The sequence below is a fragment of the Halobacterium sp. MBLA0001 genome (assembly GCF_049705385.1).
GTDB lineage: Archaea > Halobacteriota > Halobacteria > Halobacteriales > Halobacteriaceae > Halobacterium > Halobacterium salinarum.
In genome coordinates this window covers 1818037-2039734 of sequence record NZ_JBNAMQ010000007.1, presented here as the reverse complement: position 1 = coordinate 2039734, position 221698 = coordinate 1818037, and the positions used below count along the sequence as shown (strand labels likewise).

Sequence of the window (221698 nt, the reverse complement as noted above, 5' to 3'; positions counted from 1 at the left end):
TACCGGGGCGGGGCCGCAGTCGCGGTCATCGTCGCCGTCTGCGGGGTGTTCCTGGGGTTCGTCGCCGCCCCGCTGCCGGCCGAGGCGTGGCCGTACCTGGCTGCGTGGTTCGTGTTGGCGACGGAGTACAGCGCACCCCCGCTGCGGTTCAAAACCACGCCGGTGTTGGACTCGCTGTCAAACGGCCTCTACGTGCTGCCGGCCGCGGCCGCCTACGCCGGCGTCTCCGGCACCCACCCGCCGCTGCTGGCGGTCGCGGGCGGCTGGCTGTGGGCGATGGGGATGCACACGTTCTCGGCCATCCCCGACATCGAGCCGGACCGCGCCGCCGGCATCCAGACCACTGCGACCGCGCTGGGCGCGGACCGCGCGCTGGCGTACTGCGCGGGCATCTGGCTGCTGTCGGCCGCCGTCTTCGCGCTCGTCGACGTCCGGTTCGGGCTGTTGTTGCTGGCGTACCCGGTGTTGGTGTTCGGGATTCGCCGCCTCCAGGTGGCCGTCGGGCGCGCGTACTGGTGGTACCCCGCGGTGAACACGCTCGTCGGCATGGTGTTCACGCTGGGCGGACTCTGGGGGGTCGTGCATGGCTGATCGCGCCCGCGTCGAGGCCCGCCTCCACGAACTGGTCGCCGCCTACCGCTTCGAGATCGCCGTGGTGTTCCCCGTCGTCGGCGCGGTGACGCTGCTCGCCTCCGCCTGGGGGTGGCTGCCGCCCGCGCTCTCGTTCAACCCCTACTTCATCCTGTTCGGCACCGTCGTGATGCGGCTGCCGTTGGTCGCCGGGCTGGCCCCGCTCGTTGACCGGCGCGCCGCCGTCGCGGTGGCGGTGCTCACCGCCTACGCCTTCGGCATCGAACTGCTCGGCGTCACCGCCGGCTGGCCGTACGGGGAGTTCGCGTACCGCATCGAACTCGGGCCGATGCTCGCCGGGAAGGTGCCACTGGGGCTGCCGGTGTTTTTCTTCCCACTGGTCGTCAACAGCTACCTGCTCGTCGTGTTGCTGTTGGGGCCGCGCGCCCGCAACCGGCTGCTGCGGCTGGCCGCCGTCGCCGCCACCGTCGTCTGGATGGACGTCGTCCTCGACCCGGCGGCCGTCGGCCTCGGGTTCTGGCGGTACTTCGCCGGCGGCCCGTACTACGGCGTGCCGCTGTCGAACTACGCGGGCTGGGTGCTGTCGGCGGTCGTCTCCGTGAGCCTGCTCGACTGGGGGTTCTCGCGGGCGGGCATCCAGGCGCGGGTCGCGGACTGCGAGTACCTCCTCGACGACCTCGTGAGCTTCGTCATCCTCTGGGGGACGGTGAACCTCGCGTTCGGCAACCTCCTCCCCGCGGCCGCCGCGGCCGCTCTGGGCGTCGGCTTGCTGCAAACCGACCGCTTCGACTTCGCCGTGCTGCGTGATCGCGGCCCCGGCACGCGGCAGTAGCCCCGCGCTACCGCGACGGCGTCGGCTGCGGATCGCCGTGGCGGCGGCGGCTGTCGCCGGTTTCCGCCAGTCCCGTCGCCCGATAGAACACCGCCTCCGGGCTGGAGTTCAACGCCCACAACGCCCGCGTTTTCGCCACCAGCCAGAGCTTCCGCGGCGTCGACAGCGACGGCGTCGCAGTGAGCACGTCGCAGTCCCGCTCCCGGATGGCCCGGTGGTGGTCGGCGTACAACACGGCCGACACCAACACCGCGAACTGGCAGTCCTCGGGGAGGTATTCGATGCCGGCGACGCCCGTCCGGTATTTGCGTTCGGTGTACGCCAGCTCTTCCCGCATCGCCTCCCGGAACCCCGCATCCACCGTGCGTGCGCGGAGCTGCTCGACGGTCACGCCGTGATCGGCCCGCGACTCCGCGGGGAGATAGACGCGGTCGTACTCGTGGACGTCCTCGGCGACATCCCGCAGGAAATTCGACAGCTGGAACGCCTCCGCGAGCGCCGCGGCGTGGGGAGCCGCCGTCTCCGGCTCCGCGACCTCCATGACGTCCATCATCATGTAGCCGACCGCGACGGCCGACCCCCGCATGTACTCCTCGAGTTCGGCGTGTGACTCGTAGCGCGTCTTCTCCAGGTCGGCCTGCATCGCGTCGATGAACGTGTGGATGTCCTCGTCGCTGATGCCGTGGCGGGTGGCCAGCTCCCGGAACGCAGCCAGCACCTCGGTGTCGGCGGCGACCGACTCGGGGTCGCGGGCCCCCAGTGCGGCCGCCCGGATCCCCTCCAGCTCCTCGCGTTGCACGCCCGGATCGCGATCCGCGGTCGTGTCGACCACGTCGTCGGCCACGCGGAAGAACGCGTAGAGGACGTACGTGGCGTGGCGCACCCGCGTGGGAAGCAACCGCGTCGCGAGGTGGAACGTCTTCCCGGTGCGGCGCTGTATCGCCTTACTCGTCGTGATGTGTGTTTTCTCGACCATGTAGCGGACTCCCCGCGGCACGCGGGCTGCTGGCGCGCCCCGTCGTCATTGCACGTGCGTATGCGTTGAGAGAAGAAAAAACACGGTGCAAGCTGCCCGGTCGTCCGCCTCCAAACGACTGAAGGCAACGCAACACCGACATCCGCGCATGCAGCGAAAGCCTGTTCCGCCGGCACCGTCCTCGCTGGCGGCTGTGGGGGACGTCCGCGACGCCACCCCGCTCGTGCCCAAACCCGAGGACGACTGCTGTCGCCGCCTCATCGAGCGCGCCGGCGTCGAGGACCGTGGCACGGCGTCCGCGTGGCTGGTGTTCCTGTCCGCGGTCGGCGTGCTCGTCGACGACGACGCCGGATACGCCCGCCGCGGCGACGTCGGCGTCGACGACCGCGAGGCGCTCGCCGCCGGGTTCCGCGCGAACGTCTTCCTCGGCGGCGACGTCGTGGACGCGCTCGACGACACGCCGGCACAGCCACGCGACGTTTTCGACGCCGTGCGCGAGCAGGTCCCGCCCTGGGAGCGCGCGAAACGCGACAACTGGCAGGCGTTCTGGACCGGTCGCGTGCGCCGCCGCCTCGACTGGGCGGCGCTGTTCGGGCAGGCGGTTCGTGTCGACGACACCCCCTGTTATCGGCGGGCGTGAGCGCGCTACGCCACGTACTGGCGGGTTCGCGCGTAGAACACGGCCTGCCCGGCGAACACGCCGGCGGTGGCCGCGGCCGCGATCGTCACCGCGGCGCTGTCCGCCACCGCGAGCGCGGCGTACCCGCTCGCGACCCCGGCGACGGCTGTGCTGGTGGCCGCCAGCGCGCCGTCGATGATCTGGCGGCGGCTCGACGCGCCCGCCTCGTAGGCCGCTCGGTCGAGGTGCGTGCTCGTTCGTGCCAGCGACGGCATGGCCGCGGCGAGCCCGAGCACGAGCGCGGACGCCGTCCGCAAGCGCACCGACAGCGCCCCCGCGACCACGCCCGCCACCACCACGCCGACCGCGAACTCCAAGGTGTTTCGGCTGCTCATACGCGGCCTGGACGCCGGAGGCAGGAAAACCCCGTCACTCCACGACATCGGTGACCGTGCCCACGCCCTTGCTGGACCCCTCACGGAAGACGAACCGCTGGCCTTCCTCCACGAGATACGGCCGGAACTTGAACCGGACGCGGGTGTGGCCGGCATCCCCGGGCAGCAGCTGGCCGTCCGCGGGCGTGAACCGCGCGGCCTCCCCGATGGTTTCGAGGTGCACCACGGGCTCGTAGCCGGCGTCGATGCGCGTGGGGTGGTTCAACACCATCACCTCGGCGTCGAACGCCCGGACCGGCGTGGGGTCGGCGTCCCCCGGCAGCAACACCATCCCGCGCTCGATCGCCTCCTCGCTGACGCCCTTCAACGCGATCCCGACGATCCGGCCGGCCTGCGCGCTGTCCACGCGGTGGTAATGCATCTCGATCGACCGCACCTCAACGGTCCGGAAGCTGCCGTTCGGAAACGGCCCCAACAGGAGCGTCTCCCCGTCCTCGACGGTCCCCGATTTCACCGTGCCGGACGCGACAGCGCCCACGCCGGTCACGCTGTACGTGCGGTCGACGTACATCCGGAACGGCCCGCTTGCCGCCGTGGTCTTCGGGAGCCGCGCGAACAGCTCATCGAGGACCGCGAGTCCGTCCCCGGTCACCGCGCTGGTCCGGACGATCGGCACCACGCCGTCCCCGAGCTCGTCGACGGCGGCGTCGACGCCGTGGCGGGCGACCGGCAGCGGCGCGCGCTCGGTGCGCCGGAGCAACGCTTCGACCTCGCGCTCGACGGCCGCAACCCGGTCGTCGTCCACGAGATCCGTCTTCGTCACCGCGACGATGGTCGGCAGCTCGGTCGCCAACAGCACGCCCATGTGTTCGCGCGTGGTCTTCGTGGGGCCGTCGTCGGCGGCCACCGTCAACAGCCCGTAGTCGAGTTTCTGGCCGACCAGCCCGCGGATGGTCGTCGACAGCCACGGCTCGTGGCCGACGGTGTCGACGAACGACACCACGCGGTCGGCGGCCTCCACGACCGCCGCGCGCTCGTCTTTCCGGTCGGGGTTGCGCACCCGCAGCGGGCCGTCGCCGTCGAACCCGTAGACCCCGTAGGAGAGATCCGCCGACAGCCCGCGCTCGACCTCGTGGGGCTGGACGTCCAGGAACCCGCGCGTGGCACCGTCGCCGTCGTCGGCGTCACCGGTCACGAGGCTGCCCACGAGCGTCGACTTCCCGTGGTCGACGTGGCCGGCGGTGCCGACGATGATGTGGTCGTCGCCGGCCGCAAGCCCGTCGCCGTCCTGCACCGTCGCGACGCCCACGATCCCGTCGGTGCCGGCGGCCGCGTCACCGACGCTGTCGATGCCCCACGTCTGTACGTCCGCGATGTGTGCGCCCGCCTCGTCGGCGAGCAGACTCAACACGTCCATGGTCTCGGCGAACGTCGCCTGACTGACGCCCGCCAGCCCGCCGTCGTCGGTCACCCCGAGCACGTATTCGGCCTCCCCGTCCCCCGACAGAATGCGGTGGCGGAGCTGTGCTGTGAGACTCTCCAAGCGCCCCTCGGCGAGGTGGATGTCACGACTGAACCGCTCTTTGAACTCGACGCTGCCGCCCTCCTGTTCGCCGCGCTCCAGTGCGGCGGCCAGTCGGGCGCGGTCGCGTCCCATGCCCTGGGGTTAGGCGCTACCGACCAAAAGCTTTCTCCGAGTGACACCCCGTCCGGACGCCACACGCACCCCTCTCACTGCGGCCAGTCGATCCGGTCGACGGCGTCGGCGAGCGTCCCGCCGTCGTATCGCACGCCACGCCACCCCGCGCTCGCCGCCCCGTCGACGTCCGCGTCGGAATCCCCGATGAGCGCGTACGCGTCGGCCGGCAGGCGGCGCTCGGCCAGCGCGAACGGCTCCGGCGCGGGCTTGTGTGCGCCCGCCTCGTACGCCGTCACGACCGCGTCGACGTGGCCCGCCAGCCCCGCGGCGGCGAGCTTTGCGCGCTGCCACTCCGGCACACCGTTGGTCAACACGCCGACCGGATGGGCCGCCGCCACGCGTTCGAGCGTTGCCGCCGCGTCCGGTGTCGGCTCGGTCGCCGCCACCTCGGCGTCCAGCAACGCGCCCACCGTCTCCTCGACACCGCACTCGAACTCCGTCTCCGCACGCACGTGCTCGACGCCGCCCCGGTACGGCGCGGGCGCACACGCCTGGAACCGCTCGACGAACCCGTCGCCGTACGCCTCCAGCCACGCCCGTGGACTCTCACCGGCCACCCGCTCGAAGGCGTCCTCCAGGGCAGCGGTGACCGACGGCTCGGTGTGAATCAGCGTCCGATCGAGATCGAAATAGATCGCGCGCACACTCCCCCTACACTCCCGGGACGGTAAACCTACGCGTCCCCCTGGAGCCGCTCGTAGGCCTCGTTCACGCGCGCGAACGCCTCAGTGTCCCCGCCCCGGTCCGGATGCAACTCCTGTGCCTTCTCCCGGTAGGCCGCAGTCACGGCCTCCTCGTCCGCGCCCGGCTCCAGGTCCAACACCCGATAATCGGATCGCCGCGGCTGGTCGTCGGCGACGCCGTCGGTGAACTCCCGGTTCCCGCGTGACTGCTGGCGGTCCCGGGACCGGCCCCCGCGTGGCCCGGTGCCCGCGGTCCGGCCGCGCCGCGCCGACCGCGCCCGCCCCGCCTGCCGGCGGAACGTCCGCCGCCGAAGCCGCCCGGAGGCGTGGTAGTAGAACAGCCCCGCAACCCCGCCGAACGGCACCGCAACGGACAACGCAACCGGGCTGTACAGCACTGCGAGCACACCGAAAACGACGCTGCACACGCCGAACACGACCGCCAGCCCCCACACGAGACTCCGATTGGGTCGCACACCGGGTCGTACGCAGTCCACCATCAAGGGTGTTTGCCTCCCCCACGGTTACGCCCGCCCGGCCCGTACACCCGGTATGAGCGTGACCGGCGTCTGCTCGATCTGTCGCGCCTCGGGCGCACAGCGGGTCTGTGACCGCTGCGGGAGCGTCGTCTGTGACACCCACCACGACGCACGCGGCGTCTGCACTGACTGCGCTCCCGACGCGGGCGACCACCCGCCTTCGGGCCGCCGCTGACTACCGGTGGCGGTTCAGGCGCTCGCGCAGCGTCCGCGCCGCGTCGCCGGCCGCCGCCGCCCACGCCGAGCCGTGTTCGCCCGCGAAGATGATGCCGCGCGTCGAGTTCACCAGCCCGACGCCGTCGTCGTTGAGCCCGTACTCCACGGCGGCCTCGGCGTCGCCGCCCTGCGCGCCCACGCCCGGCACCAGGAACGGCAGCTCCGGCACGCGCTCCCGGATGGCCTGGAGCTCGTCGGGCGCGGTCGCGCCCACCACCAGCCCGACATCCCCGTACTGGGCGTTCCACTCGGCCGCCCGCTCGGCGACGTGCTCGTAGAGCCGGCGGTCGTAGGCCGCGAGTTCGAGATGCTGGAAATCCATCCCGCCCTCGTTGGAGGTGCGACACAACACGAACACGCCCGCCTCGTCCTGCGTGAGGAACGGCTGCAGGGCGTCCTCCCCGAGGTACGGGTTGACGGTGATGGCGTCGACGTGCGCCAGGATCTCGGCGTACTGGCGGGCCGTGTTCCCGATGTCCGCGCGCTTCGCGTCCAACAACACGGGCACGCCCTTGCCGTGGGCGTACGCCACCGTCTCCCGGAGCGCGCGCCACCCGTCGCTGTCCTCGTAGAACGCCGCGTTCGGCTTGAACACCGCGGCGTGCTCGTGGGTCGCGTCGATGATGCGGCGGTTGAACGCCCACCGCGGCAGCTCCGCGTCCTGTACGTCCTCCGGGAGCCGCTCCATGTCCGGATCGAGACCCACGCTCACCACCGAGTCAGCCGCCGCGATACGGGCCCCGAGTTCCTCGACGAAGCTCATACGTTCGCGTGCCGGCAAACCCGCAAAAGCGATTCGCTTCCGCACGGACCGAAACCACAGCGTTCGTCGTGCACCGCGTGCCCGCTAGCCGACACTCAGTCCTCGCGGGCCGCGACCGCCGCACCGAGCACGTCCAGCGCGCGCTTGGTCGCCGCCCCGGACGCGACGAACACCACGAGGCGCGCGGGGTCGCTCGCGACCGGCCGCGCCCGCAGCCCGGCGTCCTCGGCGGCCGCGTCGGCGGCGTCCAGCCCGCTGAACACCGCCACCCGGATCCGCTCGGGCTGCACGAACACGCGCGCCACCACCGTCCCGTCGTGGGCCACGTCGTAGGCGCGCGCGCCGTCGGCCGTCGGCTCCACGTCCGGCGCGGCGTCCACGACGCTCATCCGGTCGTAGGGCGCACGCTCGTGGCCCGTCACCTCGCTCGCCAACAGCTCCGCGATGCGCGTCCCGTCCGTGATCCGGTCAGCGACCATCCAGCACGCCCTCCTGTGCCGCCTCCGCCGCACCCGACGCCGCAACACCCTGCTGGCGCGCGTACACCACTGCCGCCGCGTCCGCGGTCACGCCCACCGCCTGCTGGAGGTCGTTGACCGCCGCCACCGTCTCCTGGCGGTCGAACCCCGCCGCAACCAGCGCGTCCAGCGCGCGCTCGAAACCCGACCGCTCCTGGAACAACGACGCGTCCGGCACGAACCCCTCGGGGATCTCGACAGCGCCGGGATCGAACGTCGCGGCCACGTCCCCGTCCGCGACCCGCTCGACGAGCCCCTCCGCGTCCGCCATGTCCAACAGGCGCTTGGCCTGATCGGCACTCATCCACTCCCGGTCAAGGGACAACGCCACCACGAACGCCTGCTCGGCGACCTGCGTCCGTCCCTTCTGCTTGAACGGCGCGGCCGTCGCAACCCGGAGACTCATGGCTGCGCGTAGCGCCGGCACGCGCCTAAACCCTGCGTTGTCGCCTAACCGAGCCTTTCAAGTGCGTCCTGGTGTTGGTCTCGGGTATGCAATACCAAGGCCGTTCGAAGCGCTCGAAGACGGGCGCGCGACTCCGACCGCGCTCGAAGAAGTCGAAAAGCGAACTCGGCCGCGAACCCACCGAAACGACCGTCGGCGAACCCCGATTCCGAACCGTCGACGTGCGCGGCGACGCCGAGAAAGTGCGCGTGCTCTCCACGAACGTCGTGAACGTCGCCACCGACTCCGGCGCCGAACGCGCCACCATCGAGGACGTCAGCGCCAACGACGCCAACCCCAACTACGCCCGCCGAAACATCATCACGAAGGGCGCAATCATCGAAACGGACGCCGGCACGGCCCGCGTCACCTCCCGCCCCGGCCAGGACGGCCAAGTGAACGCCACCCGCGTCGACGAGTAACTGGTCTTCTCAGGGGGTGCCGTATTCGCATCGCCCAGCGCAGCCTGTCGCGACCGCACGGCGGAAACACGCCGCCGTGTCGGCTACTGGAAGCCGATGTGCTCGCTGCCCTGGCGGCTGTTCACGTTGGGGCCCTGGCTGCCCTTGAACTGGTCTTCGACCTGGTCGTAATACTCCATGAGGTCGTCGGTGATCGTCGGCCGGACGTTCTCCATGGCCGCCCGGAAATGCGCCATGCCGACGTCGTCGGCGTCCTCGTCGTCCCGGAGCGCCTCGATGGCTGCCTCCCGGGCGATGTTCGCGAGGTCGCTGCCCACGTAGCCGTCCGCGCGCTCGGCGAGCTCCCGAAGCGAGACGTCCGCCGCTAGTGGCGTGTCCTGGGTGTGGATCTTCAGGATCTGCTCGCGGCCCTCGATCCCCGGCTGGCCGACCTGCACGAGGCGGTCGAAGCGCCCGCTGCGGATCAACGCCGGGTCGATGATGTCCGGGCGGTTGGTCGCCGCGATCACCATCACTTCCTCCATCTCCTCGAGGCCGTCCAGCTCGGTCAACAGCTGGTTGACGACGCGCTCGCTGACGTTGTTCCCGCCGGTCTGCCCGCGGCCGGGCGCGAGGCTGTCCAGCTCGTCGAAGAAGATCACGGTCGGCGCGACCTGGCGGGCCTTCCGGAACGTCTGGCGGATCGCCTTCTCGCTTTCGCCGACCCACTTCGACAGCAGCTGTGGCCCCCGCACCGAGATGAAGTTGGCGTTCGTCTCGTTGGCGACGGCCTTCGCCATCAGCGTCTTCCCGGTGCCCGGCGGCCCGTACAGCAACACGCCGGCGGGCGGCTCGACGCCCATCCGCGTGAACTTCTCCGGCTGGTTCAGCGGCCACTCAACGGACTCCTTGACGTTGTTTTTCGCCTCCGTGAGCCCGCCGACGTCGTCCCACGTGATCTTCGGCAGCTCCACGAGAACCTCCCGCATCGCGGACGGCTCCACCTCGCTGAGCGCGCCCTTGAAGTCCTCGCGCTTGACGATCATGCGGTCGATCAGGCTCGGCGGGATGTCCTCCTCGTCGAGATCGATCTCCGGGAGGTACCGGCGCAGCGCCCGCATCGCGGCCTCCTTGCTGAGACTCTCGATGTCCGCGCCGACGAACCCGTGGGTGTCGTCGGCCAGCGTCGAGAGGTTCACGTCGTCGGACAGCGGCATCCCCCGGGTGTGGATCTTCAGGATCTCCTCGCGCCCGATCTCGTCGGGGACGCCGATCTCGATCTCGCGGTCGAAACGCCCCGGCCGCCGCAGCGCGGGGTCGACGGCGTCGACGCGGTTGGTCGCCGCGATGACGATGACCTGCCCGCGGCCCTCCAGGCCGTCCATCATCGTCAACAGCTGGGCGACCACACGGCGCTCGACCTCGCCGGTGACGTCCTCGCGCTTGGGCGCGATGGAGTCCAGCTCGTCGATGAAGATGATCGACGGCGAGTCGTCTTTGGCGTCCTCGAAGATCTCCCGGAGCTGCTGCTCGGATTCGCCGTAATACTTCGAGATGATCTCGGGACCGGCGATCGAGAAGAAACTCGCCGACGTCTCGTTGGCGACGGCTTTCGCCAGCAGGGTCTTCCCGGTGCCCGGCGGCCCGTGGAGCAACACCCCCTGTGGCGGTTCGATGCCGAGCTTCTGGAAGATCTGGGGGTGTTTCATCGGGAGTTCGACCATCTCCCGGACGCGCTGAATCTCGTTTTCGAGGCCGCCGATGTCCTCGTACGTGATGCCGCCGCCGGTGCGCTCGAAGCCGCTGATCGGCTCCTCGCGCAGCTCGACGTCGGTGTCCTCGGTCACCAGGCAGACGCCCTCAGGCTCCGTTTCGACGGCGATCAGTGGGATCGCCTGGCCTGGGGATCGCATGAACGGGTGGTTCGTCGAGGACATCACGGGAACGATGTCGCGGGCGACGACCGGCCGCTTGAGGATCTGGCGTTTGACCATGCCGGCGGCGTCGCTGCCGAACTGCACGCTCGCTTCCTCGGGGGGTGCGAGGACGAGCGTGTCCGCTTTTTCGGCGTCGGCTTTCCGGATCTTCACGCGCTCTCCGATGCCGACCTCGGCGTTCTGGCGCGTGAACCCGTCGATCCGGATGGTGTCCGTGTTCCAGTCTTGGCGGTCGGCTCGCCAGACCTTCGCGGCCGTGGTTTCGGCCCCCTCGATTTCGATGATGTCTCCCGGGCTGAGTTTGAGATGCAACAGCGTGTCTGGATCGAGGCGCGCGATCCCCCGTCCCGAATCGTTGGGGTAGGCTTTCGCGACCTCCAGTTGGACTTCGTTCATGGTTGGAGACTCCGGGGTTGGTTTCGAGTGCGGCGGCCCAACAGAAGTACTTTCTGTCAACCGCCACGCACTCGTCCGTGTGAACAACTATCAAGCGATGGGTGAAAGATGTACCGGATTCCACCGCCACCACCCGGGCCTGAGAGAGAACTTTTTACAGTTGCAGTTGTGGACGTGAGGTATGGACGCGCTCGTCGTCGGCGACACAGGCCCGCTTGACGCCGCCCTCGCCGCACGCGCCGGCGTCACGGCCACCCCACACCCGACCGAATTCGACGTGTTCGCCGACGACCCCGCTGCCCACATCGCCGCCCACGACCCCGACACCGTCATCGTCACCGCACCGGTCCACACCGCCGACGTGCCGATCCCGGCGTACGTCGACGCCGTCAGCGCGCTCGTCGACGCCTGCGCGGACCGCCGACTCGTCTACGCGTCCACCGGCGCGGTGTTCGACGGCACCGACGGCGACTACCGCCCCGACGACGTTCGCACGCCCTGCGACGACACCGGCCGCCGCATCCAAGTGTTCGAAGACCACGTCGACCGCCACGACACCGACAACGGCGTCGTCCTCCGGGTCAGCAGCTGCTACGCGACCGACCCGCTCACCCCCCAGCTCGCCGCCGCCCGGGACGCCCTCGACGGCGGCGCCTGTCAACGCCACGACGACGTCTATCGGAGCCCGGTCCACGTCACCGACGTTGCCGACGCCATCACGGAGCTCGCGGAGACCGACCATACCGGCGTCTTCCACGCCCCCGGCCCACGGCTCAGCGTCTACGAACTCCACGAACGCGTGCTGTCTGCCCTCGGCGTCGACACGACCGACCTCACGCCGGCCGCTGTCCCCAGTGACACGGAGATCGCCCGCGACCGATCGCTCGCGGGCCCGCGTTTCACCGAGCTCCTCGACGCCACTGTCAGCCCGCCCCAGGACGCCGTCTAACCGGCCTCCGGGCCGCTGACCGCGCCAACACGTCCCTCGTTGTCGCGCCCGCCGGGCATCGACCACGGGTGTTTACCCAGCGGCGCGCCAACGACACCCCGTGCGCGAGGACGACACCCACCTCCCGACCGGCTGTGGCGCACTCGACGAGCTGCTCGGCGGCGGTGTCGAGCGCGGCACCGTCACGCAGCTGTACGGGCCACCCGCCGCCGGCAAGACGAACGTCGCGCTCACAACCGCCGTGACCACCGCCGCCGCCGGCGGCCTCGCCGTCTACGTCGACACCGAAGGCCTCTCGCTCGCGCGCTTCCAGCAGCTACTGGAGGCGCGCGCCACCGACCCCGAGGCGGCGTCCGCGAACGTCATCGTCTCCGACGCCCACGACTTCGACGAACAGGCCCAAGCCGTCCGCGACACCGCCGACTTCGCCGACCGCGCGGACCTCATCGTGGTGGACTCCGTGACCGGGTTCTATCGGCTGGCCCGCGGCGGCGACGACACCACGGGCGACGCCCTCCGCCAGGTCGCCGACCAGATCACACACCTGCTGTCGCTGGCGCGCAAACACGACCTCGCGGTCGTCGTCACGAACCAGGTGTTCACCGACGTCGACAACGACAGCGACCGCGCCCGCCCGCTGGGCGGCCACACGCTCGCACACTGGACGGGCACCGTCCTCCGGCTCGACCGGTTCCGCGGCGGCACCCGGCGCGCGACGCTGGAGAAACACCGCGCCAAGCCCGACGGCGAACACGCCCAGTTCCAGATCACTGACGGGGGCATCGACGCCGCCAGTGCCGACGACTACTGACGGCGCGTCACCCCGTGATGCGGTGCTCGCCGTGCTTCATGCCGATGAGAAACGAGATCGCCGCGAACACGATCATCGACGGCAACACCATCATGAACATCACGCGCGCCGGCATGACGTCCGCCGCCGAGAGCCCGATCATGCCGACGGCCACGAACGCAGCGAGCAATCCGACCGCGCGTGTGAAATCAAACCTCATGCGCGATGCCCTACGACGGGCGTGCTCATATAAGCACGCCCGACGGCGGTGCCTACAGGTCGTTGAGCTTCCGGAGGAGCTGGCCCTCGTACTCCTCGTCGTGCTCGATGCCCTTGAGCTCGAGCACGTTCCGTTCGAGCTTGTCCAGGGCGACGTGGAAGGAGTTGTCCGCGCCGTACCCTTCGCCAGTTCCGGCGATCTGGCCCTTGTTCGTGCGCAGCCGGATCTGTGACTGAATCAGCGGCGTCCCACGGAGCTTCTCCTTGTGCTTGGAGAGCCGGACGTGGGCGTGATGGACGTCCATATCCCCGTACTTCGCGACGACGTTCTCGATGCGCTCGCGGACCTCCTGGCGGGACAGCGTGTCCAACAGGTCGATGTTCGTGATCTGCACGTCGAGGTGTTCCTCCTCCGTGTACGACAGCGCGCGCAACACGTCGGTCTTCGTGAGGATGCCGCCGACCGCGCGCTCGTCGTCGTCGGGCGTGACGATGACCCCCGAGTAGTCGTGTGCGAGCATGTCGTCGACGGCGTCCCGCACCGAATCGTCGAAGCTCGCCGTCTTGACCGGGCTCGTCATCTCGTCGGACACCGGGAGATCGAGCAGGCGCTCGATCTCGCCGCTGCGATCCCCGACGGTGGTCTTCTCGGTGTCACGCACGACGAAATCGACGATGTCGTAGCGCGTGACGATCCCCGACAGCAGCCCGGCGTCGTCGACGACCGGCAGCCGCGAGATGCCGTGCTCGCGCAACAGATTGATCACGCGGCCCATGCTGTCGTCCTCGTCGACCGTCACCACGTGTTCGGTGTATATATCCCGGACATCGAGCGCGTCGAGGTTCGCTAGCACGGCGTCCAGAATGGCGTCCTCAGTGATCACGCCCCACAGCGATCCGGCCTCGAACACGGGCGCGATCTTCGTGCCGCCCTCGACGAGCATGCGCGCTGTCTCGCGCACGTCCTCGGTCCGGCTGACCTTCGGCGCGTCCGTGACCATGGCCGCGACCCTGGTGTCGTCGCCGATATGCGACTGGATGAGCTGGCGCTCCGTGATGACGCCGTCGTACGCGCCGGCCTCGGTGACGATGACGCCCTTGGGGTTCTCACGCTCGAACAGCGACCGCACCTTCCCGAGTCGCTGTTCGGCGTCGACTTCCACGTAGTCGTTTGCCGCAATGTCAGAGATATCCATGGACCTTCACCTGAAGAGAAGCCCACCAGTGTCTTGAACCTTGTTGCGGCTCTCAGACTGCTGGACGGAGCCGGGGTCACACCACCACCGGGGACGGCCCGTCAGTCCGCCGCCGTCGCCTCGACGGTCGCCTGCTCGGGAGCCGGCGACGACCCCGAGTGCATGAACACGCGACGCCGCGCGTAGAAGAAATACACGTACGGCACCTTCGCGAGCACGTCCAAGAACACGTACGTGAGCGCGACGCCGGCAGCCGTTGCCTCCCCGATGCCGGCCGGGCCGAACAGCCACACCAGCGGGTACGCCAACCACAGCAGCCCGATGTGGTTTTTCAGCAGGTTGAACAGCCCGATCTGCTCGGGCACGTCGGGCACGACCCGCGGAAAGATCACGTACAGGTACGCGAACAGCGACAGGTGGAAGATCGACGACACGCCGAACAGCGCCCACTTGAGCGTGCCGTCAGTCACCACCGCCCCCGCGCCCACCGCGATCATGAGCGCGTCCGCCACCATCACACCGATGATGCTGCGGCGGGACGCCCCCGCGGCGTAGCCGACGTATCCCACGAGGATCGGCGTCGTCACGAGCCAGTCGATGTACCGCAGCCCGACGATCTGGTTCCCGTTTACGATCACCGTTCCGATGTCGTACGCCATCCCCACGTAGGACAGGCCCGCGAACACGGGAATGATGGCCAGCGGCGCGAGCGCCGACTGATGCGGGGAGCCATCCAACGACCGGTACAGCAGCCAGACGAACGCCACACCGACGATGAGCGCGACCGCGCCGCCGAGGTAGGCGGTTGCGACGGCGTCCATCACGCACCACCCCCGTCAGCGCCGGCACGCATGACTGGCTGCTCCACGCTACCCCCCGCAGTCTCGCCGTCCTCGGTGGCGACGGTGAACGACGCCACGCGGGACTGCAGCTGCTCGACGGCCGTGTTCTGGAACTGTTCGAGGGACGCCGCGATCTCCTCTGCGCTCTCGCGTTGCCCGATCACCGCGGACTCGGCGTCGCTCGCCAACGCCGTCGTGTCGTCGCTCAGTCCCGCGACACGCTCCACAGAGGTGGCGGTGCTTTGGACGGTTTCGGCCTGCTCGGAGGTCGTGCGCTGGATCTCGTCGATCGAGTTCGAGACCTCAGCGATGGAATCCGCGATCGTGCGGATGTCCCGCAGCGTGGATTCGACGGTTTCGCTGCCGGACTCCACCCGGGTTCGGGTCTGCTGGATGGACGCGGTGACGTCCTCGGTCTGGGCGGTGACTTTCTCGACCACTGCGGCGATCTCGTTGGCGCGGTCCTGCGTTTCCTCCGCGAGGTCCTTGACCTCGTCGGCGACGACGCTGAAGCCGTCCCCGTCGGCGTTGCCGCCGGCGCGGGCGGCCTCGATGGACGCGTTCAGCGCCAGCATGTTCGTCTGCTCGCCGATGTCCGTGATCACGTCCACGATGTCGGTGATCTCGGCGACCTGGTCGCGCAGCTGTTCGACCTGGCCGACGGCGTCGTCGACCTCGGTCTCGATGCTGGACATCTCGTCGAGCGCGGACTTCGAGGAGTCGCGGGCCGCGTCGCTGGCGGTCGCTACGTCCTCGCTGCGGGACGCCAGGTCGTCGATGGTGGCGGCGATCTCCTCGGCGGACGCACTGACCTGCTGGACGTCGTCGGCCGCCGAGTCGAGCTCCGTGCGCTGGTCGTTGGCCTGCGACTCGATCTTCGACACCGCTTCGACGGTGTCACCGACGCTGGCCTCGATGTCGGCGCTGGTCTCGGACATCCGCTCGGTTTTGGCTTCGATCTCGTCGGCGACCGTGGTGACCGTTCGGACCGTCGACTGGAGGTCGTCCATCATCTGGTTGAACGCGGTGCCGACCGTCTCCATCGCCTCGTGGTCGGTGTCCACGTCGACCCGTTGGGTGAGGTCCCCCGTGGCGGCGGCCTCCATGGTTTCGCCGTAGCGCTTGGCGGTGTCCTGGTAGGTGGCTGCCAGCTCGCGGGCCTCGCGCTCCGCGGCCTGGGCTTCCTGCTTGGCTTGCTCGGCCTCCTCGCGGGCCGTCTCGGCCTCGGCCTGCGTCTCTTCGAGGTCGGCGCGGGTGCGCTCCATCTCGTTCAGTCGGCCACGAAGCGACTGGCGCATCTGTTCGATGGAGTCGGCAAGCGATCCGAACTCGTCCGTTCGGGTGGAGGTCACCTCCTGTTCGAGGTTCCCGTTGGCGACGCGTTCGGTCTGTGCGGCGATCTCCTTGATGCTGGCGACGGTCTCGGCGGCGTTGATCGATCCGAGCGTGAGTAACCCGGCGATTCCGGCGACAATGGTCGAGGGGACGTCGTTTGTGGTGACGCCGACCCCGACCAGGAGGCCGGCGGTGGCGATATACCCCAGCCCGAGTTTGACGCCGTATCGACGGCGCGCCCATGCGATTGTCATGGACACTAGTTATCAGATCCCTCCATAAGGTTGGGGCCGCAGTTCTCAGGGATGAAAACGACTGTAAGCCCTGCTACGGACAGTTGACAGCTATTGCCTGGTTCGCGCCGAGCAAGCGGCAACACTCTCTCCTTGTGGTATGTTATTTATACACATGTTTTGGGGGAGCGAAACGGACGCCGACAGCGCCAACTGTGATTACGTCTGGTAACCGCGAACTGATCTGGACGGTCCCCCAACCCTGCGATATGTACGACCGCGTGTTGGTCCCGACCGACGGATCCGAGGGCACCAACGAAGCAGTCACACACGCAATCGACATCGCAGAACAGTACGGCGCGACGCTCCACACCCTCTACGTCGTTGAGTCGACGCGCTCGAACGAGACCCCCGACGACGACCCGCTGCACCGCGTCCAGGAGGCCGGCCAGAAGGCCGTCGATCGCATCGCCAAGCGCGCCCAGGACGCCGGCGTAACGTCCGTTGAAGCCACGGTCACTCGCGGCGTCCCCGCCACGGAGATCCTGACGTACGTCACCGAGATGGAGATCGACATCGCGGTGATGGCGACCGCCGGCCGGAGCGGCGAATCCCGGGACCTCCTCGGGAGCATCTCCGAAAGCGTCGTCCGCGAATCCCCCGTCCCGGTGTTACTCGTGAACGTCGGGGAAGCCGTCTGACTCAGTCGTCGCCCCGCTGCGGTTCGGCCCGCTCGTCCAACACCCACTGCACGAGCGCCGCCTGCACGCGCTCGCTATCGGTCGCCTCCTCGGCCGCCGCACGCACACGCTCGCTGTCGGCCAGCAGCTCCGCCTCGACGCCGCTGTGATCGGGCTCGTCGCGAACGTCGTTCAACAGCGCCTCGAAATCCTCCCGCAGGACGAACGACGCCCGCGCCACGTTGCACTTCCCGAGGGGGTTCTGGCCCATGTCGAGCACGAGGTCGCGCACGACCCCCCAATCGCTGTCACAGAAGTGGATCGAGACCGACCCCTCGATGTCCTGCCACGCGATGGGGCCGCTGTTCGCCATCTCGGGCACGGCAGCCGGCGGGAGATCGATGCGGGTGACGGTGTCCGGGTCGTCGCAGAGACAGCACGGCTGCTCCGTCTTCCCCGTGTACATACCATGCAGTACGAACGCAGGGGTCTTCTGTCTACCCGTGCGGACACCGCCCGATGGCCTCGGCCCGAGGCAGTCTATTTCGCCTGCGGAACCACAAGATACTTGACTATTATCACGGCACAGGAAACTATGGACCGCGAACGGCTGCTCGCCGTCGGCATCGCCGTCGTCGTGCTGGCGTCAGCAGTCACAGCTGTCGTGATACCCGGCGTCGTCGCCGACGCTGACCGCGACGACGTCCACCCCGGCCGCGTCGATGTCGAAGAAACGACGATCGCGGCCAACGGCACGTCGTCGGGAACCGTCGACCTCTCGACCACCGCATACCTCAGCCACCGGGGCGGCGACTCGGAGAACGTCACCGTCACGGTGCGTGCGGTGGGCTTGGAGTCCGGACTGGTCAAGGCCACCCGCAGCACCGCCATCGACACCATTACTGGCGACCGTGAAGTCCCGGTCACGGTCGACGTCCCGGTTGCCCGTGACGGCGGCTACCGGATCGAGACTGTGCTCCGCGCCGACAGCCAGCGCGTCGCCACGGTCTCCAAGTCCGTCCGCGGCGTCGGCAGCGTGCAGTCCGGTGGCCACATGACCTTCCACCGGTTCGGTGCCGACCTCCCCGCCGTCCAGTACTCCGTCGCCAGTGTCGACGGTGACACCACGGCCCTGGACGTGTCGACGTATCTCACGAACCATGGTGCGGCGCCCTCGGAGGACGTCTCCGTGGAACTGGTCGTTCGGCAGGCCGACTCGAACGTGGTCGCCGCACGAACGACCATCCCGGTCGACGATGTCGCCCCCGGAGCGACGGTGACGCCCAACGCGACGGTCGACGTGCCATCGGCGTACAACTACTATCTCGACGCGGTCCTCCGGCAGGACGGCGTCATCGTCGGCACTGCGCGCAGCGCCGCCAATCTCGACCCGCAAGAGCGAATCGAGGCGAACACGACGGTCCGAGACACCGGCCTGCAGGTCGAAGACTTCGAGACAACCGACAACACACAACCGGACTCCGGAACCGACCCCGAGCAGTCAGCCGGCGGCGGCATCCCCGGGTTCGGCCCGGCTGTCGCCCTCATCGCCGTTGTCGCAACCACCATCGCCGCCGCACGGAGGCAGTCAGCATGAGTGACACAGACCACGCCCAGCAGCCCACCGACACCGACGGGAACACCACGACCACCAACACCAGCGACGCCACCGGGAGTGGCCGCCACACCCGAGCGCGCGACGACACGAGCGACGTTCGTCGCCTCATCCTCCGGGGCGCGCTCGCGGTGCTCGGGTTCGTCGCCATCGTCGCGCTCTTCCAGTTCTACACCAGCACCACCGCCGTCATCAACGAGTGGGTCGGCCGCGAGTACCGCGCGCTGTTCCGCGCTGCGTTCAACCTCGTTATCCTTCTCGCCACCGGGATCGGCATCTCGCTCGTCGTGCGGAAGCTAACCGGTGACGGCAACGACAGTCGAGAACACCGATAGCGCCGGCAGACGACAGTCACCCTCAATTGCGACGGCAGTCTGATACGGTGGGAACATGACGCGAATGGTACTTGAACACACGGAAGCGGACGCACGAACTGTAATCAAGGCAGCTTTCGAAGAGACGGATGGCATCGAGAAATACTTTGAAGGCGATGACCAAGTAGTCGGGAAAACAGGATGGCGAGCTTTGAGCTACGGGGAGACGGTCATCGTTGATCTCTCGGAAGACTCGGACAGCGTAACTCGAACTCCAATCGAAATAACCGCTGAAAAGGAGGTCGCGATCAACGTAACTGCGACCCCTCAGAAATACAAGCGGAGGCTGATCGGGAACATCGAGAACCTCCGGAAGTACGATGCGGACGAGGGCCTGGCTGCACTCGCTGGAGCGAAGGCCTTGTCGTCTACAAACGAAGTTCAGACACGTAGCGAACTACCCGGGAAAGAAGCGCTCAAATCAACGCTGATAGTACTCGCTGTTATGTTCCTGACATTCATCATGGCGTCACTGATCGGTTAGTGATTGCGGAGCGGTCGGGACCCATACTGGTTGTCTCGGTGCCTTGATCGCCGGTGCAGGAACGGACATATCCGACCCTGTTTGTTCGTGTTACGATCCAGGCTTTGTAGGCAGCGAGCGTATGTGGATCCGGAGGGAGCTTCGTGAGAAACGAATGCGGCGTGAGTGGGTTGGGGCGGATTTGAACCGCCGACTCCTCCACATCCCAGGCAGTCCATCGGTGCTGGTGGTTGGGGCTCAATCTGACCAACCATGACGGAACTCAAAGAGACACCGCAGGCAGTCATAGAACAATTCCAGAACGAACGTCAGCACGAGGTACGGGAGAGTACCTTAGTCAACCAGAAGTACCACCTCCGCTCGTTTGTGGAATGGACAGACGATATTGACCTACAAGATATTGGGAACCTCAATGGGTACGTTGTAAATCAGTATAAGACCTGGCGACGGGAGAACTCCGAAATCAACGAGCAGACCCTGTATAACAACCTAATGTCAATCCGGGCTTTGCTCCGGTGGTGTGAACAGCGGGAACTTGTAGAGGATGGACTGGCGGACAAACTCGATATTCCCCGACCGGAAAACCCCGTCCGAGACGCTACTATTGCACCGGAACGAGCCAATGCAATCTTAGAATACTACCAGCGATTTGAGTACGCCTCTCGGAACCACGTTCTATTCCATCTACTGTACCACTCCGGTATGCGAATCGGTTCCGTCCGTGCATTAGATGTTGACGACTGGAAGCCCGACAAACGCCTCTTACACGTCTGTAACCGCCCCGAAGAAGGAACTCCTTTGAAGAATGGAGAGGATGGAGAACGAGCAGTCTACGTTTCTCAGGATGGATTAAAGCAGGCTCTTTCCGACTATATCAAGCACAATCGCCTGAATAAGACGGATGAGTACGACAGGAAGCCCCTCTTCCCAACTCGCCAGGGCCGTGCCACAACACAGACGCTCCGGCTTTACACGGAACATCTGACGGAACCTTGCCAATATACTGGGGAGTGTCCGCATGACAAGGACTTGGAAGACTGTAACGCCCACAACTACGTTAGAGATGCCTATGAGTGTCCTTCCTCGGTCAGCCCCCATCCAATCCGGCGGAGTGCAATTACTGACCATCTGAACTCAGACGTTCCGAAGGATGTAGTCTCGGAGCGTATGAATGTCAGCAGGGAAGTCTTGGAACAGCACTATGATTCCCGGACAGAAGAAGAGAAGGCGGCAGTCCGGAGGGAATACCTCAATAACGTCTAGCCGCGTACATATTCCCTAGGCTGGCAGGCTCTTTGTGCTTGGTCTTAACGCAACTGACAAGACTTATCTCTCGCAGAGCCTGTGAACCTCCTTATTGCGGGCGGTGAGTTTTGCCCTACAAGTACACTTTTCGTAAGTATGATTTAGCCTTCCCCACCCACGTCGTTCCGTATTCGGATTCCAATTTATAGGACTCAGGCGTCACATCACCGTCTCTCACAAAGAATCCGCCTTCTTTACCTCCGTCTTTCACTTCTACGAGTAGACCTCTTCCGCGTTCCCCCAATTCCTGATGCATAAAGTCAGTATCAGGAATTGTTTGCCAGCTATCGGACGAGGAAGTCTTTTCACGAGTTATTGCTTGAGTATGGGTCCAGGTATGTCCGCCGTCTGTTGGCGGTTCAATGTCGGAGAACGATTTTAGTTCGGGGACTATACATTCTCTCCACCACCTCATACCCGACTCATAGCCGGCAGGGTAAACGGAGTAAATGTGCTCAATGAAGTATGCAGGTTCTGCTTGGCCTACTGATTTGAGTTCATTGTACACAGCTGAAACAGCATGTTTACTTGCTTCTTCTTCTATTGACCTCCTTCCTCTATTCCCTGGTTGATTTCCTCTTCCTCGGTTTGTTCTCTGTCCCTTAGGTGTTCCTTGCTGACCTCCAGCCATATCAGCGACGTATAATAGTACCCCAATTATGCCAAGGAAGAACACTATCCAAAAATATCCGCTCCGACCGTTCTTGGATGCATGATTGGAAACGATAATTGCAATAATTGTGTTTATAAATAGCCAGGGTAGTGCTAGTATGAGAAACCCTTCCATTATTCTCTTTCTCCTCTTGATTGATAACGTGCCATTGTACTATCTAATACAGCAATTACCAAGTCACCTCCTAAAATCTGTCCCCTTCACCATTCCTCAAAGGCATTCATCTAACAATAATACCTAATTTTCTAAGACTAGGTAGGTGATTGGATTATCGACAGTTATGCAACAATGGACTGCATCCAATCAAATCTGTAAACAGCGGGAAGGAGGCGGCCCCAGCCGCCGACTGACCGCCTTCTCCTTTGTTGTCCCCCTTTTCCAGTACCCTCTACCCTGCTTATCTCAAGTTCCCGGAACCTCCTCTCCTTTCCAGTACCTCTAGTATCTCTACCTAAAAGAATGGAAAAGGGTTTAAATACCCCTCCGGCCTTGCGACCGTTTCTGATAGTCTAAGTAATTATATTCTCCCTCATGTCCGGAATCTAAGTAACTTCGATACTTCGAATAGCACTTCCGGATGTTTCTCTTTTGAAGGTTGAGGCTTTGGGAGACTTTAACGAACATATCATCCCTGTTCTCCTGTGACTGGTTATAATGATACTCTCGGTTTGTCTCGTCGCTATGTACTGTGACAGCACAAACGCAGAATGCAAGGAGATTCGCGTCCAATCCCCAGTCACCCAGTTCTAGTTGCATAAATCGGTTATAGACGGTTCTTCGTTGCTCCTCGGTCAAATCTAGCTGGCTGCATAGCGCTAGAATATGATGTCGATTCAGAAGATAGGTAGTATATCGGGAATTTGTCCATACACGGTTACTCAGTCCGGAATTGTACTTATCTAACTGAATTAACCTCAGATACCGTCTATAAGATATTCCAGCATCGTTGAGGTCAGATTTTTCGTAGAGTTTGGTAGCATTATTCGTATCCGGTTCATCAATGGGATTCCCGCAATGGCGAACAAACTCACACAGGGCTGGTTGCAGGTCGGCTTCCCGCTGTGACCAGTCCACAAATCGTCTCCCTGACTCAAGGCCACCACTATCGGTTTTCTGTTGACTATTGGCACTCATGGTTCAGGGGGATGACAATATCACACCAATGAGTTACCACTCCTGAAGAGTGGAATAAGGCACAGGCGGTCTGCGTCTACCCTCTCTTTCCAACTTGATTCAAGCACTTAAATTTTCCGCCATCACGGCGCTGGAATAGAGTTGTGCGTTCCCCCTTCTCGCTGCTTCAAATCTACTATGAGCTCGCCAAAACCAGAATTTCTGAGAGCAGGTCACACCTCAATATCGTTGTTATGGTTCAATCATTGTTCCAACTATGCTGTGTGGCTGGCACCTTCCCGCTGTTTCTGATTACCCCTCAAACTTACAACCCCACGGGGTACTTGATAATGTGAGTCCAAATCACCTGACATTGGTGGACGACCCTACAAAGGGCAATGAATTGAGGGCATATGCGTCGCTCTCAACGGGAAATGTTGTGGAAAATCCCCCGCCGTCGTGCGGTTAACACGACCGGAGGGAGTGTAGTGGGTTGGGGCGGATTTGAACCGCCGACCTCCTCCATGTCAAGGAGGTGTCATAGCCTGACTAGACCACCAACCCTCGCGCCATCTCGCTGCATTCCTTCGTAGCCCGGGGGTACAGTTGAAGGTTTCGAATCGCAGAAGGCACGACGGCCGTGGGCTCCGTTGTGGTGTCCTCCCCACGAGCGATCACGGTACCGTTCCCCACGACACGCTTAAGTTAGCGTACAGTCTTGTACACTACAACCCAACATCGTTCATTGGTGACCACAATGCAGGAATACATCGAGCGCGTCGCGGCCGGCGAGGACCTCTCGCTTGACGCCGCCCGCGACGCCGTCACGACGCTGTTCGAGGACGCCACCGACGCCGAGATCGGCGCGCTGCTCGGCGCGCTGCGCGCGAAAGGCGAAACGGAAGCCGAAATCGCCGGCTTCGCGCAAGGCATGCGCGACGCCGCCATCACCGTCGCGCCCGACTGCACCCCGCTGGTCGACACGTGTGGCACTGGCGGCGACGACTACGACACGATTAACGTCTCCACGACCGCCGCGCTGGTCGCCGCCGGCGCGGGCATCCCGACCGCCAAACACGGCAACTACTCCGTCTCCTCGGCGTCGGGCAGCTCCGACGTGCTCGACGCCCTGGGCGTCGAGTTGGCCACCGACCCCGCCGCCGTCGAAGCCCGCATCGAAACCGACGGCATCGGCTACATGCACGCACCGGCGTTCCACCCCGGCATGGAGGCCGTCATCGGCCCACGGCGTGACCTCGGGGTTCGCACGATCTTCAACCTCCTCGGCCCGCTCACCAACCCCGCCCGCGCGGACGCCCAGGTCGTCGGCGTCTACGACCCGGCCCTCGTCCCCGTGCTCGCGCGTGCGCTCTCGCGTATGGCCGTCGACCGCGCGCTCGTCGTTCACGGCGCTGGCCTCGACGAGTTCGCGCTCCACGGCGACTCCACGGTCGCGGAAGTCGACGGCGACACCGTCACCACCACCACCGTCTCGCCGTCGACGTTCGGGCTCGCGGAGGCCCCGATCGACGCCGTCGCCGGCGGCGGCCCCGAGGCCAACGCGGCCGACCTCCGGGACATCGTCACCGGCGAGCTCACCGGCCCCAAACGCGACATCGTCGTGGCGAACGCGGGCGCAGCCATCTACGTCGGGGGTGGCGCTGACTCGCTCGCAGCCGGTGCCGACCGCGCCGCCGCCGCCATCGACTCCGGGGCCGCCGCGGACACGCTCGCCGCGCTCACCGACGCCCACCCGGTGCAGCAATGACTCGCGTGAAAGTCTGCGGGCTGACCACCGAGCGCGACCACGCCGCGGCCGTCGCAGCCGGCGCGGACGCGGTCGGCATCATCGCCGACGTCCCCGTCGAGACGCCCCGCGAGGTCAGCGTCGAGACGGCCACCGCGCTGCGCGCCGCCACCCCGCCGTTCGTCACCAGTGTCCTGGTCACGATGCCGGCCACCCCCGAGCACGCGGTCGACCTCGTGCGGACGGTCGCGCCCGACGCCGTCCAGTTGCACGGCGATCTGCCAGTCGGCGACGCGGCGTACGTCGCCGCGAACACGCCGTGCCCGGTGATCAAAGCGGTCACCGCGGGCGACCAGTCGGCCGCCCGCTATGCCGACGTCGTCGACGCGCTGCTCGTCGACTCCCCGTCGACGGACGACGCCGGTGCCGGCGGCGGCACCGGCCGCACACACGACTGGGCCGCAACCCGCGCGTTCGCCGACCGTGTCGACACGCCGGTCGTGCTCGCCGGCGGACTCACCCCGGCGAACGTCGCCGACGCGGTCGACACCGTCGACCCGTTCGCCGTGGATGTCGCCTCCGGCGTCGAGGCGCGTCCCGGCGAGAAGGACCACGCGGCCGTCTCGGCGTTCGTCGCGCGCGCCACAGCCACGCCCGACCCCACCCTCACATGATCGAAACCGACCGCGAGACGTTCGCCGCACTCGCCGACGATGGTCCCGCGATCGTGCGCGTCGCCGCCGACCTCGACGTCGACGTGGCACCGCTGACGGCGTACGACGCGCTCGTTGCCGACGCCGACGACCACGCCTTCCTGCTTGAGAGCGCCGAAAAGACCCCCGCCAGCGACCCCGACGGGGCGTTTACCCCCGACACGACCACCGAAGAGACCCGCCACGCCCGCTACTCGTTCGTGGGCTACGACCCCGCCGCCGTCGTCACCGTCGACCCCGACGACACGACGATCACGCGGCTGCGCGACGACCCCATCACCGACCTGCTGGACGCCCCCGACCACGCCACCGGGGATGTGCTTGACCGCCTTCGGTCGGTGATGCCCGCGGTCCCGCGGCGCAACATCCCCGCCGAGGACCGCCAACTGCTCGATGGCGGCCTGGTCGGGTTCCTCGCCTACGACGCCGTCTACGACCTCTGGCTCGACGAGGTCGGCGTCGAGCGCCCGCCGACGCCGCTGCCGGACGCGGAGTTCGCCGTGACCACACGCACGCTCGTGTTCGACCGCGCCACCGACTCCGTCTCGCTCGTGTGCACGCCGGTCGCCGACGCGGACACCGCCACGGACGTCTACGACGCCCTCGAAGCCGAAGCCAAGCGCGTGCAGGCCGTGCTTCGGGACGCGACCGCGCCCGCCACCGCCGGCATCGAGGTGACCGCCGAGCGCGCCGGCGACCGCGACGCCTACACCGACGCCGTCGAGACCGCCGCGACCGCGGTCCGGGACGGCGAAGTGTATCAGGCGGTGGTTTCACGCACGCGCGAGCTTGACGGTGACATCGACCCGCGGGCGCTCTACGACGCGCTGCGCGCGGTCAACCCCTCGCCGTACATGTTCCTGCTCGCGCACGGGGACCACACGGTCGTGGGTGCCAGCCCGGAGACGCTGGTCGCGGTCCACGACGACACCGTCGTCACGAACCCGATCGCGGGCACCTGCCAGCGCGGCGCCAGCCCGGTGGCGGACCGCCGCCTCGCCGGGGAGATGCTCGCCGACGAGAAGGAACGCGCCGAACACACGATGCTCGTGGATCTCGCGCGCAACGACGTGCGCCGCGTGAGCGCGCCCGGCACCGTCTCGGTGCCCGAGTTCATGCGCGTGCTGAAGTACAGCCACGTCCAGCACATCGAATCCACGGTCACCGGGACGCTGGCCGCCGACGCCGACGCCTTCGACGCGACCCGCGCGGCGTTCCCGGCGGGCACCCTCTCGGGCGCGCCGAAGGTCCGCGCCATGGAGCACATCGACGCCATCGAAGCCACACCGCGGGGCATCTACGGCGGCGGCGTGGGGTATTTCTCCTGGACCGGTGACGCGGAGCTCGCGATCACAATCCGATCCGGGACGATCACCCACACCGGCGACGAGGACACGCTCACCGTCCGGGCCGGCGCGGGCGTCGTCGCCGACAGCGACCCGGACGCCGAGTACGAGGAGACGGCGGCGAAAATGGACGGCGTGCTCGCGGCCGTGGACCGACTCCGAACGACCGACGACGGGGAGGCGGTGCACCGATGAACGTCGTGGTCGTGGACAACTACGACTCGTTCACGTACAACCTCGTGGAGTACCTCTCCGCGCAGCCCCGCGACGACCACGCCCCCGACGTGACGGTCCTGAAAAACACCGCGTCGCTGGCCGCCGTGCGGGCCGCCGACCCCGACGCTGTCGTCATCAGCCCCGGCCCGGGCCACCCCGATACGCCCCGCGACGTGGGCGTGACGACCGACGTGTTGCGCGCGGTCAGCCCGCGCGTGCCGACGCTCGGCGTCTGTCTCGGCATGGAGGCCGCCGTCCACGAATACGGCGGCACCGTCGGGCGCGCCGCCGAGCCGATGCACGGCAAGACGACGCCCGTCTCCCACGACGGGACGGGGATCTTCGCGGACATCCAGCAGGACTTTCCCGCGGCGCGATACCACTCCCTGGTCTGCACGTCGATCCCCCCGTGCTTCGCGGTGACGGCGACGACCCGTGATGGGTCGCTCCCGATGGCGATCCGCCACCGCGACCACCCCCTGGCGTGCGTGCAGTTCCACCCGGAGTCGGTGCTCACCGGCGTGGGCCACGACGTCATCGGGAACTTCCTGGACGCCGCCGCGGCTCACTGACACGCCTACAGGAGGACCGAAATCACCCAGAGTCCGGCGACGACGACTGTCGCCGCGGCGACCAGCTTCCACGCGATACTCAACAGCAGCCGTCCGATGAACACCAGGGCAGCCATCGCACCCAACGCCAGCAGCGCCGTCCCCAGGGGTGAGTTCGTGACCCCGGCCAGCGCCAACAGTGGAGTGGACATACCGGGGGCCACGACCTGGGTCGGCGTAAGTCTGTGGGAACACCCCTTTCGTTCGAGTGGATGTTGAAACTGAAAGGGTGGTCCCGTCACCCGATTCGTGGGTGCACACACCGACCACTTTCACTCCGGTTGGGGAGGCTTCATAGGCCGCCCCGTCGTACGCCAGAGACACGCCGCAGTGGGTGGCGCACGCGGCCCGGCCAGGGGTGCCGAAAGAACACAACTACTAACCCCCTGTGCCGGCTACCAGTGTGTCGTTCCCGAACCCGACGATCAGTCATACATGAATTCCGAATCCACTACAACACCGACTGTTGTTCAGCGTGATAGCCAATGAGCTCCGAGGACCTCTCCGCGGACGATCTCACCCTGCCGGTCAAGCGTGTCACCGGTGACAGCCTCGAAGACCGCCTCACTGCGAACGCCTACCACAACATTCTCCCGGCGCGGTATCTCCGGAAAGACACCGACGGCGAGCACGTCGAATCCCAGGAGGACCTCTTCGAGCGCGTCGCGAAGAACATCGCGCTCGCGGAGGTCGTCTTCGAGTCAGACGAGCCAGTCACGGCCACGCCCAGCCAGCTCAAACCCGACCACCCACGCCGCGATGAACTCGCCGCCGAGGTGTTCGGGTCCGACGTCGATCCCGACAGCGAGACGGCGACCGTCGAGCTCACCGACAGCAACATCAACAAGTTCGCCTACGACACGGTCGTTCCGGAACTCGACGATCCCGAGGTGCGCGAGCACGTTGAGGGCGTCGCCGCGGAGTTCCAGGATCTGATGGCGTCGCTGTCGTTCATGCCGAACTCGCCGACGCTGATGAACGCCGGCGACGAGCTCCAGCAGCTGTCGGCGTGTTTCGTCGACTCGCCGGACGACGACATCACGGACATCCACCAGACCGCCAAGGAGGCCGCCGAGGTCTTCCAGTCCGGCGGCGGCATGGGGTACGCGTTCTGGCAGCTCCGGCCGTACGGCGACACCGTCGGCTCCACCGGCGGCATCGCCTCGGGGCCCCTGACGTTCATGGAGACGTTCGACCAGATGTGCGAAACCATCGCGCAGGGCGGCGCGCGGCGGGGCGCACAGATGGCCGTCATGCGCGTCAGCCACCCCGACGTCGTGGAGTTCATCCACGCCAAGAACAAGGACGTCTCGCTGGCCCAGACGCTGAAGCTCAACGACCCCGACGACTACACGTACACCGAGTTCTCGGAGGCCCTCGAAGAGGCCCGCGACCTCATCGACGAGGACGGCCGCGTCCCCGAACACCTCCGGAACGCCGTCGAGGGCCACCTCTCGAATTTCAACATCTCGGTGGGCGTCACCGACGGCTTCATGGAGGCGCTTGAGGCCGGCGAGGAGTACACGTTCACGAACCCGCGCACGGGCGAGGCCCACATCGCCACCGAGGAGACCAAGGAGATGTACTCCCGGTACGGGCTTGGCCACTACGTCACGCCCGGCGAGGAACTCACGCTGCCCGCCGAGGAGCTCTGGAGCCGCATCGTCGAGGGTGCCCACGAGAACGGCGAACCCGGCGTGATCTACCTCGAACGCGTCAACGACGAGCACTCCTTCGACGTCGAGGAGCATCCCGACCACCGCATCCTCGCGACCAACCCCTGCGGCGAGCAGCCCCTCGAAGAGTACGAGGCCTGCAACCTCGGGCACATCAACCTCTCGACGCTCGCCGCCCAGGACGCCCCCGACTGGCGGGTCTGGAGCCAGACCCACGACTTCGACACGCTCGAAGCGGGCGTCAGTCGGTTCCTCGACGAGGCCATGGACACCGACGCCTTCCAGCGCCGCATCGAGATGGGCACGCGGTTCCTGGAGAACGTCGTCACGATGTCCGACTTCCCCGTCCCGGAGATCGAGCAGAAGGTCTCGGAGATGCGGAAGATCGGCCTGGGTGTCATGGGGCTGGCCCAGCTGTACATCCAACTCGGCGTGAAGTACGGCAGCGAGGAGGGCAACGAGATCGCCAGCCAGCTGATGCAGACGATCAACCACGACTCCAAGACCGCGAGCCACGAGCTCGCCTTGGAGCGCGGGAGCTTCGACGAGTGGGACAACTCCAAGTTCGCGGCCCCCACGGAGTACGCCGACTGGTTCGAACACCACACCGGCGAGGACGCCGCCGACTGGGCGGACGGCTACCCGATCCGCAACCACAACACGACGACCATCGCGCCCACCGGCACCACCTCGATGGTGGGCAACACCACCGGTGGCTGTGAGCCCATCTACAACGTCGCCTACTACAAGAACGTCAGCGACGACGTGCAGGGCGACGAGATGCTCGTGGAGTTCGACGACTACTTCCTGCGCACCCTGGAGGACAACGACATCGACGTACAGGCCGTCAAAGAGGAGGCCCAAACGCAGATGGCGAACAACGACTTCGACGGCGTCGACGGGCTGACGACGGTGCCCGACGCCATCGGTGAGCTGTTCGTGGTCACCAGCGACCTCTCCGGGAAGGACCACGCGGCCGTCCAGACCGCCTGCCAGAACGGCGTCGACTCGGCCATCTCGAAGACGTGTAACTTCCCGAACGACGCCTCCGTCGAGGACATGGACGAGGTGTACCGCTACATCTACGACAACGGCGGGAAAGGCGTCACCGTCTACCGCGACGGCACCCGCAGCAAGCAGGTGTTGACGACGCGCGCGGACAACACCGAGTTCTCCGGGCTGGACGAAGAGGAGGCCGCCGCCGCGATGGTCGACACCATCCAGGAGACGTTCGGCGGCATCGAGGGCTTCCTGGAGAACGACGACATCCAGGACGCGTTCGGCGCGGACCTCCGCGAGCTGTTCGCGACCGGCGACGACGCCGCCTTCGACGAGGAGGACTTCGCCGAGAAGCAGCCCCGGCCGGACCTCCTGCACGGCGTCACGCAGCGCGTCGACACCGGGTACGGGAAGCTCTACGTCACCATCAACGAGAACCCCGAGCGCGAGCGCCCCTTCGAGCTGTTCGCGAACACGGGCAACTCCGGCGGCTTCACCGGCTCGTTCACCGAGGCGCTGGCGAAGACCATTTCGGTGGCGCTACGATCCGGCGTCGACCCCGACGAGATCGCGGACAAACTCCAAGGGATCCGGTCGCCGAAAGTGGCCTGGGACAAGGGCGAACAGGTCAACTCCATCCCCGACGCCTTCGGGACGGCGCTGCGGCGGTACCTCAACGGCGACGTCGACCGTGCGGCCTACCCCCAGCAACAACACCTCACCGAGATCGACGCCGACGACGCCGCCCACCACGAGACCGACGGCGGCGCTGCCGAGTCGCTGGGCGGTCCTCAGGGACCGACCGGTGCCGGCGAGAGCGCCGACGCACAGCAGCAGTCCCAGGACGCGACCCAGTCGCTGATCGACGCCGGCGAGAGCCCGGAGTGCCCCGAGTGCGGGGCGATGACGCTGTACTACAGCGAGGGCTGCAAGACGTGTGAATCGTGTGGCTGGAGCGAGTGCTGACACAGCAGTAGCCGCCCGCGTGTGACGAACACGCTTTTGTTCGCCGCGGCGTAGCGATCGTGTATGCCGACCGAGGCCCCGGGGTGTCCGCGGTGCAGCGCCGCCCTGTTCAAGCGCCACTGCAAGTACGTCTGCCCACAGCACGGCGTCGTCTATGACTGCGCGGACACGTTCTGGCTGTCCTAAGCCCGGCGGAGCCGCCGGTACGCGATCGGCGCGAGGAGCGCCGCCGCCACCGCGCCGCCCGCGATCGCGTACGCCGGCGTCACCGACGCGCCGAGCGGATCGAACGCGTCGAACGTGTTGCCGACCGCAACCGCCCCGACAACCCACGGCAACTCCCCGACCAGCGTCCCGATCCCGAACACGCGAGGGGTGACGCCGCCCGCGCCCGCAGCGGCCGACACCGGCTCCGCGGGCGTCGGTGCGATGCGGGCCGCGACGAGCCCGCGCAGCCCGCCGGCGGCGTCGAAATACCGCCGGCTGCCCGCCGAGAGGCGGCCGAACACGCGCCCGTCCCTGGGCGCACCCCGTCCGATCAGGTACGGCGGCAGGCTGGTCGCGACGGCACCCACCAGGGCGATCGGAACTCCCACGACCAGTCCGTATTTGAACCCGACGAGCAGGGACAGCGCGCTGATCGGCCACGCCAGGAACGGCCGGACCGCATACAGCGCGACCAACACAGCCGGAAACCAGGGGCTGACGGCCGCGTGTCGGAGTGCACCGAGCACCCGCGTCGGCCGGACGACCACCGCAGCCGCCGCGAGACCACCGCCAACCGCGAGCCACGCTGCGTACCGTCGCATCGCCAGGCGGTAGCCGTGACGGACACAAAAGCGCCCGGCTTGCCGTGTCACCCCAGCGGGCAACCCTGAAGTGCGCCGTCCCCGGAGTGGGTGGTATGCCCGGGCACAGCGGATCAGACGGGGACACCGACCGGGTTGAGGTCGGTGTGGAACTGCTCGCAGCCCTCGAATTCGAGTCGCTGTCCGTGGCGGACGCCGTCGACCGCATCGAAGCCGTCACCACCAATCCACGGACCACGCGGGCGATCCTCGACGCGGCCGAGCAGCGCGGGCTCATCGAACGCGACGCCGGGCGGATCTACCCCCAGGGTGGCGGACACGTCGACTTCGACGCGGACGTGATCCGAAAAGACGGGGCGTTCTCGTGTCGGCGCTGTGGGTGCTCGCTGTCGACCGGACACTTCATCCAGTTCGATGCGGGAGAAGTCGGGCCGTTCGGGTCGTCGTGTATCCGGATCGTTACTGGTCGGGAATGAGCGCCTGGAGGTCGTCGAGGCGTTCGCGTTGCTCGTCTAAGACTGCTTGTTGGGCGTCGATGACCGCGCGCTGTTGGTCGATGGTGTCCGCGAAGTCATCGATGACCGCGTGCTGCTTGTCGATGGTGTCCGCGAACTCGTCGACGACCGCGGTCATGTCCGCGAGTTCGGCCGCGAGTTCGTCCGGATCAACCGCTGGTTCGACGTTCGCGGCCGCCGTCTGGAACCCGCTGGATTCGAACTCCGCGTCGTCGGCGGTGGCCTGAACGCCGCGTTTCGCCCCGCGGGTGTTGCGGTTGCCGGCGGGTTCCGTGCCGTCAGTCCCGCTCGCGCGTTCCATCGCGCCCGCAGCGCCGGCCTGCTGGGCTGCGTTCGCGCCCGCCGCGGGGGCGTCGTCCTCGCCGACGGTGCTGGTGTCGATGGGGTCCACGCCACTCCCGAAGGACACCTCTCCGCCGCTGCTGTCGGTCTGCTCGGGGCTGTTGGCGGCGGCCAACTCGGCCGCGCTGGTCACGTCGTGGTACGCGAACACTGCGTCCTCGACGGCCTCACGGACGGCGCGGAACTTGTCGTTGGGTGCCTTGATGCGCTCCGTTCGCTGGGTCGTTTCGAGGACGAGCTGGCTCGAAACGTTGCCGTCTTCGGTCGACAGCCCGGTCACCGTCTCGAAGACGATCTCCTCGAAGTCGAGCCCCCAGACGGCGGACCCGACGTGTTTGACGACGCGGTTGCTGGTGACGACGAGCGTGAGTTCGCTGAACCGGTACGACCGCCGCACCGTCTCCCCGGCTTCGGTGACGTCGGCGGCGTTCAGCACGCCCGCGAGGATCGGATGCAACACGTCGTCGAGGCTGCCCGACGGCACTGAAAAGGAGTCATCGCCGTCCAGCCCGTAGTCGAGGCTGATGGTTGCTTTGCGGCGGCCGTCGCTGACCCGGATCGCTTCGGCGTCGTGGGGATACTCCGAGACCGACTCGTCGCTCAGCAACCCATCGTCGGTGTACAGCAGGCTGCGCGTGGGCGTCACGAACAGCGCGTCTTCCCCCTTCAGCGAGACGTGTGCTGCAACGTCCTCATCGCCGAGTGAGGACTGCACGAGCGAAGGTACGTCCATGTAGGCCAGAAGCCACCGACTCGGCTTAAACCCGGCGGGTGGTCGACGTAGATGAGAACGTTAAAGAACGGGACCACCATACGGCAAGACGAGCCCGGGTGGCTTAGCTGGTCATAGCGCCGCACTCATAGGGTATCGAGCTTCGGTGCGGCATCCCACTGCCACGTGGATGCTCAGCATGTCCGCGAGGCCCGCCGAGCCTCGAACCTGGGACATGCGGAGATCGAGGGTTCAAAACCCTCCCCGGGCACTCCTGCGATACAGCAACCTGGTAGTCGCAACATCGTCCGTTTGATTTCGAAGATCGCCGCCAGCCGTCACTCGACGATGACCGCCCCCCTGCCGCTGAGCTCCGAGTGCGGCGAGCAGAAGTACCGATACGTACCCGTCGAGTTGAACGTGTGCGTGACGTGAACGCCGGGCTCAGATCGGAGCTCCCGAATCCCGATGGCCGCGGATTTGAACGCAACGGTGTGGGCGCCGCCGCTTTCCTCGCCCGCCCACTTCCATTGGACAGTCGTTCCCTCGGGTACTTTCAGCACAAGCGGGTCGAACTGAGTACTGCCCGAGCTGGTGTCGCCCACTGTTACTGTCGTGGTGTCGGTGACAACCGTTCCGTCATAATCGTGGACCGAGGAAAGCCAGCGGTCGACGTCCGGGTAGCCACTGGTCGGATATTCTTCGACGGCGATGATGCCTTTCATGCCGGACTCACGATCCGGCTCCGAGACATACCTGTGTGTACCTATCTCCGTGAACGTGTGTGTGAATGTGTGGTCCTCGGTGGCGGTGGAGTCCCCGCTATCGAAGGCACTGTCAACAGCAATGACGTTGTGGACGCCGCCGTAGCCGGTCCATTCCCACGTAACAGTTGTTCCAGGTGCAACACGCGTGAGCGCGGGCTGGAACGCATATGGGAGGTCGTGGCCACCGACTGCGATTGATACTGTGGCGTCGCTGCGGTGGTCGGTCCAGCTCTCCGGCGTGTTCGCGCTCGCCACCCATTCGTGCAGACTCATCTCCGAGGGCTGCGTTTCGGTGTGGGTTGTCGTTGGCTGTTGGTTAGTCGTCCCTGTGGTGGTCCGATCAGCACACCCGGCGATAGCGGCCAACCCACCGGCGACGGCGCTACGGAGGAACGTGCGTCGGTCTGGAGCGCGGCCCATAGCACTCATACCTGGGTGAGTGTTGAAACACGCCTGGGCTGTTGCCACTCGCCCATAATCGGCCACAGTGATTATATGCACGAGTGGGAAACGCGTAGGTTTGCCGTCGGCACGTCATCACGGGACCCCGTGTTTGTACTGCGCGACGCGGTCCGGACGGACCCGCTGGAATACAAATTCAGTTGTTCTATCTAATCCATAATTGTTTTGCGTCGGGCCGAACCACTCACCACTACACATGCACATCACGGAAGGGTTCCTCCCCGGAATCTGGGCGCTCGTGTGGTTCGTCGTCGCCATCCCCGTCATCAGCTACGGCGCGCTGAAAACCGCACGCCTCGCACGCAACGACGAACTAAACAAATCACACATCGCCGTCGCCGCCGCGTTCATCTTCGTGCTGTCCGCCCTCAAGATCCCGTCGGTCATGGGCAGCACATCACACCCCACCGGGACCGGCATCGCGGTCGTGCTGTTCGGGCCCGCAGTCACGGCGTTCCTCTCTGCGATCGTGTTGCTCTACCAAGCCCTCCTGTTGGGTCACGGCGGACTCACGACGCTCGGTGCGAACGTCGTCTCGATGGGCGTCGTCGGCCCGGTGGCCGGCTGGGTCGTCTTCCGCGCGCTGAACCCCTATCTCGACCTCCAGAAAGCAACGTTTGCGGCCGCGGTCATCGCCGACTGGACGACGTATCTCGTGACCTCCATCCAACTCGGCGTCGCGTTCCCGTCCGGGCCCGGGGTCGCCGGCGTTGTCGACTCCGTCGTCAGGTTCGCCAGCGTGTTCTCGATCACGCAGATCCCCATCGGCATCGTTGAAGGCGCGTTCGCCGCCGGCCTCATCGGCTACATCGCCATGTCGCGCCAGTCCATCACGACGCGACTGGGGGTGACAGCATGAACCGCTGGCTCGCCGCCGGTGGCATCCTGTTGGGCGCGCTCGTCGTGTTCTCGTTCGTGAGCGCCGGCGCGTGGGGTGGTACTGATGGGGTCGCCAACGACACCATCACGACGATCAATCCGTCCTACGAGCCGTGGTTCCAGAGCCTGTGGACGCCCCCGAGCGGCGAGATCGAGAGCCTCCTGTTCAGCATCCAGGCGGCCGTCGGCGGCATCATCATCGGCTACTACCTCGGGCGTGATCGGCCCCGCGGGCAGTCACAGGACATGGGCTCCGACCTGCCGTAGCGCATGCATCACACGACCATCGAACAGATCCAGGTCGCCGCAACGCCCCGGGTGACCGGCCGGTTGAACGTCTACTTCGCGGTTGCCGCGCTCGTGTTGGTCGTCGCCGCCCCACACCGCCTGGCGTACGCCGGCGCGCTCGCGTGCTTCGGTACGCTTGGCGTGGACGCCGGCGGCCGCGACTACCTCGGGGTCCTCCGGCTGCCGGTGTACTTTCTGGCCCCGACGCTGGCGCTCATCGCAGTGTTCACCCCCGGACCGGCGGCCGTCAGTGTCGGCCCGCTTGCGGTGTCCTGGCCGGGCATCCAGCGCACGCTCACGACCGGCCTTCGGTCGCTCAGCTCGGTCACGATCCTCAGCTACCTGATCGTGACGACGCCCGTCCCGGAGGTGGTGGGGGCCCTCCAGTCGCTTCGATGCCCCCGATTCGTCGTGGACGTCTCACTGCTCACGTATCGTGCGATCCAAACACTGTTCGACGAACTCGCGCGCCTCGAACTGGCCGCGTCCTCGCGGCTCGGCTTTCGCACTCGCCGGACGACGCTTGCCACGTCGAAAGCCCTCGCGTTCTCGTTGTTCGTGCGCTCGCTGTCGCGGGCCGACGCCCTCGACGACGCGATGCAGGCGCGCGGCTACGACGGGACGCTGCCGACACCAACAACACCAAACACGGGCTACGGGTACGTGGGAACTGTGCTTGTGGTGTTGGCGGTCACCGGTTGGGGCGTGTGACCGCGGGTGGCGTGCACGCCTCCAGTCCCCGTTCGCGGGCCCCGACTTCTACACATGATTGAAACAACGACCCTACGCTTCTCGCATGGCGACACGACTGTGCTCGACGGTGTGGATTTCACTGCTGAAACCGGCGACGTGACCGTCCTGTTCGGGCGCAACGGCGCGGGGAAGTCGACGCTACTGCGTCACTTCAACGGCCTGCTCGAGCCGGACGCTGGCACCGTTTCGGTGGGCGGCACGCCGATCGCGTACGACGATGACTCGCTGACTGAACTCCGGCTCCGGGTCGGTCTCATCTTCCAGAACCCCGACGACCAGCTGGTCGCACCGACGGTCCAACAGGACATCGCGTTTGGCCCCCGGAACGCCGGCATCGAGGACACCGACCGCATCGAGGACGTCGTCTCGACGTTCGACCTCAGCGAGCAGTCCGAGCGGCTGTGTAACACGCTCAGCGGCGGCGAAAAGAAGCGCGTGTCGCTGGCCGGCGTGCTGGCGATGGACCCCGAGTACGTGTTGCTCGACGAGCCGACCGCGGGCCTCGACGGCGCCGGCTGCCGGACGATCGTGGAGTTCGTGTCCTCGCTGGCCGCCGACGGCATCACGACGGTCATCGCCACCCACGACGTCGGGTTCGGGTTGACCGTCGCGGACACTGTGACCGTGCTCGAAGACGGCGTCATCGACTACCGTGGTGACACGCTGTCCCAGTCGCTCGCCGCGGAGTACGACCTCCGGAGCTACGTCTTCGATGACTGGAGTGATGTCTCCGTGGAGTGACCACTAATCCCATACTACAACCGAACCACCGTAACGGCACGAGAACAACCAATAAACTGTCTAAACATAGCTTAGACTCTCATAAAGAGTTGCTCGATTTACATTTATCGCGATAAACCATGGTGAAACGCGGCCAACCGTCGCCCCCCTATATGGGGTGGGCGGACATACGGTTGCGTACACGAGGTGCCACTCCATATGTCAACCCCCTCTCAGTCGTCGCCCACCGGGGCCGTCCCCACGCCCGCCTCCGCAACACTGCTGAAGCCCCTGGAGGTCGCCGGATTCTGGCTGGCCGTCGCGCTCCCGTTCCTCTATCTCCCCCTCATCATCATGGGCCCCCAGTCGGTTCCCGTGCAAACCGCACTCGCCGCGCTGATCGGCGTGCACGCGGCCACGCTGCTGGTCGGCCACCGCCACCGAACCAACTGAGGCGGTGCCACGCGAAGCCGCGTCGCTTAACCGCCCCGTTTCCGTTCCCCGACACATGGGATTGGATGCTGTGCCGCTGGGCCGCACCGGACTCCGCGTCACCGAGCTGGCGTTCGGGACGTGGCGCTTCGGCCGCGAAACAGACGCCGGCGACATCGAGGTGGGCGAACAGCGCGCCCACGAGCTGCTCGATGCGTACGCCAACGCCGGCGGCCGGTTCATCGACACCGCCGACATGTACGGCGGCGGCCGCGCCGAACGGTACATCGGCGACTGGCTCGCCGACCGCGACCGGGACCGCTACGTCATCGCCTCCAAAGTCTACTGGCCGACCAGCACCGCCCCGAACGGCCGTGGTCTGAACCGCAAACATCTCCGGGCGAGCGTCGACAACATCCTCGACCGCCTCGGTACCGACTACATCGACATCCTCTACATCCACCGCTGGGACGACGCCACGCCCGCGGACGCGCTCATGCGCACGCTCAACGGGTTCGTCCGCGAGGGCACCGTCCACTACCTGGGTGCCTCGACGTTCCACCCGAACGCCTGGAAGATCGCGAAGGCGAACGAGATCGCCGCCCGCCGCGGCTCCGAGCCGTTCACGGTCGCACAGCCACGGTTCAACGCCGTCAACCGCGAGATCGTCGGGAACTACCTGGAGATGTGTCGGGAGTACGGCCTCGGTGTCGTCCCGTGGTCGCCGCTCGCCGGCGGCTTCCTCACCGGAAAATACGAACGGGATGCCGAGCCACCCGCCGGCAGCCGTGGCGCAACCGACCAGCAGTTCGTCGACTCGTATCTCACGCCGTCGAACTTCGACACCCTGGACGCCGTCGAAGCCGTCGCCGACGCGGTCGACGCGACGCCCGCGCAGGTGTCGCTGGCGTGGCTGCGCCACCACGATCAGGTGGCCGCCCCGATCACCGGCGCGCGCACGCCGGCCCAGTTGCGCGAGAACATGGCCGCCACCAACATCGAGTTGACCGCCACCCAGCGCGACCGCATCACCGACGCGGCCCGGCGCTGACAGCGCCGCCGGTCACTCGCTCAGCGCCCGGAGTTCCGCCGCGATCGCGCGCCGCTTCAGCACACAGAACCCGGCGAAGACGATGCAAAACCCGGCGGTGGTTGTTGCGGTGATCGCCTCCCCACGCCACAGGAGCCCGACGACCGCCGCGAACACCGGCGCAACGTATCCGACGAGGTTGATCTCGATGGGGCCGAGGCTGTCCAGCAGCCGGAAGTAGATCAGGAACCCGACCGCGCTCGCGCCCACCGAGAGGTACGCGACGGCGAACACCGCCTCCGCGGTCCACGGGATCGTCTGTGGCTCGCCGGCCGCGATGCTGGCGACGTGCATCACGACAGCGCCGAACACCATCGCCCACGCCTCCAGCGCCTCGCTGTCGAGCGCGTCGTCGATCCGCTGGGTGAGCACGCTCCCGAGCGCGAACGACGCCGTCGCGGCGAACACGAGCCCCACGCCCTGCGACGTGGAGCTGATGAGGTTCGACGGGTCCGGGTTCGAGAGCACGACGACGCCGGCCAGCCCGAGACCGAGCCCGACCACGCCGCCGATCGACAGGCGTTCGCCGGGCAGGACCGCACGCGCGAACCCGGCCGTGAGCACCGGACTGAGGCTGACGACGATCGCCGCCACGGCGCTGCTGGTGGTCTGCTCGCCGACGAACAGGAACGCGTGGTAGGCCGCGATCATCAACACCGCGGCGATCCCCACGGTCGTCCAGTCGGCCCGCGACCGCGGCAGCCAGTCGTCGGCCACGAGGGCGGCGTACGCAACCATCACAACCCCGGCCACGTCGTACCGAACGGCCGCGAACAGGATGGGGTGGAAGCCGGCCGCCAGCCCAGCCTTGATCGCGACGAACGCCGACCCCCACAGCCCCGCAAGCACGAGAAACAAGCCCGCAGTCCGGTGGTTCGTCACGCCCGCATTCCGCGCCAGACCGGATTGATACTTTCGGAGGGCGTACGGTTTTGCCGACAGCAGCCGCGGGCACCGACATCGCCGGCAGATTTACACCACAGCGGCGGGTAGACCGTGCATGGCCATTGTGGGCCAACCGAACCTGCGAGAGCTCTTCGACGACGCGCCGACGCCACACATCGCGCACCCGCCACACACCCACCGGCGGGACTTCTACGTCGCCACCGACGGCTCGTACGCCAGCGACGGCGCCGGCCTGGGTGTGATCATCGAAACCCGCGACGGCAGCCGCGTCCTGCGGCGCTCCGTGCCCGACACCGCGCCGGACAACAACGTCGCCGAATACCGAGCGCTGCATCTCGGCCTCGACACGCTGGCCGCGCGCACCCCGCCGGACGCAAGTGTCGGCGTACTCGTCGACCACGACGCGCTCGCCGGCGACGTGAACTCGGCCGTGCTCGCGACGCAACGCCGCGACTACCAGCCGGTGCGTGCGTTCTCGGCCCCACGCGACGCCCGCCACCACTGGCGGGGCATTCGCGCCCGCGTCACCGGGTTCGCGGAGATACGCGCGGCACAAGTCGACAGCAGTCGAAACCCCGCGCACGCGCTGGCGAACGAGCCCAGCCAGTACGCCCACGTCAACGACGAACCGGACCGCTGCCTGCTGCCGGACGCGACCACGTCGACGGAGCCACAGATCCCGCCGCCGTCGCGGTCGGACCGCCCGGCAGGCGACTGACTGCCGGTCAGTCCTCGCGTTGCTGTGCGTCGGCCGCCGCGACGGCCGCGAGGTTCACGATGTCTTTGACCTCGTCGCCGCGCTGGAGCACGTGCACCGGCTTGTTCATCCCCACGAGCATCGGACCGATGGCGTCCGCGCCGCCCAACCGCTGCAGGAGCTTGTACCCGATGTTCCCGGCCTCCAGGTTCGGGAAAATCAGGACGTTCGCGGCGGTGTCCAGGTCGCTGAACTCGTACGACCCCTGGAGGATGTCCTCGACGACAGCGGTGTCGGCCTGCATCTCGCCGTCCACCGGGAAGTCGATGTCGTCGTCCTCGCGGAGCCGCTGTGCCGCCCGTCGGGGTTTTCGGGTGCCCTCGTTGTCCACGCTGCCGAAGTTCGAGTACGACAACACGGCCACCCGCGGGTCGACGTTGAACCGGCGCGCGAGGTCCGCGGTGTGCTGTGCGACCTCCGCGAGCACGTCCGCGTCGGGGTCCTGGTTGACCGTTGCGTCCGCGCAGAACACCACGCGGTTCTGGAACGTCAGCATGTACACCCCGGCGACGTAGTCGGTGTCCGGGGCGGTGCCCACGACCTGCAGGGGCGGCTTCAGCGCCGACGGGTAGTGGTGCGTGAGCCCCGTGAGGAAGGCGTCGGCGTCGCCCGCTTCGACCATCGTCGACCCGAGATAGTTGGGGTCCCTGGCGACCAGGGATTCGGCCTCGTTGCGCGTGATGCCCTTGCGCTTGCGGAGATCATAGAGCGTGTCGGCGTACGCGCTGTGGTCGCCCTCGTCGGGGTCGACGACGTCCGGGTCGAAATCCAGGCTGAGCGCGTCGACGGTGCCCTGGATGGTGTCCCGGTCGCCCAACAGCACGGGGTCGGCGATCCCCGCCTCGTGCATCTGGTGGGCGGCGCGGATCATCTTCTCGTCGCCGCCCTCGCCCAGCGCGATGCGCTGTCGTTCGCTTTTGGCCTTGTTGATGACGATGCGCATCATCTCCCGGCTCTTCCCGAGGCGGGCCTCCAGCTCCTCCCGGTAGTCCACGAGGTCCAACTCGGTGCGCGCGACGCCGGTCTCCATCGCCGCGTCCGCGACGGCGGGCGCGACCTCGAACAGCACGCGTGGGTCCAGTGGCTTCGGGATGATGTACTCCGAGCCGAACTGCAGCGGCTGGTCGCCGTAGGCTTTCACCACTTCGTCGGGCACGTCCTGCTTGGCGAGGTCCGCCAGCGCGGTCGCGGCGGCGACTTTCATCTCCTCGTTGATGTCGGTCGCGCGCACGTCGAGTGCCCCCCGGAAGATGAACGGGAACCCCAACACGTTGTTCACCTGGTTGGGGTAGTCCGAGCGCCCGGTGGCCATGATCACGGTGTCCTCGCGGGCGGCTTTCGCGGACTCGTAGTCGATCTCCGGGTCGGGGTTGGCCATCGCGAACACGATCGGGTCGTCGGCCATCGAGCGCACCATCGCCTGGTTCACGATGCCGCCCACGGACAGCCCGACGAAGACGTCCGCGCCCGCCATCGCGTCCGCGAGGTCGCCGCCGCTGTCGGCGGGCTGCGCGAACGCGGCCTTGAACTCGTTGACGTCGCGGTCCTCGGTGATGACTCCCGAGGAGTCACACATCGTGATGTGCTCGCGCTCGACGCCCAGGCTGACGTAGAACTTCGCCGTGGCGATGGCCGACGCGCCGGCCCCCGAGAAGACGACATCGAGGTCGCTGAGGTCCTTGCCCGCGATCTCCGCGGCGTTCAACAGCGCCGCCCCGGAGATGATGGCGGTGCCGTGTTGGTCGTCGTGGAACACGGGCACGTCCATGGCGTCGCCGAGTCGGCGCTCCACCTCGAAGCACTCCGGCGCTTTGATGTCTTCGAGGTTGATGCCGCCGAACGTGGGTTCCATCGCCGAGACGGTGGCAACCAGTTCGTCGGCGGTCGCCTGGTCCAACTCGATGTCGAACACGTCGATGTCCGCAAACCGCTTGAACAGCACGCCTTTCCCCTCCATGACGGGTTTTGCGGCTTGCGCGCCGATGTCGCCGAGCCCCAGGACCGCCGACCCGTTGGACACGACCCCGACCATGTTGCCCTTGGTGGTGTGAGTGAACGCCTTCGTGGGGTCGTCGGCGATGGCACGACACGGCGCGGCCACGCCCGGCGAGTACGCCAGCGAGAGGTCACGCTGGGTGTTCGTCGGCTTGGTGGTCGAGATCTCTACTTTGCCCGGTGGATCGCTGGCGTGGTAGTCCAGCGCGTCATCATCGAGTCCCATACGTGACCCAGCGCTGGCGTCCCGCAAAAACCTGTCCCAACGCGTCGTATTCGTCTTCGTCACCTGTCGAACTCGGGGCGGGGGCGACGAACCCGACACGCATACGTACGGCCGCCCAAAACCCTCCCATATGGCTCGTCGCTCCTACCAGCTCGCGGCCGTGACCGCCGTGCTCACGTTCGCACTCATTCTCCTCGGGGAGTTCACCGCTGTCTCGGGCTCCGGAGCCACGTGTGGCCTCCAATGGCCCGACTGTAGCGGCCAGTTCCTCCCGTTCGGCCTGCCAGTCAACGACTTCATCGAACAGTTCCACCGCTCGGTCGCGATGGTCGTCGGGTTCTTCATCCTGGGCACCGGCGCGGCCGCCTACCGGAACTTCGACGCCCGCGACATCAAGCTCGCGGGCGTCCTCGCGATCGTCCTGTTGCCCCTGCAAGTGATCCTGGGCGGCACGACGGTCACGTTCAGCGGGCTCGTGCCCGGCGGCTACCAGCCACTCACGCAAGCCGTCCACCACCTCGCCGCCATGGCCATCCTGGGCACCGTCACCTACACCGCGCTCCGCATGCGCGACGCCGCCGGGATCGGGCTCGGCCGCGTCAGAACGGCCGTGTTCGCGGCGCTCGCAGTGCTCCCGTTCGAGGTGGCGTTCTCCCGGGGCACCATCTTCACCGTGTACGGCTCCTGGATCCAGATCATCCACCACACCTTCGAGTTGGCGCTGTTCACGGCCGCGTTCACCGCGTTCGTCTGGTCGCTCCGGCGCAACGCCACCCGCAGCGCCGCCGCCACCGGCGGCGTCGCGCTCCTGTCGACCGCCCAGGTGCTGCTGGGCGTCGGGCTCTTCCCGTTCGGCCCCACGATCCAACTGGCGTACTACGCGCTCGCGGTCGTCATCGCTGCCCTCCTCGTCGCGACCGCGCGGATCCGCGCGCACACCCCGCCGACGGCAGCCACGGCCTAGAAGAACTCGTCGAGGCCGCGCTGGCTGTCGGCTTCGGTGTCTTCGTCGTCAGTAGTTTCGTCGGCGGCGCTGTCCTCGTCGGTGCTGTCCTCGCGGACCGCGCCCGCGAACGCCCCCTCCGAGTGGTCGACCGCCGCGTCCGTCCGGCGCTCCTCGGCGTCCGCCACGATCGACGCCACCTTGTTCGTCGTCTCCCCGGAGCCCGTGACGAACGCCACGTGCTCGGTGTCCAGTTCGTAGGCGGCCGTCATCGCCACCGTCAGCTCGCGGTTCTTGCAGTGGTGGGTGAGCACCCTGAGAAACGGGAGGACGTCGTTGCGCGCGGTCGCCATGCTGCAGCCGGCGGTCTCCGCGATGTGGCGCGCGACGTAATCACGCTTCTCCCGGGTCGCCCGCGAACTCCCGAGCTTCCGCCAGTAGCTCGGCGGCCCGTACCGCGTCCAGCCGCCGTGGTCGTGGCGGCGCGCCGCCGCCACGCCGGCGGCCACGTTGTCCGTGGCGTAGCGCCAGTACGCGTAGTTCTGGGTCGCCCGCACGCGCCCCAGCCAGACGTCGGCGTTCGAGAGGAACTCGTAGGCGTCCGCGAGCTCGCCGCCGCGGTAATCCTTGGGCACGTTGTCCGCCACCCAGCTCAGGAGGTCGTCGGGCGTCTCGTCGACATCGTAGGCCGCCTGCAGCGCCTCCCGGGCGCTGTGCGTCGCGATGACGTCGTCCAGGTAATCGAAGACCCCCTCGGTGCGGTCGCGTTCGCCCATCACCACGTCGTCGGCGGTGAGCGTGCGGTCCTGCTCGGCGAGCGCCTGCAGGTCGTTGACCGCCGACCGCAGGTCGCCCGCGTTCTGCTCGGCGATCGCCGCCAGCGCGTCCTCCTCGTAGGTCACGTCCTCCCGGCGGCAGACGTCGCGCAACACGGGCACGATCGACCGCTTCGAGACGTCCCGGAACTCGATCTCCCGGCAGGCGCTGCGCAGCGACGAACTCATCTCGTAGTATTCGTTGGCCACCAGGACGATGGGCTGTGGGGCGTCATCGACCAGCCGCGTGATCGCCGCGCTGCCGCCGCGGTCGATGTTCCCGTGGAGGTTGTCCGCCTCGTCCAACAACACGAGCTTCCGGCCGCCCGAGCCGCCGGTGAGCGTGCCCGATCTGGCGGCCTCCCCGGCGACGCGCTCGACCACGTCGGCCGTGCGCTGGTCGCTGGCGTTCAACTCCACGACGTCCCAGCCGGCGTCGTTCGCGAGCGCGTGGGCCGCCGACGTCTTCCCGATGCCGGGGCTGCCGTGAACCACCACCGCCTCGCGGTGGTCGGGCCACGTCTCCGCCCACTCCGCCAGCGCGTCCCGGGCCGTGTCGTTTCCCCGCACCTCCGACAGCGACGCCGGACGGTACTTCTCCGTCCAATCTACCATTGACACTCCGTACGCGGGAGTTCGGGTTAGGTGTTGCGGAGCACCGGCCGGCCACTACAGTTTTGCCCCACCGCTCGGTAGCTACGCATGGCATGACTGACACGACCGCCGTCCACCTGGAGCCCGACGACCGCGACGCGTTCCTCGCGCCCGGCGGCACCGGCGTGCTCTCGTTCGGACGCGAGAACGCCGGCCCACCGCACTCGCTTCCGGTTTCGTACGGCTACGACCCCGACACCGAGTCGTTTTTCTTCCGGCTGTCCTACGGCGACGACACCGACAAGCCGGACCCGGAAACGACGCCGCTTGAGGTGTCGTTCGTCGTCCACGACGAGGCCGACCACGGCTGGTGCAGCGTGGTGGCCCACGGCCGCCTCCAGCCGACGGACGCCGACGCCATCTCGACCACGGCGCTTTCCGCGCTCCGGCGCGTCGACATCCCGCTTTTGGACACCTTCGATCGGCCGCTGGTCGAAACCGAGTTCCTGTTCTTCCGGCTGCACCCCGACGCCATCACCGCACGCGCCGACGCCCCACCCACCACGTAGCCCGCCGTCCCCAGAAGTGACTTGCCGGCAGGGACACCACGGGCTGGTATGCAGTCAGTTGAAACCGCGCCGACGACACGCCCCGCCACGCTCCCAGCCGCCATCGGCGGCATCACCGCCTACGTGGTGGGGTACGCTGTCACGTACCTCTGGCAGTCCGACGCCGTCGGGGCCGCCCTCCAGTCGTACAACGCCGTTCTCGCCCTGCTCGGCGGCGACCCCATTCCCACCTGGACGGCCGTCGGGTGGCTGTTCTACAACGCCCACGCCGTCGCGTTCTCCACACCCGCGGTCGGCGGCAGCCGGCTCTCCCGGAACCTCATCATCGACGGAAACGCGCCCCTGGTGTTGCTCCTCGTTCCCGCGGGCCTGCTGGTCGTCGCGGGCTTCATCGCCGGCCGACACGACGGCACCCCGCGTGCGGACCGTGGGTTGCGCGTCGGCGTGCGGGTCACCGCCGGCTACGCCGTCGCCGCGGTGCTCGGGGTCGCCGTGTTCCGGTTCACCGCCGGCACGGCCACCGTTCACGTCGAGTACGCGCTGGGCGTGCTCGTTGCCGGCATCGGCTACCCCGCGGTGTTCGGTGCGGCCGGTGGCGCGCTCGCGGCCGTCACGCGCTAGCAGTCCCGGGCGACCAACTCCCCCCAGTGCTCGAAGCCGTGGCGCTCGTAGAACGCCGCCGCGCGCTCGTTTTCGCCGTCCACGTCCAACACGAGCCGGTCCAGGGGCAGCGACTGGCCGGCAACCACCTCGCGGGCCGCCGCCAGCAACTCGTCGGCCACCCCACGTCCCCGGTGCGCGTCGCGGACGAAAATCTCGTTGAGAACCGCGGCGTCCCAGATGAACGCCAACGACTCGGGCAGAACGAACACGTACCCGACCAGCCCGTCCTCGGACTCGGCGACCTGCACGCACGCCGGGGACTCCGCGACGCAGTCGGCCACCCAGTCCAGCCACCGCGCCCGGTAGTCCGCGGTGAGCTTGTCGGCGTACTGCTTGGCTTTCGATTCGTCCCCGGTGCCGGCACCCAGGCCGCGCTCGAACGCCCGTTTGAACTCCCAGAGGTCGGCTTCGTCCGCCGGCGTGTACGGTCTCACGTCCACCATGCCCGCGCCTTCCAGCCGCCGCGGGTTAGCGGTTGCTGTCCGCGCTGGGGTCGTCTTGGATGGTTTTTTCCCGGGCGTCAGCCAAACCGAGGGCATGGATACCGACGACGACCCACGGGAGGGGCTTGCCGTGCGCATCTCCGGGGAGGTCACGCTCAGCGACGACCCCGGGGCCACGCTCCGGAAGTGGCGCACCGACTTCGACGTCTCCCAGACCGCGCTCGCGGACGAACTCGACGTGTCCTCGTCGGTCATCTCGGACTACGAGAGCGGCCGCCGAGAGAGCCCCGGGATCGCGCTCGTCAGCCGCCTGGTGAACGCGCTGCTCGACATCGACGAGCGCCGCGGCGGCACCCACATCGGGCAGTTCGCGCGCGTGCTCTCGGCGGGCTTCGACAGCGACGTGGTGCTCGACCTCCGCGAATACCCGGCCGCCGTCGAACTGGATGCCCTCTACGACGCCGTCGACGCCACCGAAGTCGTTCCCGGGGACCGGGACACGGTCTCCGGGCACACCGTCATCGACTCGATCAAAGCCATCCAGCGCCTCTCCGGCGACGGCTTCTACCGGCTCTACGGCCAGTCGACCAGCCGCGTGCTCGGGTTCACGAACGTCTCCCGCGGGGAGAGCCCGCTGGTCGCGATGCGGGTCGTGGACCCGACGCCCAGCGCCGTCCTGCTCCACGGGCTGTCCCCCGACGACCTCTGGGAGCACGCGCCGGCGCTCGCCAAGCGCGACGGCTTCTCGCTGGCCGTCACCGAGATGCCGGTCGAGGACATGCTCGCGTCGCTTCGCCAACACGCCTAGGGAGCTACAAAAACCCAGTTCCGCGAGCGCTTATACGTCCCCCGCCGTACGTGCGGGATACGATGACTGTCGACACACACGTCGTCGCGATCTGTGGAAGCCTCAGCGACGACTCCGGCACGCGAACCGCGCTGCGAACCGTCCTCGACGGTGCCACCGCCGTGACCGACACGGAAGTCACGACCGACCTGATCGACCTCCGGGAGCTGTCGCTGCCGCCGCGTGACGGCGACGACCGCGACGCCGGCGACGCGCCCGCGCTCCGCGCCCGTGTCGCCGACGCCGACGCGCTCGTGCTCGGCACCCCGATGTACCACGGCAGCTACAGCGCCCCGCTGAAGAACGCCCTGGACTACTGCGGCCGCGACGAACTCGGCGGGACGACCGTGGGGCTGGTGTGCGTCGCCGGCGGCGGGTTCCCACGGCAGGCGCTGAGCCACCTCCGCGGGGTGTGTGATGCCCTCGACGCGTGGACGCTGCCCCACCAGGTCGGCGTCCCGAACGCCGCCACGACGATCGGCGACGGCGAGATCAGCGACGACGACATCGCGGCCCGCGCCCGCACGCTCGGCGAGCAGGCGGTCGCCTACGCCAACGTCGAGTCGTTCCCCGAGCTGACCGCCGCCGGGGCGTCGCCGTCGCAGTAGCTCACTCGACGTACGTGTACTTGCGCTCGTTCATCGGCCCCCAGCCGTCGAAGACGAACTCGGCGTCGGGCTGCGTGAACGGCTCAAGCTCCACGCTTTTCTCGTGGTTGTGGCGGTCGTGGACCTGCTCGTATTCGTCGAAGCTGATGTCGTAGCGCTGCTCGATCTGCTCGTCGATCGTCGACGCCGCGACGGCCTCGGTGAAGCCGTCCTGGACGGTCTCGCTGTGGATCTCGGCTTGTGCGCCGGAGCCATACGACGCCACCAGGAGGCGCTTGCCCGCGAGGTCGATGCCGTTCTCGGCGGCGTGTTTGAGCGCGCTGAACCGCGCGAGATGCACGGAGCCGGTGTACCAGTTTCCGACCTGGCTGGAGATCGACAGCGTCGGCTGGATGGCCGCGTCGTACCACTCGCGGTAGGCGTCGGTGTCAGTGAGCCCGTCGACGTACTCGCTGATCGCGTCCTCGAAGGCGTCGTCGGAGTCGAAGCGCTCGCGGCGGGGCTGGCGGCCGATGTCGGCGGCGAGTTCCTCCTCGATGTCGGTGCCACGGATCATGTGGCGGTAGCCCAGGACGGCGGCCTTCCGCACCATCCCCGGGAACGGCGTGTGGAACGGGATGAACGCGTAGTCGTCGGGGTGTGACGCGCCCGTCGCGCGTTCGAAATCCTGGAGCGCTTCGCGCATCCGCGCGAGGTAGACCTGCATCGAGCGCTTGCCGTCGACGCTCGGGAACTGCTGGTTGGGCTTCAGGAAGTCGGTTTCGTCGGCGGAGCCGTAGCCCTGCTCGGTCGACAGCTCCACGATGTCGGGGTCCTCGGTGATCCACATCGCGACCGCGCCCGCGCCCTGCGTGGCTTCGCCCGAGGAGTCCCGGGCGTACAGCGCGGTGTCGGTGGCGATGACGAGCGCGCCCCGGCCGCGGTTGCGCCCGGCGAGGATCCAGTTCACGGCGTCGTCGAGGCTCTGGGTGCCAGCGATGCACGCGAACTTGCGCTCGCCCTTGTTGGCGTGATGGAAGTCGCCGTCGTACACCTGTTCGAGGCAGCCCGCGATGTACGTCGACACCGGCTTGGAGTTGTCGAACGCGGACTCCGTGGCCACGTCGATGCGGCCGACGTCGGCGGGTCCGAGGCCCTTGCGCTCCAGCAGTCGGTGCGCGGCGTTCGCGCCCATGGTCACGATGTCCTCGTAGGCGTCCGGGAACGACGACGCGTGCAGCCCCAGGCCCTTCGTGTATTTCTCGGGATCGTCGCCCATCTCGGGGGCGAACGTCTCCGCGAGGTCGAGTTTCAGCTTCCCCGTGTGGATCTCGATGGCGTCGATGCCGACGCTTGTCATGAGCGGGCGTACTCGAGAATACCTTATGGGTTTGTCGATGGCTTGTTCGACGATAGTCGAACCCTGGTGTCAGAGCACGAGGACCGTATCACTCGCCGTGTTCCCGTCTGTGTCCGTCACTGTCACTGTGACTGTCTGTGAGCCAAAGGTCCGGACGGTGAACGTCCCAGTGTCGGTTTCTCCGGACACCGATACGGGCTCACTGCGGGTCGGTCCGAGAAACGGGTCCACGGTCACGGTCACCGTCGACAAGTCCCCGTCCCCGTTCGCGTTCGCGGCATACGACACGTCAATCTTCCGGAACCCACTGTCAGTCACTTCAGTGATCGCCACCTCGGGGAAGTTCCGCCCCGACGACCCACTGCTCCCGCCCGCCGTCACCGCGAACTCCCTGCTTCCGCTCGTCGAGCCGCGCCGGTAGCTCACCAGCACGCGAACGTCTTCATCAGTGATGTCGACGGCGTTGCGGTTGCGGTCGTCGTTGTTGTTGTTCAATCGGTAGAACTCCCCGATTTCGACGGTCGCCTCCTCCCCTGGTGACACGTCGACTGGGCCCCCGACGACCGTGCTCGAACGCCGACCCTGGCCTGGTTTGGTTCGCTCCGTACGCGTTCGCTCCGTCGACAGCGTCATACCTCGCGGTCCCAGGTACGCGTACTGCTCGCCTCTCGTCGGTACATCGACAAACGTCTGATTCCCGTCCTCGGCCTCGACGTACAGCTCACTCGCCCGCCGGCCCTCTGATCGGACATCGTCGGAGAGCAAGTCGATCGACCCGTCCTCGGGCAGCACGGACACGTCGGTGATCGTCACCGCGTCGCTGAACTCGTTTCGCACCGTGAAATTGAATCCACCGGTCACCCCGTCGTCGTTCATATCAAAGACGGTCGACCCGCCGACGCGAACCAGATCCCCCCCGCCGTCGCCGGAGACGATCGTCTCCTGGTCGACGGTCACGTTCACGAACCGCTCGGCGGTCGTCCCCGAGGCGTTCACCAGCTCGAAGCTGACCCGCTCGCCGCCTCCCGTCACCGGTCGGCCGTCGTCCCGCAACGCAAACGTCGCGCGCCCGTCCTCGCCGGTCGTCTGCACGGCCTTGGTCACCCGCTCGGACCGACTCACCACCGACGCCCCCGCGACCGGGTTGTTGAACGCGTCCCGCGCGGCCACGGTGACCTGGTCGCTGTCGTTGCCCACCAGGGTCAAATACCGCGGCCCCGGACTGGGCGGCGTCTCGCCAACCCCGACGCGCGCGGTCTGCAGCGTGTACGGCCCGCCGGTTTCGAGCGTGATGTTCACCCGGTTCGGCCCGGCGTCCACAACCGACACGCCGTCACGCCCCCCGAGCCCGGTCTGGGACCGCAGCGTCGCCGCTGACACCGTCGTTGGCACCGATACCGTCACCGGCTGGGCAGCGTCTTTCGGCTCCACCTGCACGCGCTTGTGGGGCGCGCTCACGGCCGCCGGGCTGACAGCCACCGCCCCGGCCTGCGCGGTGTCCAACGACCCAGCCACCGACACCAGCGTGATCGTGTCCCCGCGAACCAACACCTGATCGGTCTGCAACACCGACGACCCCTCGTCGGCGTAGTAATCAGCAAGCAGCGTCGCCGTGTACCGCGTCGTCGGTGCCGTCTGGAACTCGTTGTACCCCGGCGTGTACGAGATGTACTTGGTCGTCGCGGTCCACGTTCCGTTCAGGTAATCCCGGGTTTCGGCGTTCGTCGCCGCGACGTTCGACACGCGGATGGTGCCGTCGGCGTACGTCTCGGTCGCCAGCCGCCCCGCCGGCGACGGCGGGTTGATGCTGAACACGCGGGACGGATACGTCGTCCCCAGCGTGACCGACACCGGGCGCGCGTCGCCAGCGGACGCGGTCCCCAACACGGAGTTCCGCAACTGCACGAGGTCGTCCTGGACCTGCTGGCTGTGTTTGTACTCCACGTCCGCGTTCTGCGCTGGGACGACCGTCGCCTGATAGACCGCAAGCGCGATAATGATGGTGGCGAACAGCAACACAGCCCCCACTTGCACCGTCACCCCACGCGTGTCGTCCCTGAATCGCACTGTTCGACGACATCGGACAGCGACGGATATAAACGCGGCGGCTACTCGCTCACTCCCCGCTCTCCTCGTCCTCGATGACTTCGGGGTCCGAGAGCGCGCTCTGCAGGCTGTCGAGGCCGTTCACCCACTCGGTGACCAGCCCGTACTCGACCTCCTCCAGCACCGCCATGTCGAGTTCGTCACCGTCGATGACGCGCGTCCCGCCGGCGGCCACCAGTCCGAGCGCGCGGTCGAGGTCCTCCTCGGCTTCCGCCTCGACGGCCGCCCGCACGTACTCCATGACCGGCGCGTCGTCGGCGACACCGTCCGCGACGTACTGCTCGGCGCTGTAGAACACCGCGACCAGACTCGTCTGGACGCCATCGACCAACATCAGCTTGTCCTCGTCGTCGAACGCGGGCTCCGCGAGCACGACGTCCCGGATGTCCGCGAGCTCGTCCACCGCTTCGGACTCGCCGACGGCCTCGCTGTCGTACGCGTTCAGGATCTTCGCGGCGGCGATCGCCACGTCGTCCTGGAGGTTCAACAACAGCCGCGCGGAATCCTCGTCTTCGGGATCCAGCTCCTCCTCGCGGAGCCGATCCAGCCAGTTCTGCCAGCGTTCTTCGGAGTAGAACTCCTCTTCGGGGGCACTCATACCCGAACGGGTGGCCGCGCGAGACAAAGGCCTTTCCTTCACCGCGCAGCCAGCGTGTGCTCACACGCCCCAGTCACCCATCTAGGGTGGCCTCGGTGTCGATGCCGTAGACCGCCGCCGGTGTTTCGACGTGCGCGCGCCGAACGGCGTCCTCGTGGCCGGATTCGAGGAGCCACCGCACGCGCCGCGGCACCGTCTTCGGCCCCATCACCGCGCCCGGCCGGTCGGCGTCGTCGATGAAATCCGTCTCCATCAAGAACCGCTCGCCCGACCCAACGGCGTCCTGGAGGTACTCCTTGTCGCACATCACGCTGGGCGTGCAGCCCGACAGCCGGCCACTCGCGTAGTGTTTCACGACCGCCTCGGATGCGAGCCCGGCCGCCGAAGCCCACTCGCCGACCGCGGTCAGGTCGTCGGTGGACTCGGTGTGCAACTGCAGCGAGACGCCCACGTCCGCCGCGCGCTCGCAGGCGTGTCGGATCACCGCGTTCGACGCCTCCCAGACGGCGCTGCTGACGTCGTAGTGTGGGCGCCCCGACTTCAGCGCGACCGCCCGCCCCTCGCTGGCGACCGCGGCGGCCGCGTCGATGCCCGCACACATGAGGTCCCGGGCGTCCCCCGGAGAGAACCCTCGCTCCTCGACCAGCCGGGAGACCAGCCCGGGATGCACGCCGAGCACCGGCCACGCCTCCCCGTCCAGGATCTCGCGGGCCGCCTCGACGAGGCGCGCTGTCTCCTCGAACACCGGCCGGAAGTCCGCGCCGGTGTCGGGCTCGACGCCGAGGTGCCAGGAGGGTTTGTTCACGACGAGCAGGTGCGTGCCGCCGGCCCGCGCGAAGTCACGGACCGCGTCGAGCCCCTGGTTCTCGGCGTCGAGATGGAGGTGGTCGTCGAGCACCGGCCGGTCGAACTCGCTCATGCACGGCGGTTCGCGCCTGCCCCCCGAAAGGCTGTCCGTCCCGGGTCGTCGCCGGGCCGTTGCACGCTGTGAGGCCGCGGCCAACGCTTAACCCCGATGCCCTGGAACGTCGAGGTGGACTCCCAGTATGCACGTCGACATCACCCACCGTCCGTCGTACGCGCACCTCGTCGTCGACCTCGACCCCGGCGAATCCATCCTCGCTGAACCCGGGGCGATGGTGAGCCACTCCGCGGGCGTCAGCATCGACACGTCGACCACCCGTGACGGCCTCCTCAGTTCCGCGAAGTCCATGCTCGGCGGCGAGTCGGCGTTCGCCAACGAGTTCGCCGCCGACCACGAGGCCGGCCGGGTCACACTCGCACCGCCGAAACCCGGCGACATCGCGCAGCACGACCTCGACGGTGAAACGCTGTACGCTGTCGACGGTGCGTTCCTCGCGTCCGACCCCAGCCTCGACGTGGCCTCCGAGTTCGGCGGCCTGAAGTCGCTGCTCGCGGGCGCGAGCATCACACCGCTGGCGCTCTCGGGCACCGGCACGGTGTTCCTTGAGGCGTTCGGCGGCATCGAGCGGGTTGATCTCGACCCCGGCGAGTCCTACGTCGTAGACAACGAACACGTCGTCGCCTGGGAGGAGTCCGTGGACTTCGACGCCCGCCGCGTCGGCGGCCTGAAGTCGACGCTGCTCAGCGGGGAAGGGCTCGTGATGGAGTTCACCGGCGGCGGCTCCGTCTGGTACCAGACCCGCGGCCTCGACGCGTTCACGAGCATCATCGCCGGCGCGCTCCCCATGGCCGAGCACGACTCCGACGGCGGCATCGACATCGACATCTGAGCCGGCGACGCCTGTGCGCCCGCCTACGCGTCGTCGCCGAGCACGACTGCGTCCGTCGCCGCGTTTCGGAGGGCGTCCGACCGGCCGTGCTCGCCCGGGGCGATGGCGAGCGTGCGCACCCCGCGGCGCTCGGCCTGCTCGAAGACCGGTTTGAAGTCGGTGTCCCGGGAGGCAACGGCCAGCACGTCCACGCCGTCGTCGAGCACCAGCTCCGTCGCGTCCACCGCGAGTTTCACGTCCACGTCGCCGCTGGTCACGCGCACGTCGTACCCTCGGGCTTCCCCGGCCTGGATGAGCGACGGCGTCGCGTGCTCGTCGAGGTAGAGCCGCGTCACGGCCAGCGGGCCGACTTCGCCGGCGATCTCCCGGACGTCGTCTAAGTCCACGTCGAACTCGTCGCGCAACACGTTCGGGCCGTCGACGAACAGCGCCACCCCGCCGGGCGTTTCACGATCCGCACGCAGCTCCCGCAGTCGGTCCATACGCCCGCTGGGCGGTCCCCGGCCAAGAGCGTGCCGGAACGACCCCGCTCTCCCGTTCGGTGTCGGACCGCCGCTGGCGGCAACCGGCAATATAAGTTTCGGCATCGCCAAGTTGCGTGCGTATGAGTGCCACGATCGAGCTGCGTGCGTTCCGTGACATCAACGAGCTGGCGGACGCAAGCGCGGCGACCGTTCGCGGACACATCGAACAACTGGCCGGTGTTGAGGCCGCCGTCTCGGTCACTGGGCTGACCTTTCTCGCACCCGAAGACCTCGGGCAACACCTCGGCACAGCCCAAACGTACGCCGCCTCGGTCCCCCTCGAATCCCGCCCGCACGGCGTGTTCTGCCTGAACCTCGGTGACACGGGCGGTGCGGCACTCGCCGAACAGATGACCGGCACGGAGATCGCCGGGACCCTCTCGAACATGCAGGAGAGCGCGCTCAAAGAGCTGATGAACATCCTGGCGTCGGGGTTCCTCGACGGGATCGCGAACTCCCTGGGGATCGAGATCATCCACGGACCCCCGACTGTATACCACGACTCCGGGCCGGTGATCGCCGACACCCTCCGCCCGTCCGGCACCGAGCAGCCGCTTTTGATCATGGTCAACCTCGGGGTGGAGCTCCCGGCGCTCACCGAGACTCCAGTGACGTTCTACCTGATCCCGTCCGCCGACGAGTTCGCGTCGCTGCTCAACGACCTCTCGTAGCCACCGCCACAGCGGGCGGCGCTCGAACCGATTTATCGAGCGCGACCTTAATCAGATAGTCTGTGAGTCGCCACAGATTATAGATCAGCGTCGACAGCGCAAAATTACACAGCCGAAGCCGGTAGTCCGTCGACGACGTCTTCGGCAGGAAATCTTTGATGGACTTGTACTGGTTCTCGATGTCCCAGCGCCGGCTGTAGCCGTTCACCACGCTCGCAACCTTTCCAAGCCCTACACGGTCCTTGTTGGTCACGAACACCGCGTACTTCCCACCAGCATCATCGGGTGCACTCGGCGCATACAGGAACTCCGCCTCATGGTGAATCTCGCCATTAATCCCCAGCGGAACATCGTGTTTGACGGCTTTATCCGCCGTCGGATGCTCCTGAACATTCTGAATCGCCGCTAACTCGTCTTCGTATCGCGGGACTGGCGATAGGTAGGTGAGCCCACGCTCGTCGACATCTACGTACACGCGATTCGCGTAGAATCTACGGTCGAACAGCGCCATGTCCAGGTCGATGAACTGCTCGGCTCGGTCGAGCAATCGGCTCACTAAGTCAGCTTTCGAGTATGACGCTCCATCATCACCCTCCCATGTAGAGTTCTCCTTGACTGGCTCAATCCCGAGGACGATTGGTGCGTGGTCGCCCACCAGTGTGATGGTGGCGTACTTGTAGCCGCGTTTGTACTCGCCGTCCTTCTTGTACCCACTCACCATCTTGGATGGTCTGGCTTCGTAACTCCCGCTTCCTTGTCTTCCCACGGCCAGACGTGGAACTGCTCGTGGTGATGTCGATGGCCGTAACGGTCTCCCGAGCGTTGAATGGATCGTCGCCACGAATCGAGTTGATGATGTTCTCCGTGGCAGCATTGAACGATGTCATAATCGCATCCCGAATCTGGTCGATTTCGGGCATCGCATCGTCGTCGTCGAAATCAGCGAACGTGAGCTGGCCATCTGACCCCTCTGGCGTGGCGCGATCTTCTTGATTGCTCGCAGGAATGTCGAGTCATCACAGACGAGGTCGTCGTCGGTGAGCCAGCCGTACTCGGCTTCCGAATGAGCACTTCCCTTGGTCGCGCAGATACTCGCGAACATACCCAAGATTGCCTCGTCGGAGTAGGTCTTGTGGGCAGCACGCTTCGTGTCGAACGTAATCGCCCCGCATTTTTTGTTTGAAGCTGAAGATGCAGGCGTATTTGTTCCCGTAGACTCCGTTTCTCAGTGGTAGTTCGGTTGCTATCTGTAGGTGTTTCTGGTTCTGTACTGAACGTGTGATGTTGGCGACTTTGGATAGGTCGGTTGGCCTGTTGTCTTCTTCACCTATCCAGCACTGTGCTGTTACGTTGACGGGGTAGGCTGATTTTTCTGCGTCGATTGGTGCTCCTTCCGGTTGTGTTGGGTATGCTGCAGACCAGTCCTTGAGTTCGCTCCAGTTGATCTGGAATTCTGCGTGGGTTGATCCATCGGTTGGCGGTGTCTGGAAGAAGTTGACTGTTATCTCTCCTTGTCCCGCTGTCGGGTAGCTACATTTCCAGTTTCCGTCTACGTATCTCCATGCGTATGCAGAGTTCTGTGCTCCTCTGCACTTTGGTGCGAATCCTCTGGGGAAACTGCCGTTGGTAGTATTCGAGTTTTCCTTGCTTGCGACGTAGGTTCCGTTGGCTGATCCGTTCACAGCAACCCAGGGGGAATGTTAGTCTGTTGGTGGTTTGTAGAAATCCAAACACCGAACCTGTGGTTTGTAGGCTCATAAGTACGCGAAGAAAGTGCTCGGTCGGTCCGTGTGTTCTACATGGGGACTGCCAGGTGTTTCTTCAATTACTGGGTGACGCTCAACAACGAGCTCACGTATTATTTAGGCGGCCGCGAGACCGCCGGGCTTACCGTTACGGAGACGCTGTAGCGATTGGATGCCGCCGTCAAACAGGCTCGCCTCAGCGACAATATCATCACTTGAAGCTTGGTTTCAGCGCTAGTTAATTCGAAGTGAAGGGCCGTGGCCAGCCAAGGAAATGCAACAGGTGCGTGGAAAATGAGTACCACTGGTAGTACTTTAACCGCTTGCGGCCGCATCAAGCTCTCTATAGAAAGACGCAAATTGAGGAGGTGCCGAACTAGATAGTGTCGTTGTATCGGTTGAAATACATTCTTTATTTATTGAAATGCCTACAGGCAGGCATCAATTCCAGTGCATGCTGGAAGCGACACGGCAACCCCAGGCAGGCAGGTATTTATAACGGCAATAGCACAAGGAACAGCAGTCACGCCTGTTGCACTACACCCAGCAGCAATGACTGCACAAGTTGGGGCAGCAGTGAACAAACTTGCCCCACATGCGACTAGTTCTTCATCGCATCCTTGAGTGGTAAGTTTCGGGGATGACTGAGTGATTTGTCTTGGGTTATCAGCATTCCCAACATAGATTTCACTGTCAGAGATAATTGTCACCTTAGTTTCCTCATTGGAGATCTTCGATTTTTTGGTTTCAGAGTCTGTGCTACCCTCATCCAATTCCGTGAACTCAACAGTGTCTTGTGGGTCCTTAGTCACCTGTTCTACTTGATTGAGAACCTGTGCACTAGTAACAGACCTAGTTCCAATTATTGGTCGTGTCGCAAAGTCCTCTAGAGTTCAGTAGCAACTGGCTCCCGTGAGGAACGGGACGCCTCTGGTGTCCACCCAAGAGGTGTCCCCATCCGTCTTTAGTTAAGCCTCACACCTCGGTTGTGTAGTGGTAGCGAGCGTCTCTTGTAAGATTGGTCGTTGCTTGTGGATCTTCTGAGCGTCTTCGATCAGCCGGTCGAGCAGCGGCGGTGGTGAATAGCCGAGGAACTCACCGAGTTCGTGGAGAATGAGCTGGGCGTGCGACCGGAAGGTCGCCGCCCAGCGCTCTGTCGGAAACACAAGCTCATCATCCGCCTGCTCAGTGACTAGATCCAACAGATCGCGGCTTACAAGCAGCGACAGCAGCGCTGCGTACAATAAGATCCTCACCACGTGTTCGTCACTCGTGTCGAACTCGTCCAATTCGTACTGCGTCTTCAGCTCCCGGAACAGCAACTCAACTTCCCACCGACAGCGGTAGATCTCCGCTAAATCCGCCGGAAAGAACTCCTTCCTCGCTAAATTCGTCATGTACAGGTGGTAGTCGTCGGCGTCCTCGTCGCGGACGCCGACGACGCGAAATCGCTTCGTATCTAGTGACCGCGTCCCATTGTACGGCCCTCGTTTGAATTCGACTTCGACTTCTACATCGATGTACTTCCGATCGAGATCGTCGAGAACAGCTCGGAGCTGCTTGCCCTCTAAGGGAATGGCGCGACCGCGCCATTCCCGTAACTCCCTCGTAATCAGCGGATTCGCGTTCTGCTTCAGCCGACTCACGAAGTAGCCGTCGTTTTCGTCGATCAGCGCAAACCGGCGGTACTTGAAGTAGGCGAGATCGAACAACACGAGGCGATTCTCAAGCCACGGCCCTGTTTTGAACAAGGTGCTGTCGTGCGTTTTCTCGTTAGCAGTATCGAGCCGTTCAATCGTCTGCTCTGTGGCATTGTGGAGCAGGTGGAGCTTCGCTCCAGCCTGCTCCTCGTGGCGGGCTTCGAACTGATCTGAGAGAAATTCGTGTAACCGCAACACCGTTCCATCAGCGATCATCACGTCTCTAAATCGGTCGATATCAGCGTCAACAGCGTTAGGAACAGCGACCTCGTCGAGACCATGCTCAACGAGGTCGCGGAGATACTCCGCAAGCGTCGGTGTCAACCGCTGATAGAATCCACCCGGAGAGATCGTCTCATCGGCAGTCGAGTTGTAACAGCGTCTAAACCCGGCGAGTGTTCGGCTTTCGCCTGCGGCGAAGCCGAACACGAATGCCCAAACGAAGGCAGGGATCTGGAGCTTGCGGTCACGTTCGACCACGCCGAGTTCCTCGGCGTGCTCTTCAAGGAACTCAGAGGGAAACAGTGTAGTGAGCCGACGCATAATCCGAGATGAGGAGTCCTTGTCGTGCACAGACTGGACTTCCTCATTCCTTCCGAAAGGTGCCTCGATAAGCCGCCGCTATCACGCGGTTTCTCGCTTAACTAAAGACGGATGGAGGTGTCCCATGCACGCCACAATCGACGTGCGGTTCACGATTAGCATCGACGAGGACAAAACGGTACCGCTCGCCACGCTTGCCGAATTCGTTACCGAGCAGAACGTCGAATCTGTACTGCTCGAATCGATGGTCGAGAGCCTCGACGCGAGCCGCGTCGAGGCGCTCTGTGGTGAGAAACACGCTCACGGCAATGGTGATCAGCGATTCCAACGCGCCGGTACTGACACCCGCACAGCCGTCACAACCGCCGGTGAGCACGAATTCGACCTTCACTACGTCGAAGACACCGCCGCTGACCACGACGAATCCAGCTACTTCCGGCCCGTCGAAGATGTTCTCAGCTTCGACGGGCAAAACCGCTATCAGCAGGACATCGCCGCCAAGAGCGTCGATCTCGCTACTTCGGTCAGCTATCGTGACGCTGCTGACCACGGCGACGGCATCCTCTCGAAGATGCCGTCGCCGACCACCATCAATCGTCGCGCCAAAGAGTACGGCAACAAGCTCAAGCAGTTCCTTCCAGACTGTGTCGCTGACACAGACGCTGACGCCGTTATTCCTGACGGCACGAAGTGTCACAGCCAAGACGACGACCGCGCGTACCACTCCGTCCAGGCCACGCTCGGCGAAGATACTGCCAAGGAATCACGCTCTCTGCTGGATCTCTCGATCAACGCTGACTGGGACGAGACAGCCGCCAAACTCGATGACATGGACGCAGTCACTGACGACGCGACGGTCGTCAGTGACGCTGATGAGGGTATCGTCACGGCATTTACCGACGAAAACCGTAATCATCAACTTGATCTCGTCCACGTCGGCCGAACGCTGGACTACAACCTCTGGGACGACGGCGTGTTCTCCTTGGATCGGCGGAACGAGATCGTCTCGGAGGTGATCGACGAGGTGTTCCATCTGAAGAATTCGGTCGCCAAGCACCGTCCAAACGAGGAGTTCGCGGCGATCCGCGAGCGGATCGCGCGAACGACCGAGCGTATCGAGAAGACAGCGTGGCAGTTGGATCAGTTCGGGTCAGAGAAAGCTGCGGGGTATCTACAGCGGTGGCTGCCGTCGATCGTGACGTTTGCCGAGCAGGCTGTCGAGGGGTTCGAGGTGCCGTGGACCTCGAACCCCGTCGAACGGCTGATGGGCGAAGTCAGCAAGCGGTGCAAGAACCAGTGGATGCGCTGGACAACGGAGGGGTTAGAGGCGATACTCCAGCTTCGGCTGGTGAAGTACGCCGATCCAGAGCACTACCAGTCGTTCCTCGACGAACTGCTCCAGCGATCGACCAAAACAGCAATGAGCTGTGACCTCTCAATTGAGAGCACCAGAGGCAAACTCTAGACCGCTTTGCGACGCGACCAACCTCCTAATCCACCTGAGTACCTCCACCTGTGGTGGGGCACGTCTCAAGAAACATTCGGAGACCATTGAGGATTTGACCCCTTTCTTGGGTATCGTATGCTCCCCAGTCCGAAACCCGGGAACGAAGAGCACGACTACCGGCAATATCTGCTATTAGCGCAGCCCGAGAGGGCCACTGACCGACCTGCCCCGAGTCAGATTGCAGAAGCCGCGCTTCATTACGAGTAACGAGTTCAAACTGGTTGTAATCATCTTCAACGCACAAGGCTTCTGCAACCTCCGATGTAGTAATCCCTGTGTCGGCAAGTGGTTCGGTCTCCTCGAACCACACTGTCTCGAATGAATCAGTGAGACAGAGGTCGTCTGCGCCCGCGCACGGCCTAGAATTTCGTGTTCTAAGAAGTACGTTTCCAGGTTCCCCTTCGTGGCGGCTGCTCACCACCAGGCGACTCAGCATTTTCAGTAACGGTTCCACCAACACTAGTCGAACGATTCGATGCTGTGGACTCCTCGTTAGAGTCCGTGGGGATTGCTTCCTCTGCTGAAGATGAGTTTGCTGCCTCAACACCACCAAATCCAGAAGCAATCTCTGGTTCCGGGTCCTTTCCAAACCAGCGAAGGGCTCTCGGGGGAGATACTGCTTTGTTAGTGTTGGCGTGCCCGGAATCAAAACGCCGACACGCCGCCGTTTCGTATCGCGTCCAGTGGTTTATGCCATCGCGGGGGACGCACCAGCACACCTGTTTACGAAAGCCTTACTTCCCGGGACGCGACGGGCCACGTATGGGTCTTCGAACGTCGCCGCTGCACGGCCGACACGAGGACCGCGGCGCCTCCTTCACGGAGTTCGGCGGCTGGAACATGCCCGTCGACTTCGACGGGATCCAGGCGGAGCACGCCGCGGTTCGGGAGGCCGCGGGCATCTTCGACGTCTCGCACATGGGCGAGATCGAGGTGTCCGGGCCGGACGCCGAACGACTGATGCAGCGACTGACCACGAACGACGTGTCGCGTCTCGACCCCGGGGACGCACAGTACGCCGCCATCACCGACGATGACGGCATCATGATCGACGACACCGTGGTCTATCGCACCCCCGCCGACTGGCCCGGCGCGTTCCTGTTCGTACCCAACGCCGGCCACGACGCGGCGGCGTTCGACCGGTGGACCGACCACCGGGACGCCCACGACCTCGACGCGTCCGTCGACAACGTCACCACGGACTACGGGATGGTGGCCGTCCAGGGGCCGGACGCGCCCGACCTGGTCGCGGCGCGCGCCGGCGATGGCGTCCACGACCTCGGACGCTTCGAGGCCGCGACCGTCGGCGTCGCGGGCGTCGAGTGCCTCATGGCGAACACCGGCTACACGGGCGAAGCGGGCGTCGAGATCGTGTTCCCGGCCGACGGCGCGGGCGCGGTCTGGGACGCCATCGCGAACGACTGCCAGCCCTGCGGGCTCGGCGCGCGGGACACCCTCCGCATGGAGCATGGCTTCCTGCTGTCCGGGCAGGACTTCGACCCCGAGGAGAACCCGCGGACGCCGTTCGAGGCGGGCATCGGCTTCGCCGTCGCGCCGGAGTCGGGGTTCGTCGGGCGGGACGCGCTCGCCGATACGGACAGCCCCGAACAGCAGTTCGTGGGGCTGACGCTGGACGAGCGTGGCGTCCCGCGGCACGGCTACGCCGTCACGACCCCTGCTGGGGACGAGATCGGAACCGTCACCAGCGGGACGATGAGTCCCACCCTGGGCGAGCCCATCGGGCTCGGATACGTCGACAGCGCGCACGCCGCCGACGGCACGACTGTTGCGGTGCGGATCCGTGGCACCGACAAGCAAGCAACCATCACGACACCACCCTTCCTCGACCAATGAGCTTCGACGTTCCTGACGACCTGCAGTATCTCGAATCACACGAATGGATCGACCCTGCGACCGGCCGCGTCGGCATCAGCGAGTTCGCCCAAGACGAACTCGGCGATGTCGTGTTCGTGGAGCTGCCGAGCGTCGGCGACGCGCTCGACCAGCACGACGAGCTCGGCGTCGTCGAGTCTATCAAGGCGGTTTCGGACCTGTACGCGCCCGTTTCGGGCGAGGTGACGGCGGTCAACGACGCCCTGACGAACGAGCCGGAGTTGGTCAACGAGGCCCCCTTCGGCGACGGCTGGCTGGTCGAGATCGACTTCGACAGCGACGACCTCGAAGCGACGCTTGACTCCGACGACTACCGCGCACAGATCGCGTGACGGCGGGCACACAGTCCAGCCGGCGGTGATCGCGTCGGCACCGCTGCCGGCCGCCACGAGACTGGGCGGCGCGCGCCCTCGGAACAGCCCACCACACCGCGTGTTTGTGTACAGACGCCTCTCACCGCAGCCAAGTATTCATATACTTGCATATTTTCGCGGGGTGCGACGTTCCGGAACCGGGGGAATCTTTACCACAGGGTCGTAACGTCGGCTCATGAGAGCCATCGGAACCGTCGGCGTCGCGGCCGGGAGGCAACGGACCCAACGATGAGCGGCAGCCCGTACGCGTCCCCAAGCGAGGCGGACACCGACGCGATGCTCGACGCGGTCGGCGTCGACAGGGTCGACGAGCTGTTCGACATCCCCCCGGAAGTGAGCTTCGACGGCGAGTTCGGCATCGACACGAAATCCGAGCAGGCAGCGCTTCGCGGTGTCAGGCGGCGGCTGTCGAACAACGACGACCTCACGGAGTTCCTCGGGCGCGGCCACTACGAACACTACGTGCCGTCGCTGGTGGACAGCGTCTCCCAGCGCTCGGAGTTCATCACCTCCTACACCCAGTACCAGCCCGAGATCACACAGGGGTTCCTCCAGGTGTTGTTCGAGTACCAGAGCCTCCTGGTTGAGCTCACCGGACTGGGGGTTGCGAACTGCTCGATGTACGACGCGGCGACCGCCCTCGCCGAGGCCGCACTGCTCGCCAAGCGCGTGCGCGCCGCCGACGGCAACCGCGTCCTCGTTCCCGGCTTCGTCCGGGACAGCCACGTCGACGTGCTCCGGAACTACACGAGCGGATCGGACGTGGTGGTCGAACGGTACGCCACCGACGCCGGCAACGTTGATCTCGACGCACTCGAGGCGGCGATGGACGCCGACGTCGTGATGGTGTACGCCGAGAACCCGACGACGTGTGGCACCGTCGAGGAGCAGCTGTGCGCCGTCGGCGACCTCGCGGACAGCCACGACGCGCTGTTCTGCCTGGGCTCGGACCCGGTCGCGATGTCGATCCTGCAGCGGCCGGTCGACGTGGGCGCGGACGTCGTCGTCGGCGACGCCAGCGTGCTCGGGATGCCCACGAGCTACGGCACCGGGTTGGGCGTGTTCGCCACCCGCGAGGAGTTCCTCCGGCAGGTCCCCGGCCGGCTCGTCGGTGCCAGCGAGGACGACGCCGGCACGCGGGCGTTCACCCTCACGCTCCAGACCCGCGAGCAACACATCCGCAAGGAGCGCGCCACGTCGAACATCTGCACGAACCAGGCGTGGGTCGCGCTCCGGGCCGCGATCCACGCGGCGTGGCTGGGTGCCGACGGGCTCGTCGACCTCGCCGAGCGTATGGTCGAGTTGCCCCGTGATCTCGCCGCGCGCCTCGACGACGTTTCGGGGGTGACGGCGCCGGTCCACGACGACCGCCACCACATCCGGGAGTTCCAGGCCCGCACCGAACAACCCGCGCCCGCCGTCGCCAGCGCGCTTGAGGCCGAGGGGTTCGGGGTCCACGCCGTCGACGACCACACCATCCAGGTGTGTGTTACGGACGCCAACGAGCACGCGACCGACGCGTTCGTTGCTGCGGTCCGGGAGGTGAGTGAGTGATGGAGCACTACGAACAGGCCCGCTACGCGCCCGCCGAGGGGGAGACGAACGAGCCGCTGCTCAGCGAGAACGACCAGACCACCGTCTCGGTCGACTCCTCGCTGCCCGACGACCTGACCCGGGACACCGTCGAGTTGCCGTCGCTTGAGGAGCCCGAGCTGGCCCGCCATTACGTCCGGCTGAGCCAGCAGAACTACGGCGTCGACTCCGGCCCCTATCCGCTCGGCTCCTGCACGATGAAGTACAACCCCCGGTTCACCGAGGACGCCGCCGCGCTCCCCGCGGCCGCGGTTCATCCGGATCGCTCGGAGACCGCCCTTCAGGGCACGCTGGCCGTCATGCACGACCTCCAGGACTACCTCGGGCGCATCGGCGGCATGGATGCGGTCACCCTCCAGCCGCCGGCCGGGGCTGCCGGCGAGTTCACCGGCATCCTGATCGCGGAGGCCTACCACGAGGCCACCGACGACGGCCACCGCAACGAGGTCATCGTCCCGGACGCCGCCCACGGCACGAACTTCGCGTCGGCCGCGCTCGGCGGCTACGACGTCATCGAGTTGCCGTCCGGCGACGACGGCCGCGTCGATCTCGACGCGCTCGAAGCCGCGCTCGGGGAGAACACCGCCGCGTTGATGTTGACGAACCCGAACACGCTGGGGCTGTTCGAGCGCGACATCGAACCCATCGCGGAGATGGTCCACGACGCCGGCGGGCTGCTGTACTACGACGGCGCGAACCTGAACGCCCTGCTGGGGCGCGCACGCCCCGGCGACATGGGCTTCGACATCATGCATTTCAACGTCCACAAGACGTTCGCCACCCCCCACGGCGGCGGCGGGCCGGGGGCGGGGCCTGTGGGCGTCACCGACGAGCTCGCGGGGTTCCTCCCGGACCCACACGTCAGGCAGTCCGCGGGCGGCGACTACGAGCTGTACACGCCCCCGCGATCAATCGGGAAAGTCCACGGGTTCCAGGGCAACTGGCCGGTGCTCGTGAAGGCGTTCGCGTACATCGACCGCCTGGGGGACAGCGGGCTCGCCGACGCCTCCGCGAAGGCCGTGCTGAACGCGAACTACCTCGCCGACCAACTCGACTACGAGATCCCGCTGGGGCCGTTCCACCACGAGTTCGTCGCGAGCGCGGGCGACCAGGACGCCGCCGACGTCGCCAAGCGCATGCTCGACTACGGGGTCCATCCGCCGACGACGAAGTGGCCCGAGCTCGTCGCGGAGGCGCTGATGACCGAGCCAACCGAGACCGAGAGCAAACGCACGCTCGATGACCTCGCGGACGCGTTCAACGCTGTCGCCGGCGACGACGACGCGGCGCTCGCGGACGCGCCCAGTCGCACGACTGCGCGCCGCATCGACCAGACGGCCGCCGCCCGCAACCCGCGGTTGTCCTGGCACGACCTGGACTAACCGGCGGCGCTCACTGCGGTGTGTCCCCGACGTGCACTGACACATCGCCGTCGGCCGTCAGCCCCACCGTGATCGGGGCTTCGAGCTGGTTTTTCGTCGTGTGGTCGCCCAGCGTCTCGTACAACGAGAGATACAGCTCGGGCCGACAGTGCGCGATCTTCAGGTCGGCCTCGTCACCGTGCGCGTAGACGGCCTCCACCAGCGCGTCGAAGCGCTCGCCGGCCGGCACCGTGAACTGGATCGGTGCCTGCAGTGTGTCCGCAAGCCGGAGGGTCCGGCGCGCCTGCTCGATGTTCGTGCGGGCGGCGCGCTCGATGGCGCTGATGTTCGCGTCCGTGGTGCCGAGTCGGTCCGCGATCTCCTGTTGGGTGTCCCCCTGCTCGCGGAGCGTGAGCACCTCCACCTGCCGCTCGGTCAACACCGTGTCGTCGGCTGTGAGCACACGCGGTCAAACAAAACCAGTTGAGTTAGCCTTATCGGTCAATGAGAACGAGTTGTGCTCATGACGGGCACCGCACCAGTATCGCGGCGGCAGTACCTGGGGACCGCCGGCGCGATCATCGGAACCACTGCGGGCTGTCTCACCGGCGCTAACGCGTCGATCCACGTGTTGGCGGCGGGCAGCCTCACATCCACCATTGAGGACCACATCCGGCCGGCCTTCGAGGACGCCACCGACCACACCCTCCGGCCCGAATACCACGGCTCGACGACCCTGCTGCAGTTGATCAGCGACGGCACCAAACACCCCGATGTCGCCATCAGCGCGGACGCCACGCTGTTGCGAACGCGGCTGTTCGACGCCCACGCCGACTGGGCCCTGGAGTTCGCGTCCAACCGCCTGGGCATCTGTTACGTGCCCTCGACGCCGCTTGGCCGCCGTCTCGCGGCGGGAACGCCGTGGTGGCGGGCCGCCGTGGACGCCGCGCCCGACACCATCGCGGTCAGCGACCCCGCACTCGACCCGCTGGGGTACCGCACGCTGATGGCGTTCACGCTCGCCGCCACCGCTCACGACTCGCCGGACCTGCGCGCGGACCTCGACCCCGCAACGGTCACCAAACCGAGCGAGTCCCAGCTGCTGGCGGACGTCGAAACCGGCAACCACGCCGCCGCGGTCGTCTACGAGAACATGGCCCTCGACCACGACCTCCCGTTTCTCGGTTTCCCGGACGCGTACAACTTCGCCGCCCCGGAGCGCGCCGACCACTACGCGTCCGCGACCTACACGACCGACGACGGCACCCGCATCCACGGCCGCCCGATCACCTACGCGACGACCGTGCTGAACGACGCATCGAACACCGCGGGCGGCCGCGCATTCGTGCGATTCCTCGCAGCCAATCCCGACGTGGTTCGTGAGGCCGGGCTGGCGGTCCCCGAGTCACTCCCCACCCATCAGGGCGCGCTCCCCGACGCGCTTGAGCGATGACCGCGGGCACCCCCATCGGCGAAGCCACCAGACGCCACTGGCTGCCCGTCGCCCTCGGCGCGGTGCTGGTGGCGTACCTGGTCGTGCCGTTCGTCGCGTTCCTCGCGCACACCGGCGCTGCCGACATCGGCAGCCGGCTCACGACCCCCGACGCACGCGCCGCCATCCGCACCTCGCTGGCCACCGCCACGGCCGCCACGGTCTTGGCGACCGTGTTCGGCGTGCCGCTGGCGTACACCCTCGCCCGCGCAACCTTCCCCGGGAAGCGCCTCGTGAACGGCCTGGTCGTGCTCCCGCTCGTGGTGCCGCCGCTGGTCGGCGGCACGATGCTGCTCACGGTCGTCGGGCGGTTCACCCCGCTGGGCGCGTGGGCCGCCGCGGCCGGCATCCCGCTCACGAACAGCCCCATCGGTGTCGTGCTCGCGCAGACGTTCGTCGCCGCGCCGTTCCTCGTGGTCGCCGCGCGCTCGGGGTTCGACGGCGTCGACCCGCGCTTCGAGGACGCCGCCCGGTCGCTTGGCCGCGGCCCGCTTGCGACGTTCTGGACGGTGTCGATCCCGCTGGCCCGGCCCGCCATCCTCGCCGGGATCGTGCTGACGTTCGCGCGCGCACTCGGCGAGTTCGGCGCGACGATGATGGTCGCGACCACCCCCCGGACCGTGCCGATCCGCATCTGGGTCGCGTTCCGCAGCGACGGCATCGACGCCGTCGTTCCGCTGGCGGTCGCGTTGCTGGTGATCACGCTGTTCGTCGTTGGGGCCGTTCACCGCCTCGGCGAACAGGCGGCCGCAGTGCCCCCCGAGTAAGCAGTGTCGGCGGCGAGCTACGCTGTCGCCGTCGAGATGTCGTCGTCGGCGGCGATCCGGATGAACCCGTATTCGCAGTCCGGACACGACCATTTCGTCTTCAGGCCGAGGTGGACGTTCATCGCTGCGGTCCGGTAGAACGCGCGTTCGGCCTCGCAGTTCGGGCAGTGGTGGTCGAGTTCAGTGGCCATACTGTTGGGTGGCGAACCCACGCAATTGAACGTACTGATTCAGCGGCCGTCCCTCGCTGTTGGCCGGCCCGCACGCGGTAGCCAACAGTATAAACCACAAATCACGATACAAATAGAGTGGGCTCAGTAGTTGAGGCCGGTCATCTCAGTGCGTATGGCGTGCGTAGGTTCGGGGAATCCCAAAGAGATCAGCGACGGACAGACGAAGACGACACCTCACTGGGTACGGCTCCCAGTGCGAAGCAGAGCGCGGCTACAAGTCCATCAAACGGTTCATGGCCGCCACAACGTCGAAACACTTCGGCCTGCGGTGCTTCTACTTCGGGTTCGCGTGTCTCTCGTACCCGATCTGGCGGGCCGCTGATTTGCTCGTACAGGTGGAGTCGACCGGTGCGTATGAACACTCGCCGATCGTGACGGCTGAGAACACGCTGACGCTGGTGGAGAAGGAGACAGAAATCGGATCCTATCGGAACTCTCTGGTCGTAGTCGCCCGGGACCTATCTGGCAGCACTATCCGGAGTCTCAAAATCTCCTGAATTAGTTACGCACCAAACGAGAACGCCGGTTTAGCGCGCAATCTGAAGCAGATACTGCTCGACGATACGGCCGATACTACGCATCACAGGCCCGCTATACCCACTGTAGTCTCAACTCCCAGCGTGATCGAGCGGACGAATCCACACCGGGGATCACTTGCACAACCTGAGAGACAAATAGACACTGACCCAGGGATGCCTGATTCCGATAAGCTGCGGAAGATATTGATATCTAGTGATTACAACATAAGCTAGCCGAATAATTTACTTTCTGTGGGTGAAGGCATACCTCTACCTGAAGAAATAGTTGCGTCTGGCGACGTAATGTCAGTAGGATTATCACTAAGGTCACATGAAGTAACTCCTAGAGCGGCCGACGCGTCTTAGAAGACAAGCGAAAGTCATCTTCGGTGTAGATCTCTGAAAGCAATTCTCGCCACGGCCTCCTCGCTTCCCGACTTCACTCATCTAGCCCATATCAATTAGACAATCGCGACACGGAGATAGTACCATTCCTCGTTGTACTTCACGTACTTCGTCCGGCCTTTGTCGTGGAACTCGAATACATCCTGTTCCGCGTTACAAGAGCAGTTGTACGAGTTCAGAAAGACGCGCTGTTGGCTCTCGTTTAGCTCGGAGAAGATCTCCCTGTTACTCTCATTGACTTGTTTTGCAGTCGATTCACCCACCTTACTGATCGACAACAGATTGTCACCTTGTTGGGGTTCTTTACTCGTGGATGTCGTGTCTTCCGTTGTTGTTGTAGCTGAAGTGACCGTTGGAGATGTAGTGGATGCCGTACTCGCTGTTGGTGTTCCACTCTGCGTCCCAGAACAGCCGGCAAGGGCTATGCTACTAACGACCAGAGCGGCTATAAGGACAACTCGCGGCCGCATATATTGAATTAACTTACGGTATGGTAAACACTTTCGGATGATGGGAGAATCATCCGTAATTCATTGACGAGGAACACTTGAGCAGGCCATGGCTGACGGCCTGCTTGTAATTCACCGCCCACCGCACTCTTCTGAGATGGATTCACTGAAGTAATGCCTTCGAGGCAGTTCAGAACGGACTGCCGAATCAGCACGTCAGACTGGGGAGGACACTGGACAATGCCTGAATGCCCCCATATAGGACCTCAGACCACCTGCATCCTATTGTCCAGCTCTTCGTTACATATCTATATCAGGCGGCACAGATTTTCCGGCCCACACACCAATATTAATACCACTAATAAAGTAAAGAACCGAATAGTAGTTAAAATAAATATATAGGGGGTTATTCACCCTCTATTTTTGATGATTGGGGGCAAACTGGGTCAGATCAAATACTACTCGGCCACGCGCATCACGAACATCTCCGCGACCTCCCCATCCAGCAGATACGCGAGATGTACCGACAGGCCGTACGTCGACTCTTAGGTCAGGTTTCGGAGACTGAGGAGTTCTACCGGGCTGGCATCGTTGCTATCGACGTTCCCGAGTCCGACCCGTTCACTGGCGATCGAGCGGGCGATGAAGACGAGATTATTGGGACCAAAGAGAACACCGACGAGTCTCCCTACCAGTGGGCACCCGTCCGGCTGGTCGGGAATACTGTTCGGATAGGGCGCTTCGAGCGCCTGCTCGCCGTTCCGAACGGAGAACCGCGCTGTGGACCGCACTAGCGTGGCGCGATTCAGACGTCGCTGACGCCGTGGGCTATCTTGTAATTACAAGTGGTACTTATACCTCGGTAAACGCTGAATAAGCGTGAATGGATTCACTGAGCACGATATAACACCTGCATCACATAGAACTATTTATTATCCTGCGTTGCAACCTAGCCTACTCAATGAAGGTTTCCAGCAGTAGAACCGGAATTAACTACATAGTTGCTACGTCCAAGCCTTGCACTCAGTGCAACAGAGAGATCGGAGGGAGTCCTAGCTGATGGGGTACCAGTCGACAACAATCGCTAGCATTGTTAACGACGTAAATTATAATTACTTAATGCCTGCGATACAGAGGGAGTTTGTGTGGGACAAAAACCAAATTCTAGATCTATTTGATTCTGTACTACGCGGATATCCCATTGGATCGTTCCTCTTTTGGAGAGTAAAAGGAGATTATGCTAAGGATAGAATAAAGTATGAGTTTGTCAAAAACTACATCATAGATCCAATACATCCGGACGAACTAGAAGATGTCAGATATCATAATAAGAGGTATAGAGACGACATCAATGGATCTCCTAACCGTATCAACCTGGTTTTAGATGGGCAGCAACGCCTCACCTCGTTTTTTATAGGACTCAAAGGGACATTAACCACAAAAAAGCACAACAAACGGCGAAGTCGCACAGAATCCTGGGAAAAGAAGCAGCTGTACTTGAACGTTTTGTCGCCCACTAACGAGGAAGTGAACGAGAGAAGATACCAGTTTGAGTTTAAGACTCCAAACCCACAACATTCTGAAGGAGAGTACTGGTATAAAGTGCAAAACATTTTGCACGTGACTGATTTCACTGAAGAAAGTGAGAAAATAATAAGCGAAATAGAAGAAATAGATGAAATAAATGAAGAAACGGCACGGGGGCCAGTGAGCAAAAACATTAACAATTTATATAATTCAATACATGATAAAGAGGTAATTTCGTACTTTGAGGAAGAAGAAGAAAGTCAAGAAAAAGTGCTTGATATATTTTTGAGGGCTAATGAAGGCGGCACGCAGTTAAAGAAATCTGATATACTACTTTCAATTGCTACAGCCCATTGGAGTCGCGAGGATCAAACTAACAGTATTGTGGCAAGAGAAGAAATTCAGGCTCTTGTTGATAAACTAAACAAGCACGAATCAAGAGGGACCGTAGAATTTGACTCTAATTTTGTTCTTCGAGCTTTGATGTTGACTGGAGAGGTCTCCAGTCTCTCGTTCTCTCTGTCTAATTTCACTAAGAGTACTCTGTCTAAAATGAAAGATGCTTGGATGAGTCCGGAGTTTGAAAAATCTCTTTTCCGGACTTTGGACTTGATGAAAAGTTATGGGTTTACGACTAGCCACATCCGCAGTAAAATCTCTCTATTACCGGTTATATACTATTTTTATTCCAATGGTAACCCTACTATCTCGTACGAGTCAAAACATGGTAAGGAAAATAGGCAGAAAATCCTCTACTGGATGTGCTCAATCGTAACCAACGGTGAACTCACAACTGGTGGAACAATCCAGACGATTCGAGGTGTGAGGAAAGCGTTGAGGGAATCACCTGCAAATGAATTCCCGCTCAATGAGATCGAGAGTACTTTGAATAATTATAATAAGTCGATGGGCTTCGACCGTGAAAATATAGAGAGGTGGTTCAATGACAGCTCTAAGAGTAACCGTGTCCTCCGTGTCGTACTTTCTCTCCTTTACTTCCCCAACGTGGCTAACGAGAATTATAGCTTTGAGGTAGATCATATATTCCCGAAGTCAAAATTAAAGAGTGATTATCTCGTCGATGAGGTCGGGATGTCGCGAGAAGAGGCTAGTAAAATTGAAAAGCTCCGAGATAACCCTGCAAACCTACAACTGATTAGGGAAAGGCCTAACCGGAAAAAATCTGATAAACCTCCTGCTGAATGGCTGCCGACGCGCTCCGATGACTATATGCAACGCCATCGGATCCCAGAGTCCAACGAGCTTTATGAGATCGAAAACGTTGGCGAGTTCCTGGAAGCGCGAAAAGATATGATCATCTCTGACCTGCTGAACCAGTCTCCAGACCGAAATAACATCTCGATGAACGACCAGGAAGACTTGATATGATTCTAACTCATATATAATTGTATTAATTATATATTTGTACGTTTGTTGACTACGCTCGGTGTATTATTACGGCCGAAACACCGCCGCCTGCACGTCCGTCGTCGTGCCGTGCGCGGCCGATTCCACAGAGTCGGGGCTGGCAGCGTCGCGGCTGTCGAGGCTGGCGCACACGGCCTCCCGGACGCAGGCCCGGGTGGCAGCCCCCACGGGCGTTGCACTCCCGGAGTACGGCGCGGTTTCGCCGCCAGGGTCGCAGGCCACAACCACGGCGTCGCTGGTCGTGCCGGGGAACCCGGCGGTGGCGAGCAGCGTCGCGGCTTTTGCTTCCGCCGCGACCGCGACGAGGTTCGAGAGCGCGGCGTCGTCGAGCGCCCGGGTCGTCGCGGCGACGAGGTTCACCGTGCCCGGCGGTGCGCGCTCGGCGTCCGGGAGGGTGCCGCCGTCGGGGTCCATCGGGAGCGCGGCGGGGTTCGAGAGGCCGGCGGTCGCCGCGACCGCGACCGGGCCGCAGCGCGCGATGCGCGCGTGCTCCTGTGCGACGCCGGTGAGCAACACGGGGGCGTCGTCGCGGGGCGGGAAGCCCGCGGCTGCGAGGCGGTCGGTGACGTACGCGTGGGTGCTGTCGGGGGCCCAGTCGTCGGGCACGGTGATGCTGTACGCGCGGTCCGCGCGCGTGTCGCCGCCGCTCCAGCCGGTCGAGAGCCACCGCGCGCCCGGGGCGGCGAGTTCGAGCACGCCGTCGCGCAGCGTCGTCTCAAACATCCGCCAGCGCCGCCAGGAGGCGGTCGTTCTCGTCGGGGGTGCGGACGGCGACCCGCACGTGGCTGTCGAGCCCTCGGAACGTGGTGGCGTCCCGGAGCCTGATGCCCTCGGCGCTGGCGGCGGCCATGACGGCGTCGACGGGCCGCGGACCGACATCGAGCAGGAGGAACGGCGCACTCGACGGATGCACGTCGAAGGCGTCGGCCAGAGCGGCCCGCATGCGCGCCCGTTCGCTGGCGACGCGCCGTCGGGTTTCGGCGACGAACTCGGCCTGGCGCATCGCGTGGGCACCCACGGCCGCGGCGGGCGCGCCGAGGTTCCACGTCCGGCGCGCCGTGCGGAGGGTCGTCAGGCGGTCGCCGACGGCCACGAGGAACCCCGCGCGCAGCCCGGGCAGCCCGAACAGCTTGGTGAGCGAGCGCGCGACCACGACCCCCGGGGTCCCGGCGATCGAGGGGGCGTCGGTGAACCCCAGGAACGCCTCGTCGACCAGCAGTTCGGTGTTTGCGGCCCGGCAGCGCGCGGCGAACGCGCGCAATGCGTCGTCGTCGTAGCGGTCGCCAGTGGGGTTGTTGGGGGTGCACGCGATCGCCAGCGTGTGCTCGCTGGGGTCGGCGTCGAGGAGGGCGTCGTGTGGCACGAAGACGGGCGTTGCGCCCTGTAGTTCGACCTCGCGGGCGTACTCGCTGAAGCTCGGGGCCGGCACGAGCACGGTGTCGCCGGGCGTGACACGGGTTTCGATGGCCAGCCGGATGCCGGCGAGGCCGCCCGGCGTCTGCACGACGGTGTCCGGGGCGCAGTCAACGTGGTCGGCGGCGGCCGCCCGGAACGCGGGGTAGTCGTCGTCGGGGTAGCGGGCGGCGTCGTCGAGCGCGGCGGTGTACGCCGCTCGGGTGCCGGGGGGCGTCCGCGGGGTGGTGTTCGCGCTGAAGTCGAGCACGTCGGGGTCGTCGCTGCCGCCGTGGGCAACCCGGCCGGCGTCGCGGACGGCGTCAGGGTGCATTGTCGTGTGTCACGGGCTCACCGGGGGTGATTCCTGCGGTCGGTGGCCGCGAGCAGCCGCGCCGCCACCGCGGCGTCGGATCGGTGGTTCACGTTCACCGCGAGGCGCGCGTCGAAGCTCCGGTGGGTGGCCTCGGTGTCGCCCCCGCCGACGACGTTGACGCCGGTGGGCACCCACGCGTCGGCGTCGGCGTCAGTACTCACGCCGAGTTCGTGTTTCAGCGCTCGCGGGACGCACGCGCTCGTCGTCGCGCCGTCGGCGGCGGCGACCACGGTGTCCACGACGGCGGGGGCCAGCAGTGGGAGGTCGGCGGCGACCGTCAGCACGGGCGTTCCGACCGCATCCAGTACCGCCGTGAGGTCCGCCACGTAGCCGTCGCCCGGCGTCTCGATGAGCGACAGCGGCGTGGCCGCGAGGTGGGCTGCGGTGTCGGGCGCGTGCGGCGACACGGCGGCGTGGGTGGTGTCGATCCGGCCGGCGGCTTCGAGCGCCGCCCGGACGTGATCGACCATCGCGCGCCCGCCGACCTCGAACAGCGGCTTCTCGGCGGCGGCGTCCAGTCTGGTGCCGCGCCCGCCACACATCACCACAGCGTCCACACGACCACCCCCGCGTGGAGTCCGACCACGCGACTGACCTCGTTGACCGCGCCGAACACGTCGCCGTTCGCTCCGCCCAGCAGTCCCGTGAGCCAGCGCCGCGTCAGCGCGCCCGCGACGACCGCGCCCGCCAGCGCGCCGGCCGCGGCCGGCGACGGCACGGACGCCAGAGCCACCGGGAGCGCGACACCCGCGACCGCTGGCAGCGCGCCGGGCGTCGCGTTCCCGGTGAACTGCGAGCCCAGCCCGTCGTGTGGGGCGTGTGCGAGACACGCCACCGCCGCCATGCTGGTTTTCGCGCCCACCTCGGTCGCGACGACGACCCCAACGGCGGTCCACGTTGGGAGGGCAGCCACACCCAGGCTGCCGGTCACCAGGCCGGCGACGACCACGACCACCGCGGCGATGGCGCCCACGCCGGTTGTCGTGTCCTTCAGCACCGTGCGGCGGTCGGCGGGGTCGCCGTGCACCACCGCCGCGTCACCGGCGTCCGCGACGCCGTCGAGGTGGTTGATGCCGGTGACCGCGAACACCACAGCGAGGTACGCGAACGCGACCGTTCCGTGGGGGACGCCGCCCGCCAGCATCGGCACGGCGAGGAGCGCGCCGACGACGTAGCCCGCCAGCGGGAACGCCCACGGGGCGGTGATGAACGACTCCCAGCGGGGTTCGCTGTACGCCACGGGCAGCCGCGTGAGGAAGCTCACCGCACCCAGGAGGGCGTCCCTCACAGCCCGCCACCTCCGGCGTAGACGACCGCCGCAGTGAGCGCGTACGCGAGGCCGCCCGCAGTGCTCACCACGCGGACGCCGCGCCGGCTCTCGGCCAGTCCGGGGAGCGCGGCGGCCTCGCGGAGCTCGTACACCCCGGGTTTCACCAGCCGGCAGTCCAGGACCGCCGCCAGCGTCGCCATCGGCCACCCGGAGTTGGGCGACGGGGGAGCGCCGGCGTCGGCGGCGGCCCGGGACACCGCAGCGGGGGCGCGGGCGGCGGCCGCGATCAGGACCGCGGCCAGCCGCGCCGGCACCCACATCACGGCGTCGTCGAGGCGCGCGCTCGCGGTGCCCACGCGCTTCGACCGGTAGCCGAGCATGGAGTCGAGCGTGTTCACGGCTTTCACCCACGCCGCGGCGGCCGCGCCCACGGGCAGCGACACGACCGCCGCGCCCACGGCGAACGCCGCCAGCGGCGCGACCAGGCCGTCAGCCAGGTTTTCGGCGGTGCTCTCGACGGCCGCGCTGCGCAGCTCGCCGGCCGACAGCGCGTCGGGATCGCGGCCCGCGAGCGCGCGCAGCCGGCGTCTGGCGGCGTCGAGGCTGTTCTCGGTTCTCGTGGCGGCGATGACGCCGCCTGCCTCCGCCAGCAGCATGCGCCGGCTGGTCGTCACGAACACCACGAGCCCGGCCACGACCGCGCCCGCCAGCGCGCTTCCCCGGGTGGTTGCCGTGACTGCCGCCCAGACAGTGGCGGCGGCGGCAAGCGGCAACGCGATCGCGGCGAGCGCGCCCACGGCCAGCGGCCGCGTCCACGGTCGGTCGACGACACCGACAGCGCGCCCGAACCACGCCACGGGGTGGCAGCCGGCCGGCGGCTCCGCGATCGCGGCGTCGAGGGCGACCCCCAGGGCGACCGCGCCCACGGCCGCCGCCGTCATGCGTCGTCGAGGGCGGCGGGCACGGCCTGGAGTGGGGTTTCAGTGAGCAACACCGCCCGCCCGCCCACTGCGGTGATGCCGCCGTCAGCCTCCGGGTCGTCGCCGATGTGCACCAGCGTTTCCGGCGGCGCATCCAGCGCGTCGGCGACCGCCTGGAAGGCGTTGGCGTGGGGTTTCCGCCAGCCACAGCCCACGCTCGTCACGACGGCGTCGAAGCGGTCGGCGAGGCCGGCCTGGGAGAGCGCGCGCTCGGCGAGGCCGGGAATACTGCAGTTCGAGAGCACCGCCACCGGGCCGCGCTCGGCGGCCGCCTCGACTGCGGCGGCCGCGCCGGGGCGACGCTGGACGGGCGTCTCGAAGGCGGCAAGCGTGGCCGCCCGGACCGTGTCCGAGGGCGCTTCGACCCCCCGGCTTTCGAGGGCGTCGGCGACATGCGCGGACAGCGACCGCTCCATGCCCGGCGCGTGGTCGGCGTGTGGCTGCCGGTACGCCGCCGTCCAGTCGTCGGGCACCCGGACGCCGGCGGCGGCGAGCGCGTCCGCGACCGCGGTCGCCGGGGCTTCGGGCCGCGGCGCGTCCACGAGCGTCCCGAACAGATCAAACGACGTTGACACGGTAGAACGCTGGCCGCACGCGGACTTGAATCGGTCGGTCACGCGTCCGGGGCGGGGGGCACCCCGAGCGGGTCGAGGTCGACGTGCGCGTCGACGAGCGCGGCTGCCGCATCGGACGGCGACCGGTCGGCGGTGTCGGCGGGCGCGGGCTGTTCGACGCCGGCGGCCGCGAAGACGGCGTCCCGGAACCCCCTGCGTGCGGCGTCGTTCCCGAACAGCCCGTGGAGGTAGGTGCCGAGCACGCGCCCCCGGGCCGCGCTCGCCGGGCCGACCGGCTGGGGGACGCCGTCCGGCACGGTGGTTCGGCCCATGTGGATCTCGTAGCCGGTGACGGCGCCCGTTGCGCCGCCGAGCGCCCCACAGTCGGCGAGCTCTCGGGTGACCGCCTCGACGCGCTTGTCCGGCTGAAAGGCGGTCTCCACGGGGAGCACGCCAACGCCGTCGACGGCCCCGAGGTCGTCGGCCGTGGACTCCGTGGCGGCGTTGGTGATGCGGTCGCCGAGCATCTGGTAGCCGCCACACAGCCCGACGATCGGGCCGTCGAACGCGCGCAGCGCCCGCCCGAGGCCGGCCCCCCGGGCCGCCCGCAGGTCGTCGACGGTGTTCTTGGTGCCGGGGAGCACGACCGCGTCGGCCGCCGCCAGCGGCGCGTCCAGTGGCTGGTAGGCAACGCGGACGCCGGGCGTGCGCGCCAGCGGCGCGAGGTCAGTGAAGTTCGAGATGTGAGGGAGGTGTGGCACCGCCACCGTCACCGACGCCGCGTCGGGGACGCCGTCCTGGCCGCCGTCCACCACGCGCTCGCTGGGGTCCGGCAGTGACACGCTGTCCTCCGCGGGCAACCCCGGGTCGTCGTGCGGGATGACGCCGAGCACCGGCACGCCGGTGCGCGCTTCGATCTCGGTGATGCCGGGGTCGAGCAGCGACCGATCCCCGCGGAACTTCGTGATCACCGCGCCCGCCACCCGGTCGTGGATGTCGTCGGGCAGCAGCGCCAGCGTCCCGTGGAGGCTGGCGAACGCGCCGCCGCGCTCGATGTCCACGACGAGCAGGATGGTGGCGTCGGCGAACCGCGCGGTTTCGAGGTTCGCCAGATCGCGGTCGTGGAGGTTGAGCTCCGCGATGCTGCCGGCGCCCTCCGCGACCACCACGTCGTTGTCGGCGGCCAGGCGGGCGTGGGCCGCGGCCGCGGCGTCGCGGGCGTCCGCCCAGTGGGACTCGTAGTACGACCCCGCGCTGTAGTGGCCGACCGCCCGCCCGTCCACGACGAGTTGGCTCTCGGCGTCCCCGCGGGGCTTCAACAACACCGGGTTGTGGTCCGTCGACGCCGCCGTGCGGGCGGCCCGCGCCTGCACGTACTGGGACACGCCGATTTCGCCCCACGGGTCGGCGGCCGGCGGCGCGCCGTCGGCCACCGGCACCGCGCGGGCGTTGTTGCTCATGTTCTGAGCCTTGAACGGCGCGACCGACAGCCCGCGGTCGGCGAGCAGCCGACAGAGCCCCGCCGCGACCGTGCTCTTCCCGACGTGGGAGGCGGTCCCCGCCACCAGGATCGTCCGGCAGTCCTCGCCCGCGGTCATCTCAGTACTCCGTCCCCTTGCGCGCGCCCTGCCCGTTCTCCATGGGGTGGCGTTGCTTCCGAACCTCCGTGACGAGGTCCGCGCGCTCGGTCACGAACGTCGGCTCCGTGTGCCCGCCCGTGAGCACCACCTCCAGGTCGTCGGGCTTGGTGTCGATGAGCGCCACCACGTCCTCGGGGTCGACCAGCCCGCGGTTGGCGGCGTACAACACCTCGTCCAGCACGAGCAAATGCACGCCCTCGGTGGGGTCGGCGTCGAGGGGCACCGCTCCGTCCACCCCGGTGGACGCGTCCACGATCTCCTGGGCGCGCGCGAGCCCGCCGTTCGCGCGGGCGGCGTGCTCGTCGTCGCTGCTGCCGTCGTGGAACCCGTGCCAGCCGTAGTGGCCGGCGTTCTCGTAGGTGATCCCGGGCACCGCGTCGATGGCGGCGTACTCCCCGCGCACGTCCTCGACGGTGCCGGTCCCGCCTTTCATCAGCTGCACCACGTGCGTGCGGAAGCCGTGGCCGGCCGCCCGCATCGCCATCCCGAGGGCGGCCGTGGTTTTGCCCTTGCCGTCACCCCACCACACCTGCACGAGCCCGAACTCCGCGGGGGCGGTGGGCGTGATCTCGGCGGGCCGCATCGTGTCGGCGTCCTGTTCGTCGGCGGTCGTGGTGTCGTCGTCGGTGGCTGTCATAATGCATCGAGAAAGGCGTCGAACGCGGTGCTCTCGGGGTGGACGTGGGCGTACGTGCCCAGCGTCCGGTACTCGGTGAGTCCGTCGTGGTCGCCGTCGATGCCGTCGCCGCGCTCGACGGCGAACGCGAAGCGCGCGTCGCTGGCCACGGTGGCCGCGGAGTAGTGGAACTCGTGGCCACGCAGCGTCGCCCCGGAGCCGGCGGTGAGGGTGTCCCCGGTCGCCCGGAGCTCGACGTGGTCCAGCGCCTGATAGCGGTCCTGCATCCGCACGTCAGCGGGCAACACGCCCGCCATCTCGGCGGTGTCGCCGTCGGTCGTCGTCAGCGATTCGGCCAGCGCCATGAGGCCGCCACACTCACCCAACACCGGCAGGCCGTCGGCGGCCCGCGCGCCCAGCGTGTCCAGGGCGGGCGCGTCGGCGAGGGCGTCCGTGTGCAACTCGGGGTACCCCCCGGGCAGGTAGACCCCATCGCAGGCCGGCAGGTCGTCGCCCGCAACCGGCGAGAACGTGACCACGTCGGCGCGCTCGCGGAGGCGCTCGCGGGTCGCCGGATACGCGAAACAGAACGCCGCGTCGTCCGCGACCGCGACCGTCTGGCCGGTGTCCGGGGCCGGATCGTGGGCCGGCGGGCGCGGCGGCGTTCGCGCCACGTCCGCGATGCGCTCGGCGGCGACGTGGGCGGCGGCGGCGTCCACGGCGTCGTCGTCGATCGCCGCTTCAGAGCCCATGTGGAGGCCGAGGTGGCGGTCCGGGACGTCCAAGTCGTCCCGCGGCGGGACGCGCCCGAAGTACGTGAGGCTGTCCGGGAGGGCGTCCCGGATCCCGTCGGCGTGGCGGCCGCCGTGGGCGCGCTGCGCGAGCACGCCCGCCACGTCCACGTCGACGGATGCTTCGGCGGCGTACGCCTGGAACCCCAGTGCCGTGGCGGCGACGCTCTGCATGCCCGCGCTGGCGTCCACGACGAGCACCACCGGCAGGTCGAGCTCGCTCGCGACGCGCGCGGTGCTGGCCACGGAGCCGTCGTACAGCCCCATCATGCCTTCGACCACGCAGACGTCGCCGTCCCCCTGGTGGTACGTCCGGCGCATGCCGTCGGTCCCGGACAACCACGGGTCAAGCGACCGCGAGGGCGTGCCCACGACCGGCTCGTGGTGGCTCGGGTCGATGAAGTCGGGGCCGGCCTTCGCCGGCTGCACGTCGTGTCCGGCGTCGGCGAGCGCCCGCGCGACCGCCAGGGTCGCCACCGTCTTTCCGACGCCGGACGCCGTCCCACCCAGCACGACGCCGTCCATCCCGCTTGCCGACTCAGACTCTGTCATACACTGAGATGATGGCGTTGCGCACCGAGTCCATTCCGATCCCGGCCTCCGCGGCGAGCGCGAGCGCGCCTCCCATCCCGACGCCCTCCTTGGCTTCACCGTCGAGGTAGGCGGCCATCGCGGGGTGAGACTCCCGCGCCTCGAAGGCGGGGTCGGTGACGGTCACGGCGAGGTCCTGGTCGGCCGCCAGGGCGTCGATCCCCGCCGAATCGTCGCCGGCCACGAACGACGTGGTGGCGAGCGTCATCGGCTCGGTCACGCCGTCGTGGCGGACGAGCGCGCCCGCGGTCGCGAGCTGGGTGCCGCCGGCAAGCGTCACGTCGATCCCGGCGTCGAGCGCGCCCGCCGCCAGCCCGGCAACCACGGCCAACACCGGATCACCCATCTGCCGGACTGCCGCGACGGGCTCGCCCGCGAGGTCGCCCTGTTCGAGGCCGCTTGCCGCGAGCGCGTCGTCGACGACCCGCTCTTTGAGCGCCACGGGGTTGTTCGGCAGCGACGAGGACACGATCCGGGGCTCGCCCAGCGCCGCCAACACTCCCATCGCCGTCGTGGTGCCGCCCGGAATGGTTTCGGCGATCACGAGCTCGTCAGTGTGGAGGCCGTGGCCGAACTCGTAGGCCGCACTGTACGCCGCTTCGGCGTCCGGAACGGGGGTTTCATCGCGGATGTCCGCCCCGGGGCTGATGCCCGTTGTCACCGTGGGTGCGCCCGTCGGCTCGGCGAGCCCGGCGTCGATGACAAGCGACTCGAAGCCGACCAGCTCCCGGACCGCTCGGGTGATGACCGCGGGTGTCGGACACCCCGACGGGCTGACCGGCACCACGGGCGCACGGACCGTGTGGCCGTACGTCAGCAGTTCGGCGTCCGCGCTCGGCGTGTGTGCCATCAGCGCGGGATCCGCGCCGGCGGCACTGATCCCCTCGATAGCCGCCGTTCGGGTTGCGCCCGCGGCGAGTGCGAACAGCGTGTCTGGTGTTCCGGACATACGTCGTTTCAGTGTGGAGACACTCTTTAATTCGGTGGTCGATCACCCGGTCGCCGCCGGGGAGCCAGCGCAAGCTATTAGCGTCGATGGCACGACGCCGTATGCAACCACAGTTGGGTTCGGACAACCCAGCTTGCTTCACCCATGACACGCGACGCGCTCCTCTTGCTCGGCCGCGACACGCCCCACGCCCGTGAAACACTCGCGACCCACGCCCAGCGCCTCCGCGAGCGCGGCGTCGCGGACGCCGTCCACGCCCGCCACTACGACCACGAGCCCCGGCGTGATCTGCGCGGCCGGCTCACGGCCATCGACGCCGACCGCGTGTTCGCCGTTCCGATGACCACCGCCCACACCCGCGAAACCACGGTCGGCGTGCCCGCCGCCCTCCAGGCGCTCACCGACGCGACCGTGCAGTACTGCGAGCCCATCGGGCGAAGCGGCGCGGTCACGGACGTGATCCACGACCGCGCCACCGACGCCGCCGCCGACGCCCCGTCTGCGATCGGCCTCGTCACGCTGGGCGCGAGCTCGCTGCCCTACCACCGCCAGGTCGCCGAATACCACGCCGCCAGGCTCCGCGAGCGCGGGACGTACGACGATGTCGCCACCAGCCACCTCGTCCAGAACCCCGCCGTCGAATGCCTCCGGTACAACCTCAGCACCGACGACGCCGTCGTCGTCCCCGTGTTCGTCGCCGCCGGCGCGGCCACCGACCGCGACATCCCCGACCGGCTGGACCTGGCCCGCGGCGGCATCGCGTACGCCGACCCGCTGGGCGCGCACCCACGGCTCACGGACGCCGTCGAAGCCACGCTGGCCCAGCAGCGCGTGCTCGCCGACCGCGACACCACCGCCGCGACCACGCTCACGGCCACCGCGCCGGCGTTCGCCACCGACGGCGACGGCGCTTAAGCCGACCGCCGGACGGCCAGCACGGACAGATCCGAGAACGGCGTCTCCTCGCCCGCGTGGGCGGCCAGCTCCCCCAGCGTGGTTCGCGTGATCGACTCGTCGTCGTGGGTGAGCCGCTCCAACACGAGGGCGTCCAGATCCGGGGCCGCGTCCGCCGCCTCCAGGAGGTCGGCGGCGATGTCCCCCGGCATCAGGTCGAACGGCCGCGGCAACACCAGCAGGTGGCGGTCGCCCACGGCGTCCCGCAGCCGCGCCACCCCGTCGCTCACGTCGCCGCTTTTGTGCAGGGTCACGAACGCGGTGTCCTCCATGGGGGTGCGCGCCCGGCTGGCCGCCACCTGCAGCGAGGAGATGCCCGGCACCACCCGCACGGGCTCGCCCACCGCGCGCTCGACTTTCCCCAGGAACTGGTAGCCCGAGTGGTTCGGGTCACCCATCAACACCGCCGTCCCGCGTGCGCCGTCGGCCACGCGCTCGCCGAACGCCGACAGCGCGGCCTGCTCGTCGCGGTACCCACACGTCAACAGGTCGGCGTCGGTCAGATCGGCGACGAACTCCACGACCGTCTCGAAGCCCACGATCACCTCGGCGTCCCGGATCGCACGCTCGCCGCGCGCCGTCAGGAACGCGGGGTTCCCGGGGCCGATGCCCACCGCGTGCACGGCGTGGTCGCCGGCCGCCGGCTCCGGGGTCTGGGCGGCGAACGACGCCGGGTCCGGCCCCGAATCGAGGTCGTACTCCTCGCTCATGACTCCGTCAGCGAGACGTCGCCGTCCCGAACGTCGCTGGCGACGTGCACCAGCTCGTTCGTCAGTCCCGCCGCGAGCCCGCTGCCGCCGCGGCGCCCGACGTTCGTGACCGCGGGCACGCCGTACTCGGCGGCGACCTCGCGGAGCCGCGTTCGGCTCTCGGCGGCCTTCACGAACCCGACGGGCGTGGCGACGACGACGGCCGGCCGGGTGCCGTCCGCGATGCAGTCCGCCAGCGCCAGCGCCGCCGTCGGCGCGTTCCCGACGACCGCGATCGCGCCGTCGTAGACGCCCTGCTTGTCGAGTTCGAGCACCGACGCCGCCGTCCGCGTCATCCCGGTCTCGGCCGCCAGCTCGGCGCCGTTCCCGATGGCTTTGCGCACCTCGCAGTCGTGGCCCCGCCCGGTCACGCCCGCTTTCACCATCGTGATGTCGGTGACGATGGGTGCCTCGTCGAGCACGGCGCGCGCGCCCGCTCGCACCGGCTCGCCGCCGCTGAACCGCAGCAGGTGTTGGAACTCGGGGTCGCCGGTCGCGTGCACGGACTTCTGGCGGAGGCGGTCGGCGAGCGTCTCGTCGGGCACCAGCTCGCGCACCCGATCCATGCTCGTCTCCGCGATGTCTAAGGCCTTCTCCGTGGTCGCGCCGAGGTCCGCGTACGACTCGAAGTCCTGTTCGTCGTCGCCGTCCGGTGTGGTGTCAGTCGTCATGTAGTGGTGTCTCGCGTTCGTCGCCGTCGGCTGGCGTGTCGTGCTCGCTCGACGCGCGCGCCTCCAGGTCGCCCGACACCTGCAGGTGGAGGTCACGCAGGCGCTCGGCGGTCTCGTCGTCGGCCCCCCAGAGGTCGCGCTCGATCGCCTCAAGCAGCGTGTCCGTGATCGAGGACAGCGCCCACGGGTTCACGTCCCGCAGCCACTCCTGGCGGTCCTCGTCGAAGGCGTACTTCTCGGCCACGTCCGCCCAGAGCGTGTCCGAAACGACGCCCGTCGTCGCGTCCCAGCCGAGCGTCACGTCGACCGTCGAGGAGAGGTCGCCGGCACCCTTGTAGCCGTGGTCCTCCATGGAGTCCAGCCACTCCGGGTTGAGCACGCGGGCGCGCATCGCCTTGCGCACTTTCTCCTCGTTGGTGTAGACGTCGACGTTGTCCGGGTCGCTTGAGTCCCCCACGTACGAGGCCGGCTCCGCGCCGCTCTCCTCGGCGACGGCGGTGATGAACCCGCCGTGGAACGCGTACCAGTCCGAGGAGTCGAACTCGTCTTGCTCCATCGTGTCCTCGATTTTCACCGTCGCGTCGACGTTCCCGAGGCGGCGCTCGAAGGCGTCGTGGGCCTCGCTGACGCGGCCCCGCGACCCCATCGCGTAGCCGCCCCACTGGACGTAGACGTCGGCGAGGTCCGAGCGGTCGTCCCACTCGCCCTCGTCGACGGCCTTGTTCGTCCCCGCGCCGTAGCCGCCCGGCCGCGTGGTGAACACGCGGCGCTTCGCGGCCTGTTCGGGGTTCTCGACGCCCTCGGCTTCGAGTTCGGCCGCCTCCGCCTCGACGTGCTTTTTGACGTAGTTCATGTCGTGTGGCTCGTCGAGGTCGACGACGGCGTCCACGGCGTCGTGGACGACGCCGGCGGCCTGCGGGAACGCGTCCCGGAACAGCCCCGACACCCGGGTGGTCACGTCGATCCGCGGCCGGCCGAGGTCCCCAAGGGGGATCGGCTCCACGTCGTCGACCCGGCCGGCGTCCGTCCAGACCGGCCGGACGCCCATCAGACCGAGTACTTGCGCGATGGTCTCCCCGCGCGTGCGGACCGTCGGGGTCCCCCACGCGACCACGCCGACCTCCTCGGGGTATTCGCCCTCGTCTTCCTGGTGGCGCTGGGCGACACCGTCGGCGACCTCCTTGCCCACGTCCCACGCCGTTCTGGCCGGGACTTTCCGCGGGTCCAGCGTGTAGAAGTTCCGGCCCGTCGGCAGCAGATCGACGCCGCCCCGGGTGGGCGCGCCGCTCCCGCCGGGTTCGACGTACTCGCCGTCAAGGGCGTCGGCCGTCTGCGGGATCTCCGATTCCGCCCCGAACACGCGCGGGGCGGCCTCCTCGCAGATGAACGCCAACACCGCACGCAGGTCGTCGTGTGCGCCCGACTTCGCGCGGGCGTCACCGATGGTGTCGATGTCGACCACGAGGAGGTTCATGTTCACCTCGTCGTCGGGGCCGGCCGCGACGTTCGACGCCGGCACGTCGAACCCCTCGGCGGCGAGCGTCTCCACGAGGTCGACGCTCGTCTCGTACACCTCGTCGGCGGCCTCGGCGTACGTCATCCCCAGGGCTTCGCTGTACTCGCCCGGGGAGTCGAGCATCGTCCCGTAGTCGACGCCGAGCACGCCCGCGACGGACTCCCGCAGCGACGGCGCGCCCGGGTTCTCCAGGCGCGTGAGCGCCACGAGATACTCCACCAGGCGGTCGTCCGCGGGCGGTTCGCCCATCGTGTGCAGGCCCAGCCGGATCTGGGTCGTCTTCACGTCCGTGACGTACTCGTGGACGCGCTCGACCAGCGCCTCGATGCCCACGGTGTCGCCGTCCACGGCGCCCTCCGCGAGCGAGCTGCCGGCCGCGTCGGGGCCGCGAACGTCGGCTTTCTCGGATATCTCGCCCTCGATGCCGAGTTCGACGGCGAGATCGAGGTCGGTCACCTGCTCGCGGATGCGGTCCGCGATGTGGGACTCGGCGTCCGCGCCGGCTCCGGTGCCGGCCTCCCGGTAGCGCGACGCCAGCTCCTCCAACTCGGCGAGCTCGTCGTAGGTGCCGGCGTTGCTCATCACGGGCGTGAGGTAGTCGACGACCGCGGCGTACGACCGGCGCTTGGCCTGCGTGCCCTCCCCGGGGTTGTTGACGATGTAGGGGTAGACGTTCGGCAGATCCCCCAGCAGCGCGTCGGGCGCGCTCTCGGCGTCGAGGCCGACGGTTTTCCCGGGCAGCCACTCCAGGCTGCCGTGCGTGCCGAGATGCACGACGGCGTCCGCGCCGAACTCCTCGCGGAGCCACGCGTAGAACGCGTAGTAGTCGTGGGGCGGCTGGAGGTCGCTGTCGTGGTAGACTTTCTCCGGGTCCATGCCGAAGCCGCGGGGCGGCTGGACGGTCACGAGCACGTTGCCGTACTCGACGCCCGGGATCGCGAACGGCCGCTCGGGCGGCTCCCCCCACTCCGCGACGACGTTCGCCCGGAACTCGGGGTCGGTGTCGGCCCACCACGACGCGTACTCGTCGGTCGACACCACGTCGACGCTGCGCTCGCGGACGTCCTCGGGGGCGACCCAGCGGTCGTCGAGGGTGAGCTGGCTGGTCAGCTGCTCGATCAGCGCCTGGCCCTCGGGCGGCGTCTTCCCACCGAGGCTGTACCCGCGTGCGTCCAGCTCGTCCAGCAGGTTGACCGTGCTCTCGGGGGTGTCCAGGCCGAACGCCGTCCCGATGCCGTCGTCGCTGGGCGGGTAGTTGTGGAGGACGACGGCGACCCGTTTCTCGTCGTTGTCGAGGTGGCGCAGCCGCGCCCAGTTCACGGCGAGGCTGGCGGCGTGCTCGACGCGGTCCGCGATGGGGAAGTGTTGTTTCGGCGCGGTGCCGATGCCGGCGTCGTCGTCGGTGCGCTCCTTGCCCGAGATGGGGTGGGTGATGACGTTGCCGTCGAACTCGGGCAGTGCGACCGAGAGCGCGAGTTCGAAGCCCATCACGCCGGTGTCCGCCGACTCGTACCGGGACCGCGAGCGCATCGTCGTGACCGTCTGGAGGACTGGCACCCCGAGGCGGTCGAGGAACACGTCCTCGGCGGCGTCGCCCTCGTCGCTTGCCGACCGGCCGCGCTCGTCCATCGACAGCGAGAACATGAACGAGGACACGACGGCGTCGACGACCGGCTCGCCGTCGGCAAGCAGCCACTGGTCGGTGACCCACTCGGCGTCTTCCTGCTCGTCGGTGTCGGTCGCCGGGTTGCAGAACACCGGGAGCGCGTTCGCACCCTGGGACTCCAGGGCGTGCACGACGCCGTCGACGTAGCGGGTGTTCTCGTGGGTCCAGTGGGACTCGTAGAACCACACCGCCACCGTCGGGGCGTCGGGGTCGAAGGTCGCACGCAGGCCGTCGTAGTCGATGCCGGGGTGGTCGGGGTGATAGACGCCCTCCGTCGGGAGCGCAACGGGGTCGTCGTACGCGAACTCCGTCCCCGAGTAGCGGTCACCGAGGAACCGCAGGCAGTTGGCGACGTTCGCCGACCCCCCACGGTCGAGGTACTCGTAGACGGTGTCGCGGTCCTCGGCGGCGACGGTGGTGTCCTCGACGGCGTAGGCGTCGCCGGTGGATTTCACCACCAGCGGGACGCCGGCGTCGGCCAGCCGGGCGGTCGCGCGGTCGTACCCCGGCATGCTGTCCTCGGCGCCGTGCAGCCAGAACACGGCTGCGTCGGCGTCCGCGGCGGTGTCCAGGAACGCCTCGACGGCGGTCTCGTCGTCGAGGTCGCTCTCCGAGCGCGCGACGAGATCCACGTCGACGCGGCCGGCGGCCGCCTGGACAGCGCCGAGCTCGTTCTCGGTCGCGGTGTAGAGTGCAAGTACAGTCACAACGCTGTTAAACCTCCATTGGAGTATTACAACTATGGTTGATTTGGGACGCAGCAAAAAGCTGTCGCCCGACCGGCGTGCCGGCGCGCCGTTCCCCGCCGTCGTCGGCCAAGACGACCTCAAAACGGGGCTGCTCGCCGTCGCCGCGAACGCGTCCCTGGACGGGCTGCTCGTCACCGGCGAGAAGGGCACCGCGAAGTCCACCACCGCCCGCGCGCTCGCCGACCTGCTGCCCGACCAGCGCGCCGTCGCGGACTGCCCCTACGGCTGTCCGCCCGAGGACCCCTCCCGCCAGTGCGCGGACTGCCGGGACCGCACCGACCCGCCGGTCGAATCGCGTCCGGTCCCGTTCGTCACACTCCCCTTGGGGGCGTCCCGCGACCGCGTCGTCGGCTCGCTGTCGGTGACCGACGCGCTCGCCGGCGACGCCGAGTTCAGCCCGGGGCTGTTGGCCGCGGCCAACCGGGGGATCCTCTACGTCGACGAAGTGAACCTCCTCGACGACCACCTCGTGGACGTGTTGCTCGACGCCGCCGCCAGCGGCGTCAACCGCGTCGAACGCGACGGCGTCAGCGTCACCCACCCCGCGGAGTTCACGCTCGTCGGCACGATGAACCCCGAGGAGGGCGACCTCCGCCCGCAGTTCCGCGACCGGTTCGCGCTCCGCGTCGCCGTCGCGGGCAGCGAGGAGATCGCCGACCGCGTCGAGATCATGGACCGCGCGCTCGCGGGCTTCGACGGCGACTACGCCGCCGACACCGCCGCCGTCCGCGACCGCCTGGTGACCGCCCGCGACCTGCTGCCCGACGTCGACCTCCCCGAGTCGCTGGCCCGCGAGATCGCCGAACTCTGCCGGGACGCCGGCGTCGACGGCCACCGCGCCGACGTGGCCACCGCCCGCGCCGCCCGCACGCTCGCGGCGCTCGACGGCCGCCCGACGGTCACCGAGGCCGACATCGAACGCGCCGCGGGGTTCGCGCTCCCACACCGCCTGCAGTCCCGCCCCTTCGAGGACGCACCCGACCCCGAGGACGTCGTTGACGACCACTTCGACGACGACGGCGACCAGTCCGACGAGGCAGGCGACCCCGAGACCTCGGACGAGGCGGGCGGCGACGACCCGGAACCCACCGACAACGCCGAAGCCGACGCCGAACCGGACGGTGACACCGACGGGGCGGAGGCCCCGACGGGAGGCCCGGACGACAGCCAGTCCGAGGGCAGCCAGGCCCCCGCCGACTCCGAGGCCGGCGACGACCCGACGGACGGCGAGCGCGGCGACGACGAGGACACCGAAGACGCCGCGCCGCTGGTGCCCGGCCAGCCCCGCGGGGACACGGTCGAACCAGGCACCGGCGTGGCCCCGGACGCCGATGCGCCGGACGCCGAGCGCGCCACCGGCGATTCCGGGCGTGCGTCCGCCACTCCGAGCCCGGACGCCCGGGGGGCGCGCGTGCGAACCGAGCGCGCGACACCCGCCGACGACGTCGACGCCGCTGCGTCGGTCCGCGCGGCCGCCGCGCGCGGCAGTGACGCCGTCGAATCGCGGGACCTCAGGCAGTCGATCAACGCGGGGTCGGCGTCCGCGCTCGTCGTGTTCGCGGTGGACGCCAGCGCGTCCATGCGGGGGCCGATGCGCGCCGCGAAAGGCGTCGCGCTCGACCTGCTCCGGGACGCCTACCAGCACCGCGACGAGATCGCCGTGGTCGCGTTCGCGGGCGACGACGCCGACGTACTGGTGCCGCCCACGGACAGCGTGGCGCTGGCCGCCCGCCACCTCAAAGACCTCCCCACTGGCGACCGAACGCCGCTGCCAGCGGGACTGCGGGCCGCCGACGACGTGCTCTCGCGCGCGGACCCCGACACGAGCGTCGTCGTCGTTGTGACTGACGGCCAGGCGAACGCCACCGACACCCCCACGGCGGCGACCCGAACGGCCGCGTCGGCGCTCGCCGAGCGGGGCGCACACGTCGTCGTCGTCGACGCCGGCGACAACGCCAGGGGGCTCACCAGCGACATCGTCGACGCCGCAGACGGTGAACGCGTGCCCCTCGACGCGCTCAGCGCCGACCGCGTCGAACACGCAGTCGGCCAGGCGCGAAAATGAGCTGTCCGCGAACTAGCACCGACCGCTCTCAGACGTGCCCGGCGTGCAGCCGGTGGGTACCACGTCGCTCGCCGTCGTCGTGGTACACGACCGGTTCCTCGACGGCCGCGACGGTGCGCCCGTCGACTGCCGCCGCAGTGACGACGCCCGGCGTGCGCCAGGCGTCCACCCGCCCGGCCGCGATGTCGTAGACGCGGACGCCGTGTCGCGCCGGGTCGCGCTCCCGGAAATGCTGGGCGACCGGCACCGCGACCCTGGCACCGTCGGCCGCAATCTCGTGTGCGAAGCCGCCCACGTCGGCGGTGAACGCGACCCCGCCGTCCCGGTCGACGCCGACCGCGGTGTGCTCGGTCGGATGCCGGGCGTCCGTCTCGCGGCCGTCCTCGGGGTACGTGTTGCCGGTGACGAAGACGGCACCGTCGCCGGTCGCGTGCACGTGGTTCGGGTACGCGTAGACGGTCTGCTCGCCGCGCTCGACGGGCCGCCCGAGATCAACGACCCACTGCACGCCGTCGCCGTCGAGGCAGTACCCGCGGTAGTCCGCGTGACTCGCCGCGACGACACCGCGGGGCGTGAGCGCGACATCGCCGACGCGCCGGTCGCCGCCCCCCGTTGGGTCCCAGCGCCGCCGCTGGGTGCCAGTCGCGGCGTCCAATACGAGCACGCCGGCCGCCTGGTCGCCCGGGCAGCGGTTGAACGCGACGGCGACGCGGTCGCCGTCCGCCGCGAGGCTGACCGGCGAGGCGTCGCTCCGGAACCGCCACACGGGGGTGTTGTCGCCCTCGAACGCGTAGACCGCGCTCTGGAACGCCCGATCGCCGTCGGCACCGCGCTCGTAGCGCCGCACGGCCACGAACGCCCGGTCACCGCCGGCTTGGGTGGCGACATCCACGACGAACGGCAGGAAGAACCGGGTGTCTTCCTGTGGACGGCCGATGTCGCCGGCGGCCCGATAGCGCCACCTGACCGCGCCGGTTTCGCCGTCGTGCAGCCGGATCTCGCCGGCCGCGCCGCGTTCCCCGGCGACAACGCCGCCGGCGAACGGCGCCAGCGCGACGACGCTGCCGCGGTCGTCGCCGGCGTTCCGCCAGCGCTCGTCGAGGGCGCCGTCGAACGCCACGACGGTGCCGTCCGGAAGCCCCGCGACGACGCCGTCGCCGGTCCAACAGACGCTTGAGCGACGGCCGAGCTGCCGGGAGCCGGCGGGCTCGATGTCGCCCAGGGGCGCGCTACTCGTCGGCGGGGAAGACATCGTGGAGCGCGTGGTGGGTCGCGCCGAGATCGTCGAGGTACGCGTCGCCGTGGTCGGCGAGCCTCGCCAGCGCCCGCTCGGCGTCCCGCACGGCGACCAGGCGGCCCCGCAGGTAGTCGTACTCGGCGTTGCTCTCGTCGGTGGCGGCGACCTCTCCTTCGAGGTCCACCAGCGCCGCGTCGAGGTGGCGCTGGAGCTCCGCCAGCGAGTCCGCCTCCGCCAGCCCCTCGATGGGGCCGTGCAGTTCGCCCTCGAGTTCCTTCTCGGCGTGCTCGCGGGCGCTCCGGTCGCTGGTGCCGAGGACGTTCATCAGCCCGAGTCGCAGTGCTTCGAGTTCGTGGCAGGTCATAGTAGCTGTGAGTCGAGATCGGAGACGATGCGGTCCCGGTCGGTGTGGGACGACACGATGCGGCCGGCGTCGTCGGGATCGACGCGCTGATACCAGACGCCATCCGGGTAGACGGCGACGTTCGGGCCGTCCCCGCACTGCCCGAGACACGAGGTGCGCGTCACCCGGAGGCTGCCCTCGTCGGCGTCGCGGGCCTCCTGGCGGAGGCGTTCGAGGACGGCGGGTGCGCCCTCGGCGGCACACGTCTGGTTCGTGCAGACCGCGACGTGGCGGTCCGGCGCGTCGTGGGCGTGGGGGTCGTCGGCGACGTCGTCGCGGTCCTCGTGGGCCTCCTGGTGGTTGAGCGCGCGCAACATCGCCTTCGCGCCGCCCACGTCCTCCTCGTAGCCGTCCAGTTCCACCTTGTACTTGCAGGTGTCACAGGACATCTCGACGCTGCCCGTCCGGGCTTCCTGCCAGCGATCCCCGAGTACGTCCAGCAGCCGCGAGTCGGTCCCCAGGGGGTCGCCACAGGCCGCCTCGACGTACGGATAGTCGGCGTCGAACTCGGCGGCCCCCTCACGGATGCGGCCCGTGAGCACGCCGTCGCCGAGCATGTACGGCACCACCACGACTGCGTCGGGCCGGTGTTTGGCGACGTCGTGCAGCGTCTCGTCGAGCGTCGGCTCGGTCACGCCGATGAACGTGGCGTCCACCCGGGAGAACGCGCGGCCCTCGTACAGCAGCCGCGCGAGCTTGTGGACGTCGGCGTTCGCGTCCGGGTCGCTGGACCCGCGGGCGCACAGCACGACCGCCACGTCGTCGGCCGCGCGGTCGACGCCCAGGTCGGCCTCCACGTCGGCCGCGCGGTCGTCAAGCAGGTCCACGATGGCGGGGTGGACGCCGAGGTGCGAGCCGTTGTTGAACTCCACCTCGGGGTGCTGGCTGCGGGCGCGCTGGAGCGCCGCCGGCACGTCGTTTTTGACGTGGCTGGCCGCGAACAGCGACAGGTGCACGACCGAAATGTTGGCGACGGCGGGCGCGAGCGCGTCGATGGCGTCCGGGATGGTGGGCTCCGCAAGCTCCAGGAAGCCGGCGTCGACGGGAACGCCCAGCCGCCCTTCGAGGTCGGCGGCGAGCGACCGCACCTGCTCGTTGGACGCTTCGCGGCGGGAGCCGTGCCCGACCAGCAACACCGCCTCGTCGTTCAGACTCCCGGCCGGGCTGTCGGTGCGGCTCACGGCGCGTCGACCTCCGGCAGCGATGCGTCCACGGCAGTGGCCTGGTCGAGGCTGCGGCGGAGCTTCCGCCGGCGACTGGGCGCGTACAGTCCGGAGTCAGCGCTGCCCTCGTAGAGCCACGCCCCGAGCGCCGGGACGGCGTCGTCGTCGACGCTGAAGTAATAGCCCGACGACGACTCGGCGGGCTCCTCGTAGGGCGTGGCCACCGCCAGCCCGTCGAGCAGCGACTGCACGGTCGCCAGCAGCGCCCGGTCCTCGTGGACGAACGACAGCCCGACTGTGCCCGCCGAGGACTTGAAACAGACCGTTCCACAGGCCTCCACGAGCCCGCGCAACAGCTGGCGGTCGTGGGCGGCCAGCGCGTCCAGCCGGTAGCCGCCGGCGCTGTCATCCATCGGGAGGCCGAACGCCGCCCCGGCGCGGGTGGCGAGATCACCGAACACTTGCACGGTGTACTCGTCCTCGCGGCGCGTGATCGAGGTGTCGTGAGCGTACGCGCGCTCGCGGACCTCGTGGCTGGGCTGCTCGCCACCCCCGATGACGGCCAGCGTCTCGGCGGCCGCCTCGTCGCTCATCGTCACCGTCACGCAGGACTCCGTGAGCGTTCCCGCCCCCGCGACCGCCCCCCAGAAGTACGCCGTCTCCGGGTGGGCTTCGAGCATCGACTCCGGGGGCGTGATGTCGTCGGCGGTCATTCGTCGGCCTCCACGGCGTCGACGCTGATGGCGTCGAACGGGCACGCCGCCGCCGCGTCCTCGGCGTCGGCGACGCGCTCGTCGTCGTCGAACTCCCCGACGACGGTCTCTTTCGTCCGCTCGACGGTGCCGTCGTCGGCGTCCAGGGTCGCCAGCCCCGCGTCGTCCTCGACGAACCGCGAGTCCCGGGTCAGGCACGCGAACACGCCATCGCAGGCCTCGCGGTCGATTGTCACGCGATACATCAGTAGTCGTATTTGGTCTCGTAGCCACGCGGCGTGACCATGCGGTCGTCGAAGACGTACGTCTCGGCGTTCCCGATCACGACCGTCGTCGTCATGTCGATGAGGTCGGTCTCGCCGTAGGATTCGAGCTCGCCGAGCGTCGTGATCTCCACTTCCTCGTCCTCGCGGCCGGCCCCGTGGACGATGCCCACGGGCGTGTCGGCGTCGCGGTGCGCCAGCAGGATCTCACACGCCTTCTGGAAGTTCTCGCGGCGCTTGCGGCTCCACGGGTTGTAGATGGAGATCGTGAACTCCTCGCTGGCGACGGCGTGCAGCCGGGACTCGATCTCGGGCATCGGCGTCAGGTGATCGGACAGCGAGATGCTCACGGAGTCGTTGACCAGCGGCGCGCCCAGACGCGCCCCACACGACTGCGCGGCGGGCACGCCCGGCACGACCTCGAAGTCCAGCATCGACGGCGTCGCGCCCTTCGACTCGGTGATCTCCAGGGCCAACCCCGCCAGCGCGTAGACGTTGGGGTCGCCGCTCCCGATGATGGCGACGTGGTTGCCGGCGAGCGCGCGGTCGACGGCCTCCTCGGTGCGCGAGACCTCCCCGCACATCGGGGTGTCGTAGATCTCCTCGGCGTCGTCGGTGATCTCGTCGGGCAGCAGATCCACGTACGTGGTGTACCCGACGATGTGCTCGGCGTCCGCCAGCGCCGCCGTCGCGCGGTCGGTCATGCCCTCGGGGCGACCGGGGCCCAGCCCGACCGCCACGAGGCTGCCGGGGTCGGCGTCGAAGTCGTCGACGGTCGCGGAGACCGTCTGCTCGTTGCTGTCGGTGTCGCTCGACGCGCCGCAGCCCGACGAGTCGCTGCTCCCCGACGCCCCGCCACAGCTGCTGGCCGAGTCGTCGGTGTCCGTCGTGGATCCGCCACAGCTGCTGGCCGAATCGTCGGTGTCCGTCGTGGACGCGCCACAGTTGCTGGTCGAGTCGTCTGTCGTGGTGGTGTCGTCAGTGCTCATTAGAAATCCTCCACGTCACGCCCGCCGCGCGGGGTGACGAGATGCTTCCGGTGGTCGTTCTCCCAGACTGCCGTCTCGTCGGTGCCGATGAGGATCGACGCCCCCATCCCGCCGACTTCCCCGCTGTGGTCGGTGACCGACCCCAGCGTGGTGATGGTGTGCGTTTCGCCGTCGGTGTTCCGGCCGGCGTCGCCGCGGCCGGCGTCGTTGATGATGGCCACGGGCACGTCGTCGGCGCGCTCCTCGCGCAGCACGCCGATGGCGCGCTCGTAGTCCCGCCAGCAGTTGTACAACACGACGACGAACCCGCTGATGGCGGCCGCGCGCAGCTTCTCCTCGATCTCCGCCCAGCCCCGCCACTTGTCCGACAGCGAGATGGTGCAGAAGTCGTTCGACAGCGGCGCGCCGAGGTTCGCCGCGCCGCCGAGCGCCGCCGTCACGCCGGGCACGATCTCGATGGGCACGTCGTACGCGGCCTCCTCCTCGGCCATCAGGTAGACCAGGTCGGATTTCCCGTAGACGTTGGGGTCGCCCCCGGAGACGTGGGCCACGTCTTCGCCGTCGCGCACGCGCTCGAAGGCCTCCTTCGCCAGCTCGATCTGCCGCCCCATCGTCGAGCGCACGACCTCCTGGTCGGGGCGCTCGCCGGCGTCCGCGGGCGGCAGCGTGCCGTCCCGCCGCAGGAACTCCTGGTAGAGGTTCGACGCGACCACGCAGTCGGCGGTCCGCACCACGTCTTTCGCGCGCTGGGTCATCCCACCCGGCAGCCCGGGGCCGATCCCGACGACGTACAGCGTGCCGTAGTCGGCTGCTTCGTTCGCGTCGCTCATTTGCCCACCGCCACGGTCACGGCTTCGTCGTAGCGTTCTTTCTCCGCGAGCAGCTCGTTGTCGCGGCCGCCCGCGATCGCGGACGCTTCCGCGATGCCGGGCCAGCCGATGAGCTCCTTCGACCGGGAAGGGGTCGGCCCCTCGTGGGCCTCCAGTGTCTCCTTCTCGAAGGCCACGACGCCGAGTCCGAGCGCTTCGGCGGCTGCCAGCAGCCCCTCCTCGTCGGCCTTCCGGGTGCCGGTGGCGACGAACTCCACGTCGTCGAGGTCGTAGTCGGTGGCCGCCAGGCTCGCCGCCCAGGCGTCGCGGAACTGCTGTTCGTCGGCACCGGAGACGCTGCCGGTGCCGAGAACGACGCCGTCGTCGCTGTTGCGCTTCAGCACGGTCACGTCGTCGCCGACGACCACGGCCTGTGGCCCGTCGAGTCGGGCGACCGGCCCCAGGTTCTCGTCGAGGACCGCGAGGTTCGTGGCGACCGTTGAGTCGCCGTTCACCACGTGGGTGTCAAGCGCCTTCGCGCGCTCCTCGACGCCCTGCTTGCCGGCGGCCTCGGAGGCGGTCGTCATCGCCGGCACCGCCCCCATCGACGCGAGGTCGTCGGCGACCTGGTTCGCGCCGTGGTGGCCGCCGGTCAGCGGGATCGCCCACGTGAGCGCCTCGTCGACGACGACCACTGCGGGGTCCTCCCACTTGTCGTCGAGCAGCCCCGCGGTCTTCCGCATCGCGATCCCCGACGCCATCAGGCCCACGAAGCAGTCGTACTCCCCCCAATGCTCGGCGAACACGTCGCCGTGGTAGTCGAGGATGTCGATGGAGTCGTAGCGATCCCCGATGCCAGCCACGATCTCCGCTGCGGTGTCTCGTTTCCGCTCGAACGCCACGATGGCGATGTCCTCGGCGACCTCGCCGTCGGAGTCCGGCGTCGAACAATGCCCCCCGGAGTCGTCAGTCTCGGTGTCGTTGTCAGTACTCATTGGTCGGTGTCGCTGCCGCGGTTCGCCCAGTCGCCGTAGAGATACGACCGCTCGTAGCCCGCGCCGGCCCCGGCGTCGCCGATCACGGCCAGCGCCGACGCGCGGTAGCCGGCGTCCTCGACGCGGTCGCCGATGGTCTCGATGGTGCCCTCGATGACGTCCTCGTCGGGCCACGAGGCGTGGTAGACGACCGTCACCGGCGTCTCCGGGTCGTGGCCGTCCGCCAGCAGGCGCTCCATGACGTCCGGGATGGCGTGCGTGCCGAGGTAGATGCAGGTCGTCACGTCGCCCATCTCCACGAACTCCGCGATGTGGTCGTCCTCGGCGTCGAGGGTCTTGCCCTGCGGGCGCGTGAACGCGACGTGGTTGGCGGTGCCGTTCAGCGTCAGTTGCGTGCGCAGCGTCGCCGCCGACGCGAACGCCGACGTGACCCCGGGCACGATGTACGTCGGGACGCCCTCCTGTTCGAGGGCGTCCATCTGCTCCAGCGCCGCGCCGTAGATCGCGGGGTCGCCGCTGTGCAGGCGCACGACCGTGTCGCCGTCCTCGTGGGCGTCCCGCATCAGCGGGATCAGCGCTTCGAGGTCCTTGCCCACCGAGGAGACCGTCTCGGCGTCCGCGCAGTACTCGTCCAGCAGCTCGCTGTTCACCAGCGACCCCGCGTGCACGACGAGGTCGGCGTCCTCGACGAGCTCCTTGCCGGTGACCGTGAGGAGGCCGGGGTCGCCCGGCCCGGCACCGATGAACGGGATGCCGGCTTGGGTGTCGCCGGCGGTGTGGTCGTACACCCTGGCGTCGCGGCCGCGCTGGCGCTGCTGGCTGGCGGCGTCGATGGCGTCCTGGGGCGTCGCGTCCTCAGGCATCGCCGGCCACCTCGGTGTCGTCGAAGGCCGTCGCGCGGTCCTTCTGGAGGGTGTCGCGCTCGGCGTACGCCAGCGTGTAGTAGTCCCGGTCGGCGATCTCCGCGGGGTCGCGCGTGACCGTGGTGTCGCCCTGTTCCATGTACAGCCGGCGGCCGTAGGTCACGTCGTAGCCGGCGTCCACGAGCCCCTCGTGGGTGGCGGGCGCGTCGGTCACCTTGAACAGGATCATGCGGTCGGGGCCGGTGGGGGATGCGCCCTGTGCGGCCTCCCGCAGCGCCAGGCCCGCGCCGGCGTCGACTTCCACGCCCAGCGCGGTGGTGAACGCGCTCACCGCGCTGACGCCGGGCACCGTCTGGACGTCGATGTCCGGGTGGAACGCGTCGAGGGTTCGCCGGAGGTGGCCGAACGTGGAGTAGACGTTGGGGTCGCCGAGGGTCGCGAACGCCACGTCGCCGTCGCGGGCACGGGGCGCGACCTCGGCGGCGGCGTCGCGCCACGCCGCGCGCAGCTTCTCGGGGTCGCTGGTCATGGGGAAGTCGAGGTCGCCGATCCGGGAGTCGGGGACGTGGTGGGTGGCGACGGTGCGGGAGAGTCGCCCCGGCGAGTACACCACGTCGGCGGCTTCCAGGGTGTGCTTCCCGCGCAGCGTGAGGAGGTCGGGTTCACCGGGGCCGAGCCCGACGCCGTAGACGGTCATCGGTCGGCCTCCGTGTCGCCGCTGGCGCTCCCGACGAGCATGTACACGGGGTTCTCGGAGTCGAAGGAGGTCGCGCCGGCGAGCTCGTAGCCGTGGCTCACCTGGAACTGCACGACCTCCGTGAGGATGTCGCGGTCCCGGAACGCCTGGGTGGCTGCGCCCGCGACTTCCAGCCGGGAGACGTTCATCACGATGCGGTCGACGCCGGTCTCGGCGGCGTGATCCAGGACGGCGTCGTAGTTCCGGCTGCCGCCGATGAACAGCGCGTCGGCGTCGGCGGGCAGTTCGGCGGGCGCTTCGGCGTTGCGCAACTCGACGGCGTCCGCGAGCCCGTTGGCTGCGAGGTTCTTGCGTGTGGTTTCGAGGCGGTCGGCCTTGCGTTCGAGCGCGGTGACGCGGCCGGCGTCGCGAGCGGCGGCGATGGTCACGGCGCCCGTACAGGAGCCCACCTCGACGAAGTGGTCGTCGTCGGTGAGTGCGAGCTTCGACCGAACGACCGCTCGGACTTCCGGTTTCGTCGGTCCCGCTTTGGCGTCGTGCGGGAGCTGTGTCTGTGCCATCGGTGGCACAACGTCAGTAGCACCCAAAACAATTTTGATTGTATTAGGGAAAGTGAGCTTTCTTAGATGGGCGCGAGCGCCCCCGACGCCGGCGGTTACACAAAACTACTTGAATTGGGGTCGTCTGAACTTGCAGTAATGGTCGAATCACGGGCGAACGGGGACTTGGGCGTGCTCCGGAGCAAGCGCAACGCCACGCGGTACCAGATCCTCGTGGAGATCGCCGAGCGACAGCCGGCGGTCAGCCAGCAGGAGATCGCGGACGAGATCGGGGTCACGGCCCAGGCGGTCAGCGATTACCTCGGCGACCTCGTCGAGGAGGGGCACGCGCGCAAGCACGGACGCGGGCGATACGAAGTCACCAAGGAGGGCGTCGACTGGCTCATCTCCCAGACCGACGACCTGCGGACGTTCGTGGAGTACGTCTCCGAGAGCGTCCTCGAAGAGGTCGACGTCGACACCGCCGTTGCTGACGCCGACATCGACGACGGCGAGCGCGTCTCGCTGTCGATGCACGACGGCGTCATGCACGCCACCCCGGGTGCTGATGGCAGTGCAACGGCGGTCGCGGTCACCGGTGCCGCGGCCGGCCAGGACGTGGGGACCGCCGAGTTCGACGGGATGCTCGACTACGAGCCCGGTGAGGTGACGGTGCTGTCGACGCCGGTCGTCCAGGACGGCGGCAGCGGTGCGCTCCCGGACGACGCCGTGACCGCCCGGCTCGCGGCCCACGACATCGTCGCGGCCGCCGGCGTTGAGGCGCTCGTTGCAGTGCGGGACGCCGGCAGCGAGCCGGACATCCGGTTCGGGACGGCAAGCGCCGTTCCCGCCGCAGCGAGCCGGGGACTGTCGGTGTTGCTGGTGGTGACTGCCGACCGCCTCTCCGAGCACACCGACCCGCTGCGGGAGCGCAATCTCGGCTACGAGGTCGTCGGCCCGGGCCTGGACTGACCGGCGGACTGGCGACAGACGTTTGTATCGTGGCACACTATGACAAGGTGTGTTAACATACCTCACGATAGCGGCTGGTGAGGCGTGATTCCCGTGTTCGCACCAACCGCCGACACGACGACAGCCCACGACCTCGTCGCCGCCGCTCAGCGCCTCTACCACACCGCCCACCACGACACCGGGGCGTCGGCGCTGTTCGACTCGCTTGCCGCCCTCGACCAGTCCATCCTGGACACGCTCGGCGACGACGAGTCCGCCGCCACCGCGTTCTGGCTGAACGTCCACGGCGCGCTCGTCGAGCGCGCACGCGCCACCGGCCAGCACGCCCGCCGGATCGCCGGCACCCGCCGCACCGCCGCCGACATCACCCACGACATCCTCCGCGCGGACCGCTGGCGCCACGGCCTGGGCTACCTCCCGGATCCGTTCCCCAGCCCGTTCGCCCGCCGCTACCGGCTCGACGAGCTCGACGAACGCGTCCACTTCGCGACGCGCATCGCCCGCCACGCGCCCGGCCTTGCGGTGACGTTCACCGCCGCCAACGTCGACGCGCAACTCGACGCGCTCACCGACACCTACCTCGATCACGCCGCCGACTACAACCCCGACGCACAGGTCGCACGCGCGCCCCGTGTCTGCCTGTGGTACCGCGGCGACTTCGGCGGCGCGAGCGGCATCCGCTCGCTGCTCGCGGCCCACGACGTGATCCCGGCGGACGCATCGCCGCGCCTCCGATACGTCACGCCACCGACTCTCACGCTCCCGGACCACGACCCCGCTCCCGCCCGCAGCGACCCCCAGTAGTCGCGCCGCCGCGGGACGAACACATTTGGGCGCGCCGCCCGAAGCACCGCCATGACGCTCACCCTCTACGCGTTGGACGGCTGCCCGGACTGCGAATCGGTGATCGACACGCTGGCCGCGGACGACATCGACCACGAAACCGTCCACGTGGACGCGCGCCACTCGGCGCGCAACGCGGTCAAGCGCGCCAGCGGGCAGCGCAGCGTTCCCGTCCTCGTGGACGACGACCGCGGCGTGGTGATGGCCGACAGTCAGCGCATCCAGACCTACGCGGCGGTGACCCTGGCGTGAAGATCTACACGAAGCGCGGCGACGACGGCGACACCGACCTCCGGACGATGGACCGCGTCTCGAAAGCCAGCCCGCGCATCGAAGCCTACGGCACCGTGGACGAACTCAACGCCGCGGTCGGTGCCATCCGCCCGACGGACATCGCCGACCTCGACGCCTGGCTCCGGGAGGCACAGAACCACCTCCACGTCGTGCAGGCGGACTTCGCAAACCCGGAGCCCGAGCCCGACGACCCACAGATCACCGCCGAACACGTCACCCACGTCGAGGAGTGGATCGACGACTGCGAGGCGCGCCTGGACCCCCTGGAGTCGTTCATCCTGCCCGGGGGCAGCGAGGCGGGCGCGGCGCTGCATCAGGCGCGGGCGGTGTGCCGGCGCGCCGAGCGCCGCGCGGTCGCGCTCCAGGACCACGAGCCCGACGACGCGGTCAACGACACCGCGGTGGCGTACCTGAACCGGCTGTCGGACGCGCTGTTCGTGTTCGCGCGGCTGGCCAACGACGTGGCGGGTGTTCACGAAGAATCGCCGTCGTACTGATCGCGTGTGGACAACAGCAGGATGATGCCGACGCCCCTCTCCAGGGACGGCGAGGTGCCGACGGTCTCTGCGGCTGGGACAGACGCGGACGGGCTGTCGGCGACGCCCGCCACACAGGTTTTAGGTATACCTAAAGATACTAAAGTCCTGTGGTGGTCACCGCCACCACCACTCGGGGAACGCAAGCCTTAATGCTGCCCTCCGGGTACGAACTACTGTCCGGGTCGGTGGTCTAGTCCGGTTATGACGGCTCCTTCACACGGAGCAGGTCGGCGGTTCAACTCCGCCCCGACCCATTACTTCGCTGCGACACTCGATGCGGAGCCACGCGTTCGCCGCCACCGCGCAAAACGTCACTTTTTCGATGGTTCGTGGTCGAACGGACAGGTTTAGACGCGTCACGTGACAACCAGCTGGTATGGTGAGTGTCGGATGACGAGCCACCGCCGGCTGCGGTCGTGGGGAAGTTGGGTTCCGGATGATATCGACCGCCTCGGGGCCTGGACGAACAGTGTGAACGCAGCGCTCGGCCTCGCAGTGGCGATCGTTGGCGTGGTGCTCGGCGGCCCACCACTCGAACGACTTGACACGATCCTCGTCGGCGGCGGACTCGTGGTCGTCAGTGCGTACAACCTCCATCGGATCGCCCACCACACCCTCGAACACCCGGATTTCGTTCGCGCCGGCGGGATTCTCAGCCTCTGGCTGGTCGTGTCCGCGGTGCGCATCGACGCCGCGACGCCCGGCGTGCTCACCGACGCGGCGCTGTGCATCGGCGTGCTGGTGTTCGCGGTGAGCGCCCTGGACTTCGTCGCGCAGTTCCGAGGCCGCCCCGGGAAATGCCGGTGGGCGCGCACGCACGGACCACGCGTGTCGGCCGCCGGCGCCGCCGCCGGTGACACCCTCAAACGGTGGCACCGGTCGGCCACCAGCAGCATCCGGTTTTTCCTCTCGCGGGACGGCGTCCGGCTCAACACCGCCGCGATCCTCGTCGGCATCGTCGCCGGCCTCGGCGCGGTTGTCTTCCGCATCACCATCTTCGCCGCCCAGGCGGTGTTCTTCGGCGCGACGCTGAACCCGGGCGCGGTCAGCTTCGCCCCGATCCACGTGCCGAACCTGTTCGGCGCGCTGGCCCCCCTGGGCCCGCTCCGGTACGCGCTCGTGCCGGCGGTCGGCGGGCTGATCGTTGGCCTGGTGATCCGCCGCACCACCACCGCGATTCGCGGCCACGGCGTCCCCGAAGTGCTCGAATCGCTGATGGTCCACAACGGCCAGATCGACCCCAAGATCGCCGTGTACAAGACCGTCTCGTCGAGCATCGCGATCGCCAGCGGGGCGTCCCTCGGCCGGGAAGGCCCGATCGTGCAGATCGGGAGCGCCGCGGGATCGTACTTCGGGGCGTTCGTCCACTCCCGGTACACGCGCACGCTGGTCGCCGCCGGCGCGGGCAGCGGCATCGCGGCCACGTTCAACACCCCACTCGCGGGTGTGATGTTCGCGCTCGAAATCCTGCTCTCGGAGTACGCGCTCACCAACGTCGTCACCGTCGTGCTGAGCGCGGTCACGGCGACCGCCGTCGCGCGGTCGGTGCTGGCGTTCACTGCCGTGCCTGGCGTCCGCGAGTTCCTCGTGCCGATCACCTACCACATCGTCACGCCCTCCCTGGAGTTCCCCCTCTACGCCGGCCTCGGCGTGGTCGCCGCCGGCATCGGCGCTGCCGTCGTGCGGCTGCTGTACGCCTCCGAACACCTCTTTCAGGACCGCTGGGACCTGCCCGGCTACCTCACGCCGGCCATCGGCGGTGCCCTTCTCGGGGTGTCGGTCCTGCTCACGGCTGTGCTGCTCGACGCCTCGCCGCTGCAGAGCGCGACCTGGCTGTTCGGGGTCGGATACGGCACCATCCATTCCAGCATCGCCGGCGACCTCACGCTGCTGGTGCTGGTGGCGCTGGCGGTGCTGAAAGTCGTGGGGTTCTCGCTGTCCATCGGCAGCGGGAACTCCGGGGGCGTGTTCTCGCCGACCCTCTACGTCGGCGCGATGGCCGGCGGCGCGTTCGGCGTGCTCGTCAACGCCGCGTTCGCCGGCACAGCCAGCGCCGGCGCGTACGCGCTCGTCGGCACCGCCGGCGTGTTCGCCGCCACGGCCAGCGCGCCGCTCACCGCGACGCTCATCATCTTCGAACTCACCGGCCAGTACACGATCATCCTGCCGCTGCTGGCGGTGACCGTCATCGGCAGCGAGGTCGCACAAGGACTGCTTGACAACGGCACCATCTACACCGAGGCGCTGCGCGACAAGGGCATCACCGTCCAGGAGCGCCGCATCGGCAGCCTCGAAGACCTCGCCGCCAAGGACGTGATGTCCACGGACGTCGACACGGTCACCGTGGGGACCTCCGCCATGGACGCGCTGCGGGTCTTCCAGCAGCGCTCCCACCGCGGCCTCCCCATCGTCGACGCCGACGACACCGTCGCGGGCATGCTCGTGCGGTCCGACGTGGAGCCGCTGATGACTGTCGCCGGAGACACCGCCGAGACGGTGGCGGTCTGTGCACGCGACGGCGGGCAATCCCCATCGACGGCGGTCGAGGAACTCGGCACCACGAACGTCGTTACTGCCACCCCGGACACCAACCTCCTCACGCTCGTCGACCGCATGGCGCGCGTCGACATCGGCCGCATCCCCATTGTCGACACCGACGGCTCGCTGGTCGGGATCGTCACCCGAACCGACGTGCTCGCGGCCTACGACCGCATCCCCATCGACGACGTCGGCGACCGACAGTGGGCGCTGCCGGACGCGGGGGCTTGACGCCACCGCCTACGCTTCGTCGTCGGTGGGCACGAACGGCTCGTGGGTCGCCCGCCAGCCGGCCGTGGTCGCCTCGACGTCCGCAACCGTATACAACTGGAGGTCCCGCTCCTGGTTCGTTCGCACGGGAACATCGTAGTTCACGGCGTCGTACCCCAGCGCGTCGTCGTCCGTCTCGGCGACGAACGCCCGGTGGGCAGCCAGGCGGTCGGCAGCGACCGCACGCGACAGCTCGGGGGTGGCGGTGATGCGGTCGGCGAACGCAGCCACCACCTCCGGGTCGGCGTCGACGCCCACGGAGTTGCGCCCGGCCACGGCGGCCGCGACGCTGGTCGTGCCCGTCCCCCAGAACGGATCCAGGACGGTGTCGCCGTACACCGAGTACATGTTGATGAGGCGGTACGGCAACGCGAACGGGAACGCCGCCGAGCGCTCCCGCAGCCCCGGCTCGGCGAGGTCTTGGCGGGCCCCGTTGAGGTCGGTCCACACGTCGGAAAACCAGTCGTTGCGCTCCTCCCAGAAGTACGCCGCCTCGTAGCGGCGGTCCGCGCCCGGCTCGAACCCGCGGCGCTCGCCGTTCCGGAACACCAGCAGGTGCTCGTGTTCCAGGGTCACGTAGGCGTTTGGCGGCACCATCCCCGACCCCATGAACTTCGCCGCGGAGTTCGTGGGCTTGCGCCACAGCACGCCCGGCAGCGGGTCGAACCCCAGATCCGCGAACGCGTTCGTGACGCGGGCGTGGTTGTCGTAGACGCGGAACCGGTCGACCGACCGCGTGGCGTCCCCGACGTTCACCACGGCGATCCCACCGGGACGAAGCACGCGCTTGACTTCCCGCCACGCGTCGGCCAGCACCGCGTGCATGCGGTCGTGGGCGCGCTCGCCCGCACCGGCGTCCAGGGCCGCGCCGATTTCGGGGTCGAGATCGGTGAACACGGCGTCCCACATCTCGATCATCGGGTACGGCGGCGACGTCACGACGAGGTCCACGGCGTCGGCGGCCAGTGGCAGGTCGCGCGCATCCCCGACCGCGACACGGTGCGTGGTCTCATCCATCACGTCACGCGACTAGACCCGGCTACAAACCAGTTTCGACGGGGCGCGCGGACGCTACAGCAGCTCCTCGATGTCGTCGGCGACCTCCTCGGGGGTGTCGCCGACGGGAACGCCCGCGTCGTTGAGCGCGCTGATCTTGGAGTCCGCGGTGCCGGTGCCGCTGCCGGAGACGATCGCGCCGGCGTGGCCCATGCGCTTGCCCGGCGGTGCGGTGCGGCCGGCGATGAACCCGGCGACCGGCGTGTCCATGTGCTCGTCGATGTACGCGGCCGCTGCCTCCTCGTCCTCGCCGCCGATCTCGCCGCACATCACGACCGCCTCCGTCTCCGGATCGGCCTCGAACAGTTCGAGGGCGTCGATGAAGTCCGTCCCGATGATCGGGTCGCCGCCGATGCCGATGGCGGTCGTCTGGCCGACGCCGCGCGCGGTCAGCGAATCCACGACCTGGTAGGTGAGCGTGCCCGACCGGGAGACGAGGCCGACGTTGCCCGCCTCGAAGATGTTGCCCGGCAGGATGCCGAGTTTCGCCTCGCCCGGCGTGATGATGCCCGGACAGTTCGGCCCGAGCAGGCGGGTGTCGACTTCCGAGAGGCGCTTGTACACTTTCGCCATGTCCTGGCTCGGAATGCCCTCGGTGATCGCGACCACGAGATCGAGGGGCGTATCGAGCGCCTCGAAGACCGCGTCCGCAGCGAACGCCGGCGGCACGAGGACCACCGAGGCGTCCGCGTTCTCGGCCACGACGGCCTGATTGACGGTGTCGTAGACGGGGACGCCGGCGACCTCCTGGCCGCCCTTCCCGGGCACCGCGCCCGCGACGACGTTGGTGCCGTACTCGATCATCTGTTCGGCGTGGAACTTCCCCTCCCCGCCCGTGATGCCCTGCACCACGACGCGGGTGTCGTCATCGACTAGAATGCTCATTGGATGTCCTCCTCGTCGGCGTACTCGACGGCGCGCTGGACAGCGCCCTCAAGCGTTTCTTCGACGGTCACGAGGTCGTCGTTGAGGATCTCGCGGCCTTCAGCGGCGTTCGTGCCCGCGAGCCGGACGACGACCGGCGTCGGGATCTCGTCGAACTGTTCGAGCGCGCTGTTGATGCCCTTCGCGACCTCGTCGCCGCGAGTGATGCCGCCGAAAATGTTGAACACGACGCTGTCGACGTTCTCGTCGCTGAACACCATGTCCAAGGCGTTGGCGACGCGGTCGGCTTTCGCGCCGCCGCCGATGTCCAGGAAGTTCGCGGGCTGCCCGCCGTAGTAGTCCACGAGGTCAAGCGTCGTCATCACGAGCCCGGCCCCGTTGCCGATGATGCCCGTGTTGCCGTCCAGGCGGACGTAGTCGAAGCCGTACTCGTTGGCCTTGGCTTCGAGGTCGTCCTCGGCGGCGTCCTCTTCCATGTCGGCGAACGCCGGCTGGCGGAACAACGCGTCCTCGTCGAGTTTCATCACGGCGTCGGCGGCGACAACGTCGCGCTCGCTGGTCACCATCACGGGATTGATCTCGACCTCCGTGGCGTCGCTGTCCGCCCACAGATCGTAGACGCCCTGCACGATCTTCGCGACGTCCCCGGCGACGTCCTGCTCGATGCCCGCGTCGTAGACGGCGTTGCGGGCCTGATAGGCCTGCAGACCGAACGAGGGATCGACGTGCTCGCGCACGATGTCCTCGGGGGCTTCCTCGGCGACGGATTCGATGTCGACGCCGCCGCGCTCGGAGACCATCACGACCGGCGCGCCCTCGCTGCGGTCCATGGTCACGCCGACGTACAACTCGTTGGTGAAGTCGACGGCCTCCTCGACGAGAACGCGATCAACCGTGTAGCCTTTGAGGTCCATGCCGAGAATCGACTCGGCGGCCTCGCGAGCCTCGGCCGTGTTCTCCGCGAGTTTGATGCCGCCGGCCTTTCCGCGGCCACCGACGTGTACCTGGGCCTTCACCGCGACGGGGTAGTCGAGGGCGTCTGCGACCTCGACGGCCTCGTCGACGGACGTTGCGAGCGCCGACTCCGGGGTCGGAATGCCCGCATCGGCGAAGACCTCCTTCGCCTGGTACTCGTGAAGCTTCATGCAGTCTGAACGCGAACCTCGCTCAGCATAAACCCCATCGGTCTCCGAATCCGGCGCGTGCTGCCGCTTCGACACGGGGTGCATACGTTTACAACGCGCGCCATCCATGTGGTGTGTATGCATGCCAACTTCGAGTGCGATGGCGACGTTGTGCTCGTGACCGGCGCGGTCGGCGCGCTCGGGAGCGCCGTCTGCCGGGCGTTCGCCGACGCCGGCGCAACCGTCTGTGGCACCGACGTGGTGGCCCCCGCGGAGAGCGACGACGCCGTGCCGACCCCCACGTTCGCGTCGTTCTACCAGGGCGATCTCACGGAGGACACGCAGGCCGCCCACGTCGTCTCAAGCACGGTCGCCGACCACGGCGGCCTCGACGCGCTCTGCAACGTCGCCGGGATGTGGCAGGGCGGCGACCCGATCCACGAAACGCCGGTGTCGGCGTTCGAGACGGTCCTGGACGTGAACCTGAAGACGATGTTTCTCGCGAGCGCGCACGCGATCCCACACCTCCAGGACAGCGGTGGCACCATCGTCTCCGTCTCCGCGCGGGCCTCCCTGGAGGGCGGCCAGGGCGACGGTCCCTACCGGGCCGCGAAGGCCGGCGTCCGCCTGCTCACCGAAACCATCGCCGCCGAGAACCACGGCGCGGTGCGCGCCAACGCCGTCATGCCGTCGGTCATCGACACGCCCGCGAACCGCGAGATGCTGCCCGACGCCGACCACGACTCCTGGGTCGACCCCGATGCCATCGCTCGCGTCGTGCTCTCGCTGTGTTCGGACGCGACGCCGCCCACGAACGGGGCTGCGGTCCCAGTCTACGGCGACGCCTAACCGGACAGCAGAACGAACGGAGTTCGACCGCGCGTTACGCCGACGCGTTCGCGGTGGTGGTCGCGTTCGCGGTCGTGGGTGTCGTCGTCGACGGCTGGCTGGTCGCGGTCGTGGCGGCGTCACTGGCCCAGTCGGGCTGGGTGACTTCCGTCGACCCGATGTCGCTGAAGGTGTAGTTGACAGCCGTCGTCTGCGAGCGGTTCTGCTGTGCGAACGTGGTGTTCGACTGCAGCGAGGTCACCACGCCGTCGTCACGGATGTGCAGCGTCGCGGCCGCCGCCTCGACCGACTCGGGGTCGCGGTTCGCGAACGCCCGTGAGGACGTATTCAGGTCCGCCACGCCGTCGGCCTCGTAGACCGCGACCGTGTCGCCGTTCTCAGTGGTGGTGCCCGTGTACGTGAAGTTGAACAGGTCGATGAACGGCCGCACGATGCTGCTGGCGTACTGATCGGCGGTCGGCGCTCTCCCGGACGCGTCCCGGACCTGTGACCGGTTGCCGGCGGCGCGCCGCTCGTAGGCGGTGCCGTTGCCGTCGGTGTACACGGCGACCGTCTGGCCCCGCGGCGACTGCGTCCGCAGGAACAGCGCACCCGAGGCGGCGTTCCCACGGACCACGCCGGTGGTCTCGGCGCGCTGCGTGCTGTTTGCCAGCGACTGTGCGACCGTCGACTCCATCGTGTACGAGCCCGCGTCAGTGAGCGCGCTGGCGTGGGCGTCCACGACGGTCCCCGTGTCAAGGGGCGTCTGATAGATCTGGTCGCCGCTCGATGCGCCGTCGTCTGTCGCAGGGGCGGAGCCGCCGGCGCATCCGGCGACCGCGACAAGCGCCACAACCAACAGGGCAGCAAGTTGCCGTCGCATACCGGTGGTTCGCGTGTCACGGTGAAAACCCCTGTGGACGACACCGCGTCCGGCGCGCGCTCGGTCACACGAGTTATACGAAAACCCCGCCAACAGCCTCCAATGACCACCACGATCAAGGACAGCGTCCACGACCACATCGAAGTCACCGGCGTGGTCGCTGCGCTGCTCGACACGCCCCCGCTCCAGCGCCTGCGCAACGTCGCACAGCTGGGCACCGTCAGCCTCGTCTACCCGTCAGCCAACCACACCCGCTTCGAGCACTCCCTGGGCGTCTACCACCTCGCCGACCGCGCGCTCGACCACCTCGGGATCACGGGCCAGCGCGCCACCCGCGTTCGCGCCGCCGCCATCCTCCACGACATCGGCCACGGGCCGTTCAGCCACAACGTCGAGGACGTGATCGAGCGCCACACCGGCAACCGCCACGACGACGTCCACGACCTCGTGGCGTCCGGCCAGGTGGCGTCGGTGCTGGCCGACCACGACATCCAGCCCGCGGAGATCGCCGCCCTCGTGGCCGGCGACGGCGAGCCACTGGCCCAACTGGTCGCCGGCGAGCTCGACGTCGACCGCATGGACTACCTGGTGCGGGACGCCCACCACACCGGCGTCCCCTACGGCACCATCGACCACGGACGACTCATCCGTGGGCTGACGTTCATCGACGGCGATCTCGTGCTCGGCGCGGGCAACGTGCAATCCGCCGAAAGCCTGCTGTTGGCGCGCGCGCTCATGAACCCGACCGTGTACAGCCACCACGTCGCCCGCATTTCGAAGTCGATGCTGCGGCGCGCGGCCGAAACGCTGCTCGCCACCACGGACGTGACCGCGCCGGCGCTGCGCCGCATGGACGACCACGACCTCGTGGCCGCGCTCCGCGCCCACGACGCCACCAGCCGGGTCGCCGCCCGGCTGTTCGAGCGCGACCTCTACAAGCGCGCGGTGTGGGCGGAACTCGGGGACGTCGACGACGACCTCGTCGGCGCGGACCACGACACCGTGCGGGGGTTCGAGCGCGCCATCGCCGCCGACGCCGGCGTCCCCGAGCGCGATGTCATCGTTGATGCGCCCAGCGAGCCCTCGATGCCGGAGTCCTCGACGGGTGTGCTGGTCAACGGCGAGGTGCGGCGGCTCCACGAGCAATCAACGCTCGTGACCGCGCTTCAGACCGCCCAGCGCGAGCAGTGGCGACTCGGCGTCTACACGCCGCGAGCGCACACCGACGCGGTCGGGCGGGCCACGGAGCGCGTGCTCGGGCTGGACCCCGACGACGGGCTCGTCACCGAGGTGAACGCGCCCGACGACTCACCGCCGGGGTTCTCGGAGTGACCACCCGACCGCCCTGTACACTTAACACAGCACCGTGAGAAGCACGACACGATGGGACGCTACGAGCGCATCCTCGTACCGACGGACGGGTCGAACGCGTCACAGGACGCCGTCGCGCACGCCGTCGATCTCGCCGTCGAGCACGACGCGACGGTTCACGCGTTGTACGTCGTGGACACTGCGAGCTACGCGGGGCTGCCCATGGACTCCTCCTGGGAGAGCGTGTCCGCGATGCTGAGCAGTGAGGGAACGAGCGCGCTCGATACCGTGACCGCGGCCGCAAACGACCGTGGTGTCGCCACCGAGCGCGAACTCCGGGACGGCAACCCCGCCATGGAGATCGTGACCTACGCCGACAACGCCGGCTGTGACCTGATCGTGATGGGGACCCATGGCCGCGGTGGGATCGACCGGCTGTTGCTGGGCAGCGTCACCGAGAAGGTGGTGCGATCGTCGTCGGTGCCGGTGCTCACCGTCAGCGGCGGGGACGAGTAACGCCCGTCAGGCGGGCCGCACGTGCTGGCAGTCGCCGGCATGCACGACGGTTGTCGACTCGCCACCAGTGGCAACCACGAGCGCGCCGTGAGCCGTGACATCGACGGCGCGACCGGTGATCGTGTTGTCGTCGTCCTGGGTGATGCGCACGTGTTCGCCGAGCGTTGCTGCGCGCTCGCGCCACGCCGCCAGCGCCGCCTCCGGGCGGCCACGCAGGGCGTCGAACCGTTCGAGGACGCGCTGCACGAACACCCGTCGGTCCGTCTCGCCGGCCAGCGCGCGCACGCTCGTCGCGCCGGGCGCGAGCGCCGCCGGGTCGACGTTGACGTTCACGCCCAAGCCCACGACCACCCAGGACACGCGGCTGGCTTCGCCCTCCATCTCGGTGAGGATGCCCGCGAGCTTTCGGTTGCCGCGCGCGGCGGGTTCGCCGGGCACGACCACGTCGTTGGGCCACTTGATCGCGGCGTCAACGCCGGCCTCCCGGGCGGCGTCGGTGACCGCCACTGCGGCGGCGAACGTGAGCAGGGGCACGCGCGCCGGCGGCAGGTCCGGGCCGAGCACGAGACTCGCCCAGACGCCGCCTGCGGGCGACTCCCAGGATCGGTCCCGGCGACCGCGGCCACTCGTCTGCCGGGTTGCGAGCACGACCGTGTCGCGCGCGCCGTCGGCCGCACGCTCGCGGGCGCGGTCGTTCGTGCTGGGCAGGCTGTCGTGGTGTTCGATCGTGAACGGGGCGTCCAAGTCGACGCTGACCGCGAGCCCGCCGTAGTCGGGCACTCCGGCCAGCGTGTACCCGTCGTGGCCGCTGTCGATGGTGAAGCCGGCGTCGCGGAGTGCGTCGACGTGCTTCCAGACGGCGGCCCGGGAGACGCCGAGTTTGTCGGCCAGCGCCGGCCCGGGTGTGGGGCCGTCGGCCAACGCGTCGAGGACGGCGCGTCGGGTGTCGCTCATTGCCGGTGGTATCCGGCGTGTCCTGTTAAACCCGACTGGTTGAACGCCACACCGCACCGGAGCGGACTGCCCTGATCCGCCACAATAACTCAACTATATATTTTTCCAGTTTATTTATATCTGTTATGTTCAGATAAATTTAATTTTCAGCGAACTGTTGATACAGATGTCGATGACGGACTCCAAGTTCACACAGTACCTGTCGGATAACCCACGAATGATCGGCGCGCTGTTCACGATGCTGCTGTTCCTCTCGACAACAGGGACGGCGGCGGCGAAGCACCCTGCCGGGATTATCCAGGGACCGTAGCTGAGTAGAAAGCGTACTGAATCCGCTGTCTCGCTAAAGAAGACGCTTCAGCCGGTTTCTTCGATGGTCAGTTTGTCACTCCATGTCAGTGTTCCGTCGTAGAGGACTGGAAAGACCCCATGGTCGAAAAACGAGCGAAGATCTTCAGCAGCAACGTTGAACGTCCCGATGTGACCAGCGTTCAGATACGACGTGTCGTTCCCGGGAATGTACGGCGTGACGAGCGATCCCAGCGGCGTGTTCGTAGTCGGATAGCCAACCAGAGACACCTCGTAGCCGGCATCGGTTGCTGCCAGCTTAGCGAGCAGCAACAGGCCACTCCGGCTCTGCACCACCTGTGCGGACCCATCACCGACCGTGACGTACTGGTTCCCGAACGCCGTCACGTTGCGAGCGATCGACAGCCCCGACAGCAGCGAGAACCCGTCGTTCAGCAGTCGCGCGATCGCGTGCCCGACCCGCACGGCGGCGTCGTTGTCGATGTCCGACACGGTGACGATGCCGCCCTGGCTCCCGCGATCAACCAGCGCGCGACCCTGCGCGTGCGACTGACAGGAGTTCAGCAGGAACGCGCGGACGCCGGTCGTGTCCAGGTCCCGGGCGTCGAGTCGCCCGTCCACACACTGGAAGCCGGTGGCGTCCGTGTGCCCGATGTAGTGGAGGAAGTCGACCGTCGACTCCAACACCGTGGCGAGTTCGCTCGTGGACAGCTCGTGGCGCACCGAGATGTCGAACTCGAAGAAATCCCGCATCCCGTAGACGGCGCTGACGCAGTCCTCGGCGTCCATCGACGGGTCGTTGCAGACGACCACGACCCGGATCGGATCGCTGGCGGGCGCATCGCACGCCAGGCGCGCCTGGTAGTCCGCAGCGGTGGCCTTGTTGGCACCCACTGGCACCCCGTCGGCGAGCCACACGTGCTCGATGGACTCCGTATCCGGCGGTACCACGACATCGTCCGCGTCGGCCGCCACGCGTGGCTGGTCGCGGTCAGGCTGTGACCTGCTCCGAAGGAACGAACTCACAGCCTCGGCTCCGTGCCCGGCGTCGGATGTCGTGTCCGGTTGTGCGTCGTGGACCCGGACGTTGGCGAGGTCATCCACGACGAACGGCAGCGCGGCGATGCGTCCGGGGTCCGGGGCAATGTCCGCGGTGACCGGCCACTGCGGACCGTGTGGCTCGGTGACCGCGAACGGCACACCCAGGTATGCCGCCAGCCGTTCGGCGGGCGGCGCGTCGTAGGCCGCCGACAGGTCGATGCCGAGGGTCGGCTCGATCGCGGTGCGTTCGTGCATCGACACCGAGTACAGCCCCTCCGTCCGGACGACACAATCCAGCAAGAACACGTGCTCCAGCAGAGTCTGCACCGCGTCGCCGAACCCACTGGCGGACGGGAACGGATACCGGACGCCGTCGAGCACGAGCGCGCGCTGTGCGCCCGGCTGCACCGTCGCCCCGAGATAGTACGCGAGCGTGCTCACCCGGTACAGGTCACCCCAGTCGGGCGGGATCTCGATGGCGATCCCGGTGTCCGGAGCGTCGAGGGTGGCGGGCGCGTCGAAGGCGTCACCGCGCTCCACGAGCGGTGGATGGCCCCGTAGCGTCGGGAACGACCGCTCCGGTGTGGTGGTTTTCAGCGCGGATCCGAACAGTGAGACCGCGCGCATGCCGTCCCGCACGTCGTCGGTGATGGTGATCGTGGCCTCGGGGGCCGTATGCAGCGACCGCGCGCCCAGGCGCACGGTGGCCGTGGCGTCGAAGCTGATGACCGTCGAGTCGTCGGTGCGGTGGATCTCGAAGGGGTCCGTTACAGCCAGTTGGAGCTTCATCGACCCGATGTCGACATCCAGGGCGTACGCTCCCTGCTCGGGGTACATCGCCGACTCCTGGTTGGTGGTTTTCCCGACGAGCGTCCGGTCTGGCTGCCACACGAACACGTCCACCAGTGCCGGCAGCGTGATCCGCGTCGTGTCGAAGGCAACCGCGCTATCGACGGGCAACGCGAACCCAGCATCACTGCTGGTGTGCCACGCCTCCGCATCCGGCTGCCGAGACAGTCCATGCCCCGAGCCGGTAGCGACAGGCGTTGGGGCCACCCGGGACTCGGTGTACAGTTCGAACTGGGCGTTCTCGATCCGGTCGTGAACACGCAGCCCGGTCGGGCTCGTGGTCGGCGTGAATGCTGGGTTCATGGTGCGGCCACGTGACACCGCACGGTTCGACTGCCGCCGCCACGGAGCGCGGCGTCAGCCGGCGGTGTCGTCGGTCGGGTCGTGTGGGAGTAGCAGACAGCCAGGCGACATAATGACTCCGGTCGCGGAACCGCCCGTCTAGTCGATGACCACCAGCACGTCGTCCATGTCGACGCTGTCGTCCTCGCTGACGGCGACCTGCGTGACCGTGCCACCGTGGGACGCCACGACGTCGTTCTCCATTTTCATCGCTTCCAGCACAACCAGCACGTCTCCTGCGTCGACCGCATCGCCCTCGGACACGGCCACGTCCAGGATCGTCCCCTGCATCTCCGCCGTGACCGTCTCGCCGTCGCCCTCAACGACCGTCTCGCCGTCGTCGGCTCCGCCCGCGGGCTCCGGCGGCCCGCCGCCGCCGGTGTCCGCTTCGGGGGCCGCGAACTGCGCCGCGCCGCGCTCCTCCAGGTTGACCTCGAAGCGCTTGCCGTTGACTTCCACCGTGAAATCCCGCTCCACCACGTTCTCATCGGCACTGCTCTCGGAGGCCGTCGTCGTCCCCCACTCCGCCTGGGCGTCACTGATCCGCGACTCCTCGATGTCGCGGTCGAGATACTTCGTCGTGTGCGTGCCCCCGACGAACGCGTCGTCCGTCAGCATCAGCCGATGGAACGGGATGATCGTCGGGATGCCCTCGATGTCGTACTCGGCGAGCGCGCGCCGGGACCGCGCCAGACACTCCTCGCGGTCGCTGCCGTGCACGATGAGCTTCGCGACCATCGAGTCGTAGTCGGTGACGAGATCGTCGCCCTGCCGGAGGCCGTCGTCGACGCGCACGCCGATGCCGCCCGGCGGGTCGTAGGTCTCCAACTCGCCGCCCGTGGCGGGCGCGAAGTCGTCGGCCGCGTTCTCCGCGTTGATGCGGTACTCGACGGCGTGGCCGTCCAGTGCCACGTCGTCCTGCTCGAAGGTGAGCTCGTCGTCGGATGCGATCTTGAGCTGCCACTTCACAATGTCGACGCCCGTGAGCGCCTCCGTGACCGTATGCTCGACCTGAATCCGGGTGTTCACTTCGAGGAAGTAGAACTCCGTCTCCGGCCCGAGGAGCTCACCGGGCTCCCGTTCGGTGTCTTCCTCGACGAGGAACTCGAAGGTGCCTGCGTTGTAGTAGCCCGCGGCGTCGGCTCCACGCCGGGCCGCCGTCCCGATCTCCTCGCGAAGCTCGTCCGTGAGCGCGGGGCTCGGGCCTTCTTCGATGACTTTCTGGTGGCGGCGCTGCAGCGAACAGTCCCGCTCGCCGAGGTGCCGGACGTTCCCGTGGTGGTCCGCAAGGATCTGGACCTCGATGTGGCGGGGGTTCTCCAAGTAGCGCTCCAGATAGACGTTCGCGTTGTCGAAGTACGCCTCACCCTCACGCTCCGCCGACTCCAGTTGGTCTTCGGCCTCGTCGGCGCTGCGCACGATCTTCATGCCGCGGCCGCCACCACCGCCCTCGGCCTTGATAGCGATGGGGTAGCCGTGTTCCTCGCCGAACTCGTGGATGTCGGCGACGGACTCCACGGGGTCGGTGGTGCCGGGAACGATGGGCACGTCGGCCTCCCGCATCGTCTTCCGGGCGCTGGTCTTCTCGCCGAGCTGGCGCATCGAGTCCGCGGACGGGCCGACCCACGTGACGCCGTCGGTGTCCTCGACTTTGCCCGCGAACTCGGCGTTCTCGGCGAGGAAGCCGTAGCCGGGGTGGATGGCGTCGGCCCCGGCCCGCGTGGCCGCGTCGATGATGGCGTCGTGGTCGAGATAGGAGTCCGCCGCGCGCGCCGGCCCGACGTTGTACGCCTCGTCGGCGTACCGCACGTGTCCGGCGTGCGCGTCGGCATCGCTGTACACAGCGACCGTGTCGACCCCGAGGTCGTCACACGCCCGCATCACACGCACCGCGATCTCGCCGCGGTTGGCAACGAGTACCTTCTCGAACATTCTTGATCGTTCGTTTCAGAGACGGCCTACTCATAGCTTCGGTTCTGGATCGGCCGCCAGCCCGCGCACAGAACACCCGCTTGGGCCGCCGCCTCGCCCGGAGCGACGGCCTAAAACCGGTCGCGACGCCCCGCCGCGCTCCACGCGTCGGTGGGCGCACCGTCGGGCACGCGCACCGAGCGCCCGCCCTGTTGTTCGATGCGGCCGGCGAACCGCCATTTCTCACCGGGCCACGTCGCCTCGTTGTCGTCGGTGGCCGCCGCGGCCGCCGCCATCGCGGCCAGGTGGCTCTGGACGGCCGCAGCGATGGCGGCCGCCTCCTCCTCGCTGGCGTCCTCGGGGATCGTCAGGTCCATCTCGGCGGGCATCACAGCGGGATGTTGCCGTGTTTCTTGTCCGGCGTCTCCTCGCGCTTGCTCGCCAACATGTCGAGGTCGTCGATGAGCCGCGGTCGGGTCTCGGTCGGCTCGATGACGGCGTCGAGGTAGCCGCGGTCGGCGGCCGTGTATGGGTTGGCGAACTCCTCGCGGTACTCGTCGATGAGCTCTTGGCGGCGCGCCGCGGTGTCGTCGGCCGCTTCGAGTTCATCACTGTAGAGGACGTTCACCGCGCCCTTCGGCCCCATCACGGCGATCTCGGCGGTCGGCCACGCGTAGTTGACGTCCGCGCCGATGTGCTTGCTCGCCATCACGTCGTAGGCGCCGCCGTAGGCCTTCCGCGTGATGACCGTCATCAGGGGCACGCTCGCCTCGCTGAACGCGTACAGGAGCTTCGCGCCGTGCCGGATGATGCCGCCGTGCTCCTGGTCGGTGCCCGGCAGGAACCCGGGCACGTCCACGAGCGTCAGGATCGGGACGTTGAACGAGTCACAGAACCGCACGAACCGGCTGGCCTTCTCGGAGGCGTCGATGTCGAGGGTGCCGGCGTTCACGCGGGGCTGGTTCGCGACGATGCCGACCGACCGGCCGTCGAGTCGCGCGAACCCGACGACGATGTTCTTCGCGTAGTCCGCCTGCACCTCGAAAAACGACTGCTCGTCGACGACGCTGTCGACGACGTCGGTCATGTCGTAGGGCTTCCGTGGCTCGTCCGGGACGATGGTTTCGAGGGCGTCGTCGCGGCGCTCGGGGTCGTCGTAGGGCTCGACCCGTGGCGGGTCCTCGACGTTGTTCTGGGGGAGATACGAGAGCAGGCGCTTGATGTTGTCCAGGGCCGCCTCCTCGCTGTCGCAGGCGAAATGTGCGACCCCCGATTCGGCGGCGTGGGTGGTCGCGCCGCCGAGCTCCTCGAAGCCGACCTGCTCGCCGGTCACCGTCTCGATGACGTCCGGCCCGGTGATGAACATGTGGCTCGTGTCCTTCACCATGACGGTGAAATCCGTGATCGCCGGCGAGTAGACGGCACCGCCCGCACACGGCCCCATGATCGCCGAGATCTGGGGGACGACGCCGCTGGCCTTCTCGTTGCGGGTGAAAATCTCCGCGAACCCGCCCAGCGCGTCGACGCCCTCCTGGATGCGTGCGCCCGCCGAGTCGTTGAGCCCCACGACGGGCGCGCCGACCTCCATCGCGCGATCCATCACTTTCGTCACTTTCTCCGCGAACACCTCACCGAGGCTCCCCCCGAAGACGGTGAAGTCGTGGGCGAACACGAACGTCGTGCGGCCGTTGACGTCGCCGTAGCCGGTGACGACGCCGTCGCCGGGGAGCTTCGTTTCGTCCATGTCGAAGTTCGTGGAGCGGTGCGTGCGCAGCTGATCCAACTCGTTGAACGTGCCGTCGTCGAGGAAGTAGTCGATGCGCTCGCGAGCCGTCAGCTTCCCCTTCTCGTGTTGGGACTCGATGCGAGCCTCTCCGCCGCCGAGGAGTGCGCGCTCGGTCTGCTCGCGCAAGTCCTCGATGCGCTCTTCCATCGTCATTTGATTAGGAGGGTTCCGCAACCGGCGGCAAAAGGATTCCGAGACGGCGACAGCCCAGGACGGCGCTGTCAGGCGACGGACGCCGGCCGCCGCAGCCCCAGAAACGACACCACCGCGATGACGACGCTCAGTCCCGCGAACAGTCGCGGTTGGCTGATGGTGACTCCCCACAGCTCGACGGCCGTGATCGAGACGCCGAGCGCGGCGGCGATCCCGGAGACGAGCGTGAAAATCAGGAACACCGGGATCACCACGCCGACCGCGTACAGCCACGGCGTCGACAACGCGGACGCGACAGCGCCCGCGCCGAGCTCGTACTCGGTGACGGCGTTCTGCCCGACGACCCACCCGGTGAACAGCAGGAACCCGATGAGGCCGGCGGTCATCAGGAGGTCCACCAGGGTGCCCGCGACGAAGTCAAAGAGCCCGGGCGAGAGCGCGGTTGCGCTCCCAGTGACGGTGAACACGCCCACGAACAGCGCGGTCGCGCGGCGGCGTGAGACGCCGTACTCGTCGACCAGGAACGACACCGGGAGTTCGAGCATCGAGATCGACGAGGAGATGGCGGCCAGGGAGACGACCGCGAAAAACACCGCGCCGACGGCCCGCCCGTAGGGGACCGCAACGAACGCGTTGGCGAGGCCAACGAACAGCGCGCCGGGACCGCCAGTGCCGGCGTCGCCGACGAGCGCGAACAACAGCGGGAACACCACGAGTCCAGCGAGCACACCGATGCAGGTGTTGAGAACGGCGATCGCCGCGCCGTCGGCGGCCAGCGACCGCTCCTCGTCGAGGTACGACGCGTAGGTGATCATCGTTCCGGAGCCAAGCGAGAGCGTGAACAGCGCCTGGCCGGCGGCGGCAGGCAGGATCCCAAGCAGGTCGGCTTCAAGCAGTTCGACGTCCGGCGACAGGTAGAACGCGAGACCGGCACCCGCGCCGTCGAGCGTGCTCGCCCAGGCGGCGAGCACGATCAAAAGCACCACCACAGCCGGCATCATGAGCTTGGTTGCGTTCTCGATCCCGCGTTTGATCCCGCGGACTACGATGAGCCCGGTGATCGCGAGGAACAACAGATGGAAGCCAACGGCGTCAAGCCCGTAGCTCACCGTGGCGAAGTACTGGCCGGGGTTCGAGAAGTACGCGCCGGTCAGGCTGGCCCCGAAGTACCGCAGGATCCACCCGCCGACAACGCTGTAAAAGGAGAGCAACACGACCGCGATGACGACCGAGAGGTGTCCGAACACCCGCCACAGCGTGGAGTCCGACAGCGAGGAGAACGCGCCGACGGGGCTTCGACGGCTCCGCCGCCCGATCACGAACTCCGCCAGCAGGCCGGGCACGCCAACACACAGTACAACGCCGAGATACACCAGGAGGAACGCCGCGCCGCCGTTTTCGCTCGTCATCCACGGGAACCGCCAGAGGTTCCCCAGGCCGACTGCGCTCCCAACGGCGGCCAGAATGAATCCCAGTCTGGATGCCCATGTCTCACGTTCTGCCATGTTGTACCACGCCGTATCAGGACACGGTACAAAAGCGACACGGCTGCGACGGAGTTTGGTACCATACAACGAGTTATTATTTACAGCGTCGAGCGGGGGAGACGCCTCGGCCCGAAACGACATCGACAAGCGAGAACGGGCCGCTGGGCGGCTGACGTAGTGGGTTGTGTCGATCCCCCGCGACTGACCGCCAGGGCCGTGGGGTGATCTCGACCCAGTGTTTATGTGCACACCGGCGAACGTCCTGGTGGTGACCGTGACCGTCGACGCACTAGTGGCAGCGCCACTCGACAGCCGGATCGTCCGCATCGCGGTTGCGGTGGCACTGGGGTTGTTCCTGGGGCTGGAACGCGAGTGGGCCCAGAAGGCCGCCGGCATCCGGACGTTCGCGCTCGTGAGCGTGCTGGGTGCCATCTTCACGATGGTCGACACCGAGCGCTGCGCGGCGGCCGGAGGCGCGTGCCCGCCGGTCCTGGGCAGCGTCGGCGCGGTGTTCGTGATCGTGCTCACTGGTGTGTTGATGGTCTCCGGGCTGCGGTCGTCGGAGGGCACGCTACACCTCACGACGGCCGTGAGCATGCTCGTCGCGTACGGCATCGGCGTGCTGGCGGCGCTGGGCGCGGTCCTGCCGGCCACCGTCGTCGCAGTCACGAGTTCGATCCTGCTGGTGTTCAAACGCGAACTCCACGGCTTCGCGTGGGGGTTGTCCCGGGAAGAACTCCGCTCAACCACGGAGTTCGCGATCCTGGCGTTCGTCGTGTATCCGGTGTTGCCCACCGGCGCGATGACCGTGGGACGGGGCGGGTGGGTGGTCGAGATCGAGCCTCGCGTGGTCTGGTCGATGGTGGTGTTCGTGGCGGCCATCGGCATCGTGAACTACGTCGTCGTGCAGGCGTACGGCGGCCGCGGGATCGCTGTCACCGGCTTCTTCGGTGGGTTGGCGTCCTCGACGGCGGTCGTCGGCACACTGCTCGATCACGTGGACGCGCACGCCGACGCGACACGGTACGCCGTCGCGGGGGTGCTGTTGGCGAACGCGGCGATGGCGCTTCGCAACCTCCTCATCGTCGTGGTGTTCACCGCGTCGGCCGGCGTCCTCGTCACGGGGACGCTGCCGCTGGCGGTCATCGTCACCGGCAGCATCGCCATCGCGGCCGTGACCGCCGACTGGTCGCAGTCGGTGTCCATGGATCTCGACACGCCGTTCTCGATGCGGAACGCCCTCGGGTTCGGCGCGATGTTCCTCGTCGTGGTCGTGGCCGGCGGGCTCGCGGAGACCCAGTTCGGGTCCGCCGGGCTGCTCGTCACCGCGGTCGTCTCCGGGCTCGTGTCCAGCGCCGGCGCGACCACGTCGGCGGTCGTGCTCTACCGCACCAACGCCGTCGACGCCGACACAGCGGCGATCGCGGTGTTGTTGGCGACCGCCAGCTCCATCGGCGTGAAAGCGGGGCTGTCGGCGACCAGCGCTAACCGGACGTTCGCGGCCCGCGTCGTCGCGTACAGCGCCGGGCTATTGGTCGTCGGTGGCGGCGCTGCGGTCGTGCTGGCAGCCTAACGACGACCAATCACGGCGTCCGACGCCGTTCCCGGGGAGTGTCTGGCCGTGAGATACGCGTCCGGTGCACGTGGGACATGTCGGCGTGGCTGGAACGAACGACTTTTATTTGGGGCGGTGCCAACTGTGTGCATGGACCGTGAAACAGCCGAGCCTGACGTCCGGAGCATGCCCGGCGAGAAGGCCGCGGAATGGGTGAACTTCCACCACAATCACGCCGCCCCCTCCACGTACGTCTACGACTTCGTGTGGGACATCACCGAGGACGCCATCGGGCCGTTCTGCACGGACGTCGACGGCAACGTTCTCATGGACTTCACCAGCCACGTTGCCGCCGCGCCGTTCGGCTACAACAACCCCAAGATCATGGACCGCCTGGAGTCGTTCGACCTCGTCGACCCCCTCAAGATGGCGGGCCAGGACTTCTACGCTGGCGGCGGCACCGATCCCGAGTCGCCCGAGATCCCGACCGCGACACAGCTGCTCGACCGGCTCACCGACATCACCGCACACTACGATCTGGACACGGTGTTCCTCTCGAACACGGGCGCTGAAGCCGTCGAGAACGCCATCAAGATCTGTTACAACAACGGCGGCCACCGCGCGCTCACGTTCGACGGCGCGTTCCACGGGCGCACGCTCGGTGCGCTGTCGCTGAACCGATCGAAAGCCATCCACCGGAAGGGCTTCCCCGAGATCGGGGGCGTCGTCTCGGTGCCGTACTGCACCTGCGAGGGCGAGTGCTCGTGTGGCTGGAAGACCAACGGCCCCGGCGGAAACGTGGCCGCGGACAAGCTCCACCACGACCGCGGCGTCATCGACCCCGAAGAGGTGGCGTACCTCATCATGGAACCCCAGCAGGGCGAGGGCGGCTACCGGGTCCCCAACGACGACTTCATCGCCGACATCGCCGACATCCAGCGGACCCACGACATCCCCGTCATCAGCGACGAGATCCAGGCGGGACTGGGCCGCACCGGTGAACTCTGGGGGATCGACCACACCGAGATCGAACCGGATGTCATCACCTCCGCGAAGGGGCTGCGCGTCGGCGCAACGGTCGCCAACGAGGACCTCTTCCCCAGCGAGACCGGCCGCCTCTCCTCGACGTGGGGCGCCGGGGACATCGTCGCCGCCGCGCAGGGCGTTGCGACCATCGACGCCATCACCAGCGACGGCCTCCTCGATCACGTCGTGGCCCGCGGCGAGCAGACCACCGACCGGCTCCACGACGCCGATCCCGACTTCGTCACGGACGTGCGCGGCCGCGGCCTGATGCTGGCCGTCGAGTTCGACACCAAGAAGCGCCGTGAAGCGGTCGTGAACGCCTGCGTCAAGCGTGGCCTCCTCGTGTTGGGCTGTGGCCACAAGACGGTGCGACTACTGCCGCCGCTCGACGTCACCGAGCGCGAGATCGACATCGCGGTCGACATCCTCCTGGAGGCGCTCGACGACCCCGACGTTCGCCACGCCGGCACCTCGAAGGTCGAAGGCGAACCCACTGCGTAACGCTCACTCCGAGCGCGCAGCCGTCGACGCCGACTCGTCGTGCACGTCGAACGTCGACACCAACCCCTGCAGCCGGTCCGCCTGCTCGCGCAGCGCGGCCGTGTTTTCGCTGATCGTCGCCGCCGCGGTGGTCTGCTGTTCGGCCGCCGTGGAGGCCTGCTGTGCGTCGGCGGCGGTCGCCGTGCTGATGTCACTGACCTCCGCGATCATCGACACCGCCTCCTCGGTGCTGGCGGCCTGATCGTCGGTGGTGGTGCTGATCTCCTGGACACCGGTGTCGGTCTCCTCGGCGTTCTCGGCCACGGTCCCGAACGCGTCGACGACCGCGTCCACCGCTGAGATCGCGTCCTGCACGCTCTCGTCCGCGGTCCGGGCTTCGGTGACCGTGGCCTGCATCTGCGCGTCGATGTCGGCGACCAGCGCCTCGATGTCGCCGGCGGACGCCCGCGTCTCCTCGGCGAGGTCCTTGACTTCGTCGGCGACCACCGCGAAGCCGTCGCCGCTCTTGTCGGCGCGGGCGGCCTCGATGTTGGCGTTCAGCGCCAGCATGTTCGTCTGCTCGGCGACGTCGCTGATGAGGTCGACGATCTCACTGATCTCCGCGAGCTGGTCGTCGAGGGCCTCGACGTTCTGCACCGTCGACTCCACGGCCGACTGCACCGTCCGGGAGTCCGCGATCGCCTGCTCGGCGGTCTGCTCGCCGTCGCCGGCGACCGCCGCGGTCTCGTGCGAGCGCTCCGCGACCGAATCGGCGGACGCCGCCACCTCCTCGATGGCCGCCGACAGGTCGGTCATCTCCCCGGACACCGTCTCCAGTTTCTCGCGCTGCTCGTCGGCCCCGGCGGCGATCTCTTGGACCGTCTCGCTCACCTGGCCGCTGGCGTCCTCGATCTCGACGACGCCCGCATCGGCGTCCTCGCTGGCGGCCGCGACGTCGCTGGCGACCGCCTGGATCTCCCGGATCGTGGTCTCCGTTTCGTCGAGCATCTCGTTGAACGACGCCGCGATCGCCGCCATGGCGTCGTTTTCGACGTCGGGATCGAGGCGCACGCTGAGATCACCGTCGGCGGCCCGCGCCATCGCAGCCCCGTACGTGTTGGCGGTCGCTTCGAGGCGCTCGTTCAGGGCCGCGACCTCCCGCTGTTGGGCTTCGGCGGCCTCGCGTGCCTCCTCGGCGTCGGCTTTCAGCCGCTTCGCTTCGGCCTTTTCGGCCTCGATCTCCGCCTGGCGGGCTTCGAGGTCTTCGACCTGCTGGGCCTTTTGCCGGGCTTCCTCCAGGCGCTTCTGGGAGGCTTCCCGCGAGCGCTCGGTGGAGTACCAGTTGGCCATCAGTGCGCCCGCCAACAGCAACACGAACGCGCCGTGGATGCCACCCCACACCCACGGGTTGTTGATCGCGGCGGTGTGGTTGTAGACGCGCTCGGCGTTGATCATCCCGAAGACACCGTGCGTGAACACGACGTACACCAGTCCGAGCGCGAACGGCAGCCAGTCCTCGTAGACCGCGATGACGGCCATCCCGACGAAGAAGTGGAAGTGCGCTTCGATGAACCCGCCGGAGAACTGCACGAGCACCACCGAGGACGCCAGCACGGCCGTCGAGGCCAGCGCCGTGCGTCCCCGCCGGGACACCGACGGGATCGACGCAAGCCCGACCAGCGCCCCCACGATACCCAGCTCCACCGCGATGAGTATGCCCGGTGTCGGCGGGATCGTCGCGCCCGTGACTGCGGACTCGGTCCCCTCGTAGAGCCCGAGCGCAAGCAACAGCGGGATGTGCGCCAGCACGAACACGCGAACGTTGCGGTGGCGACGCCGCCACGCCGCCGCCGGGATCGACTCCCCCGTCGGCGTGTATTCGAGATACGTCTTGACCGCTGCAGCCAGTCCGCCGGTCGTCTCAGCGCTGCCGCCGCCGCGTGCGGATTCCCCCATGAACACCCTCAGGTGGCGGAGTTCAAAAAGCGCATTGCTGTCCTGTCACACTCAGGCATGCGCGCTCAGAACCGATACGGCCGGTCCTGGGTGTCGTTGTCGTCGGGTGTCTGGTAGCCACCGGCCACGAGGTCGTCGTACGCCATTCCGGAGAGGTATTCGTCGTACGTGGTGTCGTACGCGCCCCGGAGGTGGAAGTCGAGTCGCCCGGTCTCGGTCAGCGACTGGAACAGCGCGTGGACGGCGCGCCGCACCAGCTCGTCGGTGTCGGCGTCCAGCGCCGCCGCCAGCATCGCCAACTCCTGGGTGGTCTCCCGATCCAGGAACGCGTAGTCGTCGAGGGTTGTGGCCGCGTGCTCGACGTCTGTCTGTAAGTCGTCAAGTCCCATACGGCCGTCGAACGTGCCGGTGGACATACGCGTTTCGGCAGCGCCGTGCGCCGCCGAACCATCATCCCCAAGACGGCCGCCCGCCAACGCCCCCCCATGACGACAGGGGACGGGAGCGACCGCGCGGGCGCGACTGGGCCGGCCGACACCACAGCCCTCCAGGCGGCACTCGTCGACTGGTACACCGACTCCCACCGGTCGTTCCCGTGGCGGGAGACCACCGACCCCTACGAGATCCTGGTCTCGGAGGTGATGAGCCAGCAGACCCAGCTCTCCCGGGTGATCGACGCGTGGCGGGCGTTCCTCGATCGGTGGCCGACCACCGCCGCGTTGGCGGCCGCCGACCGCAGCGACGTGGTCGGGTTCTGGTCCGCACACAGCCTCGGGTACAACAACCGCGCCACCCACCTCCACGAGGCCGCCCAACAGGTCGAAACCGACTACGACGGCGCGATCCCGCGGACGCCCGCGGAGCTCTCGGAGCTCATGGGCGTCGGCCCGTACACCGCCAACGCCGTGGCGTCGTTCGCGTTCAACGCCGGCAACGCGGTCGTGGACACGAACGTCAAGCGCGTGCTCTACCGCGCGTTCGAGGGGATCCGCGACGACGACGACCCGGATTACCGGCCGCTGGCCAACGAGTTGCTGCCCGACGGCACGTCCCGCGTGTGGAACAACGCCGTGATGGAACTGGGGGCGGTCGCCTGCCAGCAGACCCCGCGTTGTGACGAGGCGGAGTGCCCGCTGCGGGAGTGGTGTCACGCCTACCAAACCGGCGATTTCACCGCGCCGGACGTGCCCACCCAGCCGAGCTTCGAGGGGAGTCGCCGGCAGTTCCGGGGCCGGATCGTTCGGTTGCTCGGCGAGCACGACGAGATGGAACTGGACGCGCTCGGCCATCGCGTTCGCGTGGATTACACGCCCGACGGCGAGTACGGCCGCGAGTGGCTGCGCGGCCTGTTGTCGGATCTCGCCGACGACGGGCTCGTCCGGACCGAGCACCGGGGCGAGCGGACGGTCGTCCGCCTCGAATAGCCCGACCCCGATCGGGCTGTGCCGCGCAGCCGCCGACCCACACCGCTTTTGATCCCGCCGTGCCAACACGCCCCATATGGAACACAACGTCGGCCCCATGGACGCACTGGCACGACTGCTCGGCGGCGCAGTGCTGGGCAGCGCCGCGCTGGCGACCCTGGCCGGCTACGGCGGCGGCCCCTCGGCGTTGACCCCAGCCCTCGGCGTGGGGGCGCTGTTGTTGCTCGCCAGCGGCGCGATGAACACGTGTGGCGTGTACCGCGTGCTCGGCGTGGACACCACGTGAGCCGCCACCCAGTGGGTTACGCCGCGCCGTCGTCGTCGTCGGTTTCCCGCACCGTCAACACGGGCACGTCACTGGTTCGCACGACGCGCTCGGTGACACTCCCCAGGAGCGCACGACCCAGGCCGCGGCGGCCATGCGTCCCCATCACCACGGTGTCGATGCCCTCGTCGTCGACGTACGCTTGAATCGTCTCGAACACGCCGCCGTGGAGCACGACGCCCATCGCCACCACGCCCGCGTCCTCGGCACGCGCCACCGCGTCGTCGACGACGCGCTCGCCCTCGCGCTCAAGCGGATCGGTGACGGCGTCCTCGAAGGTGACCGTGCTGTATTCGGTGGTGTCGGCGACGTACAGCACGTGGAGGGTGGCGTTGTACTTCGACGCGAGGTCGATGGCGTTGGCGACCGCGGCGTCGGCGGCGTCGCTGCCGTCGGTCGGCAGGAGGATGTCATCGTACATGCGTCCCCATTGTCACCCCGCCCCCTAAAAAAGCGTGCAGACGGCGCGCCGACTGCGGAGGTGGCGAAAAGCAAGCGTTTTCCTCCAGCCACCCGCTGGCTGTGGCATGCACGCCATCACGAACTCCGGGTGGGTGGAGGTGATAACGGGGTCGATGTTCTCGGGGAAAACCGAGGAGTTGTTGCGGCGACTGCGGCGCGCGGAGATCGCGGGCCAAGACGTCGCGGCGGTCACGCCCGCCGTCGACGACCGGTACGGCGAGGCGACGCTGGGCTCGCACGCCGGCCGGTCGTGGGCGGCAACGGTCGTCGAACCCACCGCCGAGGGCGTCGCGTCGATCCCCACGCTGCTCAACGGCGAGCAGGTGGTCGCCATCGACGAAGCCAACTTCTTCCCGGCCGAACTCGTCGACGTCTGCCAGGAGCTCGCGGCGGACGGACGTCGGGTGGTGCTGTCGGGCACCGATCAGACGTTCCGCGGGGAGCCCTTCGAGCCGGTGCCACAGCTGATGGCGATCGCCGAATACGTCGACAAGATGCGCGCGATCTGCATGCAGTGTGGGGAACCGGCCACCCGCAACCAGCGCCTCATCGAGGGCGAGCCCGCCCACTACGACGACCCCACCGTCATGGTCGGTGCCGAGGAGACCTACGAGGCGCGGTGCCGGAACTGCCATGTCGTGCGCCGTGAGTAACCCATGACGACCTGGGTGGAACCGGAGGGCGGCCGTGAGCGTGGCCCGCTCGGGCTCGCGAAGTCGTTCACGCAGGTCCTCCTGAATCCGGTGTCGTTCTTCGACGAGGCGGTGTCGCCAGGCGACCAGGCCCCGGGGCTCGTGTTCGCGATGGTTGTTGTCGGAGTCGTGGCCGCCACCGAACTCGCGGCCACGCCCAGCGACGCGTTGGCGTTCCCGACCGCCGACTGGCTGGCCGCCGTGCTCACCGTGGCGCTCGTCGTGTTACTGGTCACGCCGGCGGCGGTGCACGCGCTGTCGGCGATTCAGACGCTCTGTCTCGTGATCGCGACGATCTCGGAGTCCCGGGGCGGCGTCAGTGAAACCGTCCAACTGATCGCGTACGCGGCGGCCCCGTGCGTGGTCACCGGTCTGGGCGTGCCGGTGCTCACGCTGCTCGCGGGCGTGTGGTCGTGGTGCCTGCTGGTCGTCGGGACGAGCGTCGTCCACGAGATCTCCCTCCCACGGGCGGTGATCGCCGCCGCTGTGCCGGGCGTGCTGGCGTTCGGCGCCGGGTTCGGTGCCATCCCCGCCGGCGAGCAGGTCATCCACGCGGCAGGGCTCGCATTTTAGACGCGCCGGCGACAACGGTGTGTGTGCTGAACATCACGCTCTCGGAGTTCATGGTGGAGCTGAAAGACGGCTCGATCAAGAACGTCGGCCCCACGAACAAACACGCCGACGCGAAGCTCTTCGACGTCGACGACGCGACCGCCCGCGAGTTCGGTGACAAACGCGTCAAGCTCGTCTTCGAGGACGACTCCGGCAACGAGGTCCAGGTGGCGCTGTTCCCCGAACAGGTCGCCGCGCTCGCCGACGACATCGACGCGCTCACGGCCGACAGCCCGGTGTTCGAGTGACCGGCGCGGTTTCGATAATCGTTTAGGGCAGCGCCCGCTTCTTCGATGCAAATGGGTACTTGTATCGTCTGCGGCTCCTCTACGGACGGCCACATCTGCGCCACCCACGAAGAGGACGTCGTGTTCGATTTCCGTGGTGACTCACCAGACCAACTCACCCCCGGCCGGTTCTACCGCGGGACCGTCGACGGGTTCGCCGAGTTCGGCGTGTTCGTCGACGTCGGCGGCACCGTCACGGGCCTCCTGCATCGCTCGGAGGTCCCCGGTCGCGTTGACTCCCTGGCGTGGGATGTCGGCGACGACGTGTTCGTGCAAGTGACCGACGTCCACGACAACGGCAACATCGACCTGGGGTGGTCGATCCGGGAGTCGATGCGTGACTTCCGCGGCGAGCTCGTCCACGACCCGGCGAACGACTCGGACGCCGCGCTCCCCGCCGACGACGAGGCGGACAGCGACACAACTGACGACGGCGACACCACCGACGACTCGCGGGACGCGGAGACCGCCGACGGGGGGAAACGCGTCTCCGACGCGGACGCCACGACCGAACGCGCCGCGGACGCCAGCTTCGAGTTCAGCGGCGCGGACGACGACGACACCGACCACGAAACGGTGCGCGTCGACGCCCTCGACGACCACGTCGACGACGCGGTCACCGTCGAAGGGGAGATCACGGCCGCCCGCCAGACCAGCGGCCCGACGGTGTTCGAGTTGACCGACGAAACCGGCGCTGTCGACGCCGCCGCGTTCGTCGAGGCCGGCGTTCGCGCATACCCCGAGATCGAACCCGGAGCCGTCGTGCAGCTCACGGGCACCGTCGAGCGCCGGCGCGGCGACCTCCAAGTGGAGACCGAGGCCGTCACCGAGCTCACCGGCGACCGCGCCGACGAGGTCCGCAACCGCATGGACGCCGCCCTCGACGACCGCGCAGCGCCCGCCACCACCGCGCTGCTTGCGCCCGACGACGACGCCGTGGCCGCGGTCCACGACGACATCGTGGACGCCGCGACCGCGGTTCGGCGCGCCGTCATCGACGCCCGACCGGTCATCGTCCGCCACCCCACGACCGTCGAGGGGTACGTCGCCGGCACCGCCATCGAGCGCGCGCTGCTGCCGCTGATCCGCGACGAGCACGCCCGCGAGGACGCCGAATACCATTACGTCGACCGCCGCCCCCTCGACGACGCCTTCTACACCATCGACGACGCGACCGGCGACGTGACGAGCATGCTCGAGGCGGCCCACCGCCACGACGAGAAACACCCACTGTTCGTGTTCGTGGGCACCGGCTCCACGACCGAGTCCACGGACGCCCTGGACCTCCTGGACATCTACGACGCCGACACCGTGGTCGTCGACGGCGGGTACGCCGACGACGCCGCCGGGATGGACGTGCTCGTTTCCCCGACGGCGGCCGGCGAGCAGCCCGTGAACACGGGCGCGCTGGGCGCGCAACTCGCCGCCGTCATCAACGACGACGTGCGCGCGGACCTCGCCCACCTGCCGGCGGTCGCGTACTGGACGGATCTCCCGGCCGCGTACGCGGACCTCGCGGCGGACGCCAGCTACGACAGCGACGCCCGCGAAGCGCTCCGTGACGCCGTCGCCCTGGAGGCGTTCTATCAGTCCTACGAGGACAAACGCGAGCTCATCGCCGACCTCCTCTGGGGGGACGCCGACGACGACCTCGCGGACCACATCGCCACGCAGTTCCGGGACCGGCTGGCGACCGAGCTGTCGACCGCCGAACCGCATCTGTCGACACGCCACCACGACGGCGTCGCGTTCGAGACGCTCGACGTGGGCGCCTACACACACCAGTACGACTTCCCGCCGGTCGACCTGCTGTTGGACGCGTTGCACCGCCGCGCGGACAGCACCGACGTGTTGCTCGGTGCCGGCGAGGACGCGCTGCGGGTGCGCAGCGACGACGCCGTCGACGTGCACGCGGTCGTCGACGCCATCGACGACGACCTGACCACCACCGCGGGCGTGACCGCTCGCGGGGCGCGAGACGGCCGCATCGAGTTCCTGGCCGGAGAGCGCGACGCCGTCCTGGACGCGGTCGTCGACGCCATCGCGGCCCAGCTGGCGTAACGCCCCGAACGACACGCTTTTTCGCCCGCGGCGGCTTGCAGTCAGCAATGAGCAGTAACGCCGACGACGGCGCGTTCCAGGCCGCCTGCGAGGAGCTCGTCTCCCGGATCCTCGCCGGTGATGTCGGCAAAGACGACATCGAGGACGCGAAACTCGACGTCTGTGGTGAGTACGCCGCGTCGAAGGTGCCCAAACACTCCGACCTCCTGGACGTGGCGCCGGACGGCCGGCGGGACGAACTGGAGGACGTGCTCCAGCGCAAGCCGGTGCGGACGGCGTCCGGGGTGACGCCCGTCGCGATCATGACCAGCCCCCACACCTGCCCGCACGGCAAGTGTCTATACTGTCCGGGCGGCCCGGCGAGCGAGTTCACGTCCAGCCAGTCGTATACCGGCCACGAGCCCGCCGCTGCGCGTGGCGTGCAAAACGACTACGACCCGTACGGCCAGGTGACCCTGCGCCTCCACCAGCTCCGCCAGATCGGCCACCCGGTCGACAAGGTGGAGCTCATCCTGATGGGGGGGACGATGACCGCGCGCAGCCACGACTACCAGGAGTGGTTCGTGAAGCGCGCGCTGCAAGCGCTCAACGACTTCGACCCCGACCAGGAGCCCGCACCCAACCAGACGGAGTCGTTCGCCCAGGACCCCACGGAGTACGACTTCCGGTATCTGGAGGACGTCATCGCCGACAACGAGCACGGGGCGCTCCGGAACATCGGCACGACGTTCGAGACGAAACCCGATTGGTGTGACCCCGAGCAGGTCGACCGGATGCTGGATCTCGGCGCGACGAAAGTCGAGGTGGGCGTCCAGACCACCTTCGAGCGCGTGAACCGAGAGATGCATCGGGGCCACGGCGTGCAGGCGTCCGTGGACGCCAACCGGCGGCTGCGGGACGCCGCGTTCAAAGTCGGGTTCCACATGATGCCCGGCCAGCCCGGCATGAGCAAGGAGATGGTGTTGGAGGACTTCCGGCGGCTGTTCGACGACGAGCGCTGGAAGCCCGACTACCTCAAGATCTACCCGACGCTGGTGGTGCGGGACACCATCACCTACGACATGTGGCGCAACGGCGACTTCGAGCCCCTGCACAACGAGGAGGCCGCCGACCTCGTCGCGGAGATCAAGGACATGATCCCGCGGTACACGCGCCTGCAGCGCGTCCAGCGGGACATCCCCGCGGACTTCATCGACGCCGGCGTCTGGAAGTCCAACCTGCGCCAGCTCGCCCGCCAGCGCATGGCCGAGCACGGCTACACCTGCGACTGCATTCGCTGCCGTGAGGCCGGGATGAACGACGACGACCCCGAGAACGTCAGCCTCGACGTGGAGACGTACGCTGCCGGCGGCGGCACGGAGCACTTCATCAGCATCGAGGACTTCCAGCAGGACCTCCTGGTGGGGTTCGCGCGCCTGCGGTTCCCCAACGAGCCGGCGCGCGAGGAGCTGACCGACGCCGCGCTGTTGCGGGAGCTCCACGTCTACGGCAGCGAGGTGAGCGTCGGCGACGACACCGGCGACGACCAACACCAACACCAGGGCTACGGGCGGCAGCTCATGGAGCGCGCCGAGCACCTGGCCGCCGACAGCGGCTTCGAGAAGCTGTCGGTCATCTCCGGCATCGGGGCGCGCCAGTATTACAAGCAGCAGCTTGGCTACCACCAAGACGGCCCGTACGTCTCCAAGCGCCTCTGAGTGCCGTGCCGTCGGTCCCAACGGCTACCGGGCAGCGACCGTAAGGCAGAGGGGTGGGGGCCGACAACTGGATGAGCATGAATCAGAAGCGGGAGGTGACGAGTGTCGACCTCGTCGCCCTCACGGCGGAGCTGAACGAGTACGCGGGGGCGAAAGTCGACAAGGCCTACCTCTACGGCGACGACCTCCTCCGCCTGAAGATGCGGGATTTCGACCGCGGCCGGGTGGAGTTGCTCGTCGAGGTCGGGGAGACCAAGCGCGCGCACGTCGCCGACCCGACGCACGTCCCTGACGCACCCGGGCGGCCCCCGAACTTCGCGAAGATGCTGCGCAACCGGCTTTCGGGCGCGGACTTCCATGCGGTCCGCCAGCACGGCTTCGACCGCATCCTGGAGTTCGAGTTCCGCCGGGAGGACGCCGACACCACCATCGTCGCGGAGCTGTTCGGCGACGGGAACATCGCGGTGCTGGACCCACAGCGTGAGGTCGTCGACAGCCTCGACACGGTGCGGTTGCAGTCCCGAACCGTCGCCCCCGGCCGCGACTACGGCTTCCCGGATGCGCGCGTGAACCCCCTCGACCTGTCCTACGAGGCGTTCGCCGAGCAGATGCGGGACTCGGACACCGACCTCGTGCGGACGCTGGCGACCCAGTTGAACTTCGGCGGGCTGTACGCCGAGGAGCTGTGCTCGCGGGCCGACGTGGAGAAGACAACGCCGGTCGCGGACGCCCCGGAGTCGACCCTCGAAGCGCTGTTCGACGCCAGCGAGACGCTGCTCGGGGACATCAGCGCGGGCGACCTCGACCCGCAGGTGTACTACGAGCCGACCGACGACGAGGACGAACAGGGGGCGCGTGTGGACGTGACGCCGATCGCGCTCGACGAGCGCGCCGACCTGCCAAGCGACGCCTTCGAGTCGTTCAACGACGCGCTCGACGACTACTTCACGAACCTCGACACCAGCGAGGACGAGGACAGCGGCGAGACCGTCGACCGCCCGGACTTCGAGAACGAGATCGAGAAGCAACAACGCATCATCGAGCAACAGGAGCAGGCCATCGAGGATTTCGAGGCGCAGGCCGAAGCCGAGCGCGAGAAGGCGGAGTCGCTGTACGGCCACTACGACCTCGTGGATGGGCTGTTGAGCGCCGTCCGCCAGGCCCGCGAGGCGGGCCACGGGTGGCAGCAGATCGCCGACACCTTCGACGACGCCGCCGGCGACGTGCCGGGCGCCGAGGCGTTCGTGGGCGTCAACGAGTCCGCGGGCATGATCCGGGCGCGGATCGACGATCACACGGTGACGCTGGATCCGTCCGCGGGCGTCGAGAAGAACGCCGACCGGCTGTACACGGAGGCCAAACGCATCGAGGAGAAGAAGGCGGGTGCCCGGGCGGCCATCGAGAACACGCGCGCGGACCTCGACGCCGTCAAGCAGCGCCGCGACGAGTGGGAGGCCGAACCCGAGAGCGAGCACGAGGACGACGCCGACGATGAGGTCGCGTGGCTGTCGCGGTCGTCGATCCCGATCCGCCACCAGGAGCAGTGGTACGAGCGGTTCCGGTGGTTCCGAACGAGCGAGGGGTTCTTGGTGATCGGCGGCCGGGACGCCGGCCAGAACGAGGAGCTGGTGAAGAAGTACATGGATCGCTACGACCGGTTCTTCCATTCGCAGGCCCACGGCGGCCCGATCACGGTGTTGAAAACCAGCGCGCCCAGCGAGCCCTCCAACGACATCGAGGTGCCCGAGCGGGACGCCCGCCAGGCCGCCCGGTTCGCCGTCGCGTGCTCGTCGGTGTGGAAGGACGGCCGGGGGGCCGGCGACGCGTACATGGTGTCGCCGGACCAGGTGTCGAAAACCCCCGAGTCCGGCGAATACCTCGAAAAGGGCGGGTTCGCGGTGCGAGGCGACCGCACGTACTTCCGTGATCTGTCGACCGAGTGGGCGGTCGGCATCACGTGTGAGCCCAACACCCGAGTGCTCGGCGGGCCGACGGACGCCATCCGCGAGCAGGTCGAGACGCGCATCGAAATCGAGCCCGGGCGGTACGCGCAGGGCGACGCCGCCAAGCGCATCTACCGGGAGTTCCGCGAGCGGTTCACCGACGAATCGTTCGTGCGAAAGGTCGCCAGCCCGGGCGAGATCCAGAAGTACATGCCGCCGGGCGGCAGCCGGATCGTCGAGGAGTGAGCGCGCCGGGGTGACCCCAAAGGAGTGAGCCTTTTCTCGTGGGGGTCCTGTGGGCGACCATGCAACTGAAGGACCGCCACACGGTCGAGGGGGGCCGCGAGCGCATCACGCTCGTTCCGGAGAGCCTCGACGACCTCTGGCACCTCGCGTACGTCCTGGAACCCGGGGATTTCGTGGCCGGGGACACCCACCGCCGGATCCAGCGCAACGACGACCAGATGCGGGACACGGGCGGCGAGCGCGAGCACATGTTCGTCACCATCGACGTCGGGGACGTGGAGTTCCACAAGTTCTCGAACCGGCTGCGGGTCTCCGGCACCATCGAGGACTGCTCGCGGGAGGACCAACTCGGCCTGCATCACACGCTGAACGTCGCGGAGCGCGAGGAACTGGAGGTCGAGAAGCACTGGCAGCCCGATCAGCTGAACCGCCTCAACGAGGCCGTCGAGGCCACCGATCAGCCGGATGTCGCCATCGCCACCGTCGAGGAGGGCGAGGCGCACATCCACGTCGTCCAGCAGTACGGCGTCGACGAGCAGGGGTCGTTCACGGCGACCACGGGGAAAGGCGAGCAGAACGACCGCGGCCGCGACGAGCTGTTCGGGACGCTCGCGGACGCGCTGGCGCGCATGCAGGCCGACGCCATCATCCTCGCCGGCCCCGGGTTCACCAAGCAGGACGCCCTCGATCACATCACCGAGGAGTACCCCGACCTCCAGGAGAAAATCACCATGGTGGACACGAGCGCGGTCGGCGGTCGTGGCGTCCACGAAGTCCTCAAGCGCGGTGCCGTCGAGGACGTCCAGGAGGAGACCCGCATCGCCGAGGAGTCCGAGCTCATCGACGAGCTCACCACGCAGATGGCGACCGACGGGAAGGCCGCCTACGGCATCGACGAGGTCCAGAAAGCCGTGGAGTTCGGCGCGGTCGAGGACCTGCTGATCCTCGATGAGCGCCTGCGACTGGAGCGCGCCGGCGAGGGCGACTGGGTGGACGTCGATGTCAACGACCTCGTCAGGACCGTCGAACAGCAGGGCGGGAGCGTGACCGTGTTCAGCCACGAGTTCGCGCCCGGCGAGCAGCTCCGGAACCTCGGCGGGATCGGTGCCGTCTTGCGGTATCGGCTCGACTGACGCCGATAATTCACACGCAGAGAAAAGAGTTAAAAAGCGCGTCCGGCATTCTTGGGGAAAATGAGCAACGATAATGACACTCTCGTGACCGCCGACGTTCGGAACGGGATCGACGGGCACGCACTCGCGGACCGGATCGGCCTCGACGAGGCGGAGATCGCGTGGCGGCTGTCGTTCACCGGGATCGACGACGACACGATGGCCGCGCTCGCCGCCGAACAGCCGTTGTTCGAAGCCACCGCGGACGCGCTGGTGACCGACTTCTACGACCACTTGGAGTCCTACGAGCGCACACAGGACCTCTTCGCGAACTCCACGAAGACCGTCGAGCAACTCAAAGAGACGCAGGCCGAGTACTTGCTGGGCCTCGGGCGCGGCGAGTACGACACCGAGTACGCCGCCCAGCGCGCCCGCATCGGGAAGATACACGACGTGCTCGGGCTCGGGCCGGACGTCTATCTGGGCGCGTACACGCGATACTACACGGGGCTGTTGGACGCGCTTGCCGACGACGTGGTCGCCGACCGCGGCGAGGAGGCGGCCGCCGCCGTCGACGAACTCGTGGCCCGGTTCCTGCCGATGTTGAAGCTGTTGACCTTCGATCAGCAGATCGCAATGGACACCTACATCGACTCGTACGCCCAGCGCCTCCGCGACGAGATCGACAGCCGCCAGGAGTTGGCGAACGCGGTCGCCAGCGACGTGGAAGCACCGCTGTCCTCGCTGGAGGCGACCTCGCAGGACGTCGCCGAGCGCACGGACACGATGCGGGCCGCGACCGACGACCAGGTCGACCGCATGGCGGACGTCAGCCGTGAGATATCCAGCGTGTCCGCGAGCGTCGAGGAGGTCGCCTCGACGGCCGACGACGTCCGCCGGACCAGCGAGGACGCCGAGGCGCTGGCCCAGCAGGGCGAGGCGGCCGCCGACGACGCGCTCGCCACGATGACCGACATCGACGAGGCGACCGACGGCGTCACCGCGGGCGTCGAACAGCTGCGCGAGCGCGCCGCCGACGTCGAATCAGTGACCGGCGTGATCGACGACATCGCCGAGCAGACGAACATGCTGGCGCTGAACGCGTCCATCGAGGCCGCCCGCGCCGGGGAGGCGGGCGAGGGGTTTGCGGTCGTCGCCGACGAGGTCAAAGCCCTCGCCGAGGAGTCCCGCGAGCAGTCCACGCGCGTCGAGGAGCTCGTCGAGCGGATGCAGGCGGAGACCGAGGAGACGGTCGACCAGTTGGACGAGGTCAACCAGCGCATCGGCGAGGGCGTCGAGCGCGTCGAGGAGGCGATGGAGACCCTCCAGGAGATCACCGACGCCGTCGAGGACGCCGCAAGCGGGATGCAGGAGGTGTCGACGGCGACCGACGAACAGGCGGTGAGCACCGAGGAGGTCGCCGAGATGGTCGACGATGTCGACGACCGCGCGGGCGAGATCGCGGCCGCCCTCGATGACATCGCCGACGCGACCGATCAGCAGGTCCGGACCGTCGAGGAGGTCCGCGAGACGGTCGGCAAGCTCAGCTAGAGCTCGACGCCGAGACCGTCGCGGGCGATATGGACTTCGCCGTCGAAGCCAGCCTCGTGGATCGACGCCGTCATCGCGTCGTGTTCGCCGTTGGTGTGCGGGTAGAGGTGGGTGAGATAGAGGTCGTCGACGTCGACGCCGGCCAGCGACGCGCCCAGTTGCGTGGGTGTCGGGTGGTTGGACACGTCGACCTCGTCCGGGAACGAGCAGTCGTGGACGAGCACCGACGCGCCGTCAGCGAACGCCCCCATTCCGTCGAACGCCTCGGTGTCGGCGCTGAACACGAGGTCGCCATCGTCGCCGCCGAACCGGTAGGCGAGCCCGGGCATCGAGTGTTCCGTTTCGATGGCCGTCACGTCGAAGCCCGCAACCCCGACGCTGCCGACATCGACCTCGCGCAGGGTCACGTCGACACGCCCCTGGAGGTAGTCGTGGACGTCCAGCAGGTCCGTCACGAGCGCGTCGGTGCCCGCCGGGCCGACGACGGTCAGCGTCTCCTCGCCGGCGAGCCAGCGCGCCTTCAGCAGCGCGAGCAGGTCGCTGACGTGGTCGAGGTGGTGATGCGAGAGCAGGACGGTGTCGACGCCCTCGTAGCCCACGTCGGTGCGGGCCAGGGTGTGCAGGACGCCGCTGCCGCAGTCCACGAGCAGTCGGCTGTCGCCGTCTTCGACCAGCAGTCCGGTCTGCATCCGCTGGCCGGTGGGCATCGCAGACCCAGTGCCGAGAAACGTCAGTTGCATGTCCAACCCGGGGACAGCAAGCGAGGTAAGCGTTCGGGAGTCGGCGGCGTCACTCCATGTCCGCCCAGTCGATCATGCGGTCGTACAGCGGCTCCGAGCGCAGCGCCCGCTCGTCGCCGACGAGCACGAGGCTCTTTTTCGCCCGGGAGAGCGCGACGTTCACCCGCCGGTGGTCCTCGAAGATGGGGCCCTCAAGCGTGCCGCGGGCGACGAACGAGACCACGATGACCTCCTTCGAGGAGCCCTGGAAGCGGTCGACGGTGTCGACGGCGACGCCCGCCGGGGTGCGTCGCCCGATCTCCGCGACTTGTGCGCGGAACGGCGCGATGACGCCGATCTCACCGGGATCCAGCCCGGCGTCGACGTACGCGGTGACGACGTCTGCGACACGATCGGCTTCCGCGGGGTCGACGTGGGCGTCGTCGGTGCCGGGCACGTCGTGGAACGTGACCCCGCCGTGGACGGCACCACCGGGGTCGACCCCAATGTCGGTGAGCCGCTGGCCAGCAACCTCGCTCGATGCCGGCCGCAGCTGGCCGTCGTAGAACTCGCGGCTGGAGAACGCCTGAATGCGCTGGCTCATCCGGTACTGCTGGTCGAGCATCACCGACGCCTCCGGGTACGTCTCGTGGAGGCGTTCGAAGAGGGATTTCGAGAGCCGGCCGCCGGAACGCACCACCGGCGGGAGCTGCTCGTGGTCGCCGACGAGCACGAACCGCGCGCCCCGGTTGATCGCGGCCAGCGTGTCCGGCTCGGTGAGCTGGCTGGCCTCGTCGACGAGCACCACGTCGAACTCCAGCTCCCGGAGGATGCGGGAGCCACACGTGGCCGTGGTGGCGGCGACGACGGGCGCCGACCGCAGGGCGGCCGCGCGCTCGCCGGGGTCACCGGACCGATCCAGCCGGAGGTCCTGCATGTCCGCCCGAACGCCGGTCTCCGTGCCGACCCGCACGATGTCCTCGTGGCCCTGCTGGCGGAGCGCGTCGAGGGCGTTGTCCACCGCGCGGTTCGTGAACGCCGAGACGAGCACGCGGTCGCCGCGCGCCACGAACGCCTGTACCAGGGTGGCGATGGTGTACGTCTTCCCCGTGCCGGGCGGCCCGTGGACGAGCGCGAAGTCCTCGGCGTTCAGCGCGCGGTTCACGGCCGCGTTCTGGGCGTCGTTGTTCGGGATCAGGTCGTGGTCTCCGCCTTCGAAACGGGGGCTGGCCCGGTCGAATAAGAGGTCCGTGCGGCGCTGGTCGCTTTTCAGCACGGCGCCGTGGAGCGCGGTCAGCATCCGGTCGACGGAGAGCTCCGAGGGGTAGACGTCTAGCCGGCAAAGCGAGACGGGTTCGTCGGTGGTGACCTCGACGCGGTCGGCGTCCAATCGCTCGACGCGCGCCATCTCCGCGCGCCCCGCCACGGGGTCGCCGTCCGAGGCGAGCACGCGGTCGCCCTCCCGGATCTTCGAGGCGGCGCTGCCGGGGCGGGTGGCGGTCAGCCGCCAGCGGCCGTCCGGAAGCTCCGTCTGCTCGGCCGGGCTGAGGCCGACGACGGCGCGGTCGTCCGCCGCGCGCTCGTCGGGGGACTGCTCCCAGAGCTTGCGGTATTCGTCGTGGATCGCGCCGCGCTCGGCCTCGATGGCGTCGTACAGCTCGTCGAAGTACGCGCGCTCCTCGGCGGGCACCGGATCGCCGATCCGGCCGGCCTTGGATTCCTGATCGAGGCGGCCCGAGACCACCATGCAGGTGTCCTGCTCGAAGCAGTAGTCGCATTTGGCGTCGGCCTCGTAGCCCGTCGGCGGGCCGTCGCTCGCTTCGAGGGCGGCGAGGTGGTTGCGCTCCCGCACGACGAACTCCAGGAACCCCCGGCCGATGGAGAACTCCTTGGCGGGCGAGAGGTCGCCGGACGCCTCGCTGCGGTCGACGGCCGCGTTCTTCGTGTACAGCAGCGTCCCCGTGTCCGCGGGGACGCCGTGCTCGTCCAACATCAGCGCGTAACAGGCCGCCTGCACTTTGTCGTGGAATCGGGGCTCGCGGTTCGTGTTCTTGCCCGTTTTCAGCTCCACGGGCATCCCGCGCCGGATGGCGTCACACCGGCCTTTGATGCCGAAGCGCTCGGAAACCAGCGTGTACTCCGAGCGCCACTCGTCCTCGTCGGTCAGCCGGCCCTGCTGGAGCCAGCCCTCGATGGCGCTGGCGTTGTCCCGCACGTCGGCCTCGACTTCCGCGCGGCTCCGACCCAGCAGCCCGAGCTCCAGGCCGGCTTCGTCGACCCGTTGGGCGACCGACGCCTCCAGATCGCGGCCCCGAAGCAGATCCCCGAACACCTCGTGGACGATCGTTCCTTTCGTCACCGGATACTTCAGCGGCAGCCCGGAGAGCTTGTTCAAGTAGTAGAGCCGCGGGCACTGCACGAACGACCGGATGTCGGTCACGTCCACGACGAACTCCGGTTCGACGACCACCCACGACGACGCCGCGGTTGCGTACCCCGCTCCGTCCTCGGTGGCGTCGTGCACCGCAAGCTCCATGCCCGCGTCGAGGTAGGTGGCCGTCTCCGTCCACTTCCCCCACAGGGACACGGGCACCGGCTCGGCCCCGGGGTCGGGCCGCACCCGCACCGTCACTACGTCCCGGTCGCCGTGCTGCGTGTCCACCGACGCGGGTGTGTCGACGTCGGTGACGACGCCCCGAATGTTCACGCACGACGGGTGGGGCGGCCGGCGAATAACGGTGTCGCTCTCCGGTGGGACGGCTGCGAGGACAGGGTTGAAGTCCACCACGCCACAACCACGTGGTGACATGCGCGTACGGGACTGGGACGACATCGTCGAAGACGTTGTTGGATCGTCTGGCGACCCGGACGACTGGCGGGCGGTCGCCGGCGACCGGGCGTCCGGGGTCGGCGAGGACCTCTACCTCGGCCACCCCGCGGCGGGCGTCTTTCACCTCAAGACGTACGCGAAAAACCCCTACGAGGTGCGCGGCGTCGGCACCCAGATCGCCCGCAAGGTCGACGACGGGCTGGCCGACTTCCTGCCCACCGGCGACGACGCCGACGGCCGGTTCGCGGTCCAGCAGCCGGTCGCCGACGAGGACGACGCCGAGACGAAAGCCAGCGAACTGGAGCAAGTCGTGCAGGCCCACGCCGACGCCCCGACGACCCCGGACGCGTTCTTCGATGACGTGATGGACGCCCTCGACAGCCCGGCGTTCGGACCCATGGAGTACGACCCCTACGACCGCCCGGATCCCGTCGAGGGGCTGGCCGAGGAGTTCCCCGACGCCGACGAGTTGCTCGACAGCGAGCTCGACGACCTCGTTGATGCGGACCGCGTCGGCCGCGGGTTCCAGTAGTCAGGCGGGGACGCGGGCGAGCCACCGCGGCGGCACGTCCAGCTCGTCGTCGGTCGGCAGATACTCGGGGTCGTCCCAGACCCGCGACGCGCCCGCGAGCCCGCGCTCCCCGGCGACGTACGCGAAGAACTCCCGACCGCGTTCGTACTGCTCGCGCTTGCGGTGGAGGCCGAGCAGCCGCGTAGCCACCGCCCCAAGCGGGCTGCGCTGGCCGCGGCGCGCGTCGAGTTTCCGCCGGAGGTCGTCGTACTCGCCGTCGAAAGCCTCGTCCATGAGGAGCTCGGCGTACCCCTCGACGGCGGTCATCGCGACCTGCAGTTCCTCGAACGCCGCGGTGTCGATGGTGCCGTCGGCGAGCGCGTCGACGCCGGTCCGGAGGCGGGTTTCGAGGTAGTCCGACAGCCACCCCGCCGCGCCGAACTCGGCGGCGTGTGTGACCTCGTGGAACGCGATCCACCGCCGGAACCGCGGGAACTGAACGCCGAGGCTGTCGGCGACGGCGACGATGTTGGGGTGCACGAAGTACAGCGCGTGGGCGTCGCTGGCGTCGGCGAGCAACAGCGGGTCGTACTGCCCCAGGACGTTGCGGGCGATGAACGCCAGCGCGCCTGCGGTGGTGGCCGTGTTGAGTGTGCGGGCGACACCGGGGAGCCGCGAGGGCTGTTGGTTCATCGGTTCGAACGCGCGCCGGAACGTCGCCACGTTGGCGTCCACCCAGTGGTGGCGGGTGTGGAGCGCAACCGTCTCCGGCACGTCGAAGGACAGCCCGGACACCGAGCGGATGCGGGCGCGTGCGTCCCGCACGTCGGCCGCGTACGCGTCGGCGGTGTCCTCGCCCAGCGCGAGGTCGCCCGGCGGCGTGGCACTGGTTGCGGCGTCGGCGACGCTATCCCAGTCGATAGCGCCACCGCCGTCGGCGCTCACGACGGCGCGCGCGCTTTCGAAGATCGACATACCGCAGTTCGGGCGTCTGAACGCAAATCTCTTCTGGAGGGCGCGAGGCTACGCCGCGTCACGCCGCCGGCGCAGACCCGCGAGCAGGCCCAAGGCGACCAGGACGCCGACCGCAACGGCGACGCCGCGGCCGCCACAGCCGCCGCCACAGTCCGCGTCAGCCGGCGGCGTCTGATCGGTCTCGTCGGCGTCGGTGTCGCTGTCACCAGTCCGCATGCTGGGGGCGGCAGTGAACTCCGAATCGTGGAAGTGGACTTCAAGCAGTCCCATGCGGTGGTGTTCAGCGAGCGCGCATTTAGCTGTTGGTGGTGCTGGATGCGGAGGATTGATCGGGTGGGCGACGGGAGAACGCGTATGGACGATGCGCGTCGCGCGTTCCTGGATGAGTTGCTCGCAGTCCACAGCCCGACCGGCCATGAGGCGGCCGCACAGCGCGTGTGGGTGGAGTACGTCTCGCAGTACGCCGACCGCGTGGAGACGGACGCCTACGGGAACGCCGTGGCCGTCGCCGAGGGCGACGCGCCCGCGGTGGCGTTCACCGGGCACGCCGACGAGATCGGGTTCGCGGTGGCCGAGATCACCGAGGCGGGGTTCGTTCGGATCGCCCCGATCGGCGGGCTGGATGCGTCCGTGACGCGGGGCAGCCAGGTCCGGATCGAGACCGACGACGGCCCCGTCAACGGGGTCATCGGGCAGGCGGCGGTTCATCTGCGGGACCACAGCGAGGACGGCGCCGCGCCGTCGGTGACCGAGCAGTACGTCGACATCGGGGCGGCGGACGGCGACGACGCTCGTGACCGTGTGTCCGTGGGCGATCCGGGGGTGCTCGTCTCCGAGCCCCGGGAGCTGGCCGGCGGCCGGCTGAACGCGCGCAGCCTCGACAACCGCACCGGGCTGTGGGTGGCCGCCGAGGGGTTCCGGCGCACCGTCGAACGCGACGTCGACGCGACGGTGTACGCAGTGAGCACGGTCCACGAGGAGATCGGCACCCGCGGCGCACAGATGGTTGGGTTCGACCTCGACGTGGACGCCGTGGTCGCCGCCGACGTGACCCACGCCGCCGACGATCCGATGTATCCGGCCGAGCGCGCGAGCACGGTCGCACTCGGCGACGGCCCCGTGGTGATGCGCGGCGGCACGAACCACCCCGTGGTGGTGTCCGCGCTCCGTGACGCCGCAGCCGACGCCGGGGCGTCGCTGCAGGTCGCCGCCCACCGGATCTCGACGGGCACGGACGCCGACGCGTTCGGGACGGCGGGTGGCGGGGTGCCGACCGCCGACCTGGGGATCCCGAACCGGTATATGCATACGCCGGCGGAGGTCGTTGACCTGGCGGACCTCGCTGCGGGGGCGGACGTGCTCGCGGCGTTCGCCGACCACGCCGGGGACCGGGACTCGTTTGCGGTCTCGGTCTGAGCGTCCGTTGGGAGCGGTCCGGTACGCTTATGGATGCCACCACCGGCGGTAGGTACATGAGCGGCCGACCACTGGATGTGCTGGAGGAGTCACTCGAAGAAACCGTCACCGTCCGCCTGAAGGACGGCGACGAGTTCACCGGCGTGCTGACGGGCTACGACCAGCACATGAACGTCGTCATTGAGGGCGAAGACACAACGATTATCCGTGGCGATAACGTCGTCACCATCAAACCATGACTGGCGCAGGAACCCCGAGCCAGGGGAAGAAGAACACCACGACGCACACGAAGTGCCGACGCTGCGGTGAGAAGTCCTACCACACGAAGAAGAAGGTCTGCAGTTCCTGCGGCTTCGGTGCTTCCGCCAAGCGCCGGGATTACGAGTGGCAGGGCAAGACCGGCGACAACTAAGCAGTTCTTTCTCCGCGTTTCGTTCCGGTCCGGACAGCCACTGGTCCGTGATCGCGCCCGGTTCGCCGAGTCGTCCGTCTCTACCCCCACCCATGGGTGCTGAACACACCCCTCACTGCAGTGTTGTGCATACTTCACGGCGATCGGGGCGTGTATTCGACACGGTTGCGGAAGGTTTACCCTATGGTGTCCGCAAGCGGGAGGTATGTCAGGCGGCCCCGCGGACGGACCCATGAGTGACCATCCAACCGAGAAATGTGGGGTCGTCGGTGCCTCACTGTCGGCCCGTGACGCCGCGCTTCCGACGTACTACGCGCTGTACGCCCTCCAGCACCGCGGCCAGGAGTCGGCGGGCATCGTCGCCCACGACGGCTTCCAGCAACACCAACACGTCGGCATGGGGCTGGTGGGTGACGCCTTCGACGAAGCGGACATCGACGCGCTGCACGGTTCGGCCGCCATCGGCCACGTCCGCTATCCGACCGCGGGGAGCGTCGACAAGTCCTGCGCGCAGCCGTTCTCGGTGTCGTTCAAGGGCGGTGCGCTCGGCCTGAGCCACAACGGCAACCTCGTCAACGCCGACGAGTTGCGCGCGGACCTCGCGGCAAGCGGGCACGCGTTCACCAGCGACGGCGACACCGAGGTCATCGCCCACGACCTCGCGCGCAACCTCCTCGACGCCGACCTCGTGGACGCCGTCGAGCGGACCATGGAGCGCATCCACGGGTCGTACTCGCTGACCATCATGCACGACGACACCGTGTTGGGCGTCCGGGACCCACGGGGGAACCGCCCGCTGGTGCTGGGGACCGTCGAGGACGGCTACGTCATCGCCAGCGAGTCCGCCGCGATCGACACCATCGGCGGCGATGTCGTCCGTGACGTCCGTCCCGGCGAGGCGATCGTCCTCGACGACGACGGCACGGGGTTTTCCGCCCACCAGCTCGTCGACCGCGACACCACCGCCCACTGCTTTTTCGAGTACGTGTATTTCGCGCGCCCGGATTCGGTCATCGACGACGAACTCGTCTACGAGGTCCGGCGCAACCTCGGCCGCCAACTGTGGCACGAGACCGGCGTCGAAAGCGATGTCGTGGTGCCCGTCCCCGACTCCGGGCGGGCGTTCGCGTCCGGCTACGCCGACGCCGCCACCGAAGACGGGAGCGACGTGGAGTTCGCCGAGGGGTTGATGAAAAACCGGTACGTCGGCCGCACGTTCATCATGCCCACCCAGGAGGCCCGCGAGCGCGCCGTCCGGCTCAAGCTCAACCCCATCAAGTCCACCGTCGAGGGGCAGTCGGTCACGATCATCGACGACTCCATCGTACGGGGCACGACCAGCAGCCAGCTCGTTGATCTGGTCCGAGACGCGGGCGCAACCGAGGTCCACGTGCGCATCGGCGCCCCCCAGATACAGGCCCCGTGTTACTTCGGCATCGACATGGCGACCCGCGAGGAGCTCATCGCCGCCGACCGGACGGCCGACGAGATCGCGGCGGAGATCGGCGCGGACTCGCTGTCGTATCTCCCGCTGTCCGCGGTCACGGCGGCCATCGGGAAGAGCGAAGCCGACATATGCGCGGGGTGTGTGACCGGCGCGTACCCATACGACGTCGACGGCGAGGCGACCGACCGGGACGCCGAGCGCCCGACAGTCACGCCGTCCAGCGACGACTGACCGCGCTCACCAGCCCCGGGAACCGCCACGGGTTTCGCGATGCACAGCGGGGCAGCGGTCAGTAGAGGACGTACAGCATGAGGTAGACGACGATGCCGAGCGCGAACGACACGAGCCACAGGGAAGCGGCGACGCGGCCCACCCGCGCGTGGTTCGAGTCGTAGATCTCGCTGACCGGGCGCGTGCCAGCCAACAAGAGCACGTAGTAGACCAGCGGGATGCAGGCGATCGCCAACCCCATGTGGATGATCAACACCGGCAGGTAGACGAACGTGTAGACCGCCCCCGTCGTCGGGAACGCGGTGGTGCCGTGGACGACGAGCCGGTAGAGGTACAGCCCCAGGAACGCCACGAACAGCAGGGTCGTCGTCGCCATCGCCGCGCGGTGTTTGGCCACGTCGCCGCGCCGGATCCAGCGCCACCCCGCGAGGATGGTGCCGATGGCAGCCGCACTGATCACTGCGTTCAGCGGCGGGATCGCGCCGATGAACCAGGCCGGTGCCTGTGGGAGCACGCCCGCCGGGATGACCCCACGGACGGCAGCCACGACGACCGCGATGGAGGCCACGCCGAGGACCGCCGCCAGCCCGGCGACGTGACGCCGAACGAATCCGTCAGCCATGCCCATGGGTTACGCGTGGCCCACCAAATCGGTTCCGTGTCGCGGTCTCACGCGCCGAGCGCGAATCGCAGGGGTTTTAATTCGGGGGCGGGTACCACTGAGTGCAGCAGCAACCGTACGCGAGCGTGGGTAGCCGAGCTAGGTCAAAGGCGCAGCGTTGAGGGCGCTGTCCTGTAGAGGTTCGCCGGTTCGAATCCGGTCCCACGCATCGCACTGGTGGGTTGTTCCCACCGCCTGCCACACCACACGTGGCGCTGCGATGCACGGTGATTTCCCCTCCCGGGACATCACCCACGCACAATTTCCTACTGGCGTCGATTCGTACAGCCCAGCGACTACCGTTCCTGGCGGCCACGCCTCGGAGAACCTGGTCCGTGAGTCAGTCCGCAAACGGCTGTGCGGGACCGGCGGTGCCGGCGTCCGTCGGCGTACACGAGAGGGTTGCTTCGACGCCGTTGTGGCTGACCGAGAGCGTCACGTCGTCGACGGTGCAGGTGTACTCGCTGACGTGTTTCCCCGAGCGGCGGATGCGGAGCGTCTCCGAGAGCAGTCCGGCCTCGGTGAGGCGGTCGATCTTGCGGTAGGCGGTCGAGGACGGGAGATCACATTCATCGGCGATCTCGCCGGCAGTCAACGCGGCATCGTCGGTGGATTCGAGGATCTGCCGGCATTCGGCGTCGTCGAAGGCGTCGAGGATCCGCTGCATGAGCTCGCCGGTCGCGGTGATATCGCTGTCGTCGTCGTCGGCCGTCCGGGATGGTGCTGCCAGCTGCGACTGACTCATTGTATCTCATCGGAATACCTACCCGGGGAGGTATTGCACCCCCCAACAACGGGGGTGGTTTAAGTGCCGTCGGTTTCGAGGGCGTCCCCCAGGAGTTTGCGCTGTGCGGCGAGCAGGTGCTCGGTGAACGTCGACGGCGCGATCCCGAGGTCGTCGGCCAGCGCCTGCGCGGTCGCGCCGCGGGGGCGCTCGAAGTAGCCCGCCTCGTAGGCGGTCGTCAACACCTCCAGTTGGCGGTCGGTGAGCTGGCCACGGTCGACGAACGCGGTGTCCTGGGCGGCGGTCCCCGTGGGTGCGCGGACCAGGCGCTGGATGTCGATGTCGGCGAACTCCGCGCGAAGCTCCCCGACGATCGCCTGGACGGTGTCGAACTCGCGGCCGTGAAACACGATCTGGAGCTCGCCGTCGCGGGCCCGATACCGGTTCACCGGCGTGTCGTGTGCGCCCAAGCAGACACAGGGACACGCCGCCTCGGCGTCGTGGCGAACACGATACAGGTGGCGGTCGGTGTACGTGAACACGGGGTCACGGTCGTAATCGTCGGGGACCGCGTCGGCGTCGATCAAGAACTCCGTGACCGGCGCGCCGTCGGCCGCGATGCTCGTCGAGACGTTCGTGATCGTGGTGTTTGCGCGCTCCGAGAGCACCGCGATCGGACACACCGGTGGCCGTGGGAACGACACAGTGACACGAATCCCAGCGGGCATCTACGAGTACGAGGCGCGTGCCGGTACAAGAATCCACGGGAGACGCGGTGCCGTTAGGCGTATGCCGCGTGATCCAACTCGATGCAGCGGCCGCTGATCGTGGTGGCGTCACACTCGTACAACTGGATGCGGAGGTCGGGCTTGTCAGCCCCCCAGATTTCGAACAGCGGGCGTTTCGCGTCCCCGAACTGCTCGATGCGTTCGACGGTCATCTCGTCGGTCGAGATCTCGGTGAGCGTCCCCTGAGCGACGACGCTCCGGTACTCGGGCGGCGACTCCTCGGAGACGACCAGCCGCACCGCCGGCGACGACGAGAGGAACGCCCGCTTCTCGCTGTCCGGCGTCGAGACCAGGCGTAGGAAGACGGTTCGCGACTCGGCGTCGTAACCGTACGAGATCGGGATCGCGTACGGCTCGTCGCCACGCGCCAACGACAGCACCCCGGTTTCGTTGCGGGCGAGCACGGCGTCCGTCTCCGCCCGCGACAGCTCGGTCTGTTGGTCCAGGGCCATTGGTCAGTGCCTCCACTTACCGGTGGGAATCTTTATATTTGGCCATCCGCGCCGCGCGAACGGCGCTGCACGCGCGGGCGACGCCAGCGCAGGGGTTACGTACACGACTGCTCGGCCGGCGCGAACGCATCGCCGTCGACGGCCGCCCCGCAGACAACACACCCGTTCGAGAAGAGGGCGTCCCGCATCGCGGGGTTGACCGTCATGGTCTCCCCGCAGTGGGGGCACGTGAACACGATGTCCTCGCTGGCGCTCATCGGTGAATTGGTATTCGACAGACTGGGATAAATGGCCCGCCCTGGTTCCAGTGCACTGGGAAACGCACGCCGCCACAGGCTACCGGTGGCGCTCGGCGAACGCGAACAGCCGGCGTGTGAGCGCGCGGACGCGGGCGGTGACGGCTGCCCCCATCCGTGGCACCGCCGGCAGCGACGCCGACAGCTCGCCGACGGAAACGGAGCGCAGGCGGTGGTCGGTGTGGACGGCGAACGCGTACCCCAACGCCGCCACGATCAGTGCCGGGAACCCGACAAAGGCAACGACGGACAGCGGCCGAATGGCGGTGGTGACCTGCGCGCCGAGCCCGTACGCGAGATAGACCGCCCCCGCCAGGACGCCGACGGCCGCCGTCCCGGTTGCCGCTCCGAGGCGGCGAGTGATGGCGTGGATGTGCGAGCAGTACGCCGCCGCGGTCGCAGCCGCGTGCCCGGCGGCGTCGCTGTCGCGGTCCGTCACGCCCGCGCGCTCGACGGCCCCCGTCTGCTCGCGCGTGAACGTCGGCAGCCCGGGGCGCGGTCGGAGCGAGCCATGCACCACAACGCCGGTCGCGAGCGCCGCGCCGACAGCCAGCGCGCCGACGCCCACCCAGACGGCGGGCGTGAACGCGAACGGCTCCTCGGGAGCCACCCGATACCGCTCGACCACGCCGAGCGTCGCCGCGAGCAGGACCACCCCCAACGCCAGCACCCGCCACGCCGTCGCCCGCACCCGGTCGAGCGCGTCCAAGTGGGCTTCCACGGGGGTGTCGAGCAGTGACACGCCACCGCCGGCCTGCCCCGGGGGCGCGGGCCGCCTGTCAGGGGGCGTTCCGCCCGGTGGCACGTCGAACGCCAGCGGGTTCTCGACGAGCTCCTCGACGAACCGCGCCGCCGTCCTGTAGCGCCCGGACAGGTCGGCGGTCGTGCCGTCGTTGCTGAGCCGGTACAGCGACCGCGACGTGCGCACGTCGTCGATCCCCAGGGATTTCAGCGACACGTGATCCAGGGCCGGCTGGACGTTCGTGAGCGTGACCACGCCCCATCCGCCCGCCGGATCGGTGAGCGCCGTGTGCCGTGCGACGTCGTCGCTGTCGACGCTCACCGACCACACCTGGCCGACAGCGCGCACGCCCCACTCGCGGTGGAAGACAACGTAATCACCGCGCTCCAGGTCGGCAACCACGTTGGTCTCCCGCGTCGCCCACGCGTGCGTGTCGGACAGCGACCGCACCAGCGACGATACCCGCGGCGGTTCAACGGCCGTCGTGTAGTCAGCGCCGAACGCGTCGGTGAACTCGGGGCTGTGAAGCGCCGCGAGATACACGTGATCGGCGAACTCCCCGCGCATATCGGGTGGCTTTCGCCTCCTCGTACTTAGGTATGGCTTGGTCACAAACCGGGTATTAAAATAACATCGCCCACGTACGGCAACGCATGCCGAAGTACTCGACCGGTGGCGCCGGCAGCGGGGGCGGTGGGCAGGCCTGCGAGCTCTGTGGGTCGACCGCCGACTCGTTGCAGGATGCAAACGTCGCCGGGGCGGAGCTCACCGTCTGCCCGGACTGCGCGAGCCACGACGAGAGCGCAGCCGCCGACGCCGACGGAGACGCCGCCGACGCCGACCGGACGCAGCGCGCCGTTGAAAACCAGGCCCAACAGTTCGACGCGGTGACACGCGGGGACTCCAGCCACTGGGAGGAAGACGGCACGAACTACGAAACCGACCAGCTGCCGTACCTGGTCTCCGATTACGGCGAACGCGTCGTGCGCGCCCGCCAGGACGCCGGCCTCCAGCGGTCGGAGCTCGCCGCGGAACTGGAGATCGACGACGCGGACGTGCTGGCCGTCGAGCAGGCCCGTGCCACGAAGGCCAACGTCGGCGGGTCGGTCATCGCCGCGCTCGAGGACTTCCTCGACGTCCAGCTCAGCGACGACTGACCACGCCACGCCGGACAGCCCGGAAACCAGACAGCTTTTTTCGACAGCACCCACGAGAGGGTGTATGGACTTGTCCGCCGAGCAGCGTCGGATGCGCGAATCCGTCCGCGAGTTCGCCGTCGAGGAGATCCGTCCGGTGGCCGCCGAAGCAGACCGCACACAGTCGTTCCCCGAAGAGGTCTGGGACGACCTCGGGGAGCTCGGCGTCACCGCGATGACGACGCCGGCGTCGTACGGCGGCCTGGACGTGGACTCGCTGACCTACAGCGTCGTCAACGAACAGCTCGCGTACGGCGCGCTGTCCGTCGCAACCGCGCTGTCGGTGCACTGCCTGGCGACCTCCTGCATCGCGGAGTTCGGCGACGACGACCAACAGGAGCGGTGGCTGCCGGAGATGGCCGACGGCCGCCCGGTCGGCGCGTTCGCGCTGTCCGAGCCCGACGCCGGTTCGAACCCCGCACAGATGTCCACCACGGCGCGCCGCGACGGCGACGAGTTCGTGCTCAACGGGAAAAAGCAGTGGATCACGAACGGGAAGCGCTCGGGCGTCGTCATCGTGTTCGCGAAGATCGACGGGGACGACGACAAGATCACGCAGTTCCTCGTGCCCAAGGACGCCGACGGCCTCACGGTCGGCCCCAAGGAGGACAAACTCGGGCTGCGCGCCAGCGACACCACGTCGTTGCTGTTCGACGACTGCCGCATTCCGGCCAGCAACCAGCTCACAGAGGCGGGCCGCGGGCTGTCGGCCGCGCTCCACATCCTCACGGGCGGCCGGATCGGGATCGCCTCCCAGGCCGTGGGCCTGAGCCAGGCCGCCCTCGACGCGGCGCTCGCGTACGCCGACGACCGCGAGCAGTTCGACCAGCCGATCTCCGAGATCCAGACCATCCGGCACAAGCTCGCGGACATGGAAACCCAAGTGCAGGCCGCCCGCCTGCTCTCCCGGGACGCCGCACGGATGGCCGACGCCGGCGAGGACCACCAGACCGCGGCCGCGAAGGCGAAGTATTTCGCCAGCGAGGCGGCCGTCGACGTGACCAACGAGGCGGTCCAGATCCACGGCGGCTACGGCTACACCAAGGACTTCGACGTGGAGCGGTTCTACCGCGACTCGAAGATCACGACCATCTACGAGGGGACCTCCGAGATCCAGAAGGAAGTCATCGCGCGCGGCCTGATCGACTGACCACCGCGGCTACGCGTCGTCGACCCGCTGTGCGGGCACGCCGGTCACCGTTGCGCCGGCCGCCACGTCGTCGGTGACGACCGACGCCGCGCCGACGCTGGCGTTCGCGCCGATTTCGATGTCACCGAGCAGCGTCGCGTTCGCGCCCAGCGTCACGCCGGCGCGCACCGTGGGGTGTCGGTCGACCGGCCGGGAGTCGTTGCCCCCCAGCGTGACGCCGTGGTACATGTGCACGTCGTCGCCGACGACTGCCGTTTCGCCGATGACGACGCCGTGGCCGTGATCGATGGTGACCCGGCGGCCGATGTCGGCGTCGGGGTGGATCTCGATGCCAGTGAGCAGCCGCACCCAGTACGCGACCAGGCGGCCGGCGGTCGGCCACCGGTCGTACAGCGGGCCGGCGAGGAAGACGTGCGCCCAGACGGCGTGCAGGCCGGGATACGTGAGCGCGACGTCGAGGCGACTCCCGGCTGCGGGGTCCCGTCGCCGCATCGCACGGACGTCCTCACGGATGCGTGCGTACATTCGATGTGTCGAACGGCCACGGCGGGCGGTTGCGTGTGATGCTGGTGTCGTGCATGCGGTATCCTCGGGCAGCCCCGGGGAAAAGTCCCCCGAGGTGGCGTGCCCGCTTCGACCACCGAAGCCACTAACCGCGACGGGGGCGAACCGTGTGCCGTGACAGGCGGCTACGAGGCGGTTGTCTACGACCTCGACGGCACGCTCGTGCGCTTGAACGTCGACTGGGCGGCGGTCAAAACCGAGGTGTCCCGCGTGCTCCGTGAGGCCGGCCGGGAGACCACGGACGCCGACATGTGGTCGGTGTTGGCGACCGCCGATGACGCCGGCGTCAGAACGGCGGTCGACGACATCATCACCGAGCACGAACTCGCGGGCGCGGACACGGCCGCCCGGCTTCCCGCGGCCGACGACATCCCCCGCGACGTCCCCGTCGGTGTGTGCTCGCTGAACGCCGAGGCGGCCTGCCGGCGCGCCTTAGCCGCCCACGAGCTCGCGGACGCGGTCGCGGTCGTCGCGGGCCGGGACACGACACCCGCGATGAAGCCCGACCCGCGGGCGCTCGAATGGGTCACAACCGAACTCGGTGTGGCCCCCGCTGACACGCTGTTCGTCGGGGATTCGGCGTCCGACGAGACGACCGCCGAGCGCGCCGGCGCTGACTTCCAGTGGGTGTAGCGGTCACGCAGCGTGGCGGCGCGCGTACGCGAAGACAGTGACCGCGGTCAGAAACCAGATGATCGCGCCGATGCGCACGGCAAACGACACGCGGGAGGCCCACGTGGGGAGTGAGTAGCCCGTCGAGAGCGCAGTCACGATGGGGGCCCCGACGACGATGGTGACGACGAACGTGGTCTGCATCACCCACGCGTAGTCGACGCCGTCCGGGTCGGTGCGTGCTTCCAGTTCCGGCACACCGGTCTAGATGGTCGCGGTGTGCTTAACTCTCCCGTCACGGTGCCGCGTCGCATACGTTTAACACCGCGACCCACCGACATCGTCGTATGCCAACGGTGAATTCAGTGCGGCGTGCGGGCAGCACCGACGAGGAAACCGACCCGGTGACGATGCTGACCGCGTACGACGCCCCCACGGCGTCGGTGGTCGACGACGCCGGCGTCGACATGATCCTGGTCGGGGACAGCGTCGGGAACGCGAAGCTCGGATACGACACGACGCTGCCCGTCTCCGTCGACGAGATCGCGTCGGCGACCGGCGCGGTCGCACGCGCCACCGCGGACGCGGTCGTCGTCGCGGACATGCCGTTTCTGAGCTTCGGCGCCGACGAGACCGAGAGCGTGCGAAACGCCGGCCGCATGCTCAAAGAGGAGGACGCCGACGCGGTGAAACTCGAATCCGGGCCGCACACGGTGTCGCTGACCGAGACGCTCACGTCGCTGGGGATTCCCGTGATGGCGCACCTCGGGTTGACCCCCCAGCACGTCAACCAGCTCGGGGGGTATTTCCGGCAGGGCACCGACCAGGACAGCGCCGAGCGCATGCTGGATCTGGCGCGCGACCACGAGGCCGCCGGCGCGTTCGCGCTCGTGCTCGAACACGTGCCGGCGAACGTCGCCGCCGACATCACCGACGCCATCGACATCCCGACCATCGGTATCGGCGCGGGGCCGGACACCGACGGCCAGGTGCTCGTGATCTCGGACGTGATCGGGATGTCAGAACGCAGCCCGCCGTTCTCCAAGCAGTTCGGGGACGTGAACCGAGAAATGGCGACCGCGGTCGACGACTACGTCGACGCGGTCGAATCCGGGTCGTTCCCGGCGGCCGAGCACAGCCACGTCGCCGACGACGTCGACGACGTGTACTGAGCTAGTCGGCGGCGCGGAACGCCGCGACCCGCTCGGCCAGCCCATCGAGCACCACCAGCGTCGGGGGCAGCGTCGCCAGTGACGCGATCAGCGTGAGGAAGATCACGCCGACGGTCAGGAACCCGAAGCTGCTGAGCACCGGGAACGGTGACAGGATCAGCGCCGAGAACCCGAACACCGTCGTCATCCCGGAGACGGTGATGGCTTTTCCGACGCGGCTGGCCGCGATCTCCACGGCGTCGAGGCGACCGTAGCCGTTGTGCTGTTTCTCCTCGTAGTAGCGCTCCATGACGATGATGGTGTATTCGGCGCCGATGCCGACGGTCATCGCGCCCAGGCTGGCACCCAGCGGCGACACGGGGATGTCCAGCGCGAGCATGTAGATGTTCTGCCAGCCGATGACGAACACCATCGGCACCAGTGGTGCCACCGCCTTCACGAGGTCCCGGTAGTACAACCCGAGGAGCGCGAACACGAACAGGATGCCCAGGCCGGTCGTGGTGTTCCGCGAGTTGATCTGGTCGATGATCGACGGCACCGCGATCGACGACGTGCCGGTGACCTCAGCAGTAACTCCCGGCGGCGGGTTGCTGTAATCCAGTGACTCCTGTGAGTTCTCCAGGAACGACAACACCTGCCCGGTGGTCATGTCCTGTGGGGACGCCACGGTGATGTGTGCGCGCCCGTCGTTGTAATACCGCTGGCGCTGCTCGGTCGGCATCTGCGCGAGGACGCGCTCGACGCCACTGGTCGTGCGCGGGATCTCACCGCCGTTGTACTGTTTCACAGCCCCAGCGGGCGTGTCCACGCCTTCGACTAGTGGGGCTTGTGTGGCAACGTCGTTGAGGCCGTCCATCCAGCGCAACGTCTCAGGGTGTTTGAGGTGGGTGCCGGTGACGAGCACGTCGTAGCTGGTGCTCGTTCCGCCACCGGTCTGAGAGCGGAACTGCTGGAGGTCGACGTACGCGGGCAAGTCCTGGGGGATGAACTCTTCGGTGTCCGCGAGCGTCCCCAGCGAACTGGCGACCTGGAAGCCGACGCCCGACAGGACGAGCGCGATCGCAAGCACCGTCATCGGGTGGCTTGCGAGGATCCGCGACGTCCGGCCGAGCGTCGACCCCACGAGGCCGATACGCGAGTCCTCGTCGACCTCAGCGTGCGCGGCCTCGGGGTCTCCGCCGTCGGCCGCCGCCGGACTGTCGTCGCCCCAGCGCCGGATGTAGATCGTCAGCCCGGCGAGCAACACCAGGATGCCGGCGGCGTACGTGAGCAACACGCCGAGGATGGACGTCTGTGCGAACCAGATGATCGCCGGCGAGGACGTCGACACCCAGGTCGCACCGAACCCGAGGGCTGCCGCGAGCATCGCGATGAGGACCGGCGGCCCAACCCCGCCGAGGGCGTTCGGGAGCGCCTCGCGGGGCGGATGCGTCTCTAGTTCCTCTTCGTACCGCTCGTGGAACTGCACGGAGTAGTCGATCCCCAGCCCGATCAGGATGGGGAACACCGCGCTCGTCATCGTGGAGTTCGGGATCCCGCCGTAGCCGATCGCGCCGAACGTGTAGATGACGCCCACGAAGACGGCGACGATGGGCAGCAGGCGGAGTCGAACCCCGCGGAACAGGAAGAACAACGCGATCACCATCAGGCCGACTGCCAGCCCCAGCAGCTTCTGCGTGCTCTGCTGGATGACCGTCGAGAGCTGCGCGGAGAACGCCGCGTCACCCGTGACGGTGGCGGTCACGCTGGCGGGGAACCGCGCCCAGTCGCTGGTGCTCACAGCCTCGGTGTAGATCGGGCGTTGCTGTTGTTGTGTGAGGTCGGTATCGGTGGCGATCTGGATCGTGGTGTAATCGGGGGACCCGATCACGGACTCGATTTTCGACTTCGAGTCCGGGATGCGGCCGTACGCAGCCCGCACCTGGTCGGCGGGGCTGCGCACTGCATACACGTCCTGTGTCTGTGACATCCGCCTGTCGTAGCGGTCGATCGCCTCGATCGCCGACGGCTCCGTGATGTCACCCCGAATGAGCACCGCGATGTTCCCGTGGTCGAACGAATCGGAGAACGCTTCGTAGGTGGGGTTGCTCCCGACGAACGCGTCGTCTCCGGTGACGCTCGTGATCTGTGCGGCGCCGCCGATCGCAACCAGGATGAGCAGTCCTGCGATGAGCAGTGTTGCGACTGGCCGCGCTTGGACGCGATCACCAATCGAAGCGAACGCACTACGTAGTTTGGGCATGGATTAGTTCCAGGCTGCGCTCACCGGCGCTGGTAGAGGACGTAGCCCACGCCAGCCACGACCACAACGAGTCCGATGATGACTGGCAGCGGCACTGGGAGCCCGCCGGACTGGGGCGACACCGGCACCCCGACCGTGAGGCCGTCCGTGTATTTCGTGTCACCGTCCGGTTCGTCGTAGCGCACTTCCACCGACGCGTCGTACTCTTTGGTGATCGCCGCGCTGTCGGCGCTGGCGGTGAACGTCGCTGTGGTGGTTTCGCCGGGCTGCAGTTCGCCGAGGTACGCGCCGTCGTCGGACGTCGACAGCGGATCACTCACGAACAGCTTGGCGTTCGCGGCGGACACCGGCTCGTCGCCCTGGTACCGTAGGGAGACCGCGACCGTGTCGCTACCGCCGGGGGAGACCGACGTACTCACGTTGACGACCTCGAAGGGGTCTTGCTCGGCGCCGATTTCGAGGGGTTGGCGCAGCGGACTGGAGATCGTCCGCACGTCACCGTTGTCGTTCTCGTATTCGACGTTGAACGGGAAGGAGTTGCTGCCGGGCTCAGCGGAGCCTGGGATCGCGACGGTGAACGACACGGGCTTGGACTCGCCGGGTCCGAGGTCACCCACCGCGGACTCCCCGTTGGTCGGCTCGATGCCCGGGATCGATCCCAGGCGGACGGCGACGTTGTTCGCGGATCCCGAGCCGGTGTTCACGATTTCGCCGTGGATCTCGGCGTCGGACTCGTCGACCCGGAACCCCTCCGTCTCGACGTTCCGGAGTTCGAACGTGCGTTCGGGCTGGACGGACACGCCGGCGGTCAGGGACTGCGATTTCCGCGTCACGCCGTTGCTGTTGGTGTAGGCGACGACGGCGTTGATCGGGTAGTCGCCGGCATCGGCGTTGGATTCCGCGCCGACTTTCGCGGAGATGTTCGCTGTTTCGCCGGGGTCAAGCGCCGGAATGTACACGCTGGTCTGTGGCTGGGGGCTGGTCATTTGCCCGAAGTACAGCGTCGGGGACTGGCTGCTGAGCTGCACCGAGGCGTCGGTCGCCGTCTCGGTGCCCGTGTTTTTGACGTCGAGCGAGAGTTGCCCGGTGTCGCCGCCGTAGATCTCGTTTTCGCCCTGCGAGACGATCGAGAACTGTGGCTGGTCCTCGATGGTGATATCGACGTACTGGGTGGATTCCTCCTCGGTTTTCGTGCGGGAGGCTTCCTGGAATCGGCCGTAGGAAACCGATCGCGTGTGTTCGTAGGCGACGTCGATCGGGATGCGGTACGTCCCGGGCTCGACGTCTCCGACTTCGAGTTGGAACTTGATATCAGTGCCCTGTCCGCTGGGGAGGCTGCTGATCGTGTACGTCCCGCTTTTCGGGGTGATGTTGGCGTCCAGTTTCTCCGTCGCGATGTCGAGTTTGAGGGCCTCTGCCGTTTGGACCTCGCGCTCGTATTGGTCTTGTCCGCCCTGGATCAGCGTCCCGGAGTTCGACACCGTGACGGTGAACGCGTGTGCGGATTCCGGGGCGACAGGGCCGTCAGGCGAGGAAAGCGAGATGTCAGGCTTCCCCGTGACGGTGTTGTCGGCCGCGCTCACGGACAACGGAACTGCCGAGAGCGTGATGAGAACCACAACGGCCAGAACAGTTATACGCGATGCGTGTTTGCTTACTGATTGGGAGTCAAACATGTCTTCGTGAAGTACGTTTTCGGTTGGAATTCATCTCAGTGCGTTGTTTGTGACATCGGAAAGAGCCGTGCGTGAGTCGGTGAGGGTCCGATCTACTGTGTCGGTCGTGTCGTCGTGCCCTGGTGCCGAACCGCTTGGCCTCTATGCCTACCGAACGGTCGGGAGGAAATGAATGTTCCCATCTAGGCAACCACCGCGGAGACGTGTGTCATCGGGAACGTATACTGCCTGTAGCTTGGTAAGTGACTCGCCGCACACGGCAGTGCCGCCGCTATCGGCGGCCCACTAGCGCGGGGTCACTGAGAAACGCATCGAGGGCGTCGTTGAACTGGTCGGGTGTTTCGAGCATCGAGAGGTGTGCGGCATCCGGGAGCGTCGTCCACCCCCCTGTCTGCACGTGTTCCGCGAGGAACTCGTGGGCCGAGGGCGGTGTGAGGTGGTCGTGATCACCGGTGAGCGCGAACACCGGGCTGTCGATCTCCGAGAGTCGTGTCCGGACATCGAAGGTGTGACACGACCGGAAGTCGCGGTTGACGACGGCGCGCCCGCAGTCCCGCATTGCGTCCTTCGAGAGGGCGAGCGTGCGGTCGTCGGGGTCGTGGAACAGCCGGCCGCTATCGTGGAGGAACGCCAGTGCCCGCTCGAACCCGGGGCCATCCCCGGCGAGCCAGGCGCGAAGCGAGTCGGCGACCGCGAGCGTTGCGCCACATCCGGCAAGCACCACGGCGGCCGGCTCAACGCCTCCGTCGAGGACTGCAGTGAGCACGACTGCACCACCGAGGCTGTTCCCCACCAGGACGGACGCACCGACATCGGCGGCGACGGCGCGCACGTCCGCCGCGTACGCGTCAAGCGTCTCCGGGCCAGGGTCGGTTTCGATGTCGTCGCTGTCGCCGTGCCCCGGTAGGTCCAGGGCGGCGACCCGATACGTGTCCGCGAGGCGCGCCAGCTGTGCTTTCCAGACGGCGTGGGTGCCGCCGCTGCCGTGGACGAACAACACGGTGGGTGCGTCTGCGGACCCACGGACGCGGTAGGCTGTCGACCGTCCGTGGTGGGCAAGCGTCTCCATGGTTGCGGCGAGAGCAACCAAGGGCATAAGACCTACGACGGTGTGAACCGCAATTCTACTTGTCGTCGGGAAACCCCATCACGTCCCCCACAACTGGACGAAGGGTTTAAGTGTGCTGAACGATTACCTTACGTTAGTAATATGACTTCGAAACCCCATCTCACCGAATCGGGTCCGTTGGTTCGACGCTACGACTACGGCGATGCGGTGATCGTCGCCGCCGACCTCGGAGTCGACGACGACTGCGTTGCTGTCGACGTCGTCCAGGACACCGCGATCGTCACCCGCGACGATTCGCCGACCGACCAGTACGAACTCCCCGTTCCGGACGGTGACTCAACGCGGGCCTTCATCAACAACGGCGTCGTAACAGTCGAGGTGTCACGATGAAACTCACGGTCAAACCACTCAAACAGAAGGACGCAGGTCGCGGTCTCGCCGCCGTCGACCGCGACTCCATGGACGAGCTGGCGCTCGAAAACGGCGACTACGTGGTTATCGACGGCCAGGGCGACCACGGGCGCGCGGTCGCCCGCGTCTGGCCGGGCTACCCCGAAGACGACGGCGACGGCGTCGTCCGCATCGACGGACGGCTGCGCAAGGAGGCCGACGTCGGGATCGACGATCAAGTCACCGTCGAGCCCGCGGACATCAAGCCCGCCGGCGGCGTCACCGTTGCCCTCCCGCAGAACCTTCGCGTGCGCGGCAACATCGCGCCGATGGTTCGTGACCGGCTCAACGGCCGCCCGGTCACCGCGGGGCAAACCATCCCCATCTCGTTCGGGTTCGGCGGCATGAGCACCATCTCCGGCCAGCAGATCCCGGTCAAGATCGCCGAAACCGAGCCCAGCGGCACGGTCGTCGTCAGCAACGACACCGAAATCCAGCTCTCCGAGCGCCCCGCCGAAGAGATCGCGCCGGGGGCCGGTGAGGCAGCCGAGACCGGCGACCCCACGCCGAACGTCACCTACGAGGACATCGGCGGCCTCGACGGCGAACTCGAACAGGTGCGGGAGATGATCGAGTTGCCGATGCGTCACCCCGAGCTCTTCCAGCAACTCGGCATCGACCCGCCGAAAGGCGTGCTCCTCCACGGCCCACCCGGCACCGGCAAAACGCTCATCGCGAAAGCCGTCGCCAACGAGATCGACGCGCACTTCGAGACGATCTCCGGCCCGGAGATCATGAGCAAATACTACGGCGAAAGCGAGGAGAAGCTCCGCGAGGTCTTCGACGAGGCCGAGGAGAACGCCCCCGCGATCGTCTTCGTCGACGAGCTCGACTCCATCGCGCCCAAGCGAGGCGAAACCCAGGGCGACGTCGAGCGCCGCGTGGTCGCCCAGCTGTTGAGCCTCATGGACGGCCTGGAGGACCGCGGCGACGTCACGGTCATCGCGGCGACCAACCGCGTCGACGCCATCGACCCCGCGCTCCGCCGGGGCGGGCGTTTCGACCGCGAGATCGAGATCGGCGTCCCCGACCAGGACGGCCGCAAGGAGATCCTGCAGGTGCACACGCGTGGCATGCCGCTGGTCGAGGACATCGACCTCGACGACTACGCCGAGAGCACGCACGGCTTCGTCGGCGCGGACATCGAGAGCCTCGCCAAGGAAGCCGCGATGAACGCACTGCGCCGGGTGCGCCCGGACATCGACCTGGAATCCGACGAGATCGACGCCGAACTCCTGGAATCCATCTCGATCACGGAAGCCGACTTCAAGCGCGCGCTGAACGGCATCGAGCCGTCCGCGCTCCGCGAGGTGTTCGTGGAGGTGCCGGACACCACGTGGGCGGACGTCGGCGGCCTCACGGACACCAAAGAACGCCTCCGGGAGACCATCCAGTGGCCCCTGGACTACCCGGACGTGTTCTCCGAGATGGATCTCCAGTCCGCCAAAGGCGTCTTGCTGTACGGCCCGCCGGGCACCGGCAAGACGCTGTTGGCGAAAGCCGTCGCCAACGAGGCGAACTCGAATTTCATCTCCGTGAAAGGCCCGGAGCTGCTGAACAAGTACGTCGGCGAGTCCGAGAAGGGCGTCCGTGAGGTGTTCGAGAAGGCGCGGTCGAACGCCCCGACAGTGGTGTTCTTCGACGAGATCGACGCCATCGCGGGCCAGCGCGGGCGCGCAACCAGCGACTCGGGCGTGGGCGAGCGCGTCGTCTCCCAGCTGCTCACCGAACTGGACGGCATCGAGGCCCTCGAAGACGTGGTCGTGGTTGCGACCTCGAACCGGCCGGACCTCATCGACGACGCGCTGCTGCGGCCGGGTCGCCTCGACCGCCACATCCACGTGCCGGTGCCCGACGCCGACGCGCGCCGCGCGATCCTCGACGTGCACACGCGCGACAAACCCCTCGCGGACGACGTCGACCTCGACGCCGTGGCCCAGCGGATGGACGGGTTCGTCGGCGCGGACGTGGAGGCGCTCGTCCGGGAGGCCACGATGAACGCCACCCGGGAGTTCATCAACTCCGTCGACCCCGCCGACGCCAGCGACTCCGTGGGGAACGTCCGCGTAACGATGGCGCACTTCGAGGCCGCGCTCGGGGAGGTCACGGCCAGCGTCGACGCGGACGTCAAGGAGAACTACGAGGAGATCGAACAGCGGTTCAACACCGCGGACACGCCGACCGACGACGAACCCGCGTCCGGAGCGTTCCACTGACCGACGCGCCGCCCCGGAACGACGCCTGGCTGTGCCGAACGCACGCTGCGCTCGTCCCGTAGCGACCGACAGCAGGCCGTCGCCCGCCCGGCCTCAGTCCAGCTTCTCGGCGGCGTCTTTCTCGATGAGCGGGTCGGCGTTCGCCTCCGGGAGCGTGACCACGTCGCCGGCTTCGAGGTCGTAGGGTCGCTCGTCGACGCCGAGGATCTCACCGACGGTGTCGGTCACTCGGACACGAACCCGGGCGGTCGCCGCGTCGCCGCTGTCGGGCACGCCGGCGTCGTCTGCGGGTTCGCTTTGCACGCCGCCATCGGTGGTCGTGTCAACCCGGTCTGCCCCACCGTCCCCCGGGGGCTCCGGAGCCGGTGGCGGGTCGAGGGTCCCGCCGTCGTCACCGCCCATTGCGGCAGCCACCGAGGAGCCGCCCGCCGGCGGGCTGGCGTCCCTGGGAGACGTGTCGCCGGCATCGCTGTCCGGGGCCGGGGAGCCAGGATCGGCCGGGTCGTCGCCATCGGGACGCGCACTGGCCGCGTCGCCCGCGATCACGTCGAGCACGTGCGCCTTGTTGTCCTCGATGCGGGCAACCAGGTCACCGTACAGGTCGCGCTCCTCGGCGGTGAGCCCGCCCTGGTCGTCGGGCATCCCGGCGGCCGCGAGGCTGGCCTGCTTGACGAGCTTCCCCATGCGGCGCTCGTAGATGGCCTCCGTGACCTGCTCGGCGGTCTCGATTTTGTCCGTGAGCTCCTGGACCTCCGGATCGCCGAACGGATCGGTGGCCGCGGCCGCGGCGTCGTCGCGGCGGTCTTTCAGTGACTCGATGAACGCCGCGACGTCCGCGTAAAACGACTCCTGGAGGTCCTGCAGGCCGTCGGTCGCGCGCTCCTGTGTTTGTGCCGCCCGTAAGTCGTCTAAGTTCATTCTGTGGCCTTCTCGGCGGTACCGCGGGCCATCATGAAGACACCCGCGTACTCTGGAACTGTGCTCACGCCCGGCCCGACTGTAAGGTTTTCCCCACGCAGCTCGACGGTGTGCTCTGCGGGTAGCTCGACGGTGATGTCGTGGCCGACGAACGTCTCCGGAACGGCGTCGACGAGCGGATCGAAGTCATCGAGTGCGGCACGGTCGAGGCGCTGCACCTCCAGCCCGCTGCCGCCGTGCAGCGATCCGGGCAGCCGGATCAAGCGGTTCGTGTCGGTGGTCACCGGCTCGTCGATGGGTGCCTGCTCGGCCGCGACGGTCTCGTCGATGTAGCGCCGCGCGACCGTCAGGAACGCCGGATGCACGTCGACGTTTCCACGCTTCACCGCCGTGGTGTTGTCCGCGACCACGTTGTAGATGGCCCGCGCCGATCTCTCTCCGACGCCGTCGAACTCCGTGAGCGTCGCCACGGCGTCGTCCTCGCCGCGCTCGATGAGGTCGTCGGCGAACGCTTCGAGGCGGGTGGTGACCCGACGGCCCCAGCCGCCGTCGGCCGGCAGCATCCGCTTCTCGGTGGGGTTCTCTAGCCCGCGGCCGCCGACGGGTTCAGCCTCGACCAGCGTCTCCAACGCCAGGTCGTTGCCGCGCACGTAATCGACGATCTCCCGGCGCTCCTCGCTGCCGAGCTCGTAGACGCCCGCATCGCGGACGTGCACGTGGTATCCGCGGCCGCCGGAGAACGTCACGGTCAGCTCCTCGAACCCGAAATCGCGCTCGAGGAAATCGAGCAGCCGCAGCAGTGCGTCCTTGCACTTCGACAGCATCTCCGCGTAGGAATCCTCCCCGAGGGTGACACGCGGCAGGTGGTCGGCGTCGAGGTCGAACACCAGATCCGAGCCCTGCCAGTGTTTTTCGTCCATCGTCGCCGCCCCCGGAGCGTCGTAGGTGCCCGCCGAGAAATAGACGTGCCGGGGGCATTTCCGTTCGAGGAACGACGCCATCGACCCCAGATCCAGCGTGGATTTGTGCCGAACCATCGTCGTGTCGGGGCCGGCAGTCCACGGGATATACCCCCACTCGCGGTCGTCGGCGCGCGGGGGGAGGTCGATCTCCGCACGGCGGTACACGTCGCCGAACCGCCCCCGGAGATACGCACGGGTCCGTTCCTCCATGTCGGGACGGCAGTACGCCGACCGCGGGTAAATCAGTGTCGTCTCGCCGGGATCGACAGCGCGTCTCGGCCGGACGAACCGACCCGGCGCCCGGTGCATGCCGGCAATCATGGGGTGACCGTTCGATGCGCATCGCCCCGCCGATGTCCCGGACTCCGGGCCGGCGGTAGCGGTACAGAACGGCCGTCGCCTCGCCACAGCGGGAGTGATGGCTCGCCAGCGGGCCCTGCTAGTCGTCGGGCGTGGTGTAGAGGTGGTAGCCCGCGAGGGCCGCCACGATGGCCGAGACGAACTCGGAGACACCAACAACGGTGAACGCTTCCCAAAACGTCATGCCGAACGACCGCAGGAACGGCACGGCGAACAGACCCGCCGCACCGACGAGAGCCGCACCAGCGAGCGCGACGACAGCCAGCCTGTTGAGCGACGCTGGAAAGTCGCCGTCGGCGTCGCCGTCGTCGCGCGATCGTGCGAGTACAAGACCGAGTGGGGGACTCATCGTGTGTCGTTGAAAAGCCGCGCCGGTTGTGGGGCTGTCCTGCGTGTGCGATCAGTCGCTGGTCGCGGCCGCGCCGTCGCCGGCGGACGGCTCCGGCGCTTCGGCTTCGCCGAAGATCGCACGACTGCGCAGGAGGATGAGCCCGAAGCCGACCTTCGCGCTCACGTCAAGCACCATGAACAGCAGCGTCTCGATGTTCAGCGGCACGATTCCCGCACCTTCGCTGCCGATCAGCCACACGACGGGATACGCGGACCACAACACAACGGTAACGTTACGCAGTACTTTGAACGTGGATGCGACCTCGGGGCGCATGCTTTCGGCCTTCGAGGTGAACCCGAAGAACAGCACGTACAGGATGTACAGCATCGCTGCGGTGCTGATCGCCCACCACACGAAGCGGTACGAGTAGACCTTCGTCAGTGCGCCGACCAGGCCGGTCCCGATCATGATGCCGTCGGCACCGACGAGCGCAAGGATCGTTCCCTGATCCGCGTCAACGAGCAACGCGAGGTCTAACAACAACAGCGGCGTGGTGAACAGCCAGTCAGCGTACCGCGCCCAGTAGATGGGGTTTTGCTCCCCACCGAACGGTACCATTGTGAGGCCATACCCCAGCAGCATCGAGAGGTACATCGTGAACGCGATGGCTGGGACGAGCGTCGTGATGGCGTAGAATTTCTTTGCATCTGGGTCCGAGACGCCCATCCCTTTCACGAGGAAATAGAGCGTCCCGAGTCCCATTAGCGCCGTACCGAGCGCTAGCCAGATCCACTCCGGACGTCCGGTGATCTGGGCCTGCGATACCCCCTCCACTGCTGTTGGCAATAACTCCAACATGCAACAGTACCTAACGAGGATATGTGTGTAACTCTACGACCCAATCAGTATGGTACGCTCGTGACGGAATTTAGACCGATGAACCGTCAGACACGGAGCCGACACGCGGATTCCGAACCATACCAAAATAGCGCACCCCACCGAGTGTGTGGGCCACAGCGGCTGTGAAATGCCCGCTGCCTGCTGGTTCAACGGCCGGCTGGCGTCGAAACACCCGCGGTGAAGTCGGTGCGTGCACGCGTGTTACCACTCGAAGCGCACGAAAAACTCGTGATCGTTGCGGCACTCAACCGTTCGCACCTTCTGGGTGTCGCTGGTCGGCTCCTGTCGTGACGCAGCCGTGACGGACTTCACGGTTGCACCCATCGGGAGCCCCATCTTCACGTCGGATCCGCACCGCGGACAGTGGAGGTCGGTGATCGGCACTACTCCCGGGTGTGTCTTCCCGTTCCTTAAATATTCTCCAGTTCTGATACCCCACTAGCTTGGGTCTTTTTTGATGCTCGGTAGTGACGTGTGTATTCATATGAGCAATAGGTCGCAGTTCGTCCCGTCGTGGCTCGTGCCGGAGGCAGCCGGCGACCTCCCGTTGACCGTGTCGCGGCTGTCACTGCTCGCGCTTGCCGCCGCGTTCGCGGTCGGATACGGCGCGGGCTTCGCGGTCCCACTGGAGGTCCAGGCGGGCGTCTACCTGTTGGGTATGGTCGCGATGAACCTCCCGCACGGCGGCTACGAGCATTTCGAGAACCTGCGGCGACGGGCTGCCTCCTTCCAGGGCAAGTATATCGTCGCCTACCTGGTCGGGATCGCGGCGTTCGGCGCGCTGTTTTTCGTCGCGCCCGTCGCCGGACTGGGGCTGGCAGTCACGGTGGCCGTCGCCAAAGGTGGGTTCGGTGGCGTGCAGTCGATGGACGCCCTCTACGGAACTGACCATTTGCGCACGCGCCCCCAGCGGTGGCTCGCCGCCGTCGTCCGGGGCGGCGCAGTGATGGTGGTTCCCATGTTGTTCTGGACGGACGTGTTCTACGCGTTCAGCTCGGTCATGATCTCGATTTTCGACCCCAGCGCCGTGTCGGCGCTCGGCGGTGACATCGCAACCCGGCGGCTCGTGCTCGGCGGCGGGTACGGGGCGCTCGTGGTCGCACACCTGGGGCTCGGCTACCGGCGGGCGGCCGGTACCGGGTCGTTCCTCGCCGACGCCGCCGAGACGCTGCTGTTGATCGCGTACTTCGCGCTCGTTCCGGTGGTCATCGCCGTCGGGCTGTACTTCCCGCTGTGGTACTCGGCCCGCCAGGTGGCCCGATCGTCGGCCGTCGACGACACGGCGGTGACGCAGGCAGACGCCACCGGCGTGCTCGACGCCCTGGACGCCGACGACCCGGCGCGCGCCACGCTCGCCTCGTGGGCGGTGCTCATCGTCGGCAGCGTCGCCACGTTCGGCCTGGCGACCGTGCTCTGGCTGCTGTCCCCACAGCCCCTGGGTGGTGGTGGGATCCTCGTGGGCTTGGTCGCGTTCTGGAGCATTTTCGTGAGCATCATCGCGCTCCCGCACGTCGTCGTCGGCGGGTGGCTTGACCGCACTCGCGGCATCTGGTACGTCCCATGACGAGCGTCCAGAACACCGAGTCCGAGACCGCCGCCGGCGCGACGACGATCGGCGTGTTGTTCGCGGGCAGCGACCCGGAGACGGGGCCGGCTGCCTGCGACCTCGACGAGGACGGCCGCTTCGACGTGACCCAGATCCGTGATTTCGTAGCCGCACGCGATCGCGTCGACGATCCCGACATCGACTGTGTGGTCGCCGTCCACGAGCCGGATGGCTTCGACGGCGTGGCGTTCCTGGAAGCAGTCCGGCAGACCCACGCGGAGTTCCCGGTCGTGGTCGTGCCGACAGCCGTCGACGAGGACGTTGCGCGGCGCGCCGTCGACGCCGACGCGACGGGGCTGGTGCCGGCGGTGTCCGAGGACGCGACCGCGGCGATCGCCGACCGCATCGAGCAGAGCGCGCCCGCCCACTCCGAGGACACCGAGACGCGGATGCCGATCTCCGATCTGACCGTGGAGTCCGAGCGCCGCCTCAAAGAGCAAGCCCTCGACGAGGCCCCGATCGGGATCACGATCTCGGACGCCACCGACCCGGAGGAGCCGATCATCTACATCAACGACTCCTTCGAGGACATCACGGGGTATTCGCCCGACGAGGTCGTGGGCGCGAACCACCGCTTCCTCCAGGGGCCGAAGACCAACGAGGACCGCGTGGCGGAGTTCTGGACCGCGATCACCGAGGACCACGACACCCAGGTCGTGTTGCGGAACTACCGCCGCGACGGGTCGCTGTTCTGGAACCAGGTGGACATCAGCCCGATCTACGACGAGGACGGCACCGTCTCACACTACGTCGGGTTCCAGATGGACGTCTCCGAGCGCATGGCTGCCCAACAGGAGCTCCAGGGGGAACGCCAGTCCCTGGATCGACTGCTGGACCGCGTGAACGGCCTGATGAACGATGTCACGTCGGCGTTAGTGCGGGCGGCCGACCGGGAGGAGATCGAAACCCGGATCACCGACCGCATCGGCACCGGCGGCGAGTACGCCGGCGCGTGGTTCGGGCGGTACGACGCGACCGAGGACACGATCACGGTCGCGGAGGCAGCGGGGGACTGTGAGGGATGCGACGGCGACGTCTTCGATCTCGCGTCCGCCGGCGAGGCCGTCGCGTTGCTTCAGGACGTCGTCGAGCAGCGCGAAGCGCTCGTGAGCACGGACGCCGACGACGTCTCCGGGACCGCCGACGGCGACGCGTGCGTGCTGGTGCCGGTCACGTACCGGTCGACGACCTACGGCGTGCTCGCCGTGTCGACGGCCGAACACCGCATCGACGACCGCGAACAGGTGTTGTTGCGCTCGCTTGGCCGCACGACCGGCGCGTCGATCAACGACGCGTTGACCCGGCGCACCATCGCCACGGACACCGTGTTGAACATCGGCGTCGAGCTGTCCGATACGGCGCTGTTCCTGGTTGAGTTGGCGGGGGCGACAGACACCACCTTCGAGCAGGAGGCGACGATCGCGGACAGCCAGACGCAGGGCGTGCTCATGCTCGTGACAACGCCACACGACGACCCCCAGGCGGTCGTCGACACCGCGTTGGGCTACGACGCCGTCCAGGACGCCGAGGTCATCGTCTCGACCGACGACGAGAGCGTGGTGCAGTTCGATCTGTCGAGTTCGCCGCTGGTGGACGTGCTCTCCGAGTGTGGGAGCCGGGTCATCCGCATGCACGCCGACCGGACGACGCTGGAGCTCGACGTCCGGGTCGGAACCGAGGGGGCGGCGCGGCGGGTGTTGAGCACGTTGCGGGACAAGTACGCCGACGTGGAGCTGGTCGCGTACCACGAGGACGATCCCGAGCAGACCCCGCATGGGTTCCGCGAGGAGTTGGTCGTGTCGCAAAGTCCTCTAGAGTTCAGTAGCAACTGGCTCCCGTGAGGAACGGGACGCCTCTGGTGTCCACCCAAGAGGTGTCCCATGCACGCCACAATCGACGTGCGGTTCACGATTAGCATCGACGAGGACAAAACGGTACCGCTCGCCACGCTTGCCGAATTCGTTACCGAGCAGAACGTCGAATCTGTACTGCTCGAATCGATGGTCGAGAGCCTCGACGCGAGCCGCGTCGAGGCGCTCTGTGGTGAGAAACACGCTCACGGCAATGGTGATCAGCGATTCCAACGCGCCGGTACTGACACCCGCACAGCCGTCACAACCGCCGGTGAGCACGAATTCGACCTTCACTACGTCGAAGACACCGCCGCTGACCACGACGAATCCAGCTACTTCCGGCCCGTCGAAGATGTTCTCAGCTTCGACGGGCAAAACCGCTATCAGCAGGACATCGCCGCCAAGAGCGTCGATCTCGCTACTTCGGTCAGCTATCGTGACGCTGCTGACCACGGCGACGGCATCCTCTCGAAGATGCCGTCGCCGACCACCATCAATCGTCGCGCCAAAGAGTACGGCAACAAGCTCAAGCAGTTCCTTCCAGACTGTGTCGCTGACACAGACGCTGACGCCGTTATTCCTGACGGCACGAAGTGTCACAGCCAAGACGACGACCGCGCGTACCACTCCGTCCAGGCCACGCTCGGCGAAGATACTGCCAAGGAATCACGCTCTCTGCTGGATCTCTCGATCAACGCTGACTGGGACGAGACAGCCGCCAAACTCGATGACATGGACGCAGTCACTGACGACGCGACGGTCGTCAGTGACGCTGATGAGGGTATCGTCACGGCATTTACCGACGAAAACCGTAATCATCAACTTGATCTCGTCCACGTCGGCCGAACGCTGGACTACAACCTCTGGGACGACGGCGTGTTCTCCTTGGATCGGCGGAACGAGATCGTCTCGGAGGTGATCGACGAGGTGTTCCATCTGAAGAATTCGGTCGCCAAGCACCGTCCAAACGAGGAGTTCGCGGCGATCCGCGAGCGGATCGCGCGAACGACCGAGCGTATCGAGAAGACAGCGTGGCAGTTGGATCAGTTCGGGTCAGAGAAAGCTGCGGGGTATCTACAGCGGTGGCTGCCGTCGATCGTGACGTTTGCCGAGCAGGCTGTCGAGGGGTTCGAGGTGCCGTGGACCTCGAACCCCGTCGAACGGCTGATGGGCGAAGTCAGCAAGCGGTGCAAGAACCAGTGGATGCGCTGGACAACGGAGGGGTTAGAGGCGATACTCCAGCTTCGGCTGGTGAAGTACGCCGATCCAGAGCACTACCAGTCGTTCCTCGACGAACTGCTCCAGCGATCGACCAAAACAGCAATGAGCTGTGACCTCTCAATTGAGAGCACCAGAGGCAAACTCTAGACCGCTTTGCGACGCGACCGAGGAGTTGCGCAGCGACCTGACTGACCGGCAGCTCACCGCCCTCCAGAAGGCGTACGTGAGCGGCTACTTCGAGTGGCCGCGGCGCGCGGAGGGCAAGCAGCTCGCGGAGTCGATGGATATCGTGCCGTCGACGTACCACCAGCATCTGCAGGCTGCCAAGCAGAAGCTCGTCGGCGCGTTCTTCGAGGAGTGACGCGGGCCACACGCCGGCTGTGGCGGATCCGTGTCAGTGTTCGAGGAACGTCGTGAGGTTGTCGACGGTGGCGGCGGCTTCCCGTTTGTTGTATGCTTTTGCGATCGGGGCCAGCACCGATTCGATGACCGTGTCCGGCAGGTCGTACTCGGCCTCGTAGGTCAGCGACGTGGTGTCGTCGCCGGAGAGCCGGTACGTGATGGTGCCGTCGATGGCGCCCGTCAGCTCCTGGACGAGCCGGCGCTCGGGCACGCGTTCGATGTCTTCGACAGTGCCGACGAGTTCGACGCCGGCGAGTTTGTATCGGTATTTGGCTCGTTTGCCGCCACTGGCAAGCGCTTCGACGTCCGTGACGGTGATGAGTCCGGGCGTGATCTTGACGTGGTTCCGAGGGTCATCGAGGAAGGAAAAGACGTCGCCGGGCGGCGCGTCGATTGTGGCCTGTTGTTCGACCGTGAACATGGATGAGTGGTGTGGAGTTGGCGTCGTCCGACGTGTGGATGATGGTGGCGTGGGTGGGTAACTACAGCCCCCAATCAATTTGGTAGAAACTCCCACATGTCGCGGCACGCTCGAACACCCAAACACATGGGGGATGGGGCTTTAGCATTGAGCGGCAACCTGTAGGTGTGCTACCGGAGGCAGGAGGCGGATGACGCGGGTGCGTGTCACCCTCAGGGACGCCGCCGACAGGACAGCCGACGCGCCGGCCGTCGGTCCGGGCCGGCTCAGTTTCACCGCCGAAACCCGCCAGCAGATCGGGGTGGCGGAGGGCGACGCCGTCACCGTCACCGGCAGCGAGGAAACCGTTGCGACTGTCGGCCCCGACACCACAGCCATCGCGGCCAGCAGCGGGCTCGCGGGCGCGGATGTGCTGCGGAACGTCGGCCCGACGGACACGGTCACGGTTGCGCCCGCCGATCCCAGTCCGGCAGTCGGGCTCACTGTGGCACCGGCCACGTCGTCGACCCTGGAGGGCGACGCCGACGCGCTTGCACGCGCGCTCGCCGGGCGTCACCTGGTCGCGGACGACCGCATCGCCGTGCCGCTGTTCAGCGGCACCGTTGTGGTGACGCTCGACGTCGAGGACACGACGCCGGGCGGTCCCGTCACCGTCACTGCCGACACGGCGATCACGCTCACGGGCCACGCCGCCGACAGCGGGCACGCGGACGCGGAGCACGCGACGCCGGCCGACACCAGGGTCGGCGGGCTCGACGACGAACGCGGTGCGCTCCGGCGGCTCGTCGTCGCGCCGCTGGTCGCCGATTCGTACGCCGCCGTCGGCGTGCGGCCGCCGGCCGGCGTACTCGTCCACGGGCCGGCAGGCACCGGGAAGACGACGCTTGTGCGTGCGGTGGCGGCGGCCGCCGACCTGGCGGTCGAGTCGGTGGCCCCCGAGGACGCCGGCGACCGGGACGCGCTGGCGGCGGTGTTGGACGCCGCCCGGGACGCCGAGCCGGGCTGTGTGGTGTTCGTGGAGTCGCTGGCCGCGGCCGCCCCCGACCCGACGGCGGACGGCGCCAGCGGTCGTGGGTCGCCGTCGGCGCTCGGGTGGCTGCTCGACCGCGTCCGGGGCCACGACACAGTCGTGGTGGTCGGGGAGACCACCGATCCCGACGCCGTTGATCCGGCGCTCCGGCGGGGCGGGCGTTTCGACGCGGAGGTGCGCGTCGGCGTGCCTGATCCGGCCGCTCGGCGCGCCATCCTCGACGTACACACGGACGGCGTTCGGCTCGCCGACGCGGTGTCGCTGGACGCGGTGGCCGATCGAACCCACGGGTACACCGGCGCGGACCTGACCGCCGTACTCGTCGACGCCGCGACCAGGGCTGCCGGCAGCGCGGCCGGCCCGCCGGTGATCCGCCAGCGCGACCTCGAAGCCGCCCTGGACGCCGTGGGTCCGTCCACGCTCCGCGACGTGTCGGTGCAGACGCCGACGACCACCTACCAGGACATCGGCGGGCTCGACCGCGCGAAACGCGAGGTGGTGCGGACCGTCGAGTGGCCCCAGCGGTATCCGGCGTTGTTCGAGCGCTTGGACGCGGCCGCGCCGACCGGCGTGTTGTTACACGGGCCGCCGGGAACCGGGAAAACGATGCTCGCGAAGGCCGTGGCGGCGTCCACGGACGCGAACTTCCTGTCCGTCGACGGCCCGGAGTTGATGAACCGCTACGTGGGCGAGAGCGAGCGCGGCGTTCGGGACCTGTTCGAGCGCGCGCGGCGGCTCGCGCCCGCCGTGGTGTTCCTCGACGAGGTTGATTCGCTCGCGCCGGCCCGCCACGACACCGACACGGGGGCGTCCGAGCGCGTCGTCTCCCAGCTGCTGACCGAGCTAGACGGGCTGTCGCCCCGCGGTTCGGTTGCGGTGTTGGCGGCGACGAACCGTCGGGAGTCGGTGGACCCTGCGTTGCTTCGCCCGGGGCGGATCGAAACCCAGGTCGCGGTTCCGATCCCGGACCAGGACGCCCGGGCCGCGATCTTCGAGGTGCAACTCGACGGCGTGGCGACCGGACGCATCGACACCACCGCGCTGGCCGCCGCCACGACCGGCTACACGGGCAGCGACATCGCGGGTGTCGTCCGCGAGGGTGCGCTGTTGGCGATGGAGGACCACCTCCGCGAGACGGAGTTCGACGCCACCGACGCCAGCGGGCTGGTCGTCACCCAGCGCCATCTGCGCCGCGCCATCGAGACGACGGCCCCGTCGGTCGACGGCGCGGGGTGATGGTTTGGCACATCGTTGAAGACGCCGCCGGTCGAAGCGGCGGTATGGAGAAGCAGGATCTCGTCGTCGCGGTGCATGTGATGGTTGCCGTCGCCATCGCGGCGTTCGGACTCGTCCGGATCTCGCGGGGCCAGCGGGTGCCGGGCGCGCTGAACGTCGGGTTCGCGATCGTCGTGGTTGGCGTTGGGGTGTACATGCGCCAGTTGGTGTGAGCGACGCCACGCCGAGGGGCCACCAGTTTGGTCCGTGTTTGAAACGGGCGAGCGCCTACCACTAGCTGTGAGCGAAGACGCCGACAACTCGGGAGAGCAGGCGGCGGAGGCGACCGACACCCAAGACCACACGGAGACGGACGCCGAATCGGAAGCCAGCGAGGCCACGGAGCGCAGTGAGGACGTCGTCGTCGATCTCGATTCGGCGGCGGCCTACGAGCAACGCGTCGACGAGCTGGAGGCGGTCGTCGAGGAGCAACGCGAGCAGATCGAGGAGTTAGAGGACCTGATGCTCGATCTGTCGGTGCGCGCGGCCGACGACAAGGGGATGGGGGTGTGTCCGGAGTGTCACGGTCCGGTTGAGAAGATCGATCCGTGGTTCGGCGCGACCCGCATCGAATGTCGGCGCTGCGGGGAAGTGTACCACGAGTACTAGCGCACCTAAAGCACCCAAACTAGTGGGGTGTCGGTTTGAGGCGCGAAACGAGTGTAGGTCCACACAGGTCGTATTGCGCGTCAGGCAACGCCGCACACGCACTGTCATCCATGGTCTCACCGGAACACCTACGACGGAGCAAGGCAGTCCAGCGCCGCACCGGTCGGACGTTCCACATCGCCACCCGGTTCCTCCCCGAGCGCGTCCGCTACCCCACCTACGTCCTGTACGCGTTCTTCCGGCTCACCGACGAGATCGTCGACGACGAGGCACCCGGGCCGCCCGACGAACAGCGCCGCCGCCTGGCACACGTGCGGGCGGCCGCTCTCGGTGATCGCGACCCCGACGACCCCGTGCTTGCGGCGTTCGCCGCGCTCCGCGAGGACCACGACATCCCCCGCGAGGAGGTCACCACGTTCATCGACGCCATGCAACAGGACGTCGACACCGCGCGCTACCGGAGCCACGACGACCTGGCGGAGTACCTCCGTGGGTCGTCGGTCGCGGTCGGATACATGATGCTGTCCATCATGGACGCCCCGGAGCCGGAGCGCGCGCGTCCACACGCGGCGTCGCTGGGGGAGGCGTTCCAGCTCACGAACTTCCTGCGGGACGTCCGGGAGGACGTACTCGACTACGACCGCATCTACCTGCCCAGTCAGACCCTGGCCGCCCACGGCGCGAGCCACGACGACATCGCCGCCCTATCGGCCACCCCGCAGGTCCGGGACGCGATCCGTGCCGAACTCGACCGCACCGAGCGCCTCTACCGCCACGGCGTCGCGGGCATCGAGCACCTGCCCGCCGACTGCCAGTTCCCGGTGCTCGCGGCGGCCGTGATGTACGCCGACCAGCACCGCCTGATCCGCGCCCGGGACTGTGACGTGCTCTCACAGCGGCCCACACTGACGCTGCGGCGGCGGCTCAGCGTCGTTGCGCGCACGTGGCTGCGCTGGCGGGTCAGCGACGACCCGACTGCGGTGTTCCACGCAGTCACCGGGATCGGGGAGCCCGACGCCGGTGGCGTGCCCGAGCAGTCGTTTGCGGTGCGGGAGTCCCAGCCCACGCGGGCGGACTGAGCTACCGGCCGCCGCGCAGCAGCTCCGAGATGCGATCCCGGATGCGGTCGTGGTCGCCCAGCCGGAGGTAGTACGCGCCGGTGCCGTCCTCGTAGTAGTCCTCGATCTCGCGCTCGACGGTGAACCCGAGGTTTCGGTAGAACCCGATGGCGTTCTCGTTGGTCATGCGGGCGTGACAGGAGGCCTTGCCGGCGTCGGCGGCGACGGACGCGACGAGTTGCTCGCCGAAGTTCTCGCCGCGATAGTCCGGCGCCACCGCGAGAAACAGGATGTAGCCGTCGGATCGCGCCGCCGCGAACCCGACCAGCTCGTCGTCACCACCGCCGAGAAAACAGTGCACTGCGGCCCGTCGATAGGCGTTCGCGAAGAACCCACGGCGTTGTTTCAGGAGCCCCTCGTGCTCCCGGATGTGTTCTTTCAGCGCCCACGCCGCCTCAAGGTAGTCACCGCTTCCCGGGGGCACTACCTGTTTGTCCACCGTGACGCTCACCCCAGAGTGTTGCGTCGCGACGACTATAATTCCACCGTCCCGCACGGGGAACCGGGGCGTCGAAATCCTTTCGGGCGTCCTGGCCGTTCGCAGACCCAATGCACACCATCGAACCGGACGGGGGCGGCGCGTGACGTTCGCGCTACGCGAGCACACCGCCGACATCGCCGTGGCGGCGGCCGCCGACAGTCTCGGCGGCGTGTTCGGCGCGGTCGCGGACGGCATGGCGGCGGCGATGATCGACGACGACGTGCCGGCCACCGGCGCACAACTCACGGTGTCCGAGCGCGCGGAATCACGGGAGGCGGCGCTGTACGATTATCTCACCCGGCTGCTCTACGAGCGCGACGTGCAAGGCGTGTTGCCCGTGGACAACGCCGCAACCGTCGATGAACCCACCGGCGGCGGTGACTGGCGCGTCACAGCGTCAGCCCGAGGGGTGCCACTGGACGCGGTCCACGCCCGCGACCTCAAGGCGGTGACGTACTCGGAGATGCAGCTCACGCCGCCCGGCGACCCCACCCGCGCCGAGGCGGGGACGCCACCCGAAGCCGTTCGCGAGCACCCCGACGACTGGGCCGCATACGTCGTTTTCGACGTGTGAGAGGCTTTTGCGTGTCCAGCGCCTACGACCACACAGCATGCCCCCAGTCGCACCCGCGTCCCCGGGTCACGTTAGGTACGTCTCCGACGGCGCGCCCACGGACCGCGCCATCGCGTTCCTCGTGGACGTGCTGTCGACGCCGCTGAACGCCGCCATCGTCGCGGCCGGCGCGGCCGCGGTCGTGACGATCCTGGTCGTCGCAGTCCGCTACCAGCCGGCCGCCACGGACGTCCACGCGCTTCGGGACGCCCTCGCGGGCTACCACACGTTCATGCCGTGGATGCTCCGGCTGGCGGTCGGGCTGCCACTGATCGGGGCGGGGTTCACCGGCTATTTCATCTCGCCGGCGGTCCAATCGCCGACCCGCGTCTTCCAGGTCACCATCGGGTTCCTGCTGTTGTTCGGGCTGGCCACCCGCGCCGTCGCCCTCGTCGGGCTGACTGCCTACCTCGCGGAGCTCGTCGTCCACCCCGAGCTCGTGCTCGCAAGCGAGTACATCGGCGGGTTCCTGGGGATCGCGCTGCTGGGCAGCGGCCGCCCGAGCGCCGACCACCTGCTCCAGCGGGTCGCGGCCGCCGACGGATCGCTGTACGGGCGACTCGACCCGCTGCATCCGGTCGTCGACCGGTTCAACGACCTCATTCGGCCCTTCGAACGCTACGCACCCACCGTGATCCGCGCCGGCCTCGGGTTCAACTTCGCGCTGCTCGGGTTCTGGGAGAAACTCGCACACCCCGGGCGGGCGCTCGCGGTGGTCGAGAAATACGAGCTGACGACGGTCGTCCCCGTTGATCCCGGCCTCTGGGTGCTCGGCGCCGGTGCCACGGAGCTTGCGGTCGGCGTGTTGTTCGTGCTCGGGCTGTTCACGCGGGCCACCGCGGCCACCGCGTTCCTCGTGTTGACGACGACCCTGTTCGGCCTGCCGGACGACCCGGTGTTGGCCCACGTCACGCTGTTCGGCATGGTGTCGGCGCTGTTCGTCACCGGTGGCGGCCCGCTGTCCCTCGATCGCGTGCTCGACGCCTGGGACGACCGGACAGCCACCCCGCAGCCGGCAGCCCGCGGCGACGACGCCGGGTCGTAGCCGAAACGTATTCCAGCGCGGGCGGCCGACGAACAGCCATGTCCACCTTCGACGCCGACGGCCACCGGCTCACCGAAGTCGAGCCGGACGTCTGGGCGCTCGCGGACACCGGCGACGAGTCGGTGCCGGCGCGCGTGCTCGCCAACCGCAGCCTCTTGGCGCAGATCAGCACCGACAACACGCTCACCCAGCTCCGCAACGTCGCCGGCATGCCCGGTGCCGTCGCCCCCGCGCTCTGCATGCCCGACGGCCACCAGGGCTACGGGTTCCCCGTCGGCGGCGTCGCCGCCTTCGACGCCGAGGACGGCTGCATCTCGCCGGGCGGCGTCGGCTTCGACATCAACTGCGGCGTCCGCATGCTGACCACGACGCTCACCTACGACGACGTCAAGGGCCGCGAAGCGGCGCTCGTGGACGCGCTGTACGACGCCGTCCCCTGCGGGCTGGGCGGCGGCGGCGTCCACGACGGCACGCACGCCGACCTGGACGCCGCCCTCGAACGCGGCATCGACTGGTGTGTCGAAGAAGGGTACGCCGTTCCCGCGGACCGCCGCCACTGCGAGGACGAGGGGCGGCGACCCGACGCCGATCTGGACGCCGTCTCGAAGAAGGCCCGCGACCGCGGCGCGAGCCAGATGGGGTCGCTCGGGTCGGGCAACCACTTCCTGGAAGTCCAGCGCGTCACCGACGTCTACGACGACGACACCGCCGCGGCGTTCGGGCTCGCCGAGGACCAGGTCGTCGTGTTGATCCACTGTGGCTCCCGCGGCCTGGGCCACCAGATCTGCTCGGACTACCTGCGCCGCATCGAACAGGAGCACCCCGACTTCCTGGCGTCGCTGCCGAACAAGGACCTCGCAGCCGCGCCCGCGGGCTCCGAGCTCGCCGCGTCGTACTACGGCGCGATGTGCGCGGCCATCAACTTCGCGTGGGTGAACCGCCAGCTCATCACCCACGCCGTCCGGGAGACGTTCGCCGATGTCTTCGACGCGCCCGACTGGGAGGCCCTCGGGATGGACCTGCTGTACGACGTGTCCCACAACATCGCGAAGCGCGAAACCCACGCGGTCGTCGAGACCGAGGACGGCTACAGCCTCGCCGGGGACGGCGAGCGCGTCGAGCGCGAGCTGTTCGTCCACCGGAAGGGCGCGACGCGCGCGTTCCCCGCCGGCCACCCGGAGGTGCCGGCGGCCTACCGGGAGGTCGGCCAGCCGGTCATCATTCCGGGGTCGATGGGCGCGGGCAGCTACGTGCTGCGCGGGGGCAGCCAGTCGTTGGGGCGGACGTTCGGTTCGACCGCCCACGGCGCGGGCCGCCTGATGAGCCGCACCCAGGCCAAAGACGAGTACCAGGGCGGCGACGTGCAGGACGCCCTCGAAGCCGACGACGACATCCACGTGAAGGCGGCCTCAGGCGCGACGATCGCGGAGGAAGCGCCCGGCGTCTACAAGGACATCGACGACGTGGTCGATGTGTCAGCCGGCCTGGGCGTGGGCGACCCCGTCGTCCGCACGTATCCGGTCTGCAACGTCAAGGGGTAGCTACCGGGAGAACCCCGGGCCGGTGGGGCCACGTGGCCCCGTCGGCTCCGGCGAATCGGCGAGCGTGACCGGCTGTGACTCCTGTGTTCCGTCGACCTCCTGGCCGTCCTCGAACCGCACGAAGTTCAGGTACACGGCCTCCCCACAGCCCGGCGTGTCGTCGTGGCTGTCGGCCTCGTGTGGGGGGTGAGTCCAGTCCAGGCCGTCGTGGTCGGCGTCGCCACACGACAGCGCCACGCCGTCCCACTCGTCGGCCTCGTAGTCGTCGCTGGGGGTGGCGTACGTCCAGCCCGCCAGCGGGAACGGCGTGACGGATTTGTCCGCGAGATACGCGTCCCGGTCGAGCTCGGCGACGGCGCCACACCGCGGGCAGTAGTACGAGACGGCAACCATGCCAGTGGGTTGGGGCGCGAGACGGAAAGCCCGTGTGGGAACCGGCAGGGACTCCGGAAAGCATTTGCCGGAACCGACGCGAACCATCGCGTATGATAGACGAGACCGCCGAGGAGATCCGGGAGATGCGCACGCACTCCTCCTCGGTCGTCGCGGTGAAGGCGGCGCGAGCCCTGGAGGCGCTGCTGGACAGCGACTACCCGACGGTCGCGGCGTACGTGCGCGCCCTGGAGCGCAACAGCACGGCGCTGCGGCGCGCGAACCCCTCCCACGCCTCGCTGGTGACGACCCAGCGGGAGGTCGTCTCCCGGGTTCGGGACGCCGACCCGGCGTCGATCCCGGAGGCCCAGGAGGTGACCGCGGCCGCCATCGACGACGTGGTTGCGCGGGTGAACATGGGCAAACACGACGCCGCCGCCGCGACCGCCGAACACATCACCGACGGGCAGACGCTGCTCACGCACGACTACTCGTCGACGGTGCTGGAGGCGATCGAGCTCGCAGCACAGGACGGCGCGCACCTCGACGTGTTCGTGACCGAAGCCCGGCCCCGACACCTCGGCCGGAAGACCGTGCGCGCGCTCGCACAACTGGACCGCGTCGACCCCACGCTCATCGTGGACGGGGCCGCAGGCCACGTCCTCGACGACTGTGACCGCGTGCTGTTGGGGATGGACTGCATCGTGGCAGACACCTACTACAACCGCGTGGGGACGTACCCGATCGTGGCGGCGGCTGCGGACGCCGGCACCCCGGTCACGGTGTCGGGGTCGGCGGCCAAACTCGTCGCGGACGGCTTCCAGTTCACGAACGACTTCCGGGACACAAGCGAGGTGATCCGGGAGCCGCCGGCGGGGTTCACCGTCGAAAACCCGGCCTACGACGCGACGCCGACCCGGCTGCTGGACGCCGTGGTAACCGAGGACGGCCGCCGCACTGCGTTCCCCCTGGAGTCGTAACCGCCCGCTCAGAGCGCCGGCGGGGCGTCCCGGGCGACCGCGATCTCGTGGGCTTCGACGTCTTCGAGGGCGGCCACCCGGCCGCCGACCTCGACGCGGTCGCCGTTCTCGGTGTAGACGATGATGGTCGCGACCTCCCCGGATTCCTCGAACCTGGTTTCGACGATCCGCCCCTGGATCCTGCGGTCGGCCCCCGTGAGCACGTCCCGGCCGGTGACGGTGGCGTAGACGGATTCGTCGACGGACTGGAGGTCCCGGACGCAGCGCCGGATCGCGGCGTACGTCCGGGGCAACGACAGCTCCGTGGCGGGGTCGTACAGCGACTCGGTGGCCGTCGACCACAACACCGTGTCGAAGAAGCCCGACACCAGGAACCCCAGCGCGGACTGATCGAAGATCACGCCGTAGCGGTCGGAGTCGTCGCGGACGGCGTCCTGGGTGGCGTACACCGAATACCGGCCGTCGGCGACCGCGATGACGGGCGTGGTGATGCCGCGGCGGCCGCGGGCGGCGGTGGTGGCGGCGGCGTAGTCGAAGGCGTCGGGGTCCGGAGCGTTCCGTGCCGGGCTGACCACCACGTCGACGCTGACGCCGCGGTCGACGGCGGCCGCGAGGTCGTCGGCGAACCGCTCCAGCAGGCTCGGCGTGAGCGAGCACACCAACTCGAAGTCGGCCTCCGCGATCACGTCGCCGAAGTACCGCACGATCGTCGAGCGGGATTTCACCAGCGAGACGGCTTCGGTGTTGCGCGCGGGCTGGGTGTACTCGGCTTCGAGCGCGCCGACCATCTCCTGGAAGTCCTCCTGGAGCCCGGCGAACGCGTCCTCGGGGCTGAGCGCGACGATCTTCATGGGGCGTGACTCGCGCAACTCGACGAGCCCGCGGTCGCCGAGGCTCCGAACGGTGTCGTAGACGCGTGGCTGGGGGATGTCCGTGCGGTCGGCGATGTCGCTGGCGGTGAGTTCGCCGTGGCGCAACACCGTGAGGTAGGCTTCGACCTCGTATTCGCCGAGGTTGAAGCCTCTGCCGACCTGTTCGACGGTGCCGCGGAGGTCCTCGTCGCTCATGCGCGTACGGATGTCCACCCGCATCTTTTAGGTGGCGGTCGGCGCGCGGGAGGCGGGGCGTGGGGGCGTCAGTCGTCGGCGTGGAACCGGATGCGCCCCTCGGTCTCCGGGTTGATGCCCTCCTGGCGGGCGTACGACGCCAACACCTCGTGTTGGGTGTCCAGCTGGTCGATCCGGTGGCCGGCGTCGAGCGCGGGAAACTCGTCGTCGGAGTAAAACAGGTAGTCGGTGGTCGCGAGCGTGTACGTGGCGTCCGGGTCGACCGGGTCGCCGCCGACGGACGCACTCACGAGGCCGTCCCCGTCGCGCCATTCGAGCGTCGCACCCGAGACGTGGGCGTGCCACCAGTCCGGCTCGGCGAACCCGAGACCGCCGCTACCGTTGCCCGCCCGGAACACGTCCAGGAGCTCCCTGCCGGTGAGCTCGGCGACGCCGACGGGCTCCGCGAACGGCACGACGCTGACGAGGTCCGCGACGGTCACATCACCCGCGAGGGCGGGCCCGTCACGGACGCCGCCGGCGTTCTGGAGGCCGACGTCGGCGTCGGCGGCCCACCGGTAGGCGTCGGCCACGAAGTTCCCGATGCGGGACTCCCCCTCGAAGAGCGTGCGCTCGGTCCGCTCCATGGGGGGTGTGACGTGTCCCACGACGGCGTCGAGGCCGGCGTCCGCTAGTCGGTCGCGGAGCGCGGCCGTGACGCCGTCGTGGCGGGGCGCGTTGTCGACCTGATGGCGGGTCACGGTGTCGGCCGCGATGTCGATCTCGAAGACCACGTCACCGCCGGCGCCGGGGCGCGTGAGCAGCGTGCCGTCGAGGCGTTCGACGCGCTCGCTGGCGATGTGGCCGCCGAGCACGGCGTCAACAGTGGTGGCGGCCGCGAGTTCGTCGTCGCCGCGCCCGAGATGCGAGAGCGCGACCACGTACTCCGCGCCGGCGTCCCGGAGCGCCGCCTCGGCGTCGGTGGCCGCTTGGATCGGGTCGGTCACGGTGAGGTCGCTCGCCATCGGGTTGAGCGCGGGCGTGTCCGCATCGAGCACGCCGAAAAACCCGAGCGTGGTGCCGTCGCGCTCGACGAGCGTCCAGGGCTCGACGCCGGCAACCCGGTCGCCGTCGTGGTAGACGTTGGCCGACACCCACGTCTGTGGGGAGTCCGCGACCACCGCCGCGGTCCGCGACGGCCCGTAGTCGAAGTCGTGGTTGCCGAACGTGGCAACGTCCGGGTCGACGGCGCTGTAGAGGTCCATGGCCTGCTCGCCGTCGGTGACAAGCGACAGCACCCCGGGCGCGGTGTTGTCACCGGTCCCGGCGGTGATCGCGTCGGGGCCGCGGCCCGCGAGCAGTCCCGCCAGCCGGCCGGCTCGTTCGGGCGTGTCGTAGACGTTCTCTAGGTCGGAGTAGTGATAGATACCGGGCGCCACAGTGGTGAACGGAGGTGGGTGCCGGCAAAGGGGGTTTCGGAACTGACACCCGGTGGAAAGCGATAAATGCGGGACCGCGGTAGGCGGTGGTATGCTGACCGTCGAGGGCGAGGACAGCCAGCCGCTGTACGTCGCCACGGACGAGGGTGAGACCGGCCAGGACGGCCCGTTTTTCGTGGTGTACCGCACGCCGGACCGCGAGCGCCGCTGGGGGTGGTACTGTTCGAACTGCGAGTCCATCGACAACGCGATGGATTCGATGGGCCGCATCGAGTGCAACGGCTGTGGGAACTTCCGCAAGCCCGAGGAGTGGGACGCCGCCCACGAGTGACCGCGGCGCACGCCCGGCCGGCTGGGCGGCTCCGGGGGCACAGCTTATGCGCCGCGGCGGCGTATCGCGGGCATGTTCGTTGGACACGCGACGCTGGCGTTCGGCGTGGTGGCGCTGCTCGTCGGCCGAACGGGCGTGCCCCGTCGCCGTGTGCTGGCGTTGGCCGTCGCCGCCGGGCTGTTCGCCGCGCTCCCGGACGTCGACATGGTGGCCGCGCTGGTCGGGGTCGTCGGCGTCGATCCGACCCAGCCCCTCGCCGCGGCCAACTCCTTTTGGGGCGCGTCGACGACCGCCCACCGGGGCGTGACCCACTCGGTTGTCATTGCGCTCCCGGCAGCGGCCGCGTTCGCGCTCGCGCCCACCCACCGGGCGCTCGCCGCGGGCTGCTTGGGCGCGCTGGTCGCCGCCGTGTTCGCCACCAGCGGCCCGGTCGCGGCCGTCGTTGCTGCGGTGTTCGCGGTCACCGGGTGGCTCCTCGCCGCCGTCGCATCGGGGATCGGCGTCCGCGGGCGGCGCCTGTTCGCGGTCGCCGCCGTCGGTCTGGTGAGCCACCCGTTCGGTGATCTGTTCACCGGCGACCCGCCGGCGCTGCTGTCCCCCCTGGACGCCACCGTGTTCGCCGAGCGCGTGACGCTCGCTGCCGACCCCACCCTGCAGGTGGTGGGCGCGTTCGGGGTCGAGCTCGCGGCCATCTGGCTGGGTGTGCTGGGCGCGCTCGCGATCGCCGACCGCAGCCTCCGGGAGTTTGTCACCGCCCGCGCGGTCGCGGGCGCTGGATACGGCCTGGCGGTGCTCGCCGTGCCCGCGCCAACCCTCGACACCTCCTATCAGTTCGTGTTCAGCGTGCTCGCGGTCGGCACCATCGGCGTCGTTCCCATCCCACATCGGCGACGCCCCACGGTGCCCGCCGCCGCGCTCACCGGGCTCGCAGCCGTCACGGTCGCGGTCGCCGCGTACGCGGCGCTGTACCTGGCTGGCGTCGCGTAGCACGCCCGCCGGCGCATAGTTTTATGCCGGCTCCAGCGGAATGCTGTCATATGGTCTTCAAGAAGGTCCTGCTCACCGGCACCAGCGAGGAGAGTTTCACCGCCGCCGCCGACGACGCCATCGACCGCGCGGAGGACACCCTCGACAACGTGGTGTGGGCGGAAGTCGTCGACCAGGGCGTCGAAATCGGCGCCGTCGAGGAGCGCACGTATCAGACGGAAGTGCAGGTGGCGTTCGAACTCGACGGCTCCCAGTAGTCGATCACGCCGCCTTCTCGGGTGGATTCGCACGAAGAAGCCGGCCGTGGAGCCGTCGAGGCGCGCACAGGGAGATCGTCCGCCGCGTCCGTGTCGACGTGCCAGTCCGGACGCGAACGAGGAGGCGTTCGGTTCGGTTTACTCGTCCTCGAACCGAGCGTCGACGCTGGCCGCGTGCCCCTCAAGTCCCTCGGCGTCGGCCAGCGTGGTCACCGTCTCCCGGAGCGCCGCCAGCCCCTCGCGGTCGAGGCGCTGGACCGTCGTCGAGCGCAGGAACGTGTCGACGCTCAGGCCGCCGGTGACCCGCGCGGTCCCGTTGGTGGGCAACACGTGATTGGTGCCGGCGGCGTAATCGCCGGCGGCGACGGGCGCGTACCCGCCGAGGAACACCGAGCCGGCGCTGTCGATGCGGTCCAGCAGCGCCTCGTCGTCGCTGGCCTGGATCGAGAGGTGTTCGGCGGCGTACTCCTCGGCGAACACCACGGCCTCGCTCATCGACCGCGCGACGAACACGCCGCTGGCCTCGTTGTCGAGGGCGGCCCGAATGGTGTCGGCGCGTTCGCGGTCGTCGAGGCGGGCCGCGACCGCGTCGGTGATCGCGGCGGCGGTCGCCTCGTCGTCGGTGACGGCAACCACGCTCGCGTTCGGATCGTGTTCGGCCTGCGCGAGCAGGTCGGCGGCGACGAACGCCGGCTCCGCGGTTTCGTCCGCGACCACGAGCAACTCGGAGGGGCCCGCCAGGAAGTCGATCTCCACGTCGCCCCGCACCTCGGCTTTGGCCGCCGTCACCCACTTGTTGCCGGGGCCGACGACCGTCTGGACGGTGTCAACCGTCTCGGTGCCGTACGCGAACGCGCCGATGGCCTGCGCGCCCCCGACCTGGTAGACGCGGTCCGCACCGGCGGCGTGCGCCGCCGCCAGGGTGACGGGGTTGATCGTCTCGGCGGGCGGCGTCGCCACGGCCACCTGTTCGACGCCCGCCACTACCGCCGGGATCACCCCCATCAACACCGACGACGGGTACGCTGCCGTGCCGCCGGGTGCGTACACGCCCACCCGCCGCACGGGCCGGAAGCGCCGCCCCAGCTCCCGCCCCGCAGCGAACGACTCCCGCCAGTCGTCGGGCAACTGGGCCTCGTGGAACGCCCGGATGTTCGCCGCGGCGTCCTCGATGGCGTCGTACACGTCGTCGGGCACCGCGTCAGCGGCGCGCTCCATCTCGTCGGTGACGTCCAGGTTCCCGACCTCGACGTCGTCGAACTCGCTGGCGAGCGCCCGCAGCGCAACGTCGCCCTCGCTCTCCACGCGGTCGAGGATTTCCGCCACGTCCGAGCGCACGGCGTCGACGCCGGCGTCCCGTTCGAACAACGCCACCCGGCGATCCGGCGCGAGGTCGGCGACGGCTTCGTACTCCATACGCCGGCTTCGATCCCGCACCGTTAGTGCGTTTTCATCGCACACAACCACCGAGACGCTTATTTATGTGTCATTCCTACCCCATCCATGTCGATTGCCGCACTGGACGCCGACGACATGGGGGAGGAGGTGTGGCGCGGCGCACTCAGTCAGTTTTTCACGGCGTTCCCGGAGCCGCTGTTCGTCGTTGACCGCGACGGGACGGTCGTGCTCTGGAACGACGCCATCGTGGAGATGACGGGCGTCGAGGCCGCCGACGCGGTCGGCACCCCCTCGATCGAGCTGTTCGGTACCGAGGGGGAGACCCAGACGCTGGCCGAAGCCGTCCTGGAGCGCGGCGAGGCGATCCGAGAGACGTCGGTTCGAACCTCGGAACTGCCTGCAGGCGCCCAGCACGCCAAGGCCTCGGCGACCCCACTGCACAACGACGGTGCGGTGATCGGGGCCGTGGAAGTTCTCACCATCGTGACCGACGTGGTCGAACAGCGCGAGCGCGTGACACGCGCACAGCGCACGCTCACTGACGACGTGGAGGCGGCCGTGACGGAGCTGCGGGACGCCGGCGAAGGAGTCGCCGATGCCAGCCAGGAGATCAGCGATCTCGCCGCCGAACAGGCAAGCGACGTCAACGACATCGCCGCCGACGTGTCGGATCTGTCGGCCACCATCCAAGAGGTCGCCGCCAGCGCCGACGAAGTGCGCCAGCGGAGCACGGAAGCACGCGAACGGGCCGAGGCATCCCGGGAGGCCGCCGAGCGCGTGCTGGCGGCCGTGGAGGCGTTCGCCGACGCCGGGGACACGGTCAGCGTGAACACCGCGTCGCTGCGCGAGCACCTCGACGAGATCGACCAGCTGGTGGACGTGATCAACGACATCGCCGACCAGACGAACATGCTGGCGTTGAACGCCAACATCGAGGCCGCCCGCGCCGGCGAGGACGGCAGCGGGTTCTCGGTCGTCGCCGAGGAGGTCAAGGACCTCGCCGAGCAGTCCCAACAACAGGTCGGCGACATCGAAGCGCTGGTCGCGGACATCGAAGCCGACAGCGAGGAAACCGCGAAAAGCGTCGCCGCGGCCAACGATCAGGTGTCCTCGGCGCGCACCGCCGCCGAGGAGCTCGTCGAGAACCAGGACGCGATCGCCAGCGCGATCGGGGAGACCGCGGAGGGCATCGCGGAGATCGCGGCCGCCACCGACGAGCAGGCCGAAACCGCCGCGGAGATCTCCGCGGCGATCGACACGGTGGTCGAGCGCGCCGACGCCGTGGCCGACGAAACGGCCGACGTCGCGGCCGCGAACGAACAGCAGACGGACAGAGGGTGTCATAGAAGTCTTGTCACACCGTGATGATCGGGCTTCCCGGATTGTCTCCGCGTTCGTAGTTGGTGATTGCGACGACGAGACGAAGGCACAGAGCGAGGAACACCTGCGCTCGTGCGTGAACGCGGCCTCGGGCATGCGTTCGCCCGAGGCCGCAGTCCTTCACTGATTCATTGGTTCGTTCGACTCCAGTACGGCGGTTGTACGTCTCATCCAACGTGGATTGCTTCAGCTGAACGTCCTCGCTGTGTTGTTCGATGCGGTCTTCGACCCTGTACTCGATGTCTTTCGGGTCGTCGGTGTTTCGCGCGTTGTATGGGGCGACTGGCACGACCCCTGCGGCCAGCAGGTGGTCGTGCCAGTCAAGCGTGTCGTAGGCGCTGTCACCGACCATCCAGATCGGCTTGGCGACGGCGAGCGCGTCACGCGTGACGCGCATCGCCGTCTCCTCTGGCGCTTGTTTACTCTCTGTGAACTCCGCCGCGATCGGGATCTTTTGCCCGGTCGAGACGATTGTACAGCCGTAGCCGTGGTAGTACTCGTCGTCAGTTGGATCGTAGCACTTCGACGCATCTTGATCGGCAGGCATCGCCCTCACGTCAGTTGAATCAATGCAGTAGGTCAAATCGAGCAGGCCCCGTAGGGCGGCCTGCTCAACGAGGTGGTCGAAAACCTTGTTGACGACGTGTTCGAGGTCCGTAAGGAAGCGATCGACCGCGTCTCTCGACGGCGGTCGATCGAAGCCACAGCTCAGCCAGACAACCGTGTTCCGAAGTTCTCGTTCAACGGGACGAATGCCGTAGATGTCCTTGTAGTAGCAGTGGAGAAACCCACGCATCAGCTCTGGTGGTTCGTGGTCCCGTGTTCGCCCCGTCTCCGCCGGGGCGAACACGTCGAACTCTTCGAGAAACTCGAAGGAGAGGTGCTCGAACAGCGCTAGCGTCTCGGTCTCCACGACATTGAAGAACGAGTCTACCGAAGGATCATCCTGCAGGGTCGCTGGACTCATCCACCTCAGCATTCACCCTGCTCTTTGGTGTGCTACTCGTTCTATGACACCCTCGACGGACATGCTGTCGGACATCGAGCAGTCGGTGCGTGACGCCGAACGCGTGCTCACGAGCGACGACGAGTGACCGCCTGGTTGGTGGATTTTTTGCGCCGCCCACCGTACCCCCGGCCGTATGTCCGCTCGAAATCGGCTGCACGGCTGGCAGACGATGTTCCACATCGAGTTGCTGTACGGCGTGCTGTTCATCGGTGGGTTCGCGGTACTCGTCTACCGCTTCGACCCGCGGGTTGCGGCGTTCGAAGCCGGTCTGGTGGTCGGGTATATCCTGCGCGTCTGGGAGAAGATGTCGATCTACGAGCGCGCCATCCAGGACGCGGTCTCTGAGGCGGCCGAAGAGCAGGTCCAGGCCGAAGCCGAAGCGCGCGTCGGCGACGAGGTCGAGTCGCGGGTCCCGGACGCGGTCTCCGAACAGGTGGCCGCCGAGCTCTCCGAGGAGTCCACCGGCAGCGACGCTGAGCGCTGACGCCGCGCCTACAGCGCAGGCTGGGCGGTCAAACGGTGTTCGAAGGAACGGTGTCGCCCGCAACACTAACGACCGGCCTCATCCGTGGGCGGCACGCCCTGTCGGCCGGGAAACCCTCGTGGCGGGCGGGCGGGGTCGTCGACCCCACCAACTGCCGGGGCGGCGCAAGCCACCGCGGCGCGGGACCGGAACACGGCCCCGACGTCGTGTGCCGGCGTCAGCCGGCCGTCGGTGATGTCGCACGCCGGGGTTCTCCGGGCGGTCATCGCGGCCGCATGGCCGTACTCGGCCGGGGACAGCGGCGTGCACGCATGGTATCAGGCCACGAACAATCAGGGTTACGACTCGCCGTGCCCGGAGCCACCCCCGCGGTCGGTGTCGGTGAGCGCGTAAATCTCCTCTCTGGACTCACAGAGGCCGCAAACGCATTCCGCAACGCCCTGGTCGGCGAGCTCCGCGAGGGCGTCACGAGCCTGCGGCTCGCTGAGGCGGCCCTCGTCGGCGACTTCCACGGGGGACAGCGGGCCGCGGTTGTCGAGGACCACGCGTGCGAGCTTGGCGGCACAGGAGAGGCCCTGTGGCTGACTCATCACGTCATGCTATTGGAGGTGAGTGAAAAACCCTTCGCAAAGCGGCGAGGACGGTGGTTGTCGCGGAACGCTTACACCGCGGGGTGCCGATCACTCAGCCATGACCGATGTCGTTGTCCTGCGAACGGGCACGCATGGACTGGCCGTTGATGAGTACGCCGACGCGCTCCGGGACCGCCTGCCCACCCGCGACGTGGCGGTGGCCCGCACGCCCGCCGCGGAGCGCGACCTGGTGGCTGACGCCAGCGTCGTGACCGGTGCGGCGATCGACCGGGACCTCCTCGACGCCGCCCGGAACCTGGACGTGTTCGCGTGTGCGTACGCCGGCTACGACCACCTGCCCATGGACCGGCTGCGCGAGCGCGGCGTGGCGGTGACGAATGCCGCGGGCATCCACGCGCCCAGCATCGCCGAGCAAGTCCTCGGCTCCGTGTTGACGTTCGCGCGGAACCTCCACGAGGGGTGGCGGCGACAGCAGCGCCGCGAGTACCGCCACTACCAGGCCCACGAACTCGGCGGCTCGACGGTCACCATCGTCGGCCTGGGCGCGATCGGACACGCAGTCGTCGACCGCCTCCAGGGCTTCGACGTCGACACCATCGGCGTCCGGTACACCCCATCGAAGGGCGGCCCGACAGACGAGGTCATCGGGTTCGACGACGCGGCGGTCCACGACGCGCTCGCACGCACCGACTACCTCGTGCTCGCCACGCCACTGACCGACACCACGCGCGGGCTCATCGACGCCGCGGCGTTCGACACGCTCCCTCCCGAAAGCGTGCTGGTGAACGTCGCACGCGGTGGCGTCGTCGACACCGACGCGCTGGTTACGGCGATCCGCCGGCAGTCGATCCGCGGCGCCGCTCTCGACGTGACCGACCCCGAGCCGCTGCCCGAAGACCACCCGCTGTGGAACTTCGAGAACGTCCTGTTGACGCCACACAACGCCGGCCACACGCCCGACTACTGGCCGCGACTCGCCGACATCGTCGCCGAGAACCTCTCCCGTCTGGACGCCGGCGACTCGCTCGAAAACCGCGTGGACTAGCCCTCGACGGAGCCGAGCCAGGCGAACAGGCAGCCGAACAGAGATACGAAGAGCGCGACGTACACTCCGATCCCAGCGGCGTGCCCGCGGGAGGTCGCCGCGAGGAAGACGAGCGCGCCGCCGAAGCAGACGAACAGCGACCCGAGAGCGCCCGCGCCGACGAGCGAGAGGACGCGGAGTGCGCGACTGGTCGCAGGGGTGTACGCCCACTCGATGCGAGTCATATCGCAGCGTTCTCGGGCGAACGCAAACGTGTGTGCCCGACGCTCAGACCCAGCCCTCGCGGGCGAGCAGTTCGCCGTTCAGGATGCTCGCGCCGGCCGCGCCCCGGATGGTGTTGTGCGCGAGGCAGTTGTACTGGATGCCGGTGTCGGTGGTCTGGATGCCGCCGGCGGCGATCGCCATGCCGTCGCCGCGCATCCGGTCGAGACGGGGCTGCGGGCGCTCGGGGTCGGTGAAGGTCTCGATGAGCGGGTCGGGCGCGCTCGGGAGGTCGAGTGTCGGCGCGTCCTCGAAGGCGGCCGCCACGTCCGCGGGCGCGGGGTGGTCGCTGGTTTCGACGAAGACGTTCTCCAAGTGCCCGTCCAAGGTGGGGACGCGGTTGCAGGAGGCGGACACGACGGCGTCGTGGTGTTGGACTTCGGCCCCCGTGAACTCCCCGAGGAGCTTCCGGGACTCGGTCTCCATCTTCCGCTCCTCGCCGCCGATGTGGGGCACGACGTTGTCCAGGATCTCCATCGACGTGACCCCCGAGTAGCCCGCCCCGGAGACGGCCTGCAGGGTCGCGACGTGCACGCGATCCAGGCCGAACTCGGTGAGGGCCGCCAGCGTGGGGACCATCGTGATGGTCGAACAGTTCGGGTTCTTCACGAGCGCGCCGTCCCACCCGCGCGCGTCGCGTTGCACGTCGATCAACCCCAGATGGTCGGCGTTCACCTCCGGCACCACGAGGGGCACGTCGGCGGCGCGGCGCTCGTTGCTCGCGTTCGAGGAGACGACGAACCCAGCCTCGCAGAGAGCCGGCTCAACCTCCGCCCCCACGTCGCTGGGCAGCGCCGAGAACAGGAGGGCCGTGTCGTCTGGGATCGCAGCCGGCGTGGTCGGCTGCACGGGCAACTCCGCGATGGACTCCGGAACCGGCGTGTCGAGCCCCCAGTTCGCGGCGTCACGGTACGTTTCACCGGCGCTGTCGGGGCTGGCAGTCACGACGGACAACTCGAAGGTCTCGTGCCCGGCGAGCAACTGTACGAAGCGCTGTCCAACCGCGCCGGTCGCACCGAGTACGCCAACTGTGGTCATACCCCCGTTTCAGTGGGAGTGCGTGATACCACTTTGGGTCGCAGTACTAGTTGCGCTTGTGCGTGATGTAGCCCGCGATCCGGTTGCGGACGTTCTTCGACTCGATGTTGGTCAGCTCCGTGACGGCGTCCTTGTTGTGCTCGAAGTCCTCCCGGGAGAACGCATCCTGGTATCGCTCCATGAGGATGTTCCCCGTCTTCTTGACGTAGTCGGGCTTGATAGCCATACAGCCCGTTTGCCCCGCCGCTCGTTAAAAGGATTCGCTTCGCGTGCAGCGCTCCAACAGCCCCCGTTGCCGTCGGACGCCGTCGTTACGGGTTCTCGAACGCACCCGCAACCAGCAGGGGGAACACGAGCGTCGCCTCGGCTTCGATCAGCGCGTAGTTCGGCTCCGCGTCCTCGTCTTTGATCTTCCCCCAGGAGACCGCCTCCTCGGGCGGTGCGCCGGACAGCGACCCGTCGCCCTCCATGCCCGTGGAGATGTACACCGCGTAGTCGGCACCGCCGCGGAACAGGTTCGTCATGATCGCGTGGTGTTTCGGCACGCCCGCGCCCACACAGATGAGCCCCGTCGTGTCGGCCAACAGCCCCTCCTCGATGAGGGCGTCGTAGTCGTCGAGGATCTCGATTCCGACCTCGCTGTCGTAGCCCTGGCGGTAGTAGTAGAGGAAGTTCCCGATCTCGGCGTCCGTGAGCGCCGGGCAGAACACGGGGATGTCGTTGTCGGCGGCGTTCTTCAGGATCGAATCCTCGTCGTCCAACGTCGCCCCGAGCTCCCGGGCGAACGCGGTTGGGGTGCGGACCTTCTGGTCGGCGAAGAACTCCTCGAAGAAGTCGTAGAGATACTCTTCGAGCCACACGTAGCGGTCCGACGGCACGAAAATGTTGCCCAGGCGGTTGATCCCCTCCTCGCGGAGCGCGGCCTCGTCGACGTCCCATTCGCCCATCTTGAACGGTTTCGCCGTCTTGATGACGTCCTCGGTCAGCGAGCCCGACGTGGTGATGATGACGTCCACGTAGTTCTCCCGCACGAGGTGGGCAACGACCTCCCGCAGCCCCGACGAGACGATGTTCGACGTGAGCGTCAGATAGATCGTGGCGTCGTCCTCGCGCATCTCCCGGGTGATGTCGACGGCGTCAGCCAGGTGGGAGGCCTGGAAGCCGGTCGTCGCGTACGAGTCGAGCAGCTCGAAGAAGTCGAACTCACCGCTGAAGTCGTAGCCCCGAACGTCGGGCGTGTCGAGGTCCTCGTCCGAGCCCGGCACGACGTTCTCGTGCGTCTCGTCGGCGTCGTCGCCTGTCATACGAGTGGATTGTGGGCGCGCGGATTTGAACGTCCCGACATCGCGTGGCCGGCCACGCTGTGCGTGGCTCCGCTGGCCCACTGCAGAACCGACCCACGCGCGCCGTGACAGCCCACCCTTCGGATGGGCGTCACAGCAGCCACTCCTTGACGGCGGCGTAGACGGCGCGCACGCGCTCGGGGTCGCGGCTCGGCCGGCCAACGCTGACCGCGTCCGCGCCGTACGAGAGGTACTCGAAGACGTCGTCCCGTGTTCGAACGCCGTTGTTCGCGACGACGAACAGGTCTGTGGCGTCGGCGACGTCCCGAACCACCCGCCGGGAGTCCATCGCGTCGACGTGGATCGCAGCCGCGCCGGCCCGCTCGATGGCCTGCGCGAGCACGGGCAGGTGGACGCCCTGCACGCCGGCCCGCACTTTCACGGAGACGGCGGCGCCCTCGTCGCTGGCCGCCCGCACCTGCTCGCAGAGCCGGTCGGTGTCCCGGAGCAAGGTCTCGCCGGCCCCGGCGTCGCACAGCTCGTCCTGCCGGCAGTGCGCGTTCACCTCCAGGATGGCGTCGTGGGCGGCGCAGACGGCGGCGACATCGCGCAGCGGGCCGAGGCGCACCGCCCGGACGTTCACGGCCGGCCGCAGGAACGCGTCGTCGAGCTCACTGAGCTGGTCGTCGACCCACGCCACGGGATCGGCGGGCAGGAACTCCTCGCGATCCCGGTCGACCATCGCCCGGGCGGCCTCCCGGGTCGGTTCGTCGACGGCGATCCCGCCGAGGAACACGCCGCCGGCGTGTTCGCCCGCCGACATCGCCCACTCGGCGTCCGCCTCGCCGCTGAGGCTGGCGAGCGCGAGCCGCGGCGCGAACACGTCAGGCCACCTCCCCGCTGGCGGCCACGAGCGCGTCCCGGCAGGCGCGGGCGACGCGCTCGGCGTCGGCCTCGGTGTCGAGGCTGGTGTCCGTTCGAACCACGGGCCGATCCAGGTCGGTGCTGTCGGCGGTGTCGAGGACGAACGCGTCCGCGAAGTCGTAGGCGTCGGCGACCCCCGCAGTCGACGGGTCGTGGCCGACGGCGGCCATGAGCTTCGCGGCGGGGCCCGAGAACACCTCGTCCTCGACGAACGGGGAGACGGCGACCACCTGTGCGTCCCGAAGTGCGTCCGCGATGCCGTCCAAAGCGAGCATCGGGCCGATGCTCGTGACGGGGTTCGAGGGGCCGACGACCACGGGTCCATCCCGGATCGCTTCGATCGCTGGTTGTGCCGCGGTCGCGCGCTCGCCACCCCGGAACTCCACGTCCTCGACCGTGGGGTCGCCGTGCTCGGCCACCCAGAACGTCTGGAAGTGTTGCTCGCCGTCGGGCGTCTGAACGATCGTCGCCACGGGGTCGTTGCTCATGGGCACGAGGTCGACGCTGAGATCGAAGGCGTCGGCGAGCCGGCGGGTGACCTCGGTGAGCGTGTGCCCCTCGTCGAGCAGGCCCGCGCGCAGCGTGTGCACGGCGCGGTCGCGGTCGCCGATGAACATGAACTCGCTGGCGGCCGAGAACCGCCGCCAGCGCGCGATGTCGCGGCCGGCGGTCTGCGCGTCGTCGGGCAGATACCGGGGCGTATCGGGGTCGATGTCGGCTGCGGCGGCGAGGTCCGTGAGGTAGTCGTGGGTCGTCGACCCGTCGTCCGCGATCCCCCACCACGTCTCTCGGTCGAGAACGCCACCACCCTCGAAGAGCACGGTGTCGAGGTCCGGACACACGAGCAGTCCGCCGAGCGCCACGTCGTCGCCGGTGTTCCCGACAACCGTCGTTTCGGCGGGGTCGAACACCCTGCGGGCGCCGGCGAGGAGCTTCGGCGTGCCCGTCCCCCCGGCCAGGAACGTCGTCATGCGAACGCCTCGGGGAGCCGGCGAGTAAACGCTTCCGTCCGACGGTCCGGAGACAGCAGGGATTTATGCACGCACCGGCGGTGCCAAACGTATGGGAGACACGCGCATCGATCGCGGCCGCGCGGCGTGGTGGGCCATCGGCGCCACGCTGACGGCCGCCCTCGTGTACGTCGTGTACACGTTCGTGGGAACGTTCGTCCTGGGGTTCTTCCTGTACTACGCCACACGCCCGGTGTACCGCCGAGTGGACCGCCATCTGCGGTCGTCATCGGTCGCCGCCGTCGCGTCCCTGCTGGTGCTTGCACTCCCGGTGGTCGTGTTGCTGTCCTACACCACCGCGGTCGGGATTCAAGAGCTCACGAGAGTGCTCAACGCACCCCAGATCGACCTCACGACCGTTGAAGCGCTCGTGCAACCGTACGTCGACGTTTCGAGGGCCGTCCAAGACCCACAGTCGCTGCTCGGCCAGCCGTCGGTCCGCGCGGCGATCAACACCACGCTGCGCAGCGCCGGCCAGTACGCCGGCTTCCTCGGGACCGCGTTCGTCCACCTGTTCGCCGTGATCACGATCGCGTTCTACCTGCTGCGCGACGACACGCGGCTGGCGGAGTGGTTCCACAGCCGGTTCGCCGACAGCGACGGCGTCGTGCGCGCGTACACCGCCGCCATCGACGCCGACTTCTCGAACATCTTCTTCGGGAACATCCTGTTCGCGTTCATCACCGGCGTGATCGCGTCGATCACGTTCAACGTCCTGCAGATCGTCTTCCCCAGCAGCCTGTCGATCCCGTACCCGACGCTCATGGGGCTGTTGACGGGCGCTGCGAGCCTGATCCCAGTCGTCGGGATCAAGCTGGTGTGGATCCCGCTTCTGGGGTGGCTGGCAGTCGCTGCGGCCCGAAGCGGGGGTGGCTACGGGTTCGTCGCCGTCTTCGGCGTGGTTGCAGCGGTGGTCATCGACTTCATCCCGGATCTCGTCGTGCGCCCCTACGTCTCGGGCCGAGACCTCCACCTGGGCCTGGTGATGCTGGCGTACGTGTTCGGACCGCTCATCTGGGGCTGGTACGGCATCTTCCTCGGTCCGATGGTGCTCGTGTTCGTGGTGCATTTCGCCCGGCTGGTGCTCCCGGAGCTGGTTGCGGGCGAGGGCATCGCGCCGGTGCCCGCCGGCGCCGACGACACACCGGCGTCTGACGCCGACCCCGAGAGCGCCGCCGACCCGGACGACACTGCGGCCTAATCGAGTTCGGCTCCATCGTGTGGGCAATGCGTGACCGACGGGGTCCGGGTGGTGAATCCACACTCGGGACACCGTCGGGTGCGGGACGACGACCGCTCGCCGCGTCGCCGCCGAAACAGGAACGGCACGAACGGCACCGCGAGGACGAACACCGGCAGGTCGAACACCTGCCAGGCGACGACAGAGACCGCGAGGCTTCCGGCGACACCGACCGCCGCGGTCGCGAGCCGCGCAGCCACCATCCGTCAGGACTGACCGACGTACTGGGTTTCCCACTCGCGGCGCGCCTCCAGCTCCCGGGTGCCACGATGCGTGAGCGTGTAGTAGTTCGTGCGCTGGTCGAGTTCGCCCTTGTCGATGAGCCCCTTCTCGACGAGGGTGTCGAGGTTCGGGTACAGTCGCCCGTGATGGATCTCTGATGTGTAGTACTGTTCGAGTTCGTCCTTGATCGCCAGTCCGTGGGGCTCATCTAACCCCGCAACAACGTACAAGAGGTCTCGCTGAAACCCTGTCAAGTCGTGCATATGTCTTGGATCCGGTACTAGTTTCGTGGCTCGGAGTATAAGACTGGTGGCCTCAGCTCGGGGGGTGATCTCACTCGTGGCGCGCCGAGTGGCCGGTGGTTCGCCCGCGATGTTATACGTGCTGGGCGCGTTGGAGGCCACATGACGGAAACCGTCCTGTTCGAATCCGAGTCCACGCAGTCGCGTGCCGACGTCGCCGCCTACCTGCGCACCGTCGCGGACAGCCTACAGAACAACGACACGATCACGCTGTCGGCCGGCGGGGACACCGAAACCGTCGATCCGCCGGCGTCCGTCGACTTCGAGGTCAAAGCCGAACGCGAGACGACGGGGGGCAGCGGCCCCGACGAGCTCAGCATCGAGTTCGAGCTGGAATGGGACGACGCCGACCACAGTGCCGACGGCGAGACGACCGACACCGGACTCGACATCTCCTGAACCCGCGCCGGCCGGCGTGACATCCGGAGCCGGGATACGGGCGCTGCTGCGCGAGTCGTCACAACGGAAAAGGATGCGGAGCCGGAAACCCCGGCCCCGCAGCCGCCCTGAATTGGTCCCCGCTGACGCTTCGGCCCTCCAAGCGAAGCGTCACCTAATCCGAAGTGACCGACCATCATAAATCTGTTCCTGGCGGTGGTGATACGGCGGTTACATGTGTTCCTCTTCGAGCGCCCATCCGAGCGCCCGGCGGTAGTACGTGAACATCTCCCGGATGCCTTCGTGGCTCATCTCCTCTGACTCCAACTCCTCGACCAAGAACTGGTACTGCTCGCGGATCTCCTCCTCATCGCGCATGCCACCCGGTAGCAACTCCAGCAGTAAGAAACGCCCCCTCCGAGGGCCCGGCCACCCGCTACGTGCGGTCCAGCCGCGAGATCCCCTGCCAGATGGCGTTCACCAGGCGGTCCTCGCCCTCGCCGACGGCGTCCGCCCAGCCGCGTGCGAGTGCGTCCTCTAAGGCATCCAGATCGTGGTTCTCGAAGTTGTTCACCGCCTGGAACGCCGCCAGCGCGTCGCGCTCGGCGTCCCCGAACGCGCGGCCAGGAGCGCCGTCGTAGAACCCCAGCTCGGACAGCGCCGCCAGCACCGACTCGGCGGTGTCACCCGCGAGTTCGCGGTACTCAGTGGGGGCTTCGCGCTCCAGCAGCGTGATGTCGTAGATGTGGAACACCCGTTCGAGCTCGTCGATCGGGTGGTCGTGGTCGTCGACGCGCACGTCGATCCAGCGGTCGTTTCCGCCGTCGTAGCCACCCCCGGGCTTGGCGACGTACAGGGCCGCGCCCTGCTCGCCACGCTGGTCGCCGCCCGCGTCGTTGCCGGCGTGGAGCGCCGCCAGCAGCCGCTCGGGCAGCCCGCCGTCGGTGTCCTCGAACGTGTCGGCCATCGCGTCGACCGTCGCCCGGTTCGCCAGGATGTTCCCCTGGGCGGTGTAGTGGTCGCCCTGCCGGTCGCTGGCGTGGTCGACGCACTCCGCGCCCGTGAACGCCGCCACGGAGCCGTCCTGGCCGACGACCCCCACCTGCCGCTGTGGGGCCTCGTCGTCAGCGCTCGTCAGTTCCGTGACGACCTCGTCGGCCGAGTGTCCCGCCCGCAGCAGGTCAAGGCCATCGGAGCCGTACGCGACGTTCGCGAGGCTCTGGGTGGCGATGGCACCGGCGTCCGCGCTCGCGAACGGGACGACGGAACCGACGGCCACGAACTTCGACTGGACGGCGACGCCGACTGCGTCGGTCTCGGGGTCCCGCGCGACGATAGAGAACGTCATGGGGCACGGTTGCCCGCGCCGGGCAAAAGACTACGGCTCGGCCACCTCCGTTGCCGTCTTCTCGGCGGTCAGCGGCTGGCGGCTCGCCAGCGCCACCGGGAACGCCGGGTGTTCGACGAGGTGCCACAGCACCATGTGTCGGCAGCCGGCCGTCAGCCCCGTGGCCGAGAGGTCCTCGGCGGTGAACGTCTCGGGAAGCCGCCGGCAGCGCCCCCGGAGCGCGTCGAGGCTCTCGAAGACCTTGCGGTTCCCGGCGGAGTCCGCGCCCCGGCGCTCGACGACGTAACTGCCGTCGGGCCGCCGCACGCCCGCCGTGTTCATGAACGACTCGCGGGCAGTCAGCGCGTCGGAAAGCGAGTCCCGTAGCTGTTCGGCGTCGTCCGTCGGGAGCACCAGCTCGTCGCCGTCCACGGAGACGACCACGCGGTCGCCGCGGCGTTCGGCCCAACGGTCAGGCGAGCCGGCGAATTTCTCGACCAGCCGCATCGCTGCGGCTTCGGGTATCCTCGGCGGCCGGAGTCTGCGTGTAACTCGGCATCGTGGTAGTCTGCTCCCCCGATGTCAGCATAAGTCCGGCGATGGGACAGACTCGGTTTGTCAGACCGCACTCCCGTGAGGCGTGCCGGTTCGACGTGGTGATCGCGTCGGTGGGGTCAGGTGTCGGCGACGCCCCGGACCCACTCCGCCACGTCACGCACGGCGTGTTCGGCGACGTTGTCCGCGAACTGGAGGTGTGTCATCGTGGACGGCTCGTGCCCCGTCTGGAAGTAGTGCCCGAGGCCGTCGTAGAACGCGACGCGGCCCGCCTCCCCGAGGTCCAGGTCGCGCCAGTCGGCCAGCAGCTCCCGGTGCATCTCGACGAGTTCGGGCTGCGCCTCTGGGTCGGCGCGCCCGGTCTTCAGCGCGAACACCGGCGCGTCGATGGACTCGGCGAGCGCGCCCGGGTCGTAGTCCAGCACGCTGTCCCACCACCGACCCGGCTTGTCTCTGAGCACCTCGTCGGGCTCGTAGTCGCGGTCGACCAGTCGCTGGGCGGTCTCCTGCTGCTGGGCCAGGAGCGCTTCCTGGTCCTCGTCGAGGTCGCCGTCCGGTTCGAGGAAGTACCGGAGGGGCCTGACGTCGTCGGGGTCGGGCTCCGTCCCACTCGGGCCATCGAGGGACACGACACCCGCGACGCCCCCGTGTCTGTCGGCGATTCGGGGCGCGGCCAGCCCGCCCTGACTGTGGCCCGCGACGAACAGCGCGTCCTCGTCGACCGTGTCGGCGCTCGCGAGTTCGTCGAGGGCGGCGACCGCGTCGTCAACGACGACAGTGTCGAGCGTGTGCTCCTCAGGGGCCACGTCGTGGTCGTGTAGGCGCTTCTCGTACCGGAGGGCCGCGATACCCTCGGTCGCCAGCCCCCACGCGAAGTCCTGCAGAAGCTTCGACTCGCCGGCCGTCCCGTCGGGATCGTGGATTCCGGCCCCGTGGACGAGCACCACGCCGGCGAACGGACCGTCGCCGTCGGGAACTGCGAGCGTGCCGTCGAGGGCCACGTCGCCGGCGTCGACGGTCACGCCGCGCTCGGTGAAGGCGTCGGCCTCGGCGTATGCCGGCGGTTCGTACTCGCTGGGGAGCGCGAAGTCGGCGACCTCGCCGTCGGCGACGCGCAGGTCGAGGCGCTGGCTGCCATCGGCGAACGCCAGTTCGACCGATACCTCGGCACCATCGGTGGTCACGTCGCCGACGCCCGCAGATTCGCCGTACTGGCCGTACAGCCCGTACCGGAACTCTTCGAGGGCGTCTTCGGCGTCCAGTTCGCCGAACTGGAGGCCCGCTGAGAACGCGTCGAGGACCGCCTCGCGTCCGGTCTCGGAGAGCAGTGCGGCGGCCTCGGTGGCGGTGGCCGCGTCTTTGGCCGTGAATCGGTCGGCGAACTCAGTGGCCGTCGCTTCGGGGTCACGTGATGGCATATGCCGGGGTTCCCGACGCCGCGGGAAATAGGTCGGTGGTCTGTCAGACGCCGAGCCACCGGAGTTATCCCGCCACCCGGCCAACGCCGGAGTATGGACGTGCGCGGCGAGCGCGAGTGTAAGTCGTGTGGGACGCGCTGGTCGTATTTCGAGACCGGGAGCGTCGAGTGCCCGAGCTGCGGGAGCCGCCGGAGCGTCGGCGTCGGCGAGCGCGAGACGCACACCGATACCGCCGACGCCCTCGACCTGACCGCGGCCCAGCGTGCGGGCTCCGAGGACGTGCTCGACGCCCTCGAACCCGCGACGGAGGCGTGCCGCGAGTACTGTCGGTCCCGCGGGTTCGTCTCCGGCGGCACCCTCCTGGACCTCGACGACACCTACCTCGCCGCCGCGGAGCTGTGGCGCGTCGGGGTGGTGCTCGCGGGCCAACACGCGATCAGCGACGACGAACAGCGCCACGTGGTTGCGTTGCTGCACGGGGCTGCCGACGGTGAGCGGCCCACACCTGCCGCGGTGCCGGCGTCGCTGCGGGGGCCTCGGGGGCTGGCGGCTGCGGCGGCCGTCGACGCCTATCGGGCGGACGTTCGGGCGTACTGCGGTGGCGACGTGCCGATGCCCGAGCGCGACCTCCTGGAGCGCGCGCGAGAGCACGGTCGTCGAGTGGACGCCCTCGACGGCGAGGTGGACCCCCAGGACAGCGCCCGCCTCGTGGCGGCGGTGCGGGCGATCGGGGACGCGCTCCGCGGCGACGAGGCGGGGATCGAGCGCGCCCGGACACGATTGAACGCGCTGGGGTGACAACCGAGAACAGTCCGGTCGCGGCCGCTGGCGGTCAGGGGAGCGCGACCGCAACGCCGGTCTGCTCGCTGGCGGCCGCCAGGGTGTTGTACAGCAACATCGCCCGCGTCATCGGGCCGACGCCGCCAGGGACCGGTGTGATGGCGCTGGCGGCCGCCTCCGCCGAGTCGTAGTCCACGTCGCCGACGAGTTCGTAGCCCTTCTCGGTGTCCGCGTCGACGCGGTTGATGCCAACGTCGATGACGACCGGGTCTCCGGAGAGCATGTCGCCGTCGATCAGCTCGGGAACCCCGCAGGCCGCGACCACGACGTCAGCTCGCCGGGTGTGCGCGGCGAGGTCGTCGGTGTGGCTGTGGCAGATCGTCACGGTGGCGTTGCCGCCGGCGGCCTTCTGTGCGAGGAGGTTCGCCAGCGGCTTCCCGACGATGTTCGACCGGCCGACGACAACGACCTCCGCGCCGTCGGGGTCAACGCCCTGGTGTGCGAGGAGCTTCTGCACGCCGTGGGGCGTACAGGGCTTGAAGCGCGGGGTGCCGCCGACCAGCTTCCCGACGTTCTCCGGGTGGAAGCCGTCGACGTCCTTCGCGGGGTCGACCGCGGAGAGCACGCGCTCGTCCGGGACGTGATCGGGCGTCGGGTCCTGGACGAGGATGCCGTGGACGTCTTCCCGGGCGTTCAACTCGGCGACGGTGTCGAACAGCGTGTCGGCGGACGCTTCGGGGTCGATGCGGACGTCCTCGGCGGCGATCCCGACCTCCTCGCAGTCCTGTTGTTTCATCGAGACGTACGTCTCGCTGGCCTGCTTGTCGTTCATCAGTACGGTCGCCAGCCGTGGCGTGACACCCGCGGTTTCGAGTGTCTCGACGGCCCCGGTGAGGTCCGCGCGCAGTTGCGCGGCGACGGCGTCGCCGTCGATGATCTCGGTCATGCGTCTCCGTCCGCGGCGGCCGCCCTTGAATATGGCGGTGTATGCATAAACTGGTGTTTTCCAGATTACTTGTATCCACAAACATGCATTATCCGGGTGGGGCGTGCATCAGATTCGCGTCGGCGGTCGCCGGCTCGCAGCGTACGTGGCGAGAACAGCGCCCGCAGTCAGGTCACTCGTACTGCGGGTACCGCTCGCAGAGGTCCGCAACGGTGTCGGCGACATCGGCGTACACCGACTCGTCGCCGAGGTTGTCGATGACGCGCGCGATGCAGTCCGCAACCGTCTCCATCGCGTCGGCGTCGAAGCCGCGGGTCGTCAGCGCCGGCGTGCCGATGCGGATCCCGGAGGGGTCGAACGCCGACCGCGTCTCGTCGGGCACCGTGTTCGCGTTCAGTACGATGCCGACGTCCTCCAGTTCGCCCTCCACGTCCCCGCCGGAGATGTCGGGGTGTGACTCGCGGAGGTCGACGAGCACCAGATGTGTGTCGGTGCCCCCGGAGACCAGCGAGAAGCCGTGCTCCTGGAGGCGCTCGCCGAGAACGGCGGCGTTCCCCACGACCTGCGCGGCGTACTCCTCGAACGCCGGGTCGAGCGCCTCGTTGAACCCCACGGCCTTCCCGGCGATGTTGTGCATCAGGGGGCCGCCCTGCGCGCCCGGGAACACCGCCGAATCGATGTCGTCGGCGAACGCCTCGTCGCACATCACGATCCCGCCGCGGCCCGCCCGGATGGTTTTGTGCGTCGATCCGGTGACGAAATCCGCGACGCCGACCGGGGAGGCGTGTTCGCCCGCCGCCACCAGGCCCGTGATGTGCGCGATGTCGGCCGTGTGCAGCGCGCCGACGGCGTCGGCGGCCGCCTGGATGCGCTCCCACTCGACCTCCCGGGGGTACGCCGAGAACCCGGAGACGATCATGTCCGGCTCGAACGCGTCGGCGTGCTCGCGCAGCGCCTCGTAGTCGAGGCGCCCCGTCTCGGCGTCGACCTCGTACTGCTCGACCTCGTAGAGCTGGCCCGCGAAGTTCGCGGGGTGGCCGTGGCTCAGGTGGCCGCCGTGGGTGAGATCCAGCGAGAGGATCTTGTCGCCGGGCGCAAGCGTGGCGAAGTAGACGCCCATGTTCGCCGACGACCCACTGTGGGGCTGGACGTTCACGTGATCGGCCCCGAACAGCTCCTTGGCGCGCGCGACGGCGAGCTCCTCGACGTCGTCGGCGTACTCGCAGCCGCCGTAGTATCGCGACCCCGGATACCCCTCGGCGTACTTGTTCGTGAGCTCGCTGGATTGGGCTTCCATGACCGCCTCGCTGACGTGGTTCTCGCTGGCGATCATCGCGAGCGTGTCGTTTTGCCGGTGGCGCTCGCCGGTGAGCGCGTCGGCGACCTCCGGGTCGACCTCCCGAACCTCGTCGTAAGCCATACTCTCAGGGGGTGGCGCACGGGCCATAAGTCTACCGAGCACGCGCGCACGCAGTGGCGTCCTGTTTGTGCCACGATAGAAATATATGCGATGGCGTCGAACCGGGCTGGTACGTGACCAAGCGGCAGTCGCCGGGCGGTCGGCGCGTGACCGAGTCGGCACCCGACACCATCACCGTCCCGCGGTCGATCGCGGGCGTTGCGGCGAGCATCACGCACGCTGGGGCCGCCCACGAGACCATGGGGCCGGCACGAAGCCTGCAGTCAAACCGGCAGCGACCGCCGGCCGTCGCGTTCGGCGACACCTACTCGATTCCCGACGCAGTCGCGAACGCAACCCCAGCGACCGGTATCGAGGTGCGCCTGCCGTCGTCGCTGCGGTCGGTGTTCGTGACCGCGCCGCTGGCGTTCTACCTCGGCGCGACCGTGACCGTCGCGCCGGACGCCGACCCGGTGTTGCGCGCCCCCGACCACGGTGTCGTGTGGCCGCTGGATGACCCGCCGACTGCCGTGCCAGCGGTGCTTTCGCGGGTGTTCTGGCTCGACTGCCTGGTTCGGGAGGCGACCACTGACGGCCCGAGCGCGACCGAGACGGCGTTGCTGGACGACCTCGATCTGGACCCGGCCCGGCTGGCTGCGGCGTCGCCGGCCGGCCGGCTCGCCGCGTACCTGGAGACCCCCTTCGAGCGTGTCGCCGACCGGGTTCCGGACTGGCATCTCGGGATGCACGTTGCGCCCACCTACGAGCACGCGACGACGCTGCCGTACCTACTGGACCGGCTGGCGTTGGTGTTCCCGCCGGAAACGGCCAGCCTGGAGCGCCAGGAACTCGTTTCGCGGTCGCTGGATGACTTCTACCGGGGCGCACCGGGGCCGGTGGCGAGCGTCGAGATGGTCGATCCGGTCGACCGCCCGGGTCGCATGCAGGGGTGGCTGGCCGACGGGATCCCCGTGGACGCGTTCAAATCACATCCGGCATCGTACCGCAACCACGACGAATACCAGCGCGACGCCGACCGGGACGCGATCTCCGTGGCGGTCGTGCTCAACGACCGCGACATGGCCGGCGAGCACGACGCAGTCGCGGACATCTACGAGTCGCGCGCCGGGGACCTCCCGATCGACGTCACGCTCCACGAGCGGCTCACGCGCACCGAGCTGACAGAGGTGCTCACCACCCACCACGAGTTCGTCCACTACATCGGCCACTGCGCGGTCGACGGGCTGCGGTGTGCCGACGGCCACGTGTCGGTCGCGGATCTGCCGGCGCTCAACGTCGAGACGTTTTTCCTGAACGCGTGCGGGTCGTTCCACGAGGGATTGGCGCTCGTGGAGGGAGGGAGTGTCGCCGGTGCGGTCACGCTGCGGAAGGTCCTCGACGCCCAGGCCGCGAAAGTCGGCACGGCGTTCGCCCGGCTGCTGCTGGCTGGGTTCCCGATCGCGTTGGCGCTCCGACTGGCACGGCGCCGGATCCGCATGGGCAAAGACTACGCCGTGGTCGGGGATGGGACGCAGACGCTTGCGGTGACTGACGACCGCGAGACCGGCGTTGCACACGTCGACGCGGTCGACGGTGGCGATCAGTACCGGGTGGCGTGGACGGATCACTCTATGGCGAATCACGGCGGCGGCACGCCGACACCGCTGTTGGCCGGTGGGAACCGGCGGCTCGGCGGCAACCAGGTGACGTTCACCGCGTCCGCAACCGAGCTAGCCAGGACGCTGCCACGGGTGGACGCCCCGGTCGTGCTCGACGGACAGTTCTACTGGGCCGACGAGGCTGCGGCGGTCGTCCGTCCTGCCCAACAGAATTGCGGGGACTTCGACTGAACCATCCGAAAAACCGCGTTTTCCACCGCATGCGTCCGATAAAATTAAATAGCCACACACCATACCGGTGGGTAGAGATGACAGCAAATCTTCTTGGTACAACTGTCGCCGACACCCTGGAGGGAGTGTTCGGTGACGACCCCGACGAGCTCTACGTCGTGGATCCGAGCCGTCACGCCGTCGAGGCGCTCGTCGAGGCCGCAAACGACTACGACACCCCACTGCCGACGCTGCGCGTACTCGCCGACGAACGGACGCTCAAAGACGTCATGGACGACTTCATCGTGGCGAGCACCGCCGCGAACCTCGTCGAAGACGGGTCGCTGGCGCTTCGCACGGTCGACGTCGAGAACCGATCGCCGATGCTCGTCACCGAGGAGCGCGCCATCGCGTTGCTCGAAACCGGGCGCTTCGTTGGCGGGCTGGCCACCGACGACGACGACCTCGCCGAGACGGCGTACGATGCCGCAAACACCGACTGGGCGGCCGCCGACGAGTTCGCGCTCCGCACGCCCGCGATCGACCGCGTCCGGGAGACGCTGGGCGACGACATCAACGCCGATGTCGGCGACGACTTCGACGACGTGCTCGCGTCGCTTGAGACGGCGCGCGGCGACGGCGAGGGCCTGGACGAGGTCACGATCAGCCTGCTGGTCGCCGCGAAGAACCGCGAGCTCCTCTACGACATCAGCAAGTGGGGCGAGGACGTGGGGATCGCGTCGAAGGCAACGTTCTCGCGGACGAAGACCAAACTCGAGGATCTCGGCCTGGTCGACACCGAGAAAGTCCCGATCGACGTCGGGCGACCCCGGCTGCGGCTGAAGCTCGCCGACGACCGCCTCGAAGACGCGCCGGCCCCCGAGTTCGCGAACGTCGCGGAGTCGATGCTGGCGTAGCCGGCTCGCGCAATCCCTATTGTTTTGGCGTCGCCGCGTCTCCCAGCAGGCATGCCAACAGAGGCCTGGACGGATGACTGATCGCGGTGGTGTCGACGACGGCCCGGTGGTGGCCGTGGTCGGTGCTGGGCCGGCGGTCGGGGCCGTTGAGAGTGCGCTCGCCGATTGTGCTGCGGCCATCACCGACGGGGTTGCGGGCGCGGACCTCGGTGTGGTCGTGGGCGTCGCGGGCGCTGCGGGGGTTCGCGGGACGGCGGCGACCGCACGACAGCACGACACGCCCCTGGTGACCGTGGAGGTCGGCGGGCTCGGCGGCGTGCCGCTTGCCGACGTGGACGCCGGTGTTGCACTGCTCTCCCCAGCGGGACCGTGTTTCGAGTGTTTGTGCCAGCGCGTCGAGGCAGCGGCGCCGTCGCGCGCCGATGACGCGGCCGCTGACCGGCCGGCTGTCCGGCTGGCGGGCGCGCACGCCGGCCGGCTCGCGGTCGACGCGCTTCGCGGCACCGCATCACCGGGCACAGTGGTCGAGGTGCCACACGCCGAGCGCACGGTCGCGCCCGTCCCCGGGTGTGCGTGCGCGCCGGCCGATCGGGACACGGCGGTGCCCCGCGATGGGCCGTCGCTGCCGCTTGCGGACGCGCTGGCGGCGGCCGACCCCCTCGTCGACGACCGCGTCGGGATCGTCTCCCAGGTGGGGGAGCGGGAGTCGTTCCCCACGCCGTATTATCTGGCCCACGGCGCCGACACGTCCGGGTTCAGCGACGCCACGGCGGCCCAGCAGGCCGCCGGTGTCGATCAGGACTGGAACGCCGCGTACATGCGCGCGGTGGGGGAGGCGCTCGAACGGTACAGCGCGGGCGTCTACCGGACCCGCGAGTTCGAACCGCACACGCCGGATCACGACGCCGCCGTCCCGCCGTCGGCGTTCGTGAGGCCGGCGTCGGGTGCCGCCGGTGACACAACCCAGTGGGTGCGCGGCGAACACTTGCAGACCGGGACGGACGCGCTGTTGCCCGCGCCCCGCGTGGTGTTCCCGCCACCGAACCCGGACAGCGGCCATCCCATCACGACCGGGCTGGGGCTCGGCACCGCCGGCGCGGACGCCCTGCTGTCGGGGCTCTACGAGGTGATCGAGCGCGACGCCACGATGCTGGCGTGGTATTCGACGTTCGAGCCGCTGGCGCTTGAAGTCCCGCTGCCGTCGGACACCGCCGACGACGATACGCCGGCCGATGCGTTCGCCGCGTTGGCCAGGCGTGCCCGGGCGGAGTCGCTGTCCGTGACGCCGCTGCTGTGCACCCAGGACGTCGACGTGCCGGTGGTCGCTGTTGCGGTCCACCGGGAGGCGTGGCCGCAGTTCGCAGTGGGGTCGGCGGCCGACCTCAACGCCGAGGCGGCGGCCGCCGACGCGCTCGCCGAAGCCCTCCAGAACTGGATGGAGTTGCGCGCGTTGGGGCCCGAGCGGGCCAGCCAGGAGTCCGGCGCGATCGGCGCGTACGCCGACCGACCGCCCGCGGCCGAGGCGTTCATCGACGCCGACACGACCGTGCCCGTCGACACTGTGGGGCCGGCGGACCCGCCGACCGACCCGGCGTCGGAGCTCGCGGCCGTCCTGGACGCGGTTGCCGACGCCGGCCTGGACGCCTACGGCGCGCGCCTCACACCCCGGGATGTCGACGCCGCCGGCTTCGAGGCGGTGCGCGTGCTGGTGCCGGCCGCCCAGCCGCTGTTCGTCTCCGAGCCGTGCTTCGGCGAGCGCGCCCGCACCGTGCCGTCGACGCTCGGATTCGAGCCGCGCCTCGACCGCCGGTTCCATCCGTTCCCGTGACCGGGTGAGGCTAGATGCCGAACGTGGCCCGGATCATGTCTCGGGTGCCGGGGCCGAGGCCCACCGCCAGCACGGCGACGAGCATCAGCGTGGTGTACCGGGGGGCGTCCGCCCGGAGCTCCTCGTTGAACAGGGACAACACGAACAGGACCGCCACGACTTTGAGGAGGATGAACGGCCACGTGTCGCCGATGAGGTGGGTGACCGACTGCGGCAGCACGGCGTTGGTTGCGTCCACGATGTACGCGTTCAGCGGGTGCTTGGAGATCAGGTCGCCGCGCGGATACCCCAGTTCAGCGCCCCAGTCGAGACCCACGACGTTCGCGACGCCGTCGATGGCGTGGCCCCACAGCACGACCGCGCCGACGGTTTCGGTGCCGCTGGTCACGCTGGGCAGCCAGCGCCGCGCGGCCGCCCAGGTGACCGCCGTGATGACGGTCGCACCGCCCAGCGTGAGCACGGTGAACACCGGAATGAACGTGATGTAGTCGTGGCTGGCGGCGAGCACGCCCAGCCCCAGCAGCGTCGCGGCCAGCAACACACACCCGATGCCGGCCAGCGGCCGGTGGTACGTTTCGACGGCGTCGGTCCGGCGGGCGACGGCGACGGCGGCCACGACCGCCACGAGCGTCACCGCGAACATCACGACGTAGATGACGGGGCTGATGATGAGCGTGTTGGCGGGATACGAGAGGAACGGCTGGCCGGTGGTGCCGAACAGCTCGGCGGCGTTGTTGGCGTCCTCGACGACGCGAACCACGCCACCAAGCAACACGAACGGGGTCAACGCGTACACCAGAGCCAGGCTGTCCGCGATGCGCAATCGCTCAAGCAGGAAGTGTATGCCCACAAGCGCCCCGAGCAGCGTGGCCGCGTATCCGACCTCCGAGACCAGCGTGTACCCGGGGTACGCGACCGGGCCGCCTGCGCTGGCACACGCGCCCTTCGTCGCGAGCAACTCGACGGCACCGCCGTTCCAGGCGGCGCAGTGTGCGCCCTGTGCGTCCGCGACGACCGGCCCCCAGAAGTACTGCCACACGAACCCGCCGTAGACAGTGTCCGGGAACACGACTGCCCCGCCGACGAGTGCAACGACGACACAGCCGACGGCCGCCGTCCACGCGCGCTCGGCGGTGGTGTCCGGGAAGGTCATGTCCCTACCGGTGTCCGGGGTGGAGTTTACGGTTGCGGTCTCCACCGCCGTCCCGTATGCACGACCGCGGATAGGTCCTCGGGGATCGCGCGGAATGTGTGGGGATAAATGATCACACTTAATGTGCGGGTGCGGGACACCCAACACGCATGCGAACCGCGATGACGCTGCTCGTGGCGAGTCTGTGCGTGCTGTCGGCAGCGGTAGTGCCGGCGGGCGCAGCCCAGGCGTCGACCGACGCCGCGACCGGGACCACCGCCCCGCCGGTCGCCACGGACGCCACCACGGCGCAAGCGAACAACACCACAGTGACGATCCTGTCGTACAACGACATCCAGACAGCCGCCGCGGAGAACGACAGCCTGCCACGGTTGGCGACGCTGGTCGCCGAGCGCCGGGCCGCCCACGACAACCCGACGTTCGTGTTCGGTGCCGGCGACGAGGTCAGCCCGCACTCGCTGTCGCCGCTCACGAAGTGGCAGACGCCCGTCGACGCGCTGAACGTCATCGACCCCGACGCCGAGGCCATCGGCAACCACGACCTCGACTTCGGGTTCGAGGCCGTGGCGAACTTCTCCGAGGCCTCGACGTTCCCGTGGCTGATGGCGAACATCGTCGACAGCGAGACCGGCGATCCGATCCCGGGCACCGAGCCGTACACGGTCGTCGAGAAGCAGGGCGTGCGGGTCGGCGTCATCGGCCTCGCCGACCAGAAGATCAAGCCCAAGACGGCGGTCGACTTCGCCGAGCAGGGCTACGAGCTGCGCGACTACGCCGCAGCCGGCAGCGAGTACGCCACCCAACTGCGGACCGAGGAGGACGCCGACGTGGTGGTCGTGCTCGGGCACTTCGGCGTGCCGGTCGCAAAGCAGCTCGCAAACGAGACCGAGAACGTCGACGCGGTGCTGGTCGGCGACGACGAGATCAAATACCCACCCGCGGAGACCAACGGGGTCGTCATCAGCGAAGGGGAGGCCCGCGCGAACTACCTCGGCGAGCTCAACCTCACCGTCTCCGACGGCGCGGTCACCGACTGGGAGGGGCGGCTCATCGACACGCAGAACGCAACCCACAACGAGACCGTGAGCACGCTCATCGAGGACGCGCGCGGCGAGGAGCTCGCCCGGGTTGCGGGGCGGACCGAAACCACGCTCGACGCGCGGTTCGCGTCCAACTACCACGACGAGACGGCGCTCGGGAACCTCGTGACCGACGCGTTCCGCGCGAAAACCGGCGCTGACGTTGCGGCCACGAACGCCGGCGGGATCCGGTCGAACAGCCAGTACGGCCCGGGCAACGTGACCGCCGGGAACGTCTACAACATGCTGCCGTTCAACAACCACCTGGTCACCATGCGGCTGACCGGCAGCGAGCTGACGGCGCTGCTCGAAAGCCAGGTTGAGACGGTGGGCGACGACGGCGCGTACGATCCCCAGGCGAAACTCCAGGTGAGCGGCGTGACCTACGAGTGGGCGACCCACGCGGACGCCGACAGCCTGGTCCGGGACGTGTCAGTCAACGGGACGCCGGTGGCTCCGAACGCGACCTACAACGTCACCGTGAACTCGTATATGGCCGGCTGGGATTCGGTGGCCAACGCGACCGTGCTGAACGAGGAGTACACGCTGTACGGCACGGTGCTGTTCGACTACATCGACGCCCAGGGCACCGTTTCGCCGGCCGACACCGACCGCATCCGGCGCGTCGACGCCACCGCCGACGCCGGGACCGTCTCCCTCGACGGTGCCGGCGACGCGGCGGTGTCGTTCGCCATGCCGTCGACCAACGCGACCGTCGACACGCAGGCGTTTTACGCGCTGAACGCGGTCGGCGAGCGGGTGAACGCCACCCGCACCACCGTGTCCGACAACGGCACCGTCTCGGTGGTGTTCCCGGACAGCAGCCTCAGAACGCTCGCCGCCGACGGCGACGGTGACATCGACGTGTACGGCCACTACTCGGTTGCCGGCCGCGAGTACGGGTACTTCAACGCGTCCGTGGTGAACGCCGACGTGACGGCGACCATGGCGTCGTCGAACGGGACCGCGACGACCGTCGACCTGACCGCGGAGACCGACACCACCACAACCCCGCCTGCCGACACCGACGCGGGGACCGGACTGCCAGTGCCGGGCTTCGGGATCGGCGTGGCGGTGCTGGCGGTGTTCGGTGCAGCGCTGCTGGCGAGTCGCCGATAACCACCCACAGCCGTCTGTTTTTTCGCTGCCGTCGCGGGGCCGGCCAGCTACGCTTCGATGGCGTCGATGGCGCGCCGCCAGTCGTCGGGCACCGACCGCGGCTGACCGGTGTCCGGGTCGAGGGCGACCTGGACGGTTTCGCCCGTGGCGACGACGCCGTCGTCGTCGCGGACCTCGTAGGCCATCGTGAAGCTGGTGTCGCCCACGTGGGTGATCGACGCGCCGACCGTGACCGTGTCGGCGAACTCGACGGGGCGGTTGAAGTCGACGGACAGGTTCACCACGACCATGTCCAGGTCCGTGGGTGCGCGCCCGATGCCGTCGGTGAGATACGCGAACCGGGCCTGCTCCATGTACGTCACGTAGACCGCGTTGTTCACGTGCCCCATCGTGTCGTGGTCCTGGTAGCGCACGTCGACGGTCTCGGTGAATGCGAACTCAGTCATCACCGACGCTGGGGTGGGGGAGACGCATAACGCCGCTGGTTCCGGTCGACGGAGCCGGACGGCTGCGGGCGGTCACGGCGAGTGGGCGGCGTCGGATTCGGTCACGCGGACGCCCTTCGTGGAGAGGTGTCGCATCCGGCTGCGGGCGTGGTCTTCCTCCTCGGTGCCGCGGGTCGCCAGCACGAACAACAGCGACTGGCTGCCGGGGCGCATGGTGCGGCCGGCGCGCTGTGCGCCCTGCCGGCGGCTCCCGCCGAGCCCGGAGGCCACGACCGCGAACTCGGCGTCGGGCAGGTCGATGCCCTCGTCGCCGATGCGGGACACCACGAGGGCGTCCAGTGCGCCCGTGCGGAACTGATCGAAGTGGGTTTCGCGCCTGCTGTGTGGGGTTTCGCCGTTCACGAACGGGGCGTCGAGGCGCTCGGCGATGCGTTCGCCCTGGCTCAGGTAGTCGACGAACACCAACGCCTGGGTGTCGGCGTGCTGGTCGACGAGGTGCTCGATCTCGGCTTCCTTGGCGGGGTTTTCGGCGGCGAGCCGGCGGCGGGTGTGCCCGCTGGCGGCGGCGTACTCGTAGCGGTCGTCGTCGTCGCGCCACGGCACGTACCGGATTTCGACCTCGGGCTCGGCGACGAAGCCGGCGTCGAAGAGGGCGTCCCAGTCGGTGCCGATGGGGCGACCAACGAGCGTGTAGATGTCGGCCTCCTTGTCGTCCTCCCGGACCGGCGTCGCGGTCAGCCCGAGGCGGTGTTTGCTCTGGAGGCTGGCCGACCGGCGCGCGACCTCGGCGGGGATGTGATGGACTTCGTCGTAGACGATGAGCCCCCACTCGCGGTCGTCGAAGACGTGGCGGTGGCGGTCCATTCCGGCGGTCTGGTAGGTTGCGATGGTGACCGGGCGGACGCGTTTCTCGCCGCCGTGGTATTCGCCGATCTGGTCGCCGGTCAGGCTGGTGTTCGCCAGCAGCTCCTCGCGCCACTGCGTGGCGAGTTCGCGGCTGGGAACGAGCACGAGCGTTTCGCCGCCGACGGATTCGAGCGCGCCCATGGCGGCGACCGTTTTGCCCGAGCCGGGCGGCCCGACGAGCACGCCGGCGCTGGCGTCCTCGAAGCGGTCGACCCAGTCCTGCTGGTACGGCCGCAAGTCGAGGTGGAGGTCGACGGCCAGTGGCTCCCCGGATTCGAGGTCGCGGTCGTCGCGGACGGGGTAGCCGGCCTCGTAGAGCGTGCGCTTGAGGGGCGCGACCTGCTCGGCGGCGACCCACGCCTCCGTGTCCGAGATCGGGGCGCGGAGCACGTCGTCGTCGAGTTTCTGCTCGGCGACGTTCCCCAGGAGGCTGTCGGTGGCGGCTTCCAGGACGACGTAGCCGTCGTCGTGGGTGCGCAGCCGGAACCGGGTGGCGCGCGTCCACTGTTCGCGCACCCACTCGATGAGCGTCGGGCAGTCCCGGGGCAGCAGTTCCGTGATGGCTGCCACGAGGTCTGAGAGGCTGTCGAAGGGGGCGGCCCACACGTCTTCGGCGCGCACCTCGTAGCGGTAGCTCCCCGTTCGGGTGGTGTCCGTGAGGTGTGCGACCCGCGAGAGCTGGGCGCGCGTGAGCTGGCTGGGCTGATCGACGATGATCTCGCGGCGGTCCGGGAACGGCACGATGCGCTCCCGGTCGGTGAGCTCCAGCCAGTCCCGTGGATACCACACCACGGGGTCGGGTTCGACGTTCGCGCGTTCGACCTCGCCGTCCGCGGCGAGTGTGGCCAGGGCGTCGGCGGCCGCGGCCTGTGTGCAGTCGAGTTCGCGCGCGATCTGTTCGGCCGTCGCCACCGGCCGGCCGACGCCCTCCAGCGCGTCGAGGAACCGGTCCTTGGAGATGTCAGTCACTGGGCGCGGGTAGGTCGCGGACGGGAAAACGGATTTCGCTTAGCCGCGGCCGCGGGGTGGCGCGGACGCCGGTCACATCTAGACGTTGAACTGTCGGGAACTATTTTGGTACTGCGCGCAGTAGGCAGGAGTATGTCGGCAACCACCCGGCTTCGCTGTCATCAGTGTGGACGCACCGCTTCCCGAGACGACTGGAGCTCGGCCACCCATCCGTCGCTCGGTGAGATGACACAGTGTCCCGGCTGTGGGTCGACGGACATCCAGGGGAACCACTGACCGGGCGCTACTCCGTCGGCTCGAAGTCTAGGGCGACGGAGTTGATGCAGTATCGCTCGCCCGTTGGATCGGGGCCGTCTTGGAACACGTGTCCGAGGTGGCCGCCACATTCGGCGCACACCACTTCCGTGCGTTCCATGCCGTTGCTGTGGTCTTCTCGGCGCTCGATGGCGTCGTCGTCGGCCGCGTCCCAGAAGCTCGGCCACCCGCAGTGGGCGTCGAACTTCGTCTCCCCGTCGAACAGCGTCGTGTCGCAGCCGACACAGGAGTAGGTGCCGTCCTCGTCGCGGTCGACGTGGTCGCCGGAAAACGGGCGCTCAGTGCCCTGTTCGCGGAGCACTCGATACTGGTCGTCGGTGAGTGTCGCCGCCCAGTCGGTGTCGTCGGCGTCGGTGTCTCGTGGAGCCATTGCCAACCCGTGCCTAGGGGCTGCCGGCAGGTAAGCCTACAGGTCCACCACACGGTGGGCCGGGAACGTCCCGCCGCCGGTTCCACAACGTGGCTGGTTTCTTCTGGTAACCTGGTGTGTTGCAGAACCACTATGTGCGTGGCCACGATACGACGGGTGATGAGCGACGAGGACGACCGGTACAGCGACGCCGCGTGTCACGTGATCGACTCCCTGGAACAGATCGGCAGCCAGTGGCGGCTCATCGTGTTACACGACCTCCAGGACGGCGAGAAGCGGTTCAACGAGCTGAAACGCTCGACGGACGCCAGCTCGCGGACGCTCTCGCGGGTGTTGGATGACCTCCAGGAGCTGGGGTTCGTGAACCGTCGTCTGGAGGAGGCGTCCCCGGTCGCCACCTACTACTCGCTGACGGCGAAGGGGGAATCGCTGTTCCCGGTGTTCGACGCCATCGAGTGTTGGGCAGAGGAGTGGCTGGCGGTCGACTCCGTGGACGACGACGCCGAGCCCGCCGAATCGATGGCGGACGGCTGACCACCCCTGCGGAGTGAAAGTGAAACGCCGTTCCGCGACAGCGTCTCCGGCGAGTCATCGCCGGTGGAGTGTTGGCAGCGCGCGATCCGGGAGCGCACGCGGGTGGCTTCACTTTCACGCGCCGACCGGCAGGGATTAGCCGCCCGCCACCCACACGGCACACATGAGCGGGTACGGCACCCTGCACGCTGACTGGACGGTGTGGACCGAGGACGCGACCGCCGGCGACGTCGTTGTCTACCGCCCCGACGTCTTCGACAGCGAGTCGTATCCGGCCCCCTGCATGCCGACGCTCAAACTCCTCCAGCGGCCCCCCACGCAGCGCAAGCGCCGCTCGGGCACCGACACCGACGGATGGTGGGTGTCGCTGCTGTTGGAGCCCGGGGTGCGCGTGAAACACGCCGACACACACGCCGCGTCCCGGACCGCAGCCGTCGAGACGGTGCTGGAGCTGGCCGCCGAGTTCGCGGCCGGCGAGATCGACTACCGGAGCGCGTACCAGCAGCCCCGGGAGGCGTACCTCGCGCGCCTCGACGAACTCACGGGCCGGGACGTTTAACCACGCGGACAGCAAACGCCCGAGCATGCCGATCACGCTGCTCGGGCCGCGGCTCGCCGACCCCGGCACCGAGTTCGTCTACCACGGGCCGGCCGATGACTGCGAGGGGTGCCCGTACCGCCAGCAGTGTCTCAACCTCACCGAGGGGGTGCGATACGAGGTCACGGACGTCCGCGAGGGCGGCCAAGTGCTTGACTGTGCGGTCCACGACGAGGGCGCGGTCGCGGTCGACGTCGAGCCGACGACGATCCCCGCAACCGTGCCGTCGAAGGGCGCGTACGCCGGCAGCAAGGGCAAGCTCGCGGGCCCATGCCCCCACACGGAGTGCCCCAGCCACGAGTTCTGCGAGCCCGCCGGCGCGTCGTTCGACACCGAATACCAGATCGCGGAGATCGACGGCGAGCCACCCCACGATCACTGCGCGCTGGATCGGGACCTCACGCTCGTCGAGTTCGCGCCGGCCGAGCGCTGACCACGCCGACGGGATTACGTGTCCGGCCGCAGTACGCGCCGGTATGGACGACCACACCCGTGCGCCGGGTGTCGCGCCGCCGCTCGGCGATCCCACCGGCTGGTTGACCGACCGTCGGGTTTGGGAGCACGCCACACTCCGGCGCGCTGTCGAGCACGGCGTTCGGCTGTTCAACAGCGGCGACTACCACGAGGCCCACGACTGCTTCGAGGTCGAGTGGTACAACTACGGCAGCGGCACCGACGAGTCGGCGTTCCTCCACGGGATGGTCCAGGTGGCCGCGGGCGCGTACAAACACGTGGACTTCGAGAACGACGACGGCATGCGGAGCCTGTTCCGCACCGCTGTGCAGTATCTCGGTGACATCCCCGCGGATTACTACGGCGTCGATGTCGGCGAGATCCGGCGGGTCATCCAGGCGGCGCGCGCGGACCCGTCGGCGCTCTCGGGGTGGGGGATCACCCTCGACGACGCGACCCCGACGGCGTATCCGGCCGACTACGAGTACGCCGAGGCCCTGGAGTGACGACGACGGCCGTGCTGGATTGCAGCGACCAGTAGGCGTTTGGGCGTCGCGGTGGTGGCGTGTGGTATGCGCGTCATCCGGGCGACAACCACCGAGGAGTACGAGGACGCCTTGCGCGTTCGGTTCGCGGTGTTCGTCGACGAGCAGGGCGTGCCGGCGGACATGGAGGTCGACGACCACGACGACACGGCGACGCATTTCGTGGCCTACGATACGATGACCGGCAGTCAGGACGCCACGCGGGCGGTGGCGGCCGCGCGCCTCCGGGCGTACGAGGGGTCCGTGGGGAAAGTCGAGCGGGTCGCCGTTCGGGCGTCACGGCGCGGCAATGGTGTCGGCGCGACGGTCATGGACGCCGTCGAGGACGCCGCCCGCGAGCGCTTCGCGGAACTGTATCTGCACGCGCAGTCGCGGGTCGCGGAGTTCTACGCGACGCGTGGCTACCACCGCGAGGGCGAGCCGTTCATGGAGGCCGGCATCGAGCACGTCGCGATGCGGAAACGCCTGTAGTCGGGGCCACCCGCCGGTTCCAGAACTATTTACGCGTTCGAACTGATAGCTCGGGTCAGCATGGACGTGGGTTCGCCGGAGGCATTCTCGGAGTCGGGCACGCTGGGCGTCGAAGAGGAGTTCTTCGTGGTCGACGAGCACGGCGTGCCCACTGCGGGCAGCGACGAACTAGTCTACGAGGGGGAGCCGCCGGAACCGATCGCGGGCCGCCTCGACCACGAGCTGTTCAAGTTCGTGGTGGAGACCCAGACGCCGACGCTCGACGGGGTGGCCGAGGCCCCGGCGGCGATCCGCGAGGTGCGGGCCGCGCTGGTCGCGTACGCCAGCGAGCACGGGCTCCGGATCGCCGGCGCTGGCCTCCACCCGGGCGCGCGGTGGCGCGAACACGAGCACGCCGAGAAACCACGGTATCGGTCTCAGCTCGATCGCATCCAGTACCCACAACACCGGAACACGACGGCCGGGCTGCACATCCACGTGGGCGTCGACGACCCCGATAAGGCTGTGTGGGTGTCCAACCGGATGCGGTGGCATATGCCCGTGCTGTTGGCGCTGTCGGCGAACTCGCCGTACTGGAACGGCTTCGACACGGGGCTGGCGTCGGCGCGCGCGAAGATCTTCGAGGGGCTGCCGAACACGGGGCTGCCGACTGCCTTCGAGTCGTACGCGGCGTTCCAGGCGTTCGAGCGTCGGATGGTCGAACACGGCGGCATCGAGGACCGCGGGGAGCTGTGGTACGACGTGCGCCCGCATTCGGGCCACGGCACGGTGGAGGTGCGTGCGCCGGACGCGCAGGCCGACCCGGCGGTGGTCGACGCGTTCGTGGAGTACGCCCACGCGCTGGTGACCGAGTACGCCCAGCGGTACGACGACCACCCTGATCCGTTCAGTGTCACCGGCCTGCGCCGCGAGCTGCTCGACGCGAACAAGTGGCGGGCGATGCGTGACGGCCACGACGCGTCGTTCGTGGCGCGCGAGACGCAGGGCGCTGTTGACCTGGGGACTGTCGTCGATCGCGAGTGCGACCGGCTCGGCGTCTCGGGCATCCGAGACGTGTACGATGATGTATCAGGTGCACAACAGCAGCGACGGATACTCGACGCACACGGCGAAAAACGACTGTATAACCACCTTTCCCTGTAGTCCTCGGGAGCGACCGCGCGTGCGTGAGTAGCATAAATGTATATGATGGTGTAGCCCGTACCTATCTGCATGTCTAAAAACAAACATGAACTGGGGTCGCCGTTTACTGTTCCTCTGCTACTCAACACGCTCGACGTCCCCGCGTTCGCTGTCGACGCCGACGGTGCCGTTGTCGCGTGGGACGACCAGATCGCGGCGCTGCTGGAGACCGCCCCGGAAGACGCCATCGGCGTCACCGACATCGGGGAGCGACTCAACGACGACGGCTCGCGCGCGCTCGCCAACAAGGTCGCCGACACGCCCATCGACGCACACCACGAATACGACGGGGTCGGCCTCGCGGACGAATCGTACGCGCTGCTCACCGGCGACTACGTCTACGAGGACACCACCGTCGCCGGCAACACCGACCTCTGGTTCATCGCGACCCCGGTCTACCACACCGGCGAGTTCCGTGGCGTGATCGAGATCGTTCAGGACCGCTCCAGCTCCGCCCGCTACCAGAGCGAACTGCAGGCGCTGTTCGGTGAACTCGTGGACACGCTGGACGCGTACGACGCCGGCCGCTTCGACGCGACAGTCGACATCGCGGCCGAGGACACGCTCCTCGACGACGAATACATCCAGATCGGGCGGACCCTCACCGAGTTCGGGGACACCCTCGCCGCCCACATCACGGAAGTGCACAACGACGTGGAACGACTCGAAGCCGCGAGCCAGGCCGTCTCGGAGTCCTCCGCCGAGATCGACGAGCTGTCCACCGCCCAATCGACGAACGTGAGCACCGTCGCCACGGAGGTCGAGACGCTGAGCGCGACCGTCCAGGAGATCGCGTCCACCGCCGACGAGGTCGTCGACACCAGCGCCACGGCCGAACGGCTTGCCGACGACGGCAGCGCCGCGGCGAGCGACGCCGCGGACATGATGGCCGACGTTGCGACCGCCGCCGACAGCGTCACCAGCGACGTCGAAGCCCTCCAGAACCGCATCGAAGACATCGACGAGGTCGTCGACGTCATCACGGGCATCGCCGAGCAGACGAACATGCTGGCGTTGAACGCGTCCATCGAAGCCGCCCGCGCCGGCGAGGAGGGCGAGGGGTTCGCGGTGGTCGCCGAAGAAGTCAAAGCCCTCGCCGAGGACGCACAGTCGAACGCGGGCCACATCGAGTCGCTGGTGAGCGAGATCCAACGCGACACCGCAGACACGGTGACCGATCTCGTGACCACCACCGACCGGATCGAGGACGCCGTCGCGCAGGTCGAGGACGCGATGGCGAGCTTCGAGGAGATCGTCACGGCGGTCGAGGCCACCGCCGAGGGCATCGAACAGGTGTCCGACGCCACCAACGAGCAAGCCGCAAGCGCCGAGGAGATCGCCGCGATGGTCGACGAGACCGCCGACTTGGCTGACGACATCACGACGGCCGTCGCGGACATCGTCAGCCAGACCGAAGCGCAATCCGCAATGCTGCACGATCTCGACGAGTCAGTGTCCGAGCTCCACGACCAGTGAGCGGCGGCGCGGACGAAGTCCTTTTCACCAGTTCAGCCATGCGTTTGAACTGAACGCACGCATGCCTGAGGATTCACGCGACACCAACACGGCCGCCCGCGAGCACCTCGAAGACGGCACGGACCGCGCCGTCGCCGGCTTCGACGACGGCGTCGTTGACGTGCTTGCCTGGCTGCTGGACACCGACACCCGTGCCCGCATCTTCGTGTACCTCCGCCAGCACCCGTACAGCACCAGCGACGAAGTCGCTGACGGGACCGGACTGTACCCCTCGACCGTGCGGGAAGCAGTTGCCGAACTCGCCGCCGACAGCATCGTCGACCGGCGCAAGCGCCACGCAGAGGGCGCGGGCAACAACCCATACGAGTACACCGCCATCCCCCCGAGTGACCTGGTCGCCGACACCGTCGGACGCGTCCAGCGCGGTCTCAACTCGGTGTTCAATCTCGACGCGCGACTCGGCGACAGCGACGACGACACCGCCAGCCACGACACGCCGGTCCGCATCGAAGTCGAGGACGCCTCGCCGGAGGCTGACACTGCGGCCGACGACACCTGAACCCAAACGGCTAAACGCGCACAGGCCGACCGCCGGCATATGAATGTCGCCCTCGGTGGCACATTCGACCCGATTCACGACGGCCACCGAAAGCTCTTCGAGCGCGCGTTCGACCGCGGCGACGTGACCGTCGGCCTCACCAGCGACGACCTGGCCGCCGACACCCGCCACGTGGACCGTCACGTCCGCTCGTTCGACGCGCGCCATGCCGACCTCGACGACGAACTCGCCGCGCTCGCCGAGACGCACGACCGCGAGTACACGATCCGAACGCTCGACTCCCCGACGGGGATCGCGACTGAACCCCACTTCGACGTGCTCGTGGTCTCCCCGGAGACCGCCGCCGGCGGCGAGCGCATCAACGAGTTGCGCGCCCAGGACGGCACCGACCCCCTCGAAATCGAGGTCGTCGACCACGTCGACGCCGCCGACGGGGACATCATCTCCTCGACGCGCATCGTCCGCGGCGAGATCGACGAACACGGCGCGCTCACGCCCGGCCGCGAGGGCCGGGATCCACGCCAGTAGCCTACCACGTCGGCGGGTCGAAGCCGGCGCGCGCCAGCAGCTGCTTCCAGCGCTCTTGGATCACGAGCCGCGAGACGCCGGCGGCGTCCGCGACCGCCGTCTGGCTGCGCTGGTCGCCCGCGATGAGCGCGCCGGCGTACACGCTCGCGGCCAGCACCGCGGGCTCGGAGCGCGGTGCGGCTCCGTCGACCGTCGACAGGAAGAGGTCTTTGGCGGTCGACTCGGCTTCGGCGGTCAGTTCCAGGTCGGCGGCGATCCCGGCAAGCTCGGTGAGGCGGTCGTCGTGTGCTCGCTCGTCGCCCGCACGGTACATACCCACCAGTTGATCCGCCTGCGGTATAGGTTCATGGGCGTGGCCGGCGGATAGCGCAACGCATTTTTACGGGTGCGCAGTAGAGTGCGGGTGCGGCGCGCGGGTAGCCAAGCCAGGAAACGGCGTAGCGCTTAGGACGCTATCCCGTAGGGGTCCGCCGGTTCAAATCCGGTCCCGCGCATCTCGACGACAGCATGGAGCCATGTCCGAGAGCGGCCGGCAGTGAGTGCTCCCTGCTGCTGGATTGCGAGTGCTGGACCCGACGTTGCCGCACGGTTCTGTGGCAGTGTTCTATGCATACTTAACCCAGTCACGGCCATTGGTGCTCGTATGTCAGCTGTGTCTGCGCTCTCCGGGGCACTCCAGTCCATTGAGACGACGGTTGATGGGGACATGAGCGAGCGGGACGTTGAGAACCTGTTTATTGAGCACGGGTTCTATGAGTCGCTCGGCTACGAAGGTACTGGGACGGACCTCAGAAGCGAGTTTACGCTTCCAGATAACCGTCGCCCAGACTACGTCACGTTAGACACTAACGAAGCAGTTACAGCGGTCTACGAGTTTAAGACCACGGGCCGCAACCTCCCGCCGCATGAGGACCAACTGTTTCACTACATGGACTACCTGCGGGCGGAGTACGGCGTCCTGACCAACGGCGAGCAGTTGCGGCTCTATCGCCGGGGCGACAGTCATGCGATGCTCACCGTCTCGCTGGACGCGGTCACGGAGAGTCAGGCCCGCGACCTCGTCAGCGCGCTTCAGAAACGCGAGTTCGACCTCACGGACCCCGAGGACGTGAATCAGTTCCTCGAAACCCTCGACCCAATTCCGCTTGACAAGCAGGCGGCACTCGGCCAAGAGCACTTCTTCGATACGTTCCGGCTGGAAACAGGAAGCCCGTTTGCCGATCTCGTCACCGGAATGATGGACCTCCTGCAGGAGCTCCGCGACGACCGCGAAGAAAAGTTCGTCAAAGGAGCATACGACTTCTGGGAGGCGACCTACGCCGATGAGCCGGACGAGGTGCCGACCTCGTGGGACCCGTTCATCAGCGGGAAGCAGTCACTTCGTGACTTCATGTTCTGTCTGGAGAGCGGGCACGCACTTCTCGCCCGGCTCCTGCTTGCGAAGGCAACTGAAGACCACGACTTCTTCGCGGGAACGGGGTATGAAGGTATGGACGACTACTTCCG

The 221698-nt window shown here is 68.1% G+C and carries 224 protein-coding genes, 5 tRNA genes and 6 pseudogenes (2 of these 235 running past the window's edge); 116 read left to right on the top strand and 119 right to left on the bottom strand.

Annotated features, from left to right (window positions below; genetic code table 11):
* Both ACOZ32_RS12000 and cruF read left to right on the top strand, forming a co-directional pair.
* Positions 1-591: the 3' portion of a prenyltransferase gene (locus ACOZ32_RS12000; protein ID WP_010903229.1), read on the top strand. 237 nt of this gene lie to the left of the window's left edge; the window shows 591 of its 828 coding nt (coding positions 238-828); its start codon lies off the left edge, out of view; it ends in the stop codon at positions 589-591.
* Entirely contained in the window at positions 584-1423 is an 840-nt protein-coding gene (gene cruF / locus ACOZ32_RS11995) for a bisanhydrobacterioruberin hydratase (protein ID WP_010903228.1), read from the top strand. Before ACOZ32_RS12000 ends, cruF begins: the two co-directional genes overlap by 8 nt.
* 7 nt (positions 1424-1430) lie before the next feature.
* On the opposite strand, the gene ACOZ32_RS11990 is transcribed toward cruF, so the two are convergent.
* Positions 1431-2399, bottom strand: coding sequence for a phytoene/squalene synthase family protein (locus ACOZ32_RS11990; RefSeq protein ID WP_010903227.1), 969 nt, complete (start codon positions 2397-2399; stop codon positions 1431-1433).
* A gap of 148 nt (positions 2400-2547) precedes the next feature.
* Here ACOZ32_RS11990 and ACOZ32_RS11985 point away from each other — a divergent pair, with 148 nt between their 5' ends.
* Positions 2548-3039, top strand: coding sequence for a hypothetical protein (locus tag ACOZ32_RS11985; protein ID WP_285265222.1), 492 nt, complete (start codon positions 2548-2550; stop codon positions 3037-3039).
* A gap of 5 nt (positions 3040-3044) precedes the next feature.
* Here ACOZ32_RS11985 and ACOZ32_RS11980 read toward each other — a convergent pair whose 3' ends face one another.
* From ACOZ32_RS11980 to ACOZ32_RS11965, 4 genes are all read right to left on the bottom strand, one after another.
* On the bottom strand, positions 3045-3413 hold the full coding sequence (locus tag ACOZ32_RS11980) for a hypothetical protein (RefSeq protein ID WP_010903225.1): 369 nt from the start codon (positions 3411-3413) through the stop codon (positions 3045-3047).
* A 34-nt stretch (positions 3414-3447) separates the two neighbouring features.
* Complete coding sequence (locus tag ACOZ32_RS11975; RefSeq protein WP_424335245.1) at positions 3448-5070, bottom strand: GTPBP1 family GTP-binding protein; 1623 nt, start codon at positions 5068-5070, stop codon at positions 3448-3450.
* Positions 5071-5144: 74 nt separating this feature from the next.
* A complete protein-coding gene (locus ACOZ32_RS11970; protein WP_205250913.1) occupies positions 5145-5756 on the bottom strand; it encodes an HAD family hydrolase in 612 nt (203 codons plus the stop codon).
* A 29-nt stretch (positions 5757-5785) separates the two neighbouring features.
* Complete coding sequence (locus ACOZ32_RS11965; protein ID WP_227970881.1) at positions 5786-6271, bottom strand: J domain-containing protein; 486 nt, start codon at positions 6269-6271, stop codon at positions 5786-5788.
* Between the two features lie 76 nt (positions 6272-6347).
* Here ACOZ32_RS11965 and ACOZ32_RS11960 point away from each other — a divergent pair, with 76 nt between their 5' ends.
* Positions 6348-6509, top strand: a complete 162-nt coding sequence (locus ACOZ32_RS11960; protein WP_424335244.1) for a hypothetical protein — start codon at positions 6348-6350, stop codon at positions 6507-6509.
* Here the strand turns inward: ACOZ32_RS11960 and pyrF are convergent, their stop codons facing one another.
* The 3 genes from pyrF to ACOZ32_RS11945 form a co-directional block, all read right to left on the bottom strand.
* Entirely contained in the window at positions 6510-7313 is an 804-nt protein-coding gene (pyrF, locus tag ACOZ32_RS11955; RefSeq protein WP_205250911.1) for an orotidine-5'-phosphate decarboxylase, read from the bottom strand.
* 95 nt (positions 7314-7408) lie between these two features.
* Positions 7409-7792 (bottom strand): hypothetical protein, encoded by a 384-nt coding sequence (locus tag ACOZ32_RS11950; protein ID WP_205252042.1) that lies wholly within the window; start codon positions 7790-7792, stop codon positions 7409-7411.
* On the bottom strand, positions 7782-8237 hold the full coding sequence (locus ACOZ32_RS11945) for a DUF2240 family protein (protein ID WP_010903218.1): 456 nt from the start codon (positions 8235-8237) through the stop codon (positions 7782-7784). The genes ACOZ32_RS11950 and ACOZ32_RS11945 overlap by 11 nt, the downstream gene beginning before the upstream one ends.
* Positions 8238-8323: 86 nt before the next feature.
* Between ACOZ32_RS11945 and ACOZ32_RS11940 the strand changes: the two genes are divergently transcribed.
* On the top strand, positions 8324-8698 hold the full coding sequence (locus ACOZ32_RS11940; RefSeq protein WP_010903217.1) for a 30S ribosomal protein S8e: 375 nt from the start codon (positions 8324-8326) through the stop codon (positions 8696-8698).
* A gap of 83 nt (positions 8699-8781) precedes the next feature.
* Here the strand turns inward: ACOZ32_RS11940 and ACOZ32_RS11935 are convergent, their stop codons facing one another.
* Entirely contained in the window at positions 8782-11010 is a 2229-nt protein-coding gene (locus ACOZ32_RS11935) for a CDC48 family AAA ATPase (RefSeq protein ID WP_010903216.1), read from the bottom strand.
* 181 nt (positions 11011-11191) lie between these two features.
* Here ACOZ32_RS11935 and ACOZ32_RS11930 point away from each other — a divergent pair, with 181 nt between their 5' ends.
* Entirely contained in the window at positions 11192-11959 is a 768-nt protein-coding gene (locus ACOZ32_RS11930) for a sugar nucleotide-binding protein (RefSeq protein WP_205250909.1), read from the top strand.
* Positions 11960-12059: 100 nt separating this feature from the next.
* Positions 12060-12770, top strand: a complete 711-nt coding sequence (gene radB, locus ACOZ32_RS11925; RefSeq protein ID WP_010903214.1) for a DNA repair and recombination protein RadB — start codon at positions 12060-12062, stop codon at positions 12768-12770.
* Between the two features lie 7 nt (positions 12771-12777).
* Here radB and ACOZ32_RS11920 read toward each other — a convergent pair whose 3' ends face one another.
* The 4 genes from ACOZ32_RS11920 to htr1 form a co-directional block, all read right to left on the bottom strand.
* On the bottom strand, positions 12778-12969 hold the full coding sequence (locus tag ACOZ32_RS11920) for a DUF7333 family protein (protein ID WP_010903213.1): 192 nt from the start codon (positions 12967-12969) through the stop codon (positions 12778-12780).
* 52 nt (positions 12970-13021) lie between these two features.
* Positions 13022-14164: a CBS domain-containing protein gene (locus ACOZ32_RS11915; protein ID WP_010903212.1), complete on the bottom strand. Its 1143-nt coding sequence runs from the start codon at positions 14162-14164 to the stop codon at positions 13022-13024.
* A gap of 101 nt (positions 14165-14265) precedes the next feature.
* Entirely contained in the window at positions 14266-14985 is a 720-nt protein-coding gene (gene sop1 / locus ACOZ32_RS11910) for a sensory rhodopsin I (protein WP_205250908.1), read from the bottom strand.
* A complete protein-coding gene (gene htr1 / locus ACOZ32_RS11905; protein WP_424335243.1) occupies positions 14985-16595 on the bottom strand; it encodes a sensory rhodopsin I transducer Htr1 in 1611 nt (536 codons plus the stop codon). Before htr1 ends, sop1 begins: the two co-directional genes overlap by 1 nt.
* A gap of 248 nt (positions 16596-16843) precedes the next feature.
* Between htr1 and ACOZ32_RS11900 the strand changes: the two genes are divergently transcribed.
* Positions 16844-17275 carry a universal stress protein gene (locus tag ACOZ32_RS11900; protein WP_205250906.1) on the top strand — a complete coding sequence of 144 codons (432 nt, stop codon included), beginning with the start codon at positions 16844-16846 and terminating at the stop codon, positions 17273-17275.
* Position 17276: 1 nt separating this feature from the next.
* Here ACOZ32_RS11900 and ACOZ32_RS11895 read toward each other — a convergent pair whose 3' ends face one another.
* On the bottom strand, positions 17277-17720 hold the full coding sequence (locus ACOZ32_RS11895; RefSeq protein WP_205250905.1) for a hypothetical protein: 444 nt from the start codon (positions 17718-17720) through the stop codon (positions 17277-17279).
* A gap of 129 nt (positions 17721-17849) precedes the next feature.
* On the opposite strand from ACOZ32_RS11895, the gene ACOZ32_RS11890 reads away from it, so the two are divergent.
* The 4 genes from ACOZ32_RS11890 to ACOZ32_RS11875 all read left to right on the top strand — a co-directional run bounded on the left by ACOZ32_RS11890 (position 17850) and on the right by ACOZ32_RS11875 (position 20990).
* On the top strand, positions 17850-18851 hold the full coding sequence (locus ACOZ32_RS11890) for a DUF7490 domain-containing protein (RefSeq protein ID WP_424335242.1): 1002 nt from the start codon (positions 17850-17852) through the stop codon (positions 18849-18851).
* Positions 18848-19204, top strand: a complete 357-nt coding sequence (locus ACOZ32_RS11885; RefSeq protein WP_205250904.1) for a hypothetical protein — start codon at positions 18848-18850, stop codon at positions 19202-19204. The genes ACOZ32_RS11890 and ACOZ32_RS11885 overlap by 4 nt, the downstream gene beginning before the upstream one ends.
* A 64-nt stretch (positions 19205-19268) precedes the next feature.
* Positions 19269-19727: a hypothetical protein gene (locus ACOZ32_RS11880; protein WP_205252037.1), complete on the top strand. Its 459-nt coding sequence runs from the start codon at positions 19269-19271 to the stop codon at positions 19725-19727.
* 252 nt (positions 19728-19979) lie between these two features.
* Positions 19980-20990 (top strand): tyrosine-type recombinase/integrase, encoded by a 1011-nt coding sequence (locus ACOZ32_RS11875; RefSeq protein WP_285253624.1) that lies wholly within the window; start codon positions 19980-19982, stop codon positions 20988-20990.
* Between the two features lie 115 nt (positions 20991-21105).
* Here ACOZ32_RS11875 and ACOZ32_RS11870 read toward each other — a convergent pair whose 3' ends face one another.
* Both ACOZ32_RS11870 and ACOZ32_RS11865 read right to left on the bottom strand, forming a co-directional pair.
* Complete coding sequence (locus tag ACOZ32_RS11870) at positions 21106-21819, bottom strand: hypothetical protein (RefSeq protein WP_285253625.1); 714 nt, start codon at positions 21817-21819, stop codon at positions 21106-21108.
* 1488 nt (positions 21820-23307) lie between these two features.
* Positions 23308-23382 (bottom strand) — tRNA-Val (locus ACOZ32_RS11865).
* A gap of 193 nt (positions 23383-23575) precedes the next feature.
* On the opposite strand from ACOZ32_RS11865, the gene trpD reads away from it, so the two are divergent.
* The 4 genes from trpD to trpG are packed head-to-tail and all read left to right on the top strand — an operon-like array spanning position 23576 to position 27412.
* Positions 23576-24586, top strand: coding sequence for an anthranilate phosphoribosyltransferase (gene trpD / locus ACOZ32_RS11860; RefSeq protein ID WP_424335263.1), 1011 nt, complete (start codon positions 23576-23578; stop codon positions 24584-24586).
* Positions 24583-25239, top strand: a complete 657-nt coding sequence (locus ACOZ32_RS11855) for a phosphoribosylanthranilate isomerase (protein ID WP_205250901.1) — start codon at positions 24583-24585, stop codon at positions 25237-25239. Before trpD ends, ACOZ32_RS11855 begins: the two co-directional genes overlap by 4 nt.
* Entirely contained in the window at positions 25236-26819 is a 1584-nt protein-coding gene (gene trpE, locus ACOZ32_RS11850) for an anthranilate synthase component I (protein WP_235157595.1), read from the top strand. Before ACOZ32_RS11855 ends, trpE begins: the two co-directional genes overlap by 4 nt.
* Positions 26816-27412 carry an anthranilate synthase component II gene (trpG, locus tag ACOZ32_RS11845; protein WP_424335241.1) on the top strand — a complete coding sequence of 199 codons (597 nt, stop codon included), beginning with the start codon at positions 26816-26818 and terminating at the stop codon, positions 27410-27412. The genes trpE and trpG overlap by 4 nt, the downstream gene beginning before the upstream one ends.
* A gap of 5 nt (positions 27413-27417) precedes the next feature.
* Here trpG and ACOZ32_RS11840 read toward each other — a convergent pair whose 3' ends face one another.
* The gene (locus ACOZ32_RS11840; protein WP_285253828.1) at positions 27418-27603 is read right to left on the bottom strand and encodes a hypothetical protein; all 186 of its coding nucleotides are present in this window, start codon (positions 27601-27603) and stop codon (positions 27418-27420) included.
* A 333-nt stretch (positions 27604-27936) separates the two neighbouring features.
* On the opposite strand from ACOZ32_RS11840, the gene ACOZ32_RS11835 reads away from it, so the two are divergent.
* Positions 27937-31092: an adenosylcobalamin-dependent ribonucleoside-diphosphate reductase gene (locus tag ACOZ32_RS11835; RefSeq protein WP_205250898.1), complete on the top strand. Its 3156-nt coding sequence runs from the start codon at positions 27937-27939 to the stop codon at positions 31090-31092.
* Between the two features lie 63 nt (positions 31093-31155).
* Positions 31156-31278 (top strand): HVO_2523 family zinc finger protein, encoded by a 123-nt coding sequence (locus ACOZ32_RS11830; RefSeq protein WP_010903196.1) that lies wholly within the window; start codon positions 31156-31158, stop codon positions 31276-31278.
* Here the strand turns inward: ACOZ32_RS11830 and ACOZ32_RS11825 are convergent.
* Entirely contained in the window at positions 31275-31901 is a 627-nt protein-coding gene (locus ACOZ32_RS11825; RefSeq protein ID WP_424335240.1) for a TVP38/TMEM64 family protein, read from the bottom strand. The two genes, ACOZ32_RS11830 and ACOZ32_RS11825, sit on opposite strands and share 4 nt — an antisense overlap.
* A gap of 95 nt (positions 31902-31996) precedes the next feature.
* Here ACOZ32_RS11825 and ACOZ32_RS11820 point away from each other — a divergent pair, with 95 nt between their 5' ends.
* Positions 31997-32377, top strand: a complete 381-nt coding sequence (locus ACOZ32_RS11820) for a DUF5830 family protein (protein ID WP_010903194.1) — start codon at positions 31997-31999, stop codon at positions 32375-32377.
* Here the strand turns inward: ACOZ32_RS11820 and ACOZ32_RS11815 are convergent.
* Complete coding sequence (locus ACOZ32_RS11815; RefSeq protein ID WP_285253445.1) at positions 32361-33491, bottom strand: DUF7115 domain-containing protein; 1131 nt, start codon at positions 33489-33491, stop codon at positions 32361-32363. The two genes, ACOZ32_RS11820 and ACOZ32_RS11815, sit on opposite strands and share 17 nt — an antisense overlap.
* A 92-nt stretch (positions 33492-33583) precedes the next feature.
* Here ACOZ32_RS11815 and ACOZ32_RS11810 point away from each other — a divergent pair.
* Positions 33584-33741, top strand: a tRNA-Met gene (locus ACOZ32_RS11810).
* A 67-nt stretch (positions 33742-33808) separates the two neighbouring features.
* On the opposite strand, the gene ACOZ32_RS11805 is transcribed toward ACOZ32_RS11810, so the two are convergent.
* The gene (locus ACOZ32_RS11805; RefSeq protein ID WP_285253446.1) at positions 33809-34510 is read right to left on the bottom strand and encodes a plastocyanin/azurin family copper-binding protein; all 702 of its coding nucleotides are present in this window, start codon (positions 34508-34510) and stop codon (positions 33809-33811) included.
* A gap of 385 nt (positions 34511-34895) precedes the next feature.
* Between ACOZ32_RS11805 and ACOZ32_RS11800 the strand changes: the two genes are divergently transcribed.
* The 6 genes from ACOZ32_RS11800 to ACOZ32_RS11775 all read left to right on the top strand — a co-directional run bounded on the left by ACOZ32_RS11800 (position 34896) and on the right by ACOZ32_RS11775 (position 38822).
* Positions 34896-35558, top strand: a complete 663-nt coding sequence (locus ACOZ32_RS11800) for an energy-coupling factor ABC transporter permease (RefSeq protein ID WP_205250895.1) — start codon at positions 34896-34898, stop codon at positions 35556-35558.
* Positions 35555-35845: an energy-coupling factor ABC transporter substrate-binding protein gene (locus ACOZ32_RS11795; RefSeq protein ID WP_205250894.1), complete on the top strand. Its 291-nt coding sequence runs from the start codon at positions 35555-35557 to the stop codon at positions 35843-35845. The genes ACOZ32_RS11800 and ACOZ32_RS11795 overlap by 4 nt, the downstream gene beginning before the upstream one ends.
* A 3-nt stretch (positions 35846-35848) precedes the next feature.
* Positions 35849-36577: a cobalt ECF transporter T component CbiQ gene (gene cbiQ, locus ACOZ32_RS11790; RefSeq protein ID WP_205250893.1), complete on the top strand. Its 729-nt coding sequence runs from the start codon at positions 35849-35851 to the stop codon at positions 36575-36577.
* Positions 36578-36631: 54 nt separating this feature from the next.
* On the top strand, positions 36632-37360 hold the full coding sequence (locus ACOZ32_RS11785; protein WP_205250892.1) for an energy-coupling factor ABC transporter ATP-binding protein: 729 nt from the start codon (positions 36632-36634) through the stop codon (positions 37358-37360).
* Positions 37361-37558: 198 nt separating this feature from the next.
* The gene (locus ACOZ32_RS11780) at positions 37559-37792 is read left to right on the top strand and encodes a hypothetical protein (protein ID WP_010903187.1); all 234 of its coding nucleotides are present in this window, start codon (positions 37559-37561) and stop codon (positions 37790-37792) included.
* A 55-nt stretch (positions 37793-37847) separates the two neighbouring features.
* Positions 37848-38822, top strand: coding sequence for an aldo/keto reductase (locus tag ACOZ32_RS11775; protein WP_205250891.1), 975 nt, complete (start codon positions 37848-37850; stop codon positions 38820-38822).
* 12 nt (positions 38823-38834) lie between these two features.
* On the opposite strand, the gene ACOZ32_RS11770 is transcribed toward ACOZ32_RS11775, so the two are convergent.
* Complete coding sequence (locus tag ACOZ32_RS11770) at positions 38835-39743, bottom strand: DMT family transporter (RefSeq protein ID WP_205250890.1); 909 nt, start codon at positions 39741-39743, stop codon at positions 38835-38837.
* 118 nt (positions 39744-39861) lie between these two features.
* Here ACOZ32_RS11770 and ACOZ32_RS11765 point away from each other — a divergent pair, with 118 nt between their 5' ends.
* Complete coding sequence (locus ACOZ32_RS11765; RefSeq protein WP_010903184.1) at positions 39862-40485, top strand: hypothetical protein; 624 nt, start codon at positions 39862-39864, stop codon at positions 40483-40485.
* A gap of 7 nt (positions 40486-40492) precedes the next feature.
* Here the strand turns inward: ACOZ32_RS11765 and ACOZ32_RS11760 are convergent, their stop codons facing one another.
* On the bottom strand, positions 40493-42745 hold the full coding sequence (locus ACOZ32_RS11760) for an NADP-dependent malic enzyme (protein WP_424335239.1): 2253 nt from the start codon (positions 42743-42745) through the stop codon (positions 40493-40495).
* 130 nt (positions 42746-42875) lie between these two features.
* Here ACOZ32_RS11760 and ACOZ32_RS11755 point away from each other — a divergent pair, with 130 nt between their 5' ends.
* On the top strand, positions 42876-43709 hold the full coding sequence (locus tag ACOZ32_RS11755) for a COX15/CtaA family protein (RefSeq protein WP_424335238.1): 834 nt from the start codon (positions 42876-42878) through the stop codon (positions 43707-43709).
* Here the strand turns inward: ACOZ32_RS11755 and ACOZ32_RS11750 are convergent.
* Positions 43706-45118: a replication factor C large subunit gene (locus ACOZ32_RS11750; RefSeq protein ID WP_205250887.1), complete on the bottom strand. Its 1413-nt coding sequence runs from the start codon at positions 45116-45118 to the stop codon at positions 43706-43708. The genes ACOZ32_RS11755 and ACOZ32_RS11750 overlap by 4 nt on opposite strands.
* Before the next feature lie 92 nt (positions 45119-45210).
* On the opposite strand from ACOZ32_RS11750, the gene ACOZ32_RS11745 reads away from it, so the two are divergent.
* Both ACOZ32_RS11745 and ACOZ32_RS11740 read left to right on the top strand, forming a co-directional pair.
* Positions 45211-45666: a pyridoxamine 5'-phosphate oxidase family protein gene (locus ACOZ32_RS11745; protein ID WP_205250886.1), complete on the top strand. Its 456-nt coding sequence runs from the start codon at positions 45211-45213 to the stop codon at positions 45664-45666.
* Positions 45667-45714: 48 nt separating this feature from the next.
* The gene (locus tag ACOZ32_RS11740; protein WP_205250885.1) at positions 45715-46287 is read left to right on the top strand and encodes a transporter; all 573 of its coding nucleotides are present in this window, start codon (positions 45715-45717) and stop codon (positions 46285-46287) included.
* Here the strand turns inward: ACOZ32_RS11740 and ACOZ32_RS11735 are convergent.
* Positions 46284-46772 (bottom strand): GNAT family N-acetyltransferase, encoded by a 489-nt coding sequence (locus ACOZ32_RS11735; protein WP_205250884.1) that lies wholly within the window; start codon positions 46770-46772, stop codon positions 46284-46286. The two genes, ACOZ32_RS11740 and ACOZ32_RS11735, sit on opposite strands and share 4 nt — an antisense overlap.
* Positions 46773-46866: 94 nt before the next feature.
* On the opposite strand from ACOZ32_RS11735, the gene ACOZ32_RS11730 reads away from it, so the two are divergent.
* A complete protein-coding gene (locus tag ACOZ32_RS11730) occupies positions 46867-47580 on the top strand; it encodes a helix-turn-helix domain-containing protein (protein ID WP_012289362.1) in 714 nt (237 codons plus the stop codon).
* A 62-nt stretch (positions 47581-47642) separates the two neighbouring features.
* Positions 47643-48227 carry an NADPH-dependent FMN reductase gene (locus ACOZ32_RS11725; protein ID WP_205250883.1) on the top strand — a complete coding sequence of 195 codons (585 nt, stop codon included), beginning with the start codon at positions 47643-47645 and terminating at the stop codon, positions 48225-48227.
* A 1-nt stretch (position 48228) separates the two neighbouring features.
* Here the strand turns inward: ACOZ32_RS11725 and hmgB are convergent, their stop codons facing one another.
* The 4 genes from hmgB to ACOZ32_RS11705 form a co-directional block, all read right to left on the bottom strand.
* Complete coding sequence (gene hmgB, locus ACOZ32_RS11720; RefSeq protein WP_205250882.1) at positions 48229-49566, bottom strand: hydroxymethylglutaryl-CoA synthase; 1338 nt, start codon at positions 49564-49566, stop codon at positions 48229-48231.
* Positions 49567-49635: 69 nt separating this feature from the next.
* Complete coding sequence (locus ACOZ32_RS11715) at positions 49636-51633, bottom strand: Ig-like domain-containing protein (protein WP_205250881.1); 1998 nt, start codon at positions 51631-51633, stop codon at positions 49636-49638.
* A gap of 49 nt (positions 51634-51682) precedes the next feature.
* Positions 51683-52270, bottom strand: coding sequence for a DUF2150 family protein (locus ACOZ32_RS11710; protein ID WP_205250880.1), 588 nt, complete (start codon positions 52268-52270; stop codon positions 51683-51685).
* A gap of 73 nt (positions 52271-52343) precedes the next feature.
* Positions 52344-53189, bottom strand: a complete 846-nt coding sequence (locus ACOZ32_RS11705) for a TatD family hydrolase (RefSeq protein ID WP_205250879.1) — start codon at positions 53187-53189, stop codon at positions 52344-52346.
* Positions 53190-53316: 127 nt separating this feature from the next.
* On the opposite strand from ACOZ32_RS11705, the gene ACOZ32_RS11700 reads away from it, so the two are divergent.
* Positions 53317-54024, top strand: coding sequence for a TIGR00266 family protein (locus tag ACOZ32_RS11700; RefSeq protein WP_205250878.1), 708 nt, complete (start codon positions 53317-53319; stop codon positions 54022-54024).
* Positions 54025-54047: 23 nt separating this feature from the next.
* Here ACOZ32_RS11700 and ACOZ32_RS11695 read toward each other — a convergent pair whose 3' ends face one another.
* On the bottom strand, positions 54048-54506 hold the full coding sequence (locus tag ACOZ32_RS11695) for an NYN domain-containing protein (RefSeq protein WP_205250877.1): 459 nt from the start codon (positions 54504-54506) through the stop codon (positions 54048-54050).
* A gap of 122 nt (positions 54507-54628) precedes the next feature.
* Between ACOZ32_RS11695 and ACOZ32_RS11690 the strand changes: the two genes are divergently transcribed.
* Positions 54629-55219 carry a chemotaxis protein CheC gene (locus tag ACOZ32_RS11690; protein WP_010903169.1) on the top strand — a complete coding sequence of 197 codons (591 nt, stop codon included), beginning with the start codon at positions 54629-54631 and terminating at the stop codon, positions 55217-55219.
* Here ACOZ32_RS11690 and ACOZ32_RS11685 read toward each other — a convergent pair.
* Together ACOZ32_RS11685 and ACOZ32_RS11680 are read right to left on the bottom strand one after the other, a co-directional pair.
* Positions 55203-56378 (bottom strand): annotated as a pseudogene (locus ACOZ32_RS11685) (transposase); the annotation flags it as partial. The gene ACOZ32_RS11690 and the pseudogene ACOZ32_RS11685 sit on opposite strands and share 17 nt — an antisense overlap.
* A gap of 1554 nt (positions 56379-57932) precedes the next feature.
* The gene (locus tag ACOZ32_RS11680) at positions 57933-59207 is read right to left on the bottom strand and encodes an IS4-like element ISH8A family transposase (RefSeq protein ID WP_006183907.1); all 1275 of its coding nucleotides are present in this window, start codon (positions 59205-59207) and stop codon (positions 57933-57935) included.
* Between the two features lie 124 nt (positions 59208-59331).
* Between ACOZ32_RS11680 and ACOZ32_RS11675 the strand changes: the two genes are divergently transcribed.
* The 5 genes from ACOZ32_RS11675 (at position 59332) to gcvPB (ending at position 65956) form a co-directional block, all read left to right on the top strand.
* The gene (locus tag ACOZ32_RS11675) at positions 59332-60672 is read left to right on the top strand and encodes an ISH6 family transposase (protein ID WP_179908185.1); all 1341 of its coding nucleotides are present in this window, start codon (positions 59332-59334) and stop codon (positions 60670-60672) included.
* Positions 60673-61476: 804 nt separating this feature from the next.
* Positions 61477-62568: a glycine cleavage system aminomethyltransferase GcvT gene (gcvT, locus tag ACOZ32_RS11670; protein WP_205250875.1), complete on the top strand. Its 1092-nt coding sequence runs from the start codon at positions 61477-61479 to the stop codon at positions 62566-62568.
* On the top strand, positions 62565-62939 hold the full coding sequence (gcvH, locus tag ACOZ32_RS11665) for a glycine cleavage system protein GcvH (RefSeq protein WP_010903167.1): 375 nt from the start codon (positions 62565-62567) through the stop codon (positions 62937-62939). Before gcvT ends, gcvH begins: the two co-directional genes overlap by 4 nt.
* Positions 62940-63209: 270 nt before the next feature.
* Positions 63210-64535: an aminomethyl-transferring glycine dehydrogenase subunit GcvPA gene (gcvPA, locus tag ACOZ32_RS11660; protein WP_205250874.1), complete on the top strand. Its 1326-nt coding sequence runs from the start codon at positions 63210-63212 to the stop codon at positions 64533-64535.
* Positions 64535-65956, top strand: a complete 1422-nt coding sequence (gene gcvPB, locus ACOZ32_RS11655) for an aminomethyl-transferring glycine dehydrogenase subunit GcvPB (RefSeq protein WP_205250873.1) — start codon at positions 64535-64537, stop codon at positions 65954-65956. The genes gcvPA and gcvPB overlap by 1 nt, the downstream gene beginning before the upstream one ends.
* 10 nt (positions 65957-65966) lie before the next feature.
* Here the strand turns inward: gcvPB and ACOZ32_RS11650 are convergent, their stop codons facing one another.
* On the bottom strand, positions 65967-66398 hold the full coding sequence (locus tag ACOZ32_RS11650) for a Tfx family DNA-binding protein (RefSeq protein ID WP_010903164.1): 432 nt from the start codon (positions 66396-66398) through the stop codon (positions 65967-65969).
* A gap of 60 nt (positions 66399-66458) precedes the next feature.
* On the opposite strand from ACOZ32_RS11650, the gene ACOZ32_RS11645 reads away from it, so the two are divergent.
* Both ACOZ32_RS11645 and ACOZ32_RS11640 read left to right on the top strand, forming a co-directional pair.
* Positions 66459-67388, top strand: a complete 930-nt coding sequence (locus ACOZ32_RS11645; RefSeq protein WP_424335237.1) for an extracellular solute-binding protein — start codon at positions 66459-66461, stop codon at positions 67386-67388.
* Positions 67385-68194: an ABC transporter permease gene (locus tag ACOZ32_RS11640; RefSeq protein WP_424335236.1), complete on the top strand. Its 810-nt coding sequence runs from the start codon at positions 67385-67387 to the stop codon at positions 68192-68194. Before ACOZ32_RS11645 ends, ACOZ32_RS11640 begins: the two co-directional genes overlap by 4 nt.
* Positions 68195-68211: 17 nt before the next feature.
* On the opposite strand, the gene ACOZ32_RS11635 is transcribed toward ACOZ32_RS11640, so the two are convergent.
* The gene (locus ACOZ32_RS11635; RefSeq protein WP_010903161.1) at positions 68212-68385 is read right to left on the bottom strand and encodes a hypothetical protein; all 174 of its coding nucleotides are present in this window, start codon (positions 68383-68385) and stop codon (positions 68212-68214) included.
* A 212-nt stretch (positions 68386-68597) separates the two neighbouring features.
* Here ACOZ32_RS11635 and ACOZ32_RS11630 point away from each other — a divergent pair.
* Positions 68598-68849: pseudogene (locus tag ACOZ32_RS11630) on the top strand (transposase); the annotation flags it as partial.
* 557 nt (positions 68850-69406) lie between these two features.
* Here ACOZ32_RS11630 and ACOZ32_RS11625 read toward each other — a convergent pair.
* Positions 69407-69820: a hypothetical protein gene (locus ACOZ32_RS11625; RefSeq protein ID WP_338416948.1), complete on the bottom strand. Its 414-nt coding sequence runs from the start codon at positions 69818-69820 to the stop codon at positions 69407-69409.
* A gap of 440 nt (positions 69821-70260) precedes the next feature.
* On the opposite strand from ACOZ32_RS11625, the pseudogene ACOZ32_RS11620 reads away from it, so the two are divergent.
* Together ACOZ32_RS11620 and ACOZ32_RS11615 are read left to right on the top strand one after the other, a co-directional pair.
* Positions 70261-70533, top strand: a pseudogene (locus tag ACOZ32_RS11620) (transposase); the annotation flags it as partial.
* 325 nt (positions 70534-70858) lie between these two features.
* Positions 70859-72715 (top strand): GmrSD restriction endonuclease domain-containing protein, encoded by a 1857-nt coding sequence (locus ACOZ32_RS11615; RefSeq protein WP_424335235.1) that lies wholly within the window; start codon positions 70859-70861, stop codon positions 72713-72715.
* Between the two features lie 66 nt (positions 72716-72781).
* Here the strand turns inward: ACOZ32_RS11615 and cbiZ are convergent, their stop codons facing one another.
* From cbiZ to ACOZ32_RS11565, 10 genes are read right to left on the bottom strand one after another with little or no spacing between them, the layout of a single operon-like run.
* Positions 72782-73477, bottom strand: a complete 696-nt coding sequence (gene cbiZ, locus ACOZ32_RS11610) for an adenosylcobinamide amidohydrolase CbiZ (protein ID WP_424335234.1) — start codon at positions 73475-73477, stop codon at positions 72782-72784.
* Positions 73470-74480, bottom strand: a complete 1011-nt coding sequence (cobD, locus tag ACOZ32_RS11605) for a threonine-phosphate decarboxylase CobD (RefSeq protein WP_424335233.1) — start codon at positions 74478-74480, stop codon at positions 73470-73472. Before cobD ends, cbiZ begins: the two co-directional genes overlap by 8 nt.
* 17 nt (positions 74481-74497) lie before the next feature.
* Complete coding sequence (locus ACOZ32_RS11600) at positions 74498-75064, bottom strand: NTP transferase domain-containing protein (protein ID WP_424335262.1); 567 nt, start codon at positions 75062-75064, stop codon at positions 74498-74500.
* Positions 75064-75810 (bottom strand): adenosylcobinamide-GDP ribazoletransferase, encoded by a 747-nt coding sequence (gene cobS / locus ACOZ32_RS11595; RefSeq protein ID WP_205250868.1) that lies wholly within the window; start codon positions 75808-75810, stop codon positions 75064-75066. The genes ACOZ32_RS11600 and cobS overlap by 1 nt, the downstream gene beginning before the upstream one ends.
* On the bottom strand, positions 75807-76733 hold the full coding sequence (locus tag ACOZ32_RS11590) for a CobD/CbiB family cobalamin biosynthesis protein (protein ID WP_205250867.1): 927 nt from the start codon (positions 76731-76733) through the stop codon (positions 75807-75809). Before ACOZ32_RS11590 ends, cobS begins: the two co-directional genes overlap by 4 nt.
* A complete protein-coding gene (locus ACOZ32_RS11585; RefSeq protein WP_205250866.1) occupies positions 76730-77347 on the bottom strand; it encodes an HAD family hydrolase in 618 nt (205 codons plus the stop codon). Before ACOZ32_RS11585 ends, ACOZ32_RS11590 begins: the two co-directional genes overlap by 4 nt.
* A 38-nt stretch (positions 77348-77385) precedes the next feature.
* Positions 77386-78924: a cobyric acid synthase gene (locus ACOZ32_RS11580; protein ID WP_205250865.1), complete on the bottom strand. Its 1539-nt coding sequence runs from the start codon at positions 78922-78924 to the stop codon at positions 77386-77388.
* A 1-nt stretch (position 78925) separates the two neighbouring features.
* Entirely contained in the window at positions 78926-79549 is a 624-nt protein-coding gene (locus ACOZ32_RS11575; protein ID WP_049892603.1) for a cob(I)yrinic acid a,c-diamide adenosyltransferase, read from the bottom strand.
* A gap of 50 nt (positions 79550-79599) precedes the next feature.
* Entirely contained in the window at positions 79600-80898 is a 1299-nt protein-coding gene (locus ACOZ32_RS11570) for a cobyrinic acid a,c-diamide synthase (RefSeq protein WP_205251895.1), read from the bottom strand.
* A gap of 13 nt (positions 80899-80911) precedes the next feature.
* Positions 80912-81913: a nicotinate-nucleotide--dimethylbenzimidazole phosphoribosyltransferase gene (locus ACOZ32_RS11565; RefSeq protein ID WP_012289355.1), complete on the bottom strand. Its 1002-nt coding sequence runs from the start codon at positions 81911-81913 to the stop codon at positions 80912-80914.
* A gap of 144 nt (positions 81914-82057) precedes the next feature.
* On the opposite strand from ACOZ32_RS11565, the gene ACOZ32_RS11560 reads away from it, so the two are divergent.
* The gene (locus ACOZ32_RS11560) at positions 82058-82828 is read left to right on the top strand and encodes a sirohydrochlorin chelatase (RefSeq protein WP_205251999.1); all 771 of its coding nucleotides are present in this window, start codon (positions 82058-82060) and stop codon (positions 82826-82828) included.
* Here the strand turns inward: ACOZ32_RS11560 and ACOZ32_RS11555 are convergent.
* From ACOZ32_RS11555 to cobN, 3 genes are read right to left on the bottom strand one after another with little or no spacing between them, the layout of a single operon-like run.
* Complete coding sequence (locus ACOZ32_RS11555) at positions 82825-83577, bottom strand: cobalt-precorrin-7 (C(5))-methyltransferase (protein WP_205250862.1); 753 nt, start codon at positions 83575-83577, stop codon at positions 82825-82827. The two genes, ACOZ32_RS11560 and ACOZ32_RS11555, sit on opposite strands and share 4 nt — an antisense overlap.
* Positions 83574-84287, bottom strand: coding sequence for a precorrin-8X methylmutase (locus ACOZ32_RS11550; protein ID WP_205250861.1), 714 nt, complete (start codon positions 84285-84287; stop codon positions 83574-83576). Before ACOZ32_RS11550 ends, ACOZ32_RS11555 begins: the two co-directional genes overlap by 4 nt.
* On the bottom strand, positions 84277-88176 hold the full coding sequence (cobN, locus tag ACOZ32_RS11545; RefSeq protein WP_424335232.1) for a cobaltochelatase subunit CobN: 3900 nt from the start codon (positions 88174-88176) through the stop codon (positions 84277-84279). The genes ACOZ32_RS11550 and cobN overlap by 11 nt, the downstream gene beginning before the upstream one ends.
* 34 nt (positions 88177-88210) lie before the next feature.
* On the opposite strand from cobN, the gene ACOZ32_RS11540 reads away from it, so the two are divergent.
* Positions 88211-90283, top strand: coding sequence for a VWA domain-containing protein (locus ACOZ32_RS11540; RefSeq protein ID WP_424335231.1), 2073 nt, complete (start codon positions 88211-88213; stop codon positions 90281-90283).
* A gap of 28 nt (positions 90284-90311) precedes the next feature.
* On the opposite strand, the gene ACOZ32_RS11535 is transcribed toward ACOZ32_RS11540, so the two are convergent.
* From ACOZ32_RS11535 to cbiT, 11 genes are read right to left on the bottom strand one after another with little or no spacing between them, the layout of a single operon-like run.
* Positions 90312-91535, bottom strand: a complete 1224-nt coding sequence (locus ACOZ32_RS11535; RefSeq protein ID WP_424335230.1) for a transcriptional regulator — start codon at positions 91533-91535, stop codon at positions 90312-90314.
* Positions 91513-91884, bottom strand: coding sequence for a DUF3209 family protein (locus tag ACOZ32_RS11530; protein ID WP_010903140.1), 372 nt, complete (start codon positions 91882-91884; stop codon positions 91513-91515). The genes ACOZ32_RS11535 and ACOZ32_RS11530 overlap by 23 nt, the downstream gene beginning before the upstream one ends.
* On the bottom strand, positions 91881-93104 hold the full coding sequence (locus ACOZ32_RS11525; protein WP_424335229.1) for a CbiX/SirB N-terminal domain-containing protein: 1224 nt from the start codon (positions 93102-93104) through the stop codon (positions 91881-91883). The genes ACOZ32_RS11530 and ACOZ32_RS11525 overlap by 4 nt, the downstream gene beginning before the upstream one ends.
* Entirely contained in the window at positions 93101-93799 is a 699-nt protein-coding gene (locus ACOZ32_RS11520) for a cobalamin biosynthesis protein (protein ID WP_136361494.1), read from the bottom strand. The genes ACOZ32_RS11525 and ACOZ32_RS11520 overlap by 4 nt, the downstream gene beginning before the upstream one ends.
* On the bottom strand, positions 93796-94044 hold the full coding sequence (locus ACOZ32_RS11515) for a ferredoxin (protein WP_010903137.1): 249 nt from the start codon (positions 94042-94044) through the stop codon (positions 93796-93798). The genes ACOZ32_RS11520 and ACOZ32_RS11515 overlap by 4 nt, the downstream gene beginning before the upstream one ends.
* Positions 94044-95051, bottom strand: a complete 1008-nt coding sequence (gene cobJ / locus ACOZ32_RS11510; RefSeq protein ID WP_205250855.1) for a precorrin-3B C(17)-methyltransferase — start codon at positions 95049-95051, stop codon at positions 94044-94046. The genes ACOZ32_RS11515 and cobJ overlap by 1 nt, the downstream gene beginning before the upstream one ends.
* A complete protein-coding gene (locus ACOZ32_RS11505) occupies positions 95051-95881 on the bottom strand; it encodes a precorrin-3B C(17)-methyltransferase (protein ID WP_136361492.1) in 831 nt (276 codons plus the stop codon). Before ACOZ32_RS11505 ends, cobJ begins: the two co-directional genes overlap by 1 nt.
* Positions 95878-96855 carry a cobalt-precorrin 5A hydrolase gene (gene cbiG / locus ACOZ32_RS11500; protein WP_136361491.1) on the bottom strand — a complete coding sequence of 326 codons (978 nt, stop codon included), beginning with the start codon at positions 96853-96855 and terminating at the stop codon, positions 95878-95880. Before cbiG ends, ACOZ32_RS11505 begins: the two co-directional genes overlap by 4 nt.
* Positions 96852-97718 (bottom strand): cobalt-precorrin-4/precorrin-4 C(11)-methyltransferase, encoded by an 867-nt coding sequence (locus ACOZ32_RS11495; RefSeq protein ID WP_010903133.1) that lies wholly within the window; start codon positions 97716-97718, stop codon positions 96852-96854. The genes cbiG and ACOZ32_RS11495 overlap by 4 nt, the downstream gene beginning before the upstream one ends.
* The gene (locus ACOZ32_RS11490) at positions 97711-98415 is read right to left on the bottom strand and encodes a cobalt-factor II C(20)-methyltransferase (RefSeq protein ID WP_424335228.1); all 705 of its coding nucleotides are present in this window, start codon (positions 98413-98415) and stop codon (positions 97711-97713) included. The genes ACOZ32_RS11495 and ACOZ32_RS11490 overlap by 8 nt, the downstream gene beginning before the upstream one ends.
* Positions 98412-98975, bottom strand: a complete 564-nt coding sequence (gene cbiT, locus ACOZ32_RS11485) for a precorrin-6Y C5,15-methyltransferase (decarboxylating) subunit CbiT (RefSeq protein ID WP_010903131.1) — start codon at positions 98973-98975, stop codon at positions 98412-98414. Before cbiT ends, ACOZ32_RS11490 begins: the two co-directional genes overlap by 4 nt.
* Before the next feature lie 138 nt (positions 98976-99113).
* Between cbiT and ACOZ32_RS11480 the strand changes: the two genes are divergently transcribed.
* The 6 genes from ACOZ32_RS11480 (at position 99114) to ACOZ32_RS11455 (ending at position 104371) form a co-directional block, all read left to right on the top strand.
* Positions 99114-99926, top strand: coding sequence for a MarR family transcriptional regulator (locus tag ACOZ32_RS11480; RefSeq protein ID WP_010903130.1), 813 nt, complete (start codon positions 99114-99116; stop codon positions 99924-99926).
* A gap of 93 nt (positions 99927-100019) precedes the next feature.
* Positions 100020-100730: a DUF547 domain-containing protein gene (locus tag ACOZ32_RS11475; RefSeq protein WP_229373349.1), complete on the top strand. Its 711-nt coding sequence runs from the start codon at positions 100020-100022 to the stop codon at positions 100728-100730.
* Positions 100731-100781: 51 nt separating this feature from the next.
* Positions 100782-101021 carry a glutaredoxin family protein gene (locus tag ACOZ32_RS11470; RefSeq protein WP_010903129.1) on the top strand — a complete coding sequence of 80 codons (240 nt, stop codon included), beginning with the start codon at positions 100782-100784 and terminating at the stop codon, positions 101019-101021.
* A complete protein-coding gene (locus ACOZ32_RS11465; protein WP_205250854.1) occupies positions 101018-101560 on the top strand; it encodes a cob(I)yrinic acid a,c-diamide adenosyltransferase in 543 nt (180 codons plus the stop codon). The genes ACOZ32_RS11470 and ACOZ32_RS11465 overlap by 4 nt, the downstream gene beginning before the upstream one ends.
* Positions 101561-101781: 221 nt before the next feature.
* Positions 101782-101856: transfer RNA gene (locus ACOZ32_RS11460), tRNA-Val, on the top strand.
* A gap of 136 nt (positions 101857-101992) precedes the next feature.
* Entirely contained in the window at positions 101993-104371 is a 2379-nt protein-coding gene (locus tag ACOZ32_RS11455) for a chloride channel protein (protein WP_424335227.1), read from the top strand.
* A 9-nt stretch (positions 104372-104380) separates the two neighbouring features.
* Here the strand turns inward: ACOZ32_RS11455 and ACOZ32_RS11450 are convergent, their stop codons facing one another.
* The 3 genes from ACOZ32_RS11450 to sucC are packed head-to-tail and all read right to left on the bottom strand — an operon-like array spanning position 104381 to position 107496.
* Positions 104381-105427, bottom strand: a complete 1047-nt coding sequence (locus ACOZ32_RS11450) for a DNA-methyltransferase (RefSeq protein ID WP_010903126.1) — start codon at positions 105425-105427, stop codon at positions 104381-104383.
* Between the two features lie 54 nt (positions 105428-105481).
* Entirely contained in the window at positions 105482-106351 is an 870-nt protein-coding gene (gene sucD, locus ACOZ32_RS11445; protein WP_010903125.1) for a succinate--CoA ligase subunit alpha, read from the bottom strand.
* Complete coding sequence (gene sucC / locus ACOZ32_RS11440) at positions 106348-107496, bottom strand: ADP-forming succinate--CoA ligase subunit beta (protein ID WP_012289349.1); 1149 nt, start codon at positions 107494-107496, stop codon at positions 106348-106350. Before sucC ends, sucD begins: the two co-directional genes overlap by 4 nt.
* A 117-nt stretch (positions 107497-107613) precedes the next feature.
* On the opposite strand from sucC, the gene ACOZ32_RS11435 reads away from it, so the two are divergent.
* A complete protein-coding gene (locus tag ACOZ32_RS11435) occupies positions 107614-108324 on the top strand; it encodes an SDR family oxidoreductase (RefSeq protein ID WP_010903123.1) in 711 nt (236 codons plus the stop codon).
* Positions 108325-108358: 34 nt separating this feature from the next.
* Here ACOZ32_RS11435 and ACOZ32_RS11430 read toward each other — a convergent pair whose 3' ends face one another.
* Positions 108359-109186, bottom strand: coding sequence for a DUF7537 family lipoprotein (locus tag ACOZ32_RS11430; RefSeq protein WP_205250850.1), 828 nt, complete (start codon positions 109184-109186; stop codon positions 108359-108361).
* 102 nt (positions 109187-109288) lie between these two features.
* On the opposite strand from ACOZ32_RS11430, the gene ACOZ32_RS11425 reads away from it, so the two are divergent.
* Together ACOZ32_RS11425 and ACOZ32_RS11420 are read left to right on the top strand one after the other, a co-directional pair.
* Positions 109289-110518: an HD domain-containing protein gene (locus ACOZ32_RS11425; RefSeq protein WP_205250849.1), complete on the top strand. Its 1230-nt coding sequence runs from the start codon at positions 109289-109291 to the stop codon at positions 110516-110518.
* Between the two features lie 51 nt (positions 110519-110569).
* Positions 110570-111013, top strand: a complete 444-nt coding sequence (locus tag ACOZ32_RS11420) for a universal stress protein (RefSeq protein WP_010903120.1) — start codon at positions 110570-110572, stop codon at positions 111011-111013.
* Between the two features lie 6 nt (positions 111014-111019).
* Here the strand turns inward: ACOZ32_RS11420 and ACOZ32_RS11415 are convergent, their stop codons facing one another.
* On the bottom strand, positions 111020-111967 hold the full coding sequence (locus ACOZ32_RS11415; RefSeq protein WP_205250848.1) for a biotin--[acetyl-CoA-carboxylase] ligase: 948 nt from the start codon (positions 111965-111967) through the stop codon (positions 111020-111022).
* Positions 111968-112133: 166 nt separating this feature from the next.
* Here ACOZ32_RS11415 and ACOZ32_RS11410 point away from each other — a divergent pair, with 166 nt between their 5' ends.
* On the top strand, positions 112134-112277 hold the full coding sequence (locus ACOZ32_RS11410; protein ID WP_422388115.1) for a DUF7503 family protein: 144 nt from the start codon (positions 112134-112136) through the stop codon (positions 112275-112277).
* A gap of 47 nt (positions 112278-112324) precedes the next feature.
* Here ACOZ32_RS11410 and ACOZ32_RS11405 read toward each other — a convergent pair whose 3' ends face one another.
* From ACOZ32_RS11405 to ACOZ32_RS11385, 5 genes are all read right to left on the bottom strand, one after another.
* Positions 112325-114469, bottom strand: coding sequence for a hypothetical protein (locus tag ACOZ32_RS11405; RefSeq protein ID WP_205250847.1), 2145 nt, complete (start codon positions 114467-114469; stop codon positions 112325-112327).
* Between the two features lie 138 nt (positions 114470-114607).
* Entirely contained in the window at positions 114608-116440 is a 1833-nt protein-coding gene (locus ACOZ32_RS11400; RefSeq protein ID WP_424335226.1) for an acetyl-CoA carboxylase biotin carboxylase subunit, read from the bottom strand.
* Positions 116441-116550: 110 nt separating this feature from the next.
* A complete protein-coding gene (locus ACOZ32_RS11395; RefSeq protein WP_205250845.1) occupies positions 116551-116808 on the bottom strand; it encodes an acc operon protein in 258 nt (85 codons plus the stop codon).
* A complete protein-coding gene (locus tag ACOZ32_RS11390) occupies positions 116808-118352 on the bottom strand; it encodes an acyl-CoA carboxylase subunit beta (protein WP_345944595.1) in 1545 nt (514 codons plus the stop codon). The genes ACOZ32_RS11395 and ACOZ32_RS11390 overlap by 1 nt, the downstream gene beginning before the upstream one ends.
* 74 nt (positions 118353-118426) lie before the next feature.
* On the bottom strand, positions 118427-119863 hold the full coding sequence (locus tag ACOZ32_RS11385; protein WP_424335225.1) for a sodium-dependent transporter: 1437 nt from the start codon (positions 119861-119863) through the stop codon (positions 118427-118429).
* Between the two features lie 223 nt (positions 119864-120086).
* Here ACOZ32_RS11385 and ACOZ32_RS11380 point away from each other — a divergent pair, with 223 nt between their 5' ends.
* Together ACOZ32_RS11380 and ACOZ32_RS11375 are read left to right on the top strand one after the other, a co-directional pair.
* Positions 120087-121418 (top strand): MgtC/SapB family protein, encoded by a 1332-nt coding sequence (locus tag ACOZ32_RS11380; RefSeq protein ID WP_205252772.1) that lies wholly within the window; start codon positions 120087-120089, stop codon positions 121416-121418.
* Positions 121419-121550: 132 nt separating this feature from the next.
* Positions 121551-122927, top strand: coding sequence for an aspartate aminotransferase family protein (locus tag ACOZ32_RS11375; protein WP_010903110.1), 1377 nt, complete (start codon positions 121551-121553; stop codon positions 122925-122927).
* A 3-nt stretch (positions 122928-122930) separates the two neighbouring features.
* Here the strand turns inward: ACOZ32_RS11375 and htr8 are convergent, their stop codons facing one another.
* The gene (gene htr8 / locus ACOZ32_RS11370; protein ID WP_424335224.1) at positions 122931-124862 is read right to left on the bottom strand and encodes a chemotaxis signal transducer protein Htr8; all 1932 of its coding nucleotides are present in this window, start codon (positions 124860-124862) and stop codon (positions 122931-122933) included.
* Between the two features lie 65 nt (positions 124863-124927).
* Complete coding sequence (locus ACOZ32_RS11365; RefSeq protein ID WP_205250842.1) at positions 124928-125251, bottom strand: hypothetical protein; 324 nt, start codon at positions 125249-125251, stop codon at positions 124928-124930.
* Between the two features lie 96 nt (positions 125252-125347).
* On the opposite strand from ACOZ32_RS11365, the gene ACOZ32_RS11360 reads away from it, so the two are divergent.
* The gene (locus ACOZ32_RS11360; RefSeq protein WP_424335223.1) at positions 125348-126286 is read left to right on the top strand and encodes an A/G-specific adenine glycosylase; all 939 of its coding nucleotides are present in this window, start codon (positions 125348-125350) and stop codon (positions 126284-126286) included.
* Positions 126287-126362: 76 nt separating this feature from the next.
* Positions 126363-126572, top strand: coding sequence for a YgaP family membrane protein (locus tag ACOZ32_RS11355; RefSeq protein ID WP_010903107.1), 210 nt, complete (start codon positions 126363-126365; stop codon positions 126570-126572).
* A gap of 16 nt (positions 126573-126588) precedes the next feature.
* On the opposite strand, the gene ACOZ32_RS11350 is transcribed toward ACOZ32_RS11355, so the two are convergent.
* Entirely contained in the window at positions 126589-127032 is a 444-nt protein-coding gene (locus tag ACOZ32_RS11350) for a universal stress protein (RefSeq protein ID WP_424335222.1), read from the bottom strand.
* Positions 127033-127138: 106 nt separating this feature from the next.
* Here ACOZ32_RS11350 and ACOZ32_RS11345 point away from each other — a divergent pair, with 106 nt between their 5' ends.
* The 8 genes from ACOZ32_RS11345 to hemAT all read left to right on the top strand — a co-directional run bounded on the left by ACOZ32_RS11345 (position 127139) and on the right by hemAT (position 137274).
* Positions 127139-127726 carry a thymidine kinase gene (locus ACOZ32_RS11345; RefSeq protein ID WP_010903105.1) on the top strand — a complete coding sequence of 196 codons (588 nt, stop codon included), beginning with the start codon at positions 127139-127141 and terminating at the stop codon, positions 127724-127726.
* Between the two features lie 3 nt (positions 127727-127729).
* Positions 127730-128338 (top strand): YIP1 family protein, encoded by a 609-nt coding sequence (locus ACOZ32_RS11340; RefSeq protein ID WP_205250837.1) that lies wholly within the window; start codon positions 127730-127732, stop codon positions 128336-128338.
* Positions 128339-128361: 23 nt separating this feature from the next.
* Positions 128362-128625, top strand: a complete 264-nt coding sequence (locus ACOZ32_RS11335; protein WP_012289345.1) for a hypothetical protein — start codon at positions 128362-128364, stop codon at positions 128623-128625.
* 51 nt (positions 128626-128676) lie between these two features.
* Positions 128677-130725 carry an OB-fold nucleic acid binding domain-containing protein gene (locus ACOZ32_RS11330; RefSeq protein WP_205250836.1) on the top strand — a complete coding sequence of 683 codons (2049 nt, stop codon included), beginning with the start codon at positions 128677-128679 and terminating at the stop codon, positions 130723-130725.
* A 47-nt stretch (positions 130726-130772) separates the two neighbouring features.
* Positions 130773-132422 (top strand): tRNA uridine(34) 5-carboxymethylaminomethyl modification radical SAM/GNAT enzyme Elp3, encoded by a 1650-nt coding sequence (locus tag ACOZ32_RS11325; protein ID WP_205250835.1) that lies wholly within the window; start codon positions 130773-130775, stop codon positions 132420-132422.
* 77 nt (positions 132423-132499) lie between these two features.
* Entirely contained in the window at positions 132500-134611 is a 2112-nt protein-coding gene (gene rqcH / locus ACOZ32_RS11320; RefSeq protein ID WP_205251893.1) for a ribosome rescue protein RqcH, read from the top strand.
* Between the two features lie 59 nt (positions 134612-134670).
* A complete protein-coding gene (locus ACOZ32_RS11315) occupies positions 134671-135744 on the top strand; it encodes an mRNA surveillance protein pelota (RefSeq protein WP_205250834.1) in 1074 nt (357 codons plus the stop codon).
* A 60-nt stretch (positions 135745-135804) separates the two neighbouring features.
* Positions 135805-137274 (top strand): heme-containing aerotactic transducer HemAT, encoded by a 1470-nt coding sequence (hemAT, locus tag ACOZ32_RS11310; protein WP_205250833.1) that lies wholly within the window; start codon positions 135805-135807, stop codon positions 137272-137274.
* On the opposite strand, the gene ACOZ32_RS11305 is transcribed toward hemAT, so the two are convergent.
* Positions 137271-138014 carry an MBL fold metallo-hydrolase gene (locus ACOZ32_RS11305; protein WP_205250832.1) on the bottom strand — a complete coding sequence of 248 codons (744 nt, stop codon included), beginning with the start codon at positions 138012-138014 and terminating at the stop codon, positions 137271-137273. The genes hemAT and ACOZ32_RS11305 overlap by 4 nt on opposite strands.
* A 49-nt stretch (positions 138015-138063) precedes the next feature.
* Entirely contained in the window at positions 138064-140700 is a 2637-nt protein-coding gene (locus ACOZ32_RS11300) for a DEAD/DEAH box helicase (RefSeq protein ID WP_205250831.1), read from the bottom strand.
* 100 nt (positions 140701-140800) lie between these two features.
* Between ACOZ32_RS11300 and ACOZ32_RS11295 the strand changes: the two genes are divergently transcribed.
* Positions 140801-141355 (top strand): hypothetical protein, encoded by a 555-nt coding sequence (locus ACOZ32_RS11295; protein ID WP_012289342.1) that lies wholly within the window; start codon positions 140801-140803, stop codon positions 141353-141355.
* On the opposite strand, the gene ACOZ32_RS11290 is transcribed toward ACOZ32_RS11295, so the two are convergent.
* Both ACOZ32_RS11290 and ACOZ32_RS11285 read right to left on the bottom strand, forming a co-directional pair.
* Positions 141356-142309 (bottom strand): zinc-dependent metalloprotease, encoded by a 954-nt coding sequence (locus ACOZ32_RS11290; RefSeq protein WP_424335221.1) that lies wholly within the window; start codon positions 142307-142309, stop codon positions 141356-141358.
* Positions 142310-142357: 48 nt separating this feature from the next.
* Positions 142358-142579, bottom strand: coding sequence for a hypothetical protein (locus ACOZ32_RS11285; protein ID WP_205250829.1), 222 nt, complete (start codon positions 142577-142579; stop codon positions 142358-142360).
* 84 nt (positions 142580-142663) lie between these two features.
* On the opposite strand from ACOZ32_RS11285, the gene ACOZ32_RS11280 reads away from it, so the two are divergent.
* The 4 genes from ACOZ32_RS11280 to purF all read left to right on the top strand — a co-directional run bounded on the left by ACOZ32_RS11280 (position 142664) and on the right by purF (position 145815).
* Positions 142664-143725 (top strand): M20/M25/M40 family metallo-hydrolase, encoded by a 1062-nt coding sequence (locus ACOZ32_RS11280; RefSeq protein ID WP_424335220.1) that lies wholly within the window; start codon positions 142664-142666, stop codon positions 143723-143725.
* 56 nt (positions 143726-143781) lie between these two features.
* Positions 143782-143964 (top strand): LSM domain-containing protein, encoded by a 183-nt coding sequence (locus tag ACOZ32_RS11275; RefSeq protein ID WP_012289341.1) that lies wholly within the window; start codon positions 143782-143784, stop codon positions 143962-143964.
* Positions 143961-144137, top strand: a complete 177-nt coding sequence (locus tag ACOZ32_RS11270) for a 50S ribosomal protein L37e (RefSeq protein WP_010903091.1) — start codon at positions 143961-143963, stop codon at positions 144135-144137. Before ACOZ32_RS11275 ends, ACOZ32_RS11270 begins: the two co-directional genes overlap by 4 nt.
* 205 nt (positions 144138-144342) lie before the next feature.
* Positions 144343-145815, top strand: a complete 1473-nt coding sequence (gene purF, locus ACOZ32_RS11265; RefSeq protein WP_205250827.1) for an amidophosphoribosyltransferase — start codon at positions 144343-144345, stop codon at positions 145813-145815.
* 58 nt (positions 145816-145873) lie between these two features.
* Here the strand turns inward: purF and ACOZ32_RS11260 are convergent, their stop codons facing one another.
* A complete protein-coding gene (locus ACOZ32_RS11260) occupies positions 145874-146443 on the bottom strand; it encodes a DUF420 domain-containing protein (RefSeq protein ID WP_010903089.1) in 570 nt (189 codons plus the stop codon).
* A 117-nt stretch (positions 146444-146560) separates the two neighbouring features.
* On the opposite strand from ACOZ32_RS11260, the gene ACOZ32_RS11255 reads away from it, so the two are divergent.
* Positions 146561-146645 (top strand) — tRNA-Leu (locus ACOZ32_RS11255).
* 171 nt (positions 146646-146816) lie between these two features.
* Here ACOZ32_RS11255 and ACOZ32_RS11250 read toward each other — a convergent pair.
* From ACOZ32_RS11250 to ACOZ32_RS11230, 5 genes are all read right to left on the bottom strand, one after another.
* Positions 146817-147221, bottom strand: a complete 405-nt coding sequence (locus tag ACOZ32_RS11250; protein ID WP_010903088.1) for a winged helix-turn-helix domain-containing protein — start codon at positions 147219-147221, stop codon at positions 146817-146819.
* A gap of 59 nt (positions 147222-147280) precedes the next feature.
* Positions 147281-147928, bottom strand: coding sequence for a DNA-binding protein (locus ACOZ32_RS11245; RefSeq protein ID WP_010903087.1), 648 nt, complete (start codon positions 147926-147928; stop codon positions 147281-147283).
* A 53-nt stretch (positions 147929-147981) separates the two neighbouring features.
* Positions 147982-148440, bottom strand: a complete 459-nt coding sequence (locus ACOZ32_RS11240) for a pyridoxamine 5'-phosphate oxidase family protein (protein WP_010903086.1) — start codon at positions 148438-148440, stop codon at positions 147982-147984.
* 95 nt (positions 148441-148535) lie between these two features.
* Positions 148536-148697 carry a DUF7560 family zinc ribbon protein gene (locus ACOZ32_RS11235; protein ID WP_010903085.1) on the bottom strand — a complete coding sequence of 54 codons (162 nt, stop codon included), beginning with the start codon at positions 148695-148697 and terminating at the stop codon, positions 148536-148538.
* A gap of 79 nt (positions 148698-148776) precedes the next feature.
* Positions 148777-150045 (bottom strand): hypothetical protein, encoded by a 1269-nt coding sequence (locus ACOZ32_RS11230; protein WP_205250826.1) that lies wholly within the window; start codon positions 150043-150045, stop codon positions 148777-148779.
* A gap of 86 nt (positions 150046-150131) precedes the next feature.
* Between ACOZ32_RS11230 and ACOZ32_RS11225 the strand changes: the two genes are divergently transcribed.
* Both ACOZ32_RS11225 and ACOZ32_RS11220 read left to right on the top strand, forming a co-directional pair.
* Positions 150132-150635, top strand: coding sequence for a helix-turn-helix domain-containing protein (locus ACOZ32_RS11225; RefSeq protein WP_010903083.1), 504 nt, complete (start codon positions 150132-150134; stop codon positions 150633-150635).
* A 64-nt stretch (positions 150636-150699) separates the two neighbouring features.
* Positions 150700-151824: an acyl-CoA dehydrogenase family protein gene (locus tag ACOZ32_RS11220; protein ID WP_010903082.1), complete on the top strand. Its 1125-nt coding sequence runs from the start codon at positions 150700-150702 to the stop codon at positions 151822-151824.
* Positions 151825-151833: 9 nt separating this feature from the next.
* Here ACOZ32_RS11220 and cysE read toward each other — a convergent pair whose 3' ends face one another.
* Complete coding sequence (cysE, locus tag ACOZ32_RS11215; protein ID WP_010903081.1) at positions 151834-152349, bottom strand: serine O-acetyltransferase; 516 nt, start codon at positions 152347-152349, stop codon at positions 151834-151836.
* 153 nt (positions 152350-152502) lie between these two features.
* Here cysE and ACOZ32_RS11210 point away from each other — a divergent pair, with 153 nt between their 5' ends.
* Positions 152503-153021: an HAD family hydrolase gene (locus tag ACOZ32_RS11210; RefSeq protein WP_012289340.1), complete on the top strand. Its 519-nt coding sequence runs from the start codon at positions 152503-152505 to the stop codon at positions 153019-153021.
* Between the two features lie 3 nt (positions 153022-153024).
* Here the strand turns inward: ACOZ32_RS11210 and ACOZ32_RS11205 are convergent, their stop codons facing one another.
* Positions 153025-153258, bottom strand: a complete 234-nt coding sequence (locus ACOZ32_RS11205) for a DUF5822 domain-containing protein (RefSeq protein ID WP_012289339.1) — start codon at positions 153256-153258, stop codon at positions 153025-153027.
* 89 nt (positions 153259-153347) lie between these two features.
* Between ACOZ32_RS11205 and panB the strand changes: the two genes are divergently transcribed.
* The gene (panB, locus tag ACOZ32_RS11200; RefSeq protein WP_205250825.1) at positions 153348-154172 is read left to right on the top strand and encodes a 3-methyl-2-oxobutanoate hydroxymethyltransferase; all 825 of its coding nucleotides are present in this window, start codon (positions 153348-153350) and stop codon (positions 154170-154172) included.
* 1 nt (position 154173) lies between these two features.
* On the opposite strand, the gene ACOZ32_RS11195 is transcribed toward panB, so the two are convergent.
* From ACOZ32_RS11195 to ACOZ32_RS11185, 3 genes are all read right to left on the bottom strand, one after another.
* Positions 154174-156414, bottom strand: a complete 2241-nt coding sequence (locus ACOZ32_RS11195) for an efflux RND transporter permease subunit (RefSeq protein ID WP_010903077.1) — start codon at positions 156412-156414, stop codon at positions 154174-154176.
* Between the two features lie 20 nt (positions 156415-156434).
* Positions 156435-157997, bottom strand: a complete 1563-nt coding sequence (locus tag ACOZ32_RS11190; protein WP_229373348.1) for a COG1361 S-layer family protein — start codon at positions 157995-157997, stop codon at positions 156435-156437.
* A gap of 364 nt (positions 157998-158361) precedes the next feature.
* A complete protein-coding gene (locus ACOZ32_RS11185; RefSeq protein WP_205251962.1) occupies positions 158362-159159 on the bottom strand; it encodes an alpha/beta fold hydrolase in 798 nt (265 codons plus the stop codon).
* Positions 159160-159300: 141 nt separating this feature from the next.
* On the opposite strand from ACOZ32_RS11185, the gene ACOZ32_RS11180 reads away from it, so the two are divergent.
* Together ACOZ32_RS11180 and ACOZ32_RS11175 are read left to right on the top strand one after the other, a co-directional pair.
* Positions 159301-159549 (top strand): DUF7127 family protein, encoded by a 249-nt coding sequence (locus ACOZ32_RS11180; RefSeq protein WP_424335219.1) that lies wholly within the window; start codon positions 159301-159303, stop codon positions 159547-159549.
* Positions 159546-161825, top strand: coding sequence for a CDC48 family AAA ATPase (locus tag ACOZ32_RS11175; RefSeq protein ID WP_205250821.1), 2280 nt, complete (start codon positions 159546-159548; stop codon positions 161823-161825). Before ACOZ32_RS11180 ends, ACOZ32_RS11175 begins: the two co-directional genes overlap by 4 nt.
* A 93-nt stretch (positions 161826-161918) precedes the next feature.
* Here the strand turns inward: ACOZ32_RS11175 and ACOZ32_RS11170 are convergent, their stop codons facing one another.
* The 5 genes from ACOZ32_RS11170 to brz form a co-directional block, all read right to left on the bottom strand.
* Positions 161919-162743, bottom strand: a complete 825-nt coding sequence (locus tag ACOZ32_RS11170) for a hypothetical protein (protein ID WP_010903072.1) — start codon at positions 162741-162743, stop codon at positions 161919-161921.
* Positions 162740-163915 (bottom strand): DNA primase small subunit PriS, encoded by a 1176-nt coding sequence (gene priS, locus ACOZ32_RS11165; RefSeq protein ID WP_205250820.1) that lies wholly within the window; start codon positions 163913-163915, stop codon positions 162740-162742. The genes ACOZ32_RS11170 and priS overlap by 4 nt, the downstream gene beginning before the upstream one ends.
* 229 nt (positions 163916-164144) lie before the next feature.
* Entirely contained in the window at positions 164145-164414 is a 270-nt protein-coding gene (locus ACOZ32_RS11160) for a hypothetical protein (RefSeq protein ID WP_010903070.1), read from the bottom strand.
* Between the two features lie 51 nt (positions 164415-164465).
* Positions 164466-165254: a bacteriorhodopsin gene (locus ACOZ32_RS11155; RefSeq protein ID WP_010903069.1), complete on the bottom strand. Its 789-nt coding sequence runs from the start codon at positions 165252-165254 to the stop codon at positions 164466-164468.
* Positions 165255-165497: 243 nt separating this feature from the next.
* Entirely contained in the window at positions 165498-165680 is a 183-nt protein-coding gene (gene brz / locus ACOZ32_RS11150; protein ID WP_012289336.1) for a bacteriorhodopsin-regulating transcriptional regulator Brz, read from the bottom strand.
* A 100-nt stretch (positions 165681-165780) separates the two neighbouring features.
* Between brz and ACOZ32_RS11145 the strand changes: the two genes are divergently transcribed.
* From ACOZ32_RS11145 to ACOZ32_RS11130, 4 genes and pseudogenes are all read left to right on the top strand, one after another.
* Positions 165781-166860, top strand: a complete 1080-nt coding sequence (locus ACOZ32_RS11145) for a Brp/Blh family beta-carotene 15,15'-dioxygenase (protein ID WP_424335218.1) — start codon at positions 165781-165783, stop codon at positions 166858-166860.
* Positions 166857-168695 (top strand): annotated as a pseudogene (bat, locus tag ACOZ32_RS11140) (bacterioopsin transcriptional activator Bat); the annotation flags it as partial. The gene ACOZ32_RS11145 and the pseudogene bat, both read left to right, overlap by 4 nt.
* A gap of 87 nt (positions 168696-168782) precedes the next feature.
* Complete coding sequence (locus ACOZ32_RS11135; RefSeq protein WP_179908185.1) at positions 168783-170123, top strand: ISH6 family transposase; 1341 nt, start codon at positions 168783-168785, stop codon at positions 170121-170123.
* Positions 170124-170142: 19 nt separating this feature from the next.
* A pseudogene (locus ACOZ32_RS11130) lies at positions 170143-170337 on the top strand (helix-turn-helix domain-containing protein); the annotation flags it as partial.
* 33 nt (positions 170338-170370) lie between these two features.
* Here ACOZ32_RS11130 and ACOZ32_RS11125 read toward each other — a convergent pair.
* Complete coding sequence (locus ACOZ32_RS11125) at positions 170371-170799, bottom strand: SRPBCC family protein (protein WP_010903065.1); 429 nt, start codon at positions 170797-170799, stop codon at positions 170371-170373.
* A 190-nt stretch (positions 170800-170989) separates the two neighbouring features.
* Between ACOZ32_RS11125 and ACOZ32_RS11120 the strand changes: the two genes are divergently transcribed.
* The 4 genes from ACOZ32_RS11120 to ACOZ32_RS11105 all read left to right on the top strand — a co-directional run bounded on the left by ACOZ32_RS11120 (position 170990) and on the right by ACOZ32_RS11105 (position 174792).
* On the top strand, positions 170990-173065 hold the full coding sequence (locus tag ACOZ32_RS11120) for an AAA family ATPase (RefSeq protein ID WP_424335217.1): 2076 nt from the start codon (positions 170990-170992) through the stop codon (positions 173063-173065).
* Complete coding sequence (locus ACOZ32_RS11115; RefSeq protein WP_010903063.1) at positions 173065-173277, top strand: hypothetical protein; 213 nt, start codon at positions 173065-173067, stop codon at positions 173275-173277. The genes ACOZ32_RS11120 and ACOZ32_RS11115 overlap by 1 nt, the downstream gene beginning before the upstream one ends.
* 67 nt (positions 173278-173344) lie before the next feature.
* Positions 173345-173713 (top strand): hypothetical protein, encoded by a 369-nt coding sequence (locus ACOZ32_RS11110; protein WP_049892509.1) that lies wholly within the window; start codon positions 173345-173347, stop codon positions 173711-173713.
* Between the two features lie 110 nt (positions 173714-173823).
* A complete protein-coding gene (locus tag ACOZ32_RS11105) occupies positions 173824-174792 on the top strand; it encodes a phytoene/squalene synthase family protein (RefSeq protein WP_205250816.1) in 969 nt (322 codons plus the stop codon).
* 1 nt (position 174793) lies between these two features.
* Here the strand turns inward: ACOZ32_RS11105 and ACOZ32_RS11100 are convergent, their stop codons facing one another.
* Complete coding sequence (locus tag ACOZ32_RS11100; RefSeq protein ID WP_049892508.1) at positions 174794-175282, bottom strand: GNAT family N-acetyltransferase; 489 nt, start codon at positions 175280-175282, stop codon at positions 174794-174796.
* 130 nt (positions 175283-175412) lie between these two features.
* Between ACOZ32_RS11100 and ACOZ32_RS11095 the strand changes: the two genes are divergently transcribed.
* Genes ACOZ32_RS11095 through ACOZ32_RS11085 form a run of 3 tightly spaced genes read left to right on the top strand, consistent with a single transcriptional unit; the run spans position 175413 to position 178511 of the window.
* A complete protein-coding gene (locus ACOZ32_RS11095) occupies positions 175413-175886 on the top strand; it encodes an archease (protein WP_205250814.1) in 474 nt (157 codons plus the stop codon).
* Between the two features lie 37 nt (positions 175887-175923).
* Positions 175924-176970 carry a DoxX family protein gene (locus tag ACOZ32_RS11090; RefSeq protein WP_010903058.1) on the top strand — a complete coding sequence of 349 codons (1047 nt, stop codon included), beginning with the start codon at positions 175924-175926 and terminating at the stop codon, positions 176968-176970.
* Between the two features lie 38 nt (positions 176971-177008).
* The gene (locus ACOZ32_RS11085) at positions 177009-178511 is read left to right on the top strand and encodes an RtcB family protein (protein WP_235157758.1); all 1503 of its coding nucleotides are present in this window, start codon (positions 177009-177011) and stop codon (positions 178509-178511) included.
* On the opposite strand, the gene ACOZ32_RS11080 is transcribed toward ACOZ32_RS11085, so the two are convergent.
* Positions 178512-178904 carry a hypothetical protein gene (locus tag ACOZ32_RS11080; protein ID WP_235167677.1) on the bottom strand — a complete coding sequence of 131 codons (393 nt, stop codon included), beginning with the start codon at positions 178902-178904 and terminating at the stop codon, positions 178512-178514.
* 92 nt (positions 178905-178996) lie between these two features.
* On the opposite strand from ACOZ32_RS11080, the gene ACOZ32_RS11075 reads away from it, so the two are divergent.
* A complete protein-coding gene (locus ACOZ32_RS11075) occupies positions 178997-179863 on the top strand; it encodes a translation initiation factor eIF-2B (protein ID WP_285271395.1) in 867 nt (288 codons plus the stop codon).
* Between the two features lie 8 nt (positions 179864-179871).
* Here the strand turns inward: ACOZ32_RS11075 and trmB are convergent, their stop codons facing one another.
* Both trmB and ACOZ32_RS11065 read right to left on the bottom strand, forming a co-directional pair.
* Positions 179872-180930, bottom strand: a complete 1059-nt coding sequence (gene trmB, locus ACOZ32_RS11070) for an HTH-type sugar sensing transcriptional regulator TrmB (RefSeq protein ID WP_205250809.1) — start codon at positions 180928-180930, stop codon at positions 179872-179874.
* A 68-nt stretch (positions 180931-180998) separates the two neighbouring features.
* On the bottom strand, positions 180999-182348 hold the full coding sequence (locus tag ACOZ32_RS11065) for a bifunctional metallophosphatase/5'-nucleotidase (protein WP_205250808.1): 1350 nt from the start codon (positions 182346-182348) through the stop codon (positions 180999-181001).
* A gap of 91 nt (positions 182349-182439) precedes the next feature.
* Here ACOZ32_RS11065 and ACOZ32_RS11060 point away from each other — a divergent pair, with 91 nt between their 5' ends.
* The 3 genes from ACOZ32_RS11060 (at position 182440) to ACOZ32_RS11050 (ending at position 183923) form a co-directional block, all read left to right on the top strand.
* Positions 182440-182679, top strand: a complete 240-nt coding sequence (locus tag ACOZ32_RS11060) for a DUF5816 domain-containing protein (RefSeq protein WP_010903052.1) — start codon at positions 182440-182442, stop codon at positions 182677-182679.
* Between the two features lie 72 nt (positions 182680-182751).
* Positions 182752-183666 (top strand): metal-dependent hydrolase, encoded by a 915-nt coding sequence (locus ACOZ32_RS11055; RefSeq protein ID WP_424335216.1) that lies wholly within the window; start codon positions 182752-182754, stop codon positions 183664-183666.
* A gap of 50 nt (positions 183667-183716) precedes the next feature.
* Positions 183717-183923, top strand: coding sequence for a dodecin (locus ACOZ32_RS11050; protein WP_012289329.1), 207 nt, complete (start codon positions 183717-183719; stop codon positions 183921-183923).
* Positions 183924-184061: 138 nt separating this feature from the next.
* Here ACOZ32_RS11050 and hisD read toward each other — a convergent pair whose 3' ends face one another.
* A complete protein-coding gene (gene hisD / locus ACOZ32_RS11045) occupies positions 184062-185339 on the bottom strand; it encodes a histidinol dehydrogenase (RefSeq protein ID WP_235263144.1) in 1278 nt (425 codons plus the stop codon).
* A gap of 87 nt (positions 185340-185426) precedes the next feature.
* Between hisD and ACOZ32_RS11040 the strand changes: the two genes are divergently transcribed.
* Positions 185427-186686, top strand: a complete 1260-nt coding sequence (locus tag ACOZ32_RS11040) for a methyl-accepting chemotaxis protein (protein WP_424335215.1) — start codon at positions 185427-185429, stop codon at positions 186684-186686.
* On the opposite strand, the gene ACOZ32_RS11035 is transcribed toward ACOZ32_RS11040, so the two are convergent.
* Positions 186676-187668, bottom strand: a complete 993-nt coding sequence (locus ACOZ32_RS11035; protein WP_010903158.1) for an IS5-like element ISH11 family transposase — start codon at positions 187666-187668, stop codon at positions 186676-186678. The genes ACOZ32_RS11040 and ACOZ32_RS11035 overlap by 11 nt on opposite strands.
* Before the next feature lie 175 nt (positions 187669-187843).
* Here ACOZ32_RS11035 and ACOZ32_RS11030 point away from each other — a divergent pair, with 175 nt between their 5' ends.
* Complete coding sequence (locus ACOZ32_RS11030) at positions 187844-188194, top strand: hypothetical protein (RefSeq protein ID WP_285271487.1); 351 nt, start codon at positions 187844-187846, stop codon at positions 188192-188194.
* Between the two features lie 65 nt (positions 188195-188259).
* On the opposite strand, the gene ACOZ32_RS11025 is transcribed toward ACOZ32_RS11030, so the two are convergent.
* Together ACOZ32_RS11025 and ACOZ32_RS11020 are read right to left on the bottom strand one after the other, a co-directional pair.
* Positions 188260-188460 carry a hypothetical protein gene (locus ACOZ32_RS11025; protein ID WP_136361478.1) on the bottom strand — a complete coding sequence of 67 codons (201 nt, stop codon included), beginning with the start codon at positions 188458-188460 and terminating at the stop codon, positions 188260-188262.
* 72 nt (positions 188461-188532) lie between these two features.
* A complete protein-coding gene (locus ACOZ32_RS11020) occupies positions 188533-188784 on the bottom strand; it encodes a hypothetical protein (RefSeq protein WP_010903046.1) in 252 nt (83 codons plus the stop codon).
* Positions 188785-188884: 100 nt separating this feature from the next.
* Between ACOZ32_RS11020 and ACOZ32_RS11015 the strand changes: the two genes are divergently transcribed.
* The gene (locus ACOZ32_RS11015; protein ID WP_205250805.1) at positions 188885-189832 is read left to right on the top strand and encodes a D-2-hydroxyacid dehydrogenase; all 948 of its coding nucleotides are present in this window, start codon (positions 188885-188887) and stop codon (positions 189830-189832) included.
* Here the strand turns inward: ACOZ32_RS11015 and ACOZ32_RS11010 are convergent.
* The 6 genes from ACOZ32_RS11010 to cofD form a co-directional block, all read right to left on the bottom strand.
* Positions 189829-190056, bottom strand: a complete 228-nt coding sequence (locus tag ACOZ32_RS11010) for a hypothetical protein (RefSeq protein ID WP_285271486.1) — start codon at positions 190054-190056, stop codon at positions 189829-189831. The genes ACOZ32_RS11015 and ACOZ32_RS11010 overlap by 4 nt on opposite strands.
* Positions 190057-190099: 43 nt before the next feature.
* A complete protein-coding gene (gene asd / locus ACOZ32_RS11005) occupies positions 190100-191131 on the bottom strand; it encodes an aspartate-semialdehyde dehydrogenase (RefSeq protein WP_205250803.1) in 1032 nt (343 codons plus the stop codon).
* Between the two features lie 46 nt (positions 191132-191177).
* Entirely contained in the window at positions 191178-191357 is a 180-nt protein-coding gene (locus ACOZ32_RS11000; protein ID WP_010903043.1) for a 30S ribosomal protein S17e, read from the bottom strand.
* 85 nt (positions 191358-191442) lie between these two features.
* Positions 191443-192435 carry a deoxyhypusine synthase gene (locus ACOZ32_RS10995; RefSeq protein ID WP_205250802.1) on the bottom strand — a complete coding sequence of 331 codons (993 nt, stop codon included), beginning with the start codon at positions 192433-192435 and terminating at the stop codon, positions 191443-191445.
* Between the two features lie 130 nt (positions 192436-192565).
* Positions 192566-193297: a tRNA-dihydrouridine synthase gene (locus tag ACOZ32_RS10990; RefSeq protein ID WP_205250801.1), complete on the bottom strand. Its 732-nt coding sequence runs from the start codon at positions 193295-193297 to the stop codon at positions 192566-192568.
* 1 nt (position 193298) lies between these two features.
* On the bottom strand, positions 193299-194309 hold the full coding sequence (gene cofD / locus ACOZ32_RS10985; RefSeq protein ID WP_205250800.1) for a 2-phospho-L-lactate transferase: 1011 nt from the start codon (positions 194307-194309) through the stop codon (positions 193299-193301).
* A gap of 91 nt (positions 194310-194400) precedes the next feature.
* Between cofD and ACOZ32_RS10980 the strand changes: the two genes are divergently transcribed.
* Complete coding sequence (locus ACOZ32_RS10980) at positions 194401-195549, top strand: AI-2E family transporter (protein WP_205250799.1); 1149 nt, start codon at positions 194401-194403, stop codon at positions 195547-195549.
* On the opposite strand, the gene ACOZ32_RS10975 is transcribed toward ACOZ32_RS10980, so the two are convergent.
* Positions 195546-195791 (bottom strand): hypothetical protein, encoded by a 246-nt coding sequence (locus ACOZ32_RS10975; protein ID WP_205250798.1) that lies wholly within the window; start codon positions 195789-195791, stop codon positions 195546-195548. The two genes, ACOZ32_RS10980 and ACOZ32_RS10975, sit on opposite strands and share 4 nt — an antisense overlap.
* Positions 195792-195794: 3 nt before the next feature.
* Positions 195795-196073, bottom strand: coding sequence for a PadR family transcriptional regulator (locus ACOZ32_RS10970; RefSeq protein ID WP_010903037.1), 279 nt, complete (start codon positions 196071-196073; stop codon positions 195795-195797).
* Between the two features lie 141 nt (positions 196074-196214).
* Between ACOZ32_RS10970 and ACOZ32_RS10965 the strand changes: the two genes are divergently transcribed.
* A complete protein-coding gene (locus ACOZ32_RS10965) occupies positions 196215-196511 on the top strand; it encodes an amphi-Trp domain-containing protein (RefSeq protein WP_205250797.1) in 297 nt (98 codons plus the stop codon).
* A 210-nt stretch (positions 196512-196721) separates the two neighbouring features.
* Here ACOZ32_RS10965 and ACOZ32_RS10960 read toward each other — a convergent pair whose 3' ends face one another.
* The 4 genes from ACOZ32_RS10960 to ACOZ32_RS10945 form a co-directional block, all read right to left on the bottom strand.
* Positions 196722-196868 carry a hypothetical protein gene (locus tag ACOZ32_RS10960; RefSeq protein ID WP_205250796.1) on the bottom strand — a complete coding sequence of 49 codons (147 nt, stop codon included), beginning with the start codon at positions 196866-196868 and terminating at the stop codon, positions 196722-196724.
* A gap of 58 nt (positions 196869-196926) precedes the next feature.
* Positions 196927-197838, bottom strand: coding sequence for a DUF1028 domain-containing protein (locus ACOZ32_RS10955; RefSeq protein ID WP_205250795.1), 912 nt, complete (start codon positions 197836-197838; stop codon positions 196927-196929).
* A gap of 30 nt (positions 197839-197868) precedes the next feature.
* A complete protein-coding gene (locus tag ACOZ32_RS10950; RefSeq protein ID WP_338416940.1) occupies positions 197869-198324 on the bottom strand; it encodes a DUF7528 family protein in 456 nt (151 codons plus the stop codon).
* 167 nt (positions 198325-198491) lie between these two features.
* The gene (locus ACOZ32_RS10945) at positions 198492-199790 is read right to left on the bottom strand and encodes an alpha/beta hydrolase family protein (RefSeq protein ID WP_424335214.1); all 1299 of its coding nucleotides are present in this window, start codon (positions 199788-199790) and stop codon (positions 198492-198494) included.
* Between the two features lie 93 nt (positions 199791-199883).
* Here ACOZ32_RS10945 and ACOZ32_RS10940 point away from each other — a divergent pair, with 93 nt between their 5' ends.
* Positions 199884-200588: a DUF7117 family protein gene (locus ACOZ32_RS10940; protein WP_205250792.1), complete on the top strand. Its 705-nt coding sequence runs from the start codon at positions 199884-199886 to the stop codon at positions 200586-200588.
* Between the two features lie 34 nt (positions 200589-200622).
* On the opposite strand, the gene ACOZ32_RS10935 is transcribed toward ACOZ32_RS10940, so the two are convergent.
* Both ACOZ32_RS10935 and glyA read right to left on the bottom strand, forming a co-directional pair.
* Complete coding sequence (locus tag ACOZ32_RS10935) at positions 200623-201516, bottom strand: bifunctional methylenetetrahydrofolate dehydrogenase/methenyltetrahydrofolate cyclohydrolase (RefSeq protein WP_010903030.1); 894 nt, start codon at positions 201514-201516, stop codon at positions 200623-200625.
* A gap of 172 nt (positions 201517-201688) precedes the next feature.
* The gene (gene glyA, locus ACOZ32_RS10930; RefSeq protein WP_205250791.1) at positions 201689-202936 is read right to left on the bottom strand and encodes a serine hydroxymethyltransferase; all 1248 of its coding nucleotides are present in this window, start codon (positions 202934-202936) and stop codon (positions 201689-201691) included.
* A 113-nt stretch (positions 202937-203049) separates the two neighbouring features.
* On the opposite strand from glyA, the gene ACOZ32_RS10925 reads away from it, so the two are divergent.
* The 3 genes from ACOZ32_RS10925 (at position 203050) to ACOZ32_RS10915 (ending at position 207489) form a co-directional block, all read left to right on the top strand.
* Complete coding sequence (locus ACOZ32_RS10925; protein WP_205250790.1) at positions 203050-204765, top strand: CHAT domain-containing protein; 1716 nt, start codon at positions 203050-203052, stop codon at positions 204763-204765.
* A 77-nt stretch (positions 204766-204842) separates the two neighbouring features.
* Positions 204843-205661, top strand: a complete 819-nt coding sequence (gene tbsP / locus ACOZ32_RS10920; RefSeq protein ID WP_012289323.1) for a transcriptional regulator TbsP — start codon at positions 204843-204845, stop codon at positions 205659-205661.
* 73 nt (positions 205662-205734) lie between these two features.
* Positions 205735-207489 carry a YcaO-like family protein gene (locus ACOZ32_RS10915; protein ID WP_205250789.1) on the top strand — a complete coding sequence of 585 codons (1755 nt, stop codon included), beginning with the start codon at positions 205735-205737 and terminating at the stop codon, positions 207487-207489.
* A 10-nt stretch (positions 207490-207499) separates the two neighbouring features.
* Here the strand turns inward: ACOZ32_RS10915 and ACOZ32_RS10910 are convergent, their stop codons facing one another.
* Positions 207500-208642, bottom strand: a complete 1143-nt coding sequence (locus ACOZ32_RS10910) for a DUF63 family protein (protein ID WP_205250788.1) — start codon at positions 208640-208642, stop codon at positions 207500-207502.
* Between the two features lie 149 nt (positions 208643-208791).
* Here ACOZ32_RS10910 and ACOZ32_RS10905 point away from each other — a divergent pair, with 149 nt between their 5' ends.
* A complete protein-coding gene (locus tag ACOZ32_RS10905; protein WP_205250787.1) occupies positions 208792-210840 on the top strand; it encodes a 5'-nucleotidase C-terminal domain-containing protein in 2049 nt (682 codons plus the stop codon).
* Positions 210841-210887: 47 nt separating this feature from the next.
* On the opposite strand, the gene ACOZ32_RS10900 is transcribed toward ACOZ32_RS10905, so the two are convergent.
* From ACOZ32_RS10900 to msrB, 3 genes are all read right to left on the bottom strand, one after another.
* Entirely contained in the window at positions 210888-211286 is a 399-nt protein-coding gene (locus ACOZ32_RS10900) for an acyl-CoA thioesterase (protein WP_010903023.1), read from the bottom strand.
* 72 nt (positions 211287-211358) lie between these two features.
* Entirely contained in the window at positions 211359-213161 is a 1803-nt protein-coding gene (locus ACOZ32_RS10895; protein ID WP_235157764.1) for a DEAD/DEAH box helicase, read from the bottom strand.
* A gap of 283 nt (positions 213162-213444) precedes the next feature.
* Positions 213445-213846, bottom strand: a complete 402-nt coding sequence (msrB, locus tag ACOZ32_RS10890; protein ID WP_010903021.1) for a peptide-methionine (R)-S-oxide reductase MsrB — start codon at positions 213844-213846, stop codon at positions 213445-213447.
* Between the two features lie 159 nt (positions 213847-214005).
* Here msrB and ACOZ32_RS10885 point away from each other — a divergent pair, with 159 nt between their 5' ends.
* The 9 genes from ACOZ32_RS10885 to ACOZ32_RS10845 all read left to right on the top strand — a co-directional run bounded on the left by ACOZ32_RS10885 (position 214006) and on the right by ACOZ32_RS10845 (position 220192).
* Entirely contained in the window at positions 214006-214380 is a 375-nt protein-coding gene (locus tag ACOZ32_RS10885) for a winged helix-turn-helix transcriptional regulator (RefSeq protein WP_010903020.1), read from the top strand.
* 163 nt (positions 214381-214543) lie between these two features.
* The gene (locus tag ACOZ32_RS10880; RefSeq protein WP_010903019.1) at positions 214544-214939 is read left to right on the top strand and encodes a DUF5820 family protein; all 396 of its coding nucleotides are present in this window, start codon (positions 214544-214546) and stop codon (positions 214937-214939) included.
* Between the two features lie 25 nt (positions 214940-214964).
* On the top strand, positions 214965-215411 hold the full coding sequence (locus ACOZ32_RS10875; RefSeq protein ID WP_010903018.1) for a UPF0179 family protein: 447 nt from the start codon (positions 214965-214967) through the stop codon (positions 215409-215411).
* 43 nt (positions 215412-215454) lie between these two features.
* Positions 215455-215937, top strand: coding sequence for a DUF309 domain-containing protein (locus ACOZ32_RS10870; protein ID WP_010903017.1), 483 nt, complete (start codon positions 215455-215457; stop codon positions 215935-215937).
* A 66-nt stretch (positions 215938-216003) separates the two neighbouring features.
* A complete protein-coding gene (locus tag ACOZ32_RS10865; protein ID WP_010903016.1) occupies positions 216004-216447 on the top strand; it encodes a GNAT family N-acetyltransferase in 444 nt (147 codons plus the stop codon).
* A 60-nt stretch (positions 216448-216507) separates the two neighbouring features.
* Positions 216508-217590 carry a glutamate--cysteine ligase gene (locus ACOZ32_RS10860; RefSeq protein ID WP_205251871.1) on the top strand — a complete coding sequence of 361 codons (1083 nt, stop codon included), beginning with the start codon at positions 216508-216510 and terminating at the stop codon, positions 217588-217590.
* Between the two features lie 69 nt (positions 217591-217659).
* On the top strand, positions 217660-219105 hold the full coding sequence (locus ACOZ32_RS10855) for a methyl-accepting chemotaxis protein (protein ID WP_205251933.1): 1446 nt from the start codon (positions 217660-217662) through the stop codon (positions 219103-219105).
* A 61-nt stretch (positions 219106-219166) separates the two neighbouring features.
* Entirely contained in the window at positions 219167-219664 is a 498-nt protein-coding gene (locus ACOZ32_RS10850; RefSeq protein WP_010903013.1) for a winged helix-turn-helix domain-containing protein, read from the top strand.
* A gap of 39 nt (positions 219665-219703) precedes the next feature.
* Positions 219704-220192 (top strand): phosphopantetheine adenylyltransferase, encoded by a 489-nt coding sequence (locus tag ACOZ32_RS10845; protein WP_010903012.1) that lies wholly within the window; start codon positions 219704-219706, stop codon positions 220190-220192.
* 1 nt (position 220193) lies between these two features.
* Here the strand turns inward: ACOZ32_RS10845 and ACOZ32_RS10840 are convergent, their stop codons facing one another.
* A complete protein-coding gene (locus ACOZ32_RS10840; protein WP_010903011.1) occupies positions 220194-220505 on the bottom strand; it encodes a transcription initiation factor IIB family protein in 312 nt (103 codons plus the stop codon).
* A gap of 97 nt (positions 220506-220602) precedes the next feature.
* Here ACOZ32_RS10840 and ACOZ32_RS10835 point away from each other — a divergent pair.
* Positions 220603-220686: transfer RNA gene (locus tag ACOZ32_RS10835), tRNA-Leu, on the top strand.
* Positions 220687-220835: 149 nt separating this feature from the next.
* Positions 220836-221698, top strand: a pseudogene (locus ACOZ32_RS10830) (Eco57I restriction-modification methylase domain-containing protein); its annotated part runs 1447 nt beyond the window's last position; the annotation flags it as partial.

Coding starts and splice junctions, on each gene's coding strand:
- cruF (WP_010903228.1), top strand. CDS start 584: ATGGCTGATCGCGCCCGCGTCGAGGCCCGCCTCCACGAACTGGTCGCC.
- ACOZ32_RS11990 (WP_010903227.1), bottom strand. CDS start 2,399: ATGGTCGAGAAAACACACATCACGACGAGTAAGGCGATACAGCGCCGC.
- ACOZ32_RS11985 (WP_285265222.1), top strand. CDS start 2,548: ATGCAGCGAAAGCCTGTTCCGCCGGCACCGTCCTCGCTGGCGGCTGTG.
- ACOZ32_RS11980 (WP_010903225.1), bottom strand. CDS start 3,413: ATGAGCAGCCGAAACACCTTGGAGTTCGCGGTCGGCGTGGTGGTGGCG.
- ACOZ32_RS11975 (WP_424335245.1), bottom strand. CDS start 5,070: ATGGGACGCGACCGCGCCCGACTGGCCGCCGCACTGGAGCGCGGCGAA.
- ACOZ32_RS11960 (WP_424335244.1), top strand. CDS start 6,348: ATGAGCGTGACCGGCGTCTGCTCGATCTGTCGCGCCTCGGGCGCACAG.
- pyrF (WP_205250911.1), bottom strand. CDS start 7,313: ATGAGCTTCGTCGAGGAACTCGGGGCCCGTATCGCGGCGGCTGACTCG.
- ACOZ32_RS11950 (WP_205252042.1), bottom strand. CDS start 7,792: ATGGTCGCTGACCGGATCACGGACGGGACGCGCATCGCGGAGCTGTTG.
- ACOZ32_RS11945 (WP_010903218.1), bottom strand. CDS start 8,237: ATGAGTCTCCGGGTTGCGACGGCCGCGCCGTTCAAGCAGAAGGGACGG.
- ACOZ32_RS11940 (WP_010903217.1), top strand. CDS start 8,324: ATGCAATACCAAGGCCGTTCGAAGCGCTCGAAGACGGGCGCGCGACTC.
- ACOZ32_RS11935 (WP_010903216.1), bottom strand. CDS start 11,010: ATGAACGAAGTCCAACTGGAGGTCGCGAAAGCCTACCCCAACGATTCG.
- ACOZ32_RS11930 (WP_205250909.1), top strand. CDS start 11,192: ATGGACGCGCTCGTCGTCGGCGACACAGGCCCGCTTGACGCCGCCCTC.
- ACOZ32_RS11920 (WP_010903213.1), bottom strand. CDS start 12,969: ATGAGGTTTGATTTCACACGCGCGGTCGGATTGCTCGCTGCGTTCGTG.
- ACOZ32_RS11915 (WP_010903212.1), bottom strand. CDS start 14,164: ATGGATATCTCTGACATTGCGGCAAACGACTACGTGGAAGTCGACGCC.
- sop1 (WP_205250908.1), bottom strand. CDS start 14,985: ATGGACGCCGTCGCAACCGCCTACCTCGGCGGCGCGGTCGCGCTCATC.
- htr1 (WP_424335243.1), bottom strand. CDS start 16,595: ATGACAATCGCATGGGCGCGCCGTCGATACGGCGTCAAACTCGGGCTG.
- ACOZ32_RS11900 (WP_205250906.1), top strand. CDS start 16,844: ATGTACGACCGCGTGTTGGTCCCGACCGACGGATCCGAGGGCACCAAC.
- ACOZ32_RS11895 (WP_205250905.1), bottom strand. CDS start 17,720: ATGTACACGGGGAAGACGGAGCAGCCGTGCTGTCTCTGCGACGACCCG.
- ACOZ32_RS11890 (WP_424335242.1), top strand. CDS start 17,850: ATGGACCGCGAACGGCTGCTCGCCGTCGGCATCGCCGTCGTCGTGCTG.
- ACOZ32_RS11885 (WP_205250904.1), top strand. CDS start 18,848: ATGAGTGACACAGACCACGCCCAGCAGCCCACCGACACCGACGGGAAC.
- ACOZ32_RS11880 (WP_205252037.1), top strand. CDS start 19,269: ATGGTACTTGAACACACGGAAGCGGACGCACGAACTGTAATCAAGGCA.
- ACOZ32_RS11875 (WP_285253624.1), top strand. CDS start 19,980: ATGACGGAACTCAAAGAGACACCGCAGGCAGTCATAGAACAATTCCAG.
- ACOZ32_RS11870 (WP_285253625.1), bottom strand. CDS start 21,819: ATGGAAGGGTTTCTCATACTAGCACTACCCTGGCTATTTATAAACACA.
- trpD (WP_424335263.1), top strand. CDS start 23,576: ATGCAGGAATACATCGAGCGCGTCGCGGCCGGCGAGGACCTCTCGCTT.
- ACOZ32_RS11855 (WP_205250901.1), top strand. CDS start 24,583: ATGACTCGCGTGAAAGTCTGCGGGCTGACCACCGAGCGCGACCACGCC.
- trpE (WP_235157595.1), top strand. CDS start 25,236: ATGATCGAAACCGACCGCGAGACGTTCGCCGCACTCGCCGACGATGGT.
- trpG (WP_424335241.1), top strand. CDS start 26,816: ATGAACGTCGTGGTCGTGGACAACTACGACTCGTTCACGTACAACCTC.
- ACOZ32_RS11840 (WP_285253828.1), bottom strand. CDS start 27,603: ATGTCCACTCCACTGTTGGCGCTGGCCGGGGTCACGAACTCACCCCTG.
- ACOZ32_RS11835 (WP_205250898.1), top strand. CDS start 27,937: ATGAGCTCCGAGGACCTCTCCGCGGACGATCTCACCCTGCCGGTCAAG.
- ACOZ32_RS11830 (WP_010903196.1), top strand. CDS start 31,156: ATGCCGACCGAGGCCCCGGGGTGTCCGCGGTGCAGCGCCGCCCTGTTC.
- ACOZ32_RS11825 (WP_424335240.1), bottom strand. CDS start 31,901: ATGCGACGGTACGCAGCGTGGCTCGCGGTTGGCGGTGGTCTCGCGGCG.
- ACOZ32_RS11820 (WP_010903194.1), top strand. CDS start 31,997: ATGCCCGGGCACAGCGGATCAGACGGGGACACCGACCGGGTTGAGGTC.
- ACOZ32_RS11815 (WP_285253445.1), bottom strand. CDS start 33,491: ATGGACGTACCTTCGCTCGTGCAGTCCTCACTCGGCGATGAGGACGTT.
- ACOZ32_RS11805 (WP_285253446.1), bottom strand. CDS start 34,510: ATGAGTCTGCACGAATGGGTGGCGAGCGCGAACACGCCGGAGAGCTGG.
- ACOZ32_RS11800 (WP_205250895.1), top strand. CDS start 34,896: ATGCACATCACGGAAGGGTTCCTCCCCGGAATCTGGGCGCTCGTGTGG.
- ACOZ32_RS11795 (WP_205250894.1), top strand. CDS start 35,555: ATGAACCGCTGGCTCGCCGCCGGTGGCATCCTGTTGGGCGCGCTCGTC.
- cbiQ (WP_205250893.1), top strand. CDS start 35,849: ATGCATCACACGACCATCGAACAGATCCAGGTCGCCGCAACGCCCCGG.
- ACOZ32_RS11785 (WP_205250892.1), top strand. CDS start 36,632: ATGATTGAAACAACGACCCTACGCTTCTCGCATGGCGACACGACTGTG.
- ACOZ32_RS11780 (WP_010903187.1), top strand. CDS start 37,559: ATGTCAACCCCCTCTCAGTCGTCGCCCACCGGGGCCGTCCCCACGCCC.
- ACOZ32_RS11775 (WP_205250891.1), top strand. CDS start 37,848: ATGGGATTGGATGCTGTGCCGCTGGGCCGCACCGGACTCCGCGTCACC.
- ACOZ32_RS11765 (WP_010903184.1), top strand. CDS start 39,862: ATGGCCATTGTGGGCCAACCGAACCTGCGAGAGCTCTTCGACGACGCG.
- ACOZ32_RS11760 (WP_424335239.1), bottom strand. CDS start 42,745: ATGGGACTCGATGATGACGCGCTGGACTACCACGCCAGCGATCCACCG.
- ACOZ32_RS11755 (WP_424335238.1), top strand. CDS start 42,876: ATGGCTCGTCGCTCCTACCAGCTCGCGGCCGTGACCGCCGTGCTCACG.
- ACOZ32_RS11750 (WP_205250887.1), bottom strand. CDS start 45,118: ATGGTAGATTGGACGGAGAAGTACCGTCCGGCGTCGCTGTCGGAGGTG.
- ACOZ32_RS11745 (WP_205250886.1), top strand. CDS start 45,211: ATGACTGACACGACCGCCGTCCACCTGGAGCCCGACGACCGCGACGCG.
- ACOZ32_RS11740 (WP_205250885.1), top strand. CDS start 45,715: ATGCAGTCAGTTGAAACCGCGCCGACGACACGCCCCGCCACGCTCCCA.
- ACOZ32_RS11735 (WP_205250884.1), bottom strand. CDS start 46,772: ATGGTGGACGTGAGACCGTACACGCCGGCGGACGAAGCCGACCTCTGG.
- ACOZ32_RS11730 (WP_012289362.1), top strand. CDS start 46,867: ATGGATACCGACGACGACCCACGGGAGGGGCTTGCCGTGCGCATCTCC.
- ACOZ32_RS11725 (WP_205250883.1), top strand. CDS start 47,643: ATGACTGTCGACACACACGTCGTCGCGATCTGTGGAAGCCTCAGCGAC.
- hmgB (WP_205250882.1), bottom strand. CDS start 49,566: ATGACAAGCGTCGGCATCGACGCCATCGAGATCCACACGGGGAAGCTG.
- ACOZ32_RS11710 (WP_205250880.1), bottom strand. CDS start 52,270: ATGAGTGCCCCCGAAGAGGAGTTCTACTCCGAAGAACGCTGGCAGAAC.
- ACOZ32_RS11705 (WP_205250879.1), bottom strand. CDS start 53,189: ATGAGCGAGTTCGACCGGCCGGTGCTCGACGACCACCTCCATCTCGAC.
- ACOZ32_RS11700 (WP_205250878.1), top strand. CDS start 53,317: ATGCACGTCGACATCACCCACCGTCCGTCGTACGCGCACCTCGTCGTC.
- ACOZ32_RS11695 (WP_205250877.1), bottom strand. CDS start 54,506: ATGGACCGACTGCGGGAGCTGCGTGCGGATCGTGAAACGCCCGGCGGG.
- ACOZ32_RS11690 (WP_010903169.1), top strand. CDS start 54,629: ATGAGTGCCACGATCGAGCTGCGTGCGTTCCGTGACATCAACGAGCTG.
- ACOZ32_RS11680 (WP_006183907.1), bottom strand. CDS start 59,207: ATGCGTCGGCTCACTACACTGTTTCCCTCTGAGTTCCTTGAAGAGCAC.
- ACOZ32_RS11675 (WP_179908185.1), top strand. CDS start 59,332: ATGCACGCCACAATCGACGTGCGGTTCACGATTAGCATCGACGAGGAC.
- gcvT (WP_205250875.1), top strand. CDS start 61,477: ATGGGTCTTCGAACGTCGCCGCTGCACGGCCGACACGAGGACCGCGGC.
- gcvH (WP_010903167.1), top strand. CDS start 62,565: ATGAGCTTCGACGTTCCTGACGACCTGCAGTATCTCGAATCACACGAA.
- gcvPA (WP_205250874.1), top strand. CDS start 63,210: ATGAGCGGCAGCCCGTACGCGTCCCCAAGCGAGGCGGACACCGACGCG.
- gcvPB (WP_205250873.1), top strand. CDS start 64,535: ATGGAGCACTACGAACAGGCCCGCTACGCGCCCGCCGAGGGGGAGACG.
- ACOZ32_RS11645 (WP_424335237.1), top strand. CDS start 66,459: ATGACGGGCACCGCACCAGTATCGCGGCGGCAGTACCTGGGGACCGCC.
- ACOZ32_RS11640 (WP_424335236.1), top strand. CDS start 67,385: ATGACCGCGGGCACCCCCATCGGCGAAGCCACCAGACGCCACTGGCTG.
- ACOZ32_RS11635 (WP_010903161.1), bottom strand. CDS start 68,385: ATGGCCACTGAACTCGACCACCACTGCCCGAACTGCGAGGCCGAACGC.
- ACOZ32_RS11625 (WP_338416948.1), bottom strand. CDS start 69,820: ATGCGGCCGCGAGTTGTCCTTATAGCCGCTCTGGTCGTTAGTAGCATA.
- ACOZ32_RS11615 (WP_424335235.1), top strand. CDS start 70,859: ATGGGGTACCAGTCGACAACAATCGCTAGCATTGTTAACGACGTAAAT.
- cbiZ (WP_424335234.1), bottom strand. CDS start 73,477: ATGTTTGAGACGACGCTGCGCGACGGCGTGCTCGAACTCGCCGCCCCG.
- cobD (WP_424335233.1), bottom strand. CDS start 74,480: ATGCACCCTGACGCCGTCCGCGACGCCGGCCGGGTTGCCCACGGCGGC.
- ACOZ32_RS11600 (WP_424335262.1), bottom strand. CDS start 75,064: ATGTGTGGCGGGCGCGGCACCAGACTGGACGCCGCCGCCGAGAAGCCG.
- ACOZ32_RS11590 (WP_205250867.1), bottom strand. CDS start 76,733: ATGACGGCGGCGGCCGTGGGCGCGGTCGCCCTGGGGGTCGCCCTCGAC.
- ACOZ32_RS11580 (WP_205250865.1), bottom strand. CDS start 78,924: ATGACCGCGGGCGAGGACTGCCGGACGATCCTGGTGGCGGGGACCGCC.
- ACOZ32_RS11575 (WP_049892603.1), bottom strand. CDS start 79,549: ATGCGGCCCGCCGAGATCACGCCCACCGCCCCCGCGGAGTTCGGGCTC.
- ACOZ32_RS11570 (WP_205251895.1), bottom strand. CDS start 80,898: ATGGACGGCGTCGTGCTGGGTGGGACGGCGTCCGGCGTCGGAAAGACG.
- ACOZ32_RS11565 (WP_012289355.1), bottom strand. CDS start 81,913: ATGTCCGGAACACCAGACACGCTGTTCGCACTCGCCGCGGGCGCAACC.
- ACOZ32_RS11560 (WP_205251999.1), top strand. CDS start 82,058: ATGACACGCGACGCGCTCCTCTTGCTCGGCCGCGACACGCCCCACGCC.
- ACOZ32_RS11555 (WP_205250862.1), bottom strand. CDS start 83,577: ATGAGCGAGGAGTACGACCTCGATTCGGGGCCGGACCCGGCGTCGTTC.
- ACOZ32_RS11550 (WP_205250861.1), bottom strand. CDS start 84,287: ATGACGACTGACACCACACCGGACGGCGACGACGAACAGGACTTCGAG.
- ACOZ32_RS11540 (WP_424335231.1), top strand. CDS start 88,211: ATGGTTGATTTGGGACGCAGCAAAAAGCTGTCGCCCGACCGGCGTGCC.
- ACOZ32_RS11535 (WP_424335230.1), bottom strand. CDS start 91,535: ATGTCTTCCCCGCCGACGAGTAGCGCGCCCCTGGGCGACATCGAGCCC.
- ACOZ32_RS11530 (WP_010903140.1), bottom strand. CDS start 91,884: ATGACCTGCCACGAACTCGAAGCACTGCGACTCGGGCTGATGAACGTC.
- ACOZ32_RS11520 (WP_136361494.1), bottom strand. CDS start 93,799: ATGACCGCCGACGACATCACGCCCCCGGAGTCGATGCTCGAAGCCCAC.
- ACOZ32_RS11515 (WP_010903137.1), bottom strand. CDS start 94,044: ATGTATCGCGTGACAATCGACCGCGAGGCCTGCGATGGCGTGTTCGCG.
- cobJ (WP_205250855.1), bottom strand. CDS start 95,051: ATGAGCACTGACGACACCACCACGACAGACGACTCGACCAGCAACTGT.
- ACOZ32_RS11505 (WP_136361492.1), bottom strand. CDS start 95,881: ATGAGCGACGCGAACGAAGCAGCCGACTACGGCACGCTGTACGTCGTC.
- cbiG (WP_136361491.1), bottom strand. CDS start 96,855: ATGAGTACTGACAACGACACCGAGACTGACGACTCCGGGGGGCATTGT.
- ACOZ32_RS11495 (WP_010903133.1), bottom strand. CDS start 97,718: ATGCCTGAGGACGCGACGCCCCAGGACGCCATCGACGCCGCCAGCCAG.
- ACOZ32_RS11490 (WP_424335228.1), bottom strand. CDS start 98,415: ATGACCGTCTACGGCGTCGGGCTCGGCCCCGGTGAACCCGACCTCCTC.
- cbiT (WP_010903131.1), bottom strand. CDS start 98,975: ATGGCACAGACACAGCTCCCGCACGACGCCAAAGCGGGACCGACGAAA.
- ACOZ32_RS11480 (WP_010903130.1), top strand. CDS start 99,114: ATGGTCGAATCACGGGCGAACGGGGACTTGGGCGTGCTCCGGAGCAAG.
- ACOZ32_RS11470 (WP_010903129.1), top strand. CDS start 100,782: ATGACGCTCACCCTCTACGCGTTGGACGGCTGCCCGGACTGCGAATCG.
- ACOZ32_RS11455 (WP_424335227.1), top strand. CDS start 101,993: ATGACGAGCCACCGCCGGCTGCGGTCGTGGGGAAGTTGGGTTCCGGAT.
- ACOZ32_RS11450 (WP_010903126.1), bottom strand. CDS start 105,427: ATGGATGAGACCACGCACCGTGTCGCGGTCGGGGATGCGCGCGACCTG.
- sucD (WP_010903125.1), bottom strand. CDS start 106,351: ATGAGCATTCTAGTCGATGACGACACCCGCGTCGTGGTGCAGGGCATC.
- sucC (WP_012289349.1), bottom strand. CDS start 107,496: ATGAAGCTTCACGAGTACCAGGCGAAGGAGGTCTTCGCCGATGCGGGC.
- ACOZ32_RS11435 (WP_010903123.1), top strand. CDS start 107,614: ATGCATGCCAACTTCGAGTGCGATGGCGACGTTGTGCTCGTGACCGGC.
- ACOZ32_RS11430 (WP_205250850.1), bottom strand. CDS start 109,186: ATGCGACGGCAACTTGCTGCCCTGTTGGTTGTGGCGCTTGTCGCGGTC.
- ACOZ32_RS11425 (WP_205250849.1), top strand. CDS start 109,289: ATGACCACCACGATCAAGGACAGCGTCCACGACCACATCGAAGTCACC.
- ACOZ32_RS11420 (WP_010903120.1), top strand. CDS start 110,570: ATGGGACGCTACGAGCGCATCCTCGTACCGACGGACGGGTCGAACGCG.
- ACOZ32_RS11415 (WP_205250848.1), bottom strand. CDS start 111,967: ATGAGCGACACCCGACGCGCCGTCCTCGACGCGTTGGCCGACGGCCCC.
- ACOZ32_RS11410 (WP_422388115.1), top strand. CDS start 112,134: ATGTCGATGACGGACTCCAAGTTCACACAGTACCTGTCGGATAACCCA.
- ACOZ32_RS11405 (WP_205250847.1), bottom strand. CDS start 114,469: ATGAACCCAGCATTCACGCCGACCACGAGCCCGACCGGGCTGCGTGTT.
- ACOZ32_RS11400 (WP_424335226.1), bottom strand. CDS start 116,440: ATGTTCGAGAAGGTACTCGTTGCCAACCGCGGCGAGATCGCGGTGCGT.
- ACOZ32_RS11395 (WP_205250845.1), bottom strand. CDS start 116,808: ATGCCCGCCGAGATGGACCTGACGATCCCCGAGGACGCCAGCGAGGAG.
- ACOZ32_RS11390 (WP_345944595.1), bottom strand. CDS start 118,352: ATGGAAGAGCGCATCGAGGACTTGCGCGAGCAGACCGAGCGCGCACTC.
- ACOZ32_RS11385 (WP_424335225.1), bottom strand. CDS start 119,863: ATGGCAGAACGTGAGACATGGGCATCCAGACTGGGATTCATTCTGGCC.
- ACOZ32_RS11380 (WP_205252772.1), top strand. CDS start 120,087: ATGTGCACACCGGCGAACGTCCTGGTGGTGACCGTGACCGTCGACGCA.
- ACOZ32_RS11375 (WP_010903110.1), top strand. CDS start 121,551: ATGGACCGTGAAACAGCCGAGCCTGACGTCCGGAGCATGCCCGGCGAG.
- htr8 (WP_424335224.1), bottom strand. CDS start 124,862: ATGGGGGAATCCGCACGCGGCGGCGGCAGCGCTGAGACGACCGGCGGA.
- ACOZ32_RS11365 (WP_205250842.1), bottom strand. CDS start 125,251: ATGGGACTTGACGACTTACAGACAGACGTCGAGCACGCGGCCACAACC.
- ACOZ32_RS11360 (WP_424335223.1), top strand. CDS start 125,348: ATGACGACAGGGGACGGGAGCGACCGCGCGGGCGCGACTGGGCCGGCC.
- ACOZ32_RS11355 (WP_010903107.1), top strand. CDS start 126,363: ATGGAACACAACGTCGGCCCCATGGACGCACTGGCACGACTGCTCGGC.
- ACOZ32_RS11350 (WP_424335222.1), bottom strand. CDS start 127,032: ATGTACGATGACATCCTCCTGCCGACCGACGGCAGCGACGCCGCCGAC.
- ACOZ32_RS11345 (WP_010903105.1), top strand. CDS start 127,139: ATGCACGCCATCACGAACTCCGGGTGGGTGGAGGTGATAACGGGGTCG.
- ACOZ32_RS11340 (WP_205250837.1), top strand. CDS start 127,730: ATGACGACCTGGGTGGAACCGGAGGGCGGCCGTGAGCGTGGCCCGCTC.
- ACOZ32_RS11330 (WP_205250836.1), top strand. CDS start 128,677: ATGGGTACTTGTATCGTCTGCGGCTCCTCTACGGACGGCCACATCTGC.
- ACOZ32_RS11325 (WP_205250835.1), top strand. CDS start 130,773: ATGAGCAGTAACGCCGACGACGGCGCGTTCCAGGCCGCCTGCGAGGAG.
- rqcH (WP_205251893.1), top strand. CDS start 132,500: ATGAATCAGAAGCGGGAGGTGACGAGTGTCGACCTCGTCGCCCTCACG.
- ACOZ32_RS11315 (WP_205250834.1), top strand. CDS start 134,671: ATGCAACTGAAGGACCGCCACACGGTCGAGGGGGGCCGCGAGCGCATC.
- hemAT (WP_205250833.1), top strand. CDS start 135,805: ATGAGCAACGATAATGACACTCTCGTGACCGCCGACGTTCGGAACGGG.
- ACOZ32_RS11305 (WP_205250832.1), bottom strand. CDS start 138,014: ATGCAACTGACGTTTCTCGGCACTGGGTCTGCGATGCCCACCGGCCAG.
- ACOZ32_RS11295 (WP_012289342.1), top strand. CDS start 140,801: ATGCGCGTACGGGACTGGGACGACATCGTCGAAGACGTTGTTGGATCG.
- ACOZ32_RS11290 (WP_424335221.1), bottom strand. CDS start 142,309: ATGTCGATCTTCGAAAGCGCGCGCGCCGTCGTGAGCGCCGACGGCGGT.
- ACOZ32_RS11285 (WP_205250829.1), bottom strand. CDS start 142,579: ATGGGACTGCTTGAAGTCCACTTCCACGATTCGGAGTTCACTGCCGCC.
- ACOZ32_RS11280 (WP_424335220.1), top strand. CDS start 142,664: ATGGACGATGCGCGTCGCGCGTTCCTGGATGAGTTGCTCGCAGTCCAC.
- ACOZ32_RS11275 (WP_012289341.1), top strand. CDS start 143,782: ATGAGCGGCCGACCACTGGATGTGCTGGAGGAGTCACTCGAAGAAACC.
- ACOZ32_RS11270 (WP_010903091.1), top strand. CDS start 143,961: ATGACTGGCGCAGGAACCCCGAGCCAGGGGAAGAAGAACACCACGACG.
- purF (WP_205250827.1), top strand. CDS start 144,343: ATGTCAGGCGGCCCCGCGGACGGACCCATGAGTGACCATCCAACCGAG.
- ACOZ32_RS11260 (WP_010903089.1), bottom strand. CDS start 146,443: ATGGGCATGGCTGACGGATTCGTTCGGCGTCACGTCGCCGGGCTGGCG.
- ACOZ32_RS11250 (WP_010903088.1), bottom strand. CDS start 147,221: ATGAGTCAGTCGCAGCTGGCAGCACCATCCCGGACGGCCGACGACGAC.
- ACOZ32_RS11245 (WP_010903087.1), bottom strand. CDS start 147,928: ATGCCCGCTGGGATTCGTGTCACTGTGTCGTTCCCACGGCCACCGGTG.
- ACOZ32_RS11240 (WP_010903086.1), bottom strand. CDS start 148,440: ATGGCCCTGGACCAACAGACCGAGCTGTCGCGGGCGGAGACGGACGCC.
- ACOZ32_RS11235 (WP_010903085.1), bottom strand. CDS start 148,697: ATGAGCGCCAGCGAGGACATCGTGTTCACGTGCCCCCACTGCGGGGAG.
- ACOZ32_RS11230 (WP_205250826.1), bottom strand. CDS start 150,045: ATGCGCGGGGAGTTCGCCGATCACGTGTATCTCGCGGCGCTTCACAGC.
- ACOZ32_RS11225 (WP_010903083.1), top strand. CDS start 150,132: ATGCCGAAGTACTCGACCGGTGGCGCCGGCAGCGGGGGCGGTGGGCAG.
- ACOZ32_RS11220 (WP_010903082.1), top strand. CDS start 150,700: ATGGACTTGTCCGCCGAGCAGCGTCGGATGCGCGAATCCGTCCGCGAG.
- cysE (WP_010903081.1), bottom strand. CDS start 152,349: ATGTACGCACGCATCCGTGAGGACGTCCGTGCGATGCGGCGACGGGAC.
- panB (WP_205250825.1), top strand. CDS start 153,348: ATGCCAACGGTGAATTCAGTGCGGCGTGCGGGCAGCACCGACGAGGAA.
- ACOZ32_RS11195 (WP_010903077.1), bottom strand. CDS start 156,414: ATGCCCAAACTACGTAGTGCGTTCGCTTCGATTGGTGATCGCGTCCAA.
- ACOZ32_RS11185 (WP_205251962.1), bottom strand. CDS start 159,159: ATGGAGACGCTTGCCCACCACGGACGGTCGACAGCCTACCGCGTCCGT.
- ACOZ32_RS11180 (WP_424335219.1), top strand. CDS start 159,301: ATGACTTCGAAACCCCATCTCACCGAATCGGGTCCGTTGGTTCGACGC.
- ACOZ32_RS11175 (WP_205250821.1), top strand. CDS start 159,546: ATGAAACTCACGGTCAAACCACTCAAACAGAAGGACGCAGGTCGCGGT.
- ACOZ32_RS11170 (WP_010903072.1), bottom strand. CDS start 162,743: ATGAACTTAGACGACTTACGGGCGGCACAAACACAGGAGCGCGCGACC.
- priS (WP_205250820.1), bottom strand. CDS start 163,915: ATGGAGGAACGGACCCGTGCGTATCTCCGGGGGCGGTTCGGCGACGTG.
- ACOZ32_RS11160 (WP_010903070.1), bottom strand. CDS start 164,414: ATGAGTCCCCCACTCGGTCTTGTACTCGCACGATCGCGCGACGACGGC.
- ACOZ32_RS11155 (WP_010903069.1), bottom strand. CDS start 165,254: ATGTTGGAGTTATTGCCAACAGCAGTGGAGGGGGTATCGCAGGCCCAG.
- ACOZ32_RS11145 (WP_424335218.1), top strand. CDS start 165,781: ATGAGCAATAGGTCGCAGTTCGTCCCGTCGTGGCTCGTGCCGGAGGCA.
- ACOZ32_RS11135 (WP_179908185.1), top strand. CDS start 168,783: ATGCACGCCACAATCGACGTGCGGTTCACGATTAGCATCGACGAGGAC.
- ACOZ32_RS11125 (WP_010903065.1), bottom strand. CDS start 170,799: ATGTTCACGGTCGAACAACAGGCCACAATCGACGCGCCGCCCGGCGAC.
- ACOZ32_RS11120 (WP_424335217.1), top strand. CDS start 170,990: ATGACGCGGGTGCGTGTCACCCTCAGGGACGCCGCCGACAGGACAGCC.
- ACOZ32_RS11115 (WP_010903063.1), top strand. CDS start 173,065: ATGGTTTGGCACATCGTTGAAGACGCCGCCGGTCGAAGCGGCGGTATG.
- ACOZ32_RS11105 (WP_205250816.1), top strand. CDS start 173,824: ATGGTCTCACCGGAACACCTACGACGGAGCAAGGCAGTCCAGCGCCGC.
- ACOZ32_RS11090 (WP_010903058.1), top strand. CDS start 175,924: ATGCCCCCAGTCGCACCCGCGTCCCCGGGTCACGTTAGGTACGTCTCC.
- ACOZ32_RS11085 (WP_235157758.1), top strand. CDS start 177,009: ATGTCCACCTTCGACGCCGACGGCCACCGGCTCACCGAAGTCGAGCCG.
- ACOZ32_RS11080 (WP_235167677.1), bottom strand. CDS start 178,904: ATGGTTGCCGTCTCGTACTACTGCCCGCGGTGTGGCGCCGTCGCCGAG.
- ACOZ32_RS11075 (WP_285271395.1), top strand. CDS start 178,997: ATGATAGACGAGACCGCCGAGGAGATCCGGGAGATGCGCACGCACTCC.
- trmB (WP_205250809.1), bottom strand. CDS start 180,930: ATGAGCGACGAGGACCTCCGCGGCACCGTCGAACAGGTCGGCAGAGGC.
- ACOZ32_RS11060 (WP_010903052.1), top strand. CDS start 182,440: ATGCTGACCGTCGAGGGCGAGGACAGCCAGCCGCTGTACGTCGCCACG.
- ACOZ32_RS11055 (WP_424335216.1), top strand. CDS start 182,752: ATGTTCGTTGGACACGCGACGCTGGCGTTCGGCGTGGTGGCGCTGCTC.
- ACOZ32_RS11050 (WP_012289329.1), top strand. CDS start 183,717: ATGGTCTTCAAGAAGGTCCTGCTCACCGGCACCAGCGAGGAGAGTTTC.
- hisD (WP_235263144.1), bottom strand. CDS start 185,339: ATGGAGTACGAAGCCGTCGCCGACCTCGCGCCGGATCGCCGGGTGGCG.
- ACOZ32_RS11040 (WP_424335215.1), top strand. CDS start 185,427: ATGTCGATTGCCGCACTGGACGCCGACGACATGGGGGAGGAGGTGTGG.
- ACOZ32_RS11035 (WP_010903158.1), bottom strand. CDS start 187,668: ATGAGTCCAGCGACCCTGCAGGATGATCCTTCGGTAGACTCGTTCTTC.
- ACOZ32_RS11030 (WP_285271487.1), top strand. CDS start 187,844: ATGTCCGCTCGAAATCGGCTGCACGGCTGGCAGACGATGTTCCACATC.
- ACOZ32_RS11025 (WP_136361478.1), bottom strand. CDS start 188,460: ATGACCGCCCGGAGAACCCCGGCGTGCGACATCACCGACGGCCGGCTG.
- ACOZ32_RS11020 (WP_010903046.1), bottom strand. CDS start 188,784: ATGAGTCAGCCACAGGGCCTCTCCTGTGCCGCCAAGCTCGCACGCGTG.
- ACOZ32_RS11015 (WP_205250805.1), top strand. CDS start 188,885: ATGACCGATGTCGTTGTCCTGCGAACGGGCACGCATGGACTGGCCGTT.
- ACOZ32_RS11010 (WP_285271486.1), bottom strand. CDS start 190,056: ATGACTCGCATCGAGTGGGCGTACACCCCTGCGACCAGTCGCGCACTC.
- asd (WP_205250803.1), bottom strand. CDS start 191,131: ATGACCACAGTTGGCGTACTCGGTGCGACCGGCGCGGTTGGACAGCGC.
- ACOZ32_RS11000 (WP_010903043.1), bottom strand. CDS start 191,357: ATGGCTATCAAGCCCGACTACGTCAAGAAGACGGGGAACATCCTCATG.
- ACOZ32_RS10995 (WP_205250802.1), bottom strand. CDS start 192,435: ATGACAGGCGACGACGCCGACGAGACGCACGAGAACGTCGTGCCGGGC.
- cofD (WP_205250800.1), bottom strand. CDS start 194,309: ATGACGACGTTCCTGGCCGGGGGGACGGGCACGCCGAAGCTCCTCGCC.
- ACOZ32_RS10980 (WP_205250799.1), top strand. CDS start 194,401: ATGGGAGACACGCGCATCGATCGCGGCCGCGCGGCGTGGTGGGCCATC.
- ACOZ32_RS10975 (WP_205250798.1), bottom strand. CDS start 195,791: ATGGTGGCTGCGCGGCTCGCGACCGCGGCGGTCGGTGTCGCCGGAAGC.
- ACOZ32_RS10970 (WP_010903037.1), bottom strand. CDS start 196,073: ATGCACGACTTGACAGGGTTTCAGCGAGACCTCTTGTACGTTGTTGCG.
- ACOZ32_RS10965 (WP_205250797.1), top strand. CDS start 196,215: ATGACGGAAACCGTCCTGTTCGAATCCGAGTCCACGCAGTCGCGTGCC.
- ACOZ32_RS10960 (WP_205250796.1), bottom strand. CDS start 196,868: ATGCGCGATGAGGAGGAGATCCGCGAGCAGTACCAGTTCTTGGTCGAG.
- ACOZ32_RS10955 (WP_205250795.1), bottom strand. CDS start 197,838: ATGACGTTCTCTATCGTCGCGCGGGACCCCGAGACCGACGCAGTCGGC.
- ACOZ32_RS10950 (WP_338416940.1), bottom strand. CDS start 198,324: ATGCGGCTGGTCGAGAAATTCGCCGGCTCGCCTGACCGTTGGGCCGAA.
- ACOZ32_RS10945 (WP_424335214.1), bottom strand. CDS start 199,790: ATGCCATCACGTGACCCCGAAGCGACGGCCACTGAGTTCGCCGACCGA.
- ACOZ32_RS10940 (WP_205250792.1), top strand. CDS start 199,884: ATGGACGTGCGCGGCGAGCGCGAGTGTAAGTCGTGTGGGACGCGCTGG.
- ACOZ32_RS10935 (WP_010903030.1), bottom strand. CDS start 201,516: ATGACCGAGATCATCGACGGCGACGCCGTCGCCGCGCAACTGCGCGCG.
- glyA (WP_205250791.1), bottom strand. CDS start 202,936: ATGGCTTACGACGAGGTTCGGGAGGTCGACCCGGAGGTCGCCGACGCG.
- tbsP (WP_012289323.1), top strand. CDS start 204,843: ATGACAGCAAATCTTCTTGGTACAACTGTCGCCGACACCCTGGAGGGA.
- ACOZ32_RS10915 (WP_205250789.1), top strand. CDS start 205,735: ATGACTGATCGCGGTGGTGTCGACGACGGCCCGGTGGTGGCCGTGGTC.
- ACOZ32_RS10910 (WP_205250788.1), bottom strand. CDS start 208,642: ATGACCTTCCCGGACACCACCGCCGAGCGCGCGTGGACGGCGGCCGTC.
- ACOZ32_RS10905 (WP_205250787.1), top strand. CDS start 208,792: ATGCGAACCGCGATGACGCTGCTCGTGGCGAGTCTGTGCGTGCTGTCG.
- ACOZ32_RS10900 (WP_010903023.1), bottom strand. CDS start 211,286: ATGACTGAGTTCGCATTCACCGAGACCGTCGACGTGCGCTACCAGGAC.
- msrB (WP_010903021.1), bottom strand. CDS start 213,846: ATGGCTCCACGAGACACCGACGCCGACGACACCGACTGGGCGGCGACA.
- ACOZ32_RS10885 (WP_010903020.1), top strand. CDS start 214,006: ATGAGCGACGAGGACGACCGGTACAGCGACGCCGCGTGTCACGTGATC.
- ACOZ32_RS10880 (WP_010903019.1), top strand. CDS start 214,544: ATGAGCGGGTACGGCACCCTGCACGCTGACTGGACGGTGTGGACCGAG.
- ACOZ32_RS10875 (WP_010903018.1), top strand. CDS start 214,965: ATGCCGATCACGCTGCTCGGGCCGCGGCTCGCCGACCCCGGCACCGAG.
- ACOZ32_RS10870 (WP_010903017.1), top strand. CDS start 215,455: ATGGACGACCACACCCGTGCGCCGGGTGTCGCGCCGCCGCTCGGCGAT.
- ACOZ32_RS10865 (WP_010903016.1), top strand. CDS start 216,004: ATGCGCGTCATCCGGGCGACAACCACCGAGGAGTACGAGGACGCCTTG.
- ACOZ32_RS10860 (WP_205251871.1), top strand. CDS start 216,508: ATGGACGTGGGTTCGCCGGAGGCATTCTCGGAGTCGGGCACGCTGGGC.
- ACOZ32_RS10855 (WP_205251933.1), top strand. CDS start 217,660: ATGTCTAAAAACAAACATGAACTGGGGTCGCCGTTTACTGTTCCTCTG.
- ACOZ32_RS10850 (WP_010903013.1), top strand. CDS start 219,167: ATGCCTGAGGATTCACGCGACACCAACACGGCCGCCCGCGAGCACCTC.
- ACOZ32_RS10845 (WP_010903012.1), top strand. CDS start 219,704: ATGAATGTCGCCCTCGGTGGCACATTCGACCCGATTCACGACGGCCAC.
- ACOZ32_RS10840 (WP_010903011.1), bottom strand. CDS start 220,505: ATGTACCGTGCGGGCGACGAGCGAGCACACGACGACCGCCTCACCGAG.